Origin of the sequence: Algibacter sp. L4_22, from assembly GCF_023473045.1 — a bacterium.
Lineage (GTDB): Bacteria > Bacteroidota > Bacteroidia > Flavobacteriales > Flavobacteriaceae > Algibacter.
Window position 1 is genome coordinate 1 of sequence record NZ_JAMCOK010000005.1, and the last position, 230,686, is coordinate 230,686.

The window sequence follows — 230,686 nt, forward strand, 5'->3', positions numbered from 1 at the left end:
CCGATGGTACTGCATTTGTGGGAGAGTAGGTCGTTGCCTTTTTTAATCCTCAACAAGAAATTGTTGAGGATTTTTTTTGTTATAAACTTAAATGAAAAACTGAATTATAAGACTCTTTATATGAGTAAGTTATAGTTTTTTAAGACAAAGTCTAACTTAGGTTATAATTCAAGCTAAGCGATAAAATTTAGTTGTTCATGTGAATTTTTTGACGGAACAATCTGTTATTATAGTGTGGAATAACATTATTAAATAGAAAAATACGTACAACTACGCATTTTTAATAGCCTTTATTTGTCTTATCTTTGTAAAGCTATTAATTAGTTCTTAGGGAGAATTAAAGAAAACTCTAAATTGTAATGATTTAGAGTTTTCGCTTTTTATAAAGTTACGTCTTTCTCATAGCACTTATCTTTTTTACTTTTTAGTAAAATATTAATAAGCTTTATATCTAGAGGTATTGGGAATTAATTGTTATCTATATGTAAACGGGTCATTTTAAGTTTTCGTAGATTTACTTCAATTAATTATCCTTATTAAATTATAGACATGTTTAATTTCGTGCTGTTATTTTAAATTATGGCTCAATAATTGATTTAATCTTTATGAAAATTTAAAAAACTATTGTTTTATGAAAAGTATATTTATAATTGTTGCAGTTCTAGCTTTAAACATAACGCAAGCTCAAATATTAGAGCCTGTGAATTGGGAAACTTCAGTTAATAGGGTATCGGATACCGAATTTGATTTAATAGCAACAGCAACTATAGATTCTGGTTGGCATTTATATTCGCAAACGGTTCCAGAGGATGGACCTATAGCAACGAGTTTTAGTTTTGATGGAAATGGTAAATTTCTTAAAAAGGGGAATACTAAAGAAGATGAAGGTCATGTTGTAGATGATCCTATTTTTGGAATGAAGATAAAATATTTTGATAATAAGGCTATTTTTAAACAGCGTATAAAGATTAAAACTAAAAAGAGCTTTACTGTAGAAGCTGTGGTTAATTTTATGGTATGTAACGATAGTAGATGTTTATCTCCAACAGATGAGGATTTGTTGTTTACGATAGATTAATTTAGTCTTTAAAGCTATATTTATGTCGTTATTAATAATAAGGAAATAGCAGTTGATGTTATTATATAAAAAAAGTGATCAACTTAGTTGATCACTTTTTTTATTATTTAAAGTTTACTCAGAGATATTACAATCCGAAAGCAGCTTTTACTTTATCCACATAATCTAATTTCTCCCAAGTAAATAATTCAACATCTAATGTTATTGATTCACCGTTTGGTTGTGAGAATGATTTAGTAACCGTTTCATTTTTACGCCCCATGTGTCCGTATGCAGCGGTTTCGCTATATATAGGTGCTCTAAGTTTTAAACGCTCTTCGATAGCAAATGGACGCATATCGAAAAGTTCTGAAACTTTTTCAGCTATTTCTCCGTCGGTCATATTAAAGGTACAAGTTCCGTAAGTATCTATAAAGATTCCCATAGGTTCAACAACACCAATAGCATAACTAACTTGTACTAAAACTTCACTAGCAACACCTGCTGCTACTAAATTTTTAGCAATATGTCTTGTAGCATAAGCAGCACTTCTGTCTACTTTACTTGGATCTTTTCCTGAGAAAGCACCACCACCATGTGCGCCTTTACCACCGTAAGTATCTACAATAATTTTTCTACCAGTTAAACCAGTATCACCATGAGGTCCACCAATAACAAATTTACCAGTAGGGTTTATATGATATTTAATATCGTTATTGAATAAATTCTGAATAGTTTCAGGTAAATCTGAAATTACGCGTGGAATTAAAATTTCAACAATATCTTTTCTGATTTTTGCAAGCATAATATCGTCGGCATCAAAATCATCATGTTGTGTAGAAACTACGATGGCATCAATACGTTGTGGTACATTATCATCACTATATTCAATAGTTACTTGACTTTTTGAATCTGGTCTTAAGTAAGTAATATCTTTATTTTCGCGACGTAATTCTGCTAAAACTTTTAAAATCCTGTGAGACAAATCTAAAGCTAATGGCATGAAATTTTCTGTTTCATTACTAGCATAACCAAACATCATACCTTGATCTCCTGCACCTTGTTCTTCTTTGGTTCCGCGATCTACACCTTGACTAATATCGTCTGATTGTTCGTGAATAGCGGAAAGTACGCCACACGAATTTCCATCAAACATATACTCTCCTTTAGTATATCCAATTTTATTGATAGTATCTCTAGCAATTTTTTGAACATCTAAATAAGTTGTTGATTTCACTTCACCGGCAAGTACTACTTGTCCAGTAGTAACTAGGGTTTCGCATGCTACTTTCGATTCGGTATCAAAAGCTAAAAAATTGTCGATTAACGCATCACTAATTTGATCCGCCACCTTATCTGGGTGTCCTTCAGAAACACTTTCTGAAGTAAATAAATAAGCCATATTATATTATTTTATAGCAAGATTTGACGAAAACGTCGAAGGAAGTTTACACTGCCTTTAGCATTTTTATTTGTACTGAGTTCTTTTCAATTTGTTTTGAAAATTTATTTAGTACAAAGAGGTTGCAATCAGTCAAATCTTTCCTCTGTTATATGTGGCTGCAAAAATAGAAAAATAAAAGGAATTGTTAATTCATTTAGACTTTTTTAACCTAAAATTTGCTTAATAATTTTTATTTATAAATATTTGAATAGATAAATTAAACGTTTCTGATATAGAAGGAATTAATTTATAGTATTACATGAAGAATAAGTCTTTAATTAATGCTTCTATTAATGTTATTATGATTATTTCATAAGGCTTGTAAAACGGTTTTTAAAAATCTAAATATGTCAAAAAGCCTCCCTTTTATAGAAGCCTTTTTTTATTGTAAATTTTTCACTTTTTGGGCATAGTAAAAATACTGAATTAAAATACTGATTTATAATTGTTTAGCATGTGTTTGATGTTTGTGAATTTAACCGATAAATCGAATTAAAAATCGAATTAAAATCCTAATAAATTAATTTCGATTATTATTTTAGATAATGAAGAGTTTTTAATGGAATTCACAATTTCATAAATTTTTAAAATAAAAATATAGTAAAAGATAAAATTATCCGCAACAAAAATGAAGGAACTCAATAAACATAGTAGAAGGTTAACTCAAGATGAATCTCAACCAGCATCTCAAGCGATGTTATATGCGGTAGGATTGACCGATGAGGATATGAAAAAAGCCCAAGTGGGCATTGCAAGCACAGGTTACGATGGTAACCCCTGTAATATGCATTTAAATAATTTAGCCGCAGAAGTTAAAATAGAGTGTAAAATAGCCAATTTGGTTGGTTTGGGGTTTAATACTATTGGTGTTAGTGATGGTATTTCAATGGGAACTTCGGGTATGAATTACTCTTTAGCCTCTCGTGATATTATTGCAGATTCTATTGAAACGGTAATGAATGCTCAAAGTTATGATGCACTTGTTTCTGTTGTTGGTTGCGATAAAAATATGCCAGGAGCTGTTATAGCTATGTTACGCTTAAATCGTCCGTCAATTATGATGTATGGTGGTACGATAGCGTCAGGTAAGTATAAAGGAAGAAAATTAAACATTGTTTCAGCTTTTGAGGCTTTAGGACAAAAAGTTGCAGGCGAAATTGGTGAAGAAGAATATAGAGATATTATAAAAAGTGCTATACCAGGAGCGGGAGCTTGTGGAGGGATGTATACAGCAAACACTATGGCTTCTGCAATAGAGTGTATGGGATTTGCATTACCTTATAATTCTTCTATTCCTGCTGAGAATCCAAATAAATTATCTGAAAGTGAGAGAACAGCTATTGCTATCAAAAACCTTTTGGAGTTAGATTTAAAGCCTTTAGATATTATTACTAAAAAATCTATTGAAAATGCTATTGCACTTGTAAACGCATTGGGTGGATCTACAAATGCTGTATTGCACTTTTTAGCAATTGCTCATGCTGCAGATATCGAATTTACATTAGAAGATTTTCAACGTGTTAGCGATAGAACGCCTTTAATAGCAGATTTAAAACCTAGTGGAAAATATTTAATGGAAGATGTTCATGGTGTTGGTGGAACTCCAGCTGTAATGAAATATTTATTAGATAATGGTTATTTATACGGTGATTGTATGACGGTAACCGGAAAAACTTTAGCTGAAAATTTAAAAGATGTTGAAGCACTTTCGTTTGATGAAGATAGTCAAGACGTTATATATCCAAAAGATAAAGCATTAAAATCTTCAGGGAACTTGCAAATCCTTTACGGGAACTTAGCAACGGAAGGTGCTGTAGCAAAAATATCAGGAAACGAAGGTTTATTATTTGAAGGAAAAGCTGTTGTTTACGATGGTGAGCAAGCTGCAAATACTGGGATTTCAAATGGAGAAGTAGAAAGAGGCGATGTTGTTGTTATTAGATATGTAGGTCCAAAAGGAGGTCCAGGAATGCCAGAAATGCTAAAACCAACCTCATTAATTATGGGAGCAGGTTTAGGTAAATCTGTTGCATTAATTACAGATGGTCGTTTTTCTGGAGGAACACACGGTTTTGTTGTTGGGCATATTACGCCAGAAGCACAAGAAGGCGGAACCATTGGTTTATTAAAAACGGGTGATAAAATAAAAATTAGTGCTGAAGATAATTCTATCAACGTATTACTTTCTGATGAAGAATTGGCAGAAAGAAAAACACAATGGGTTCAGCCAAAATTAAAACATACAAAAGGAATATTATATAAATATGCAAAATCTGTTGCATCGGCTTCTAAAGGCTGTGTAACGGATGCGTTTTAACAAACGATTACAAGAGCAAGACGAAAATATATAGAGATGAAAGACACTCAAACCATAGAAAAACAGGAAGGTAAGACGCAAGAGACTATGCGAATTACTGGTAGCGAGGCCATTATTCATTGCTTATTAGCCGAAGGAGTAGATATACTTTACGGTTATCCAGGTGGTGCAATTATGCCTGTTTACGACGAATTGTATAAATTTCAACACAAAATTCATCACGTGTTAACACGTCATGAACAAGGAGCTGCGCATGCAGCACAAGGTTATGCACGTATTTCAGGAAAAGTTGGGGTTGCTATGGCAACTTCAGGACCTGGTGCAACAAATTTAATAACAGGTATTGCTGATGCTCAAATAGATTCTACACCAATAGTGTGTATTACTGGGCAAGTCGCTTCGCATTTGTTAGGTAGTGATGCTTTTCAGGAAACTGATATTGTTGGTATTTCTACACCAGTTACAAAATGGAATTGCCAAGTAACCAAAGCATCTCAAATTCCAGAAGCTATAGCTCAAGCATTTTATATTGCTAAGAGTGGGCGTCCGGGACCGGTTTTAGTAGATATTACTAAAGATGCTCAGTTGGAAGAATTCGATTTTAAATATGAAAAATGTACGGGAATAAGAAGTTATAATCCCATACCAAAAACAGATAAAGAAGCTGTTAAAGCTGCTGCAAAATTAATTAACGCAGCAAAAAAACCAATGATTGTTTGGGGCCAAGGTGTTATTTTAGGTAAAGCCGAAGCAGAATTAAAAGCTGTAATTGAAAAAGCGGGAATTCCTTCAGCTTGGACCATTCTTGGAGCTTCAGCAGTACCAACTTCTCATCCATTAAATATTGGTATGGTTGGTATGCACGGTAATTATGCTCCTAATGTATTAACCAATGAATGCGATGTGTTAATTGCTATTGGTATGCGTTTTGATGATCGTGTTACAGGAAATTTAAAAACCTATGCAAAGCAAGCTAAAGTGATTCATTTTGAAATTGATCCTGCGGAGATTGATAAAAATGTAAAAACAGAAGTGGCTGTTTTGGGAAATTCTAAAGATAGTTTATCACAATTACTTCCTTTATTAAATGAAGCAACTCATGAGGCTTGGTTACAAGAATTTAAAGATTTGTATGCTATTGAGTTCGAAAAGGTTATTAAAGAAGATCTTTCGCCAAGTAAAGAAGGCTTAACCATGGGTGAAGTGATAAAACAGATAAATATTGAGACTAAAGGTAATGCTGCTATAGTTTCCGATGTTGGGCAACACCAAATGATTGCTTGTCGTTATGCCGATTTTAATATCACAAAAAGTAATATTACTTCGGGTGGTTTAGGAACTATGGGCTTTGCTCTTCCAGCAGCTATTGGAGCTAAAATGGCAGCGCCAGATCGCGAGGTGGTTGCTATTATTGGTGATGGTGGTTTTCAAATGAATATTCAAGAATTAGGAACTATTTTTCAGCAAAAAACACCTGTTAAAATTGTAGTTTTAAATAACGAGTTTTTAGGAATGGTGCGCCAATGGCAACAGTTGTTTTTCGATAAGCGCTATGCATCAACCGAAATGACAAATCCTAACTTTGTGGCTATTGCAGAAGGCTATTATATCAAAGCTAGGAAAGTTGAAAAACGTGAAGAGTTGGCAGATGCAGTAAAGGAAATGATTGAATCTAAAGAATCGTATTTCTTAGAAGTTTGCGTAGAGAAAGAAGGAAACGTTTTTCCAATGATTGAAACCGGAGCTTCAGTTTCAGATGTAAGATTGTGCTAATAAATTAAGATCTAAAATAAAATGAATCAAGATATACAATCATTTACGATTTCAATTTATACCGAAAATAATATCGGGTTATTAAATCGTATTTCAGCTATTTTTCAACGTAGACACATCAATATAGAAAGTTTAACAACTTCACAATCGGAAATTGATGGTGTAAATCGCTTTGTTATTGTTGTCAATATGTGCGAAGAACAAGCCATAAAAATTGTTAAACAAATAGAAAAACAAGTAGAAACTATTCGTGCATTTTATCATATTGAAGATGATACTATTTTTACAGAATCGAGTATGTTTAAAATAAGATCTGAATTATTGTTTAACGAACCTCAAATTCAGAATATTATAAAAGAAAGTTATGCTCGAATTGTAACCGTAAATAAAGATTTTTTCGTTTTAGAAAAATCTGGACGACGTCTAGAAATTGAAAATTTACGTAAGGAACTAAGTGTTTATGGCATTATGCAGTTTGTGCGTTCGGGAAGGATTGCAGTGACTAAAGAAGAAATGAAAGTAACAGAAGTGCTTAAAGCCTTCAATAATAAATACTAATTAAATTATAAAATGGGAAATTATTTTAACACCTTATCATTAAGAGATAAATTAAATCAATTATCTAAATGTAGATTTATGGACTCTTCGGAATTTGAAGATGGTGTAAATGCTTTAAAAGGTAAAAAAATTGTTATAGTAGGTTGTGGTGCACAAGGTTTAAACCAAGGATTGAATATGAGAGATTCTGGTTTAGATATTTCTTATACACTTCGTGACGCTGCCATTGCAGAAAAACGCCAATCTTTTTTAAATGCAAGCGATAATGGTTTTACTGTTGGTACTTACCAAGAGTTAATTCCTACTGCAGATTTAGTATTAAACTTAACACCAGATAAACAACATACAAGTGTAGTAAAAGCGATAATGCCTTTAATGAAAAAAGGAGCAACATTATCTTATTCTCACGGTTTTAATATTGTTGAAGAAGGAACTCAAGTTCGTGAAGATTTAACAGTAATCATGGTAGCTCCAAAATGTCCAGGGACAGAAGTAAGAGAAGAATATAAAAGAGGATTTGGTGTGCCAACTTTAATAGCGGTTCACGAAGAAAACGATCCAGAAGGAAAAGGTTGGGCACAAGCAAAAGCTTACGCTGCAGCAACTGGAGGTGATAAAGCAGGTGTTTTAGCATCTTCTTTTATTGCTGAAGTAAAGTCCGATTTAATGGGAGAGCAAACTATTTTATGTGGTTTACTTCAAACAGGATCTATCCTTTGTTTCGATAAAATGGTAGAAAAAGGAATCGATGTAGGTTATGCTTCTAAATTAATTCAATATGGATGGGAAACTATTACAGAAGGTCTTAAATATGGTGGTATTACTAACATGATGGATCGTCTTTCTAATCCAGCAAAAATTAAAGCTTTTGAACTTTCAGAAGAATTAAAAGATATAATGCGTCCATTATTCCAAAAACATATGGATGATATTATTGAAGGTCGTTTTTCTGCAGGTATGATGGCAGATTGGGCTAACGATGATAAAGATTTATTAGGGTGGAGAGCTGCAACTGCAGAAACTGCATTTGAAAAAACACCAGCTGGTGATGTTGAAATTTCTGAACAAGAATTTTATGATAATGGTGTATTAATGGTTGCTATGGTAAGAGCAGGTGTAGAATTAGCTTTTGAAGCTATGACAGATTCTGGAATTATCGAAGCATCGGCTTATTATGAGTCTTTACACGAAACTCCACTTATAGCAAATACAATTGCAAGACGTAAATTATATGAAATGAACGCTGTAATTTCTGATACTGCTGAGTACGGATGTTATTTATTCGATCACGCTTGTAAGCCTTTATTAGCAGATTTCATGAAAACAGTTGATACTGATATTATCGGAAAACCTTATGCTACTAGTAATGGTGCAGGTGTAGATAATGCTAAATTAATTGAAGTAAATGCTGCTTTAAGAAATCACCCAGTTGAAAAAGTTGGAACGTTTTTAAGAGCATCTATGACGGCTATGAAGCCAATAGTTTAAGGATTTAAATAAATATTTTAGACCTGTCAAGTTTTTATTAACTTGACAGGTCTTGTTAAATAAAACAACCTGTAAGATTTCGTAAATCTTGCTGGTTACTAAAATTAAAAATTAATGAAGGAGATCACTTACTTTCCTAGTATTAATAATATAAAGCGAGCTGCTGATACTATAAAAAAAGTGTCGGCAGTTACGCCTTTAGGGCAAAGCCTTCGTCTTTCAGAAAATTTTGAAGCTAATATTTTTTTAAAACGAGAAGATTTACAGCAAGTACGCTCGTATAAAATACGTGGTGCTTATAATAAAATAAGTTCTCTAACTCAAGAGGAAGCTCAAAATGGAGTAGTTTGTGCTAGTGCAGGAAACCATGCGCAAGGTGTGGCTTTATCTTGTAAATTACTTAAAATCAAAGGCACTATTTATATGCCTACACCAACGCCAAATCAGAAAATAGAACAAGTTAAAATGTTTGGTGGCGATTTTATCAATATTAAACTCGAAGGAGATACGTTTGATGATGCCAACAATGCCGCAGCTGAAGAATGTACAGCATTAGGTAAGAGCTTTATTCACCCTTTTAATGATGAAAAAGTTATTGAAGGTCAAGGTACTGTTGGACTTGAAATTTTAGAACAAGCCACAGAACCTATAGATTATGTATTTATAGCTGTTGGTGGTGGCGGATTGGCATCTGGTTTATCAACTGTTTTTAAAGAACTTTCTCCTAATACTAAAATTATTGGTGTGGAACCAGAAGGTGCTCCATCTATGACCACTTCAATCAAAAATAATAAGAACACTGAAATCCAGAACATAGAAAAATTTGTTGATGGCGCAGCGGTAAAACGAGTAGGCGACTTAACCTTTGCAATCTGTAAAGAAAATTTACATGCCATGATAACTGTTCCGGAAGGTAAAGTGTGCGAAACAATCTTAGAACTTTATAACAAGGATGCTATCGTGGTAGAACCTGCTGGAGCTTTAAGTATATCTGCATTAGATTTTTATGCAGAAGAAATAAAAGGAAAAAACGTAGTTTGTGTAGTTTCTGGGAGTAATAATGATATAACCCGAACAGCAGAAATAAAAGAACGTGCCTTGCTGTATGCTAATTTAAAGCATTATTTTATTGTGAAATTTCCGCAAAGAGCTGGAGCTTTAAAAGAATTTGTTGTTGAAATTTTAGGACCAGACGATGATATTACACATTTTCAATACGCTAAAAAAACAAATCGTGAAAACGGTTCAGCTGTAGTTGGTATTGTACTTAAATCTGCAAAAGATTTAGAACCGCTTATAACCAAAATGAAAGAACGAAATTTCTTTGGAGATTACTTAAATGATAAGCCCGATTTATTTCAGTTTTTAGTGTAGTTTCAAATTTTATAAAACATAATTTTAAATTCTTTTTAATTTCCCGTTTATTATATAGGTTTTAAGATGTTTTTTGAGGTATCGTAGTTTTATAATTTATATTTTAACGCAAACGTTTGAGTTGTAAGTATCTTATTTCGTTCTAATTAATATATTAATAATACTGTATTTTTTAGTAGATTGGAGCTGTTTTGTTCTCATTTCGATGAGAATATTAATACCTTTACTTTACTACAAAATACAATATTTTAATATGAAAACTAAATTTCAAGAAATTCCAGAAGCATATAAGATAGATTCTTTATTTCACCAATCAACTTATTTGGTTAATGGAGAACTTAAACACTGGGAAGGAGAAACGGCAGAAGTATATTCTACGATTTCATCTACTAAAGATTATAAACCAACCGTATTAGGTACCATTCCTCAGTTAGGAGAAGCCGAAGCTTTAGAGGCTTTAGAATCTGCAACTAATGCCTATGATAAAGGACAAGGTTTATGGCCAACTATGAAAGTGATTGATAGAATTGCTTGCATGGAAAAGTTTGTTGAAGAAATGAAAACCAAACGCGAAGAAGTTGTAAAACTTTTGATGTGGGAAATTGGAAAAAACTTACCAGATTCTGAAAAAGAGTTTGATAGAACAGTCGATTATATTTATGATACCATTGAAGGATATAAACAAATAGATAGAGACTCGGCAAAATTCGAGAAAAACTCTGGGGTTTATGCACATATTCGTCGTGGTCCATTAGGTGTAGTATTATGCCTAGGGCCATATAATTATCCTTTAAATGAAACTTTTACACTGTTAATTCCTGCATTAATCATGGGGAATCCTGTAGTGTTTAAACCAGCAAAAATAGGTGTACTATTAATTTCACCTTTACTAGAAGCTTTTCAGAGTAGTTTTCCAAAAGGCGTCGTTAATATTGTTTATGGTCGTGGTCGTGTTTTGGCAACACCAATTATGCAATCGGGTAAAATTGATGTGTTGGCTTTAATAGGTAATAGTGAATCTGCAAATGCATTGCAAGCGCAGCATCCAAAAGGGAATAGATTGCGTATGGTTTTAGGTTTAGAAGCTAAAAACCCAGCAATAGTTTTACCAGATGCCGATTTAGATTTAGCAGTAGAAGAATGTTTAGCGGGAACACTTTCGTTTAACGGACAACGCTGTACGGCTTTAAAAGTAATATATGTTCACGAATCGGTTGTCGAAGAATTTAATAGATTGTTTGCTTTTAAAGTAGATCAACTTAAATTTGGAAACCCATGGGAAGCAGGAGCAAAATTAACACCACTTCCAGAGAAAGAGAAGCCAGGGTATATTCAAGAATTAATTGATGATGCTAAAGATAAAGGTGCAGAAATTTTAAATAAAAAAGGAGGAGAAACTACAGATAATTTTATTTTTCCAGCGGTACTTTATCCTGTAACAAAAGATATGCGTGTATTTAAAGAAGAACAATTTGGACCAGTGGTACCAGTGGTTTCTTTTTCAGATATCGAAGAACCTCTTCATGATATGGCAGAGTCTGATTATGGACAACAAGTAAGTTTGTTTGGTCAAAATGTGCATACACTTTCACCGTTAATTGATACTTTGGTTAATTTAGTTTGCCGAGTAAATTTAAACAGCTCATGCCAACGTGGACCAGATGTTTATCCTTTTACAGGAAGAAAAGATTCGGCTTATGGAACATTAAGTGTGCACGATGCTTTACGTTCTTTTTCAATTAGAACCTTTGTTGCTTCAAAAGATAACGCTTATAATAATGCTATTTTAAAAGAATTATTAGAGAAGAAAACATCTAACTTTATTAGCACAGACTATATTCTATAATAAAGAGAAAATCACATAAATTACCTGAAAAAATAATTTTATCTTTAGGCTTCTAGTAGTGCAGAATTTTTCACTGAAAAATATTGCACTACTAGAAGCCTTTATATATGTATATTTGATACATTGAAGATTCCTGTAAAAATTTAATTTAAACTAAAATGACTAAAATGAAAATAGCAAAGTATGTATTAGTTGCTGCGTGTTCTGCAGTAGTATTAATAGGATGTGGAGGAAAAGAAGAAAAGAAGAAAGAAGGCTTTTCTTATGATAAAAAGACAGAGGTTGTAAAAACAGTTGAAAGTAACGCCAACGATGTGGTTATTACAGGAAATGATGCCATGCAATTTAATAAGAAAGAAATTAAAGTAAAAGCTGGGGAAAAAATTAAAATCACATTAAAGCATATTGGTAAAATGGATAAAAATGTCATGGGACATAATTTCGTTTTACTTAAAAAAGGGGTAAGTCTTTCAGCATTTGGAAATAAAGCAGCTACAGCCAAAGCAACACAATACATTCCAGATAATGGTAAAGATGTTATTGCTCATACTGATATTGTTGGTGCTGGCGAAACATCTATAGTAGAGTTTGATGCTCCAGAACCAGGAACGTACGATTTTTTATGTAGTTTCCCTGGGCATTATGTAATGATGAAAGGGAAGTTAATAGTAGAATAAAATTGTAAACATTATAAAATATTTTAAGTCTTTGTTTTTGTTAATCTTATTTAAGTTTTTAACAATAATGAGGACTTTTTGTTTGAATAGCAATACCCAATCACAGTACTGTTTTTCGATTTGTTTTTATTAATCATTCGAAAATCTCTTGTTCTGAAACATTTGTTATAGTTTTAAAATTATAATTTATAGAGACAGTCTTGTTTTCATTATAAATTTAAAGCTATTAATTATTTGCATTAGTATTAATGCTTTCAATTATAAATAAAATAAACTAACCAAATATGAGAATTAAAAAAACGTGCGCTTTATTACTTATTGTTTTGTCTTTTTTCAATTGTAAGAAAAAGGAATATGTAGACAAAATCTATGAAAAGCCTGAGATTGTTAGAGAAGCATCTTCAAAGTTTCTTTCACCCGAAGAAAGTTTAGAATCTTTTTATTTACCTGAAGGGTACAAAGTTGAACTTGTAGCAAGTGAGCCTATGGTAGATGAACCAGTAGCTATTGCATGGGATGGTAACGGACGTATGTACGTAGCAGAAATGAATACTTATATGCAAGATGTTGACGGCAGTGGAACTAACAGGTCTATTAGTAAAATTAAGTTACTAGAAGATTTGGATGGCGATGGTAAAATGGACAAGAGTACGGTATTTATTGATAGCTTATTGTTACCTAGAATGATATTACCTTTAGAAAATGAGTTGATTGTAAATGAAACATATTCGTACGATTTATGGAGTTATAAAGATACAAATGGAGATGGTGTTGCCGATAAAAAGGAACGTGTGTATTATAATCCAGACCGCCGTGGAGGAAATTTAGAACATCAACAAAGTGGATTAATTTGGAATTTAGATAATTGGGTTTATACCACATACAATCCATTACGTTTTAAATTTAAAAAGAATGAAGTTATTGTAGATTCTCTAGAGAATATGCCAAGTGGTCAATGGGGATTATCTCAAGATGATATGGGTGTTATGTATTACTCTTCGGCAGGTAGTGAAAACCCAGCATATGGGTTTCAGCAACCAGCAGTTTATGGTGATTACAATCCAGCAGGAAGATTAGCAGAAGGTTTCATGGAACCATGGCCTATTGTAGGTACTCCAGATGTTCAAGGTGGTCCAAAACGTTTACGTGAAGATAATACGCTTAACCATTTTACAGGTGTTGCCGGACAAGAAATATTCCGTGGACATAAATTACCTCCATCTACTTATGGCGATTTATTTATACCAGAACCTGTTGGGCGTTTAATTCGTCGTGCAAAAGTAAAAGTTGAAGATGGTAAACGTGTACTTTATAATGCTTATGATAAAACAGAGTTTATGGCATCGACCGATTTAAACTTTAGACCAATACAGGCTAAAACAGGTCCAGATGGATCACTTTATATCGTTGATATGTATCGTGGTATTATTCAGGAAAGTAACTGGACTAGAAAAGGAAGTTCATTACGCCCTGTAATTATCCGTAAAGAATTAGATAAAAATATTGGGAAAGGGCGTATTTATAGAATTGTTCATGAAGATATTGAAACAGATGTAAAGCCTAACCTTCTCGGAAAAAAAGCTTACGAGTTAATTCAATATTTAGGACATCCAAATGGATGGTATCGTAATACCGCACAGAAATTAATCATTTTAAAAGATGATCAATCAGTAGTTCCGGAATTACAAGCTATTGTAAGAGATAATACATCATTTTTAGATGGTTTATTTAATAATGATAAGGACTTTGGAATTGAACGTGTAACAGCGCTTTGGACTTTAGAAGGATTGGGTAATGTTGATAAAGCATTAATTGTAGAAAAATTTACAGATGAAGATCCTCGTGTACGTTTAACAGCTATTAGATTAAGTGAGAATTTCTTGAAAGCAGGAGATACCGATTTATTTAAAGATATGGAAACGTTAATTTCTGATGCTGATATTGATGTAGTAAATCAGTTAGCATTAAGTTTACGTTACAGTAAAGATAAACAAGCAACAGAGTTATTAAATGCTATTAATGTCAAGTATGAAGGTCATGAAATTGTGTCGCATTCGGTTGTAGAAAGTTTAAAGAAAGATGATTCTAAGCTAATCCAGTTAAAAACTCTAATTTCTAACCGTGGTGTTGGGGAAAAGAAAAGTATTCTTAAAGGATATGATGCTTATAAGCAATTATGTATTACTTGTCATGGTGCTAATTTAAAAGGTGTGCCAACTGAAGATGGAACATTAATCGCTCCAACATTAATAGGAAGCACACGTGTTTTAGGTGATAAAGGTAAATTAAGTAAAATTTTATTAAATGGATTAATTGGACCAATAGAAGGTAAAGAATACGGTATCATGATGTCGTTGAAATCTAATAGTGATCAATGGATTGCAGATGTACTTAGTTATGTTAGAGCTATGAATGAGGCAGATTACGTTCATAAAAAAGTGGTTAGAAATGCTAGAGAGCAATCTAAAGATAGAGCAGATTACTGGACTATTGAAGAACTTTATAAAGATTAATTAAATTAGATTATTTAATATAGTAAACAAAAAAGTTGGATGTAAATCCAACTTTTTTTGTTTATAATACGATCAATTTACAATGAGTTAAAAGAAATAGAACTTTTTTAAAACGTATAATCTAATTGAAGTAATGTAGCTCTTGGTAAAATAGGAACTATAATAAAACTAGCATCTGGGTTGTTGTTAATGTAATCTTGAGTTGCTCCATTGGCATTTGCTCCAAAAGAATTTGCTCCAAAAAAGTTAGCTAGTCCGTCGGAGTTTAAAAGGTTACTAGCTAATACGCGAGCACTTAAATTCTTGTTTATTTGATAACTTATACCAGCATCAAAAACACTGTAAGCGGCCAATTGAAAAGCGTTGGCTACGTTACCTTCACGTTTACCTGTATATTTCCATTTAATGAAAGATGAAACTTTATCTTTCTGAAATTCTGCAGACAGATTAAATAGTAATTTTGGATTGAAAGGTAATCTGTTTCCAGAATAGTTTATAACGCTATCATCTGCTATGTCAACAGATCCTGCTGCATCATAAATATTCCATTTTTTTGCCTTTGGGTTTTGTAAAACACCATTAAAACGAAAGGTTAAATATTGAATAGGATTGTAGATGGTTTCCCATTCTAAGCCTAATGTTTGAGAGCTGTTAAATTGTATTGGCGTGTAAAAAATACTGCTTGTACTATCATCAAATTCAAAATTAGAAACCCCAATGTTTTTTAATTCACTCCAAAACAGTGTTGCTGTAAACGAGAAATCTTTTAAAGCTGATTTCAATCCTAATTCTGCTTGTTTTATTTTTTGTACTTCACCTGCATTAATAATAGGTATGTTAGCAAAATTGTTGAAATAATAATTTAATTCTGGTGCTTTGTTTCCTCTTGAATAACGTCCAAATAGAGAAGCATCTTCGGTTAATTTGATATTTAAACCTGCTGAATATGATAAGTAATTATAGTTGAAATTAAACGAATCACGTTCACCTGTTGGTTGTAAAATGTTGTTATCATAAATAGTGGTTTCATCTGCATCTAAACCTCCATTTTGTGTAAAAGGAGCGCTACGGTCGTTACTGCCTTTATGGTATATAGATTCATAACGAAGTCCTAAATCTAATTGAATGTTATCTAAAATTTTCCAAATATCATTAACAAACGTAGCTGCTTGAAAAACATCGGCACGACTGTTTGTGAAAAATAAACCACCATAATTACTTACACCATACCCATCAGATAAATAAAGAACCGGTTCGCCAGGATTTTCTAAGGTGACCTCCAACATCGTTGGATTATTTTCGTAAGTAGAAAATGCAAAACTACCCTGTGTAAAAACGGAAGTATTAGATATACCAGTAGAAAAACCAAAACTAAAATCGTGGTTATCCCAAGTTTTTAATAAGGTTAATTGTTGCATAAACTCATCGGCATTGTTGTCTTTATACCAAGTAGATGTTCCTAAAACGGCATCGTTAGGTAATGTGCTTTCGGTTAGATAGTTTATTGGACTTCCTGCAAAAATAGGACTGTTATCAATTCTTGCCATTTCGTCTCCTGTTTGAGTATTTTTAAAAACAATTTGGCCAACAGGAAAAGGATTTCCGTTACTTGGTAAATAATACGTTGTAGGGTCGCTTAATGATACAAAAGCGTTACTAATAGAGGTTTGCCAATTTGCATTTTTGGTCGAAAATTTCATATTATTTTTAATAGACCAATTATGGTTTAGGTTCTGAAACAAATCTAACCCAATCGCTAAATTTTTTGCATGTACACCTTTTGATGGATTAAAACTATTTGTTTTTCCGTCTTCTAAATAACGACCATCGGGAATCGATGCATTGTAAGACGGCATTAAAAGAGCAGAGGAGTTGAAATCTTGTCCAAAAGCAGCTTCAGGATTGTCCCAGTTTGTAGCTGCAACACCATTGTATCTATTGGTGTAATCGTTTAAATACTTTCCGTAAAGTTTAAAATATCCACGAGAGTTTACTTTAGTTAAGTTGAATTTAAATTGCCCTCCTTTACTAAACGTAAAATCCGTGTTTCTTGCACCTTCATCATGTCTGTAATGTCCACCAGCATTAAAACTCCAATTATTTCCTAATTGGCTGCCTAAAACAGCGTCTGCTCGGTAATATGGATTTCCTTCACCTTGAATACCGGTTTGTAGTTGTACTTCTCCTGTTAATTCTTCTGAGTTGGTTTGTCTAGAAATAAAATTATAAACACCTCCAGGAGCATTCATGGCTGTTATGGAGGCGCTACCGCCTCTTAAGGCCTCAACGTTTGCTGTCATTAAATCTACACGGTGAAATAAATCTGGACCATAGTACGAGTGTTGTACTAAGCTCACAGGTAAATCATCTTCCTGTAAAGATACGTAATACCAGCCCATATCATCTTCGGCTGCAGCCGAAACGCCACGCGTGTAAACTCTTGTAAAAACTTCTCCAGCAGATGCATCTACAAAAGTTCCAGGTATGTTTTGCAATAAGCTTGCAGTACCTTGCGGAACTATTTGTCTTAAGGCTTTAGTGTTTAAAGTACTTACTGAGGTACTCGATTCTAATTGTATTTTAGGCGTAAAATTTCCTGTAATAACTACGGTGTGTAAGTTTAGTAAATCGGTCTCTAAGCTATATGATAACTCAGTGTTATTAACTTTCAGTCTAACATTATCATTGATAGGTTTAAACCCTAAATGCGAAATACTTAAAATGTAATTCCCTTTAGGTGTATTTGTTAAGTAGTACTTGCCTTCGGAATCTGTTATGCTAAAAAGCATTGGTTCTGTGTTTAAAAAAACAGTAGCACCAGATATGGGATTATTGTTACTATCCGAAATTGTTCCGTTAAGAGATGATTGGGCGTTAATTAATAAGGTTTGTGCCAATATCAAAACGGATATTAGTAATTTAATGCTATTCATAAGTGGTAGAGAGTAAAAATAGTTGGTTGATTTTTGAACACAAATTTATAAAATTTATCCGCATTACTGTTTATATATTATCACTGAAAGGATTCAAACAAGTATGTAAATTGGCACGAAATTACGTCTTGTTTGAATTTTAAAGGAACTCAAATTTTAATTCATAAAAAATGTGTATTTTGCGTGGTGTTAATGTTCAAATAATTTCAGTGAAAGTAAACAAAATAAATATTGAGCCTTATGAGGCTGATGGTATTGTATACCATGCAGATACTTGTTTGCCATTAATTGATGCGTTTAACAGAAAAAAAATAAAGTTTAAAGCTTTAGCTAGGCATACTTATCCTGGCGATCGATTAGACGAAAATACCATCGGGCTAAATAGTATTGGCTATTGGGATGCAAATGAGCCACAAGATTGGGGTTTAGATTGGCATCGTAACGAAGGTATTGAGTTTCATTTTTTAGAATCGGGTACCATGCCTTATTCTCAAGAAAATAATGAGGTTTTACTTACTCCAAATCATTTAACAATTACACGTCCGTGGGAAGCTCATAAAGTAGGAAACCCATATGTTGGTATGGGGAAATTTTATTGGGTTATTATCGATTTAGGTGTGCGAAGGCCTCATCAAGATTGGGTTTGGCCAGATTGGATCACTTTAACGCCGAGTGATTTAGGACGATTAACGACTATTTTAAGGCAGAATGAAAAATCTATTTGGAAAACCGATCAAACAGTTCGCGATTGTTTTCTTAGGATTAACAAGGCAATCAATACCGATGAAAATGGGAGCAATGCTTCTAAAATCAGGCTATTAGTCAATTATTTGCTGATTCTCTTACTCGATTTATTAAATACAGACGATGTTGTTTTAGATGAAAAACTAACCGATAGTTCAAGAAGTGTAAAGTTTTTTTTAGATGAATTAGTCAATAATTTATCCGAAAATTGGACTGTAGAACTTATGGCAGATTCTGCTGGCGTTGGGGTGACAAGGTTTACACACCATTGCAAGCGTTTAACAAACGTAACGCCTATGCGTTATTTAACCATGAAGCGCCTCGATTTATCTAAAAAAATTCTTCAAGAAAACAACGAGTTAACCATTGCGGAAGTTGCTTATACCTGTGGTTTTGCAACAAGTCAATACTTTGCAACAGTTTTTAAAAAGCATGAAAAATGCTCACCTAATACATATAGGTTAAATTATGCTGTAAATGTGGTAGACTGTGTTTAAATTATTTCACTGAATGATAATACACGCCATTTAAAATTCTATTTTATACTTTCACTAAGTAGAAATTACTATATCTTTTTTGTTTCAATACCTAAGTCTATACTTTAAAAAGTTTAGAGTTTTTATAAAGGGAAGCTTATTTGTTATGACCAATATGGTGCTGTAATTTATATACCAACCAAACTAAATATTTTAAAATGGAAAACATTAATAAGAAACGACTCTTTCTTGGGAGTTGTTTAGCATTAATTACAACGGCAATGACTTTTGCTATACGCGCACGATTAGAAACTGTTTTTGGCCCAGAAGGAGTTGGGTTAACATTAGAACAAATTGGTTACGCGTTTACACCGGCTTTTTTCGGTTTTACAATTGCCATGATTTTTGGCGGACCTTTAGTCGATTTTCTCGGAATTAAAAAAATTACTTGGATTGCCTTTGCTATGCATGCCGTAGGAATTGTGTGGACCATTATGGCCGATTCAATGACGTCGTTATTTCTAGCAACATTATTTGTTGGTATCGGTAATGGTATGGTAGAAGCGGCTTTAAACCCAATGGTAGCATCGATGTATACTAATGAAAAGACAAAAATGCTAAATAGATTTCATGTATGGTTCCCTGGTGGTATCGTAATAGGTTCCATTATTGGGTGGCTTGTTATGGATGTTATGGGCTTAAGTTGGCAAATTATGGTTTCAACGTTATTTGTGCCATTAGTGCTGTATGCTGTATTGTTTTTTGGACAAGAATTCCCGGTCACCGAGCGTGTACAAATGGGGATTAGTAATAAAAAAATGTTCTCTAGCGTCGGGAAACCTTTATTCATCTTTATGGTGTTTTGCATGCTTTTAACAGCAGCTTCAGAGTTAGGAACAACCCAACGTATCGAATCGCTTTTAAAAGAATCTGTTGCAGTGCCACTTTTAGTATTAGCATTTATTAACGGTATTATGGCTTTAGGGAGACTGTTCGCTGGGCAAGTTGTACATAGGTTAAAACCTTCAGGAATGCTATTATATTCAGCAATATTCACTTTTATAGGTTTATGGTTGTTAACAGTAACTAGTGGCGGAATGACTTTTGTTGCAGCAGCAGTTTTTGCTATTGGCGTTACATTCTTTTGGCCAACCATGTTAGGTTTTGTGGCAGAATATTTGCCGGAAACAGGAGCGCTAGGGCTTTCAATTATGGGAGGAGCAGGTATGTTTTCTGTATCATTAGTATTACCAATTATGGGGAAATTGATGGATAATGCTAATGCTTCTGAAGCTTTAAGAACCATGTCTATTTTGCCAGCAATTCTTATTGTGGCCTTTTTAGGTTTAAATTTTTATATGAAAAAAAGAAATAAAACAGAACAAGCATAAGTAGTTATGACAAGAAAATTAAGAATGGGAATGATAGGTGGCGGCACCGGATCATTCATTGGAGATGTTCACCGCAGAGCCGCAGCCATCGATGGCATGATAGAATTAGTTTGCGGGGCTTTTAGTAGTAATGAAGAAAAGTCTAAAACATCGGGTAAAGCATTATACCTTCAAGAAGATAGATGCTATGGTAGTTTTGAAGAAATGATTTTAAAAGAAAAGGAACTTCCTGAAGGTGTTCGTATGGATTTTGTTTCTATTGTAACACCAAATCATATGCATTTTCCTCCTGCAAAATTAGCTTTAGAACATGGGTTTAATGTGGTTTGCGATAAACCGATGACGTTAACTTTAGAGGAAGCTATCGCTTTAGAAACTATAATTGAAAAAAGCGGAAAACTTTTTGCTTTAACACATAATTACACTGGTCACCCCATGGTAAAGCAAGCGAGAGCTATGGTTGCTAAAGGTGATTTGGGTAAAATTAGAAAAATACAAGTACAATATTTGCAAGGTTGGTTGTCTACGGCAGTAGAGCAAACCGGACAGAAGCAGGCGTCTTGGCGAGTAGACCCGAGTAAATCGGGTATTGGCGGTGCTTTAGGTGATATTGGAACGCATGCAGAAAATTTAGCTGAATATATTACAGGACTAAAAATTGAAGAACTTGCTGCAGATTTAGGAAAGTTTGGAGAAGGCCGTGTGCTTGATGACGATGGTAATTTATTACTACGCATGGAGAATGGAGCTAAAGGCACCATGTCTATTTCGCAAATTGCTTTAGGTGAAGAAAATAATCTAGCTATAAAGGTTTATGGTGAAAAAGGAAGTTTGGAATGGCAGCAAGAAAATCCGAACCAATTAATTACACATTGGTTAGAAGAGCCTGTTAAAATATTTACACCAAATGGTAATAATTTATATGAAGAAGCTCTAAACGTTTCTCGTATTCCGGCAGGACACCCAGAAGGATATTTAGAAGCTTTTGCAACTATTTATAAGAATTTTGCGACGCATTTAATGGCAGTTTTAAATGGTGAAACAATTGAAAAACCAGATTATCCAACGGTGAAAGATGGTATTCGAGGTATGCGGTTTATTTATGCAGCTGTAGAAAGTGATAAAAAGAACGCTGCTTGGACAAAAATAGAATAACGATATAAACTACTATTGGCGGATGCTGCGTTAGGGATTGAACGGTATGTTTGAGCTCCCCGACCAACGGAAGGGAGCGAGTAGAGAAAGCCCGACCCTTGGGTAACGCCAAAAAAAATAAGATAAAATATGAAAACAATAAAAGGACCAGCAATTTTTTTAGCGCAATTCGCAGGAAGTGAGGCGCCATTTAATACTTTAGATAACTTATGTAAATGGGCTGCAGATTTAGGATATAAAGGGATTCAGATCCCAACATGGGAAACGGGATTAATCGATATCGAAATAGCTGCGGAAAGTCAAACGTATTGCGATGATTTAAAAGGAAAAGTTAATTCTTATGGTTTAGAAATAACAGAATTGTCTACACATTTACAAGGGCAGTTAGTAGCTGTAAATCCGGCTTACGATACCTTGTTTGATGGTTTTGCTCCCGATGCTGTAAAAGGAAATCCAAAAGCAAGAACGGAATGGGCTATCGATTTTGTTAAGAAATCGGGGACAGCAAGTGGTAGATTAGGTTTAAAATCTCACGCGTCGTTTTCGGGTGCTTTGCTTTGGCATACTATGTACCCTTGGCCACAACGTCCGCAAGGTTTAGTGGAAATGGGCTTTAAGGAGTTAGCAAACCGTTGGACTCCAATTTTAAATCATTTTGATGAGCAAGGGGTTGATATTTGTTATGAACTGCACCCAGGTGAAGATTTGCACGATGGAGTGTCTTTTGAACGTTTTTTAGAGGCAACAGGAAATCATAAACGTGCTAACATTCTTTACGATCCAAGTCATTTTGTATTGCAACAGTTAGATTATTTAAAATTTATAGATTATTACCACGAGCGTATAAAAGCTTTTCATGTTAAAGATGCTGAGTTTAATATGTCTGGAAAACAAGGGGTTTACGGAGGTTATTCGGATTGGCAAGATCGCGCAGGTCGTTTTAGATCTTTAGGTGATGGCCAAGTCGATTTCAAAAGTATTTTTACAAAACTTACTAAATACGATTGTGATGTTTGGGCGGTTATGGAATGGGAATGCTGTATTAAATCTTCGGTTCAAGGTGCTAGAGAAGGTGCGCCTTTTATTCAGCAACATATTATTGAAGCTGCCGAACGTAGTTTCGATGATTTTGCTGGTGCTAAACCAGATGAAGCTTATTTAAAAAGTATACTCGGAATTTAATGAATAAAGGTTTAATTATTTTAATAGCTTTAGTTTTCGTGTCTTGTAGCCAAAAGCTTGTGCCAACAGATTCTAAAAAACGGGTTGAAACTTCGGAAGATGTAATAGAACCTACAAAGCCAGCGGAAACCGAGGTTTGGGAGCCTAAACCTAAAGTTGTTGAGGTGGATGAGGAGACTCAAATTCCGTCGGATGCGATTGTATTGTTTAACGGTGAGAATTTTGATGAATGGGTATCTTCTGATGATTTATCACATGTTGAATGGATTTTGAATCCTGATAAAAGCATGACTGTTAAAAATAAGGCAGGGGATATTCAAACCAAACGTGATTTTGGTGATATGCAACTTCATATAGAATGGAAATCTTCCGAAGAAATAAAAGGAAAAGGACAAAGTCGTTCTAATAGTGGCGTGTTTATTCAAGGCAGGTATGAAGTGCAGGTTTTAGATAATAATGATAACGAAACTTATGTAAATGGCCAAGTCGGTTCTATATACAAGCAAAGTATTCCGTTGGCTAAAGCGTCTTCAAAAGCAGGAAACTGGAATGTTTATGATATTATTTATCATGCACCTGAGTTTAATGAGCAAGGAGAAAAAACAGAATCTGGCACAATAACTGTACTTCACAATGGTGTTTTAATTCAAGACCATTACGAGATTAAAGGAACTACAGAGTTTATTGGATGGCCTAAAAATAAACCTCACGGGAAAGCACCAATTAAGTTGCAAGATCACCGCGATAATAGTGGTGTTAGTTATAGAAATATTTGGGTTAGAGAATTATAAAAAATAGAAATTATGATAAATCGTATTGTTGTTTTACTAATTAGTCTTTGTTTTATTAGCAATAGCTATTCGTGTAATCCAATTAAAAGTAAAATAAAAGTACTTATTGTTGATGGACAAAATAATCATACAGTTTGGCCAAAGTCAACTATTATGATGAAGCAATATCTTGAAGAAACAGGTATGTTTACTGTAGAGATAGCTCGAACTAAATATTTAAATAATAGCGAGGAAAATAAAGACTGGTTAGGATTTGCAAATGTTGGTGAAGGTATTGAAGGCAAGCCAAAAACAGATCCAGATTTTAATCCGAAATTTTCAAAATATGATGTGGTAATTTCTAATTTTGGATACAAAGCAGCATCATGGCCTGAGAAAGTTCAAAAGAAGTTTGAAAAATATATTAAAAAAGGAGGCGGCTTTGTTAGTGTGCATGCTGCGGATAATAGCTTTCCAGAATGGACAGCTTATAACGAAATGATTGCTATAGGCGGTTGGGGCGGTCGAACCGAAAAACACGGTCCTTACTTATATATTGATAAAGACAATAAGCCAAAGAGAGATTATAGTCCAGGAAAAGGAGGAACTCATGGTAAAAGAGAGGCTTTTGCTGTAACAAACTACAACACCGAGCACCCAATTACTAAAGGAATGCCGAAGGTGTGGATGCATACATCAGATGAATGTTATGCCTTTCTTAGAGGGCCGGCAGAAAATGTAACGATTTTAGCAACAGCTGTATCTACAAAGAAGAAACCAGAGCTAGAACAAAAAGAACCTGTAGCTATGGTTATCGATTATGGTAAAGGCAGAATATTTCACACCACTTTGGGGCACGATACGGAATCATTTGAGTGCGTTGGTTTTATAACCTTGTTAAAACGCGGGGTAGAGTGGGCTGCAACTAATAAAGTGACTCAAACAGAATTACCAGACGATTTTCCGTCTGCAGACCATACATCTTCAAGAGATTTCAATTTCGAAAAATAAAGGATATTGAATTATTCAAGAAATAGTAATTTATTAATGTTTTTGATAACAAAAACATTAGATTAATATAGTTGCACAACATTAAATATAAATCTACTCTATTTTTTATATTTAATGTTGTGTAATTCATAATTAGTTGTAATTTTGCGGCTTATATTAACGAAAGGGGCTCACGCCGACGATTTAGAGTTAATAGTTAAGGTAGTTATTCAGTGAAAACAGGAAACAACATATCTCTTATCTCTTTTGTTTTAGTAGAAAATACTAAAACTAATGTTGTGCGTATTCCTCAAATTCGCCCCTTGGGGTTATATAGTTTAAGAAAGTAATTCACTTTCAAATTTTCGTTAATTTTTAGAATCAATTTTGTTAGTATTTATTATTATAATAAATGCTTTAACAATTAAATTAATTTAAACTCAGGGCTTTAATATCTAGTTTTGAGCTAAATAGACGTATGCCTTAAAGGGCATAATAAAAAATGGATACTATATTGAACACAGATGTTGCAAGTGTTATTAATAAGGCCGAAATCTATTGTTCTCAACAAGGCATAGATATAGATCTTGTTTATAAACTTCCAGAGAGCGTATTAGAAATTATTTCTGAACGGTCAAAAGAACTTCCTACTTTGTATTTTGTTAGCGTAGATTTATTAAGAAGACGTATAAAAAACGGATGTTTTTTATTGAGAAGAGGAGATGAGATTTATGGACATATCTTTGCGCATGAGCACCATGTAAAAGGACGTTCTGTTTATGAGCGTGCTTGTTTATGGGTAAATCGTGATTTCCGTAATTACAACCTTGGCTTATTGTTAATGAGCCGAATGACAGAGCTGTTCACCGAGAGTTTTCTTATTTCTATAGCACAAACTCCTAAAGTTCATTATTATAATGAATTGCTTGGGATGACGCATGTTACTTTAGCTCAAATGTCTACAGTATTGGTTGAAGAATTAGAGAAATTAGGGAAGTTGAGAGATGAGTTAAACTACAGGTATTATGTTAACCCATGTTTTGAGGCGGAGTCTAAACAATTAAAATAAACAAGAAATTAAGTTATATAAAAAAATGAAAAAATTAGTAATAGCATACAGTGGCGGGTTAGATACATCATACTGTGCAGTAAGTTTATCAAAAGAATATGATGTACACGCCGTAAGTGTAAATACAGGTGGTTTTACAGATGAAGAAATTAAGCATATTGAAAGTAATGCCTATAAAATGGGTGTTTCTACTTATAAAAACATTGATGCTGTAGCTACGTTTTACCAAAAAGTAGTGAAGTATTTAATTTATGGGAATGTGTTAAAAAACAGTACATATCCACTTTCTGTAAGTGCAGAGCGTATTATTCAAGCTATTGAAATTATTGAATACGCTAAAAGTATTGATGCCGAATATATTGCCCATGGTAGTACTGGAGCAGGAAATGATCAAGTTCGTTTCGATATGATTTTTCAAACATTGGCACCAAATATTAAAATAATTACTCCAATTAGAGATCAAAAATTAACTAGACAAGAAGAGATCGAGTATTTAAAATCTGAAGGTATTGATATGCCTTGGGAAAAAACGAAATACTCTGTTAATAAAGGTCTTTGGGGAACTAGTGTTGGTGGTGTTGAAACTTTAGAGTCTGAAAAACCTTTGCCAAGTGAAGCTTATCCTTCTCAATTAGAAAAAGAAGGTGAAGAAAAAGTAACACTAACTTTTAAGAATGGTGAGTTTGTTGCTTTAAACGGACAGGAAAACAAACCAGAAGTAAATATTGAAAACTTAAATAATATTGCTTCGGCTTATGCTATTGGTAGAGATATTCACGTTGGTGATACCATTGTTGGAACTAAAGGACGTGTTGGTTTTGAAGCTGCTGCGGCTTTAATTACAATAAAGGCACACCACTTGTTAGAGAAGCATACTTTAACAAAATGGCAATTACAACATAAAGATTATTTGTCTAGTTTTTACGGAATGCATTTACACGAAGGGCAGTATTTAGATCCAGTAATGAGAGATATTGAAGCTTTTTTACAAAGTTCTCAGAAAATGGTTTCTGGTAATGTTGTAGTGTCTCTAAAACCTTATCATTTTTCTTTAGACGGTATTGTCTCAGATCATGATTTAATGTCTAGTAAGTTTAGTACTTATGGTGAGGAAAACAAAGCTTGGACGGCAGATGATGCTAAAGGGTTTATTAAAATTTTCGGAAATCAAAATAAAATATACAGACAAGTAAATTCTCAGGAATAAAAGTATCTGGAGCTGTTAGATTTTCAAGTTTTAACAGCTCTAATAAAATATATATAATGAAAAATATTGAAGTTGGAATTATTGGAGGTGCAGGCTATACGGCTGGTGAATTAATTCGTTTATTAATGCATCACCCAAATACAAATATCAATTTTGTATTTAGTACATCGAATGCTGGAAATAAAATAAGTAAAATACATCAGGATTTAGTGGGCTCGTTAGACCAAAAATTTACCGATACTGTAAACCCAGATGTAGATGTTTTGTTTTTATGTTTAGGTCACGGAAATTCGGTTAAATTTTTATCGAATAATACGTTTTCTGATAATACAAAAATTATAGATTTAGGAAATGATTTTAGATTAGAAGCCGATAAGGTTTTTAATGGTAAAACATTTGTTTACGGTTTACCAGAATTACAACGTGAGGATATTAAAACTGCAAATTATATTGCAAATCCAGGTTGTTTTGCTACAGCAATTCAGTTAGGTTTATTACCATTGGCGGGTAAAGGTTTGATAAGTAAGGATGTGCATATTAACGCTGTAACGGGCGCTACTGGAGCAGGAACATCATTGTCTGCAACTACGCATTTTACTTGGAGAGATAATAATTTTTCGTATTACAAACCATTTACACATCAACATTTAGGAGAAATAAACCAATCGGTTAAACAATTGCAAAATAATTTTACTTCCGAGATTTTATTTATGCCAAATAGAGGTGATTTTCCTAGAGGGATTTTTGCAACGCTTTACACCGATTTTGAAGGAACTATTGAAGAAGCTAAGGTTATTTATAAAGATTTTTATAAAGATGCAAAATTCACTTTTGTATCGGATGATGAATTACATTTAAAACAAGTAGTAAATACTAATAAATGTTTAATACATTTACATAAACATAACGGTAAATTATTGGTGACGAGTATTATTGATAATTTATTGAAAGGAGCTTCGGGACAAGCGGTGCAGAACATGAATTTGATGTTTGGCTTAGACGAAACTACCGGATTAGGTTTAAAGGCAACTTATTTCTAAATCTTATTTTTTCGCTTTAGCGGAAATCAAAATTTCAGTTTTTATAACTGAAGATTTTAATAGAATTTGAGTAAGCACATTAGAGTGGCGCGTTAGGGATTGAGCGGTCTGTTTGAGCTCCCCGACCAAAGGAGGGAGCGAGTAGTGAAAGCCCGACCCTTGTGGTAACGCCAAAAAAACAACTGATAAATGAAGTTTCCGTTCTCACGGAAATGAAAAAGAATTTATATAAAATTAGGCATTATGAAAGTAGCCATTATTGGAGCAGGCAGCTTAGGCCAATCTATCGCGAAGGGTTTATTGACTTCGGAAGCTTTGACGAGTTTGTACTTAACGAAACGAAATTTGAGTTCTATTAAAGGGTTTGATGATTCGGAAAAAGTGACTTTAACTACCGATAATGTTGAAGCTATCAAGAATTCTGAGGTTGTAATTTTTGCAGTTCAGCCGAGACACTTTGAAGGTATTTTAAATGATTTAAAATCGTATTTAACTAAAGACCACGTGTTAATTTCGGTTATTACCGGTTTTGCTATTGAGAGAATGGAAGCTATTGTTGGAACGGATAGTTACGTGGTACGCGCTATGCCAAACACTGCTGCGTCTGTTGGACAATCTATGACCTGTTTTTCTACCAATAAAAAAGGGAAAGAAAAAAGTGATTTAGCGAAAGCTATTTTTAGTAGTATGGGAACTTCTTTGGAGATTCCTGAAGAACAATTGCAAGCTGCAACTGTTATTTGCGCTAGTGGAATTGCTTTTTGGATGCGCTTAATTCGTGCAACTACACAGGGCGCTATTCAGTTAGGTTTTGAGGCGCATGAAGCACACCAGTTAGCAATGCAAACTTGTTTTGGAGCGGCTAGTTTATTGAAACAATCAGGGAAGCATCCAGAGGAAGAAATAGATCGTGTAACCACGCCAAGTGGCTGTACTATTGAAGGTTTGAACGAAATGGAACACCGAGGTTTAAGCTCGTCGCTTATAAAAGGAATAAACGCATCTTTTGAGAAAATTAACCAGATAAAAACAAAATAACTATGCCACTATTTAATGTATATCCGCTTTATGATGTCACGCCTGTTTCGGGTAAAGGTGTTTATGTTTATGATGAAAATGGAACCGAATATTTAGATCTATATGGTGGTCATGCCGTAATTTCTATTGGTCATGCTCATCCTAAATATGTAAAGGCGATTTCTAAACAAGTAGAAGCGTTGGGGTTTTATTCTAATGCCGTTCAAAATCCGTTACAAGTAAAATTAGCTAATAGACTTGAAAGACTTTCTGGGTGTGAAGGTTATCAGTTGTTTTTATGTAATTCTGGTGCTGAGGCTAATGAAAATGCTTTAAAATTAGCATCGTTTGAAACAAGAAAAAAGCGCGTTGTAGCTTTTAGTAATGGGTTTCATGGAAGAACATCGGCAGCTGTTGCGGTAACCGATAATAAAAATATTATAGCACCAATAAATGCGCAGCAAGCAGTAACTATTTTGCCTTTAAATGATATTGAAGGTGTGAAAAGAGAGCTTGAAAAAGGAGATGTTTGTGCTGTTATTGTTGAGTTTATACAAGGTGTTGGTGGTTTAGATCAAGGTACTGCAGAATTTTTTGAGCAAGTGGATGCACTTTGTAAAGCAAATAATACATTTTTTATTGCCGATGAGGTGCAATCTGGTTACGGACGTTCGGGTAAATTCTTTGCCTTCCAACATTATAATGTAACTCCAGATGTTATTTCTATAGCAAAAGGTATGGGAAATGGATTTCCAATTGGTGGAATTTTAATACATCCAAATATTGAAGCTAAATTTGGTATGTTGGGAACTACTTTTGGAGGAAATCACTTAGCTTGTGCTGCTGGTTTATCGGTTTTAAAAGTTATTGAAGAACAGAAGTTAATTGATAATGTGAATGAAATGTCTTGTTATTTTTTGAAATTGGCTAAAACCATTCCGCAGATAAAAAATATTAAAGGGAAAGGCTTAATGATTGGTTTAGAATTTGATTTTGAAGTGGGACAATTACGCAAAGATTTAATTTATAATCATCATATTTTTACGGGTGGCGCAATGAATAAAAACTTATTGCGAATTTTACCTCCATTAACCATTAGAAAAGAACATATTAATATGTTTTTTGAAGCTTTAGTTGAAGTTTTAAATGAGGTTGAAGAGTCAGTAAGTAAATAGAAAGCAGCAAACGAATATAGAGGTTAGAAAATATATAATAGATTGTTGATTATATAAATCGTTTTGTTGTTTCGACCTTTTGAGAAATCACATAAAGAGAATAACTACCAACCGAATAAGAGAAGATTAAAAAAATGAATACCCTATTATCCATAGAAACTAGAAACGTTGTTTTATTAAAAATGGCAGTGCTTTTAGAAAAAGAGCGCCAAGTAATAATCAACATTAATAAAACAGATTTAGAAGCTTATAAAGGCGATGATATTTCGATGTTTGATCGTTTAAAAGTTGATGATTTAAAAGTTGATGAAATGATTAAATCGGTTACACATTTAGCATCTCAAGAGGATCCTGTTGGTGTGGAACGTTTCAGTTTTAAGCACGATAATGGCATGCAGGTTTATAACAAAACAGCATCTTTCGGTACCGTTTTAATTATTTATGAATCGCGCCCAGATGTTACAGTTGAAGCTGCAGGAATTGCATTCAAATCAGGAAACAAAATTTTATTAAAGGGCGGAAAAGAGTCTTTGAATTCAAATTTAAAAATTGTTGAGTTGTGGCATCAAGCTTTACAAGAAGAAGGCGCATCTACCGATTGGGTTGAATATTTACAATTTAACAGAACAGAAACTCAAGCTTTTTTAGAAAAACCAACGCAGAAAGTTGATTTAATAGTACCTCGTGGAGGCGAGCGTTTAATTGCTTTTGTTAAGGAACACGCAACTTGTCCAGTAATTATTAGCGGTCGTGGAAACAATTTTGTTTATGTACACGAAGCTGCCGATTTAGATATTGCTATTGATATTATTATGAATGGGAAATCGAAAATTTCAGCATGTAATGCCGTAGATAAAATTTTAATTGATAAAAATCTTGCTAATAAAGACGCTTTTGTAAATCGATTAATTACAAAATTAAAAGATTCTAATATTGAAGTTTTAGGTGATGCTAGTACCTCAAAAAACCATGAGATTAAAGCCATTACTTCAGATGATATTTGGTATAAAGAATTTTTAGACTATAAAATACTTATTGGCGAAATTGCATCTAACCAAGATACAATTGCCATGATTAATAAATATTCTGGAGGACATTCATCTGTTATTGTAACTGCCAATGAAGCAGAAGCTAAAGTGTTTATGGAAAATGTAGATACGGCAGCTGTGTACCATAATGCATCTACTCGTTTTACCGATGGCGGGCAATTAGGTTTAGGTGGCGAATTGGCGATAAGCACAGATAAATTACACCAACGTGGACCAATTGGTTTACAACATTTAGTTACCAATAAATGGTATGTTCATGGTAACGGACAAACAAGATAGCATGCAGAAAAAGAAACGAATTTTATTAAAAATAGGGTCGAACACACTCACCAAAGAAACCAATAATATTTCACGAGGTAAAATTGAAGATGTCGCTAATCAGATTGCGAAACTTCAAGATACTTGCGAGTTTATTATTGTAAGTTCTGGTGCTATTGCTGTAGCAAAACAGTTTGTAAAACTTGAAAGCAAGCACGAAGAGGTGTTTGTAAAACAAGCATTAGCATCTATAGGTCAGCCACATTTAATTCGTATTTATCAAGAAATTTTTAGAGAATATGGATTGCTTACTTCTCAGTGTTTACTATCGTATTCCGATTTTAAAAAACAGGAAAGTAAATCTAATATTGTGAACACCATAAACGTATTGGTTCAAAATAATTATATCCCTATTATAAATGAAAACGATACGGTAGCTACCGACGAGATAAAGTTTGGTGATAATGATAAATTAGGAGCATTAACGGCATCACTACTAGATGTGGATTTGTTTATAATAGCCACGAACACTAATGGAATTTACACTAAAGCATCTATTGAGAATGGAAAACCAGAGACTATTGCTGAGGTTGATGATTTTGATGAATTAAGAAATCAAGTTGTCGACTCGAAATCTTCTCACGGAACTGGTGGTATGCAATCTAAAATAGAAGCTGCAGCGGTTACTCGAAAAGCAAATATAGAAACTTGGATTGTAAATGGCTTGGAGGATAATTTTATAACAAATGCCTTTGATAATAAAGTACCGTTTACCAAGATCAAATAGTAACAATATTTAGGCTGTTTAGGTCTAATTATTAAAATATTGCACATGATTTTTTACGGTTTCTAAAACTATGAAAATCTAAAAATAAGATTAAAAAAATGAGACATTACACATCCATAAACGATATCGATAACATACATGTTTGGATAGAAGAAGCGAAAGCATTAAAAGTAAATCCTTTACAAAACATTGAATTAGGGAAAAACAAAACTTTAGGTTTATTATTCTTTAATTCAAGTTTAAGAACCCGTTTAAGTACGCAAAAAGCAGCTTTAAATTTAGGAATGAATCCAATTGTGATGAATGTTTCTGGAGATGCTTGGGCTATTGAGTTTGGTGATGGAACTGTAATGAATGGCAAGACGGCCGAACATATTAAAGAAGCAGCAGCCGTAGTGTCTCAATATTGCGATATTATTGCAGTACGTGCATTTCCAAGTTTAACAGATAGAGAAATGGACGAAAGCGAACATGTTTTGGAATCTTTTAAAAAGTTTGCATCTGTACCTGTTATTAGCATGGAAAGTGCAACAGGCCACCCGCTGCAAGCATTGACAGATGCGATTACCATTTCGGAATACTCTAAAGTATCAAAGCCTAAAGTTGTTTTAAGTTGGGCACCACATATTAAATCTTTACCACATGCGGTGGCAAATAGTTTTACACAAGCCATGCAAAAAATGGATGTGGAGTTTGTTATAGCTAATCCAGAAGGCTATGATTTAAACCCAGAAATTACAGGAGATACACCAATTTATCATAACCAAGAAGAAGCTTTTAAAGATGCCGATTTTGTTTATACAAAAAACTGGAGTTCTTATGAAGATTACGGTTTAGTAGATAATATTGATCCAAGCTGGATGATTACTAAAGAAAAAATTGGTGAAGCTAAATTTATGCACTGTTTACCTGTTAGACGAAATTTAGTTGTTCAAGATGCCGTTTTGGATAGTGATAGCTCTTTAGTTATTCAACAAGCAAATAATAGAACATTTGCTGCACAATTAGTGTTAAAGAAGATATTAGAAAACTTATAGATGAAAGAAAAATTATCAATCATAAAAATAGGAGGAAATATCATTGAAGATGAAACGTCTTTAAATGCTTTTCTTAAACTGTTTTCTAATTTAGAAGGAAAGAAAATTTTGGTTCACGGTGGTGGAAGGCGTGCTACACATATTGCATCAAAATTAGGGATAGAATCTCAAATGATAAATGGTCGACGTATTACAGATGCTGAAACTTTAGAAGTTATTACTATGGTTTATGGTGGATTGGTAAATAAAAATGTGGTAGCCAAACTTCAAGGTTTAAATATCGATGCTATTGGATTAACAGGAGCCGATATTAATAGTATTCAGTCTGTTAAACGCCCTGTAAAGGATGTAGATTTTGGTTTTGTTGGTGATGTTGAAAACGTAGCTCACAAATCGATAGATAAACTAATTCAGGCCAATTTTACGCCTATATTTTGTGCTATTACTCATGATGGTAATGGGCAATTATTAAATACAAATGCCGATACTATTACTTCGCAAGTTGCTATTGGTATGAGTAAATTGTATGAAACTTCTATTTATTATTGTTTTGAATTCAATGGCGTTTTAGAAGATATAAATGATAAAAATTCGGTAGTAAAACATATAGATACTAATATATATAAAGATTTATTGGCAAAAGGAATTATTGTCGATGGCATGTTACCAAAACTAGAAAATTGTTTTAATGCGTTGCAAAATGGTGTTAGTGCCATAAATATGGGGAATACAGAAATGTTAACCCAAGAAAATGATAATTTCACAAAAATAACCTTATAAAAAATGACGCAGCAAGATTTAACGAACGATGCCATTTCACTTCTAAAAAAGCTGATAGAAACACAATCGTTTTCTTCGGAAGAAGAGCCAACGGCATTGCATATCGAAGATTGGTTTAAACGTTATAATGTTGATTTTAAACGTACTCAAAATAATGTTTGGGCCGTTAATAAATATTTCGATGAAAGTAAACCAACTTTGCTTTTAAACTCGCATCACGATACTGTAAAACCCAATTCGGCTTATACCAAAGATCCCTTTAAAGCTATTGTAGAAGATGGAAAATTATACGGTTTAGGAAGTAATGATGCTGGAGGTTGCTTGGTGTCTTTAATCGCAACGTTTACTCATTTTTACAATCATGATAATTTAAAATATAATTTGGTTATTGTCGCTTCCGCGGAAGAAGAAAGCAGCGGGCCAAATGGATTAAATAGTATGTTGGCTGTAATACCTAACGTAGATGTTGCTATTGTAGGCGAACCGACTTTGATGAATTTAGCTGTAGCTGAAAAAGGCCTTGTAGTTTTCGATGCTGTTGTAGCGGGAACGCCAAGTCATGCCGCACATCCAAACGATAATAACTCCATTTATAACACGATAGCTGTGTTACAATGGTTTAAAGATTTAAAGTTTGAAAAGGGCTCGAAAGCTTTAGGAGATGTTAAGTTAACAGTAACACAAATTAATGCAGGCTCTCAGCATAATGTGGTTCCGGGTCATGTAGATTTGGTTATTGATGTTCGTGTAAATGATGCGTATAGCAACACAGAAATAGCCGAAATTTTACAAGAAAAGGCACCATGTACAAGTATTACACCACGGAGTTTAAGGTTAAATTCATCGTGTATTCCTATGGATCATGATTTAGTTAAAGCAGGTATTGAAATGGGACGATCAACTTACGGTTCTCCAACATTATCCGATCAAGCAACACTAACTTGTCCGTCTTTAAAATTAGGACCTGGAGATAGTACACGCTCACATTCTGCAGACGAATTTATTCATTTAAATGAAATAGTAGAGGGTGTAGATTTGTATATTAAATTACTAGAGAAGGTTATTGTAAAATAAAAAAATGGAAAGTAGATTTTTCTTCTTTCTTTAAAATAATAGATTTTCGCTTTCGCGGAAACAGAAAAAAAGTATTAAGATGAAGTTGTGGGATAAAGGTATTTCAATAGATAAAAAAATAGAACAATTTACTGTTGGAAACGATAGGGAAATTGATATTCATATAGCCAAATACGATGTTATTGCATCGCGTGCACATGCCAAAATGCTTCAGAAAATCGGGATTATTTCTGTTGAAGAATTAGTCGATTTATTAAGAGGGTTAAAAGTTTTAGAAAAACAAATTGAAGATGGTACTTTTGTTATCGACCCTCAGTTTGAAGATGTACACTCTAAAATTGAATTTGAACTTACAAAATCTTTAGGTGAAGTAGGAAAAAAAATCCACACGGCACGTTCTAGAAATGATCAAGTTCTAGTGGCTTGTAATTTATATTACAAAGAGAATTTAGGTGTTATTAAAGATAAAACGGAAACGCTTTTTAATACACTTTTAGATCTAGCTAATACGTATAAAGATAAAGTTCTACCTGGTTACACGCATTTGCAAGTGGCTATGCCATCATCTTTTGGATTATGGTTTTCTGCTTATGCAGAGCTAATGATAGACGATGTTTATCTATTAGATGCTGCTATCAAAACAGTAGATCAAAACCCGTTAGGTTCTGCAGCTGGTTACGGAAGTTCGTTTCCTATAGATCGTGAATATACCACCAAAGAAATGGGCTTTGCAACACTTAAATACAATGTAGTCGCTGCTCAAATGGGTAGAGGTAAACATGAGCGAACTATTGCTGCGGCTTTAGGTAGTTTGTGTAATACACTGTCTCGTTTTGCAATGGACACCTGTTTATATATGAGTCAGAATTTTGGATTTATTTCTTTTCCAGATGAATTAACAACGGGAAGTAGCATTATGCCACACAAGAAAAATCCTGATGTTTTCGAATTAATTCGTGGTAAATGTAATAAAATCCAAGCTTTACAAGGTGAAATGGTTTTAATAACCAATAATTTGCCAAGCGGTTACCATAGAGATTATCAGTTATTAAAAGAAAACATGATAGCAGCTTTCGAAGAATTGAAAGATATTTTAGATATTTTTAATTATTCAATTCAGCAAATTATTGTCAAGGATGTTGATGTAAATAGCGATTTGTATAAATACTTATTTACAGTTGATAATATTAATACTTTGGTTGTAGAAGGACAGAGTTTTAGAGAGGCTTACCAGAAAATTGGTGGACAAGTTCAAGACGGAACTTACGTTCCCGATACATCTAAAAGACACACCCATGAAGGCAGTATCCATAACTTATGCTTGGAACAAATTCGCGATAAATTTCCTAAATAGTATATTATGAAATGGTCTTTGTTTAATCTCTTTTTTTTTATAATGATAAGTTCTAGTTTTTCACAATCTCAAATTATTGATTTATGGGATGGTTCTATTCCCAATAGTCAGAAAACTAATGAAGTAGAAATTGTTGAAATAAAAGATATTAAAAGGATTAGTAACGTACAAACGCCAACCTTAGAAGTTTTTTTACCAACAAAAAGAGCTAATTCGGCTAGAGCTGTAATTATTTGCCCAGGTGGTGGATATCATATGTTAGCATACGATTGGGAAGGTACAGAAATAGCAAAGTGGTTTAACACGAAAGGTATTGCTGCATTTGTTTTAAAATCCAGATTACCAGATTCTAAATCGATAGTTATACGTCAAGAAGCGCCTTTACAAGATGCGCAACGTGCCGTGCGTTATGTGAGAAGTCATGCTGTGGAGTTTAGCATTAGTCCAGATGAAATTGGTGTTATTGGATTTTCTGCTGGTGGGCATTTAGCTTCTACTTTGGGTACTCAATATGATAAACCTAATAATTTTAAAGAAACGGCATTGGATACTATTTCTGCTCGACCAAATTTTATGGCGTTAATTTATCCTGTAATTACCATGGATGAGACCTTTACGCACATTGGATCACGTAGAAATTTAATAGGCGAAAAACCTAGTGAAGTGTTAATAAAAGAATATTCTAATGAGTTGCAGGTTACTAAAAATACACCACGAACATTTTTGGTGCATTCGGGTGATGATAAAGCAGTTCCAATAAAAAATAGTTTGAAGTTCTATGAGGCTTTAAAAGCTCATGATGTTGAAGCGGAATTGCATGCTTATCCATTTGGTGGGCATGGATTTGGTTTAGCTATAGGAAATGGACGTTTGCAATCTTGGCCGGAACGATTATTTGAATGGTTGGAGAATAAGTAAGTAAGCAGGTCCTGTGATTTTGATGATGTAAAATAACATTAACTCATGCCGACTTAGTAATTTAATGACATGTTTGGGCTCTAGTAGAAGAGGTGCACGTAATTCAAAACATTTGTTTCAAGAGTTCATTAGTCTAAATCTTAGCTCCTTTGGTAACGCTGAGAACACATTATTAATAGAAATAAAAAAGAGCATCGATATTATCGATGCTCTTTTTGTTTAATTCCTTTTGGTAACTATTTCAAATTATTAAATAATAGTTGATTGTCCCAAATGTATATTGGTAAAATTAAGATTGGTTTCGTCGGGATGATTAATAAAATCTTCGATGAAATCGCCAACCTTAGTGGTGCTAATATTATCGTATTTGTTATTTAAATCGGGCGTTGTAATGTGTAATTTTAAAGATTTATCAACACCTTCACGCACTCTGTTAGCTTCTTCGTCTAGTCCAAAATGATCTAGCAACATAGCAGCTGATAAAATGGATGCTATTGGGTTTGCTATGCCTTTGTTGGCTGCTTTAGTATAAGCACCGTGAATGGGCTCGAACATGGCATATTTATCTCCTAGTGATGCTGATGCTAATAGACCGATTGAACCTACGATTACACTGGCTTCTTCGGAAAGAATATCGCCAAACATATTTTCGGTTAAAATAACGTCAAATTGTCGTGGATTGATAATGAGTTCCATAGCGGCATTATCGATATACATGTATTTCAGTTTTACGTCTGGATATTGTGGTGCAATTTCTTGCACGATGCGTCTCCAAAGGCGCGAACTTTCTAAAACATTGGCTTTATCTACCAATGTAATTTTCTTTTTTCTTGCATGTGCTGCTTTAAATGCTGCATGCGCTATACGCTCAATCTCGAATCTGTTATAGGTACAAGTATCGGTTGCAGTATTCCCATCTGCACTTAACGTTCTTTCACCAAAGTAAATACCTCCAGTAAGTTCACGGTAAATTAAAATATCGACGTCCTTAATCTGCTTTACTTTTAATGAAGATTTGTTTAGTAAATCTTCATAAGCTATTACAGGGCGTATGTTTGTGTGTAGTCCCAGTTCTTTACGAATCCCTAAAAGACCTTGTTCCGGACGTATTTTTACATTTGGATCTAAATCGAAAGATGTACGCCCAATGGCTCCAAAAAGAACGGCGTCGGCATTTTTACAAATGTCTATGGTTTCTTGAGGTAAAGGGGTTCCCGTCTTGTCGATGGCGCATGCGCCAACTAAACCATGATTGAAAGTAAATATGTGGTTAAAATCCATAGCAATGGCTTTCAACACCTTTACGGCTTGCGCGGTGACCTCTGGGCCAATTCCATCCCCTGGCAATACGGCTATATTTAATTTCATTTGTTATGTTTTATTTTGCAAAGATAACACGTAATAGCCTATTTTTTATTAAGATGAAACAATTTCGTTATAAACTTTACTATTTTCTATAATATTGTGAATATCTCCATCATTTACTTCCTTTTTCTTGTCAGCGAAATCAAGGAAATTTGTATAAATGACATCTAATTGAAGTTTTGTTAATTCGTACCCTACATTTTTTGCTCTGTAAGCAAGTGCAGCACGACCGCTACGGGCTGTTAAAACAATTGCAGATTCGGTAACACCTACATCTTTAGGATCGATAATTTCGTAAGTCTCACGATTTTTTATCACACCATCTTGGTGAATACCAGAGCTATGCGCGAATGCATTAGCACCAACAATAGCTTTATTTGGTTGAGTATAAATCCCCATACTATCGGATACCAATTGGCTTAATCCGTAAAGCATTTCGGTTTTTATATTTGTATCTAAATTTAGGTATGGGTGTTGTTTTAAAATCATAACCACTTCTTCCAAAGCAGTATTTCCAGCACGTTCACCAATACCGTTAATAGTACATTCTATTTGGCGTGCACCATGAATAACACCTTCTATAGAATTAGCAGTAGCTAAACCTAAATCGTTATGGCAATGGCAAGATAAAATAGCTTTATCTATTCCTTTTACGTTTTCTTTTAAGTACTTAATTTTTGCACCATATTCACTTGGCAAGCAATATCCGGTTGTATCTGGAATGTTTAAAACAGTTGCTCCTGCTTTTATTACAGCTTCACAAACACGTGCTAAATATTCGTTATCGGTTCTACCTGCATCTTCAGCATAAAACTCAACATCTTCCACAAAAGATTTTGCATACGTTACGGCTTGAACAGCACGTTCGATTATAGCATCTTGCGTAGATTTAAATTTGAATTTTATATGAGAATCCGATGTGCCAATACCTGTATGTATTCTTGGTAGTTTTGCATACTTTAATGCTTCGGCAGCTACTTTTATATCATTTTCTACCGAGCGTGTTAATCCACAAACGGTCGCGTTTTTAACAATCTTAGAAATTTCCTCAACCGATTTAAAATCACCCGGACTTGAAACTGGAAAACCTGCTTCAATAATATCAACACCTAAAAAATCTAGCTGTTCGGCTATTATTAATTTTTGCTCGGTATTTAGTTTACAACCAGGGACTTGTTCACCATCTCTTAGTGTTGTATCGAAAATTTGGACTTTATTATCAGACATTTATTGAAATATATTTTCTTATTGTTCTACGAAGTTATATTTTGCTTAACCAAATCGAATATACAACCTTGTGTTATTACGATGTTTAAAGTTGTAATAACTTGTTTAACTATCTGTTAATCAAATAATTAATACTGATTTTGTAACTATGACGAAAGAGCAAAAAGATAATTTGTTTGTGCTAGTGAAATCACTTTCTAAATCCGAAAAGCGCCAATTTAAGCTTTATGTAGGAAGATTGGGAGTAAATGAAGACTCTAAGTTTTTAATGCTTTTTAATATTCTTGATAAACTGTCGGTTTATGATGAATCTGTTATTTTAAAGAAAGGGATTGTAAAAAAGCAACAACTTTCTAATCTTAAAGCGCATCTCTATAAACAGATTTTAATTAGTTTACGGTTAAACCCTTCGCATAAAGATATTCGATTACAAATTCGTGAACAGCTCGATTTTGCAACCATACTTTACCATAAAGGCCTATACAAGCAAAGTTTAAAACTCTTAGATAAAGCAAAAAGTCTAGCTATTGTAAATGAGGAAAAAAATGTGGCTTACGAGGTAGTTGAGCTTGAAAAAGTTATAGAATCGCAATACATAACCCGTAGTTTAAGTAACCGAGCAGATGAGCTTACCATACAAGCCAAAGAACTTAGTTTGCACAATGTTTTAGCTAGTAAATTATCTAATTTATCGTTACAATTGTACGGCCTTTATTTAAAAATAGGCTACATTAAAAACGATGAAGATTATAAACAAGTTAATAAGTATTTTAATGACCGTTTACCAAAGTATGATATACACGAGCTTGGCTTTCGAGAAAAATTGTGGCTTTACAAATCGTATTTATGGTACAGTTTTTTAACCGTAGATTTTTTGTCTTGCTATAAATACTCTCTAAAATGGGTAGATTTATTTTATGCTAAAGAAGAGATGATTGAGCTAAATCCTGTGTTTTTTTTAAGCGGAAATAATTATTTATTAGAGTCGCTATACTTTTTAAGAAAATACGATAAGTTTAAGGAGAGCTTAATTAAGTTCGAGGGTGTAACCAAAGAAAAATGGTTCCCTAAGGATGATAATCTTGATGGTTTAGCTTTTCTATACATCTATAATAACAAGTTTAATTTACATTTTATTGAAGGAAGCTTCGAGGAAGGTTTGCCTTTAGTGGATGAGGTTTTGAGTGAATTAAAGTTTTATAGAAATCGTACAGACGAGCATCACGTTATGGTATTTTATTATAAAATGGCCAGTATGTATTTTGGAGCCGGAGAAAATAAAAAATGTATAGAATTCTTAGATAAAATTATTAGTAATAAATCATTACAAATGCGTGAAGATTTATTGTGTTTTTCTCGTATTTTAAATCTTGTAGCACATTACGAAGCCGGTTTAGATTACAATCTCGATGTGCTTATAAAGAGTACGTATAAGTTTTTAATTAAAATGGAAGATTTATATGAAGTGCAAAAGGAATTTATTAAGTTTTTAAGAGGTTTAGGTGATATCTATCCGCATGAGGTTAAGAGCGAATTTATAAAACTGCATAAAAAACTAAAGGAATACGAAAACGATCCCTACCAAAGTCGAGCGTTTTTATATCTAGATATTATTTCTTGGTTAGAATCTAAAATTCAAAATCGTCCAATAGGTTTGGTTATCCGAAATAAATTTCATGAATTGAAGGTGAAGTAGGTTTTTACTCTTTTTAATTAAGGGTAATATTAATTGGTTTACCTCCTTTATGGAAAGGATTTAACTAAAAAGGCACCTGATAATGTTTAAAAATAATTGCTACTTTAGGTTTAAAGTAAGAGCGTAAATATTCTTGGACTTAAGCTTTACAATTTAGAAATAGATAATTATCATAAAAAAACATGAAATTAAAAAATATGTACAAACCGTTATTAGTTTTATTCGTTGTTAATCTATTTCTAATTTCTTGTAAGGAGAAGCAAAAAACAATCGTTGAAAATGTTACAAGCGAAAAAATACTAGAGAAAAACTCAGAAATCAATACAGATTCCTCAATTTACTCTGAAAAACGCGAATCTAAATCTGATAGTACACAAAATATTTTAAGAGGAAGAATAACGTTAGGACATGAGGTTAGTAGTTTTTCCCCTTGTGGAGATGATAAGGAATTTTGGATTATGGCGGAAGAGGAACTGACTCAGTTATATTTCAATTTAACAAAAAACCAAGAGCCTTACTCTCCAATATTTGTGAGAATTGAAATTATTGATAAAGGAAAATCAGAAGATGGATTTGCTGCTGATTATGACAGTACCTATGAGGTGGTAAATATTTTAGAAGCCAGAAACATCTCAGACATAGATTGTGAATAAAACATATTACAATGATGTCTAAAAATAATTGCTATTTTAGGGTAAACTCTAATCTTTAACTTGTGTAAACCATGTCCCTTAACGAACAGTTGAAAAAACTAAGAGGTAAATATTTGAACATTGACATCTGAATAATGGGAAGAGTAATTTGGAAAGAAAATAAGGTATTATCTATAGAAACGAGAAAGGGCATTTTTGTTTTAGCTCAAATGATTAAATCACCTTTTCTTATGTTTTTTAATTCATTTAGTGAGGATAATAAATTCAAAGAAAGTAATTTGGAAAATACACCAATATTATTTTTACACGCGGTTACGAGGCAATTTCTAAAAAAATCCAATATTGAGACCCTGAAGATTGACCCATTAGAAAATTATGAACAACCTAAATTATGGATTAAAGAAAATTCAGGTAGTAGGAAAGTAACTGTTTGGGCAGGAACTGAAAATGAAAAGAATTTTATTTCTTTTGGTGAGAATGGTGGGAAATTAGTTGAGAAAGACATTTTAAAAGACGGAAAATACAATCATCCAAGCGGAATTTATGATAAATCTATAAAGGAGCTTATGCCCAAAAATGTAGATATTAGTGAAATTTCAAATTATGAATTAACGTCAATAGAAATTTACCCTAATTTAAATGAACGTCTTTATTTATGCCATTTGAAAGGGGAAAACATAGACCCTGCTAAAAATATTTTATTTAATATCGGTATGCCTTTAGAATATAAAAAATACGTCGATATTGTTTCTGGACTTGTAAAGTTGGAGGATTTAGGATATTAATAATCATTGAAATGGAGAATAAAGCCTACTGCCAACACCCTATAAAAATAATGCTTATTTTAGTGCTTAATCAAGAGTAAATGCATTCTGGTATATTAGGTTTTCCTTCGGAAAACCCTCGCATACAAACCCACTACCCACAATTAAAAAGAATAAAACCAGAGACTACAAAAGTTTCATTTATTACTACATAATAACAACATGATTATAGAACAAGAAGAAAAATTTAAAGATGTACTTTCTAAAATAGAAGGGAAAATTAATGAACAAAGTTTTTTTAACAAGTTCTTGGAATTGTATCCTGAAGCTTGGAAAAAACATAAAATTATGTATTCAAAATTTAATAAAAGTAAACAATTTGGGCAAAAAATTCCGTTACCAAAACCAGAGGTTTCTTTACGAAAAGAAATTAGGGTATGGTTACAAAAACAATAAAAACACAACAAACCATCTTATTATCTAAAAATATAAAAAACAAACATAGTTTTAACGATCTAAAGTTTTGGTGATGTTCCCTTTCCGCGTAAGCGAAAAAATAAACCACAAGCTTCTTAACTACAAACTTACTTCCGTATATTTGCACTTTCTTAAAAATAACAATCATGCAAGACGGATTATACGCAAAATTTAATACAACAAAAGGAGAAGTTCTAGTTGCTTTAGAGTACAAAAAAGCACCAGGAACAGTTGGTCACTTTGTAGCTTTAGCTGAAGGAAACCTTGAAAACAATGTGAAACCACAGGGAGAACCTTATTACGATGGATTAAAATTCCATAGAGTAATTGAGGATTTTATGATACAAGGTGGTTGCCCACAAGGTACAGGAACTGGAAGCCCAGGTTATAAATTTGACGATGAATTTCATCCAGATTTAAAACACGACGGACCAGGAGTATTATCTATGGCTAATTCAGGACCTGGAACAAATGGAAGTCAGTTTTTTATAACTCACGTAGAAACAGCTTGGTTAGATGGTAAGCATACCGTTTTTGGAAAAGTTGTAGAAGGACAAGATATAGTTGATGCTATTGCTCAAGGCGATTTAATAGATACTTTAGAAATAGTAAGAGTTGGTGCAGACGCAGAGGCTTTTAAAGCGGTAGAATCTTTTAGAGAATTTGAAGGTTCTCGTGAAAAAAGATTAGCAGAAGTTGCAGAAGCAGCAGAAGCTGAATTAGACAAATTAGCAGCTGGATTCAAAAAAACTGAAAGTGGTTTACGTTACCAAATTCTTCAAGAAGGAAATGGTACTCAAGCTGAAAAAGGTAAAACGGTTTCTGTACATTATAAAGGACAGTTATCTGACGGTACTGTTTTCGATTCATCATACAAACGTAATTCACCAATTGATTTTGCTATTGGAGTAGGACAAGTTATTCCAGGATGGGATGAAGGTATTGGCTTATTAAAAGTAGGAGATAAGGCACGTTTAGTAATCCCAAGTCATTTAGGATACGGAAGTGCAGGAGCAGGCGGTGTAATTCCACCAGATGCAACTTTAGTTTTCGATGTAGAACTTATGGATGTAAAATAAGAAGCGAATAACTTTTTTTGTAAAAAAAGTTAGAGACTCATTTATGTAGAGTGTAGTCTCGGCATCTAAAAAGCATCTGTTTCTTTGTTAAATAGGGGCTTAAGTCTAGGGAGATAATAAAATATTTTCTAATTTTTTTAGTTAACTTATTTACAAGGGTTTATATAGATTAAATAAAAATAAGCACCTCTTTAGGGGTGCTTTTTTAGTGTTTCATTTTTTCGGTTACCAAATGGCAGACAATTATTTTGGTTCATCGAATATATTCTTTATAGTTAACTGTTAAATTTAAATTTGCATCATGATTAGTATAATGGATACGGATTTTTATCCGGAAGTTTTAAAAGAATTTAATTACTCTTTTGGAGATGTTTTTGTTTTTGACAAATTTGTTGTTTCTGAAATTAGACAAGGTGTGGACTTTAGTTGGGATAACCATGCAAAAGCCGTTATCGATGATGTTTTTGGGTTTTTAGGAACACCAGATGGAGCAACTATTAACTTGATTTCAAATAGAATTAATTCCTATTCGGTTATGGCTTCCGATTGGGTAAAGTTTTTTAAAAATAGTTATTTTTTGAATTCTTATATCGTGGTGTCTGATAAGGCTCGTCTTTCTAACGCTACTATCGAAAAGCTGTTTTTTAAAGGTACTATAAAGCATTTTAGCCAGTTAGAAATGGCTATTAATTTTGTTAAAAATGATATGGTAGAAATTGACTAGTATTGTTTTATATTTGTTTTCATGACAGATAAAGAACTTGAAAAGCTAAAATATCCTATAGGTCAATTTAATTGTCCAAAGAAAATTACTTCACAACATATTGAAAGTTGGATTTCAATACTAGAACATTTTCCAGATCGCTTAGAGCGTTTGGTGAAAGGTTTAACAAACTCACAATTAGATACTCAATATAGACCAGAGGGGTGGACGATTAGACAAGTGGTTCATCATTTATCCGATAGTCATCATCATAGTTATACCCGTTTTAAATGGACTTTAACAGAAGATAAGCCTGTAATTAAAGCTTATTTTGAAGAGCGTTGGGCAGAATTAATCGATTCTAAATCTGCTCCCATAGAGATGTCGTTAATTCATTTACGTGCTATTCATGTCAAATTAGTGTATTTACTAAAAACTTTATCGGAAGAAGATTTGCAAGCCTGTTTTATTCATCCAGAAACCAATAACGAAGTGCCTCTAAATTTCAATATTGGCAATTATGCTTGGCATAGCAATCATCATTATGCGCATATTGAAAACTTAATGAAACTAAAAGGATGGATTTAAAATGATAAGAAAAGCAACCCTTGACGATGTCAACTCGCTACTTGAAATTTACAATTATTATGTAATAAACACCACGGTTACTTTTGATGAAGTGCCTGTGTCTTTAAGTGCTTTTACCGAAAAGTTAGAACTTATTTTAAAAGATTATCCGTGTATTGTTTTTGAAGAAAATAATGAGATTTCAGGGTTTGCTTATGGTAGTAAATTTAGGCCAAAACCGGCATATAATTTCACTGTAGAATCTACGGTTTATGTAAAAAATGGAGCACATGGGAAGCAAATAGGTTCTCGTTTATATAAAGAGTTAATAGCGTTGCTAAAGCAACGTGATTTTAAATCGGTTTTGGGCGTTTTAACCATTCCTAATCCTGCCAGTGTTAAACTACATGAAAAGTTTGGTTTTACTCAAGTCGCACATTTAAAAGAAGTAGGGTTTAAGTTTGATACTTGGCTGGATGTTGGTATTTTTCAATTGAAAATTAATTAAGCCTTTTTCCATTTAATACCGCAACCAATACTAGGTTTTTGTATCGTATCATTTTCAGCATGATCAATTAGGCAGTTTAACGCATGGCGCAAATCTTTACCAGTAACAGGAATGCTATTTCCAGGTCGAGAATCGTCAAGTTGTCCTCTGTAAGTTAATTCTAAATTAGAATCAAACACATAAAAATCGGGAGTGCAAGCGGCATCATAAGCCTTTGCTATAGATTGACTTTCATCATATAAATATGGAAACGGGTAACCTTCATTTTTGGCATGAATCTTCATCTTTTCAGGGCTGTCTTGTGGGTAATTAACAACATCGTTACTCGAAATAGCAATACATTTAATTCCTTTCTTTAAATAAAGATTTGCTAAGCCAACCAATTCTTCGTTTACATGAATTACAAACGGACAATGATTACAGATAAACATAATAACAGTACCTGTGTCTCCTTTTAAATTATTGAGATTTAAAGTGGTTCCAGAAACGGTGTCTAATAGGGCGAAATTAGGTGCTTTTGTACCTAAAGGAAGCATGTTGGAAGGTGTTCGAGCCATGATTAAAAGTTTTATGCTAAGTTCGGGATTATTTGTATTTTTAAAAAATGAACGAAGCAATAACTTTCGAAGATTTTTCTAAAGTCGATTTACGAGTGGGTACTATCATTGAAGTGAGTGATTTTCCTGAAGCGAGAAATCCTGCTTATCAACTTATTATAGATTTTGGCGATTTGGGGATTAAAAAAACATCGGCACAAATTACAATACTTTATAAAAAAGAAGATTTATTGCAAAAACAAATTGTAGCTGTTGTTAATTTTCCGAAGAAACAAATCGCGAAGTTTATGAGTGAATGTTTAGTTATAGGTGCTGTAGAAGGCAAAGATGTTATGTTATTAAACCCAGAAAACAAAGTGAAAAATGGAACATCCGTTTCATAGTATATTTAAGAGTTCTCTACTTTCACTATAATTTGTTTCATTTTCCCTTTTAGTATTAGTGCAAACGGTTTCAGAATTTTGTTTAATTAAACAAATCCAAGGTTGTTTTAAATCGTGTTGAGCTAATTTTTATTTACCGGCTATAAAGGCATAAAAAAATCCGTTACATTTTTATTGTAACGGATTTTGAGTATGTTTTTTTGAAATCAATTAAATATCGTCAAAGCTAATATCAGTAAAGCTTTCTGGTGTTTTTAATTCGGCTTCGGTAACTCGAGAACCATCATCTGTATCTGCACTGTCATATTCCTTTTTAAAATCCTTTTGATGACGTTCGCTAATTACTTCATCACCTTTTTCATTTATGATATAGTCAGTCATTTCACCTAAAATATCTTTGAACTCGGCAAAATCTTCTTTATAAATATAAATTTTATGTTTTTTGTAATGAAATGAACCATCATCATTTGTGAATTTTTTACTTTCAGTAATTGTTAAATAATAATCTTCAGCTTTTGTTGCTCTTACATCAAAAAAGTAAGTGCGTCTTCCTGCTCTCAATACCTTTGAAAAAATCTCCTCTTTCTCCATCATACCATTATTGTTCATAATTATATAGAAATTTGTTTTTAATTCTAGTGTTTCAAAAATCTAAAAAAAACTAAAGCAAACCAACATTTTAAGGAGTTTCTTTTAAAAAAGTGAAATTTAGTTATTTAAAGTAAAGAAAATAAAATGCTAAGTGTTTTATTTTGAAGATGTTTCGCTCAGTTGTTTTAAATATAAATGTTTGTAATACCCATCGATTTCAATAAGTGTATCGTGTGTGCCTTGCTGTACAATTTTCCCATCTTCCAAAACAATTATTTTATCCGCATTTTTAGCCGAGGAAACGCGGTGACTCACAATAATAGTTGTTTTACCTTCCGTAATTTTCTTTAGATTTTTAAGTATTTTTTCTTCTGTTTCTGTATCAACAGCCGATAAGCAATCGTCGAAAAGTAATATTTTTGGTAATTTTATAATAGCTCTTGCTATGGAAACTCGTTGTTTTTGTCCTCCCGAGAGCGTGATACCACGTTCACCTAAAACGGTATCATATCCATGAGTGAATTTCATGATGTTTTTATGAACTTGCGCATTTTTTGCCGCCTCAATCACTTCTTCTTCCGTAGCGTCTTCTTTCCCGAACTTAATATTGTTTCTTAAGTTATCAGAAAATAGAAAAGCTTCCTGTGGAACATAACCAATACTGTCACGCAAATTGGATAAATTAACTTGATCTATTTCTTGTTTATTGATCATAATGGATCCTTTATCGATATCGTAAAGACGACCAATTAAATCTAAAATAGTAGATTTTCCCGATCCGGTTTTTCCGATAATAGCAAGGGTTTCTCCTTCGGTTACCTTAAAACTAACATCATTTAAGGCTTGAATGTTGGTATCATCATAAGTAAAAGAAACGTTTTTAAATTCGATATCTCCAGTAATTTCGGTTTCAGCTTCAGTTTTATTTTTAATTTCAGGCTCAATTTTTAAAAACTCATTAATTCGTTTTTGCGAAGCTTCGGCTTGTTGTACAATCGATGTTACCCAGCCTACAGTAGCTACGGGCCAAGTAAGCAGGTTGACATAAATAATAAATTCGGCAATGGTACCAATACTTTCAATTTCACCGTTAATGTATTGCATGCCACCAATGTAAATTACAATTAGGTTACTTACTCCAATTAGTAAAACCATCATTGGGAAAAACCAGGCTTGCACTCGAGCTAAATCTATTTGTTTCTCTTTACTTTCTGCGGCAAGTGTTGAGAAGTTTGCCGAAGTTTGCGGTTCAATACCATAGGCTTTTATTACTGAAATCCCACTAAAAGATTCTTGTGTAAAAGTAGAAAGTTTCGATAAATACTCTTGTACAATAGTACTTCTTCTATGTATTTCTTTACTTAATTTGTAAATTATTATAGATAGTATTGGTAGCGGTAATATGGTATATAGCGCCAATGATGTAGATTCTTCGAACATATATATTAACGCAATTACAAAAAGCGTTACTGTATTAATACTATACATTATGGCTGGGCCAGCATACATACGAACGCGACCAACATCTTCACTAATACGGTTCATTAAATCCCCCGTTCTATTTTTTTTATAAAAATTTAAAGAGAGCTTTTGGTATTGCTCATAAATTTCATTTTTTAAATCAAATTCAATATATCTCGATACGTTTATAATATATTGACGCATAAAAAAAGTAAGGATACCACCAATGATAGCGGCACCTATAATATAAAGAATAGCTTCTAGAAGTTCTGCTTTAAAAACATCGATAGGCATGTCTTCATTGAAATATTTTTCTATTACAATAAATATTTTTTTTACATATCGAGGCGTAAACAACAAAAACATTCGGGCAATTATGGTTATAAATATCCCGATTAGAAGGTTGGTTTTGTATTTTAGAAAGTACTTATTTAAGTGTTGTAATTCTTTCATTTATTTTAAAGGAAATAAGTCACAAATATAGGGTATTCAATATAAATAATATATTGATATAGTTATAAGCAATTGTTAAATATAGCTTAAAGTATTTAGTAATAATAAAGTGTTTAAATGCCGTTTTTATTTAAATATAGTGTTATTTTTGCCGCACAAAAGCAATAAAATTTTCAACCTATAATAAGTTCTTTGTAATGATGTTAAATAGAAGACATATTCGTGTAAAAGTAATGCAAACCATGTATGCCTTTAAAGGTAGTGAAAGTGATGATTTTAGTAAAGATCAAAAATTTCTACTTTTTAGTATAGATAATATGTATAACTTATACTTATTACTTATTTCGTTGATGATGGAGGTTCAGAAAAGAGCCGAAAGCAATTTGCTAAAAAAACGGAACAAGCACCTTGCTACTAAAGAGGATATAGATCCAAACCGTAAGTTTGTAAACAATGAGGTTTTTAAAGTTTTATTTAATAATTTGGACTTAAAAGACAAATTAGAACTTTATAACGTTAAGGATTGGGAATTGGATAGTGAGTATGTAGATGTTATTTTTAAAGCTATCACATCTAGTGATTTGTATAAAAATTATATGCAAACTGATACGTCTAGCTTCAAAGAAGATAAGGAGTTTTTAGTAGATGTTTTTAAAGAAATTATAGCTCCAAACGACAAGCTTTACGAGTATTTAGAAGATAAAAATTTAACATGGTTGGATGATTTACCTACTGTAAATACTACCATTTTAAAAATACTTAGAAAGGTAAAACAAACATCTTCGGAAAACCATTTTACACCTAGATTATATAAAGACGCAGAGGATAAGCAGTTTGCTATAGATTTGTTTAGAAAGACGTTGTTAAATAGGACAGCCATAAACAAAGAGATTGAACTTAAAACTCAAAACTGGGATACGGATCGTATTGCCAATGTGGATTTTGTGTTGTTACAAATGGCTATCTGTGAGGTGAAAAATTTCCCTTCTATTCCAGCAAAAGTGACTATTAATGAGTATTTAGAAATTGCTAAAGAATATTCTACACCAAAAAGTAGCGTTTTTATTAACGGTATATTAGATAAGTTGGTGAAAGAATATACCGAAGCAGGTACTTTAAACAAAATTGGAAGAGGTTTAATGTAACGTTATTTTATGTTAAGAGTATAACAAAAATTTCAATTCGATTAAATAATTGTTATTTTTGTAACTTCAATTAAAAATATATTTAAAATGAAAAAGGTAATATTAGGATTAAGTGCATTATGCTTATTAGCATTAACATCTTGTAAAGAAGAAAATGCAGCTAAAAAAATTGAAGAAGCAAATGTTACTGCTGCGGCGGTAAGAGATGCTAGTGCTTCTAACTTTCCAGTGATAGAGTTTGCTGAAACAACTCATGATTTTGGAGAAATAGAAGCTAAAAAATCTGTTGAAACTGTTTTTAAATATACTAATACAGGTAAAGCACCTTTAGTGATTACTAATATTGGAACATCTTGTGGGTGTACAGTACCTCAAAACTGGTCTAGAGAACCGTTAGCTGTTGGAGAAACAGGTGAGTTTACAGTAAAATATAACGGTAGCGGAAAAGGGAAAATTTCTAAAAGTTTAACACTTACTGCAAATACTGAAAAAGGAAAAGAAGTTGTTAAAATTACGGCATTTGTAAAAACAGACGCTTAATAACTAAACCAGAAATTAAATAATAAAAATTATAATGGGAGAAGGTGGAATTGGTAGTTTATTACCATTTGTATTAATGTTTGTAGTTGTGTATTTCTTTATGATAGCACCACAAATGAAACGTGCAAAAAAAGAAAAGAAATTTGCAGCCGAATTAAAACGTGGTGATAAAATAATAACCAAAAGTGGTTTACATGGCAAAATTTTAGAGATTAATGATAAAGATGCTAGTTGTGTTATCGAGACGATGTCTGGAAAATTAAAATATGAGCGTTCTGCAATTTCTTCGGAAATGAGTACCAAACTTAATGCGCCTGCTGTAGTTAAAAAATAAGTAGTAGATTTTATAGTGTGCTATGTTAAAAAAGAACCCTTTTGGGTTCTTTTTTTTTTATTACTATGATTTGAGAAAATATGTTTTTTAGCACATAATGCGATTCTTTTTAAATTAGCGCGAGGTATCGTTTATATTAGAGTTAATCACTAGAGAAGTTATCTCATTATTTTATTAGGAAATACTACTGGGCTTTCAAAACCATCTTTCCCAACAGAAGCAATTCCGAAGAAATAGTTGTCAATAACAATTCCATCTAACATGAATTCTGAGACATCACCAACATAGCGACTGTTGTCCCAAGTAGGAGAAGTGGTATCTCTCCAATATATTTTATAACCGATGGCTCCTTCAACTTTATCCCATTTAAATTTAACCGATGGTTCTACAATACCACCAATTGCAACCGTTTTTGGAGCAGGAGGTGCCCAAGCTAAACTGGCCATGTTTATGGCATTTACAGTGGTTAGTTTTTTTGCATAATCAAAATTGACGTGTTCAATAATATCTCCATATTTAATACCGTTTTCTTCACGAATATCTTGGTGTTGTTGTGTGTAGTTTTCGTGCGCTTCCATTATTCGTATTCCAGCAAAACCTAAATCGTTAAATGGTCTGTGGTGTCCGCCACGACCAAAGCGATCTAATCTATAAACCATCATTGGATTCATTTCTGGCATATATGTTTTTACAGTTTTATGAATATAACGTGCTAGTTGCCGCGAGATTCCATCGACTTCTCCTCCATAAAAACGTCTTGATTTACGTTCTTTTTCTGTTTCATTAGCAGGAACAGGCTCAGAGAAAATTCTAAAAGTTCTATTATCGATAACACCATCAACACCTTTTATGTTTCCAATCATGTCATTATTAAATATTCCAATGATATCCCATTCTTTTTCTTTAACATATTTTGCTAAGCCACCACCGCCAAATAGGCCTTGTTCTTCACCAGATAAACCAACATAAACAATGCTATTTTCAAATTGATACTTAGATAATACTCTTGCAGCTTCAATAGTTCCGGCCATGCCAGAAGCATTATCGTTTGCTCCAGGAGCATCTTTTGTGAATTCCATAGTATCACTACCACGAGAGTCGATATCTCCGCTCATAATGATATAGCGGTTTGGGTATTTAGTCCCTTTCTGAATAGCGACGACGTTAACAACCCAAGCATCGTGTGGAACACGGCGATTACCTTCTTTGGTCACAAAATCTTTTTGATAAAATACGTTTAAACAGGTTTTACAATCTTTAGAAATGGTTTCAAATTCCGATTTTATCCATCGTCTTGCAGCTCCAATTCCTCTTATATTTGAAATGGTATCACTAAAGGTATTCCTAGTGCCGAAATCGACTAATTTTTGGATATCATTTTCTATACGTTCTGCGGAAACAGCATCTATAATATCATATATTTTTTGGTTTGTTTGAGCAGATGTACCTAGAATAGATAGCAGAAGTACAGGAAGTAGTAATATTTTCATTTAATTTTATTTTCATCTAATTTAATAAAAATAAAAAGACGCTTCAAAAATTAATTCGAAGCGTCGTTTATATTTGAGTTAGTCACACAAATTCTTTTAATCCCTTAAAAGCAATATTTATTTTCGGCCTTCACTTTTTCGGCTATTTCGTTACGTAAATCTACAATGTCTGGATAGTTTTGATATTTTGTAAAACGTTTAAGTCCCATAAGCATCATACGTTGTTCATCACCTTCAGCAAAAGAAATGATACTTTCCTTTCCTTTTTCTTCGATAATATCTACAGCGTGATATAAGTATAATTTAGACATTGCAATTTGAACAGATTGAGAATCGGCTCCAAAGCGTTTGGCATTTTTTTCAGTTCTTAAAATGGCAGATTCAGCCATATAAATTTCAATTAAAATATCGGCAGCAGCTATAAGTAATTGTTGGTGCTTGTCTAGATCTGGACCAAATTTTTGAACAGCTCCTCCGGCAACCATTAAAAAAGTCTTTTTCAACTTATTAATCATTACTTTTTCTTCTGAAAATAATTCTGAAAAATCAGGAGTCTCGAAAGATGGAATACCCATTAATTCTTCTTGAACTTTAGAAGCAGGGCCTAATAAATCTACATGACCTTTCATGGCTTTCTTAACTAACATACCAACAGAAAGCATACGATTAATTTCGTTTGTACCTTCATAAATACGTGCTATTCTAGCATCTCTCCAAGCAGATTCCATTGGAGTTTCTTCCGAAAACCCCATACCACCAAATATTTGAATACCTTCATCTGCAGCGTGTTGTACATCTTCAGAGACAGCTACTTTTAAAATAGAACATTCAATAGCATATTCTTCAACACCTTTTAACTCCGCTTCTTGATGTGTGTTTCCAGCAGCTTCTCTCATAGAAATTCTATCTTCTATGTTTTTTGCAGCTCTATAAGTTGCAGATTCACCTACATATGCATTTGTGGACATCTCGGCTAATTTCACTTTAATAGCTCCGAAATCTGAAATTGGTGTTTTAAATTGTTTACGTTCATTAGCGTAATTTACGGCAGTAGTTAAAATTCTTCTTTGAGAATCTAAACATGCAGCAGCTAATTTAATACGACCAACGTTTAACGCATTCATTGCAATTTTAAATCCTTCTCCACGACCTGCTAACATACTGTTAACTGGTACTACAGTGTCATTAAAGAATACTTGGCGCGTTGATGATGCACGAATACCTAATTTGTGTTCTTCTTCACCTAAAGTTATACCGTTTGGATTTTCTTTATCAAATTCAACAATGAAACCTGTGATGTTTTTGTCGTCTTCAATACGAGCAAAAACAATCATCACACTACAGAAACCTGCATTTGAGATCCACATTTTTTGTCCGTTAATTTTATATGTTTTTCCGTCTTCCGATAGGGTAGCAGTCGTTTTTCCAGAATTGGCATCAGATCCAGCTCCAGGCTCTGTTAAACAGTATGCTCCAAACCACTCACCAGAAGCTAATTTAGGTACGTATTTTTGTTTTTGTTCCTCTGTACCATAAAGCGTAATTGGCATAGTACCAATTCCTGTATGAGCACCAAAAGCAGTACTGAAAGAACCTGTTCCAGAAGAAATGTAATCACAAGTTAATACCGTAGAAACAAATCCCATTCCCATTCCACCAAAAGCTTCAGGAACAGCAACACTTAAAAAGCCCATATCTCCAGCTTTACGCATAACTTCTTCAGTTAGCGCATAGTCTTTAGCTTCAAAACGTGCTTTATGAGGAATGATTTCACGATCATTAAATTCCATTACAGATTCTTTCATCATTGTTTGCTCTTCTGAAAAATCTTCAGGAGTAAACACATCTTCACAATTTGTTTCTTTTACTAAGAATTGACCACCTCTTAAGATGTCTTTTTCAGTTGCTTCCATTTTATAGTTTAGTATTAAGTTTTTTATTAGTTTAAAAATTCGAATATTCCACAAGCACCTTGACCTGTACCAACACACATGGTAACTGCACCATATTTACCTTTCATGTCGCGCTTACGCATTTCGTCAAAAAGTTGTACAGATAATTTTGCTCCGGTACATCCTAATGGGTGACCCAATGCAATAGCACCACCGTTTACGTTAATGATATCTGGATTAAGACCTAACTCTCTAATTACCGCTAAAGATTGTGAAGCAAAAGCTTCGTTTAACTCAATTAAAGATAAATCGTCTTGTTTTAATCCTGCTTGTTTTAATGCTTTTGGAATTGCTTTTACTGGCCCAATACCCATAATGCGGGGTTCAACACCTGCAGCGGCATAGTTAACCATTCTTGCAATTGGTTCTAAACCTAGTTCTTTAACCATGTCTTCACTCATAACCATTACAAAAGCAGCACCATCACTCATTTGTGACGAGTTACCAGCTGTAACACTTCCTCCAGCAGCAAATACTGCTCTTAGTTTTGCTAAAGCTTCTTTACTAGTTCCTGCGCGAGGACCTTCATCTTTAGTTACTGTATAAGATTTTGTAGCTTTCTTTCCGTTAGCATCAATGTAAGTTTGTTCTACTTCAATGGGTACTATTTGATCTTGAAAACGATTTTCAGCTTGCGCTCGTAATGCTTTCATGTGAGAATTGAATGCAAATTCATCTTGATCTTCACGAGATACTTTAAATTGGTTTGCTACAGCTTCTGCAGTATTTCCCATTCCCCAATAATAATCTTCGTGACCAGCTTTTACAATGGCATCGTAATTTAACTCTGGTTTAAAACCTGTCATTGGTACACTACTCATGCTTTCTGCTCCACCTGCAATGATACAATCTGCCATTCCTGCTTGAATTTTTGCAGTTGCCATTCCAATAGTTTCAACTCCAGAAGAGCAAAAACGATTTACAGTTACACCTGGAACATCTACAACTTCTAATCCCATTAAAGAGATTAAACGAGCCATATTAAGTCCTTGTGCACCTTCTGGCATGGCGTTACCAACAATAACATCATCGATACGTTTTGGGTCTAGATTAGGCAATTCTTTCATCATATACTTGATGGTTTCTGCTGCCAATTCATCTGTTCTTTTAAAACGAAATACGCCTTTTGGTGCTTTACCAACTGCGGTTCTATATGCTTTTACTATATATGCTGTTTTCATTTTTATTAGTTTCTTAAAGGTTTTCCTTTGGTTAACATGTGTTGAATTCTTTCCAAAGTTTTACGCTCTGTACAAAGTGAAAGGAATGCTTCACGTTCTAAATCCAATAGATATTGCTCGGTTACTAAAGTAGGTTCTGATAAGTCGCCTCCAGCCATAACGTAAGCTAGTTTATTAGCGATTTTCATGTCGTGTTCACTAATGTATTTAGAATCTTTCATGGAATCTGTTCCTACTAAAAACATACCTAAAGCTTGTTTGCCTAATACCTTAACATCTGTACGTTTTATAGGTTGTGTGTAACCCATATTCGCCATTAATTTAGCATGTTCTTTAGCTACAGCAATTTGGCGGTCTTTATTAACTACAACAATATCTTTTCCTTTTTGTAAAACGCCCATATCAAAAGCTTCGTAAGCCGAAGTTGATACTTTTGCCATACCAATAGTTAAAAAGTATTCCTGAAGTGTATTTAACTGCACATCTCCTTTTCTGAAAGTATCTGATGCTCTTAAAGCCATTTCTTTAGAACCACCACCACCAGGGATAACACCAACACCAAACTCTACAAGTCCCATGTAAGTTTCTGCTGCTGCAACGACTTTATCAGCATGTAACGATAATTCACAACCACCACCTAATGCCATTCCGTGAGGAGCAGAAATAGTTGGGATTGAAGAATAACGCATGCGCATCATGGTATCTTGGAAGTATTTGATGGCCATATTAAGTTCATCGTATTCTTGCTCTGCAGCCATCATAAAAATCATGCCTATGTTTGCACCAACCGAGAAGTTTGCAGCTTGATTACCAACAACTAAACCAGCAAAATCTTTTTCGGCTAAATCAATAGCTTTATTTAACCCAGCTAAAACGTCTCCACCAATGGTGTTCATTTTAGATTGGAATTCTAGGTTAAGTATGCCGTCCCCAATATCTTCAATAACAACACCAGAGTTTTTAAACACTTCGTTTGTTTTTCTAATATTATCAAGGATGATAAAACTGTCTTGACCAGGTATTTTAGTTTGTTTTTTAGAAGCGATATCATAAAAGAAAGAAGCGCCTTCTTTTACAGAATAAAAAGAGGTGTTACCAGAAGCAAGCATCTCATTAACCCAAGCAGCAGGCTCTAGGCCTTCTGCTTTCATTAATTCGATTCCTTTTTCTACTCCAATAGCATCCCAAATTTGGAAAGGTCCATGTTCCCAACCAAAACCAGCTTTCATTGCATCATCAATCTTATAAAGCTCTTCTGAAATTTCTGGAATACGATTAGATACGTAAGCAAATAATGCTGTGAAGCTTTTTCTGTAAAACTCACCCGCTTTATCTTTTCCTTTTACTAATACTTTAAATCGGTCTACTACTTTATCAATCGTTTTCGTAAGTTCTAAAGTTGCAAATTTTGCACGTTTAGCAGAACGATATTCTAAGGTGTTTAAGTCTAATGATAAAATTTCTTTAGATCCATCTGCAGACACTTGTTTTTTGTAAAAACCTTGTCCTGTTTTGCTTCCTAACCATTTGTTCTCCATCATAGTATTGATGAAATCTGGTAATTTAAACAATTCTAAACGTTCGTCATTTTTACAGTTTTCTGCAATACCGTTTGCTACGTGAACCAAAGTATCTAAACCTACAACATCTACCGTACGGAAGGTTGCCGATTTTGGACGACCAATTACTGGTCCAGATAATTTATCTACTTCTTCAATAGTTAAATCTAAATCTTTAACTGCATGAAATAAACTTTGTATACTAAAAATACCAACTCTGTTTCCAATGAAAGCAGGTGTATCTTTTGCAATTACCGAGGTTTTGCCAAGAAATTGTTCACCATAACCATTCAAGAATTCTAAAACAGAAGCATCTGTTTTTGGTCCAGGAATAATTTCAAATAATTTTAAGTAACGCGCAGGGTTAAAGAAGTGTGTTCCGCAGAAATGTTTCTGGAAATCTTCACTTCGTCCTTCACTCATAAATTTTATTGGAATACCAGAAGTGTTAGATGTAATTAACGTGCCTGGTTTACGATATTTCTCTAAGTTTTCAAACACCATTTTTTTGATGTCTAGTCTTTCAACTACAACTTCCATAATCCAATCTGCATCGGCTACTTTAGCTATATCATCTTCTAAATTACCAGTGGTAATTCTACTAGCGAAATCTTGATGATAAATTGGAGATGGTTTTGATTTTAACGATGCCATAAGTGCATCATTAACCAATCTATTTCTAACTATTTTGTCTTCTAAAGTTAATCCTTTAGCTTTTTCTTTGTCGTTAAGTTCTCTTGGAACAATGTCTAGTAACAGGACATCTACGCCAATATTAGCGAAATGACAAGCTATACCGCTTCCCATAATTCCGGAACCAATAATTGCGATTTTTTTTATTCTACGTTTGCTCATTTTATTTAACTAGTTGTCGTTTGGTGTATATATTTTTTTGTTGGAAACCATATTTAGAATTACATCGGCTACCTCATTGAAGTGCTTTAGTTTTTCATCGGTTATATTGTTTTTTATTTTGTCATTAAAGGTTAAAACGCGATCTTTAGAATAGTTACGTTTTTGAATTCCGAAAGGTGTTAGCTTGATAATTACACCACGACCATCTTCTGGATTAGGGTGTCTGTCAATCAAACCTTTTATTTCCATAGCTTTTAAAATTCGAGAAAGGCTCGTAGCTTCCATTCCCATCTTGGGGCCTAAAGCTGTAGATGGTGTTCCTTTTTCTGGATCTATACTTAATAAGGTAAACCCCGTTGCCATAGTACTATCAAATTTTAAAGCTTCTTCATTATACATTTTTTGAACAGCAAGCCAGGTTGTTCGTAAAACGTAATCTATAGTTCTATCTTTCATATAAAGAGATTGTTGTTTCCAAATATAGTAAAATTTATTATGCATGCATAATAAATTATTATTATTTTAGTTAAACTTTTACTAAGAATACAAGATTTTGTTAGCCTCTGTAGATTTTCTCGATAAGAGAAAAGTACTTTTGTTTTATAACTTTACGCTTCATCTTCATGGTTGGCGTTAGATGTCCGGCATCTATAGACCAAATGTCTGGAGTGATTTCAAATTTCTTAATTTGTTCCCATTTCCCGAAGTTCGCATTTGCAATATTAATCTCTTCTTGAATTCTAGCAAGTAATTGCATATTCAGTATTATATCTTCGTTACTAGTAAATGGAATATCGTGGCGTTTAGCCCATTCCTTAACGAAATCGTAATTTACTTGTATTAAAGCTGCTGGCATTTTTTCGCCTTCGCCAATAACCATAATCTGCTCTATAAATCGAGATTGTTTAAATTCATTTTCAAGCAGGGCAGGTGCTACATATTTACCGCCCGAAGTTTTGAACATTTCTTTTTTTCTATCGGTTATTTTAAGAAAACCATTGAGGTCTATTTCTCCAATATCACCGGTGTGGAAATAACCACCCTTAATAGCTTCAGCTGTTTTAGCATCATCCTTGTAATAACCTATCATAACATTTGGGCCTTTTACTAGTATTTCACCATCTTCAGCAATTTTAACTTCAACATCATCAATTACTTTACCTGTAGTTCCAACTCTAAAGCCTCCGTTACGCATATCGTTGACAGATATAACAGGTGAAGTTTCGGTTAATCCATAACCTTCCATTATAGGTAAACCTGCAGCAGCAAATATTCTAGTAAGTCTAGGTTGTAGTGCGGCACTGCCAGAAACCATGATGTCTAAATTACCACCAAGGCCTTCTTTCCATTTACTAAAAATAAGTTTTCGGGCAATTTTTAGTTGAAATTCATACCACCAACCATTTTGACCGTAAGGTTCAAATCTTAAGCCTAAGTTGACAGCCCAAAAGAAAAGTGATTTTTTTATGCCTGTTAACTCGCTACCTTTTGCTATAATTTTATCATATACTTTTTCGTATAAACGCGGAACAGCCGTCATAACGTTAGGTTTAATCTCTTTTAGATTATCGCTCATTTTTTCGATAGATTCTGCAAAGTAAATTTCAGCACCACAATATTGATATAAATACAGTATCATACGTTCAAAAACATGACATACAGGCAAAAAACTTAATGTTTTTGATTTGCCGTATTTAAAAGGAACACGGTTTTCGCTATTCAAAACGTTTGAAACTAGGTTGTTATGAGATAGCATAACACCTTTAGGTTTTCCTGTGGTTCCAGAGGTGTAAATTAATGTTGCTAAATCGGATGAGTTTACTGCGTCTTTTTTAGCTTCAACTTCAGGTTGGTTCTGTTTGCCTTCACCTAATTTAAGAACTTCTTTCCAACTATTTTCATCTTTGATATCATCAAAGGTATAAACATTTTTAAGTTTTGTATTCGCTTTAATAGCGTTTAGTTTTTCTAGAATTTCATTATCTGAAACAAAACAATAGATAGACTCTGAATGATTTAAAATATATTCGTAATCTTCTGCGCAAATTGTTGGGTAAATAGGTACATTTTGAGCTCCAACTTGCAATACGCCAATATCTAGAATGTTCCATTCTGTTCTATTTGTTGAAGAAATTACCGCAATTTTATCGTTTGGTTTAACACCTAGCCTTAATAAACCTCGACTTATAGCATTGGCCTGATCTACGTATTCTTGTGACGAGGTAGCTTGCCATTCTCCATTATGTTTTGTGTTAAAGGCTTTATCTAAATTATATGTTTTTAATTGGTGATAAGGAAAGTCAAAAAGTCTGGTGATTTTGGTCATGGGCTATAATTATTCTAGGCTGCAAAATAGCAAATAAAATAAGATTATCAAATAATGCGCCATAAAAGTGGTGGATTCTTATAAATCTTTATTGATTTTTATCAAATTTGTATTACTTAAGAGTCTGGTTTGCGTTTTAGTTCTATAGAATAAGCATAATTTTTTAAAAATTTGCTTAAATGGAGTTTCTCCATTTTTATCAATTAAAGATACCGAATTGTTGATTAAAAACCTTAATATTTAACGCTATTTTAGGTATTGAAAAACATCTTGTTTTCTCTAATATGAGTTTTTGAAGTGATTTCGTATACTTAATAACCGTGTTTTACAATATTATAATTTTTTTCGGAATGGGTAAATTAAAATGTTCTTTATTATAAGAAGTTTAAACTCTAATTATATTTTGGATAAAGCTGAAAAGTGTCACAATACAATATCTTGTATTTTAATGATTTAGAGGCGTTTTCATATTAGTGCGAATTGTTTTAGATTATTTTTTAACCCAAGGTTTATTCCTTCTAATTCCATGAATAATTGTTGGTTATGGATTATTTAATTCGATAAAGTGTTTTTTTTGTTAAAGAAAACAAAATAATTCGATTTTAATTTTTTTTACAGAAAAGACTAAATTTTGATAAGGTTTTTATAAAAAAAGTTAAAAGATTGAATTATAACTTTATAAATCGAGTAACTTATGAAGTTATCGTTTAAAACAATAACTTTCTTTTTGATATATAGTCAATTAGATGACAAATGTCAGTTTTATTATTAGTGTTAGAAACTAGATTTGCAAAAAAACAGATAGATTTTTCAATACATTAATATACTAAGCAATGGAAGTAAAACAATTTAGAAACGGAGTTTGGACAGAAAAAGTCAACGTTAGAGATTTTGTTATTAATAATGTTACACCGTATCATGGAACAGATGAGTTTTTAGTTGGGCCAAGTGTAAAAACTCAAAAATTATGGGAAGTTTGTAAACAAGCAACTAAAGAAGAAAGACGAAATAATGGTGTGCGTTCAGTCGATACTGAAATCATTTCAACCGTTAGTGCTTTTGATGCTGGTTATATTGATAAAGAAAATGAAGTAATTGTTGGATTGCAAACCGATGAACTTCTAAAAAGAACAATGAAACCTTTTGGAGGTTTTAAAGTAGTTCAAAAAGCATTATCAGAACAAGGTGTAAAACCAAATGAAGCTATTACCGAATTATTTTCAAAATATGTTAAATCGCATAATGATGGTGTTTTTGATGCTTATACATCTGAAATTAAAAAATTCCGTTCTTTAGGATTCTTAACAGGCTTGCCAGATAATTATGCTAGAGGTAGAATAATAGGAGATTATCGTCGTGTTGCTCTATATGGTATTAATTCTTTAATTGAAACAAAGAAAGAAGATTTAGAAAATATAACTGGCCCAATGACGGAGGCTGTTATTCGTTTACGTGAAGAAGTATCGGAACAAATTAAATCATTGAAAGAAATGATTGAATTGGGTGCTAAATATAATTTAGATTTAGGTCGTCCGGCAGAAAATTCTCAAGAAGCTGTTCAATGGACATATATGGGCTATTTAGCAGCTGTAAAAGAACAAGATGGTGCAGCTATGTCTTTAGGTAATGTATCTACATTCTTAGATATTTATATTGAAAACGATTTACAAGAAGGACTTATTACAGAAGAAGAAGCTCAAGAATATATAGACCAATTTGTAATGAAATTACGAATGGTACGCCATTTAAGAATGAGCGCTTATGATGAAATATTTGCTGGAGATCCTACCTGGGTAACTGAAGCTATAGGTGGTATGTTTGATGATGGAAGAACTAAAGTAACTAAAACATCGTTCCGTTTTTTAAACACACTATATAATTTAGGAGCATCACCAGAACCAAATATTACAATTCTTTGGTCTGAAGCTTTACCACAAAACTTCAAAGATTACTGTGCAAAAGTTTCTATTGATACCTCATCAATTCAGTTTGAAAATGATGAGTTAATGAGAGTTAATCGTGGATCTGATGATTATGGAATAGCATGTTGCGTGTCTTATCAAGAATTGGGTAAATCAATTCAATTTTTTGGAGCAAGAACTAATTTAGCTAAAACTTTATTATTAGCTATTAATGGTGGCCGTTGTGAAAACACAGGTACCCAAATGGTTGCTGGAATTGAAGCTTGTGAATGTGAATATTTAGACTTTGATAAAGTGATGGCTAATTATAAAATAGCCATGAAAGAAGTTGCTCGTGTATATAATGATTCTATGAATATTATTCATTACATGCATGATAAATACTATTATGAAAAAGCACAAATGGCTTTAATTGATACAAACCCAGGCATTAATATTGCTTATGGTATTGCTGGCTTATCTATTGTTGCAGATTCTCTTTCAGCAATTAAATATGCAAAAGTAAAACCTATTAGAAATGAAGATGGTTTAACCGTAGATTTTAAAATTGAAGGCGAATTTCCTAAATACGGAAATGATGATGATCGAGTAGATGTTTTAGCTGCAAATGCAGTAGCTGATTTTAATAATGAATTGAAGAAATTAGCAGTTTACAAAAATGCAGAACCTACAATGTCTGTATTAACGATTACGTCTAATGTTTCTTATGGTAAGAAAACAGGTGCAACTCCAGATGGTAGAGCAAACGGAGTCGCTTTTGCACCAGGTGCAAACCCAATGCACGGTAGAGATTCAAATGGAGCAATTGCCTCTTTAAATTCTGTAGCAAAAATTGATTATAAAGATTCTCAAGATGGTATTTCTAATACATTTTCAATTGTACCTAAATCTTTAGGAGCTACTAAAGAAGAACAAATAGAAAATTTAGGAACCATTTTAGATGGTTATTTCTCTAAAAATGCACAACATTTAAATGTGAATGTATTAGATAAAGAAACTTTGCTTGATGCCATGGAACATCCAGAAGAATATCCACAATTAACAATTCGTGTATCTGGTTACGCTGTTAATTTTGTTAGATTGACTAGAGAACAGCAATTAGAGGTAATTGCACGTTCTTTCCACGAATCTATGTAATTTTTATTAATATTTTAAAAGCCTCTAAAAAAGAAGTAGAAAAACTTCTTTTTTAGAGGCTTAATTTAAAACATAACCTTATCAAAACTGCTGAAAACATATTAAGAGTGCATTCTATCGAGTCTTTTGGTACTCATGATGGTCCCGGAATTCGGATGATAGTATTCTTGCAAGGATGTAAATTAAAATGTTTGTATTGCCATAATCCAGACTCTATTGAAACTTCTGGAGGAACAGAATATCATATTGAAGATTTGGTGCAAATGGCACTTAAAATGAAACCTTATTTTGGTAAAAAAGGTGGTGTTACCGTATCTGGGGGAGAACCTTTGTTGCAAGCTAAAGAATTAATTCCATTTTTTAAAAGGTTAAAAGAAGAAGGCATCCATACCAATATCGATACAAATGGTAGAATATTAAATCATTTTTCTGAAGAATTATTGGATGAACACGCAGATTTGATTATGCTGGATATTAAGAGTATGACAGAGGAAGGTTACCAGTATATAACAGGGAAACCAAATAAAGAAATCTCATTCAAGTTTGCGAAACATAGAGAGGCTTCTGGAAAAAAAATGTGGTTACGTTATGTTTTAATTCCTGGTATTACCGATAAACCGGAACTTTTACATGCTTTGGGTAAGCATTTTAATGATTATAAAACTATTGAGAAAATTGAAATTCAACCATATCATAAACTAGGTATTCATAAATGGGAAGCTTTAGGTTGGGATTATCAACTTAAGGATGTACGTGAAAATACCAAGGAAGAAATTTTATCCGCTTCAGAGATTTTAAATCAATATTTTAATGAGGTAAAAATAAATTAATACATGTTGGTTCATATCAACATAAATCGATTATATGAATACTCCAAAAGAGGTCGTACAAATAGTAAATAAATTAGCTTTAAATAAAGGCAATTATAAAATAAATAAAACATTAATTCTAGCTTTTTTAGCAGGAGCATATATTGCTTTTGGAGGTTTGTTAGCCATTATTGTAGGCGGAGGATCTCCTGGTTTAGCTGCTAGTAATCCTGGAATAGTAAAATTTCTTTTTGGAGCAACATTTCCAATCGGGCTTATACTAGTTGTTACAGTTGGTGCTGAACTTTTTACTGGTAATAATGCTTATTTTGTGCCTAACGTTTTGAGCAGGAAACAGAATATTGGTGCTGTACTTAAAAATTGGGGATTAGTATATTTTGGTAATTTTTTAGGCGCAATTTTTGTTGCTTATGTAATTACACATTTAACTCATATTGTAAGTGGTTCCCCTTTTATAGATTCTGTACATAATGTTGCTGTGGGTAAAACAAGCCATACGTTTTTAGTCACATTTCTAAAAGGAATAGGAGCGAATTGGTTAGTTTGCTTGGCGGTTTGGCAAGGAATGGCGGCTAAGAATACAACGGGTAAAATACTTTCTATTTGGCTACCTGTAATGGCTTTTGTTACAATGGGGTTTGAGCATAGTATTGCAAATATGTATTTTATTCCTTTAGCTATTTTTGAAGGTGCCAATATTACTTGGACAAGTTTTCTAATAAATAACCTTATACCTGCCACCTTAGGAAATATTGTTGGTGGTGTTCTTTTTGTTGGTTTGCCTTATGGTTATTTATTTGGGAAATTAGATACCGGAATAAAAATATAACTTTTTAAAATTAAAGTATAAAAAAAGCACTTTCAAATATTGAAAGTGCTTTTTTTTATATTATAAAATTATCTTAAGCAGTTAACCACAATCTAGCATTCACAAAAGCTTCTAGCCATGGAGAAACTTCGTCCGTTCTTCCTTCTGGGTAATTTGCCCAGTTCCATTGAAACGTAGAACGCTCAATATGTGGCATAGTTACTAAGTGACGCCCTGTTTTATCAGAAAGCATTGCTGTGTTATAATCCGATCCGTTTGGATTATTTGGATACCCTTCGTAACCGTATTTAGCAACGATATTATAGTTTTCTTCGGAAAGCGGTAAGTTAAATTTACCTTCACCATGAGAAATCCAAACACCTAATTCCGTTCCTGCTAAAGTTGAAAGCATTACAGAGTTATTATCTTGAATTTTTACAGACGTGAAAGAACTTTCGTGTTTATGAGAATCATTATGAATCATTTTTCCGTGTACTTCATGCTCCGGATTAATTTCTTCTAATTCCATAAATAATTGACAACCATTACAGATACCAACCGATAAAGTATCTTCTCTTTTAAAGAAATCTTGAATTACTTTATTTGCTTTCTCGTTGTATTTAATTGCGCCTGCCCATCCTTTTGCAGAACCAAGTACATCTGAATTACTAAATCCACCAACGGCTCCTAAAAACTGAATATCTTCTAAGGTTTCACGACCAGAGATTAAATCTGTCATGTGTACATCCTTCACATCGAAACCAGCTAAATACATAGCGTTAGCCATTTCGCGTTCTGAATTTGATCCTTTTTCACGAAGAATAGCCGCCTTTGGGCGTTTGCCTGTAAAAGCTTCTAGTTTTCCTGTGAAATTTTTCGGGAATGTATATTGAAGAGGTTGATTTTTATAATTATTGAAACGTGCTTCAGCTAAATTATTTGCCGTTTGTTTTTTGTCTAATAAATAAGACGTTTTATACCAAACATCTCTAGTTTCTGCAACATCGAAAGAGAAACTCTCGTCGTTGTTTTTGATGTTTAATTGTCCTGTATTGTTTACAGAACCAATATTAATAGCCTTTATTTTATTTTCTGATAAGATAGTTTCAACAGAAGCATCTGCTTGAAAAACAATTCCTGAGTTTTCAGCAAAAAGTACTTTTATAGCATCTTCTTCACCTAATTTAGAAAGATCTAAATCGGCACCTAAATTAATATCAGCAAAGCAAAGTTCTAATAAAGTAGTAATTAAACCACCCGAAGCCACATCGTGACCAGCAACAATTTTATCTTCTGTTATTAAATTTTGAATGGTATTAAAAACTGCTTTTACATAAGTCGCATCTTTTACATTAGGTGTTTCGTTTCCAATAGCATTTAAGACTTGGTTGAAAGAACTTCCTCCTAATTTAAAATCGTCTTGAGAAATATTGATATAGTAAATGTTACCACCGTTTTGTTTTAAAACAGGTTCAACAACTTTAGTAATATCATTACAGTTAGCACCAGCAGAAATAATAACCGTTCCAGGAGAGATAACATCACCATCAGGATATTTTTGTTTCATAGAAAGTGAATCTTTTCCGGTTGGCACATTGATTCCTAAATCTATAGAAAATTCTGAAATTGCTTTTACAGCTTCGTATAAGCGCGCATCTTCACCTTCATTTTTACATGGCCACATCCAGTTTGCTGAAAGCGAAACCGCATTTAAGCCATCTTTTAAAGGTGCCCAAACTAAGTTTGTAAGTGCTTCTGTTATTGAGTTTCTACTTCCTGCAACAGGGTTAATTAAACCAGAAATAGGCGAGTGGCCTATAGAGGTTGCAACACCTTCTTTCCCTTTAAAATCTAGCGCCATAACACCAACATTGTTTAAAGGAATTTGCAAAGGTCCAACACATTGTTGTTTGGCAACTTTACCACCAACACAACGGTCTACTTTGTTTGTTAACCAATCTTTACAACCTACAGCTTCAAGTTGTAAAACTTGCTCTAAATAGATTTTTAAGTTTTTGGTTTTATAACGTGGGTTTTTATAATTTCTAACAACAGTTTTATCTGTTAAAACAGTTTTTGGAGAGCTACCAAACATATCTTCTAGAGCTAAATCCATTGGTTTGTCGCCTTTGGTCTTGGATTCGAAAGTAAAACGATCGTTACCAGTAACCTCTCCAACAGTGTACATTGGCGAACGTTCTCGGTCTGCAATTTTTTGAAGTATTTCAGTATGATCTTCAGAAATCACTAAGCCCATACGTTCTTGCGATTCGTTACCAATAATTTCTTTTGCTGATAAAGTCGGATCTCCAACAGGTAATTTATCTAAATCGATATGTCCTCCAGTATCTTCAACTAATTCTGATAAACAGTTTAAGTGTCCACCGGCGCCGTGATCGTGAATAGAAACAATGAAGTTTTCATCGCTTTCTACCATACCACGAACAGCATTGGCAGCACGTTTTTGCATTTCTGGATTAGAACGTTGTACTGCGTTTAACTCAATACCAGATGAAAGTGCACCTGTATCTGCAGAAGACACCGCAGCGCCTCCCATTCCAATTCTATAATTTTCACCACCAAGAATAACAATTTTGTCGCCTTCTTTTGGTGTATCTTTTAAAGCTTGATCTGCTTTACCGTAACCAATACCACCAGCTTGCATAATAACTTTATCGAAACCTAATTTTCTTGGTTCAGAATCGCTAGATGATGCGTTTTCGGCATGTTCAAAAGTTAAAACAGAACCTGTAATTAAAGGTTGTCCAAATTTATTTCCAAAATCTGAAGCACCATTTGAGGCTTTTATTAAAATATCCATTGGTGTTTGATAAAGCCATTTTCTAGCTTTAAACTTTTGTTCCCAATGGCGATTTTCTTCTAATCGAGAATAAGATGTCATGTAAACCGCTGTTCCTGCTAAAGGTAAAGATCCTTTTCCGCCAGCAAGACGGTCTCTAATTTCTCCACCAGCACCTGTTGCAGCACCGTTAAAAGGTTCTACGGTTGTTGGAAAGTTATGTGTTTCCGCTTTAAGAGAAATAACGGACTCGTAATTTTTTGTTTCGTAAAAATCTGGTTTGTCAGCTGTTTTAGGAGCAAATTGCTCTACAACTGGTCCTTTTACAAAAGCAACGTTATCTTTATAAGCCGAAACAATATCGTTTGGATGTGTTTCGGATGTTTTTCTAATTAATTTGAAAAGTGATGTTGGTTTTTCTTCGCCATCAATGACAAAGGTTCCGTTGAAAATTTTGTGACGACAGTGCTCTGAGTTTACTTGAGAAAAGCCGAAAACTTCAGAATCTGTTAAAGGACGTTTAATTTTTTTCGCAACACCTTCTAAATAATCAACCTCTTCAGTACTTAAAGATAAGCCTTCTTGCTCATTGTAAGCAGCAATATCTTCGATGTTTAAAATAGATTCTGGCTTAATATCGATAGTGAACATATCTTGATTTAAGCTAGAGAATTTTTCTGAAATCATTGGGTCGAAATCTTTGAACTCTTCCGTTGAAGCTGAAAACTCTTCAATTCTGATAATGTCTGAAATCCCCATATTCTGAGTGATTTCAACAGCATTTGTACTCCAAGGTGTAATCATGGCAGCACGTGGGCCAACAAAAAAAGCATCTATCGATGCTTGTTCTATTTGTGTTTGGTTGCCAAAAAGCCATGTTAATTTAGAGATGGTTTCGGTAGATAATTCTTTTGTTGTTTGAACAGCAAAGACATTGCTCGTTACGTTTCCAAAGAAATGAATCATTATATAGATGTTGTTAGTTTAAAGAAAGTGCAAATTTACTTTTTTTTAGCCGATTTTCTATTAAAAAAATACGATGGAAAATAGAGAGTTATTCACGAGGTTTTGAACAAAAAAAAGCGGCTTGAAAAAGCCGCTTTAGTTAAGAGTAGTAGTTTGCTTATTGTTTTACTATTTTTTTAGTGATGCTTCTTGCTTCCGAAGAAAGTTTTAAAATATAAATACCATGCTTTAAGTTTGCTAAATCTATGCTTTGCGCAGAAGAAGAAATAACACCTTTATTAGTTTGCTTTCCAAGAATATCATAGATACCAAATTCTAGAGGTTCGTTGGTGTCAATATTAATATTGCTTCCTTTTACTGGGTTTGGGTATATTTTTAGGTCTTCTAAAAATTTATCATCTGTACTTAATGAAGTGTAACAAGTCCAAGATAAATCATCTAGAATTACACGATCTCCACCACTTGTGTTTTCTGTAATTACAATAGTTACATTGCCAGTAATATTGATATTAGAAATGGTTGTTGTTTGTGCTGAATCTCCATAAGGTAGTGAGCCAACAACGTTACCATTTACCATAACGTCTAAATTTCCAGAGCCTCCGCTGTAAGCTCTTTGGGTGGTTGCGGTAAGGTTACCTATACCACCAGGGAACATTGGAGATGTAATATTACCTTCTTTAGTGCCTCTAACATCAAAAGTAATGGCTTTACTTTCTGGTGAAATAACTTCGTCTATTCTAGCTAGGGAGGCGGTCCATGAGCCACCATCATTTCCTGTCCAAGTTCTGTTTCCGTATTGGTTATTATTCAATCCGTCTGTGGAGACTAAGTTCTCGAAAGTTTCTGAGATACATGCATCAATTGCTGGCGTAGAATCTTCTAGTGTTGTTGCATTTACAGCATCGCTTAAATCCGATTTGTTATTTGCTAAATCAGTAGCAAGTACAGCAAAGCTATATGTAGTTTCTGGGTTTAGACCTGTAAGTGTTATTGTGGTTGTTGATTGTGAAGACAAAAAATATGCGCCATCAACATAAATTTGATAAGAGGTAACACCGGTATCATCTGTAGAGGCATCCCAACTTAAATCTACAGTAGTGCTTGTTGCGTTAGCTGCTGTTAAATTTGTTGGTGCTGTTGGAGCTTCTGTGTCTGTTGGTTGAGATTCTCCCCAGCGATTTGTTGCAGTTTGTCCGCCCCAAATAACAGTTGCTAAATAAGGATTATCAATAAAAGGATTTCTGTTTCCTTGTCCGTAGGTATTGTTAGCATCTCCGTGATAAGCATTTCTTTGATCTTCAACAATAGAAACAGGATCTTGTGCATTCCATTCTAAAAGTAAATTAATCATGTTGCTATCTATGGTATTTGTTTCTCCAATTGCAACAAACGATGGTTTACATTGTGTACCATATCTTAAATACATGTACATAATAATTCTTGCCGCATCACCTTTCCACTCATCACCAGGATACCAGCTTGCAGAAATATTAGCCGCTGTAGTTGTGATTGGGTTACCGTCTGATCCGATATTGGTTATGTATTTTAAATTTCCGCGATTGGAGTTCATTTTAACATCCGATGGTCTTAGGTTGTGAGCATCCGCATATGGAGGAACATCTTTACCTGTACTTTCTAATTTTGGACTTGCCAAAGAGTTTGGAAAGGTGTGTTCTCTGTTCCAATGAATTCCTTGGGTTCCTCCAGTGAGGCCGTTGCCACGTGTTCGGTCTGTAACATAGTTGCCGTCTGTATCACTGTAGCCGTAAATTAATAATACATTATTTAGGTTATCAGGATCTTGATCTGTTATTTTACTAGCGTTCCAAATGCCAGGTGTGTAAGTTAGGTATTGGGTGTGTTTTGTAGCTGTTTCTATGGCTAGGTCGTTAAAAAGGTCTAGTCCAGTTTGCGAAAAATCGACATCTTGGTAATAGCTTTGTAAGTTTTGTGGCGGTGTTAACTGCGCAAAACTTAAAGTTGTAATAAATAAAAAGAATAAGTAAAAGTGTTTCATAGAGAGAATGGATTAATTATTGTTTGAATTATAAAAATAAGATAAAACACATATTGAGGGTGTGTTTTGATTTTTCACAAAGTTAAAATCTTTTTCTCGTTCTTGTGTTAAGGAATTGTCAAGTCGATTATGTGCTATTATCAGAGTGTATTCGAAAATTTTATAAACAAAAAAAGACCATCTTTTCAGATAGTCTTTTTTATTTATGTTTTTAAGTGAATAGGTATTAGTTCGCTTTACGTTCTAGAAGAGCCATGTAAAACCCATCAAATCCAGATTTATGAGCCATTACCTTTTTATCTTTAACTAAAGAGAAATTCTCCCCAGCTTCCGATTTTAAAAAGGTTGCTACTTGGTCTTGATTTTCCGAAGGTAATACCGAACAAGTTGCGTAAACCATTTGTCCGCCAGGTTTAACCATTTTACAATACTGTTGGATAATTTCTTGTTGCGTTTTCTTGATTTTGTCAATAAACTCAGGTTGAAGTTTCCATTTAGCATCAGGGTTTCTTCTTAAAACACCTAAGCCAGAACAAGGCGCATCGATTAAAACACGATCGGCTTTATCGTAAAGTTTTTTAATAACTTTAGTAGATTCTATGGCACGGTTTTCAATATTATGAGCGCCGTTACGTTTAGCGCGTCTTTTTAATTCGTTCAATTTATTACCATAAATATCCATGGCAATAATTTGTCCTTTATTTTCCATTAAAGAAGCTAGGTGCAACGTTTTTCCTCCAGCACCAGCACAAGCATCTACAACACGCATACCTGGTTCTACATTTAAAAACTCGGCAACCAATTGTGAAGAGGCATCTTGTACTTCAAAATGTCCGTTTTTAAACATTTCAGTAGAAAATACATTAGCACGCTCTTTTAATTTTAGAGCACTTGGGTGATCTGGTAAAAAATCGGTTTCAATATCTAAATCGAATAAAGCAGTTTGTAGTTCTTCTTTAGTTGTTTTCAATGTATTAACACGTAAAATAACATCGGCTTGCACGTTTAGAGCTTCAATTTCTTTGCTCCAAAGTTCTTTGCCTAATTCTTTTACACCAATTTCATCCATCCAATCTGGGATAGATTCTTTAAATTTTCTATTGTTAGAAAGCTCATCATATCGACCTTTAATACGACGTAATGGTGTGCCTTCAAAATATTTCCAATCTGGTAATTTTACCCCCTTTAAAGTTGCCCAAACCGCAAACATACGCCACAGATTGTCACGATCAAAAGGTTCTTTTACTTCAGCAATTTCAGCGTATAGACGTTTCCATCGCACCATTTCATAAGTAGTTTCAGCAACAAAACCACGGTCTCTTGCTCCCCAACGTTTATCACGTTTTAAAAGTTGTTGTATCACCTTATCGGCGTATTTGCCTTCGTTAAAAATTAGGGTTAAACCATCAATAACCGCAAAGCATAAATTTCTGTGTAATCGCATTTTTTCTAGTTCTCAGTTTTCAGTTGGAAGTTTTCAAACAAAAGTTATCCATCTTTCATCCAAACTGCATTAATTATTAGAGTTTGCAAAGTTACGCTTTATTCATTAATAATTTTTCTTAATTTGCAGCGATTAATTAAGGTATTTGGAAGAACAAGATTTTATAAACGATTTAAGAGCAGGTAAGCAATTTGCGTATGGAAAGTTAATAGATAGCTTTCAGCAAAAAGTTTTTGCAACCTGTATCTCGTTTGTACCCAATAAAGAAGATGCAGAAGATATTGCGCAGGATGTTTTTGTGGAGGTTTTTAATTCGATTAATAAGTTTAAAGGGAATTCAAAATTATCAACTTGGATTTACCGGATTACCACCAATAAATGTTTAGAGTTTATTAGGAAGAAAAATACTAAAAAACGGTTTGCCTTTCTACAATCTATTATGGGGAATGAAATTCCTATGGATAAAACCAAGTATTTTACCGAAATGAATCATCCAGGTGTTTTGTTAGAAAATAAAGAAAAAAGTGAAACGCTGTTTAAGGCTATAAACCAGTTACCCGATGCTCAGCGTGTTGTTTTTACTTTAAGTAAAATAGATGGACTTAGTAATCAGGAGGTTTGTGATATTACAGAAAAAAGTTTGTCGTCGGTAGAATCGTTAATGTTTAGAGCTAAAAAAAACTTGCAAGATGTTTTAGGTGATTTTTATAAAAACGAAATGAAGTGAAAAAAAAATGGCTACTAACGCAAGTTTTAATAAAATATTGCATCTAAACATTTATAACACAAAAGATATGGATATTAATAAAGACATACAGCAGAAAATAGATAGTGTTTTAAACGCTGTCGATGGTATTGAAACCGTAAATGTGTCTCCTTTTTTTAAGGATAAAACCATGCAACGTTTATTTTCTGAAAAAGAAAAAGTAGTGGAGCAATCAAGTTGGTTTACTCCAAAATTACAATTGGCAACATTGGTATGTGTTGTTGTTTTAAACGTAATTGCATTTACGCAATTAGATAGTTCGGGAGCGTCTAGTTATGACGAGAATCTTAATGAGTTTGCAGAAACTTATGGTTTGTCGTCTAGTTCAACAACATCATTTTTAAATTAAAAATCAAATGAAAAAAAATATAGTTTTATACATTCTGCTTATCTTTTTAGTAGCTGTTAATGCTTTTTTTCTCTTTAATTATTTAGGGAAGCCTATAGGGAAACAAAAGATGGAGCGCGAAGACCCTATGAGTTTTATTATAGATGAGTTAAACTTTAACGAAGAGCAACTAGAGGCTGTGCAAGTTTTAAATAGAGAGCATCGTCAAAATATGATGAGAAACAATAGTGGTATCAAAAAAATGAAGGATGCTTTGTTTAGTAAATTATCAGATAAAGAACTAGATCCTGAAGTTGTAGATTCTTTGGCTCGAACAATTGCTTTAAAAGAAATGGAGTTCGATAAAATGGCATTTTATCATTTTAGAGATATTCAAGAATTATGCAATGCTGAACAAAAAGAAAAGTTTAAGAGTATAATGAATGATGCGCTTAAAAAAGGTTCGAACAATAGAGAGAGATTACCTAATGAAGAAAGCGGAGAAAGAAATGGACCTCCGCCACCAGGAGGAATGGGAGGTGATCGTCAAGGTCCGCCGCCGCCAATGCATTAAAATTTAAAAGAAAAGACACTAATTTTTAGTGTCTTTTCTTTTGTGATTATATTAACAAAAGCATGCGCAAGTTTATGCTTGAGATACCATCTAAACTTACATAAACATTTAAATAATTTTTTAAGATGAAAAATAAAACAATTAAAACAGGTGCCTTAGTTTTTGGATTGGCACTATTAGGTTCTACTCAAACATTTGCACAGTCGGAAGAAAAGGGAAATCAAAAACCGCCATCATTTAGTGAGTTGTTGAAAAAGCTAGATGCCAATGAAGATGGTAAACTATCGGAAAATGAAGTAGACGGACCGTTAAAAGAGCAGTTTGCTACAATTGATGCCGATAAAGATGGTTTTATTACTGAAGCTGAAATGAAACCGAAGGCAAAAGAAGCAAAATCGGAAAAGAAGAGTAAAGGTCAAGGAAAAGGTATGCCAACTTATACGGAGTTGTTAGAGCAAATGGATACTGATAAGGATGGTAAACTTTCTAAAAGTGAAGTTAAGGGGCCTTTGAAAAACGATTTCTCTAAAGTTGATACTAATAAAGATGGTTTTTTATCTGAGGCAGAATTAAAAAATGCTCCAAAGCCAGAGCGTCCACAAAGAAGATAATTCCTTAATATTTTTAGTGTAGACTATAACTCTCAATAGTTTATTTTAAAGACTCAAAATTTATAAATTTTGAGTCTTTTTTTATGTTAAGATTTTTTTAACATAATACAAGCGCAAGTTTTAAAACAGATGGGCATCTAAACTTTATATAACAATTTAATAACATTCTATTAATATTAAATAAGTTGATAATATGCCGCAAAACATTCAAAAATTAATGAGTAGGTTTTCTTCTATTTCGTTAGAAGAAATGAACAGTGTTGCCTTAATGAAACGAACCGATACTAAGTTTGTAATTAATAAGGAGCAATTGCTAGCTGTTTTAAGTAAAATAGATGACCAGTATAAAGTATTGGAAATTAAAAAGGATAGAATAATGAGTTATTCTTCGTTGTATTTTGATACGGATGATAACAAATTTTATAATGATCACCATAATGGCAAGAATAATCGAACTAAAATTCGGCAGCGTAAATATGTAGAATCTAATCTTTGTTTTTTGGAAATAAAGCAAAAAAACGGAAAGGGCGAAACAAATAAATCTAGGATTCCCGTAAGTGATTTTGAAGTTGATTTATCAAAATCTTCTACCGCGTTTATTTCAGAAACCACTAACGAGGTTTATAATTTGGAACCCAGTTTATGGAATGGGTTTAATAGAATAACCTTGGTGAGTTTAAAAAATAAAGAGCGTGTTACTATAGATTTAAATCTTTCTTATAAAATGAATGACATCGAGAAAAAATTTGAGAATCTCGTTGTTGTAGAAGTGAAACAAGAACGTTTTAATCGAAATTCTGCCATAGTAAAAGCTTTAAAAGTATTACGCCAGCATCCTTATAGTATTAGTAAATATTGTATCGGCATGGTTAGTCTTTACAACGATATAAAGTATAATGTATTCAAGAAAAAATTAATTAAAATAAATAATATAACAGCATAATTATGGAGTTTTTAGAGATACCAATTTTCGATGATGATTTTTTTAAAATGGGATTCCGGTTTCTAATAAATTTAGGGTTTCTTACCTTAATTATTCGATATCTATATTACACATCATCTCGACGGAAAGATTATCTGTTTACGTTTTATATGATAAGTTTTATTGTATTCTTTTTGTGTTTTACGCTTAAAAAATATGAATTAGATATTGGTATGGCGCTTGGGCTTTTTGCCATATTTGGTATAATTCGGTATAGAACCGATGCTATTGCTATAAAAGAAATGACCTATTTGTTTGTGGTTATTGGGATATCCGTAATGAACTCGTTGGCGAATAAAAAAATGAGTTATGCCGAAATTCTTTTAGCGAATACCGTAGTTGTTATTTCAATAGCTATTATAGAAAAATTTTGGCATCTAAAGCACGAGGTTACTAAAGAGGTGGTTTATGAAAATATTGAAAATATTAAACCCGAAAATCATGCTTTGCTTAAAGCTGATTTAGAAAAAAGGACAGGGTTGGTAATAAATGAAATATCTGTTGGAAATGTAGATTTTTTAAGAGACACGGCAGTGTTAACTATTTATTATTATAACAAGAGATAATATGAAGAGTCAAATTAAACATATAAAGTTAAGGCGGTGTTTTTTATTAAATACTACACTAATTATTATGCTTAGCGGTTATTTAAGTTTTGGACAATCTGGAGATAGTGATTGGGGATCTTGGAATACTATAGGTTTAGAGTATAAATTAGATAAAAAATGGACGTTTAGTTTAGAAGAGCAACTTCGGTTAAAAGAGAATATATCTGTTGTAGACGAATATTTTACGCAGTTGGGTGCCGAATATAAACTGTTTAAAGGTTTTAATCTCGCTGGAGGGGTTCGGTATATTCGTCAAAATGATAATCAAGGAAATATTCAGGGTTACGAAAATCATTTTAGGTATAATATCGATGCGACTTATAAACACGATGTAGATAATTTCACTCTTGGTTACCGCTTACGCTATCAGAATAAAAATGAATTAGGCGTTTCTGCAGCAGAGGGAGATTACGCCAATCAAAATATTAGACTAAAAGCATCTATAGAATACAATATTAAAAAGTGGAAATTAGATCCTAAATTTTCCGCAGAATTATTTAATCATTTTGAAAAGGAGGATGATAATGGTTTTAGTAAATACAGATTAACGTTTGGTACCGATTATAAAATTAAAAAAATTGGAAAAATTGGGGTTTTCTATCGTTTTGAAAAAGAGTTAAACGTGGATTTACCCGATGTTACCAATATTATTGGCTTAAAATTTATATATACAATCAAAAACAAATAATTATGAAGAGAATTAATTTAAAAACAACAACAATAGCTTTTTTGAGTATAATAACCATGGGACTGTTTTTACTTATAAGCTGCTCGAGTAAAGAGTCTATTACTGATAGTGAAGATGAAACTAGTGAAGCTGAGACTGAAGTTGTAATCGATGATGCAGATTTTGAAGCTACAGACTGGACGGTCGATACGCACTCTAAAGATGCAGATCCTAATTTCGATGAGGTGTTTGAAGATGATGCTGTAAAAAGAATAGATATTGTAATATCGGAAGATAATTGGGATGTTATGATGGATGATATGGAAGATTTATATGGAACTTTTGGAAGGTCTCGAGGTAATAGTTTTTCAGATGAAAATCCTGTTTTTGTTCCTGCTTCAGTGTTTTATAATGATATTGAATGGTATAAAGTAGGCGTTCGTTTTAAAGGTAATTCGAGTTTAGCAAGTTCTTGGGGTTCGGGTATTTTAAAATTATCATTTAAATTGGATTTTGATGAATTTGAAGATGATTACCCACAAATAAAAAACCAACGTTTTTATGGTTTTAAAAAATTAAGTCTTAAAAATAATTATTTAGACAAATCTATGTTACGCGAAAAAGTAGCAACAGATATTTTTAGAAACGCTGGTTTAGTGGCTTCGCATACGGCATTTTACAAGGTTTATGTAGATCATGGTGATGGACCCGAGTATTTTGGGGCATATACTATGGTTGAGGAGGTAGATGATACCGTTATAGATACACAATACAGTGATAACGACGGAAATTTATATAAGCCTGACGGTGATGCAGCAAGTTTTGCTAGCGGAAGTTATGATGAGGATGAGTATGTTAAAAAAACGAATGAAGATGAAGCTGATTTTTCTGATGTTGCAAACTTATTAGATGTCTTGCATGATAGTTCTAGAACTTCCGATGCAGCGGCATGGAGAGCAAGTTTAGAAACCGTGTTTGATACGGATGTATTTTTAAAATATTTAGCTGTAAATACAGTTATTCAAAACTGGGATACTTATGGTAGAATGACGCATAATTATTTTTTATATAATAACCCAGATACAGGGAAATTAAATTGGATTCCTTGGGATAATAATGAAGCGCTTCAAACAGGAAATCAAGGCGGTTCATACGCTTTAAATTTTCAAGGTTTAAGTTCTTCTTCATGGCCATTAATAGGGTATTTGTATAGCGATGAAGTTTATAAAGCTCAATATGATACCTATGTTCAGGAAGTTGTAGATGGGCCTTTTAATACTACAACTATGCAAGCTTTATACGATTCGTATGCTATTTTGTTAGAAGAAGCTGCGACTTCAGAGGTAGATGGGTATACTTTTTTAAGTTCGAGTTCCGATTTTCAATCTGCAATAAATACATTAAAAAGTCATGTGTCTAGTAGAGCGTCTGCTGTGTCTAGTTATTTAGACGAATAAAATTGTTTTTTTTTGATGAAACACCCTTTAAATGTTATGTTTTTAGGGTGTTTTTTTATTCATATAAATAAAAAAAAATAAAATATCGCAAGTTTATTTTTAGAATGGCATCTAAAAAATATAATCAACATAGTATAACTTTAAATATAATATTAAAAATGAAAAAGGAAATTAAAAAAATAGTACCGTATTCGAGCTTTTTAGCTTTGATATTAATGTCGGTACTTGCGTGCAGTAGTAGTGAGGATAGCAGTTCTGAAGAAGCTGATAATGATGATGAAGGAGAAGCAGTAACAGAATTACATGCTGCTTTTGCAGCATTTAATTCAGATGCGGTTACGGCTATTTTATCTGATGATGGTACGGAAGTCTATATTGAAACAACAGGGTATCCAGACCATACCTCAGTGTATTGGGAAACAGATAATGCGCTTTATATAGATGAGCCAGATGTTTCAAAAACAACTCAAGGCACTTATATAGGTGGTGGACAAGGTGAAGCTGCAAGTTTTACAGTTGATGCTACGCCAGACTTAACAGGGGCAACTGTTGCAACACAATTAAATACTATTGGTATAGCGGTTAGTGGAGCGTCTATATTTAATGATCAAGAGGGTGCAGGAGATTTGGATGAAGCTGCCGGAAGTTTAGATTGGGCTGGAGCTCATAAAGGCCCTGGTGTGTATCATTATCATTTAGAGCCTACACCGATTACTAGTGATGATGATAGTTTAGTTGGTATATTGCTAGATGGTGTTTTTATTTATGGAAGACAGTGTAGTTCAACAGGAGGAACGCCTACAGATTTAGATGCTTCAGGTGGTCATACATCCGTTACGCAATATACAGATGGTGTAGAGGAGTATCATTATCATATTATTAATGAAGTGTATGCTGCAGGTAATTATGCGTATACACCTGCGTATGTTCTTTTTGCAGGACCATTTCAAGGATACTAAATTTAAAAAATATGAAACCAATTCTTTTTTTTATACTTATTGCTTTATCAATCACGAGTTGTGAAAAAGGTATATCTAACAAAACAGTTAATGCCGTTGTTGGTGAAGATGAGTTAATCGTTATTGATAGTGTTGAAGTTTTAAAAGAAGAATTGGTTCTTAATGGAAATAAAGGCATCTGGTATTATAGCGATAAGCCTTATAATGGTTATTCTTTAAAGTACCACCCAAATGGCGTTTTAGAAGAAAAATGGGGTTTTTATAATGGTAAAAGAGAAGGTGTTGCCAAACGTTGGACTAAAAACGATAAGCTTCAATTAGAGTCTTATTATAAAAATAATCGGTTAGTAGGTAGTTATAAGACCTGGTGGGGAAATGGCCTTTTGTCAGGTGAAACTTATTACGAAAACGGCGTTAAGCAAGGTGTTGAAAGAAAATGGTTTTCAGATGGGCAATTGAATAAATTAAGAAATTTTGTTGATGGAAAAGAACATGGTTTTCAAAAAGCTTGGTTAGCTAATGGCAAAATGTATGTTAATTATGAAGCTAAAAATGGTCGTGTTTTCGGTATGAGAAGAGCAACCTCATGTGTTAGATTAGAAGATGAAGTAGTTATTAGGAAAAAATAATGTTATGAAATATCTATTTATTATAGTGTTGCTGGTTTTTACAGGTTGTAAGAATGAAGTTAAAAAAGAAAATATTAAAGTTGAAGAAAACAGTAGAGTAGATTATTTACCGTATTACAACGATGAATCTTTTACGCCACATTGGTTAACGCCAAATACGGAAGAAGAAAAAACGTTTCATAAAATTCCAGATTTTTCATTAACAAATCAGTCAGGAGAAACAGTTACTCAAAATACTTTTGAAAATAAAATTTATGTAACCGATTTCTTTTTTACAACATGCCCAGGTATTTGTCCTAAAATGACGGGTAATATGGCGAAAATTCAAGAAGAATTTAAAAACGACGAAGACGTCTTGTTGTTATCGCATTCGGTAATGCCAAGTACGGATTCTGTTAGTGTTTTACGTGCGTATGCTAATAAAAATGATGTTATAGATAATAAATGGCATTTAGTAACAGGTAGTAGAAATGAAATTTATGCTCTTGGAAGAGATCATTATTTTGTTGAAAGTGATTTAGGAGAAGTAAAAAGTATTGATGATTTTTTACACACCGAAAATTTCTTATTAATAGATAAGAATAAACATATTAGAGGGATTTATAATGGTTTAAATAGAGCTTCTATGGCTCAATTAATAACAGATGTTAAAGCTTTGAAAAAGGAAATTTAATAACTATTTGAGTCAGTCAAATTTTTGTAGTAAATTAAATTTTGTTTAATAGCTCTAAAGGCTCCATGCGTAATGCTGGAGTCTTTTTAATTTTAAGTAAATTTGTGTTTATGAAGAAAATGAGCCTTACTATTTTATCTGTTGTGTTGTTGCTTTCTTGCGGAAATGTAAAAAACATTAAAACTAAAAATATAACTTCTGTTGAAATTGAACATATATTACAAGATTCACTTTTAAACGTTAGAGCTTTGGAGATTGTAAAAGAAACTAACGGTGCTTTCTTTTTAACTTCAAGCGGAAAGGCTGGGCATATTTTCGAAAGTAAACAAGACAATAAGATAAGCGTGGTATACCCCATTGCTATAGCGCCAGATTCTATAAAGAATAATTTTCGATCGCTTGCATTAACTTCAAAAAACGGTTTTGCCTTATCTATTGAAAGTCCTGCACGATTGTATAAAATTAAAAATGATGAGAATACGCTTGTTTATCAAGAGAATCATCCAAAAGCATTTTATGATGCGCTCGATTTCTGGAACAATCAAGAAGGAATTGCTATTGGAGACCCTACTGATGGGTGTTTGAGTATTATAATTACAAGAGATGGTGGTAATAATTGGAGTAAAGTTCCTTGCGAAAACTTGCCTAAAGCTAAAGAAGGTGAAGCGGCTTTCGCTGCAAGTGATACTAATATAGCTATTGTTGGAAACAGTACTTGGGTAGCAACAGGAGGAAAGTCTAGTCGAATTTTATATTCCTCTAATAAAGGAAAAACATGGGAGGCTATTGAAACACCTGTTATACAAGGAGTAGAAACAACAGGTGTATATTCTATTGATTTTTATGATAAACTGAATGGTTTTGCTATTGGCGGCGATTATACGCAGCCAGAAAATAATGTGGCAAACAAGATTAGAACTGCCGATGGTGGAAAAACATGGCAACTTGTTGCTAGTGGTAGAAATCCTGGATATCGAAGTTGTGTGCAATACATTCCTAACTCAAACGGGGAAAAGCTTGTTGCTGTCGGGTTTAAAGGTGTTGATGTTTCTAATGATGCTGGTAATACATGGCAACATATTAGCGATCAAGGTTTTTATACTATAAGATTTGTTAGTGATTCTGTCGCTTATGCAGCAGGAGCAGGTAAGGTATCTAAGCTTTGCTTTAAATAGACGACTTTTCTTCATTTATAATATGTGATTTTTCTTTTTATGTAGGAAAATTAGTGTTTTTTGTTTATTTTTAGAATTGTTAACTCTGTTAAAATAAACCTCATTTATTTAGAATTTGATAAAATTGATATATTATTTTTGAATATTTTACATTTTTTTAAAAAACGTTTAAAGTACGTTAAATGCCTTATTTCGCTAGGGGTTTAAGTTACTTTTAATGTATTTTCCTTTTGTAATTCATTGTTTTATAGGGTTTTGTTGAGATTATGTTTGGAAATATAAGATATATTTATCTATATTTGTCAAACAAACGTCCAAAGTACGTTTTATAAAATAACTAAACTAAATATTGAAATCATGAAACTACCACAACAAAAAATTAGACAAAACTTTAATGCCTTTTCTAAACTTGGCGTGAGTTTAAACATTTTTAAAATAGTATTATTAGCTGTACTTTTTATTAGTTTTAATACTGTTCAAGGGCAAGACGATTTAGTAAATGATGATTACAAAGCCTTTAGTGCGGGAGCTCATGTAAAAAACATGCACTTATGGCATGGATTTGTGGTGCACCCAGGGGCTATGATTGCAACTAACCTAGAGTTTAATTCAAGAGATGCTAAATTTACTTTTGGAGTATGGGGCGGTGCGAGTTTAACAACAGTAGATGTTACTAATAAAATTACAGGTGAAAATGTTGGTGCTCATTATCAAGAATTCTCTATTTATACAAAATATCGTTTTTCTGATAAGTTCTTTATCGAAGCGGTTACTCACAATAACTACACAGGTGTAGAAGAGCGTGGTGATGTATTGCATTACTGGAGTTATGATAAAACACAAGGGTACAACTTTGTAGATCTTAACTTTGGGTATAATGTTACTCCAAATACCTTATTATATTTCGCAACTATTCTTAATGGAGGTTCTGGGGATTACGAAGTGCAAACCGACGGGTCTTTAGAAAATTCTTGGACACATTATTTTGAAGTTAGTAGTAAAGTATGGGAAAAAGACGATTCTAGCTTATCTTTATTTGCAGGTGGCGCATGGTCTTTTGTTACAGATAAAACATTTTATACAGAAGGAGCAGGGAATTTAATAAACGTAGGGGCAACCTTTAGTAAAAACGTTAAATTAGGTAACTATAATTTGCCAATTGGAGTTACGGCAATGTGGAATCCAGAAAAAGAGAAAACAGTACTTCAAGTAGATTTTACAATTTTTTAATCATCAATAACTAAATAAAATAACACCTTAAACCATTCATTATGAAAACAAAAAACAAAACATCCGTTCTAAAGCAAATCCTTAAACCATTAATGGTATTTGCTTTAATTTTTAATTTATCTAGTTGTGTAGAAGAAACAGGATCTACAAGTGCTACAGTAAATTCTGCTGAAGAGACAGGCGTTACTGTTGCAAGTAATGTCGATTTAACAGGAAAGAAAATCGGGTACTGTACACCGTCTTTAAATGCGCCGTATTACCAAGCATTATTGCAAAGTATTAAGTCGAATACAGAAAAAAATGGTATGGTATTTTTATCTGCGGATGGTCAAGATGATATTAATAAACAAATAGCTGCGGTAGAAGATTTAATAACTAAAGGTGTTGATGCTTTATTGTTGAACCCAAAAGATCCTGATGCTTTGGTTGGAGTTACAAGAGTAGCAAAAGCAGCTGGAATTCCAGTTTTTATTATCGATAGTTCTATAGATCCTTCCGCGGATTACGTAACTACTATTCAGTCTAATAATTTGGCAAATGGTGAGTTAGCAGGAGAATGGCTTGTTCAAAAAATGGGAAGTACTAAAATGAATATCGCTTTATTGAGTGGTAACGCTGGTAACCCTGTTGGAAGAACTCGCAAACAAGGTTTATTACAAGGTATTACAGAAGAGCAATTAAGAACGCAAGGTAAAATTGATTTAAACATTGCAACTCAAGCTTATACCGAATGGTCTTATGCTGGTGGTTTAAAAGCGATGGAAGATATTTTAGTAGCGCATCCAGATATTAATGTGGTAATTACAGAGTCTGATGTTTGCGTTTTAGGAGCTATTAAAGCCATTGCTCAAGCTGGTAAAACTGACGATATTTTAATTGTTGCTGGTGCCGACGGACAAAAAGAAGCCATTAAATATATTATGGATACAGATTTTTATGGTTGTACGGCTATGAATAGTCCAGTGCAAATTGGTAAAAATGCTGTTCATTATGCTATTGAATATATGAATGGGAAAAGAGATTTTAAGAAAACATCATTTACAGCGCCTTTATTAATTACGAAAGAAAACGCTGCTAAATACTATAACCCAAAAGCCTTATTTTAATCTCTAAAGCTAGTTTATATGAAAACTTCGAATAGTGAATATAGAGTTGAAATGATCGGAATATCTAAAAGTTTCGGTGTGGTTTCTGTACTCGAAAATGTAAACTTAAGAGTAAAGCCTGGTGAGATTCACGCTTTACTTGGCGAGAATGGTGCGGGAAAATCTACTTTGGTTAAAATTCTTAGTGGTGTGCATCAAAAAGATTATGGAAAAGTAATTTTAGATGGAGAAGAAATTAGTCCAAAAAACACTCACGATGGCCAGGTTTTAGGAATTAGTGTTGTGTATCAAGAATTATCATTGGTGAATGATTTATCGGTAGCCGAAAATATTTATCTGCACAAACTTGGTGCAAGTAAATTTTGGATGAATTGGAAACAGATAACTAAAGATGCTCAGGAATTAATTGATTCTTTAGGTTTTGAAATTGATGCATCGGCAAGAGTTAGAGATTTAAGTATCGTTCAAAAACAAGTGGTTGAAATAGCCAAAGCGCTTTCCGAAGATACTAAAGTTTTAGTGTTAGATGAACCGACTACGGTTTTCGATCCAACGGATACTAAAAAATTATTCGACAACCTTTTCAAATTAAAAGCAAAAGGAATTTCGATTATTTATATCTCACATCATTTAGATGAAATTTTTAAGATAGCAGATTCTGTTACTGTGCTTAGAGATGGCGTAGATACAGGAACAATGGCGGTTGCAGATACGGATACCGATGGGGTTATTCGTTTAATGATTGGGAGAGAATTGAAAGATTTATATCCTGCTCGTGATGTTCAAATAGGTGAAGTTCCAATTTTTGAAGTTAGAAATTTAACAGCAAAAGATACTTTAGTTCACGATGTATCCTTTTCGGTACGTCCTGGAGAAGTTCTTGGAATTGCAGGTTTAGGTGGAAGTGGAAGAACGGAAACAGCGAAACTTATTTTTGGAGCGCATAAGAAGAAATCTGGTACTTTAATTTTAAACGGAAAAGAAATAGTAACAAATACACCAGTATGTGCTGTTGGGCATCAAATTGGTTTTGTTTCAGAAGACAGAAAAGAAGATGGTGTGTTTTTACCACTTTCAATTAGACGAAATATTAGTGTAACCAATTTTACGGGTATTTCGGGGAAACTAGGCTTTATTAATGTTGAGAATGAGTATAAAAATGTGTTAGGTTTAATTGAAAAATTAAGCATAAAAACACCAAGCTCAGAGGTAGACGTTAAAAACCTAAGTGGTGGAAATCAGCAAAAAGTAGCTTTAGCTAAATGGTTAAGTATTGATAGTAAAGTTATTTTTATTGACGAACCTACTCGTGGCGTAGATGTTGGAGCCAAAATTGAAATTTATAACCTTATTAATGAAGTCGCCAAAAAAGGCGTTGGGGTTGTAGTTATCTCTTCCGATATGCCAGAGATAATGGGTATTGCAGATCGTATTTTGGTCATGCATGAAGGTACAATCTACGGAGAATTAACCAAAGATAAATTTTCCGAAGAAAACATTTTGCGCTATTCTATTGGCGAATCACTAAAATTAGTAGTCTAACAAAACTATACCAAAAAACAAAGTCATGGCATTAACAATAAAACAACAACTAAGTAGCCCGGGAGGCATACTTAAGTTTATCGTAAAACATAATACAATTTTCATTTTTGTATTGCTGGTTATTTTTTCAGCATTAATTTCCGATGTATTTTTTACATCAACAAATCTTTCAAATTTATTAAAACAAGTATCAGGTATTGGTATTATTAGTATCGGTATGTTAATTGTGATTTTAACTGGGGGCATCGATTTATCCGTGGGGTCCATGGTCGCATTATTAGCGGTAACTTTTGCTATTTTGGTTAATGTTGTCGTTTTACCACTAGCAATTTTACTAACCATTATTATTGGTTTTAGTTTAGGAAGCGTCTCGGGTTATCTGGTCGCATATCAAAAAATGGCACCATTTGTCGCTACTTTGGCTTTAATGACGATTGCTAGAGGATTAGGGTTTATTTACTCTAAAGGATCTCCAATTACATTTAAAACTCCAGGAGGTGAATTTATGTCAAATTTCGCAAATAATTCTACAGTTGGTATTCCAAATATTGCCATTGTATTCTTTTTAATCGTGATTTTTGCTATGGTGATGCTGCGTTACAACGTATTTGGTAGATTAATAATTGCCATAGGAAGTAACGAAGAAGCTTCGCGTTTATCTGGTATCAAGGTTAATAAATACAAGTTTTTAGTTTATGCAATCTCTGGAGCTTTAGCTGCAACAGCTGCTATAATTGTAGCTTCTAGAACTAATTTAGGGTCTCCAAATATGGGTATGGCTTGGGAGCTAGATGCTATTGCTGCCGTTGTAATTGGTGGTGCAAGTTTAAATGGAGGAAAAGGATCTGCTATTAATACATTAATGGGTGTGCTTATTTTAGGTTTAATTGGTAATATTTTAAATCTATTAAATGTACCGTCTTATCCACAGCAAGTTGTAAAAGGAGCTATCATCATTTTTGCTGTATTACTTCAACGTTTTGATAGCAAATAATACTTATAAAAAATGAAAAATTTAAAATTAAATAACCAGAACTTAACAAGGTTTGAGGGTGAGGTTGCTATCCCTAAATATAACAGGGATAACGTAAAGGCAGGAATTGTGCATGTTGGTATTGGTGGGTTTCATAGATCGCACGAGGCGCTTTATACCGATCAATTATTGCATAACGAATCAATTAAAGATTGGGGTATTTGTGGTGTAGCATTGTTAGATTTTGATACTAAAATATATAATGCTTTAAAAGAACAAGACGGTTTATATACATTGGTTGTAAAAGAATTGGATGGGTCGCTAACCAAACGCATTATTGGTTCTATTGTTGAGGTTTTATACGCACCTGAAAACCCAATGAAAGTGATTGAAAAAATGGCAAGTCCAGAGGTTAAAATTATTAGTTTAACTATTACTGAAGGAGGTTATAATTATGATGAAGCTACGGGGGAATTCAATTTCGAAAACCCGTTAATTAAACACGATATAGAACATAAGGAAACACCAAAAACTATTTTTGGTTATTTAACGCAAGCATTAAAACTACGTAAAGAACGTGGTTTAAAAGGTTGTACAATTCAGTCCTGTGATAATATTCAAGGAAATGGGCATATGACCGAAAAAATGCTTTTAAGTTATGTGAAATTTGCAGAACCAGAATTGGTATCTTGGATAGAAAAAAACGTGTCGTTTCCAAACGCTATGGTCGATAGAATTACACCGGCTACTAGTGCTGTAGATATTTCAAATTTAAAAGAAACATCGGGAATTGATGATGCTTGGCCAGTGGTTTGCGAGCCTTTTAAGCAATGGGTTATTGAAGATGATTTTATTGCAGGTAGACCAACTTGGGAAAATGTAGGTGCTCAATTTGTTGAAAATGTAGAGCCTTACGAAAAAATGAAACTTCAATTATTAAACGCAGGGCATTCAGTTTTAGGAATTCTTGGTGCTTTAATGGGCTATGATACTATAGATGAAGCAGCGAATAACCCGAGTATAAATGCATTTTTAAGAGCATATATGGGTAGGGAAGTAGCGCCTATTCTAAATAATTTAAAGGGTGTTGATCTTGAAAGTTATGAGGTGTCATTACTTCAACGTTTTGGTAATATTTATATAAAAGATCAAATAGATCGAATTTGTTCAGAAAGTTCGGCTAAATTTCCGATATTTATTTTACCAACAGTAAATGCACAGCTAAAATCAAATGGTAATGTTGAGCATGCAGCTTTTGTAACTGCGGCATGGGCTGTTTACAGTTTGGGTAAAGATGAAAAAGGAAAAGCTTTAAATATTAAAGATGCAATGAAGTCTGTTTTAAATGAAAAGGCTATAGCGTCAAAAGTAGCCCCTATTGAGTTCTTGAAAATAGAATCTATCTTCGGGAAATTAAAAGATTCTAAACCTTTTTCAGAAGCATTTACGTGTGCATATAAAGATATCGTGAAAAACGGTGTTGAAAAGTGTATTTTGGAAATAAATACGAATCGTGTAAATTTTATATAAAATGGCAAATATCACTTGTTTTGGAGAAGTATTGTGGGATGTATTTCCAACCCATAAAAAAATTGGAGGAGCACCTTTAAACGTAGCTGTTAGGTTGCAATCTTTTGGGAACAATGTGTCTATGGTTTCCCGTGTTGGTGAAGATGAAAAAGGAGCTGAAATTCTTGATTTTTTTAAAACTAGAGGGGTAAATACGGAAGGTGTTCAAATCGATTCGGTAAATAAAACTGGGAAAGTAAAAGTGGTTTTAGATGAAGAAGGCTCTGCATCTTATGATATTATGTTTCCTAGAGCTTGGGATAAAATAGAACTTAGCAATCAAGCCAAAACTATAGTTTCTAACTCCGATGCATTTGTATTTGGGAGTTTAGCTGCTCGCGATGATATTTCGAGAGAGACACTTTACGAGCTTTTAAAATTAGCGAAGTATAAAATCTTTGATGTTAATTTAAGGCCTCCGTATTACACGGTAGAGGTGCTTAAGTACTTAATGAGTCAGGCCGATTTTGTCAAGTTTAATGACGATGAAATTATTGAAATAGCGAAAGAATTAGGTTTTATATCTCAATCTTTAGAGGAGATTATTCAGTTTGTATCTAAGGAAACAGCTGCAAAAACTATTTGTGTAACTAAAGGAGGTAGTGGTGCTATTTTGTATGTAAACAACACGTTTTATTATAACGGTGGTTATAAAGTTAAGGTTGTAGATACTGTAGGTGCTGGCGATTCGTTTTTGGCATCTATTATTACACAATTATTAAATAAAAACGCACCGCAAGAAGCTTTAAACTTTGCATGTGCCGTAGGCGCAATTGTAGCGAGCAGCGAAGGTGCAAATCCAGAAATAAAAAAGGACGCTATTGAAAAAATGATTAATAGTTAAGAATTTGTTTTTTGTTAATAGTGATTGAGAAGCTTTATGAATTTGGTCATAAAGCTTTTCTTCTTTTATAACTTTAAATCAAATTAGCGTTGAAATTTATAATACTTTCTTTAATATTATGCGTCCTTATGTAGTTTAAGTATTTTAAATATTTTGTAGTAAAAAGTATATTCGAACTTAAATCTTTAAAAATAGATTTTATTTCTAAAAATTTAAGAGGGTGTTGTTGTGAGAGCGCCGACATTCTAATTAATGTATTACTAATAGAATCCTCAATGTTATAATGGTTTCCTTGATCGTCGATACCGTCATTATATTTACACCATGCAGCTATAATAAAGGCTATTCTGTTAAATGCATTTTCTTCTTCTTTAAGTTGAATATTTAAAGTTGATAAAATAAATATCGGAATTTTTGCCGAACTTTCACTGCAAATCCTAGACAAGCTATCATTTATATTTGGGTTTTTAAATCTAGAAATTAGTGTAGTTTTGTATTCTGCTATATCTATTTTTTTTGCTTTAACTAAAATTGGAGCAACCTCAAGATCCATGAAATTTTCTAGAAACAGCATAAAGTCAGTGTCATTGGCTGCTTCTTGCACAGTTTTATAGCCATGCAATGTGCCTAAAACACCTAAAACACTATGCCCGGCATTTAAAAGCTGTAATTTCATGTTTTGGTAAGGCGCAATATTTTTCACAAATTGAACACCTACTTTTTCCCAATTTGGTTTTTCGTTATAAAAATTATCTTCAATAACCCATTCTGTGAAAGATTCGCAAACCACAGGCCATTGGTCTTCTATAAAAAAATCGTTTTTTAAAGTATCAAGATCTTTATGGTGCGTTATAGGTGTAATCCTATCTACCATTGTGTTTGGGAAAGTGGTATTGTTTTTTAGCCAAGGCAATAAATCTGGTTCGTTTTTTTCTACATAATTTAAAAACGACTGTTTCATGGTATCCCCATTATTTTTTATGTTGTCGCAAGATAGAATAGTGCAACCTAGCAATCCACGAAGTTTTCGTAATTTAAAAGCTTGTGTTAAATAGCCAAAAACAGTTTTTGGATTAAAAGGATTAACAATATCTTCGGCAACTGCTGGGTGTTTTTGGTTGAATTCACCTGTTATTTCATTTAAATGGTAGCCATCTTCAGCAATAGTAAGCGATATAATTTTAATATCTGGGTTAGCTAAACGTTCTATAACCGCCATTGGGTTTTCTGGCCCAAAAAAATACTCGATAATAGAACCTATTATTTTAGGTTTATGTAAACTGGTGGCATCTTTTGTAATTAAGGTGTAAAACCCATCTTGATCCTTTAAAACATTGTATGTTTTTCGATCAGAATCTAATAAGTCAATACCGCAAATACCGTAATTTAATTCATGATGTTTTTCAATTAAATCGTGCATGTAATTTGCTTGGTGAGAACGATGAAAATTGCTTACTCCAATATGTGCAATACTCGTTTTAACTTGATCTCTGTCAAACAAAGGTGTAGAGGCGTTTTCTTTTATCGCTTCTATATTTTCCATGTTTAAATATAAAGAATTCGGCATGTTGTTGTTGGTATTGTCTAAGCGTTTAAAATCTTTTTAAATTTACATAAAAAAATATTGATTTACATTGAAAATTTGCGGTTTCATTGTATATTACAGAATAAGAAAATGTTTTATTGTTTTTTTATTTTAGAATTTTTGAAGAAGAAAAATGGATTTTAGGAAGCGAGATAATGTATCTGTAGATTGTGTGATTTTCGGGTTGAATGAGGACGGTTTAAACGTTTTATTACGAAAACGAACACTTAATATGTTTGATGAAAATTATCCGGTAATTGATGACTGGATGCTTACTGGTGGCCGAGTTTTTATTAGTAAAACTTTGGAAGAATCTGCTAATATTATTTTTAAAGGTATAACAGGCTATAATGAGTTTAATAGAACTCAATTTAGAACATACGGAAATCCAACACGGTTAAAATCTGATAAAGATTTACTTTGGGTGCGCAGTCATGGAGTAAAAACGCAATCGATGACGATTGCCTATTATTTTGCACAACCAATGGATTGTATTGAGGCTAATGAAAAAGAATTTAAATGGTTTTTTATCGATGCTTTGCCAGAGTTAGGCTTCGATCATAGTAAAATTATAAAAGACGCACATGAGGATTTGCAACAAAAAATTATGGTAGAGCCTATAATTTTTGACTTAATGCCTGATAAATTTACTTTAAATGAATTGCAATTTGCTTTTGAATCAGTTTTGGAAATTGAGTTGGATAATAGGAATTTCAGAAAAAAAGTATTAAAAAAAATATATATCGTTCCACTTAATGAAACTAAAAAAGGAACGGCTAAAAAACCATCTAAATTATATGTTTTTAGCCGTGATGTGTATGATAAAGTCTCCGAAAAGGATTTTATCGTTAATGTATAATCTTTGTTTATTTTAAAATACTATTTTTTTTGTTCATGTTTACGTTTTTTGTATTCATCAAAAAGCTTTCGGTTAAAATCGTCTTCGGTGGCTTTAAGTAATATTATTTTTCTGGGCGAAATAATTTTCTTTAAATTAACAATTAGATTTACACGCTCTGTGTGTAACTTATCTTCAGCTTCTACAAATTTATCTAATAATTCTTTAGCTTTTTCATCGGTTATAGTTGTAGCATTTTCTTTTATTTCTTTTCGAATAGCTCGCATGTCTTCATACTTACATTTCCTCGAGTTTTCATCGTATGTATTATAAATAGGCCAAAATGCTTGAGCTTCTTTAGCTGTTAGGTCTAATTTTTCTGTAATAAAAGAGACCTTTAGAGCTTGTATGCGCTCTCGATCTTTATGTTGTGCAAATACACTTACTGTAAATAAGAGTATAAATAGGGTTGAAATATATGTTTTCATATTTTTTATTTTATAATTAAATCTTCCATGGACGCGTTTTCTAAAAAATAACCTTCCATAGCTTCGTCTGTAAATTCTAAATACTCAAAGTCTTCTTCCGAAATATCGTCCACTAATAATAGAGTCGCAATTTCGTAAGAGCCTACATTTTCATCTAAAATATAATTCTCGACAGTATCAATGTCTAAAGAATCCCAATTTGTTTGTTTTTCAAAAATTGAAAGATTGAACAGTAATAAAACTGCTGCAGCAATACTCGAAATGTAAAGTAGATTTTTTCTGTTGAATAAAGGAATTACTTTAGTCGTTTTTTGTTCTGAAACTTTATTTAAAATACTGTTTTCTAAAGAATCAAAATAACCTTCTGGAGCTTTAAAACCAGAATCCCTAGCTACTTCATTAAGCTTTATTTTGGCCATAAAACGGTCTTCAAGATTATCGAAATAATCTTTCGGAGCTTTTAAGCCTGAGTTAGTTATGTTATGTATTTTATTTGTTTTCATCTTACTATTAAGACTTGTGTTTTTTTAAAAGGTTTAATCTTGTGTTAAAAAGGTTTCAATTTTTTTTACAGCTAAATGATACGATGCTTTTAACGCACCTTCACTTGTTTCTAAAATTTCGGACATATCTTTATATTTTATATCTTCAAAATATTTCATATTAAATACTATACGCTGCTTTTCTGGTAGCGTAGCAATGGCTTGTTGTAATTTTAATTGAATGGCATCTCCTTCAAAATACACATCGGATGTTAAGTTATTAATGGCTAATTGCTGTACTTCTTCGTTGCTAGTTTGTAAACGTTTTGCATTTTTATTGATAAACGTGATAGATTCGTTTGTTGCTATACGATACATCCAAGAGAATAGTTTACTGTCGCCTTTAAAGTTATCTATATTTTTAAAGATTTTAATAAATGTATTTTGCAACACATCATCAGTATCATCATGCGATTTTACAATATTTCGAATATGCCAATATAAGCGTTCTTTATATAGCGTTATCAATGCTCTAAAGGCTGCTTCTTTATGGGTTTCCGATTTTAATTGCTCAATGAGCTGTACTTCGTCCGTCACTAAAACTTCTTTATTTTTTAGACTCAAAAATATACAAAAGGTTTAATCTTAAACGTTTAAATTTTATTAAAAACATAACCAATTGATCTTTAGTTTTTTACTGTTTAAATAATCGATAAAAAGCATATAAATTAGATTAAATGCATTAATTTTATTGTTTATAAGAGAATTTATTATAAATTTGCTACAGAAACCTACTTAAGTTGTTAGTCGTCCCCAAGTCTAACATAAGCTTACAAAAAAAGGATAGAAACCCCAAGTCTCTATCCTTTTTATATTTTATAACGTTGAAGTATTTATTCGAAACTTTGCATATCTACAAGTTTTTTATAAACACCATTTTTATCAATAAGCTCTTGATGTTTGCCTTGTTCTACAATTTCACCTTTATTTAAAACAACAATATTATCAGCATTTTGAATGGTTGAAAGTCTATGAGCAATTACAATGGACGTTCTATTTTTCATCATGTTTTCTAATGCGACTTGAACTATACGTTCACTTTCTGTATCTAGAGCAGATGTTGCTTCGTCTAAAATCATAATTGGTGGACTTTTAAGAACAGCTCGAGCGATGCTTAAACGTTGCTTTTGTCCGCCAGATAGTTTCCCTCCAGCATCGCCAATATTGGTTTGAATACCTTCTGGTAAATCTTTAACAAATTCCCATGCATTGGCAATTTTTAAGGCTTCAATTACGTCTTCATCCGTTGCTTCTTGTTTTCCTAATTTTAGATTGTTAACAATAGTGTCGTTAAATAGAATAGCGTCTTGTGTTACAATACCTAGTTGCGCACGTAGAGTGCTTGTTTTTAAATTAATAATATTGATGCCGTCAATTAAGATTTCTCCTTTGTTAACGTCGTAAAAACGTGTAATAAGGTTTGCTATTGTAGATTTTCCACTACCAGATTGCCCAACTAAAGCTACTGTTTTTCCTTTTGAAACAGTTAATGAGAAATCTTTCAAAACATAATCATTTTTATATTTGAAAGAAATGTTTTTGAATTCGATTTCTGAATCGAAACTTGCTTTTTCAAGCGCATTTTCTTTATCTTTTAAGGGGTTGGGAGCATCCACGATTTCTTGAATACGTTCTGCTGCAGCATTACCTTGTTTAAGATTGAAAAGTCCTCTTGAAATGGCTTTGGCCGGAACTAAAATATTGTAAGCAAGACCCATATATGCTATAAAAGAACTTCCGTCAAGCGTTTTATCGACTAGAACTAATTGTCCGCCATACCACAATAGAATAGAGATAACTAATATTCCTAAAAATTCGCTTGCAGGCGATGCTAAATTTTGACGGTTTAATAATTTATTAGAAAAGTGGTAAAACCTTCCTGTAGATTCAGAAAATTTATCATAAAATTCACTTTCCGCATTAAAACCTTTAATAATGCGTAATCCGGTTAAGGTTTCTTCTAAAGTAGATAGAGTTAAGCCTTGTTCTTTTTGAACACGATCTGATTTTCGTTTTAAACTTTTTCCTATTTTTGAAATAACCAATCCTGAAAGTGGAATGAAGATAAATACAAAAATGGTTAACTTTACACTTATTAAAAGCATCATTACAATAGTGAAAATAATGGTAAGTGGTTCACGAACAATAAGCTCTAAGGCAGGAAGCATCGAGTATTGTAAGGTGGAAACATCTGCAGTAACACGCGTCATAATATCTCCTTTTTTCTGTTCGGAAAAATAGGACAGTGGTAATTCTACAGTTTTTTTGTATACGGTATTTCTAATATCTCTAACTACACCATTACGTAAAAACACCATAAAATAATTTGCTAAATAGCCAAATAGGTTTTTTAGTAGAAACAAAACTACAATTAAACCAACTACAATAAGTAGTGCTTTTTGCGGATCATTATCTGTGTGTAAGTTTACTTGATAAGCTAGGTAATCCTTGAAGAAATCTTTTAAGCTAGAAATCCCTTTGTAGATAGGTTTTACAATAGGTTTCATTTTGTCTTTTGTTCCAAACAAAATGTCTAGCATGGGGATTAATGCTATAAAAGATAGTGCCCCAAATAAAGCATAAAACACATTAGCGATAATGTGTCCTATGGCAAAATTCTTATATGGTTTGGCATACCGAAGTATGTTATAAAAATGATTCATCTAAATTGATGCTTATTTTAAGTTATTTGAAACTCTAAATGAGATTCATACTTTTTAAGATGTCTTCCGCTTTAGCGTCAAGTGAAGCTTCTTTAGCTTTAAAATCTTCTACATTAGATAATTTAGTGTTTACACTTACGTAGAATTTTATTTTTGGCTCTGTTCCACTTGGGCGTAATGCTACTTGGCTACCATCTTCAGTATAATAAATTAATACGTTAGATTTTGGTACATCAATAGTTGTTTCTTCTCCTGTAGCCATGTTTTTTGCTATAGAAGAATCGTAATCTTCAATTTTAATAACTTTAGATTCGTTAACAACTGTAAATGGTTTTTGGCGCGCATCAATCATCATTTGTTTGATTTCTTCGGCACCTTGGATTCCTTTTTTAGTTAATGAAATTAATTTTTCTTTATAAAAACCGTGTTCGGTGTAAAGTTTAATTAGTTCATTAAAGAAAGAGCTTCCATTAGATTTTGTTATTGCTGCAATTTGGCAAGCTAATAGAGTAGAGGTTACGGCATCTTTATCGCGAACAAAATCGCCAACCATAAAACCGAAACTTTCTTCTCCACCACCAATAAAGTCTAATTCAGGAAAATCATGAATTAATTTTGCAATCCATTTAAAACCAGTAAGTACAATTTTACTTTCAACACCATAAGATTCTGCAAGTTTGGTAAGCATTGGTGTAGAAACTATAGTAGATGCAATAAATTCTTTGCCTTTAATTCTGTCTTCTGCTTTCCATTCTTTAAGTAGAAAATCGGTCATCATTAACATGGTTTGATTTCCGTTTAGTAATTGTAAATCACCATCAGAATTTCGAACAGCAACACCTAAACGATCACAATCAGGGTCGGTACCAATAACGATATCGGCATTTACTTTATCTGCTAATTCTAAAGCCATTTTTAAAGCCGCTGGTTCTTCTGGGTTAGGCGATTTTACCGTTGGAAAGTCGCCATCTGGTACTTCTTGTTCTTTTACAATATGTACATTTTTAAACCCGGCACGCTTTAACGTTTCAGGAACGGCAGTAATAGAAGTTCCGTGTAAAGATGTAAATACAATTGTTAAATCGTCTTTTGCAGCTTGTGTTGCTCCAACAGAACCATTTTTAACAGATGCATCGATAAAAACATCATCAACATCTTTTCCTATATATTCAATTAAATCGTTGTTTGCTTCAAACTTAATATCAGCATAATCTAAATTATTAATTAGGTTAATTACACCACCATCATGCGGAGGTACTAATTGTCCGCCATCTTGCCAGTATACTTTGTAGCCATTGTATTCTGGTGGGTTGTGAGATGCCGTTAAAACAATACCACAATGGCAGTTTAAATGTTTTACAGCAAAAGATAATTCTGGTGTAGCTCGTAAATCTTCGAATAAATAAACTTTAATACCATTTGCAGAAAATACATCGGCAACTAATTTTGCTAATGATTTACTATTGTGTCTACAATCGTAAGCAATTACAGCTTTTGGTGTTTCATTTGGAAACGATTTATGTAAATAATCGCTTAAACCTTGGGTGCTTTTCCCTAAAGTATATTTATTGATGCGGTTTGTGCCAACACCCATGATGCCACGCATACCACCTGTTCCAAATTCTAAATCTTTATAAAAGCTTTCTTGTATATCTTTTGGATGGTTTGCAATACTATCTTTTATAGTGTTTTGCGTTTCTTCATCAAAAGCTGGAGTTAACCAGGCGTTTATTCTGTCTAAAATTTTTGGTTCAATGTGTATCATATATGTATAATTAGTTGTGCAACAAGTGAGAACAAAAGTAAACAATTGTTAAAGAATAATTTTTAAAAAATGGGCTATTTTGACGCCATTAAAAGTGTTTTTAACTTTTTCTTAATGATTAGGGCTTAAATTTATTTCATCTTTAATTAAATAGCGTGTTTTATCAGGTCTATTTCGTAAAATAATTTCACCTAAAAAACCTGCTACAAAAAATTGCGTACCAATAATCATGGTAGAAAGTGCAATAAAAAATTGTGGACGTTGGGTAATTAATCGGCCTGTTCTATTTAACCATAATTTATCTATACCAAGGTATAGCGCAAATGCAAAACCAATGGCGAACATTATAAAACCTAATGCACCAAACAAATGCATGGGGCGCTTTCCAAAGCGAGATAGAAACCAAATGGTTATTAAGTCGAGAAAACCATGAATAAAGCGGTCCATCCCAAATTTGGTTTCGCCATATTTTCGAGCTTGATGTTGTACTACTTTTTCACCAATATTTGTAAAGCCTGCATTTTTTGAAAGTACAGGAATATAACGATGCATTTCACCATTAACATCAATATTTTTAACGACTTCGTTTTTGTAAGCTTTTAAGCCACAGTTAAAATCGTTTAGTTTTACACCCGATGTTTTTCTGGCAGCCCAATTAAATAATTTTGATGGTATGTTTTTAGCAATAACAGAATCGTAACGTTTCTTTTTCCAGCCAGAAACCAAATCGTAACCATCATTTATAATCATGCTATAAAGATCGGGGATTTCATCTGGGTTATCCTGTAAATCTGCATCCATAGTAATAATCACATCACCTTGTGCTTTTTCGAAACCCGCATGTAAAGCTTGAGATTTACCGAAATTCCTTAAAAACTGAATGCCTTTTACACTTTTATTTTTAGTTGAAAGTGCGGTAATTATTTTCCAAGAGTCATCTTTACTTCCATCATCAATAAAGATAATTTCATACGAAAGACTATGGTTTAGCATAACTTTAGCTATCCAATCGTGTAATTCGGTTAAAGATTCTTGTTCGTTAAGTAGTGGTATAACTACTGATATATCCATTTATTTTTTTTCAAGTAATAAAATTCAAAAATACTGAAATTATTCTGCGTCAGGAGTGTTTTTTTTCATTGCAGCAGCAACTATTAAACCTATTATACTAAACATAACTAAGTAACCGGCTAAACCTTTAGCGATGTTGGCTAAAGAATAATTGTTTTGAGCTTCCATGTTTTCTACCGTTTGATCGATAATGTCACTTGGTGAATTAAAGCCCTCCATCATTTGTACTGTTTTTTCAATAGTAATCTCTTTTAAAACAGTTGCTGCTTCTGGATCGATAAAGTTGAATAATATATAAGAGACTAAAACACTAATTAATAAACCTAGCGCAACAGTAATAAAATATGCAGTAAAAGCTTCTTTAAAAGTAGCGTAACTGTTTTGAGCTTGTTTTACTTTGACTACGGAAATAATTCCGAAAACAATAACAGCAATTAAAATGAAGGCACCTAGCCAAGTATTTGCAAGTAATTCAATATTTACGGCGTAAGGGATTATAGTGATTAGCGCTAAAAAAACTCCTAAATACAATCCGAAATTAGTAGCGATAGATTTTAATGTTTTTTCCATGATATTTTGATTAAATTATTTTAGTTGAATTGTTAGTGTTCAAAGATACTAAAACGTTACATTTGTAGCAGTAAAAAATAAAATGCAAAAAATATTGTAAATTTATAAAATTTACTTAAATTTGCACTTCCAAAATTGAAAAGAATAAAAAGCATTTAGCGATGAGAAAAGGTATACACCCAGAAAATTATAGATTAGTAGCGTTTAAAGATATGTCTAACGAAGATGTGTTTTTAACAAAATCTACAGCAAATACAAACGAAACTCTTGAGGTAGAAGGTGTTGAATATCCATTAATAAAAATGGAGATTTCTAGAACATCTCATCCTTTTTACACTGGTAAATCTAAATTAGTAGATACAGCTGGTCGTATTGACAAGTTCAAAAACAAATACGCTAAGTTTAAAAAATAAGTTTAGCCTACATTTTATATAAAGAGCCTTCATATTTAATATGTAAGGCTTTTTTGTTTTCTATAATTAGGTTACTTTTGAATTAATAATTTAGAGTTTATTTAGGTGAGCTTTTAACTTCAGACTAAAAATGAATTATATACTTTTTGACGGTCCTTCACGTAATAATTTATTACCTTTTACTTATACTCGGCCTGTTGCTGATATTAGGGTAGGAATATTAACGATTCGTGAAAAATGGGAAAGTTATCTGAGTTGCACTACAACAACCATAACTGAAGATTATTTAGCAGATAAATTCCCGATGGTTGAAATGGAGGTAAATGTTATGATAAATGCATCATACCTTCCAAATGAAGAATTAGTTGAAAAAATTAAAGGGTTAAAAGAAAATGAAGCTATTTTTCAAGGTGATGATGTTATAGCCTTTTTTGCAGAAGAAGGGCAAGAAGATATTGATTTTGATGATTATCATGCTATTGAATTTGACGGAGAGGTCTTAAAAATTGAAAATACTTGGGATATTTTTTCTAAGAATGGAGATGCTATTAAGCAAGATTTTAAATTATTAACTGAAGATAGAACATCGGAACCGATCTCGAAAACCAATAATATTATTGCTCCCGAAAATATTTTTTTAGAAGAAGGCGTAAAACTTGAATTTGCAACGTTAAATGCGAATAATGGACCAATATACATTTCTAAAGATGCAGAAATTATGGAAGGCGCTCTCATCCGTGGACCATTTGCGTTATGTGAATCTTCAATTATAAAAATGGGTTCTAAAATTTACGGACCTACAACAGTTGGTCCATTTAGTAAAGTAGGTGGAGAGGTAAATAACTCAGTTATTTTTGGATATTCTAATAAAGGTCATGAAGGGTTTTTAGGGAATTCTGTGTTAGGCGAGTGGTGTAATTTAGGAGCCGATACCAATAATTCTAACCTTAAAAACAACTATGCAGAGGTGCGTTTGTGGGATTACCAAACAGAGGGTTTTGCCAAAACAGGCTTGCAGTTTTGTGGATTAATGATGGGCGACCATAGTAAATGCGGTATAAATACTATGTTTAATACCGGTACCGTTATTGGTGTGAGCGCTAATATTTTTGGTAGTGGATTTCCTCGAAATTTTGTTCCTAGTTTTTCTTGGGGAGGTAGTAGTGGGTTTTCAACGTATTTAACAAAGAAAGCTTTTGAGGTTGCTAAAGTGGTTATGGGTAGACGGAAAATCGAATTAGACCAGCAAGACGAGGCTATTTTAGAGCATATTTTCGAAGAGACAAAAAAATACAGAAGATCATAGCAGGATTATACGAAATTTGTTGATGACTTTTTTTTGAACACTTTTCAGTTATTCAAGTATTTGTATATTTGTTTAAATATCAGTTTTTTATGGTTAAATTTCTAGTCTGTATTTTTTTTATTTGTAGCGGAATAACTATAGCTCAAAATGAAAATTTTATTATTGAAAATTTAAGTATCAATAATGAAAACCCACATTTTGGATTAATGCGTGTTAATGATGATATTTTATTTACCTCTTACGAACTTGATAAAAAAGGTAGAGTAAAGCGAGTCCATGGGCAACCTAAATTAACTATATTCCAAGGAGTAATAACTAATTCTGGAACTATTGATAAGGTTTCCCAATTACAAATTGACTCTAAGGCAGGGGTGCCTCAAATTTCTAGTGCGACACTATCTAAGGACGGAAATAAAATTTATATCACAACGGTTTACACAAATAAAAATAAGCCTAAGGTTAGGTTTAAAGAAACTAATTTTCATTTAGAAGTTGGGGAATTTAAAGCGGGCATTGGGTTTACTAATTTTAAAGTACTATCATTTTGTAAGCCAAAATTTTCTTATGCACATCCCGCATTGAGCGCAGATGGAAAAACTTTATTCTTTACAGCGAATATTAAAGGAGGAAAAGCAACAACTAGGGGAGGTTCAGATATATTTAAGGTCGATATACTAGGAGGCAATTCGTTTAGTGAACCTGAGAATTTAGGAGCTAAAGTTAATTCTTATGGAAAAGAAATGTTTCCGTTTATAGCGGAAGATAATACGTTGTATTTTTCATCTAATAGACCTAATGGTTTTGGTGGTTACGACTTGTATAAAAGTACAATGAATGATGATGGTACTTTTGAAAAAGCTGAGAAATTAGAAAAACCATTGAATAGTAATAAGGATGATTTGTCATTAATAATGAATCGGGATAATACTTCTGGTTTTTTATCGTCTAAACGTTTAAAAGGCAAGGGTGATGATGATATTTATTCATTTAAAAAAAAATAAGTAAGGAATTGGCTATATTGTGAAAAATTAAGTCTATCAATCTAATTTATGCGTATCTTTTTTAAAAACATTTATTTGTTTTCGGTGCTATTTTTTGCAGCTGTATTAATGGATGATTTGGTTAAACAAAGCCTTGATGAAACATTTTATCGCTATATAACCAAAAGTTTAGCAATAGGTTTGTTGCTAGTATATTATATTGTAAACAAACAAGAAAATGTTCCCAAGTTCAAGTCTAATGCCGTAATTGTGGCTTTAGTACTGTTTATTATAGGCGGATGTTTTGGAGTAGTTATGAAAAATAATTTTACGTTTTTCATACTTTCTTTTGTGTTTTTTGTTGGAGGTAAGGCTTTCTATTGCTTGCGCTTAGCTAAAAATCATGACTTTAATTTTAACCGGATAATTCCTTTTTTTTTATTCTTTAGTTTATTTATGTATTTCCTAGTTGATGAAATTTATGATAAATTAGGTGATCAGTTACTTATAATAGTTGCTTATTTTTCTATATCTGTAATCTTGATGGCTTTTGCTTTTATGCGAAAAGAATTTGTTTGCTATAAAAGTTATATTCTCGTATTTTCAGGTCTTTTCCTTTTTGTTATATCAGAAAGTCTGTTGGCTGTTAGGCTATATGGAAGTAATTTTACTTTAAATGGAACATTAGTTGTTGTTTTGTATGAGTTGGGGCAGTATTTATTTGTTATTGGAATATTAAGAGAGGTCTTAATTAAGCCAAAAGAAACTGTTGAAATAATTTAATTAAAGAGATTGCTTAGATCGTTTATACTGAGTAAGGAATACTTATTGGTTGTGAGCTAATACTAATTTTTATCTTCTAGCTTTTTAACCTGTTTTAGTTCTAATAAATTTATTGGGTTTATTCCTAAATCTTTTACGTTTTTTCGTGTAAAACGTACAACTTCATCATAAAATAAAGGAATAATTGGAGCTTCTTGCATAACTAAGGAATCCATTTTAGAGTAAAGTTTTTCTCTGTTTTTTGGGTTAGTTTCTGTAAAAGCTTGTTCGTACCAAGAATCGAATTTTGAGTTTTTAAAATGTGTATAATTAGGACCATTCGGAGCGAAATTTTTACTATAAAATAGAGATAAATAATTTTCGGCATCGGGATAATCTGCAACCCAACTAGCTCTAAAAAGATCTAATTTGTTATTGGCTTTGGCATCTTTTAAAGTAGCGGCTGGAATAACATCTATGTTTACTATAAGGCCTGTTTTTTGAAGTTCACGTTGTATATATTCGCAAAAACTTAAATAATTTCCAATGGTTGTTATTGTTATTTCTGGATTTTTTTTACCCGTTTCATTTTTATATTGCTCAACTAATTGTTTCGCTTTTTCAGGCTGATAACTAAAACCAACCAGTGCATTGTATCCAGGTAATCCTTTGGGTATAAATCCTCCGTTTGCTGGAATACCAACACCATTACGTAAATAAATCATCATTTTTTTTCGGTCGAAACCATAATTAATAGCTTTTCTTAATAGTTTTGATTGAGTTTCCGAAGTTTGAGAGTCTAAATTAAATCCTAAATATTCTGTATTTAAATATGGGCCACGAATTAATCGTGATGTTTTTTCATACTTATCACGTAATCTACCATCAGCAGTTAAAACTTCATCTTTGTAAGAAGCATCTAAACCAGATACAAAATCTATGTTACCTTGGGCAAATTGCATGAATTCACTTTGTTTGTCTGGTAAAAAAGTAATGGCAACAGCTTCTAAATAAGGTAAGCTATTTCCGTTATAGTCTTTTTCAAAATAAAGTTCATTTTTTCTGAATACCAATTTTATGTTTTCTTCCCAACGTTTAAATTTGAAAGGGCCAGTTCCAATCGGGTTTGCTCTAAAATCAGAATTATAAAATTCTACAATTTCTTTAGGTACAACCGAGCAATACTTCATAGTTAATAAACCTAAAAAGGCAGGGAAAGGTTGTTTTAATTTAATTTGAAATAGAGTATCATTAACAACATTAAATTGGTCTACTTTGTTTAAAATCCAACTTCCTGGTGATGCAATTTGTTTGTCTAATAATCGATTTAAGCTGTATTCAATATCTTTAGCAACTACTGTTCTTGTTGAGTCTTTGCCAAATAGTTTGTGTTTATGAAAATAAACGTCGTTTCTAAGAGTGAAGTTATAGGTTTTTGCGTCTTCAGAAATATGCCAGCTTTTTGCAATACATGGAATAACTTTTAAATTGTTATCCATTTGTACCAAACCGTTAAATAGTTGATTTGTTGCCCAAATATCTGCAATATCTTTAGAAAATGCAGGGTCTAGTGAACCTATATTTTTGTGTTCATTATACCGAAAAACAAGGTGATCTTTACCTTGATTTGAATTGTTTTCACATGAAAAAAAGAATAAAACAGCGCAACTAATTGATAGGTAGTTTATTATTTGACTAGTAACATGTTTTATCATATAACTTATTAATTGTAAATTTGCAGACTTTTTAAGTGTAAAGATAATTTTAAAAAGAGCTTGAAACAAGCAGAGGATAACAAAATATAATGAATAAAAAAGTCGCATTTTATACTTTAGGTTGTAAACTTAATTTTTCTGAAACATCAACCATATCTAGAAACTTTGATGATGAGGGGTTTAGTCGCGTAGATTTTTCCGAAAAGGCGGATATTTACGTCATAAACACCTGTTCCGTAACCGAAAATGCAGACAAACGTTTTAAAACTATAGTTAAGCAGGCGCAAAAGGCAAATCCTGATGCTTTTGTTGCTGCCGTTGGTTGCTATGCGCAATTAAAACCGCAAGAATTGGCAGATGTTAATGGTGTCGATTTAGTGCTTGGTGCCACCGAAAAATTTAAAATAACAGATTATTTAAACGATTTATCTAAAAATGATTTTGGTGAAGTACATTCTTGTGAAATAGAAGATGCGGATTTCTATGTAGGATCTTATTCAGTAGGAGATAGAACACGTGCTTTTTTAAAAGTGCAAGATGGTTGCGATTATAAATGTACCTATTGCACAATTCCTTTGGCAAGAGGGATTTCTAGAAGTGATACAATGGAAGGTGTCTTGAAAAATGCACGTGATATTTCTAAACAAAATATTAAAGAAATTGTTTTAACGGGTGTTAATATCGGTGATTACGGTAAAGGTGAATTTGGCAACAAAAAGCATGAACATACATTTTTAGACTTAGTTACGGAGTTGGATAAAGTAGAAGGTATTGAGCGGTTACGTATCTCGTCTATAGAGCCTAATTTGTTAAAAAATGATACTATCGATTTGGTGTCTAAATCTAGAGCATTTGTACCACATTTTCATATTCCGTTACAATCGGGAAGTAACGAAATTCTTAAAAAAATGAAGCGTCGTTATATGCGTGAATTGTACGTAGATCGCGTTTTAAAAATTAAAGAAGTGATGCCACATGCTTGTATTGGTGTAGATGTTATTGTTGGTTTTCCAGGAGAAACAGATGAGCATTTTTTAGAAACTTATAACTTTTTAACCGAGTTGGATATTTCATATTTACATGTGTTTACTTATTCTGAGCGCGATAATACAGAGGCTGCAGAAATGGATGGTATTGTGCATGGTAGCGTGCGTAGCAAGCGCAGTAAAATGCTAAGAGGTTTATCTGTTAAAAAGCGTCGTGCTTTTTACGAGAGTCAATTAGGAACAACAAGAACCGTTTTGTTTGAAAGCGAAAATAAAGGTGGTTATATTCATGGTTTTACCGAAAACTATGTAAAGGTTAAAACACCATGGAACCCAGAATTCGTTAATACGTTGCATGAGGTCGTACTTACAAAAATAGACGATGATGGATTAGTTAGATTCGATTTTAATAAGCAAGATATCGCAGTGTAACGATAAGTGTTTCCTTTTGAATTGATTTATTGGAGTTTAATCGAGTTTATTTTGAGTTTATTTATATACTAATGTAAGTTTGATAAGAAATATTTCGATACTAAGTCTCGAAATTTACTGTTTATGAAAAAATCCCTTAAATTATTTACTTCCTTTTTAGTTGTTTTTCTTTTCATTTCTTGTTCTAGTAAAGATGATAATGAAAATACTGATTTATTAGGTGTTTGGCAAACTAATGAGGTTTTAGCTGAAAAAACAACTACGTTTACCTTGGTTTTTGGCGAAAATAATACTGGCTTAAGTATTTATGCCGTTGTAAATAATACAGGCGAAGAAACATCTAGCTTAGAGCCTTTTAGTTGGGAACTAAACGGAAAAGTAGTTACGCTTTTAGATATTGATACAACTGACAATAATTACGAAATAAATGATGATGGCCAGCTTGTTTTAAATGGTTCTGGAGAAGTGATTATTTTAGAAAAAATATCCAATAATTATTCGCAATATTATTAATGTAATTGATAATTCAATTAAAGCATAAAAAAACCGAAGCTATAAACTTCGGTTTTTTTTGTTTTCAATTATATGAAAATTAAATTCTTACACCTACTGGTAGCATGCGTTTATACTTTCTATTACTTCTCACAAATTTCGCGATTTCTGGGCAAGTTGGCATAACACTTAAGTTGCGTTCAGCTATTTGATCGAAAACAGCTGCTAAAAATTCATTACTAAAGTTTTCATTCGTAATTTCTTCTGGAATAATAAGCTTAGTTAAAAAAATTTTTCTTTCTTGCAGAGAGTACTCTATTATGGCCAAATGGTCATCGATTTTAATTTCAAATTGACGTAAAAAATCATTGTCAATCAATTCAGCAGCTTCAACCATATCATAAATTTTTTTAAATTATTTACAAACTTAAAATAGTTGAGAACTATTTTGTATAAGTTTGTAGAGCAAAAGTACGAAAAAAAAACGTTATATTATAGATAAATAGAAGTTAATCCCTTATGCATCAAGAGCTAATACACATTTATTTAATGCCAGGAATGGCCGCTAGTCCTCTAATTTTTGAAAACATTAAATTACCTGAAGATATATTTCAAATTCATTTATTAGAATGGATGATTCCTGTTGAAAATGAATTGCTTAGCGATTATGCTTTACGGATGACGAAGCATATAAAACATGAAAACATTGTGTTGTTAGGCGTCTCCTTTGGTGGTGTTCTTGTTCAAGAAATGGCTAAATACATAAAGCCGAGGAAACTCATTATTACATCGAGTGTAAAATCGATGCACGAATTACCTAAACGTATGCTTTTGGCAAAAGCAACAAAAGCTTATAAACTGGTGCCTACTCAATTGGCTTCAAATATTGATGTATTCGAAAAATATGCTGTGGGTAAGGTGGTGAAAAAACGTATTGAACTTTATCAAAAATACCTTTCGGTTAATGATAGTCGTTATTTAACTTGGGCCATAGAACAAATGGTTTGTTGGAACCAAGAGGAACCACTAGAGGGAATTATTCATATCCATGGCGATGATGATGGCGTTTTTCCAATTAAAAATATAAAAAATTGTATTGTTGTTAAAAACGGAACACATATTGCGATAATAAACAAATACAAATGGTTCAATGAAAATTTACCTCGAATTATTTTAGAAAACTAAATAAAAACTTATATTTAAACAAAACTTTTTAAAAATGAAGATAGTACAGAAAGCCTTAGCATTAGTGGGATTATTAAGTTTGTGTGTGTTATTTATTAACGCTTTTCAAGAAGCGCCTACCGACGAAAATTTTGAAACCAAATTAATTAACGATTATAATGTTTACGCCTTGCAAGTTCCAGAAAAACTGGATTTTGCAGGAGAAGCCATGCCGCTTGAAAATCCAGATATTTTAGAGCGTATGGATAGAGAATTGTTGGTAAATACGTATTGGCAATCTAATGGATTGTTAATGTTTAAACGCTCTAAAAAATATTTTCCAATTATAGAGCCAATACTTTCAAAATACGGAGTTCCAAACGATTTTAAATATTTAGCCGTAATAGAAAGTGGTTTAACAAACGCTGTATCTCCAGCAGGAGCAAAGGGGTTTTGGCAAATAATGCCAGCAACGGGAAGGGAAAATGGCCTAGAAGTTAACAATAATGTCGATGAACGATATAATTTAGAAATGGCAACAGAAGTGGCTTGTAAATATTTATTAAAGTCGAAAGAAGAATTAGGTTCTTGGACTTTAGCGGCAGCAGCATATAATGCTGGAAATGCAGGTGTTTCTAGACGTTTAAAAGAACAAAACGTAAAAGAGTACTACGATTTGCTTTTAGGTGAAGAAACAGGGCGCTATATGTTTAGAATTGTCGCTTTGAAAGAGATTTTATCGAACCCAGATAAATACGGTTTCAATTTTAGAGATAAGGATTTGTACAGTCCCGTTCCAACTTACAAAGTAGAAGTGGATACAGCAGTAACAGATTTTACTAAGTTTGCCGAAAATTATGGTATTAACTACAAAATATTAAAATTGCATAACCCATGGTTACGCGAGCCACATTTAAACAATAGATCTAGAAAACAGTATTATATCAATATTCCAAAAGAAGGGTATTATAATTAATTAAAGTCTAGTTTACTAAAACAAAAAAGCCAATACTTTTAGGAGTGTGGGCTTTTTTGTTTTAGTAAATGTTTTGTTATTAAAAGGTTAAATTCTTTTTAAAATATAATACGTTATTTATAGTTTGACTAGCTTACTCTTTATTTATTGCTAGTTATTCTTGTTGAAAATTAACAAGATTAATTAACTCCAGCTTAAAGATTTCTGAAATCATGGGGTATATAGTTGGTTTTTATAATTATGAGTTGTTAAAACAGAATGAATTACTATAATATCAAGTTCTCGTAAGCAGGGTGTAGTGCATGAGACTTATTGGTTCTTGTTATAATTGAAGAGCTGTAAAAATTAGGGATAGTGTAGTGATCTTATAAAATCGAATAGTAAGATTTAACAATCAATCTAGTTTTGATTATAGATGTTTACTTTTAAAAGATAATTTTATAAATAAAAAAAAACTGAACAATAGAATTATTGTTCAGTTTTAAATTTTTATTAATCAGTATCAAGTAACTAGTACGAGATATTTTCTTTTTAAATTCTAAATATTGAAACTTAAAGATAGTGTAAGATTCGAGTTAACTCTATCGATATCAACCGTATCAATTAATCCAACATTATATAATGCCGTTTGGTAAGAGCGTTTGGCTTGATCGAAGGTTAAATCCAGTTTTGTATTGCCAAAGTTGTATCCTAAACCAAGTGAGAATCCGTTTAAATCACCAACGGTAACACCGTCTGTATATGGGCTTTCTTCAAATCGATAACCACCTCTAAAACTAATTTGTTTCACTTTGTATTCACCACCAAATCGGTAAGTTGATGCAGAGGTTAATACGTTACTTATATCAGAGTTTTCGACAGAATAATCAGATTCTGGTTTAAATTTTGTTTTGCTGTAGTTTTTGTTCGAGTAATCGAAACTAATTAAACCTTGTTTACCAAAAATATAAGCTAAACTTCCTGTGAATTTCCCTGGTGTTTGGAGTTTGTATTCAGGGTAAGTAGTGATTACGTCTGAGATAAACCCAATGTCTGACTCAGCTTCATTCGTGTTAATAAATTGAGTTATTTCTTCTTGAATATTATACCAAGTAGGGGAGTCGTAAGTTAAACCTAATCTAAATTCTTGTGATAATTTAAAAATTCCTCCAATTTGAAAAGAAAAGCCATTACCAGTTGTAGATAATGTATTGTCAAAATCAATAAATGAAATCAAACCGCCATTATCATTGTCTTCCTGTAATGAAGTTTTACGTTCGTAGTCTATAAAATGAGAGTTTAAATTAACCCCTAAATATACATTGTCTTCATATTGAGTTGCAAAGTTAAAGCTTATTTTACCGTTATAACCGGTTTCAACATTAGCGTAGCGGTGTTCAAAATAACCAGAAGCGACATTTGCATCATAGAACTCGTTATTATTATCTTCGGATACAGGTTCTAAAACAAAAGATTGATAACCTAAGAAGGCTTGTTGCGCATTGAACCCATCAGATTGTCCAATTTCTTGATAAGCATTTTCAATAAATCTATTGTTAAGAGATATGTTTTGTAAAAGTTGGCCTTGAGCGTATTGAAAGAAATAGTTAGCAATCGAATTTACTGGAGTTAATTCGTTATCATCACCGTCCACTATAACTAAATCATTCGTGTTTATTCCAGCCGAATACCAATTATTATTATGATCATTTGTTTTATCGTAAGCAAAAGCTAAAGTGAATTTTTTCCAAGGGGAGTTACTATTACTTTTAAAAACAAAAGCTGCTCCACCTTGATTTAAACTAAATTTAGAATCGTTAACTTTTTCAGTATTACCAAAATAATTAGTTGTGTTGTTTTTGTCTGCACTTACAAGAGATACTGATGCGTGGCTTTGGCTAAATACAGCTGATCCAGCAGGATTTATACTAACCGCACTCATGTCTCCACCTAAAGCCCCAAATGCTCCACTTAAAGCTCTAAATCTGGCACTTCCTTGCACTTCATCTTGAGAATAGCGTAAGGCATCACTAATATCTTGAGCGTATACACCAGACATAGAAAGCACACCTATGAATAGTAAATTTAACTTTTTCATATATAAATATTTTTCTTTTTTAGATGAATTAACGACGTCTTCCTCCGCTTGATGATCTTGAAGTACTACCTGAACTTCGACTACTGCTGCTACTTGAAGATCTAGTGGTTGAACCGCTAGAACTGGAAGAGCTTCTGCTTGAGCTTGAGCTTGGTGTGTAAGTAGAACTTCTTGAACTTGATGATGATCTCGTACTTGAAGGTGAAGAACTTCTGCTACTTGTTGATGGTGTGTATGTAGAACTACGTCTTGTTGTAGTCGATGTAGATCTAGATGTTGAGTTTGTTGATGGTGTTCTAGTTACAGTAGAGGTTCTTCTTGCTGTACTTGTGCTAGGCGAAGTATTTCTTCTTACTGTGTTACCATTAATTGCAGAGCGTGTTGTGCTGCTTCTTCTAGTTGATGTATTGTATTTTGAATTTGAACTTCGACCAGAAGCACTTGAAACTGAGCTACGGCGAGTAGTTCCATTTGTGTTTAAGCTTCCTCGACTTGAGGTGCTATAATTATTTCTTCTACTAGCGCTATAAGCTACGCGATTATTGTTGTAATATCTATTTCTGTTATTGTTGTAGAAACCTCTATTTCCGTAGTATCCATTATAGCCCCAGTTGTTATAAAAACCACCACCAAAATACATGCCGCCATAGTAAGAATTGTAAGGGTTGTAATAACCCCAGTTATTGAATCTGTTCCATCCCCAATTATTATATCGGTTCCATTCCCAGCTGTTGTAACCCCAAGAATTCCATCCATAGTTGTTCCAACCGTTATTAATATAATTAATAGTAACGCTATCGGTGTCTTGTCCCCAGCCTGCATAACCTTGATAATTATTATCTGTTACAATAGCTTCATCTTCAGAATAGTTATTACTTTCATAACTATCAATATCAGTGAAAATATCACTATTCGCTATCATTTGTTCGGTTTCTAAAGCGCCATTTTTGAAATAATTTTCATAATAATCGCTATTACTATTGCTTGGAGCAGCAACTACTGCTTCTTCGTTTTGAACAATTCGAACAGTTTCTTCGCCATAAATTCCATCATTGTCAACACCTACGTATTGATATGAGCCACAAGATGACACGCCAACTAGCAAAGCAAGCAGTGCTATGTTTGGCATTTTTCGTTTTAAGTAGCTTTTTAATTGCATATCTGTATAATTTTATTGTTGGGCACTACAAAAATAGTTAGTTTTGCTGAACTATTTTATTATTTAACATAATCACAATTTTTGTGCCAAAATATCAATATGAGCAAAAAACTTACTAGTAGAGCAGAAGATTATTCTAAGTGGTATAACGAACTCGTTGTAAAAGCAGACCTAGCAGAGAATTCTGCTGTTAGAGGTTGTATGGTTATTAAGCCTTATGGCTACGCTATTTGGGAGAAAATGCAAGCACAATTAGATAAAATGTTTAAAGAAACAGGTCATCAAAACGCATATTTCCCGCTTTTTGTTCCGAAAAGTTTGTTTGAAGCTGAAGAAAAAAATGCAGAAGGTTTTGCCAAAGAATGTGCCATTGTTACACATTATAGATTACAAAACGACCCTGACAGACCTGGAAAATTACGTGTAGATCCTGAAGCTAAGTTAGAAGAGGAATTAATAGTTAGGCCAACTTCCGAAGCTATTATCTGGAATACCTTTCGTGGTTGGGTGCAATCGTACCGAGATTTACCACTATTAATAAACCAATGGGCCAATGTAGTACGTTGGGAAATGCGTACGCGTTTATTTTTACGTACAGCAGAGTTTTTATGGCAAGAAGGGCACACGGCACACGAAACTAAAGCAGAAGCGCTAACAGAAGCAAAATTAATGAATAATGTTTACGCTACGTTTGCCGAAAACTTTATGGCAATACCTGTTATCCAAGGTTTAAAAACCGAAAGCGAACGCTTTGCAGGAGCAGATGAAACTTTTTGTATTGAAGCGTTAATGCAAGATGGAAAAGCACTACAAGCCGGAACATCTCACTTTTTAGGGCAAAATTTTGCCAAAGCATTCGATGTTAAATTTGCTAATAAAGAAGGAAAGCAGGATTATGTTTGGGCAACCTCTTGGGGAGTTTCAACACGATTAATGGGCGCGTTGATTATGACGCATAGTGATGATCTTGGATTGGTTTTACCTCCAAGTTTAGCACCAAACCAAGTTGTTATAGTTCCTATATATAAGACTGAAGAGGATTTAAATGCTATCACTGAAGTTGCAAATACTATAATGAGCGATTTACGAGATAGGCATATGACGGTTAAATTTGATAATAGAACCACGCACAGACCAGGTGCTAAATTTGCACAACACGAATTACAAGGGGTGCCATTACGTATTGCAATTGGTGCAAGAGATCTAGCAAATGGAACTGTTGAGATTGCAAGACGAGATACTTTAACAAAAGAAGTGGTTGCTTTAAGTGATTTAACAGAAATTATTGATGGCTTATTGAAAGAAATACAAGAAACTTTATTTAAAAAAGCATTAGATTTTAGAGATTCTCACATTACTGAAGTGAATTCTTTTGAAGAATTCAAAGAAGTTTTAGAAAATAAAACAGGATTTATTTCGGCGCATTGGGATGGCTCAATTGAGACGGAAGATAAAATAAAAGAGATCACAAAAGCAACAATTAGATGTATTCCTTTGGAATTCAAGGAAGAAGAAGGCGTGTGTGTGTATTCTGGAAAACCATCGACTAGAAGAGTGTTATTTGCAAAAGCATATTAATTAAAAAAAAAGTAAAAAAATAGTAAATAATACTTGCAGAACTTAAACTAAGTTGTATATTTGCACCCGCAATGGAAAACATTGTTAGTTATTTGAAAAAAAATATTTGCAGGTTTAAAATAAAGTTTTATATTTGCACACTCAAATAAATAATGGCCCGTTCGTCTATCGGCTAGGACGCCAGGTTTTCATCCTGGTAAGAGGGGTTCGACTCCCCTACGGGCTACAATTTAAAAAATTAAGAAAAAAACAAAATGGCAAATCACAAGTCAGCATTAAAGAGAATCAGAAGTAACGAATCTAAAAGATTAGTTAATAAGTATAAGCATAAGACTACTCGTAATGCTATTAAGAAATTACGTGAGTTAACTGATAAGAGTGAAGCTGAAACTTTATATCCTTCAGTGGTATCTATGTTAGATAGATTAGCTAAAACAAACGTTATTCATGCTAACAAAGCAGCTAACCTAAAATCTGGTTTAGCAAAACATGTTGCATCACTTTAATTGATTTAAAGTTTATAATATTTAAAGCTTCTCAGAAATGAGAAGCTTTTTTTTTTGAATTTTTTTAATGCTCTTATAGTGTTAATAGTAATTTAAAAATATAAATTTGCAAATAGAATAAGTTTATTAACCACATAATAATATCACCGTTGGAAAATCAAAAAGCAAATAAATTAGTCGATAAAATTCTTGAAAATCTTGATGAATCAGGTATTAATACAGAAACGTTAATCGACGATATTAAGGAATTAAGAACTTATGCTTTAGAAGAGCAAATACCTTTAGTGGTAAAAGTTTTAAGATTGACTTACGAGCATATAGAAGCAAATAATACGTTTCTTATTCCTGTACTTGATGATGAACCTATAGAAGATGAAGAAGAGGGGGCAGAAGGTGAAGCAGTGAATGATTTGGACACACCTGTAGAAAGTTTGAAATATTTAATAGCACTTACTAAAAATCTTAATAACAAAGGTAATATAGCCGATTTAAGAGAGTATAAAGAGCTTTTTGCTAAGTATTAAGCATACGGTAGTAAAATCTATTTATAGATTATAAAATATAGAATTATAGGCCTTGACATTAAAAATGTTGAGGCTTTTTTTATGTAGTGAATTAATTATTGTATTGATGATACTTGAGTCGTTAATATAATAGAAAAATATTTTTTTTAGCTCACCCTTATTCTAATCTATTCTAATAGTAGATTGAGTTCTATATTTCGTTAAAATAAAATTTAAGTAACAGGTTCTTCTTCTTTATTGAAAGTTCTATTCAATAAACCCATTGCAAAATATAATACAGGTGAAATAAGCATTTCTTGAATGCCTCCAGCAAAGTGTCTTGCGTTTAAGGATATTTCGTGAATAAACCAATCGAAAAGGCCCATTGCTCCTATAATAGATAATCCAGAAATATGGATAAAATGCCAAAGAGATGACATCCATGTATCTTTTAGTTTGCCTAAATGAAAAGTGCCAATAAAGTAAACAGCAAGTGTTGTAGCAAAAGTAATAATGTGTTTAATTTTTGAAGGAATGAGTGCTGTATTCTTATTTTCGGCAAAAAATATGTAGTACCAAGTGTAAACAAGAATTATTAATACAAGGCCAATAATGAAGCGGGCTTTATCCGATTTGTACAGTTTCATTTTTTAAATGAATTTTACGGGCAAAGTAACCCCAAATTATTAATGTAGTGGTATAAACCATCGCTTTAAAAAGGTAGTGATGAGCAAAATCGAAATAGACCTCAAAATATTCGATTAGATATATAAGTCCAACACATCTTAATATATTTATGGCATCTAGTATTAAAATACCTAAAACAATATATTTAGTTTTTCTCCAAAAAGAGGAAGGCATGCAAATAATAAAACCAATGTATAGTACAAAAATCTCTAAGCCATTACAAGCATTAGCAATGTTTAATGTTTTGTAATCGTCGTGATAAATTGCTGAAAGATGACTAATTGTTCCAGCTCCTTCAAAAACAATAGTAGTCTTTTCTCTTTTGCTGGTAAAACCACTCATGCCTATGTTATTTAATAATGAGGCAGAGGCTTCGGCAACGTGTGTTGTTAAGGGGTGATCTAAGTATTGAGAGTCATACATAAATCCAGAATAGATAACCTTCCATATTATAAAAAGCAATAAGGCTTTTCCTAGAAAAAGCCTTATTGGTAATGGAATATCTTTTAGTATAGATTTAAGATTTAGCATCCTTTTTTCTACGTAATTTTTTAACTCCAAAAGCAGCTGCTCCTAACATTAAGAAACCAAGTCCTCCGTCCAATGGCACAGAAGGGGTAGAACCACCACCATTACACTTGCCTTTGTGAGGTCTGTGGCATTTTTTACATCTTACTGGTCTCTTTTTTTTATCAGGCCTGTTACCGATTAAGGCAATAGAGGTAAAGTGTATTGAAGTTAGCGCAACAGTTGTTGGAGATTCTACTACACTAACAGCTGTAGTAGCATTCATGTTAGTCGAGAATGTTAGAGCAAATACAATCGCAAGAGCGCTGATTATATTTACAAATTTTTGTTTTTTGTCCTTCATTAGTTTTAGTTTTTGGATTAATTAATTCCTTAATAGCAAATTAAATATAGTAACTATTCTAGTGAAAAAACGTCTGGGGCTATTATTTTCGTTAAAACAAGGAATAAATTCTTCCAATGGTAAAGTTTTGTTAAATATGGGGATTGGTTTTAGGCTTATAGCCTGTTTATCTTTGTGTTATGAAATTAAATGAATGATAATAAGTAACTATTTATCTATTAATTTAGTATAAGGTAACATTTGGTTAAATTTAGAATGTTATAAGAAATTAACTTTTTTTTTGAATTTGATGATTCGCTATGTTTTAACTTAAGCTAACTATATATTAACCCTTGCCAAAAGCTGCGTTAGCGATTGCAGTGGTTAGCTTTTGGCGAGGCTAGCATCGAGCCAAAACTAGTAACGTAAAGCGCGACCCTTGGGGGTAACGCCCAGATATGGGTATAAAAAAAGCCTTAACTTTTACATTAAGGCTTTGCATATATATTGAAATTCTTATCCGTTCATTGAGACCAGGAATTCTTCGTTGTTTCTAGTTTGTTTAAAACGTTCGTTTATAAATTCCATGGCTTCTACAGGGTTCATGTCTGCTAGATATTTACGCATTACCCACATACGTTGTATGGTGTTGGCATCGAGTAAAATATCGTCGCGACGTGTACTTGAAGATGTAAGATCGATAGCAGGGAAAATTCTACGATTAGATATTTTTCTATCCAATTGTAGTTCCATATTACCAGTTCCTTTAAATTCTTCGAAAATCACCTCGTCCATTTTAGAACCTGTTTCTGTAAGCGCAGTAGCAATAATGGTAAGCGAACCTCCATTTTCTATGTTACGAGCCGCACCAAAGAATCGTTTTGGTTTGTGTAAAGCATTAGCATCTACACCACCACTTAATATTTTACCAGAAGCGGGTTGTACACTGTTATATGCACGTGCTAAACGTGTAATAGAATCTAAAAGAATCACGACATCGTGACCACATTCTACTAATCGTTTTGCTTTTTCAAGAACAATATTTGCAATTTTTACATGCTCGTGAGCTTCCTTATCAAAGGTAGAAGCAATAACTTCTCCGCGTACATTACGTTGCATATCTGTAACCTCTTCAGGGCGTTCATCAATCAATAAAATCATTTGATAAACCTCAGGGTGGTTTGCTGCAATGGCATTTGCAACATCTTTAAGTAACATGGTTTTACCCGTTTTTGGTTGCGATACAATCATACCACGTTGTCCTTTACCTATAGGTGCAAACAAATCCATTATTCTAGTAGAAATCGTACTTTGACGCCCTGCTAAATTAAATTTTTCTTGAGGAAATAAAGGTGTTAAATGTTCGAAAGCAACACGATCTCTAACCACATTTGGGTTTTGTCCGTTAATTTTGCTAACCTTAATTAAAGGGAAATATTTTTCACCTTCTTTTGGTGGGCGTACTTGTCCTAAAACGGTATCACCAACTTTTAAACCAAATAATCTAATTTGCGATTGCGATACATATATATCATCTGGTGATGATAAATAGTTGTAATCTGATGAGCGCAAAAAGCCATACCCATCTTGCATAATATCTAAAACACCTTCACTCTCAATAATAGCATCAAACTCAAAATCAGGGTCACGATAGCGATTTCTACTATCCTTATTCCCGTTACTCCCAGAATGTACGTTACCGTTTTTCTGATTTTTGTTATTTTGATCGCGTTTTGGTTGCGGCTTTGGCCTTGGGTTAGGCTTTGGTTTTGGCTGATTATCGTTTTTTCGCTCGTTTTGTGGACGAGGTCTTGGTTTAGGCTTATTTTCTGTTTTAGCCTCTACTTTATCTGTTTTCGGGGCTATATCTTTTTCAACTTTAGCTTCTTCCGCTTTTGGTTCGGCTATTTGTTTTGCTTCTTGTGGTTCCTCTGCAGGTATGTTAGCAGCCTTTGGAGCTGGCTTTTGTAAACGTTGTCTAGGTTTTCTAGGTTTCGGTTTGTCAGCTACAGTTTTTTCTGCAGGTTTAGCAGGAGCAACAACGGCATCTACTGCTTTTGGATCTGCGGCTTGTGTATCTAATATTTGATAAACTAAATCTAATTTTTTTAAAGAACGATACTTTGGAACGTTCAGTTTTTTTGCAATCTCCTGTAAGTCAGTGAGCTTTTTTTCTTTTAATTGTGAAATTTCAAACATTGATATATTTTGAATATTATATTTTGAATATAAAATTGAGTTTTTTTGAAAAAAATGAATTTTTATTCTGAAGAATTAACAACCTGTTATAGCGGTTGTTGAGAATTAATACTGCAATTATACGACTTTATTTTAATTTTTTAGCTTATTTTTTTAAAGAAACCGCTATTTTTGTGATCTAGTTATTTAAAATAATATGTTACAACGTATACAAACAGTTTATTTATTAGTGTCGGCAGGAGTATCTGCTGGATTAATTTTTGTGTTCAATTTATGGACTACAAACGCTGGTGAAATAGTATTCGCCGAGGACGACATGTTGTATTTTGGACTCTTCTTAGGTTCAACTGTATTATCTTTAATATCTATACTAATGTTTAAAAATAGGCAACTTCAATTTGTTTTGGGGAGGCTTAACATCATATCAAACTTTATTTTATTAGGATTTTTTGTGTATCAATTACTAAAGGTATCTGGAGAGACGGCGGTTTCTGAGAAAGGTATTGGGATGCTTCTCCCTCTTGTTTCTATCGTGTTGTTGGCATTAGCCAATAAGGCCATCAAGAAAGATGAAGATCTCGTAAAATCTGTAGATCGATTACGATAAACCTAACATCTTAGTAGTATTAGTGCGTTAAAACTCCGAAGTGAAAACTTTGGAGTTTTTTGTTTTTGGGCGTTACCCGAAAAGGGTCGGGCTTTCCGCTACAAGTCCTCGCACTTCCTTCGTCAGGCTGTGGGCTTTTCACTACAATCCCTAACGCGCTCATCCGCGAAAGCGATTTTTTATTATTTAAGTTATAGGTTACTTTGCAAATTCCACAACTTCTAAATTATCAATTTTTTTTCCATCAATAGTAAACCGTAGCATAGTTCTAACTTTATGGAAGCCATGTTTTCCAATCGCTCCAGGGTTCATATGTAAAATATTTAATTTTTTATCGGGCATTACTTTTAAAATATGCGAATGCCCAGAAATAAATATTTTTGGTGGATTTTTTCTTATTTCCTCAATAACTCTCAAGTTATATTTTGGTGGGTAGCCACCAATATGCGTAATCCAAACATCAACCTCTTCACACATAAAACGATTATGTTCTGGAAACTCTCCACGTATTTTAGCATCATCAATATTGCCATAAACACCTCTTAAAGGTTTTAATTCCTTTATAGCATCGGTTACTTTTAAATCGCCAATATCACCGGCATGCCAAACTTCATCGGCTTGTTTTACATATTTTAAAACATCATCATCTATATAACTATGGGTATCCGAAAGGAGTAATATCTTTTTCATTAATTTTTTTTAATATATAATTAAGATTCGAGTATTCACAAGAACCTTAAAACTGACTATATTTGTTCTTTCAACAAAAGTATTAAAACAAATTGCGATATTTTATAGAACTTTCATATAACGGTGCTGCTTATCATGGTTGGCAAATTCAGCCAGATGCTATTTCTATCCAAGAAGTTTTAGAAAAATCTTTATCTCTTTTATTGAATACACCAATTTCTATTATGGGTGCAGGCCGCACAGATACAGGGGTGCATGCTAAACAAATGTTTGCTCATTTTGATTTTGAAGGTGTTCTAGATGAAGTTAATTTGGCTTTTAGACTTAATTCTTTTTTACCTCAGGATGTCGCCATTCATGATGTTTTTAAAGTAAAAAAGGATGCACATACGCGTTTCAATGCTCTTAGCAGAACGTATTTGTATCGTGTTGCTTTGCAAAAAGATGTATTTAGCGCCAACGATGCTTATTATGTAAAGCAAAAGTTAGATATTGAAAAAATGAAAGAAGCCGCTAAAATATTGTTGGATTACAACGATTTTCAGTGTTTTTCTAAAACTAAAACGAATGTAAAAACCTATTTGTGCAACATCATGAAAGCCGAATGGACTTTGGTAGATGGCGAATTGCATTTTATCATTAAAGCCGATCGTTTTTTACGAAATATGGTTCGAGCTATAGTTGGTACCATTATAAATATTGGTTTAGATAAAATCTCGGTAGAAGATTTACACCGTATTATAGAATCTAAAAATAGGAGTAAAGCCGGTTTTTCTGTTCCTGCACACGGCCTATATTTAATTGAAGTAGAATATCCAGAAGATATAAAAATATAAATGAGTAAACCCAAAGAAAAAATTTTTGATGTTAACCTTTTTAAAAGGTTATTTACCTATATAAAACCATATAATTTGGTGTTTGTATGCTTACTAGTTATGGTTGTTTTATCTGCAGTGCTTAGTGCAGCAACACCTTATTTAACTAAGTATGCCATAGATAATAGTATTGCGGTAAAACTAGCCGACGATTTTATGTTTTATGTTATAATTATGCTGGTTGTTTTAATCCTTCAAACGGTTGTTCAGCTTGCATTTATTTATTACGCTGCGTGGTTAGGTCAGAATTTAGTGAAAGATGTGCGAACTAAACTATTCAATCATTTATTGCGTTTTAAAATGAAGTATTACGATAATTCTTCGGTTGGTGTGCTTATTACAAGGTCGGTTACCGATATGGAACGTATTGCCGATATCTTCGGGCAAGGTTTGTTTATGATTGTAAAAGATTTGCTAACCATGCTAGTTGTTTTCTGTGTTATGGTTTCAATAAACGTGAAATTAAGCCTTATTGTTTTCATCATGCTTCCTTTGTTATTATATGCTACACGTGTTTTTCAAAAAGTAATGAAAAAGGCTTTTGAAGAAGTTCGAACCGAAGTTTCTAACTTAAATTCCTTTGTTCAAGAGCGGTTAACAGGAATGAAGATTCTTCAGCTTTTCACGCGTGAAGATACCGAGTTCAAAAAGTTTAAAGCCATAAACGAGCGTCATAAAAAAGGATGGTTAAAAACCGTTTGGTATAACTCTATATTTTTCCCATTGGCAGATTTATCTGGTTCTATAGCAATGGGGTTAGTAGCATGGTATGGTGGCTTGCGTGTGGTTTTAGAGGCTAGTGATGTTTCGCAAGGTGATTTAATAGCCTTTATTATGTTTATTCCAATGTTGTTTAGACCATTACGCCAAATTGCGGATAAGTTTAATACGCTACAAATGGGTATGGTTGCTGCAAACCGCGTGTTTAAAGTATTAGATACTACTTCACAAATTGATGATCATGGTACACATATAGCCGAAGCGTTTAAAGGTAATATTAAGTTTGAAAACGTGTTTTTTAATTATGTTGAAGATGAAGCCGTACTAAAAGGTATTTCATTCGATGTAAAATCTGGAGATACCGTCGCTATTGTTGGAGCAACAGGAGCAGGGAAATCGACTATTATAAACTTGCTGAATCGTTTTTATGAAATTAAAGACGGCGTTATCTCTGTCGACGGTATAAATATAAAGGATGTAACCTTAGAATCTCTTCGAACTCAAATTGCTGTAGTTTTGCAAGATGTGTTTTTGTTTGCCGATACTATTTTAAATAATATCACTTTAAATAATCTAGAAATTACAGAAGAGCAAGTCCATCAAGCGGCTAAAGATATCGGTATTCATGATTTTATTATGTCTTTACCAAATGGCTATCATTATAACGTAAAAGAACGCGGTGTGATGCTTTCTTCTGGTCAACGTCAGCTTATTTCATTTTTACGTGCGTATGTCACTAATCCAAGTATTTTGGTTTTAGATGAAGCAACGTCGTCTGTCGATTCTTATTCAGAACAACTTATTCAAAATGCAACCGATAAGATCACTAAAGGAAGAACTTCAATTGTAATTGCCCATCGCTTAGCAACCGTTAAAAAGGCTGATAAAATTATTGTAATGGACGCTGGTAAAATTGTTGAGCAAGGCACGCACGCGGAACTTCTTAAAAAAGAAAATGGTTATTACAGGAACCTATATGAAGTTCAGTTTTTAAAGCAGGATGTGGCTTAATCTTTATTAGTTGATATTGTTTAGCTTACTAATTTTTTAGATAAAAAGCTGCGTAAAGTATGCCGAAAATTAATGCTATAATCATCGGAAAAAGGAAACTTATTACGGTGTATAAAATAGTTCTCAATATAGTCGATTTCCACGAAAACTCATATAACTTTTTGTAAACATAAGCCATATAAAACAAGGCTGGAATAGAAATTAATTGCGATGCGTTGTAGAAGTTTAATCCAAAAGGTAAGGTTATTAAAATAATGAAAAATGATATAATAAACCAGTGTGCCGAAGTATAGGTTATAATCACGAAATGTTCTGCAATATTATACTTTTTCGACTTTTTAAATACAAATCTTGAGATTAGGGAATATACAGGAATAGACACCAAAGTAATAACACTTTGATATTCTGTAATGAAATCCATAACACTGCTAATATCGAAACCTTCTGGTTGTTCAAGTCCTGCGCTGTATTGTAATAGTTCTGGGAAGAATTTCTTCAGAATAAAAAACTGAAGTCCCATAAGAGTTATCGATAACCCTAAATAAGAAATGACATTTACATATGTTTTTCTGAAGCCGTTAATATAGCTGTCAATAACCAAATCAGGCTTTCTAAATAAATCTATAAAAGTTTTAAAAAGCTTATTATCAATACTTAAAAACTGATTAAAAAAATCTACTATAAACGATTTTACAGTAAGTCGTTTAAAAGTTGTTTTTTCGCCACAAGCATTGCAGAATATACTTTCTGTAGAAATTAAATGGTTACAATTTCTACATTCCATATTAAGCTAGATCTTTTTTAATAATAGCACTAAGTTCATTATTATCTTTATAAACAACAAATTCACCATCTTTAAAATAAGAAATATGTCCGGTTTCTTCACTTACAGCAAGAGCTAAAGCATCGGTTTTTTCGGTAACTCCAATAGCAGCTCTATGACGTAGTCCGAAGCGTTGAGGAATATTTTTCTCATTATTTACAGGAAGAATAACTCGTGTCGCTTTTACGATATTATCATTTATAATAATGGCTCCATCGTGTAATGGGCTATTTTTAAAAAAGATACTTTCTATAATAGGTTGAGTTACTTTTATATTCATTTCATCTCCCGAAGCAGCAATGAAATCTAAATTATTGCTGCGTTCAAAAACAATTAAGGCGCCAGTTTTAGACATTGCCATTTTGTTACAAGCAGACAGTATAACATCAACATCTGTAGTGGTATTTGTTTCTGTTTTTAAGAATTTAAATTGTTGTAAAAATTTACGTCGACCATTAAAATTGGTAGAACCTACCATTAATAAAAATTTCCTTATTTCTGGCTGAAAGACGACAATTAAAGCAATAATTCCCACTTTCATAAAGCCGCCAAAAATACCATTAAGTAATTCCATTTGAAGGAATTCGGTAAGTTTCCAAACAAAATAAATGATAATAATTCCTATAAAAATATTGATGGCAACCGTGCCTCGTGTTAATTTATAAACGTAGTAGAGTAGCACTGCTACCAGAATTACATCAATAATATCAACAATTTTAAAGTTTAAGAGGTCATTAAAAATTTCCAATGGTAAAAGTGTTTTTGTAAATTTAGTAAATTAGAGTTAATTAAAAATAAATTCGTTGTTCGATATTTTAGTTTCTGTTAAATCTGCTTTTTCAATTAATGATTTATATGAAATATAATCTTGGAAATTCAAGGTTTCATCAAAATTTAAAAAGATAATTCCGTTTAAGGTATCGAGTTTTTTTAAGTTTATTAACAAGTTTTCTTTGGTTGAATTTGAAATATTAGATTTTAAGACACCATTCACAATTTTGATTTTGTTGTTTTTATCAAAATTTATGGTAATGGAATTCTGCGAGTCATTTATATTTGAAAGCTTCGATAAATAATTGGCACTTGTTTCTTCATGATAAACCGTTTCGGTAAACTCTATGAAACCTAAATTCTTTCGGCTTGTATCATTACAAGTATAATAGTTTTTTATACCTTCTTTTTTATGACCAGCACGTTTCTTTTTATTCTGAAGAAATTTTATCTGCGGAATAACTAATTTCAATGTTAAGCGTTTATCAACATTTACGAGCCAATTGGTTGTGCTAATTAGGTTTTGTCTATTTAATTCAATACTATCTTTTTCTAAATCATAAAAAAGATAGGCGGGAGAAATATCATCGATATCCGTGATTTTAGAATGATTAATTTCTGGTAACTGCAGTACTTTTTCATTTCCACAGGAAAAAAAACAAAATGTTATAAAAAGGATAAGTATATGTTTCATTTTAAGCATTCAAAGATTTAATAAGTTTAATAGTTTCCATAGCTTCCTTTACATCATGAACACGTAAAATAGAGGCGTTTTTTTGTAAAGCGACTGTATTTAAAACAGAAGTGCCATTTAAGGCTTCTTTAGCTGTATTATTCAGTGTTTTGTAAATCATAGATTTTCTAGATACACCAACAAGCAAAGGTTTTTCTAACATGTTGAATAATTCTAATTTATTCAATAATTCAAAATTTTGTTCCAAAGTTTTAGCAAAACCAAAACCAGGATCTACTATAACATCAACAATACCTAGTTGTTTTGTAGTCGCTAATCGTTCAGAAAAATAGAATAAAATATCTTTTATCAAATTATCATAATTGGTTTGTTTTTGCATGGTTTGTGGTGTGCCGCGCATATGCATCATAATATATGGCACATGTAAATTAGCAACTGTTTGCAACATATTGTTATCTAGCATTCCTGCTGAAATATCGTTGATTATTGCTGCACCAGCTTCAATAGATTGTTTAGCAACTTCACTTCTAAAGGTGTCAATGGAAATTAAGGTTTCTGGGAATTCATTCAAAAGAAGACCTACAATTGGTAAAATACGTTTTAACTCTTCTTTTTCACTAACATGGTCGGCATTTGGGCGAGAACTGTAAGCGCCAATGTCGATAAAAGTTGCACCTTCAGAAAGCATTTTTTCGGCATGTTTCAGTATAGATTTTTCATTTTTATGCTGTCCGCCATCGTAAAAAGAGTCGGGTGTTAAATTCAAAATACCCATCACTTTTGGCGATGATAAATCAATAAGTGTTCCTTTGCAATTAATGGTCATAACTTGTTATAATCTCAATATTTTCGATATTAAATATCAAACGTAAAACTTTAAAATTGTAACGTCAAACTTCCTCCTGAAAACTTTTGAATTTTGAACAATTTAAGCGAAATTTACACAAAATATAATTGATACATGCCAGATACTTCAAAACAATATGATGCCGTCATAAATACTTGTAAAAGTTTATTTATAAAAAAAATGAGCGATTACGGTAGTGCATGGCGCATATTACGTTTGCCTTCTTTAACCGATCAGATTTTTATTAAAGCACAACGTATTCGAAGTTTGCAGCAAAATGATGTTAGAAAGGTGGATGAAGGTGAGGTAAGTGAGTTTATTGGTATAATAAACTACTCGATTATGGCTCTTATTCAATTAGAACTAGGTGTAGTTGAGCAACCAGACTTATCTACAGAGGCGGCAACCGAATTGTACGAAAAGCATATTTCCATAACAAAAACTTTAATGGAAAATAAAAACCATGATTATGGGGAAGCTTGGCGAGATATGCGTGTGAGTAGTTTAACAGATTTAATTTTGCAGAAATTACTTCGTGTAAAACAAATTGAAGATAATAAAGGGAAGACTTTGGTTAGTGAAGGTATTGATGCTAATTATCAAGATATGATTAATTACGCCATTTTTGCGATGATTCATTTAAATCAAGGAGAATAAATTTAAAAGAAAAATAAATTATTAAATCTCGAGCTAAGACAATTTAAAGCTTAGAAGATAATTTTAATTCAATTAGAATAAAAAACAGTAAACACATAAAATCACTTTATCAAGGTGTATTATGTGAACCTTAAAATTGTAGTAAGCATGAAAATTTTAGTAAGCCTAAGCCGTATATTCGTTGGCGTTTTATTTATTATATCTGGATTAGTAAAGCTGGATGATCCGTTAGGGTTTTCGTATAAATTAGCAGAATATTTTAGCCCAGATGTTTTAAATCTTCCGTTTTTAGAACCATATGCTTTAATGGTTTCTGTTTTAGTTGTAGTGTTTGAAGTTGTTTTAGGTGTGTTTCTTCTCATTGGTTATAAACCAAAATTTACAGTTTGGAGTTTACTTTTAATGATTGTTTTCTTCTCATTTCTAACTTTCTATTCGGCGTATTTTGATAAAGTAAAAGATTGTGGGTGCTTTGGAGATGCTTTAAAATTAACACCATGGGGAACCTTTACAAAAGATATTGTATTGCTATTCTTTGTTCTTATCCTGTTTTTTGGAGTAAAACATATAAAACCGCTTTTCGGAAATTTAGGAACAACTGTTTTAGCATTACTAAGTTTTATTCTTAGTTTATGGTTTGGTTACCATGTGTTAATGCACTTACCTACAATCGACTTTAGAGCTTACAAAATAGGAGCAAACATTCAAGAAGGTATGAGTGTGCCCGAAGATGCAGCAAAACCAGTAACAGAATATTATTGGAAATTTAAAGTTAACGGCGAAGAAAAAATAATAACAACTAATGGCTCTTACCCAACGGTAGAAGGTGATTTTATAAGTGTTGACACAAAAGAAATTTCCGCAGGATATGAACCACCAATTTATGATTTTTCGATTGAATCTGAAGATGAAGATTTAACTACTAAATTCCTAAATGAAGATAATTTACTAATAGTCATATCTTATAATTTAGAAAGTATGGAGCGCGGTGGAGCAGTAAAGTTAAAAGCTCTGCAAGATGAAGCAAGAAGAAATGGCTATAAAATTATAGGTTTAACGGCTTCTGGTAATGATGTTAAGCAACGTATAAAAGAAGCTTATAATATAGATTTCGAGTTCTATTTATGTGATGAAAAAGCTCTTAAAACAGTAGTGCGTTCTAATCCAGGAATTATTGAGTTGGATAAAGGGACCATTAAACAAAAATTACATTGGAACGATTGGGACGATTTAAAACTGCCTAAAGTAGAAAGAGCTCCCGAACCAGTGAAAGTTGAAAATATCGCATATTTTATAGATGGAGATATGTCTACTAAAACAGAAGTAGAAGCTTTAGATACCGAAACTATAGAAGCTGTGAATGTCTTTAAAGAAAGTAATATAGAATTAGACTCTATAAATCAAGCCAATCATAGTGGTTTTACAAGTTTAGTAAAAGTAACTTTGAAAAAGTAATTTATTTAAATCAATATTTATCCAATAACCAATTTGAGCTACCTAATAAATAAAATTGCATACGCCATCCTTACGTTATTTGGAGTAGTAACTGTTATTTTCTTTTTATTTAATGTACTCCCTGGAGATCCAGCTCAAATGATGTTAGGGCAAAATGAAGATAGCGAGCAACTAGCCACAGTAAAGCACAAATATGGTTTCGATAAACCTTTAGGAACACAGTATTTATATTATTTAAACGATTTACTGCCTATATCTTTTCATTCAAATCAAAAAGAAGATTATACTTTTTTGCGACAAGGAAAATACTCTGCTAGCAAGCTATTTACTATTGGAAATACTACAACGGTTTTAAAATTTCCGTATCTACGAGAATCGTTTACAAAACAAGGTAAAAAAGTAAGCCAAGTACTGGGAGAAACTTTACCAAATACATTTGTTTTAGCTGTTTCGGCTATTATAATAGCTATAATTTTAGGGGTTATTTTGGGTATTGTCTCTGCGTTGTATAAAGACCAATGGCTAGATAAAATTATTCAGATATTTAGTACATTAGGTATGAGTGTGCCTTCGTTTTTTAGCGCCATTCTATTCGCTTGGTTTTTTGGGTTTGTGTTGCATAAATACACCCATTTAGAAATGACGGGCAGTCTTTATGAATTAGATGATTTTGGAGAAGCAATGCACATAAAATGGAAAAACTTAATACTTCCAGCCGTGGTTTTAGGTATCCGTCCGTTGGCGGTAGTTATTCAGCTTATGCGAAATTCTTTACTCGAAGTTTTTAACCAAGATTATATTAGAACGGCACGGGCTAAAGGGCTTAGTGAATTTCAAATTATAAAAAAACATGCTGTTAAAAACGCATTAAACCCAGTAGTTACAGCAATATCTGGCTGGTTCGCTTCCATGCTAGCTGGTGCCGTTTTTGTAGAATATATTTTCGGTTGGAACGGACTCGGAAAAGAAATAGTAAACGCCTTAAATACACTAGATTTACCCGTTATTATGGGAGCTGTTTTAGTAATAGCCGTTTTATTTGTAATTATTAATATTTTTGTCGACTTAATTTATGTTTGGTTAGATCCAAAAGTCAAATTAAAATAAAATTTTATTCCGTGAAAACGGAAACATTTATAAACCCTTTTTTATGAACAAATTTAAATATATTTTCATTTTATTAATTAGCTTTTTAAGCTGTAAAGACGAACCAAAAGAATTTTCTACGGAAGCTTTAAATGACACTTTTATTACCTTAAATGGTACAGAGGCTACATTTCAAAGTATACTCGATAAACACAAAGGGAAAACCATTGTTATCGATATTTGGGCATCGTGGTGTAGTGACTGTATAAAAGGTATGCCTAAGGTTAAAGCGTTGCAAGCCAGTAATCCAGATCTAGCTTATGTGTTTTTATCTTTAGATAGAGAACAAGGCGCATGGAAACGTGGTATTGAAAAATATCAGGTTGTTGGTGATCATTATTTTATGGCAAACGGAAAAGATTGCGATTTCGCAGATTTTTTAAATATAAGTTGGATTCCTAGATATTTGGTGATAAATAAAGCTGGCGAAATCGTTGTATTTAATGTTATTGAAGCTGATGACGATAAGTTGCTAAAAGCTGTGAAAAATTGATTATTTTAGCAGGAGAAAACAACAATTATTAATTAATAAAATAGTCCTTTCCTTTTGGGAAGGTTAAATGGCAACCATGAGAAAAAACATTGTAGCAGGGAATTGGAAAATGAATAACGATTTAGCGCAAACAGAAGCGTTAATAACTGCTTTAAAAAAACAAACAACAACCTCTAATGCCGAAGTAATGGTAGCACCAACCTTTACCAATTTATTTCAGGCTTACGACGCTTTAAAAGATTCTAATATCGAAGTTATTGCACAAAATATGCATTTTGCAGAAAATGGAGCTTATACAGGTGAAATTAGCGCAAATATGTTAAAAAGTATTGGTGTTAATACCGTGATTTTAGGACATAGTGAACGTCGTGAGTATTTTAATGAAACCGATGAGTTGTTAGCTAAAAAAACAGATACAGCTTTAGCAAAAGGTATGCGTGTTATATTCTGTTTTGGTGAAGAATTGGCAGATAGAAAATCTGGAAATGAAGAAACAATTGTTGGTAACCAAATAAAGAATGCTTTATTTCATTTAGAAGCATCTGCTTTTCAAAGTATTGTATTGGCTTACGAACCTGTTTGGGCTATTGGAACAGGAGAAACTGCAAGTCCAGAGCAAGCTCAAGATATGCATGCATTTGTTAGAAAAACATTAGCAGATAAGTACGGGAATGATGTGGCCGATGAGGTTTCAATTCTTTATGGAGGAAGTGTTAAACCTGCAAATGCTGAAGAAATTTTCTCTAAACCAGACGTAGATGGTGGTTTAATTGGTGGAGCGGCGCTTAATGCTGACGATTTTTTCGCAATTGTTAATGCATTTTAAGTAGATTGAAAGGGTTTTTTAAACCAATTTTTATATAAGTATAAAAAGGGTATTCCTTGAGTTTTTTATAATTCAAAGAATACCCTTTACTATTTGTTTTTAATTTTAGAAAGCTTGCCGTTGGCTATTAATTAAAATCAATGATTATGGAATTTTTAAAACTAGTTGCTTTTTTATAGTATCAATTACATTCGCACAATTACCTGTAAATTATATTACTTACTCTGCTGCTTTTAATGGATTTATCTGAATAACATCTGCCTTTAATATTTTTGCAAATCTATCGTCAGGATTATCTAAAATATACCAAATATGCTTTGTGGTTCCTTCTAAATGTTGACCTTCCTTTGTTTTACCTTTCCAATCGAATTCGACAGTCATTTCAAATTCATTTTCCATAATTTCTTTTACCGAAAAATTCTTAGGTTTATGTTCGCTGTTTTGTAATTGTTTAGGAGTTCCGTTTAACCATTTTTCAAGCTTAGTAATTGTAGTTATTTTGCTTTCAGTAGAAAAATTTAAGATAAAATTGTCGGCCAATAATTCTTTAAAAGGATTAACATTTCCGTCTAGGTTTTCCATTAAAGCAATCCAATAATACATTAAAGATTTTGTTCTATTTGTTGGGTAAGCATCTTCAAAATCTTCTTCTGTAGCACCAACAGGAATAATTTCAATTCGCGTGAATTTTGGAAGAGAATCTGTGGTTCGTTCTAAACGTGCATCTTTATATTTTAACGCATAACTTTGCTTTTCTCCATTGGGTTTAATATTTTGATAGTGTAAATCTACTTCTAATCCTAAAGTATTATCACCTAGCAGTGATACATTAATGTTTTTAATATGGTGTGCGTTTTGCCAACCATCATAACCTTTTAGTCGTTCAGGATAAGCTGCAGTGCCTTTAATTTTGCCTGTTGGGTTTATCATGATAATATTTTCGTCTAGCATTTCTAGTTGATTGCTAATGCGCTTTTCGTTCATTGGGCGTTCATACAATTGGTACCATCTGTATAACTGTGCTTTTACTAAATGTTGGTTTTTTGTGGTGAGTTTTTTCATGATTATTTTTCTTTTATATAAAGATAAAATGAGCAGAAGCGGCTGGTGTTGCCATTTGACAACAAATGAATTTAATCTTAAATATATTTTGTGCCGTTATTTGATAAAGGCAGATATTTCGGTTAAATAATGTTTTGTATATTTCTCTCCAAAATTATCAATAGTAATAGCAAAAGCTAAATGTAAAATTAGAGCGGAGCATATTCCGAAGAACATTGATTTTTCACCTAAAAACGACATACCGAAAATTAGGATTACAATTAAAATTCCATAAATCAATTTCAGTTTAAAAAAAGATTTTAGAGCTTTTTGAGACTCTGCTAATTCTGTTTTTACGAAATTGGTTTCGTTGTTTTTATAAATAGATGTTTTATTTTCTATTTTTTGTTGGTAATTAAGGTAAGTAGGGAACATAGTAGCTATTTCTAATACACCGAGTACTATCAAGGTTATAGCAAAACTTTTATGATTGGCGAATGTTAGAAATAGAACACCTATAATTAAGGAAACTACACCAATTATTCCGGAGAATAAAAACAATGCTTTTTCACTTTTTAAAAATTCATTTAAAAGATCTTCCATGTTATTTTTATTTTAAAAAAATCGATATATTTTTTGCCACCAATTCTGGTACTTCCAGTTGTGGAGAGTGCGATGCGTTTTCTATTAGTTTTAATTCTGAATTTGTAATATGATCTCTATAATATTCGGCTACATTAAATTTTACCACCTTATCATGTTTTCCCCAAAGAATTAATGTAGGAGCCTTAATCTCACTTATTTCATCTTTTAAATCAAAATACGCACCGTTTTTTATTTGTGGAATAATGGTGTTATTTAAAAAATCACGACTGTCATTTATTTGCTCTATATATAGTTTTTTTACGGATCGAGGTATAATAGGGGTTTTATAAAAAACACGTGAAAGTACCTTGTCTAAATCTGCTTCATTCTGTAAAATTTTACCAAATCCGGTATAAACAATATGGTTGTCTAGTTTTACACCTGGTGCATTTACAAGAATTAGTGATTTTATCTGCGTAGGGTAAGCAATAGCGTAAGCCGCAGCAATATGGCCTCCCATGGAGTTTCCTGCTAAATTGAATCGGAGTATTCCTAAATCACTTAAAAAGGTGTTTAAAAATTTTACCTGTCCCTTAATACTTAAATCTAAAGATTTTTCTTTTTTGTTCTCTCCAGAAGCTAAAAGGTCTGGAAGTATTAAATAGTAGTTATCGGTTAAAAACTTAGCAGATTGTACAAAGCTGTTTTTATCATCTCCAAGACCGTGAAGCAATACTAATGTATCTTTAGCCAATATATTGTTGTTCGTGTAATAATGTATGTTATAACCATCTATTAGTATTGTTTTAGATATTAAATGAGCGGCATTGGCGTTTTGAGAATTCGAAAATTCGACTAACTTTTTAGGAATAAAGAAATAAATTAATGCAACTCCAAGAATTAAAAGACCTATGATACCAGCAATTAATTTTAATATTTTTTTCATAATAACATTTTGTATTTAATACGCTGTTGCAAATATCTATAGGATACAATTAGTAAGTGTTGCCATTTGACAACAAATGTTATTCTTTCGATATTTGTTTACGAATTCTGCTTAAAGAGAATTTTGTAATACCTAAAAAAGAAGCAATATGAGTTTGGGGTACTCTAGCAATAATGGATGGGTTTGTTTTTAGAAAACTTAAATAGGTAGATTTTGCATCTTGGTTTATTAATTGGCGTTGAAAATTAGTTTTTTTTAATAGTGTTTTAGAAGTAACTGTAGCAATTATAGAATTCCAATTGGTAATATTTTTACAGCATAAATCCCACGATTTTCTATCAATAATTAAAACATTGCAATTTGTTTCTGCTTTAATACATCCAGAACTCATTGAATATTCGTTAAAACTAGTCACATTGGTAACAAATTGATTTTCCGACATAAAATACGAAGTAATTTCATTTCCTAAATTGTCGTAAAAAAAGTATCGGAATACACCTTCAATAATAAAGCCAACTTCTTGTGCTATTTTACCAGATTGTAAAAACATATCGCCTGTTTTATATTCTTTTATCTTAACGAGATTTGTTAAATACTGCTTGTCTTCACTCGTTAGGGTACCGTAGTTTTCTAAGTATTTAACTAGTTGATTGATGTGCATTTTATTTTTTATAATTAATAAGAATTATTAAATAGAGTAAGGTAATAAGATATTGTAAATTCTATTTTAAACGAATTTAGCAAAAAAAGAAGAGAACTATTAATTTAATGAAATTACACGTAACTTTGCACTCTAAATAAGTTACATGTCAAACATCATTTATATCGGTTACTACTTTAAAGTAACCCCATTACAACCTGGAGTTGAAATTTTAATAGCAGAGCTTGGTTACGCAGGTTTCGAAAGTTTTGTAGAAAACGAAGACGGCGTTACCGCATACATCCAAAAAGAAGAATGGAATGCAGATATTTTAAACGATATTCAAATATTAGATTCTGATGAATTTGAGATTACTTTTGAATTCGATGAAATAGAACAAACCAATTGGAATGAAGAATGGGAAAAGAATTTTAACCCAATAATTGTTGATGATGCTTGTTCTGTTCGTGCACCATTTCATGAAAAACCAGATACAACTTACGATATTATTATTGAACCAAAAATGAGTTTTGGAACGGGACATCATGAAACGACACATATGATGATTCAGCATGTTTTGAAAAATGATTTGACTAATAAATCGGTTTTAGATATGGGTTGTGGTACAGGTGTTTTAGCAATCCTAGCCGAAATGAAAGGAGCTAAACCATTAGATGCTGTAGATTATGATAATTGGTGTTACCTAAATAGTTTAGAAAATGTAGAACGTAACAATTCTAAACATATTACGGTTATTGAAGGAGACGCCTCTGTTTTGAAAGATAAAAGCTACGATGTAATTATAGCAAACATTAACAGAAATATTTTACTTCAAGATATGGCTGTTTATGCATCTTGTTTAAACAAAAACGGTATGTTATTTTTAAGCGGATTTTATGCTGAAGATATCCCGTTAATAACAGCCGAATGTGAAAAATATTTGTTAAAATTTGAAGAAAAGTTGGAAAGAAACAATTGGGTATCGTTAAAATTTTTAAATTAGTAACATATTTAAATGTTAACTAAGTATTTTTCGTTAGGAAAAATATAAGAAAGACAAAGTATAAATTATGAGTACACAAGAAAAAACATTCGAAGAATTATTACTAGAAGAAGAAGTTTTAACTCAAAACGAGATTGTTTTACATAACGATGATGTAAATACTTTCGATCACGTTATTGATACATTAATTTATGCTTGTGAGCATACACCAGAACAAGCTGAACAATGTGCTATGCTAGTTCATTACAAAGGGAAATGTACAGTTAAAACAGGTTTGTATGACGAGCTGAAACCACGCTGTTCCATGCTTCTTGAAGCGGGATTAAGTGCCGAATTAGTATAAAGCTAAAAATAAATAATATTAAAAAAGACCTTTCATATACTTTATGAAAGGTCTTTTTATTTGCTATTAATATAATTCTCTTTATTTTACTTTTTTGTTTGTGCTTATTTTGAAAATACTATAAAGCGGGCAGAAGTTTATAAAACTGGTTATTAATAATATAAGGGCAACTGCCATTAAAATTAAAGCTAAAGTTCCCGAAATAATATTAAAATAGTATAGTAATGCAATGGCAATTCCCATAATTACTCTTATGCCTTTATCGGCAGTTCCTATATTTTTTTTCATTTTTTTTATTTTAAATTTTAGCTAAGTGATTATAGCGTAGTTGGGCAAACAAAATCAGTGGTTGGTAAATTAGAATTTTTAATAGCTCCAAAACCACCAGCAATATCAATTAAATTATTAAAACCACGTGCTTTTAAAATAGATGTTGCTATAACAGAGCGGTAACCACCAGCACAGTGAATATAGTATGTTTGGTTTTTATCAATGATGTTCATATTATCGTTTATAAAGTCTAACGCAAAATGTTTAACGTTATCTCCTTTTAGATGTTCCGATTGGTATTCGCCATCTTTTCTAACATCTAAAACCTGAATGTTTTGAGTATTAAAACGCTTAGAAAATTCATCAACAGAGATAGAGTCTATAGTTTCAATATCTTTTCCTGCAGCTTTCCAGCTTTCAATACCACCTTCTAAATAGCCTAATGTATTATCATAACCAACACGAGATAATCGAGTTACTGTTTCTTGTGCTTTTCCTTCTGGAACAACAAGTAGAATGGGTTGTTTTAAATCGGTAATTAAAGCACCGACCCAAGGCGCAAATCCACCTTGAATACCAATAGATATAGAGTTCGGTATATGCCCGTTTATAAAATCTTGTTCATTTCTAACATCTAAAACCAAAGCATCTTCATTGTTTGCCATAGCTTCAAAAACTTTGGGAGAAAGCGGGGTATCTCCTTTTTTCAAAATGGTTTCGAAATTATCATAGCCAGATTTATTCATCATGGCATTTTTTGCGAAATATTGTGGAGGAGGAGCAATGCCATCAAGAACTTCTTTTATAAATTCATCACGTGTCATATCGGCGCGTAAGGCATAATTAGTTTTTTTCTGGTCTCCTAAAATACCAACAGTTTCTTTGCTTAGGTTTTTTCCACAAGCCGATCCTGCACCATGCGCTGGATATACAATAACATCATCGGCAAGAGACATAATTTTGTTGCGAAGTGAGTCGAATAGCATACCTGCTAAATCTTCTTTTGTTAAATCGGATTTTATAGCTAAGTCAGGACGGCCAACATCGCCTAAAAAAAGCGTGTCTCCTGAGAATATAGCATGATTTTTACCGTTTTCATCAATTAGTAAATAAGTTGAAGATTCTAAGGTATGTCCTGGAGTATGCAATACTTTTATTGTAAGATCTCCAATTTTAAATGTTTCGTTATCTTTTGCGATATAAGCTTTATAGTCGGTTTCTGCATTTGGTCCAAACACGATAGTTGCTCCTGTTTTTTTGGCTAAATCAACATGACCAGAAACAAAATCTGCATGAAAATGTGTTTCGAAAATGTATTTTATTTTTGCGTTTTCTTTGTTTGCTTTATCAACGTATTGCTGCGTTTCGCGTAAAGGGTCTATAATGGCAACTTCGCCTTTAGACTCGATGTAATATGCACCTTGAGCTAAACAACCTGTATATATTTGTTCTATTTTCATGTTGTAATATTTTTATTTCCTAATAAAAGGATTTTTTTCTATTTTTTTAGATTTCAATATATTAGAAGAAATCTAGATGTATTCTTGTTCAAAATTAATAAACTTTCATTTTTTGCTACGTCACAAATATTACATAAGCTATTTAAGCTCTTTGTACAGAATGTAGACGGCCATTAAGAGCACAAAAAAGCCAAAACTTTTTTTTAGTTTGCTTCCGCTAATAAATTTTGATAAATAGGAGCCTAAAAGAATACCGAGAATAGATATAGCCGTAAAAGTTAATAGGAACGTCCATTCTATATCTAAGGTTTGCATATCGCCTGTAAAACCAATAAGCGAATTTATAGTTACAATAATTAAAGAGGTTCCTACGGCTTTTTTCATAGGGATGTTTGCCCAAAGCACTAAAGCTGGTACGTACAAGAATCCGCCACCTGCACCTATTAAACCTGTAATTGTACCAATGATTAGACCTTGAACAAAGGTTTTGTAGTAGGGTTGTTTGGTTGAACTAATGGTATCTTCCTGTTTTCCTTTTTTTATCATAGAAACCGAAGCGATAAGCATGATTATGGCAAAAAAGACCATGATACTCATTTCTTTTGTTATGATGAAATTGCCAACATTAAAAAGCGTTTCGGGAATATTTGGTACTAAGTAGCGACGTGATAAATACACAGCAATAAACGAAGGAAACGAAAAGGCTAGCCCGGTTTTTACATCGACTAAGCCTTCTCGAAATTTTTGTAAAGTTCCAACGAGAGAAGTTGTGCCTACAACAAATAATGAATATGCTGTAGCAACTACAGGATTGTAAGCTAATAAATAGACTAATAAAGGTACGGTTAATATAGAACCTCCTCCTCCAATTAAGCCTAGTACTAGACCAACAATAAGAGCACCTATGTAGCCTATAATTTGTGTTGTTTCCATTTAGTGTGGTAATTTGTTTTTTAAGATTCCGTAAAGAAATGTACCTATTATAGCTGCAGCAATAACTATTAGCATGCTAGAAACGCCTGTACCTAAAAGAATATACATTGGGCCAGGACATGCACCAATAAGGGCCCAACCTAAACCAAAAATGATTCCACCAATAATGTAATTTGTAAAGCCATCTGCCTTTTTTGGGACATAAATATCTGCACCTTTTAAACTTTTTATATGTCCTCTTTTAGAAATTTGTAAGAATAGGATACCGCACGCAACAGCTGTGCCTATGATGCCGTACATGTGAAAGGATTGAAAACGAAACATTTCGTAAATACGATACCATGAAACGGCTTCGGATTTCACTAAAATAATACCAAAAAGGATACCGACCAATAAGAATTTTATAAATTTCATAGTTAGAATATTAATGGTAAAATTAGGTTCGTCATAATTAATCCTCCAATAAAAAAGCCTATTACCGCAATTAATGATGGTTTTTGTAAGCTGCTAAGTCCTGTTATGGCATGGCCAGATGTGCATCCGCCAGCGTATCGTGTTCCAAAACCTACGAGTATACCGCCAATGATTAATATTATTAATGTTTTTGGAGATTTTAAGGCTTCGATACTAAAAAGCTCGTTTGGTAAAAGTGATGCGCCTGCGTTTTGGAAGCCCATATTTTGAAGTTCGGTAACGGTTTTTGGATTTAAATCCATTAGATTATCGTTAGATAGATAGTGGGTGGCTATGAAACCGCCAATTATGGCGCCTAAAACTACGGTTAGGTTCCATAGTTGATCTTTCCATTTAAATTTGAAAAAATCGGAAAATTTACCTGCTCCACCAATGGCACAAAGTGTGCGTAGATTTGATGACATTCCGAAGTTTTTTCCGAAATAGAGTAGTAGTGCCATAACTAAGGCTATTAAAGGACCCGATACATACCATGGCCAAGGATTTAATAGTATTTGCATTTTTTATATTTAGAACAAAGATATGGCCTTGGTTTGGGATGTTTTGTAATAAATGTTACTTTGAATTGCGTAATGGTTTAAATGGTTTTGAGGCAGGGTGTTAAGTGGGGTTTTCTATGAAAAGGATGTAGGTAGTCCTTTTCTTTGAATTGAGGTGTTTTGTGGGCGGTTTTGCCCGCGCTAGGGATAGTAGTGGAAAGCCCACAGCAGGCCCAATGGTAATTGGGCGTGTGAGGACTTGTAGCGGATAGCCCGACCCTTTTCGGGTAGCGCCCAAAGTTTTTAAAGGACTTCTATTTTGTTACGACTTAGTTTTATTTTGTTTTCATTTTCGAGCTGTTTTAGGAGTCGAGAAATTACGACACGCGAGGTGTGAAGGTCTTCGGCGATGTCTAGGTGTTTTACTATTATTGTTTTGGTGCCACTGAGGTTGGCTTTGTTGAGAAGGTAATTGTGGAGGCGTTGGTCCATTTTTAGAAAGGCGAGGTTGTCTATGGTTTCGAGCATTTCGTTGAAGCGTGATTGGTAGCTTTCGAGGATGAAATTTCTCCAACTGTGGTTAGTATGGAACCAGGTTTGCATGTTTTCTACGGGGATGAGAACGAGGCTAGAGTCGGTTTCGGCTACAGCGCGTATTTTGCTTTTTGTAGTGCCCATGCAGCAGGTAAGCGACATGGTACAGGTTTCTCCGGTTTCTAGAAAATATATGAGAAGGTCGTTGCCATTGGCATCTTCGCGGAGTATTTTTATGTTGCCACTTAGGAGTAACGGGATGTATTGGAGGGTTTGATTGATGTCTATTATGATGTCGTCTTTTTGGAAGGTTTTAAAGAGACCGACTTTTAAGATTTCCTTTAAAATATCTTGGTCTAGGATGTCTCTGAATTTTTCTTGTAATAGTGCTTTTGCCATATTCAAAAATAAACATAAAAAACTTGAAAAAAAATTTGGTTATGTTTTAATAAAGTATGTATATTTGCACCCACGTAAAAACGGCCTCGTGGCGCAACTGAATAGCGCACTTGATTACGGCTCAAGAGGTTACTGGTTTGAATCCAGTCGAGGTCACTAGAGTAGATAAAGCTTCTAAGAAATTGGGAGCTTTTTTTATGCGATAAATTTAAATTAATCTAGCGCATTTTTTGTGACATAAACCCGCCAACCTATAATGGCTAACTGTAATTTATTTGCTTTTGATAAATCGAGTTGTTTTTTAGAAAAACTTGGTAAGAGTGTTTTATTAACCTTTGCTAAAATTTTGAATATTTGCTTTTGCATATGTTACCACATTTTTTTGTAAAAATAGTAAAACTTATTCTAGACTAAGTTTTACATGTTTTGTGGTTAAAGACTAGTAATGATTGTAATTATTAAATCGATTACTAGTTTTGCAAGAGTCATCATAATTGTTAGTTTTAAAGGGTTAGTATTATACTCGGTTTTTCGATTGAGTTTTCAATATATATTTTTAAGAAGCTATCTTCCAAGTATTTTGCTGCTAATCGGTGAAATTGGATACGAATTTGTAAGTAAAAAAAATGTTTTAGTTTTAATATTTAAGTGACTTGCTTCATATATGTTTTTAACTGTATGTAATATGTGTTAATATGGTTATAAATTGAAGCTTTTCAAGGGGTTTTTGAGGGTGTGTTTGAGAAACCAAGGGGGATTTGGTGTAAAACATAGCTGTTTTTGATGGTTTTGTCTTTTCTAAATTTTAAAACACAAAAAAAGACACTCATTGCTGAGTGTCTTTTTTTTGAATTTATGAGTTATGAGTTTATTTTTTTGTGGTAATTTCTATAACCCCATTTTTACCTTTATCTCCGTATTTGTCTGTAGCATTTTTATTTTTTAAAACATTCATTGATTCTATGTTTTCTGGATCAAGATTTTTTAAGTCGTCGTAATTTATTTCTTCGTTGTCAAGATAAACTAAAGGTTGTTTATTTTTCTCTATTTCTAATTTATGTTGTGTTTTTTTTGTTTGTACAGAATCGTTCGTTTGTTCATTATTGTTCTTGGTTATAATTTCGATAGCTCCATTTTTAGCTTTTTCTCCATATTTATCAATAGCAGATTTTCCTTTAAGTACATTGATCGATTTGATGTTTTCAGGATCTATTTTTTGGAAGTCAGCTTCTTTAATTTCTTCGCCATCGACAATGTATAACTTTGCTTTTACTATTTTTACAAAAGGACTATTTTGGGAATCTGCTGTTCTGGTTTTTATTACTACAACACCATTATTAGCATTTTTACCATATTTCTTTGTGGCTTGTTCTCCTTTGATGGTAGATATGGAGTTAATGGTTTGTTCGTCTAGTAAAGTAAGTTCTTTTTTAGTTATTGTTTTATCATCTAATATAAAAAGTGGCTCTTTATCATAACCGCTAACTAGTTTTTGTAAAACATTTGGCTTTTCATTAACATATATAGTGTCTTTAGTGGCATGAATAACATTTTTATTTCTTTCAGAGCTAACTTTCCATTGGCTTTGTTGTTTAGTGGTTATTAACATAACACCATTGTCTCCTTTGTTGCCATAAGCTTGCGTTGCAGCATTTCCTTTAAGTATGTTTATACTGTCAATATTGGAGTGGTTTAGGTGCTCAAGGTTGGTTTTACTAGATGTTTTACCGTCTATTATAATAAGCGGATTATCGTCTTCTTCTAGTTTTAAAGGAACTTCGGAATCACTTTTACCTGTAATATTAATATTCTGTTCTTTAGTTTGAGCAATAACTTCTGTATTGAAATTAAAAATGAAGGTAAAAAGTAAGGGGATAATAAGAGTGTACTTAAATAAACTGATTTTTTTCGATTTTGATTTGTGTAACATAACGATTCGTTTTTTGATTAATGATGTGTGAAAATTATTGGTTAAAGCCATTTGATGAGATGGCAAGCTTGTTTTTAGTAAAGTGATTTGATACGTTTTTTTACAATCTATTTGATGTTGAGTTTCATTATCGGCTATAAATTCTAAATTTTGTTTTAAAGCTTTGTTGTAAAACCATATAAACGGATTAAACCATAACGCAACACAACTAATTTGCGTGAGTAAAACATCGATGGAATGTTTTTGATTGGCATGAATTTTTTCATGAATTAGAATTTGTTCTAACTCGTTGTTGTTAAAGTTATTTGGGTTGAAAACAATCCAGTTAAAAAAAGAGAAAGGAGAGATGTTTTTGTGTGTTTTAATGTAAGTGTATTTACCGTGTTTCTCTTTGTTACTTTTAGAGATTACTAAACCTAAAGAGGTAAGTTGTATTAAAAACCGAATAGAAAAACAGATGACTCCTAGCAAATATATTGCGGGTAAATAATCTAATATACTAAATGGTGTTTCGATGTTTTCCGAAACCTCGGTAGGGATATTATTGAAGTTTGTTATATTTACTGGCGTGTACTCAATATAGATAGGGATCACTAAAAAAGGCAACGCAAATGCTGTGAAAATGCCGAGTATTAAAAACCATCTATTTTGTTCAAAAAAGGTATCGCGTTGCAAAAAGACTTTATAACTTATATAAAAAATGGCTAATAAAGCAGATACTTTTAATAGATATTCCATAATTAATTGTCTTTTTCAATAAGTTTAATAATCTCTTTAAGCTCGTCTACACTAATCTTTTCTTCTTTAGCAAAAAAGGATACCATGTTTTTGTAAGAGTTATTAAAATAGTTGTTAATGGCGGTATTCATAAAACCTTTTCTGTAATCTTCCTTAGAAACAATGGGGTAGTATTGGTGAGTTTTACCGTATGCATTGTAGGCCACGTATCCTTTTTCTTCTAAATTTCTAATTATAGTAGAAAGCGTATTGTAATGCGGCTTATCGTTTTTAATTTCTGCTAAAACATCTTTTACAAAAGCTTTTTCAAGGGTCCATAAAATGTGCATTATTTCTTCTTCTTTGTTGGTTAACTTTTCCATTATAGGGTAAGATTCTAGTTATCAGTAGTTTTCAAATATATAACTATTTTTATAGTTATAAAACTAAAATAGTAGTTATTTAACTATTTTTTAAGTTTTCAAGTTTTTTATATTCAATTAAAATGGGATAAGCTAATTGAAAAGAGGTGATTATTCGGGGTGAAGTACATTCCGTTTTAAAGTTTTCATAAAGTCTTTGTCTTTGATTTTAACAACGAAGCGATCTCAAATCTTCTTATTGTTTTCAAAAAAACTTTTCGCTTTTCGCTTTTCAGTTTTTAGTTTCAATTATCTTCGCAAAAAATTATAGTTATGAGTTTACTTTGGGTTATCCTTGGTTTTATTTTATTGGTTGTTGGTGGCGAATTTTTGGTTCGTGCATCTGTAGCGTTATCTTTTAAGTTTAATATCTCTAAAATGATTATCGGGATGACGGTGGTATCTTTCGCTACATCTGCTCCCGAGTTACTCGTAAGTTTACAAGCTGCTTTATCTGGTTCGCCTGCAATTGCTATAAACAATGTAGTGGGTTCTAATATAGCCAACATTGGTTTGGTTTTAGGGATTACTGCTATGGTGAGTACCATTGCTGTAGATAAATCTTTTTATAAACTCAATTGGCCAGTAATGATGGTGTTTTCTATGGTACTGTATTATTTTCTAAAAAATGATAATATGCTATCTGCCTTAGAAGGTGGTATTTTATTCTTAGGTCTTATCGTGTTTTTAGTGTATTTAATTCGAACTGCCAAAAAGGATGCCGAACCTTCTGATGAGGTTGATGATTCTCTTGCTGTGGTCTCTAATTTTAAAATAGGAATCTGGTTACTAATTGGAGCTTTATCATTGTATTTTGGTAGTGAATGGTTGGTTGAAGGTTCTAAAGCTATTGCGCTTTCCGTTGGCGTATCAGAAGCTGTAATAGGCGTATCGCTTATTGCTATAGGTACTAGTGTCCCAGAATTAGCAGCATCGGTTATTGCGGCAGCTAAACAAGAAAAAGCTATTTCTTTAGGGAATTTAATAGGATCTAATATTTTTAATATCGCATCGGTTTTAGGTTTAACAGCCATGATAAAACCAATTCCGGTAACAGAATCTTCTATTTTAAGTACAGATATTTTTTGGATGCTTGGTTTTTCGGCCATTTTAATTCCGTTAATATTTTTACCAAAACGTTTACAAATTAGCAGATTAAAAGGTTTTGCTTTAGTTGTTGGTTATGGTATTTTTATGTTTTTAGTATTTACCAAGAAATAGGCTTTTAAGTATTATGATTAAGATACAGAAAGCAACGGTTAATGATGCTGAGTTAATTGCTGAAATAGGAGGTAAATCCTTTTTAGAATCTCACGGACATAGTGCTTCCGAAAACGATATTAAAAATTTTATTGATAAAACGTATCATGAAAAAGCTATAGCTGAAGAGTTTAAAAATGGAAACGTTCAATATTATATTATTTCTTTTGAAGATAAAATAGCGGGCTTTTCAAAAATAGAGATTAACGCTTTAAGTCCTTGGGTTGATGAAGTTGCTGTTACTAAACTAGATCGGTTTTATTTATTGGAAGCGTTTCACGGAAAAAAGCTAGGCGTAGCCCTTTTTAATTTTATTATTGAAACATCTAAGCAGTATAATCAAAAAGGAATTTGGTTGGCTGTTTGGGTAGAAAATTTAAAGGCCATAAATTTTTATACAAAAAATGGTTTTAAAATTGTTGGAGATTACGATTTTAAGCTTTCAGATACACGCTCTAATCCCAACCATATTATGTTTAAGGCATATTAATTTCTTCTTTATTTTGAATTTTAGAGCGATAAGGTATTCCGAAAAACCTGAGGTTTTCTGCCTTTTACACGTCTATAATAGTTAGATTTGTAACTTCAAAATTGATACATGACACATTCTTTAGAAGCATTAAAATCTGGACAATTAATAGGTTCGAAAATACTAAAACTAGCTTGTGGTTTAGAAGAATTTCCGGAAGAGATTATATCGCTTTCCGAAACTTTAGAGGTTTTAGATTTATCTGATAATAAATTGACGTCACTACCCGAAAGTATCTCTCAGCTTAAAAATTTAAGAATTATATTTTTTGCACGAAATAATTTTACGGAGTTCCCAAAAGTACTTGCTAAATGCCCTAATTTGAATATGATTGGTTTTAAATCGAATCAAATTAAAACGGTACCGGAGAAAGCATTTCCACCATTGTTAAATTGGTTGATTTTAACGGATAATAAGATTGAAAAATTACCTAAAAGTATTGGTGATTGTACGTTACTTCAAAAATGTGCTTTAGCTGGTAATTTAATTGAAGAATTACCTATTGAAATGAAAGCTTGTGTGAATTTAGAACTCATCAGGTTTTCGGCTAACCAATTAAAGTCGATTCCGGAATGGTTTTTTGAGTTACCTAAATTATCTTGGGTGGCATTTGGAGGGAATCCTGCTGCGCACGAAATTCCGTTGAATAATGATTTTGAAGCTTTTGATTGGAATGATTTTACTGTTAAAGAATTATTAGGTGAAGGTGCTTCGGGGTTTATTTCTAAAGCAAGTTGGAATTCCAAAAAAGAGGATGTTGCTATAAAAGTTTTTAAAGGAGATGTTACTAGCGATGGATTACCAGATGATGAAATGGCTATATCTATTGCTGCAGGAGCACATGAGAATTTAATTCCGGTTTTAGGAAAAATTAAAGAGCATCCAGAAGATAAAATAGGTTTAATAATGAAGCTAATTTCTCCTGCTTATGTGAACTTAGGAAATCCTCCAGATATGGAAACCTGTACACGAGATGTGTTTGATGAAACAAGTGTTTTTAAAGCAGAGGAGTTACTGAAGATTGCAAAAAGTATAGCTTCGGTTTGTGAGCAGTTGCATAAAAAAGGTATTAACCATGGCGACTTGTATGCACATAATATATTGGTGAATAAAACGGCAGACTGTCTTTTAGGCGATTTTGGGGCAGCTTCTTTTTATGATGTTAATTCTAGTCTTGCTCATACTATTGAGCGGGTAGAAGTACGTGCTTATGCTTGTTTAGTAGAAGATGTGTTAGGTCTTGTTAATGAGGGAGAAATGAATAATGATCTTCGCGATAAATGGCAAAAATTAATTACAAATTGGACAGATACAGATGTTAAATATCGTCCTGGGTTTTCTGCAATTTTAGAGGTGCTTGATGAGTTTTAAAAGATGGTTTTAACGTATAGATATTATTTCGTTATAGATTCTTAACAGAGGCCTTATTGTACAGTTTTAAAATTCCCAAAAATCAAGGAGGTGAGTAGTAACCCTATTCCTATTCCCATAAAAGAACCTTTTACAAAATCTGTTAATTCCATAAATTGAGAAAATATTTGAGAAGTCGCAATTACAAACATTCCAATCGATAAGAGAGTTAATGTTTTCTTTTTCGTTATTTTTTTCATCTTATTTCGGTTTTTATAATTAGTATTAACTTTATAATATTTGTTACATATTTCATAACTAATAAGTGCAATAAATTACTAAGAAGAATAACAAAACAAAAATAAGTTAATTATTTTTCTAATCCAAAATGTTGGCGGAGACTTGCGTTAGGGATTGATGCGGTATCCTTTTTTGTGCTAGCTTTAATATTGTTGAAATAGAGATTGCTTATTTGTTATCCAAAATATTATTAACTGAATAAATAGTAGGAGCACAAATAAAGATATAGCGGAAAGCCCGACCCTTGGGTAACGCCCAAAATATAATTTCAATTAAAAAACATTTAGATTTTAAACATAATAAAAGCGCTAACAAATACATGTTAGCGCTCTTATTATGAACAAAATGTGATACTATGTGTATTAAACTTTAGCAGATTTAACTGTTTTCACAATTCTTGCTGCAATTTTATATGGATCTGCGTTTGAAGCAGGACGTCTATCTTCTAACCAGCCTTTCCAGCCTTTTTCTACTGCAATTAATGGAATACGTATAGATGCTCCTCTATCTGAAATTCCCCAAGAGAAATCTGTAATAGCTGCAGTTTCGTGTAAACCTGTTAAACGTTGGTCGTTAAACTCACCGTAAACAGCAATATGTTCTTTTACAACTGGGCGGAAAGCTTCGCATATTGCAGCGTAAACTTCTTTATCTCCACATGTTCTTAGAATCTCGTTAGAGAAGTTTGCGTGCATACCAGAACCATTCCAATCCATATCTTTACCTAATGGTTTTGGATGGTACTCGATGTAGTAACCATATTTTTCTGTTAAACGATCTAATAAATATCTTGAAATCCAAAGTTCGTCACCAGCTAATTTAGCGCCTTTTGCGAATAATTGGTATTCCCATTGTCCAGAAGCAACCTCTTGGTTAATTCCTTCGAAGTTTAAACCTGCATCGATACATAAATCTGCATGCTCTTCAACGAAATCTCTACCGTGAGTGTTTTTTCCACCAACAGAACAGTAATACATTCCTTGTGGAGCAGGATAACCACCTACAGGGAATCCTAAAGGTAATTGAGTTTTGTTATCCATAATGAAATATTCTTGTTCGAAACCAAACCAGAAATCATTATCATCATCATCAATAGTAGCTCTACCATTAGATACGTGTGGCGTTCCATCAGCATTCATAACTTCAGTCATAACTAAATAACCGTTGATACGATCTGGATCTGGGTAGATTGCAACAGGTACTAATAAACAGTCAGAGCTTCCACCTTCTGCTTGTCTAGTAGATGAGCCATCAAAAGACCAGTTTCCTATTTCTTCTAATGTCCCTTTGAAGTCTTCATGCTCTTCAACTTTAGTTTTACTTCTTAAGTTTTGAGTAGGGTGGTAACCATCTAACCAAAGGTATTCTAATTTAATTTTTGCCATAATGAATATTTTATAATTGAAATATTGATAATAATATCACAAATATAAATTTTTATACTTTTACTACATATTTATTAGGGGTGTTTTAACGAATGGTTGACTTATTTTTATTTATACCCTACTTTTTTGAGGATTATTTTAAAAAAAGTTGATTATTTATTGAAAATACTGAAAAAGTGTTAATAATATAATTGGTGATTTTACGGAATTCTTGATTTTGGTGCCTATTTTTGCCTTAAAATTTAATACAGCCAATTAGTATTAAAGATTTTAAGAGTTATTTTGAAGAATTATTAGAATATATTAAATTGTTTTAGAAAATGTCTACATTAAGATTTCATGCTGTAAAAGAATCATTGGCTTATAAGCCATTGCATATCGAAGAAAAGGAAAGGCGATCGGATCTATTTGGTAGAAACGTATTTAATGAAAATACCATGCGCCAATATTTAACCAAGGATGCCTTTAATGGCGTTATGAGTGCAATAAACCATGGTAAAAAAATAGATAGAAATATTGCAGATCAGGTATCTTCATCAATGAAGGATTGGGCCTTATCTAAAGGAGTTACACATTACACGCATTGGTTTCAGCCATTAACAGGTGCAACGGCAGAAAAACATGATGCTTTTTTTGAAACTATTGGTGGCGGTATGGCTATCGAGAAATTTGGTGGCGACCAATTAGTACAACAAGAGCCAGATGCGTCGAGTTTCCCGAATGGCGGTATTAGAAATACTTTTGAAGCTCGTGGTTATACTGCTTGGGATCCTACATCTCCAGCTTTTATTTATGAAACTACACTATGTATACCAACTATTTTTGTAGCATACACCGGTGAGGCTTTAGATTTTAAAACACCTTTATTACGTGCGCTTAATGCAGTAGATACTGCGGCTACGGCTGTATGTCGCTATTTTGATAAAAATGTTAAAAAAGTAACTAGTTCTCTGGGTTGGGAGCAAGAGTATTTTTTAATTGATAAAATGTTGGCCGCTAGCCGTTCAGACATTACGCTTACTGGACGGACGATGCTTGGGCATTCTGCAGCAAAAGGGCAGCAATTGGATGATCATTATTTTGGATCGATCCCAAATCGCGCTTTAAACTTTATGCGCGAACTGGAAACGGAGTGTATGCTTCTAGGGATTCCAGTAAAAACACGGCATAACGAGGTAGCTCCAAATCAGTTTGAATTAGCCCCAATTTACGAGGAAGCAAATTTGGCTGTCGATCATAATTCGCTTTTAATGGATTTAATGGGGCGTGTAGCTTCTCGTCATAATTTTAAAGTTCTGTTTCACGAAAAGCCATTTGAAGGTATGAATGGTTCTGGGAAGCACAACAACTGGTCACTTTCTACCGATACAGGAGTAAATTTACTAGGTCCAGGAAAAACACCAATGAGTAATTTACAATTCCTTACCTTTTTTATAAACACAATAAAAGCAGTTTATAAGCATGAGGCATTGTTGCGTGCCTCTGTGGCATCTGCAAGTAACGATCACCGTTTGGGAGCTAGTGAGGCGCCACCGGCTATTATGTCGGTTTTTATTGGCGAGCAACTTACTAAGGTTTTAGACGAGTTGGAAGGCGTAACCAAAGGAAAATTATCTCCGCAAGAAAAAACAGAACTAAAGCTTAACGTTATTGGTAAAATACCAGATGTTTTGCTAGATAATACGGATAGAAATAGGACATCATCTTTTGCTTTTACAGGAAATAAATTTGAGTTTAGAGCTGTAGGTTCTACCGCAAATTGTGGCAATCCTATGACGGTTTTAAACACTATTGTTGCTAAGCAATTAAAAGATTTTAAAGTTGAAGTAGATGCTTTAATCAATAAAAAAGATTTAAAAAAGGACGAAGCTGTTTTTAATGTATTGCGTGAATATATTAAAGAGACTAAGGCTATTTTATTTGAAGGTAACGGTTACGGAAAACCATGGGAAATTGAAGCTAAAAAGCGTGGGTTGAGCCATAATAAAACTACTCCGGAAGCTTTAAAAGCTAAAATTTCGAAGCAAACCATTGATTTATTCGAAGAAATGAATGTAATGACTAAGATAGAAACCGAGGCGCGTTACGAGATTGAAATGGAAGCTTACAGTAAGCATATACAAATAGAAGGTCGTGTTTTGGGAGATATTGCTAGAAACCATATTGTGCCAACAGCGATAAAGTATCAAAATGTTTTACTAAAGAATGTTCGCGGATTAAAAGAAGTTTTTGGAGAAAAATATCTAGATGTATCTAAAGAACAAATTAATTTAATTCAAGAAATTTCTAATCATATAGAAGGTATAAACTCTAATGTTACTAAAATGGTAGACGAGCGCCGAAAAGCAAATGCAATGACTGATATTGAAAAGCGTGCTTTAGCGTATGCTAAAAAAGTAAAACCACTTTTTGACGATATTAGGTACCATTGTGATAAGTTGGAAATGTTGATTGATGATGAACTTTGGCCATTAACTAAATATAGAGAATTGTTGTTTACGCGATAATTAAAGTTTTGTGTGTTTTTTCGATATTAAAAAATTAATAGGAAGTATTTGTAACGCTCGTTTTATTAGTTTTTATTTAAAAACATGGAGAATTGAAAAATAATAATGGGTTTATCCTATTAAATATTAAAACTTATAAAATCCTGCTTCAAAAAAGTGGGGTTTTTTCATTCAAAAAAGTAAATTTGCAACATAATAAGATATTATGAGTCAAGAAGTTTCAAAACGATACGCACAACGAGGAGTTTCAGCATCTAAAGAAGATGTACACAATGCTATTAAAAATATAGATAAAGGTTTGTTTCCTAAAGCTTTCTGTAAAATAGTTCCTGATTATTTAACTAATGATGATGATTATTGCTTAGTAATGCATGCAGATGGGGCTGGTACAAAATCGTCCTTAGCTTATATGTATTGGAAAGAAACTGGAGATGTATCAGTTTGGAAAGGTATTGCTCAAGATGCGTTAATTATGAATATTGACGATTTATTATGTATTGGAGCTACAGATAATATTATGTTATCGTCTACCATTGGTAGAAATAAAAGTTTAATTCCAGGTGAAGTACTTTCGGCTATTATAAATGGAACGGAAGAGCTTTTGGAAGATTTAAAATCGTTTGGAGTTACCATTCATTCTACAGGTGGTGAAACTGCCGATGTTGGCGATTTAGTGCGGACTATAATTGTAGATTCTACCGTAACAGCGCGTATGAAACGTTCTGAAGTGATTGATAATGCTAACATAAAAGCAGGTGATGTTATTGTTGGTTTAGAGAGTTTTGGACAAGCTACTTACGAGAAAGGATATAATGGCGGTATGGGAAGTAATGGTTTAACTTCTGCAAGACACGATGTGTTTAGTAAGTATTTAGCCGAAAAATACCCTGAAAGTTTTGATGCGGCAGTACCTGAAGATCTGGTGTATTCTGGTGGTGTGAAATTAACCGATGCTGTTGAAGATTCTCCAATCGATGCTGGTAAATTAGTATTATCACCAACACGAACTTACGCGCCAATTATCAAGAAAATCTTATCGGAATATAAAAGTGATACTATCCATGGTATGGTACATTGTTCTGGTGGGGCACAAACTAAAATTCTTCATTTTGTGGATCAATTTCATATTGTAAAAGATAATTTATTTCCAATTCCACCACTTTTCAAACTAATACAAGAAGAATCTAAAACGGATTGGAAAGAAATGTATCAGGTGTTTAATTGTGGTCATAGAATGGAATTATATGTATCGCCAGAAATTGCTGAAGACATTATTGCAATATCAAAATCTTTTAATGTTGATGCTAAAATAATAGGTAGAGTAGAGGCTTCAGAATCTAAAAAACTGACTATTAAAAGTGAGTTTGGAGAGTTTGTTTATTAAATTAAAGAAGGATATTAAAAACATAAAAGTGGTTTGTTTTTCTTAGTTGAATATTTTTATATACTAGTACGGAATAGAACTCTGCATAGTATTTTTTTAGAAAACTTTAACTCACCATACTATAAATGCTAAATTATCGTTAAAATGGTACGATTATTGATGTATTGTGTAATTTTAAAAAACAACCTAACCTAGCCATGAAAAATTTTTTCTTAATTATTGCTTGTTTGCTTATTCAATGTATTTACGCTCAGCCAGATTCGTTATTTTTAAAGGTTAAGAAGCAAAAATATGAAGGTCCGCAATGGGAAAAAAAGAATAAAGCAACTTTCGATTTAAGTCAAGTGTCATTTGTTAACTGGAATTCTGGTGGTAGTAATTCGATTTCAGGTTTATTAGGTTTCGAGACTAGCGCTAATTATAGTGATAAGTATTTTTCATGGAGAAACGATGCTCGTTTGCGTTATGGTATAAATAAACAACAATCTAGAGAGCTTCGTAAAACAGATGATTTAATTGAAATAAACTCAAGTATGGGGTTTAAGCCAGATGTGGATTCTAATTGGTTTTATTCTGCGCAATTAAATTTTAGAACTCAATTAACTAATGGTTATAAGTATCCAAATACAGATGATCCTATTTCTCGGCTTATGGCACCGGGCTATTTGTTCTTAGGTTGTGGTATGGAATACGGCAAGCGTATTAAACAATTATCTTTTTATTTTTCACCATTAACCTTAAAAGAAACATTTGTTTTGGATGAGGATTTGGCTAACGCAGGTGCTTTTGGTGTTACTCCAGCAGTTTACGATTCGGAAGGAGAATTGATTAAAGAGGGAGAACAGTTTCGTAGAGAGGTTGGTATCTTAATGACTAATAGTTACGAGATGGAATTAGCTAAAAATATTAACGTTAAAAACCAAGTAAGTATGTATTCCGATTATATTAATAATTTCGGAAACGTAGATATAGATTGGCAATTAGATTTCGATTTTAAAGTAAATAGTTTTGTTAGAGCAACCTTAGGCTCGCATTTACGGTATGATGACGATGTTAAAACAACTATAGAAACAGATGTTGATGGTGAAACAGAAGAAGCTGGAGCCAAAGTGCAATGGAAACAATTTTTAGGTGTTGGCTTTGCAGTAGATTTCTAAATAGTAAATACTTTGGTAGATTTGTTGAGCTGTCTCATTTTTTTGTAATTTATATTTGTAAATGGTCTTTATTCTACGATTCTTTTGGATGTAGAAACTAATTTTATCTGCATTAGTCGCTTTTATTGATTAAAATAAAAGATGATAGCTTGTAAAAGTTAATTGAAAACAAAATCTCTTATAAGAAATATATTACGTTAAATAACTGTTTAATCCTGCGTTTTACGTATGTAAGCTGCTTTTTTGCAATTAGAAATTATAAATAACCTCGTCTCATGAGAATTATTTAAAAGCTAGTAGTTTATTTCGGATAGTATATCTAAATTAGGTGTTTTTAAAATGGAATTCTCTTGATTTATAGCAAAGCAAAAAGGTATATTGAATGTTAAGTATTAAAAATAAGGTATACTTAATAGCTAGTTTCTTCTTTATATGGAGTTGTTACGTCTTATTTTCTAATTATAGCTTAAATGTTATATTGCTCGCTGAGATTGCTTTTTTTATTGTTTTTTTGAAACATAAAACTTCCACAGATTGGTCCGTTATTCTATTTTGGTCGTTTTTTATCCTATCGGAACTGCTCTTTACTTTCTCTAAAGATTATATAAATATACTATTGCCAACGCTTTTAAAACTGTTTGGATATTTAATGCTGTGTGTTTGTGGTTTTTCTAAGCAAAAAGCATTGAGTGTTAAACGTTTTGATTATTTGATTTACGGTTTACTTATTTTTCTAAACACCTATGTTGTTAGGGCTATCATAGATATAATAGAGCCTTTTATTACCGTAAAGTATTTAGTCGAGCTGTATTTTGTATTAGGTCTGGCTCTCATTTTTTTAGGTGCTTTTGCAATTCGATACCGGTTGATTGGTGATTCGAAATCTAAATATTTTGCCCTAGGAGTTTTGTTTTTAACTCTTTCCGAAATAATTAGGGTAATTGCCCATAATCTTAATCTTCTGTTTCTACATTATTTTCAATATTTTTTCTTTTCGTTCGGTTTAAGTTTTTTTGTGTTGTTTTCTATTGTAGAGAATAAAAATGACAGCGCATTTAAACTAATTAAAACTAGAGGGGTTTAAATACTTCAAATCCTCTAATTCGGTTACACCTTTAATAAGTTTAGAATTACCATTTTTAATAAAATAAATGGCATCAGCAAGTTCTAGAATATGTTTATACAAATGGTCTGTAATTATAATAGCTTTGTGTTGTTTTTCTTCGGAAATAACTTTTTTTATTCCTTCTATATTAATCGGCGACAAGTGAGTAAAAGGTTCGTCTAGTAAAATCAATTTTGTATTACTTTTAAGTATAATGTAGGTTTCAATTAAGCGGCGTTCTCCACCCGATAGTTTACCTAATTTTGTTTTTCGATAATGTCCAAAAGTTTCAAAATGAACAGTGAAATCTTTCCAAGAAACCTTAAACAACCAAAATACTGTTTTAACTTTTAAATATTTAGGAATAACATAGTGTTGCGGTAAATAGCCAACTAATCTAGTTTGATATAAAGGTTTCAAAATAGGTTTGTTATCTACGCGAATTAATTTGTATTTAGATTCTAAATTACCAAATAAAATCTTTAATAAGCAGGTCTTTCCGCAGCCATTACTTCCTAAAATACCAGTGATTTTTCCTGTTTCAGCTTTAAGATAAATGCCGTTAAGAATACGTTTGTCTTTAAATGAAAGTTCAATATTATCAATTTCAAAAATCATATAAATTCTTTCAAAATTAAAAGAAAAGGAAGGCTTAGAATAAAATCGATAATAAAAATATAAGAAAATAGTTTAAAAGTAGAAAGACCTAGATTCTTGTAAAATATTAACTTCCGTTTGGCATTAGTTTCATTCATTAAATACCATAAAAAAGCCAGCATAATCAATTTTATAAAAAAAATAGGAAATAAACTATAGTCTATAAGTACTAGAAAAAAATTAATACCAAAAGACCATAAAATATATGGTCGATAAAATATAAATAAAGCAGATAATTGTTGCATATTATTAGCTATAACGAAAAATAATGTAAATTATTTCTAAAGTTGTGCTAGTTCGGCACAATGTAATCATAGAAAATTCATAAATTATCGTATTTTTGATTCCCAATTAAATAAGGCAGATGTTAGAGAAGTTACAAATAGTAAAACAACGTTTTGATGAGGTTAGTGATTTAATTATCCAACCGGATATTATTACAGATCAAAAACGTTACGTAGAGCTTAATAAAGAATACAAAGATTTGCGAATCCTTATGGATAAACGTGAGGAATATTTAGAGTTTACAAATAATTTAGCTGAAGCTGAAGAGATAATTGCAGATGGTAGCGATGCAGAAATGGTAGATATGGCCAAGATGCAATATGATGAAGCTAAAGAAGGTATCCCGAAGTTAGAAGAAGAAATAAAGGTGCTTTTAATACCGAAAGATCCTGAAGATTCTAAAAATGCAGTAATAGAATTACGTGCAGGAACTGGTGGAGATGAAGCGAGTATTTTTGCAGGCGATTTATTTAGAATGTACAGCAAATACTGCGAAGGTAGAGGCTGGCGTGTAGATACGGTAGATTTTAGTGAAGGTACAAATGGTGGTTTTAAGGAAATCCAGTTTGAAGTTACAGGTGAAGATGTTTACGGAACTTTAAAATTTGAAGCAGGAGTTCATCGTGTACAACGTGTGCCACAAACAGAAACTCAAGGTCGTGTACATACTAGTGCAGCAACTGTAATGGTATTCCCGGAAGCTGAAGAATTTGATGTAGAGATTAACCCAAAAGAGGTTCGTGTAGATTTTTTCTGTTCTTCAGGACCTGGTGGGCAATCGGTAAACACAACCTATTCTGCGGTGCGTTTAACTCACATCCCTACAGGTTTAGTGGCACAATGTCAAGATCAAAAATCGCAACATAAAAATAAAGAAAAAGCCTTTAAAGTATTACGTTCACGTTTATACGAAATGGAATTGGCTAAAAAGAACGAAGCCGATGCTGCTAAACGTGGTAGTATGGTGTCTTCGGGAGATAGAAGTGCTAAAATTAGAACTTACAATTATTCGCAAGGCCGTGTAACCGATCATAGAATAGGGTTAACACTTTACGATTTATCAAACATTGTAAATGGGGATATTCAGAAAATTTTAGATGAATTAATGTTAGCTGAAAACACAGAGAAGTTAAAAGCTAATACTGATATAATTTAACATGAAAATCAGGATATTCTAAGTTGTTTATTTCTTAGAGTATCCTGAGTTTTTTTATTTAATATTAAATCGTGATTTCTTCTTTAATTGGAAGTAATTACACAAAAGTTTCCTTCTATAGGAAAATTAAGGCAGAATGACAACAAAGCAACTTATTGAGCAAATAAAAATTAAAAAATCCTTTTTATGTATAGGGTTGGATGTGGATTTAAATAAAATACCACAACATCTGTTAAAAGAAGAAGATCCAATTTTTGCTTTCAATAAAGCTATTATCGATGCCACTCATCATTTATGCGTAGCCTACAAGCCTAACACAGCTTTTTATGAAGCTTATGGTATTAAAGGCTGGAAATCATTGGAGAAAACTATAAAGTATTTAAACAAAAATTACTCAGAGATTTTTACAATTGCCGATGCTAAACGTGGTGATATAGGTAATACAAGTACCATGTATGCTAAAGCTTTTTTCGAAGATTTAGCATTCGATTCTGTTACCGTTGCTCCATATATGGGGAAAGATTCTATAGAACCTTTTTTAGCATTTAAAGATAAACATACTATTATGTTGGCGTTAACATCTAATCAAGGTGCTTTCGATTTTCAAACAAAAACAGTTGATGGACAAGAGCTTTACAAACAAGTATTAGAGACTTCTAAAACTTGGAAAAACTCAGAGAATTTAATGTACGTTGTTGGTGCTACAAAGGCCGAGTATTTTGCCGATATTAGAAAAATTGTTCCAAATAGCTTTTTATTAGTTCCAGGTGTTGGAGCTCAAGGCGGAAATTTGCAAGACGTTTGTAAATTTGGCATGACGGATAATGTTGGTTTGTTAATTAATTCTTCAAGAGGAATTATTTATGCTTCTTCCAACGATGGTTTCGCAGCAGCGGCAGCAACAAAAGCAGCCGAACTTCAACAGGAAATGGAAATTATTTTAAGTTAAATTGTTTTTTTATTGTCCTTGAAATTACTTTCCATTCAAACTTATTTTAAATTATAAAATGTGTTAGCTACTTGTTTTATTGATGTTTTAGTTTAAAAAACACCTATTGTAACCATAGCTTATATTCAATTAACACTAGTTTATATCTTCTTTTATAAATAAACACGAAATTGCATGTATAATTAAATATAGGTAATGCGGTTTTTTCAAATTTTCTTGATTTTTGTAATAACAATATCTTTCACATTAAAAAGTTATGCTATTCACGAAATTTACGTTTCTACAGAAGGTAGCGATCAAAATTCAGGAATTAAATCAGCTCCATTTGCGACTTTTGGACGTGCAGTAAAAGCATTAGAAAAATTTTCAGGAAAAGAAGCTGTTACTGTTTGGTTTACTGAGGGAACGTATTATCTTAACGAAACTATTCTGCTAAACTCTAAGTTATCAGGAACGGCTGAAAATCCAATTGTATTTTCAAGTTTACCAGGAAATGAAGTATTTATCAAAGGTTCAAAATTACTGAAATCACTTCCGTGGAAAACATACAAAAGCGGTGTTTATGTCACTGAAGTGCCAGAACACCTCAATTTCGATCAATTATTCGTAAACGGAAACCGAAAAATTAGAGCCCGTTACCCCAATTATGATTACGAAAATCCTTTAAGAGGAGGAAAGGGGTATTTGCAAGTTTCAGATGGATCCAATCGCCGTTATGATACTTGGTTTGGTTTAAAAGATAAAGATATACCTACTCGTGATTGGGAAAATCCATCAACAGGAATTGTGCACGCTTTCCAAAGTCATAATTGGGGAAACATGCAATACCGCATTAAAAGTATCGATAAAACAGAGAAGAAAGTGTTTTTAGGAGAAGGAGGTTGGCAATTGCAACGTGCGTATGGTATTGGTGGAAAAGGGAATAAAGGTTCTTGGTTTTTTATCGATAATATTTTTGAAGAACTTGATGTTGCGGGCGAATGGTTTTTAGATTTAGAAAAGCATCTATTGTATTATTTTCCAGAAGAAGGTGTTGATCTTAATACTGTAACTTTTGAAGTTCCTATTTTAAAAGATTTAATTCAACTAAAAGGCAGCGCTGATAAACCGGTAAAGCACATTTCAATTTCTGGTTTTAATTTCACACAATCTAAAACAACTTTTATGGATACCTATGAGCCTGTAGCACGTGGCGATTGGGCTATTCATCGTGGAGGTGCTATTTTTATGGAAGGCGCCGAAAACTGTTCTATTACAGATAATAACTTTGAATATTTAGGAGGAAATGGTGTTTTTATGAGTGCTTATAACCGGAATAATACGGTAAGCAGTTGTCGTTTTGTGCATGTTGGAGAGAGTGCTGTTGCATTTGTAGGTTCGCCAGATGCGGTACGTTTTTATCAAACTTGGGACGATCGAGAAATTGATGGCGAAAATTGGGATGATATGCGTAAAAATATGGATTTAGAGCCTGGACCAAAATCGCCTAATTACCCTAAAAATTGTACCATAGAGAATAGTGTTATGCATGATTTTGGAGACTATGGCAAGCAAGTTGCTGGTATTTATATTTCAATGAGTCATAAAATAAAGGCATCGCATAATACCATTTACAATTGTCCTCGTGCAGGAATTTGTATAAACGATGGTACTTGGGGTGGCCATATTATAGAATTCAATGATATTTGGGAAACTGTTAGAGAAACAGGTGAGCATGGTCCTTTTAATTCGTGGGGACGTGAACGTCAATGGCGAGGATCTCGAGGTACAGACGAGCAGTTTTTAAAAGAACTGACCAAGCTAGATGCTATTGATAATGTAATTATAAGAAATAATAGAATTGCTAATTACCGTAAATCTATAAGTGCCGGAAACTGGACTATCGATTTAGACGATGGCTCAAGTTATTTTGAAATTTACAACAACCTAAATTTAGGGTCAACCATAAAACTTCGAGACGGGATGGAGCGTAAGGTATTTAATAATATTACTGTAAGTGCGGTGCCTTTAGGTTGGCATGTATGGCCCAAAAATTCTGAAGATGAAATTTATAAAAACATCTTTGTGATTTCTGGAGCTTTACCTGGAAAGAACGAACCAACTAAAAAGTTTATTCGTGATGTAGGTTTGCCTACAGAGACTAAATGGAGTGAACACTACGATAATAATATGTATTGGAATATTAATCATCCAAACGATTTCGATATTATTGACGGTGTGGGTTTAAAATCTTGGCAAGAAAAAGGTTATGATATTAATGCAGTTTCAGGAAATCCATTGTTTGTAAATCCTTCGGAAGGAAATTATCAGGTACAAGAAAATTCGGAGGCATTAAAATTAGGGTTTAAAAACTTTCCTATGGACCAATTTGGTCATCAAATGACGCGAATAATACCGTTTGGTGGTGAGTTTTCAGAAACACAAATTGTTCAATTGGTAGTTGATAATAGAGTCGAAAAAAATGCTAAAATATACTATACTTTGGATGGTACAGAGCCGACCATTAATTCTATAGAGTATTCTAAGCCTATTCAACTTAAAAAATCTAGAATTATAAAAGCGCAAACTTTTGATTCTAATGGAGTTGCTGTTGGTTTTGTAAATGAAACTACTTTTGCTAAGGTTGAAAAAGTGATTTACCCAAGTTGGTTAAGTACATTACTTGCTGGTAAATATGAAGGTGAAGTTGAAAATTTGAAAAAAGCACTAATTTTAGAAGTTAAAGGAGCGGTTATGATAAATATTGCAGATGATCCTGATTTGATTGATGCAACAGGTGGTTATAATTTTGGATGTTATATTCAATCACTTAATCCTGAAAAATCTCAAATGTGGACTAAAGCTAAATTAGATCGCGATTGGGTAATACAGCAAGTTAATGGAAATAAAGTACAAAATATTAGCGACTTAAATAATTACCTAAAAAAATTTAAAGGAAAAAAAGTAACTGTTATTGCTGTTAGGGATTATAAAGAAAAAAAGTTTAAAGTTGAATTTTAGTATGAATTCATTCAAAATAAATACCAAACTAGAAAAATAAAACTAAACTATTGTCTTATCATGATAAATAAATTATCCATATTTCTGGTGTTTGCTCTTTTTAATAGTATGCTAATAGCGCAAACTCTTGATAAAATTCCTATGCCAACAAACCTTGAGCAAGGTTATCCTCGTTTGTATATTACCCAAGAAGGTAAAAAGGATTTAGAAAAAACAATTAAGAAGGAATCTTGGGCAAAAGATGTTTTACAAGGTATCCATAATCGTATTGATACTTACGTTGTGCGCCATGTTGAAGATCCTGAATGGATGGTGTCTCGTTTACAAATGCATTGGAAAACAAAAGCGACTAATATTTATGTTAATGGCATAAACTATTCGCATGCAGATGGTGAAGCGCCTGTTCCAACGGTTCGTTTTGTTGGTTCTCGAGATTACACAACACCTTACGGAACTCCCAAATTGGAGGATATTGTACCTTATATGGATGATCCTCGTGGTCTGTATTATCCCAATAGGAGTAAAGAAGGAAATCCTTTTGAATGGGTAGATCCATCTAAAACAGGTCGAGTAATTTACAATATTAATGAGAAAATAATTGAATTAGCACGAGATGCTTCATTTACATATTGGCTTGAAAATGATGAGCGTTTTGCTAAATTTTCTTATGATATATTTCATACTTATATGGAAGGCATGTCTTACCGTAGTGAACCTATAGATTTAATGAATGGGCATATTCAAACACTTGTTGGTTTTGCGAATTTTCAAGTAATACATGAACATGTTCTTATTGATATTGCTGAGCTTTATGATTTTTTACATCCATATATTGAAGCAAACCATGCAGAAGATATTGTTATGTATGATAAAACCATAAAAAGATGGACAGACCAAATTATAAAAAATGGCGTGCCACAAAATAACTGGAACCTCCACCAGGCTAAAATAATTTTAAAAGCAGCGATGGTGTTGCAGAATAATAAAAATTATGAAGATGGAAAAGGACGAGAATATTATATCGATTATATTTTAAACGAGACTTCTGCTCGCCAATGGTCATTAACTAAATTTATGGACTTTGGATACGATGAAAATAATGGAGTTTGGGCAGAATGTCCCGGATATTCTCAAGGTGTAACTAAAGATTTAACAGCTTTTATTAAGGATTTTGATAATACGTTCGATCATAATATTTTACCCTATATGCCAGTTATGGAAAAGGCAGTGAAAATGTTACCGCAGTATTTATTTCCTAATGGAGAAACGGTGGCTTTTGGAGATTCTAATTATGCGGGGATTGGTTCAGAGGCTATTACAAACATGGTACGTGTTGCTCAAAAAAATAAAGATGAAGTGCTTGAAAAAGAATTCACGGGTATGTATCGCTTATTTACAGAAGGCACAAAGGATTCTGACGGTAAAAGAAGAAAACCAAAAGCTGATATTTCTTCTTTTTTTGCTAGTAAACCTTTGGAGTTTAACCCAAAATATGAAAAAGGAGATATAAACGATTATATGACTCAAACCTTTTACGCGCCTAATGTAAGCTGGCATGTACAACGTATGGGAGCTGGTAAAAATGGTATGATGGCATCATTAAATGCATCTTTAGGAAACCACATGCATGCCAACGGAATTAACATGGAATTGTACGGAAAAGGTTTTGTTCAAGGTGCCGATCCAGGGAAGGGCGCAGGATATCTTCAACCCATATATTTAGAGTTTTATTCTCAGTTTCCTGCACACAATACGGTTATGGTCGATGGGGTTTCATCATATACCGAAATGTTTAGTAATCATGCATTTGACTTAATGGGTGAGTATCCTAAATCAGAAAAAAAATCTGGTTATTATTCTGATATTACTTATTCCGATGTTTATTTTTTAGAACCTGAAACTAGAAGTGACCAAAATAGAATTGTTAGTACCGTAAAAACAGGAGAAGCTACAGGCTATTATATTGATATTTTCCGTTCGAAAAAGCAAAGAAAAGGGGATAAGTTTCATGATTATTTTTATCATAACTTAGGGCAAACCATGGAAGTGTTGGATGCTTCTGGGCAACCATTAAACCTTGCACCAACCGAAGAAATGGCTTTTGCCGGTGGGTATTTATACGCTTTTGATTATCAATGGGATAAGAAGTCTATCAAAACTAATAAAGATTATCAAGCACAATGGAAAATTGATAGACCAGAAGGTGAAGAAGATGTGTTTATGAATCTTTGGATGATGGGATCGGAAAACAGAGAAATTTTTTCTTTAAAGTCACCACCAAACAAAGCTTTTAAAGGAAACCACGGTATGCCTTATGAAGTTGATAAGAAGCCTTATTTAACTTTTGCAGCGCGTCAATATGGAGAAGCCTGGGAGCATCCATTTGTATCGGTTTACGAACCTTTTACTTCAACTGAAGGGAAAAGTATTTCGTCTATAAAAGGTTTTAAAGATGAAAACGACGGCACAGAGTTTGTTGGTTTACATGTTATGAATAAGTCGGGACGAGAAGATTTTGTTTTTTCATCTAAAAACCAGAAAATGGCAACATACAAAGGGGTCTCAACTAATGCTGATTATGCTTTAGTGGGAAATGAAAAAAATGGAGATATCGTTTTGTTTATGGGTAACGGTAATCATTTAGAAACGAATGAATTTAAAATCAATACAAGTACATTAGGTAATGTAGTTTTAGAGAAAAAAGCAGGACAATTTATGTTGCATAATGAAGTGCCTGTAATCATTACTTACAATAAAAAAGTATATGAATTTGAAGCAAGTGATTCTCGAATAGTAAATTTAAAATAGTATGAAAATAGCCCGAACAAATATAAATTTAATGAAATACTTTGGTTTAATATGTTTTTTAGTAGTTGTTGCTTTTCCGCAGTCTACAACGGCTCAATCTTTCGAAGGTTACAGTTGGGAAACACTTGAAACTAATGGAAAACCCGTAGCCCGTCACGAAGCTGCTTTTATTGAAGTTGACAATAAATTCTATTTAATGGGAGGAAGGCGAATTCAAGAGGTTTCCATATTTAATCCTAAAACGAATACTTGGACAAGTGGAGCAAAACCACCGATTGAAATTCACCATTTTCAAGGAGTTTCATATAAAGGAAATATATACGCTATTGGGGCACATACTGGAAAATACCCGCATGAAACGCCTTTAAAGGAAGCTTATATCTATAACCCTAAAAAGGACAGTTGGGCAAAAGGTTTTAACATGCCCGAAGAGCGAGTGAGAGCTTCAACTACCGCAAATATTTATAAAGATAAACTTTATATAGCTTGCGGAATCATTGATGGTCATTGGGATGGGCATGTGAAATGGTTTGATGTCTACGACTTTAAAACAGGTAAATGGGCAAAATTACCAGATGCTCCTCGAGCTAGAGATCATGCAACCTCTGTAATTTGTAATGATAAATTATATCTTTTGGGTGGTAGGATTTCTTCGGGGAATATTAAAAAAGTATTTGAACTGACGATACCAGAAGTAGATGTTTATGATTTTAAAACGGGTAAATGGAGTACTATGGATAAACCTGTGCCAACGCAACGTGCTGGTTGTACCTCCATTTGTATTGGTAATAAAATTTTGTTTACAGGAGGAGAAAGTATAACCCAACCTTTGGCTCACAATGAGGTAGAATGTTTGGATACTAAAACGGGCGATTGGAGTACGTTACCATCCTTAATAACTGGCAGACACGGAACTCAACTTATTTGGAATAAAAAACAATTATATATAGCTTCCGGTTGTGGCCGAAAAGGAGGGAATCCAGAGTTGACAACCATTGAAAAATTTAGTAAATAAATAATAAATATGAAAATAATTGATTTAATAAAAAGTTTGGCATCTTCATCTGTTTTGGTGGTATTGTTTTTGGGCTGTCATTTAATTGTTTTGGGGCAAACTTCCGAAGAAAAAGAAATTCTTGAAACGTTTAAAAACAAAGAGACGGTAGTGTATAAAACAGTAGATGGAAAAGAATTGGAAATGATAATTTTCTTTCCGGATGCTGATAAAATTAATAAAAAAAATCCATGGATGCTACATGTGCACGGTGGAGGCTGGGCTGGTGGAAGTGAATATAAAATACTTAGAAAAGCGTTTTTAGGCACCTTACGATCTTTGCTTGATAATGGTGTAGTATGTGCAACAATAGAATACCGATTGGCTCGAGGTAATTCTAATGCTTACGATTCTGCGGTAGATGCTAAAGATGCTGCTAGGTTTCTTTTAAAACATGCAAAACAATATAAATTAGACAAAAAGAAATATGGTATTTGGGGAGGTTCAGCAGGTGGACACTTAAGTTTAGTGACGGCTTTGGGTAAAAATGTTGATTTTAAAGGAGATCCAAATTTATCGAAATATACTCCAAATTTTAAATGTATAGCTTCATATTTTCCTTTTACATCTTGCGTAAATCCTGATATTAGACCCAATTCTATTTTTGGTGATGGAAAACTTTTTGTTAGACTTTTAGGTGCTCCTTTAAGTGAAAAACCAGAATTGGCAAGGTTGCTTAGTCCAACGGAACTTTTAGATAAAAATAGTCCTCCAATCTTATTATTGCACGGAGATAAAGATACAACGTTACCCATCATTAACTCTATATATATGATGGAGGTGGCAAAAGAGAAAAATGCAGACGTTGAGTTATTGACTATAAAAAATGCAGGGCATAGTTTTAGTGGTGAAAATATTTCGCCATCATTGGAGGAGCTTAATGATTATGCTACCAAGTTTATATTGTCTCATTTAAAATAGGAAAAGACAAGTTCGTTATTAGTAAAATATAAGGAGAATAATGAAAAATATTACGTTAATTAATCAAAATCGAGAAGGTTTTTTGATATCAAGAATGCGTTTAAGTACGATAAAGATAATTTCAATATTAATTGGGTTTTCTTCTATTGTGCTGTCTGCTCAAACCACATTAGAAGTATCCTCTTTGGTCGAATTGTGCAAAGCAGTCCAAAATAGTGATCAAAATATTGTAATGAAACCAGGTAACTATAACCTTACCGATTTACCAAGTGGAAACAGAAGAATTCTTTGTTCTGGTTCTAAAAACAGTATTGATTTGTCTGGTGTTTTTGTAAACGCTACTGTTGGAGCTACTAGGGAAAGTTATATTACTATCTCAGGTAATCTAAATATTTTTAAGGGCGGTACTTTTGAAGATACTTATGCAAATGGACTTGAAGAAGTAACAGATTTTAGTGCTTATAATCAAGAACGTGCTACTTTGGCTTATGGGTTAAAAGGGCAGGCTGTATTGGATGTTACTGGAAATGATAACACGGTTTTAAACACAAAATTAACGGTAAGAGGTTCTTTTCCTTATGGCTATGGAAGTATCTATGGCATTGGGCGCAATAATGTATTTGGGTTGAATAAACGCTGCGGTATACTCATTAATGGTAAACGTAATACAATAGATGGTTGCGAAGTACAACAAAGGGCTTTTGGTCATGGAATTTACATGCAAGAACCTGCTGATAAATCGGTTATAAAAAATACACTTGTGGAAGGTAGAATGCGCCCTAGTGCAGATTTATATAAGGAAATTGATCCAAAAGATTTACCTGTTAGATCTAATTATAAAACCAATGGGAAACCCATTCCTAAAGATGTTATGTATCCACTTTCTGAAGATGGTATTAGAGTGTATACCCATGGAGGTAGTGTTACAGTAGAAAATTGTACTGTAAAAAAAATGAGAGGAGGTATAAGGGTTTATTTAGCCAGTAGTGCTACCGTTATTAACTCTACGGCTATTGATTGTGGGTTTACCAATTTTAATTTGCCTAAAAACGGAAAAATTTCGGGGTCTTCTGGTAATTTTGCTTACGCTCCTTTAAGTGATTTTAGATTATCAAAATCAAATCAAGATATCGAATTAACGATATTACCATCACCCAATGCTGTAGGCCCTCATAATGTTGCTGATATTCTGGGAAGTAATCATAATATTATTTTTCATCGTACTGAAGGGCCAATAGATACAGATCTTCGTCCAATTGTAGTGAAAGATAATAATTCTATTATTAGAAACGAAACGGAATATCCTCTTATTTTGGAGTCGTCATCAAGTGGGAATATCATTATTAGTTTTGGTAAAGTAACAGACCATGGTACAAATAATAAAGTAACGCAAATAGAAAAGGCTAAGGATATTAAAAAATAAAGTTACTTTTTTTGATTTTATATTTCCGATTTGCCAGTTTAAATATTTTAATATTAATAATCTGAATGACTTTTAACCTTTAGTTTAATTTAAGTTTTAAAAATGAAAAAACAATTTAATCATCCAATTTTCAAAGTATTAATTTTCTTATCATTGATTGTCTCTTCTAGTTTAACAGCACAGGTATCCAAAAAAACGGAGCAGGAGACTTCTTATGCCATAAGTGATGGTAGTCAATTTGTTTCAAAATCTTATTTTCCAAAATTTAGTTGGGATGCAACGCCTATGTATTATCATTTTGGTGATATTGATAGAGTGTTAAAACCAGAAGAAGTTGAATTTATAGCAAGTAGAACAGATTTTATTTGTATTGAAAAATCACATGCATACAATCTGCTTGGTGACCAGGTGCTAGGAACAAAGCATGAAGTGGAAGCATTTCATAAAATCAAACCAGAGTCTAAAGTTTTGTTCTATTACAATTCCTATTTGGCATGGCCTTATCCTCGGTTTAATCAAGATTTTACTCCAGAGGGCATTGCTGAAAACCCAGAATTAGCTAAATTCCTATTTATTAATCCAAAGACTGGAGAATTAAGGAAAAAAACCAAGCCAGCATTTTCATACTATTTTGATGCTCTAAATCCTGAATTTCGTAAATGGTGGGTAAAGTCTGCTGTTGAAGGTGTTAAAATTTCGGGAGCCGATGGTATTTTTATTGATCGAATGAATGTGGCCGTAAATTCAGATTACCCTAATGATCAGTTAGTTGAAATAGCACAAGCTAAAGGCGAAATGATGGCCGCTTTAAAAGCAGAAATGGGCCCGGATAAAATATTGATAGGAAACAACGCAGCTAGAACGAAAGAGGTTTTTCCTCACTGCGATGCTTTCTTTTTCGAACATTATAATAGTTCTGTTACTAATAAAGAAAATCTTCTTAAAGAATGGGATGATATGGTTAGAATTGCTAAAGCTGGTAAAATATCAATTTACCGTTTTGGAGCTAAAGGTAAGGGGAAAACCGACATAACAATTGGTGCTACTGGTACTAGAAACATAGAACAAAAATCAAAAGATCAATTAGAATTTTACCAAGCTTGCTTCCTAATAGGCGCACAACCTTATTCTTATTTTCAATGGAATTGGGGTTGGAATTTGGAAGATGGTAATCTAGTAGATTATCCTGCATTACAAAAACCGTTAGGGAGTCCAAAAGCAGTTTATAAACGTTTGACTCCAGAAGGATGGGAATTTACTCGTGAATTTGAGCACGCAAGTGTTTGGGTAGATACTGAAAACCGTAAAGCTAAAATAACTTGGCACTAAAGACATAGTTTAATCTCAGCCAAGCTTAGCAACCAATTTCAGAAGTATGTTATTAAAAACATAAGATTCATGCTGTAATAAAAATGCTAAAATACGAGGTTGAGGTTTAATAATAGTGCAACATCTGGTTTTGGCTAAAACAGGATAGGCAAAAGTTTTCTATATAACAATCAAAAGTGATGGTTTATAGTGAATGAACTATAATTTATACTCAAAAAGACTTTAAATATTATTTTTGTTATAGATACTTAATCTTGGCTTTTTTCTTTTAATGATTTTTAGAAAAAAGAAAAGGTAGAGTGATTTTAATAATAAATTTAGGGAAATAGAGAATACATGGTTGTTAAATTAGAAAAACTGAAACAGTTGAAATTCGTATTAAGCATATTTGTTTTCGTCGTATTTGGATTAGTAAGTTGTAAAACAGAAGACAAAGAAAATAGCAAAGCTCAAGAAGAAGAAAAAGACGATCTAGTACTTTGGTACGATGCTCCTGCTGCAGATTGGAATGAAGCGCTTCCTTTAGGGAATGGTCGTTTAGGAGCCATGGTTTATGGTCTTCCAGAGCATGAAAATATTCAATTAAACGAAAGCACACTTTGGGCTGGTGGACCGCATAGAAATGATAATCCGGATGCTAAAGGTGCACTTTCAGAAATTAGAACTCTTTTATTTGATGGTAAATATAAAGAGGCTCATAATCTGGCGAATAATAAAATTATTTCAAAAACGTCTCACGGGATGCCTTATGAAACCGTTGGTAATTTAAGGTTAGATTTTTTAAACCACGGGGAATACGTCAATTACCATAGAGCATTAGATATCGCGAATGCGGTAAACACAACCACTTATACTTCTAATGGCGTGGAGTATAAACGTGAAATGTTCACATCTTTTACGGATCAAGTTATTGTGATGCGCTTAACGGCGAATAAAAAGGGGCAATTAAGTTTTACAGCGGATATGGATCGTCCGGAGCCTGCTAAAGTTGTCGTGTCTACGGAAGGCAATGATGTTTTAAAAATGACTGGTTTTGGAAGCGATAACTTAAATAAAAGACTTAAAAATGCTGCTCCCATTAAAGGAGAAGTCGAGTTTGAATCCCGAGTTAAAATAGTAAATGAAGGTGGTAGCGTTTCAGCAACCAATAATAAGTTAGTGGTTACCAATGCCGATACGGTAACCTTATATATTTCTATAGCGACTAATTTTGTGAATTATCATGATGTTAGTGCAGATGCCCATAAAAGAGCAGCAGACTATATTTCTAAAGCAGAACAAAAAGATTACAACGAGCTATTGAATGATCATTCTGAATTTTATCAAAACTACTTTAATAGAGTCTCTTTAAATTTAGGATCATCAGAGTTTGAAAATAAACCAACCGATGTTAGAATTAAAGAATTCAGCACCGTTAATGACCCGAGTTTAGCGGCTTTATATTTTCAATTTGGTCGTTACCTTTTAATTTCTTCATCTCAACCAGGAGGACAGGCAGCAAACTTACAAGGTATTTGGTGTAAAGATTTAACACCACCATGGAAAAGCGCTTATACTGTTAATATTAATACAGAAATGAATTATTGGCCAGCTGAGGTGACTAATTTATCTGAAATGCACGATCCACTAATTCAATTGGTAAAAGACATTTCAGTTACGGGGCAAGAAACAGCAAGAGTGATGTACGGCGCCGATGGTTGGGTAACTCACCATAATACAGATCTTTGGAGAATAACTGGACCTGTTGATGGCGCAACATGGGGTATGTGGACTACTGGAGGTACCTGGTTAGCCCAACACCTTTGGGAGAAATATATGTTTAGTGGTGATATTGAGTATTTAAAATCTGTATATCCTGCAATGAAAGGTGCTTCGGAGTTTTGCTTAAGTTTTTTAACAGAAGATCCAAACGGATATTTGGTTATTTCACCGACAATTTCACCAGAACATGCGCCTAAAGATCGTCCGAAAAGTGTAAACATTGTAGAAAGTTCTGCAATGGACAGCCAATTGGTGTTCGATATATTAACTAAAACCATTGCGGCTGCCAAAGTGTTGAATGTAGATGCTGAATTGATCAAAAAAATGGAGATAACTTTAACGAAGTTACCACCAATGAAAGTTGGGCAATACAACCAGTTACAAGAGTGGATGGATGATTTAGATGATCCAGAAGATAAACACCGCCATGTATCGCATTTATATGGTTTGTATCCTTCAAATTTAATTTCACCTTACAGACATGCGGAGTTATTTCAGGCTTCAAAAAACACATTAATCCAAAGAGGCGATCCTTCAACAGGTTGGTCAATGAACTGGAAAATCAATTTATGGGCGCGTTTACTTGATGGCAATCACGCTTATAAATTAATGGGCGAACAAATTAAATTAGTAGGTAGACCAGATTCTCCTAAAGGCGGTGGAACCTATGCTAATATGTTAGATGCCCATCCACCATTTCAAATTGATGGAAACTTTGGTTTCACATCTGGTTTAACAGAAATGTTAGTGCAAAGTCATGATGAAGCTATACATTTAATTCCTGCTTTACCCGATGTTTGGAAAGATGGAAAGGTGAAAGGATTAAGAGCAAGAGGTGGTTTTGAAGTAAAAGAGTTAGAATGGGAAAATGGAGAGGTTATTAAAGCGGTTATTACATCTACTATAGGAGGAGATTGCCGCATACGTGTCTATAATGAACTTCAATTTGAAAATGAAAAAGATTTAGTAGTTGCAAATGGTGCGAACAAAAATCCGTTTTATAAAGTTCCTGAAATTTTAAAGCCATTAATTTCAAAGTCGGCTAATTTGGATAAGGTTGTTTTAAGCCCATCTTATTTATATGATATTCCTACTCAAAAAGGAGAGAAAATTGTTTTAATCAAAAAGTAATCAATGAAAAACTGTCTGTTTTTTAAGAAACCAGTATTATGTATTTCAATATTTTTAAGTTTGTTGAGTATTCAGCTTCATGCTCAAAATAATCAGTCTTATCCTTTAATTCTGGATATGGTTCATCATAATCCAGGAGAAACGCCTTATCAATCAGCATACAATGATCCGGCAGTAATAAAGGAAATGGGGTATAACGGTAAGGTTTATTTTCTTTTTGAATCACCGGCATTAGCTATTAATTGGGAATCTATAGATGCCGATATTTTACCAAAAGGATCGGAAGAACGCCAATGGGTAGATGCTAAAGCAGCACAAATTAAAGAGATGCATGCAAGAAGTAAAGCCCAAGATATGGCTATTTACGCCATGTCCGATTTGGTTTTATTTCCAAAAAGATTAATTAAAAAATATAGCATCCAAGAAACGTTTGGAGATCCAAATAATGCCTTAACGGAAAAATTTATTCGTGCTCAAATTAATGAAATGTTCGATCAGTTTCCAGATCTGGATGGATTGGTTGTTCGTATTGGAGAAACTTATTTGCATGATGCACCTTATCATGAAGGGGCTATTAAAGATAAGAGTAGTGCTAAAAACACCATTATTCCTCTAATGCAAATTTTACGTGAAGAGATTTGCGTTAAACGTAACAAGAAACTTATTTTCCGAACATGGATTGCTTTTGATAAAAACATGAGCACATACATGGAGGTCAATGATGCTATAGAACCACATAAAAATTTAGTTATTAGTATTAAGCAGTGTGAAGGTGATTTTCATAGAGCAAGACCTTTTAGTAAATTAATAGGTCAAGGTCGTCATCCTCAAATTATTGAAGTACAATGTGCTCGTGAGTATGAAGGCAAAGGAGCTTACCCAAATTACATTGCCAATGGGGTAATTGAGGGGTTTGAAGAACACTCAAGAATGCCAAAAGAAAAAATTAAAAGCATACGAGAATTTGTTGAAAACAGACCTGATTTATATGCAGGTGTTTGGACTTGGTCTCGTGGAGGTGGATGGGATGGTCCATACATAAATAGTGAAATGTGGTGCGATTTAAATGCTTGGGTTATGGCTCAATGGGCTAAAAATACTAAGCAGAGTGAAGAATCGATTTTTAATAGATATGCTACAGAGAGATTAGGCCTAAAAGGTAAAGATGTCGCTGAATTCAGAAAACTTTGTTTACTTTCAGCGGAAGCTGTAATTAGAGGGAGAAATACAACTTATAATGATATTAGTGATGTGTGGTGGACACGAGACCAAGGTATAGGCTGGCCAAAACCGGCAAAAGATAAAATAGGGCAAAAGAGAAATTTAGAACAAAAAGATGAATCTGTAGCGAAATGGAAAGAAATAGTGAAGCTGGCAAAATCAATTCATTGGCGTAGTAAAGAGACTAAAAACCATGTGATAGGTTCTGCCGAATATGGATTAAGACTTTACAAAATATATAGAGCACTTGTTTATATGTCGGATGCCGAAGCTAAAGGTGATAAAAAAGCTATTGATAAATGGATTAAAATTTACGATACTGCTTGGGCAGATTATAACAAACTGCCAGAACAGTATAGAGAGGTGGCTACTTTGTATACGCAAGAGTATGATCGGCATATAGCAGAAAATGCAGATAAAAAAGTTAACGAACTTAGAAATAGTAATAATTAATATTTGATAACTATAAAAGTATATGTTAGACGTTAAAAAAATAGTATATAACTGTTTCATTATCTTAATTTCAATATGTGCTGTCTCTCCTGTTTATTCTCAAGATAAAGGACCATGGAATCTAGAACAACTTTTTAAAGTTCCAAGTTTCGAAAAAACAGAGAAAGCAAGTCAAGACGGTGTATCAGGAATTTTATACGAATCCTTACCTGTTAATAATAATAGAGTGCAGGTGTTTGCATATTATAGTACTCCGAAAGGTAAGGTTCCAGAAGGAGGATGGCCTGCTGTTGTTTGTATTCATGGAGGAGGCGGAACTGCTTTTTATGAATGGGTTAAAAAATGGAACAAAAACGGTTACGCTGCTATCAGCATGGATTTAGAAGGTCATTACCCTATTAGAGAAGTTGAAGCTGATAAAAAAAGCCCTCGTATTTCCACCGAAAACCCTGGGCCAATTAGAGTAGGGACTTTTGAGGATTTTGATAAACCTATTAAACAGCAGTGGTATTATAATGCCGTTGCTCAAGTTATTCTTGCACATTCCTTAATCCGTTCTTTTCCTGAGGTAAATGCTGATAAGGTTGGTATTACGGGAATTAGTTGGGGAGGCATATTAACTAGTACGGTGATGGGGATTGACGATCGGTTTAAGTTTGCAATTCCAGTATATGGCTGTGGGTTTCTTCCGGGATCAGATGGCAAACAGGGAAAACGAATTAAGCCAGGGAAACACACCGAAGTGGTTAACACTTATTATGATGGTTCGGCCTATTTTTCTAACGTGAAAATCCCGGTATTTTGGGTTAATGGTATCAACGACCCACATTTTCCTTTACCAAGCACCAAGCAATCATTGCAGGCGGTTAAGGGAGATGTAACTATAAAGTATCAATTAGGGATGGTACATGGACATAAACCTGGTTGGGAACCGAAAGAAATTTATGCGTTTGCAAATAGTATATTGAAGAATGGGATACCACTTATAAAAATAGAGAAACCTAAAAGTAAAGGGAATAAAGCTTCTGTTTCTTTTCGTTCGGAAAAAGAAGTGAAAAAAGTGGAGTTCATTTATACCAAAGATTCTGGAGAATGGAGCAAACGAAAATGGAAAAAATCTCAAGCTAATATTTCCGGTTCAAAGATTAATGCACAAATTCCCGAAGGAGCGATATGTGCTTTTTTTGCAGCCATAGATGAAGATAATTTAATGGTAAGTTCAGATTATATGCAGTTCTAATACCGGGAGTCGCCTTAAATTATGTGCCTTTTTGAAATAAAATAGGTAATAAGTATCAGTAGAAGAATAGAATCATAGCTAAAACAAAATTTATTAAGAATCAACTAATCTAACCTATGAAAAACTTACAAAAAGCCACCTTGGTTTGTTTATCAATTTTGATGTTTACAGTGTTTTGTTGGAGAAAAGGAAGGAGTGGTGTGTTGTAATTATGTAAGTTTAAATGTTTTTATTTATTGAAATTTTTTTCCAGTAAAGTTTAGAAATACAATGAATTATGAAGAAGACGATATCAATTATTTTTTTACTTTTTTTTGTGCAAAGCGCTTTTGCATTTGAAATAACTTTACCAAGTATTTTTGCAGATCATATGGTTTTGCAAAGAGATCAAAAAGTACCGGTTTGGGGAATAACGGAGCCTAATGCTAGTGTAGAAGTAATGTTTGCTGGGCAAAAAAAAGTTGTACAGGCAGATGCTATTGGGAAATGGAAAGTAAATCTAGATCCATTAATGGCGTCGAGCTTGTCCCAAACTATGACGATTTTATCTAAACTTAATGATGCCAGTTTTCAATTAAAAATATTAGATGTGTTGGTTGGTGAAGTGTGGCTTTGCAGCGGACAATCTAATATGTACAGACCTTTTAGGATGTTAATAGGGAAAGCTGTAGATTCTAAATATGAGCCGGTTGCTGAGTTTTTAAGACAGGAAGTGCTTACCGCAAATGATCCGCTTTTCCGACAGTATAAAGTAGGTCGTGATTTTAGTGTTTTTGAAGAAAAGACGCAAGGAAGAGGAGATTGGTCTAAAGCCATTCCAAAAGAAGTGAACGAATTTTCTGGAACAGCCTATTTTTTTGGAAAAGAGTTACGTCGTGAGTTGAATGTTCCTGTAGCTATTATAAGTTGCAATTTAGGAGGTACAAAAATTGAACCTTGGATGCCAATAAAGGCTTTTGAGGAAAACAAATCATTCAAAGATTTTTACGATAAAGAAATAGCAAAATATAAAGAGAAGTTAAATGATTGGGATGAAGATGCGGTACGAATAAAAGATAATAAATTATTAGAAGCTTGGCAGCTAAAAGCAGAACAAGCAAAACTTCAAAATAAAAAAGAACCCAATAAACCGAAAAAAACAGAACATCCTAGTAGAGATAAACAAATCCCTGCAACGCTATACAATGCTATGATATCTCCTTTGATTCCTTATGCTATTAAAGGTGCTATTTGGTATCAAGGTGAAAGTAATACGGGGAATTCTCCGGAAGTCTATGGATCACGCCTTTCAGCAATGGTGGAAAATTGGAGGTCAGCTTGGGGGCAAGGTGATTTTTATTTTTATTGTTGTCAGTTGGCAAATTATAGAGAACCCAATAAAGTGCCTGTTGCGGATAATGATGGTTGGGCTTTGGTTTCAAATGGACAGCGTGAAATATTAGAACTTCCAAATACAGGTTTGGCCGTGTTGAATGATATTGGAGAAGCAAAAGACATTCATCCAAAAAATAAGATGGATGTTGGAAAACGACTATCATTATGGGCTTTTAAGCAGGCTTATAATAAAGATATTGTATGTAGTGGTCCATTGTATAAGACATCAGAAATTAAGAACAATAAAATAATTATAGAATTTAGTCATGTAGGTTCTGGTTTGATGGTCGGTAAAAAAGACTTAATGAAACCAACAATTGAAGTCAATGAGCCTTTGAAACGTTTTCAGATTTGTGGAATAAATAGAGAATGGAAATGGGCTCAAGCTAAAATTATAGGAAAAAATAGTGTAGAGGTTTGGCATAAAGATATTCCAAATCCTGTTGAGGTTCGTTATGCTTGGTCTTCAAATCCAGAAGGTGCTAATCTTTATAATAAAGAAGGTTTACCAGCGTCGTTATTTAAAACAATAAATTAAAATAAATACCAATGAAAAGAATTTTGAACCTCGTTGTTTTAGCTATTACAGTTATAGCATCTGCTCAAAGCAAAAATGAAATTACTATAGAATCTTTATTAAACGATATGGTTAACAGAGATGCCATAGCAAGTTTTCCAATAGCTAATTTTAGGCTAAAACAATCAAGTAGCTATAACAGAGCTTCTAAAACCCTTACTGATACTGTAGGTTGGTTTAATAATCATGATTTTAATAAAGAAGAAAAAGAAGAAGACCATAATTATATTAGAACTGAGGAGACAAACGGTAAAAAAGAATGGGTGTTAATGGACCATGTGGGGCCTGGCGCTATTGTACGTACTTGGATGCCTTTTTTAAGTGCCGAAGAGCCAAATACAGATATTATAATTAAGATTTATTTAGATGGGAGCGACGAACCGGTTCTAGAAGGAAATATGCTTGGTTTGTTAGATGGAACAGGGTTAATTCCGTATCCTTTAGCACATCAATCATTACGATCTTCAGTGTCTTTTTTCCCGATTCCTTATGCTAAAGGTTGTAAAATAACAACTAGTGAAAAACCATTCTTTTTCCAATTCACTTATAGATCGTATGATGATTTTACTCCAATAAAAACCTTTACAAAAGCAGATTTTGATAAAGCTTTACCATTAACCAAAAAGGTTGGCGATTTGTTGTTAAATCCTAAAAGTACAGATGTTGGTGAAACGGTTACTTTATCAGGTAAAATTGGTTCGAAAAAAGAAAAATCGGTAACCTTAACAGCAGGTAATGCTGCTATAAAAGAATTGACTTTAAAGTTAGACGATTATAAAAATCCAGAGGTAACGCGAACAGTTGTTTTAAAAATAGAGTTTGATGGTGAGCAAACTGTATGGTGTCCGATAGGAGACTTTTTTGGAGCAGGAATTGGTTTAAATCCTGTTGAAGGTTGGTACAGTTCAGTAGCCGAAGATGGAACAATGACTTCCAGATGGGTTATGCCTTATCAAAAATCAGGCAAAATCTCTGTAGTTAATCTCGGGAAAAAATCGATAGAGGTTGATTTAAAAGCAACGGTTGGTACTTGGAAATGGGATGCTGATAGTATGTGTTTTAATGCGGCTTGGAGCGGGCAATATCCTGTGCCTACACGTCCGTTTTCAGATTGGAATTATGTCACGCTGAAAGGCCGTGGTGTATATGTTGGAGATGCGTTAACTGTTATGAATCCTGTAAAACGATGGTGGGGAGAAGGTGATGAAAAAATTTATGTAGATAATGAAGATTTTCCTTCAATATTTGGAACGGGAACCGAAGATTATTATGCCTATTCTTGGGGAGGAAAGAGTACCGATTTTTATGAACACCCTTTTCACGCACAACCACGAAGTAACATTTATAATAAGTTAAATAGAAACCCGAAAACAGTTAAAGGAAAAAACACTTCGGGATATAGCACAGAAACCCGAACACGTGCTTTAGATGTGATGCCTTTTAGCAGTTCTTTAAAGTTAGATATGGAAGTTTGGAGCTGGACAGATTGCGAAATGGGATACGGTGTTGGTGTTTATTGGTATGGTGATAAGCAAACTATATCCAATAGAGTTCCTAATGAAAAGGAGGTATTAAATGTGCCGCCTTTACCAAAGAATTTTCCTAATAATGAGAAGTAATAAAAAGATATTAAATATTTAATAAAATGATCAAAAAAAGAATATGTGTTTTAGGAGTTGCTTTTATCTTTTTGATGAGTTGTACTTCTGAATTTAAGTATCAAGTAGAAAAAAATCAAAACGGTATTAGAGTTTATCGAGATAGCACAATTATCAATATTGATGTGGTGAATGAGTCTATAATTCATGTAAAAAAAATAAAAGTAGGTAGTGAACCCACCACTATTCCAGATTATGTAACGGTTTTAGAACCTCAAAATGTAGCTTGGGATGTAAAGGCTACAGAAGATGTGTTAACCATTAGTACCAATGCTTTAACGGTACTTGTAAATGCAGACGGGGTTATAGAATATCAAACAAAAGATGATGGTAAATTAGTATCCGAAACAAACGAGTTAACCTATTTAACTGAAAATGGAGACCATAAAGTGTCTCAAGCGTTCGTTGCTGGAGATGAAGGTTTGTATGGTTTAGGTCAGTATCAAAGTGGTATTATGAATTGGAAAAATGTGCCTATTCGTTTACAACAATATAATCAAGAAATCGCTATTCCGTTTTTGGTGTCTACTAAAGGTTATGGTATTTACTGGCATAACTACAGTTTAACAGATTTTAATCAACCTCAAAATGAAATAGAATTTGAAACTACAGGTGAAATTGAAATAAAGAAAGAAGAACAAGTAATACCTGAAGGCGGTGAAAAAGAGAATGTAGCCGCTTATACTGCTAAAGAAGCTAAGAAAAAGAATATTAGAGAAACGACCTTTATCCCAACTCAATCTGGGGAGTATACTTTTTTAGCGTTGAGTGATCATAATGGTCGTATGAGAGGGCAGATTACAGTATCCATAGATGGAGACGATATAATTAATTATTCAACCATTTGGATGCCAAGGCGTTATTCTGGAAAGAAACACTTAGAAGCAGGGAAATCATACAAAGTGGTTTTTCAAAATACAGGAGCTAAAATACCAGGGAATTTATTTTACAATAAACCAGATTACAACAAAACGGTTTTTAGTAGTACTAAAGGTAATGCCATCGATTATTACTTAATAGCTGGTGAAAACCCAGAAGAAGTTATTTCTCAATATCAAAACTTAACAGGAAAAGCGCCAATGTTTGCTAAAAGTGCTTATGGTTTTTGGCAATGTAGAGAAAGATATCATAATCAAGAAGAATTATTAGAGAATGCTCGTGAAATGCGTGAGAAAAAAATTCCTTTTGATAATATTGTACAAGATTGGTTTTATTGGCCAAAAGGGACTAAAGGACCGGAGTGGGATCCTGCTAAATATCCAGATCCAGATGCTATGGTTGATGAGTTAACAAGCTTAAACCTAAATTTAATGGTATCTGTTTGGCCAGAAGTAAAGAACAAAGCTTTAGAGAAAAAGTATAATCTTAAAAAAATAGAAAGCAGTAATTACGTAGATATTTATGACGAAGGGGTTAGTGAACGTTTTTATCGCATGTTAAGTGATTCTATGTTTCATAAAGGAGTGAAATCTATTTGGTTAGATGGAACCGAGCCTGAAGGAGTAAATAATACGAAAGTAAATACAGCGGTTGGTCCATACGAGAGTGTTCAAAACCCATATTCACTTTTAGTAACAAAAGCGATGTATGAGGGCAGAAGAGAAGAGTTTCCAATGGAACGTGTGTTTAATTTAACGCGTTCTGCTTATGCTGGACAACAACGTTATGGAGCAACATCTTGGTCGGGAGATGTTGAAGCTTCATGGGAGCAATTATCAGAACAAATTGCTGCAGGTCTAAACTTTACAATGGCAGGAATACCATATTGGACTCATGATATTGGAGGTTTTTTTAGAGATTCAAAATCAATAAATCCAGAGTTTGATAATCAATACACTAATCCAGAATATATTGAGCTGCTAACTCGTTGGTTTCAGTTTGGTACGTTTAGCCCAATTTTTAGAATTCATGGTTATGTATCTGAAACAGAAATTTGGAGATATGGAAAAGAGTTTGAAGCTACGGCTAGAAATTTCATTGAACTTCGTTACGAGTTACTGCCTTATATCTATTCGGAAGCACGAAAAGTAACAGCGGACAGTAAACTTCTTATGGCGCCTTTAGTGTATCAATATCCAAATGATAAAAATACTTGGGGTATTAAAGATCAATTCTTTTTTGGTGAATCGTTAATGATTTGTAATGTTACCGAATATAAACAACGTACAAAAGAAGTCTATTTGCCAGAAGGTGTTTGGTTTGATTTTTGGACCGATGAAAAAGTAGAAGGTCATGGTAAATTAACTGTAAATACACCATTAGATAAAACTCCAATTTTTGTAAAAGGAGGTAGTATTATACCGCTTGGGCCAAAAGTGCAATATGCAACACAAAAAACAGATGACCCAATAGTTATAAAGATATATCCAGGGAAAGATGCTGAGTATGTATTGTATTTTGATGATAATGAATCGTATAATTATGAAAAAGAAACCTATTCGGAAATTGTTTTCACCTACTCTGAAGAAAATAAAACTATTAAAGTAAAGAAAGGTATTGATAATTATATAAATTTTGAAGATTTGCCACAACATTTTATTTTGCAAATAGTAGGAAATTCTAATACAGAAGAAGTCGTTTTTGAAGGCGTTGAAACTGAAGTTGATTTTTTAAATTAAATAAAAAGAGTACTAATTAATAAATTTTTAGTTATTTCAAAAAATGCGATAAGGCAGGGTTTTCACCTTGCCTTATCGCGTTTATGGTTGTATTTTATAGTAAAAGAATCATGTGTTATAATCAATTGTTTCAGTATCAATTAACTTTATAGTTTTAAGTAAAAAAGATTAAGACTTTGGTGAAAAGCGAACTAATTAGAGAATAATTATTTAAAGCATGAAATTTAGAAGAATTTTATTTTTGATAGCCGTAATTGCTTCAATGAGTATAAGTGCTCAAAATCCTGTTTTTACTCACGTTTTTACTGCAGACCCATCGCCACATGTTTGGCCGAATGATGATCGTTTGTGGGTGTACACCAGTCATGATGAGCCTGGTTCTAATAACCATTATGGAATGACGGGCTACCATGCTTTTTCTACTAAAGATATGGTGAATTGGACAGATCATGGTCGTATTCTGCATTTAGAAAATGTGAAATGGGCCGAAAGCCATGCTTGGGCTATAGATGCTGCTTTTTATAGAGGTAAATATTACCTTATTTATTGTATGAAAGAAGCTGGAATTGGACTCTTTAGAACGGGAATTGCACGTAGTGATACGCCGGAAGGACCATTTACAGATTTAGGATACGTTAAAGGTGTGGAGTTTGGACAAGATCCTGCTTTGTTTATTGATGATGATGGTACTCCATATTTGTTTTGGGGACACGATCGCAAATGTTTTGCTGCGGAATTGAATGATGACTTAATGTCTATTAAAGAGGAAACTTATGTAGATTTAACATCGCAATTAAAACATGTATTTGAAGGGCCTTGGGTACACAAGCGCAAAGGAAAATATTATTTGACTTACCCGGGTTTAACGCCACGAAGATGGCCCGAAAAAATGTTTTATGGCGTTGCTGATAAACCTTTAGGACCTTATGATTTTAAAGGTGTTTTTATCGATGATTTTGAAGGACAAAGTGGAACCAATCACGGAGGTACTGTTACCTATAAAGGAAAAGATATCATGTTCTATCATAGTGCATGGTTGTCTGGTGGTTTAAGTGAAACACGTAATGTAATGGCAGATTATCTTGAATATGATAAAGATGATAATATCATCCCTATTGTGCCTTCAAAAGAAGGTTTAGGAAATGCAAAACGAACTAAAACAACTCTAAAGTTAGAGGCTGAAAATGGTTTTGCCGCAGGCGGTGAATTGTACAATGTAATCGTTGATACTTGGATAAAAGATTACAGCGGAAAAGGGTACGTAACAAACTTTGATAATCCTTACGATCACGTTTCTATTTTAGCTCAAGTAGCAAAACCAGCAAAATATCGTTTTAAGGTAAGATATGCGTCACCCGATGGAGAATCAAACCATGATATATTGATAAACAGTTTTAAATACAGCGCATTTGTTTTTCCTCAATCTAAAGAGTTTACTGAAATTGATTTTGGAATTGTTGAATTGAAAGCTGGAGATAATCTGGTACGAATATTTAAAAGAGACTGGAAACCATCAAAAGGACAATTAGCTATCGATTATATAAAGTTAGAACAAGTTTTTGAAGACGAAAATTAAAAAATTATATATTAAAAAGTAATATTGATATGAAAAATATAATAATAACAGGTTTTTTGGCCTTAATGGTACATATTGGTTTTTCCCAAGAGCAAGTCCATGTTAAAGCAACAACTCATGGCGAAAAGTTTGAACATTTTTGGAGTAAAAGTGTCGGTGCTGGTCGTGCCAATGAAGGCTTACGTGCTGGTTGGCTGGAGCAGTTAGAAATGGTGCAGAAAGATTGTGGATTTGAATATGTTCGTTTTCATGGTATATTTCATGATGATATGTTCCCGGTATTTGAAAAAGATGGAAAAATCACATATAACTGGCAATATATAGATGATTTATTTGATAGAATGCTAGATCTTAATGTAAAACCTTTTGTAGAATTAGCATTTTTTCCTTCAGCTTTAGCGGCAGAAAATAGTAAAACGCAATTTTGGTGGAAGGCTAATATTACACCCGATGAATCTAAATTTGGAGAATGGCACAACCTAGTAAAAGCGTTTACACAACACTGTGTAGATCGTTATGGAATAGAAGAGATTTTAACTTGGTATTTCGAGGTTTGGAATGAACCTAACTTACATTATGGTTTTTTCGATGGTACCAAATCTCAATATTTCGAGTTATATAAACAATCCGTAACAGCTGTAAGATCGGTCGATAAACGTTTTAAAGTAGGAGGACCGTCAAGTAGTAATTTTGTAGCCGATGGGCGTTACGATGGTGAAGTGGAAAGTAGAAATGGGGATCTTATTACATTTACTGCAGATAATATTAATGATTTAGAATGGAAAGGTGCTTGGATAGAAGATTTCTTAACTTACTGTGAAAAGGAAAATCTTCCTGTAGATTTTGTGTCTACTCACCCATATCCTACAGATTATCCGTTTAACCCAACTACCGGTAAAGGAAAAGATTTCTCACGAAATGTAAATTCAACCAAAACAGATGTTGAATGGTTAAATAGAGTGATAAAGAAAAGTGCTTATCCAAATGCAGAAATTCATTTAACAGAATGGAATACAAGTCCGAATAGTAGAGATGCTATGCACGATTTTTTACCACCAGCAGCTTATATTGCTAAAGTGAATTTAGATTGTATTGGATTAACAAATTCTTTAGCCTTTTGGACGTTTACGGATATTTTTGAAGAAAAAGGAGGCGCAGAAAGTATCTTTCATGGTGGTTTTGGTTTGATAAATTATCAAGGTTTGGTAAAACCATCTTATCATGCCTACAGAATGTTACATCAATTAGGAGATGAAGAAATTTTTAAAAATGATTATTTGTTTGTTAGTAAAAAATCGGGAAATGGAAAAGTGGTTGCTTTAGCATATAATTATCCCGAAGATCATTATAGTGCAGTGCCTGCAAGTATAAAAAAGATAGATAAATATGAAAGTGGAGCTACTCGCCAGTTAAAACTAGAGCTTACCGATTTGAAACCTGGAACTCAGTTTAAAATAGAAACTTTAGATAAAGATCATGGTAATATTTACAATTATTGGGAGAAAATGGGGAAACCAGAACCACCAACACGTGAACAAATTAAAGTGATGAAGCAATATGCCGAAAATTTAAAAACAGAAATTATTACTGCTGATAAAAATGGTGAATTAAAATTAGATAGAGTGCTTTCTCCGTGGAGTTTGGTTTTAATAGAGCAGGTAAATTAAACTTAAAAATTGACAATGCAAAGCAATCAAAATCGTTTTAAAATTACAGTGTTTAAAAAAAGTATCTTCTTTTTGATGTTGTTGATTTTTCCAAGTTTAAAATCACAAGCGCAAACCGAGGTAAATTCTCTAAAAGCTTTATTACCTTATTTAGATGATGATCATGTAAATGTTAAGCTGAAGTCGGGTGTTTATACCATCACGGCAAAAGACATTCAAAATGGAGATTTTTCAAGTGCAACGGTGGTAAAAAATCGCGCCAACGTACTTTTCTTATTTTCGGGAAATAACAGTGTTTACGATTTTACCGATGTAACCATCAATGTGAGCACAGAAGTATTAAGTGCTTTTCCAAGTAAGAATGAAGAGCTATACGAGATACAAATTATAGGGAATAAAAACATCTTGAAGAATCTTACCATAGCAGATGTTGGATCTGTTAATAATGCACCAACTCGGCGTGCAACTAATATAGTCATGGATGGGGCAAATAATAGAATAGAAGGATTTCATATTACTACAAAAGGGTCTTATCCTTATGGTTATGGAGAAGCTTTTGGTAAGGGAGGAAAAAGTGTTATCAATCATAGAAAACACTCGTCTTTTTTAGTAAGAGGTTATAAAAACCATGCAAAAAACTGCACTATTATTCACCGTGCATATGGTCATGCTATGTTTATGCAAGCTGCAGATTGGCCAATTATTGAAGGTTGCTATATAGAAGGAACCATGAGATCTACAGATGATATGTGGACAGAAAAAGGAACAGGTTCAGATGCTGATAAAGTTAATTTTAAAACAGTTTTTGGATATAATTTACCTAAAGGATATATGTTATGTTTAGGAGAAGAAGGCATTAGAGCATATAACGGAGGTGAAACCATTATTGATGGTAAGCAATATAGAAGAGGAACATCGAATCCAACAATTATTAACTGTACCATTAAAAACATGCGAGCGGGAGTTACTTTAACTCATGCGACTGGAAAAAAATATGTTGAAGGTACTACAGCTATTGGTTGTCAAAGAGGATTTTGTATTGGAACAGGAGATATTGTCGATTGTTATGCAGATACGCAATACGGACCAGCGTTGGGTGTAGATTATCCTAATGATGAAGGTATGAAAGCAGAAATCACCTTATTACCTTATGATGGGGAATCTTATAACGGAAGTGGGCACGCTGCTATTATTATAGGAAAAAATCATAAAATTATTTTAAGAAATGCGGTTCAAAATGCAGATCAAAATTTAAAAATTAATATTGGAGGAGATAATAAAACCATTGGTAACCTTAAAAAAGATGAGAACTATTCAGCTTCAAATATTGTATTGCATAACTTCACTAATTACCCTGTAGTTTTAGATGCTAATAGTAAAAATAATACAGGTGTATCCGTTGGAATAGTTACTGATGAAGGTGTTAATAATCATATTTTTAAAATCACTAAGCCTGATTAATATTAATTGAATTAACCTCAATTTTTAATTAAAAAAGGTATCACATAATAAATTATTTAAAATGAAGTATAACTTAAATACGGCGTTATTAGTTTTTGTAATATGCTATACAGGTGCTGTTTTTTCACAAATTAAACTCAAGTCTTTAAACGATTTTGAACAACCTGCGGGAGATTGGCTTCAAGCAAGTCAAGTTAAAGTTGATTCTATCAATAATAAACTTTTTAATTATGAACCAGGGATAGATTGTTTTGTAAACGGAGCGAAAGGAAGAACCAAATATTTAGTAACAAAAGAGGCTTATAGAGATATTGAGTTACATGTTGAATTTATACTTCCAAAAGGATCAAATTCTGGTATTTATTTTCAAAATAGATATGAAATTCAACTCTTTGATAGTTGGGAAGCAATTAATCTTACTTTTTACGATTGTGGAGGAATACAACAACGCTGGGATAACAGTAAAAATGAAGGAGAAAAAGGTTTTGATGGATATGCGCCGAGATTAAATGCGTGTAAAGCACCGGGTGAGTGGCAGGAATTAGACGTGATTTTTAGAGCTGCTAAATTTAATTCAGAAGGAGAAAAAATCAAGAATGCTAAATTTGATAAAGTCATTTTAAACGGTATGGTAATACATGAAAATGTAGAATTATCAGGGCCAACAAAAGGCGCTTTATCAGAAATAGAAGTAGCAAGTGCCCCGTTCCGTTTACAGGGAGGTCATGGTCCAGTGGCTTTCAGAAATATTAAAGTAAGAGATTTAAATCACATAAGAGCATCTAAATTAAATACATGGGTAGACCTTTTTGAAAATAATCCAGAAACAGGACCAAACTATGATTTTATTGTAAATGGAGAAGCTACGGAAGAAGAAGCAAATGCCATGTTTGAGTATAATGGAAAAGAATTAAAGGCCATGTATAAATGGCAAAAAACAGCAGCGCCTTACGGTATTGCTGTAACTAAAAAGATTTATAAATCGTACGATTTAAAATTTCAATTTAAATGGGGAAAACGTCGATTTGCACCGCGTCTTGATAAAATACGTGATGCAGGCTTATTATATCATTGCCCAGTTGGTAGTTATGCTTGGCCGCCCAGTTTAGAATATCAAATTCAGGAAGGTGATTGTGGCGATCTATGGAATATTTTGGGGGCGCATAGCGATGTGCTTAGAGAGGGAGAAATTATAAAAATTAAAAAGCGAAATTATAGTAGTTCTTCTAAGTGGTTAAATTCAGAGAAAAAAGGCTGGAATGATGTGTTGCTTAAAGTCCGAGGTAATTCTGCACAATATTATTTAAATGGTGTTTTGGTCAATGAAATTACAAATGCTACCTATGGAGGGTTAACCAATACATCTGGTTTTATTGCTTTGCAAGCAGAATATGCAGAATTAGTTTATAGAAAAATAAAAATTAAAGAACTTTAATATTATAATATGAAAGCAATAAAACTAGGGATATTATCTGTTTTAATTTCAGGATATCTTTTTTCACAAGATAGACCCAATGTTATTTTTGTAATGCCAGATGATATCAGTCATAATTCATTTTCATATTACAAAGCCAATGGGCCACAAACACCCAATATAGATAAACTTGCAAAAGAGAGTGTTCGATTAACAGATTTTAATGTTTCGCCTAGTTGTTCTCCAACACGGGCTGCACTTTTAACGGGGAGGCCAAGTGATGTAGTGGGAGTTTGGCACACTATTAATGGTAGAAATATGATGCGAGCTGATGAAATTACCATGGCTGATATTTTTAAACAAAATGGATATGCAACGGGATTATTTTTTAAATGGCATTTGGGAGATAATTACCCATTTCGTCCTAAAGATCGAGGATTCGAATATGTTGCTTGGGTAAAAGGTGGCGGTACTGGCCAACAACCAGATTATTGGGGAAACACCAATAACCATGCAAATATATGGGTTAATGATACCTTAGTGGAAATGACAGATGAAGATGATGGGATTAAAGGCGCATTCACTACCAATTTCTTTTTCAACCGTTCTATGGAATTCATGGAGGAAAATATCAAAAAGAAAAAACCGTTTTTCGCATACATTCCACTAGGCACGGCACACGCACCTCATGTAATGCCTCCAGACGCTCGTAACGGAGCAGGAGCTAAAACAGCAACCATAGAAAATATTGATAAAAATATGGGAAGGTTGATAAAATTTCTTGATGATAAAGGTATTGCCGATAATACTATTCTAATCTTTACTACAGATAATGGTGGAGGTACATATCTTCGTGGAGGAAAAGGTTCTAATTATGATGGTGGAACAAAAGTACCATGCTTTGTTCGGTGGGCAGATGGAGGTCTTGGAGGAGATGGTAAAGGACGAGAAATACAACCACTTACAGCTCATATAGATTGGTTACCAACCTTTATGGATATTTTAGACTTTAATGATGTATCCGATAGACCTGAAAAATTAAAAATTCGTGGTAAAAGCTTTAAGCCATTTTTAGATTTAGATCCATCAAATGATCCTATTGAATATAAAAACAGAGCGGTTACTATTAATGATATGTGGACGGAATTTCCAGAAAAATATAAAAAACTTTCAGTAAAAAAAGATATTTGGAAAGGGAACATGATAACGCATAAATGGCGTTTAATTAGAAATAGTAGTGAGGCTGATTGGGAGCTTTATGATGTGCTTGTTGATGAAAAACAAGAGGTTGATTTAATTAACAATTCAGAAAATAATGGTATAATTATTGAATTAAAGGAAGAATATGAGAAATGGTGGCAACTTGTAGAAGAACGTTCTAGCGAATATACCCGTATTGTTATTGGTAATGCTGCAGAGCCTGAAACAGATTTACATGCTATGGATTTTCATGGTACCGTAATTTGGGAACAAGATGCAGTTAAAAAGGGAGCAAAAGGAAGCGGTTTTATTGCTATTGAATTAGAAAAGACAGGGGACTATAATTTTGATTTACGTCGTTGGCCTAAAGAAATTGAAAAAGAAACGACATTAACTTCGGCCGGATCGGGTAAAGCTTTAGCAATAGCAAGTGCACGAATAAAAATATGGGATGGAGATACTATTTATGTAGATGAAACCAAAAAAGCCAATCCTAATGCCGACGGTGTAAAATTTACTTTAAAGAACCTGCCTAAAGGTCCTGCGTTTGTTCAAACTTGGTTTTATGATGCATCTGGCGAAATGGTAGGAGCTGTGTATTATAATTATGTGCATTCCGAGGAATTAAATTAAGAATTAGTGATTAAATAAAGACAAGATAGTTTTTAAAAGTTAAGGCTATTTAAAATAAAGAAAATCTATAATGATGAAAGTTGAAATACTAAATAGTACGCATAATACCATGAGTTTTAAAACATATAGAAAATCGGTAACAGTATTTTTTGTCGTGTTTTTTTTAATAGGATTACATATAAGTTCTGCTCAGGCCGTTGTGAATTCATTAGATGAATTGATGCCTTATTTAGAAAAAGATAATGTTGAGGTTAAGTTAGCACCAGGTGTTTATTCTATTACAGCAGCCGATGTTAAAAAAGGACTGTATCAGCAAGAGCTTAAAATAAAAAACATCACAAAAGTTTTATTGCTTTTTAAAGGGAATAATAGCACCTACGATTTTACAGATGTTACAATCAAGGTAGAGACTAAAGTATTACAAGCTTATGGTAAAGTTCAAGTACATGAGTTGCAAATTATTGGTAATAATAATGTACTTAAAAATTTAACGCTTGTAGATGATGGATCTGTGTACGATGCTCCAACGCGAAGAGCAACCAATATAGTTATAGATGGAAAAGAGAATAGAGTAGAAGGTTTTCATGTAACCACTAAGGGGTCTTTTCCTTATGGATATGGTGATGCTTTTGGTAAAGGCGGTAAAGTGGTTATTAAACATCAAAAACATAGCGCCTGTTTAATTAGAGGGGAATCTAATCATCTTAAAAATTCAACATTTATTCATAGAAGTTATGGGCATTGTTTATTTATGCAAGCAGCTAGTAACCCAACAATAGAAGGTTGTACAGTGGAAGGAGAAGTAAGAAAAACAGATGATATGCTTGCAGAAACTTCCGGTCCTGCTTTCGATGTTGGTTTTATGACAGCATGGGGTTATAAACTTCCAGCAGGATATATGTTAAGTACAGGTGAGGCTGGTATACGCGCTTATAATGCTGGAGAAACTATTATTGATGGCAAAGTTTATAAACGTGGTACTTCGAACCCAACAATACTAAATTGTACAATTAAGTACATGAGGACAGGAGTAACTTTAGCGCATGCTACAGGGGATAAAAAGGTAGAGAATTGTGTGATTATTGGTTGTGAAAATGGATTTTCTTTAGGATCGGGAACCGTGGTAAACTGTAAAGCAGATTGTGCTTATGGACCCGTTTATTCAACAACCTATGAAAATGATAAAAATTACAATGCAGACATAACCATTATTCCGGCCATCGATCCTTATTATAACGGGTCAGGAACGGTTGCTTATATTGGCGGAAGTGGACATCATATTACATTACGTGGTACAGATGAAGTTGTAAAAGAAGGATTGCGTATTAAAGTTGGTGGCGAAAAGAATAATATAAGGTTGCAACATGGAAATTTTCCGCATCAAAACGATTTTAAAGGTGGAAGCTTTCAGATAAAGAATCTAACTAATTACCCTATATTTTTATCAGCTAAAAGTAGTCATGTAACCGGTGAATCTATTGGTGAAATTTCGGATTTAGGAACTAACAATAACATTAAGCATATTAAATAGATATGAAAAATGCAAAGTTTATTATTACTTGTGGATTAATTATTGCCATGTTGAATATGGGGAATCTTTTTGCCCAAACACCAGTTTGGCAAGGTAAGGGACGAATAGCAATAAGTTCTGACGGGAATGAACACGACCATGACGATTGGGCCGCAACACCCTTAAGTTTGGCTTTTCTTGCAGCAAAGGGACTTCAAGATAACTTGGTGCTTTATACGTATAGCGATCATGTTTGGGGAAGTAATCAAGATCATCCCACTTCAAAGTCTGGATTGAACTCATACCAGCACATGCGCGAAAGTGCTTTGAAAGGTGGAGCATGGTTTGGTTTTAATAAAACAAACTTTATTTGTGCTGTCGATAATGCAGAGGTTGCTTATACAGCTATGCGTGATGAGATCAATAAATCTTCAGAAGAAAATCCTTTAATTATTATTGCTGCTGGCCCCATGCAGGTTGTTGGTGAAGCTATTAAACGTGCCGATGTTTCTAAACGTCAATATGTAACTCTTATTTCACATTCTGGCTGGAATGATAACCATAGTGATAAACCACATAAAAACTTTTGGGATAAGCATTCGGGATGGACGTTTAAAGAAATAAAAGCTGCTTTTTCAGGAGAAGAAGGAGGTCGTTTGAAATGTATTCATATAACAGGTCAAAATGGAGGAGATGATTATGATGGCTTAAAGGCTCCAAAAGAAAAATTCGATTGGATAAAAACTTCGAAGGCAAAAAACAGTAAAGCTTACAAAAAAGGTGCATGGAAATGGCTTTATTCAAGACTAGAAACTTGCGTTAAAAGAGGTGATTTCGATGCTTCGGATGCTGGAATGGTTTTGTATATAATCACTGGTGTAGAGAAAACAAGTCCAGAGTTAGCTAAAGAGATTATGGAAAATCCTGTTTTAAAATAATTATAAAGTAAAAAAAGGATGTTAGTTAAGTTTTCATGGGGCAAAAATCTGTTGGTTATACTAACAATGTTTGTCGCAAGTGTTTCATTCGTAGTTTTTTTAATAAATGTTTGCGACAAATATTTTTTAGTAATGTAAAAGATTTATAATTGTTGTTACTAGGATGCCTGACGAAACATTGCTGAAGCGTAACAGAGCTAAAAATAAACTAGCTAAAAACATCTTAGTTTTATCTAATTGTTAAGTGATTGCTAATTCTTTAGTTTTAAGATTTTTTTGAATTTTTCTGACATCCAAACATGGATTGTGCATCGTATATTTAATAATAACAAAACGATATGCGCTATGAAACCATTACAAGAATTAAAAAATCGACTACAGAACTTTAAATTTTATCGACTACAAAAGGCACAAGATATTCAAGACGCTAAACCTAAAACATTGATTTCTAAATGGTTTTCTGATGATGAAGATCTTTGGTTCTAATATATTTTTAAATATTGTAACATCCAAATATGGGTTTTACATCGTACATTTAATAACAAACAAAAGGATATGCGCTATGAAAATATTACAAGAATTAAAAAATCGGCTACATAAATTTAAATTTGGACGACTACAAAATAACGAAAAGACTCAACACATTAAACCTATAACTTTTATTACAAAATCATTTTCAGATGACGAAGATTTGTTTATGTTTATATAAGCGAGAACTTTAAAAATCTTTATTTAGTAGCTGTAATTTTTAGGTAAGCCAATTTCTGTTCTCTTTTTTTATTGAGGTGGGCTCTATTAGGGCTAAGCTCAAAAGAAATATTTTACTTTGAATTTTAAATAGAAAAATGTTAACGCTTTTTCTGTAAAATATTTTAGCGCTTAAATTTTTTTGTTGTGCGCATATTTTGCAATCTACTCTTTTTACAAAAGCATCCATAAATCTTAAAAACCACAATAGAACCTGTTTTCTTTAATAGAAAATGAGGTTGATCTTTCTATGCTTTAAAATTAAATACTATTTTATATTTTAAGGATCAAAAGTAAGGTCTTAATTTAAATTACTTTGGAGGTTCAATAGAATCGTTATCTATAGGTTGAAATGCTTTGCTTGATAAAATAAGTGTGTATCCAAATCCTAACTAAGAACTCGAGTTCGATTAATTCTTCCTTATACTTCGTTCGGAATGACAAATTATACCATTAAAAAGCATAATTAATGGAGCTATTTTTTTTGCGCTTATAAAATTTGGTGTTAAATACTAAAAAGAGCTTTAATCGAATTTCTGAATGCCTATTTTTTCAATATCAATAGGAACAATTCCCATTTTAAAAGCTGGAGACTCTTTTTTTAACCTAAAATCGTTTGTTTCAACATTATAAAATTTAGGATTAGCATACACATTATGCTTTGCATACTTGCCGTCAAACTCTTTTTGCCAATCACTAGCACTTAATATTGATTTTTCACTTCTATAATTATAAATCCCCATTTCACTAAATATTAAATTATAATCACATTCGGCTAATTTGGTGTTATTCCAAGTTCCAAAACTATAGATGTCCGCTTTACCTTTCATATAAATAATATTTCTTTTATAAACATGAGATTTAACTTCCTCGTTATATTGAGTCACATTTCTTATGGCGGCTCTATTTGATTTTTCACAAATAATATAATTGTTTATTACAGTATTGTGAATGCCTTTGGCAAGTATCGGATAAATCCAAGATCCTGAATTTATATTGTAAATAATATTATTTTCAACACGCACAAAATCGGTAGCATCATCTAAATAAATGGCCATAGTTCCGCCTTCAACAGCTCTGTTTGTAATATCATGCAGCTTATTATTATAGACAACGTTATCTTTCCCGCAGCCCCAAAAAGAAATAATGCCATTATCTTCAGAGTCTTTACTTACTTGGTAAATATCATTATATGCAATAAAATTTTCTCGTGAGTGAATAAAATCCCATTTATTATCTTTTGTAACAATCTCGCCTGTATTAATTTTTATAGGAGACTCATCACCAAATTTGCCTCCCCAACGGTGCCCTTTTACACAAATACCATAACGTGGCATATCATGTATGTCATTATTTGTTATTTTATTTTGCCCACTAGCCCAAACAAATATGCCCGCACCATGACCTACAAGTTCACCACAATGGTGCAAATGGTTATTGGTTATTATATTTTTTTTATTAAAATCGGCTTTCGAACCAAATTCAGCTCTATAACCAGATAATAAAACGGCATAGAAACCAGAATCTTTAATTTCAGAATTTTTAATGATGTTGTTTTGAGCATTCCAAACCATACTTACACCATTATAACCTGCATTACTTACAACACAATTATCCAAACTACAGTTATTCACATTTTCAAAATAAATTAAGCCTTCTTTATTTGCGGGTTCGTTCCATCCATTCGTTCCGTGAGTTCCCTTTTTTGTTTCAGTAAAGAAAGAACCAAAACGTGATATGGTAAATTCTATACCGCTAAATTCTATATTTTTAACAGGTGCATTTTTACCTACAAGCCTAATAACTGATTGAACAAGCGGAATAATAATTTCGCTATCATTAATGTTTTCTGAAATGGGACGATAAAATAACTCCTTTTTTTCATTGTCATAATAAAATTCACCTGGCGCATCTAAAGCTTCTTTAATTCCGGTAAGATAATAACGTCTCGGACTTCTCTTGTTTATATCGGTAACATGTAAAGTGTCACTAACACTAATGATACCTTTATTTTTATCAACTGCTGCTATAGGTACAAATGCAGAAAACCAATCGTTTCCTGGCCATAAATAAATTCTACTTCGGTTATTAAAAGTGAAATTAGGGTTTATATCTTCTGGATTAACTGACAAATCGAGAGCATTATTTTTTACTTCTTTTTTAGTTCCTAAAAGATATCCTTTATTGGGATATCTCGCCTCAAAAGCTCTTTTCCCATTTTCATAAATATGAAAAAATGCATCATCATCAATATCAACTGTCGTTTTAAAAAGTCCGTCGCTTACTTTTTCCCAATTGCTTAACGGTTTACCTCCTATAATTACTGGTTTTTCGCCACGATAGGCTTTATATGTTATTTTAAACCCATCTTTAGCAGAATCTAATTCATCAAAAACAATAGGTTTATCCATATAATAGCGTCCGCCACGTATGTAAATAACTATATCTTTATCTTTTTCACTAAGCCCACGAACAGCCATTTTTGCTCTGTTAATGGTTGCAAATGGCATTTTTTTTGTGCCAGGATTTGTATCATTTCCGTTGGTAGCTACAAAAAAATGCGTCGTTGAAAAAGCATAAGCTTCACTTGCAGTAAAGCACAAAAAAAACAAAATAAATAAAACAGCTTTTCTCATTTCTATGATAAAGTTTTAATTTGATTATTACTCCTAATTTCTAAAATAAATTGTTTAGTAGAATTATTTTTTAGATGAGTAGCAGCTGTTTTAATATGAATAACCTTTTTAAAAAGTAAACAAGAATAGGAATAAGTTGGTAGTTGCTGTATGTCGCAATTAAAAAACGCTTCAATTGGGTCTGAATCCTTTTTGTTTGTGTTTTTGTTAATGGTTTCGTGCTGTTTTATGAACGGCATTAGTTTAATGTTAACGCTAACTTAGGTTTGTATAGGGTTTAAGTTATTTGCTACGATATCTTGATTTTAAATATTCACTAAATCCGTGAGTATAAACTATAATTTGATCATTGAAATAACTATACTTGTTTGAAGATATCTTTTTAAGACTATATTGATTACTATCTAAATATTGGAATATCGTTGAGATAAATTTAGTATCCATTCTTTTTTTTTATAGTCTAGGTCAATAATTTCTAATTTGATTTTTCTTTTTTTCGCAACCAATTCTTTAAAAAAGACTTGATTCTGAATTTTGATTAATTACGGAATTATCTTTGGAGTGATATGCATATTTTGATATTCTATCATTAATATTTCCGATTGTTTTTTTCAATGTTGCTTAAAAATTACTTCAATTGGACTCATAACTGAAAGACGTTTTGCAAGATTGCCCAACATTTGGTTTTCAATCAATTGGATGTATCCTTTACAAAACTCATCAACAATACAAAATATTTTAATAATTTTAGAATAGATCATTACAGATAGGTTTTTGTATTAGTAAACTGTAATTCAGTACTTTAATTTGTTAGGAATCTATCTTTCTTACTGCTTAAATATTATCTAGTATTAAACGAACTCAGGTTAATTGTACCATTAGTAAATGCTAGGTTAGGTTGTAATTCAAAATATTAGTTTATATAATATTGGAGGACAGAAAGTCTTAGAAATAAGTTCTAAAAATAACAGAAGTACAACGCTATATTTATCTAAGATTCAATGCCGAATTTGTATTTTAAAAGTGAGTGATAGTTCTAAAGTGATTAGCAATAAAGCAAGTTAAGATTTAAAAAACTTTAAGTATCAATAAAATTGATTCTATGGTTTTGTAGGATTTTGAATAGCTAGTTTTTCATAAAAACCAATAATTTATACTGAATGAGCAATGAGTTATACTTCCGAACTCATAAATATTTTACTTTCGTTTATAATTAGAATTTATCTTTTTTCAGATTAATAAATATATTAGCTTAAATGACATTTAGTAAAAAATATCAAACAAATTCAGTATCGAAAAAAAGTTTATTATCATGTTTTTTAATGATGTGTATCTTGCTAATATTTGTATCCTGCAAGTCCGAAGTAAAACAAACAGAACCTAAAGAAAAAGAAAAACCAAACGTAATCTTACTTGTTGTGGACGATCAAGGTTATGGTGACATCTCGGCATTAGGTAACAAAGAAATTAAAACGCCTAATATTGATGGTTTATATGATATTAGTGCACGTTTTACGCAATATCACGTGTCTCCAACTTGTGCACCAACAAGAGCTGCTTTAATGACGGGGCATCACTCCAATAGAGCTGGTGTTTGGCATACTGTAAATGGGCGTTCGTTAATTTTAGATAGAGAAACCACTATTGCTCAGGTTTTTAAAGATAACGGCTATGCTACTGGAATTTTCGGGAAATGGCATTTAGGAGATAATTACCCGTTTCGTCCGCAAGACAAAGGTTTTGAAGAAGTACTAGTTCACGGTGGTGGTGGTATCGAGCAAACCATGGATTATTGGGATAACGATTATTTCAATGATACTTACACGCACAATGGTAAATTAGAGAAGTTTGAAGGGTTTTGTACTGATATTTGGTTCGAAAATGCTAAAAAATACATGTCTGAAAATCAAAAGAATAATAAACCATTCTTCTGTTATTTATCTACCAACGCTGCGCATACGCCGTATTTTGTAGAAAATAAATATTCAGACCCTTATGAAAATAATGAAAATATACCAAACGCTGCCTTTTACGGGTTGATTTCTAACGTCGATGAAAATATCGGGAAGCTAGTAGATTACTTAAAAGCTATCGATTTAATGGATAATACCATTTTGATTTTCTCTACTGATAATGGAACTTCCGCAGGCGCGAAAATTGAAAAAGGAGGCGATCGTTTAGATGGTTTTATTGCTAAAGGTTACAACGCAGGTATGCGTGGTATTAAAGCGAGTATGTATGAGGGAGGACACCGTGTTCCTTTATTTATTCACTGGAAAGATGGAGGAATTACTACCGGAAAAGACATTAACGAACTTACAGCACATTATGATATAGCACCAACTTTGGTAGACTTATGTGGTTTAGAAGTTAAAGAAGATTTAAAATTCGACGGAAAAAGTTTAAAACCATTAATTGATGGTCATAATGAAGAGTTTATAGATCGTGCGGTTATAACCAATTCGCAACGTATTGAAATGCCAGAACCTTGGAGAAGAACAGCTTTTATGAAAGGTGATTGGAGACTTGTTAATGGTACTGAACTTTACGATTTAAGTAAAGATCCTGAGCAGCGTACTAATATTGCCGATCAATTTCCAGAAAAAGTAGCCGCTTTTAAAGATGAATATGATGCTTGGTGGAAAGAAATCTCGCCAAGTTATAGCGATCAACCTTATATTATTGTTGGTACACCAATGGATAATCCAACAATTTTACATGGTCACGATTGGCATACTAAAGCTGTGGCAAGTCCGTGGCACCAACGTCATATCAGACAAGGTTATATTGATAACGGTTATTGGTTAGTAAAAGTTGCTGAGAGTGGGAAATATAATTTAAAATTACGCCGCTGGCCAGTAGAAACCGGTTTGGCATTAAACGGAATAGCTCCAGTACGTCCAGCTTTAGAGGGCACAACAGTTAGAGAAAGTGTAAAAAGTAAAGCGTTAACTATTAAAAATGCTAGAATTAAAATTCAAGATGAAGAGCAGTCTGTTGCTGTAGACCCCAATGCGGAATTTGTTGAATTCACAGTAGATCTTAAAGCAGGAGAAACACAACTTCAAACTTGGTTTACTTTAGATAACAAAAAAGAACTGGGATCCTATTATGTTGTTGTAGAAAAAATATAAATTTTACCTTAGACGTTTTATTATATCATTTATAAATTGACTTTAAAAAAGTATCAGGAAAGGTTGGCTTTAAAGTCAGCTTTTCAGTAATAAAATACAATATAATAGGGTAGTTAATTAAGTTGCATACATCTTATCTATTATTTGTATACAGAAATAATCTAAGTAATTAATAGTATTAATTGAAGTATGAAAAATATATCAAAAGTTACATTAAGTCTTGTTTTTTTAATGTTTTGTGGCCTTTATAGTTGTGCGCAAAAAAACAAACCAAACATTGTTATTATTTACACCGATGATCAAGGGTATGGCGATGTCAGTGCTTTAAATTCAGAAGCAAAATTTGAAACGCCAAATATGGATAGATTGGTAAATGAAGGAGTAACATTTACAGACGGACACAGTAGTGATGCCGTTTGTACACCTTCAAGATACAGTTTGTTAACAGGGCGTTATAGTTGGAGAACAAGACTTAAAGAGAATGTGGTGCATGCAGACGGACCATGTTTAATAGAGAAAGATAGAATGACTATAGCTTCATTGCTTAGAGAGCAAGGTTATAGTACGGCAATGATTGGTAAGTGGCATCTTCAAATGGAGTTTGTAGGCGATTCAAAGAAAGGTGGTCGGGATTGGTCTAAACCGTTTACAGATGGCCCAATAGAAAAAGGTTTCGATTATTTCTTCGGGATTGCAGCATCTATGAATTATGGCATATTAACCTTTTTAGAAAACGACCACGTTGTAGAGGCTCCTACGCTTTATACAAAAAAGAAAATGGACGTTACGCCACGTACGTATAGAATGACACCGCCATATCAAGAAGAAAGAGAAAGAGGTTATGTAGAGGTCGCTCCTTCATTTAACGATGAGTTGGTGTTAGAAACCTTAGCGAATAAAGCAGTAGAGTATATAGGTACGGCAGCAAAAGAAACTAAAGAAGGGAAACCTTTCTTTTTGTACTTACCATTAACAAGTCCGCATTTACCGCATGCTACCCATCCCGATTTTCAAGGAAAAAGTAATTGTGGGAACTATGGTGATTTTATGCAAGAAACAGATTATCGTGTTGGGCAAGTATTGGATGCATTAAAAGCAAATGGATTAGAAGAAAATACTTTGGTTATTTTTTCATCAGATAATGGCGCAGAATCTAATTACGCATATCAAAGAGATACCTACGAGCATTATAGCTGTATGAATTTTAAAGGTGGAAAACGTGATATTTATGAAGGAGGACACCGTGTACCTTTTTTAATGCGTTGGCCTAATGTTATCGAAGCAGGAGGTACGGTTGATGGGCCAGTTGGTCAAACCGATTATTTCGCGACTATTGCAGATATTGTAGGGGCTGAAATTCCCGATAATGCAGGGGAAGATAGTTATAGTTTATACCCACAGATGAAAAATATTCAGGCTAAACAAGTTGAGCGAAATCTTATTAATCATTCTTTTTTCGGGAATTTTGCTATTCGCGAAGGGAAATGGAAATTAAACATGCTTAGAGGTTCTGGTGGTTCTTTAAAACCTGTTAATATAGAGCCTAAACCAGGCGAAGCGTTGTACGAACTTTATGATCTTGACAAGGATCCAGGTGAAACAACTAATCTATATTTTGAACATCCAGAGGTTGTAAACAAATTAAAAGAGAAAATCACAAATATTATTCAAAACGGAAGATCTACAGATGGTAAACCGCAATCTTTTGTTAAAGAAAATTGGAAGCAATTAACGTGGATGACTTTAAATTAAGTACTCTTTTTAGAATTCGAAACACTCAGTTTGCTAATTTACAGCAATAGGTTTTATTCTTTTGTTTGCGCCAAATTATGTTTTTTTCGAAAGTCAATTTGTAACAATAGAATTTTTTATTAAACCAGAATGAGAATGAAAACTAGAGTTTTAACAATTTTTATCTTTGTTTGTTCTTTAATAGCGCAAGCAAAAGAGTATCACGTAGCAAAAACGGGAAATGATTTTAACGTAGGAAGTAAATCAGCTCCTTTTAAAACCATTTCTAAAGCGGCCAAAATAGCACTGCCTGGAGATGTTATTACCGTACACGAAGGGATTTATCGAGAACGGGTAAGTCCGTTTAATAGTGGTGTTAATAATATAAATCGAATTGTTTACCAAGCAGCAGAAAATGAAGAGGTTTGGATTAAAGGTTCCGAAGAAATAAAAACATGGAAAAAGGATAAAGGGACTGTATGGAAAGTCGTTTTAAACAATGCGATGTTTGGAGAATTTAATCCCTATCAAGAAATTTTAAAAGGCGATTGGCTAACAAAAACCTACGGACGCAATCATCATTTAGGTGAAGTTTATATAAACGGTAAAGCTCTTTATGAAATTGATAGCTTATCAAAAGTATTTCAAGAGAAATCATTAGAGCGTGCAGCAGATATTGAAGGTTCTAAATACAAATGGTATTGCGAAAGTAATGAAGAAAGCACAACGATATATGCGAACTTTAATGGGGTAAACCCTAATAAAGAATTAGCCGAAATTAATGTGCGCCCAACCGTGTTTTTTCCAAAGAGAACAGGCATAAACTACATTACCGTTCGAGGTTTTAAAATGAGCCAAGCTGCTACACAATGGGCGCCACCAACAGCAGAGCAAGGTGGTTTAATTGGACCTAATTGGAGTAAAGGTTGGATTATAGAAGATAATATCATTTCCGATTCAAAATGTGCAGGTATTGTAATTGGAAAAGAAAGAGCTTCTGGTCAAAATCAATGGATGGCGAGTAAGAGAAAGCACGGTACACAACGCGAGCGCGAAGTGGTGTTTAAAGCTTTGCAATTAGGCTGGTCTAAGGACATGATTGGTTCGCACATTATTAGAAATAACGTTATTAAGGATTGCGAACAAGGCGGAATCATTGGCCATATGGGCTGTGTGTTTAGCGAAATTAGCAACAATGAAATTTATAATATCAACGTCAAAAAGCAATTTGACGGCTGGGAAATAGGAGGTATTAAGCTTCACGCTGCCATAGATGTGGTTATAAAAAACAACTTTATTCACGATAATTACAGAGGAATTTGGCTAGATTGGCAAGCGCAAGGTGCTCAAGTTACAGGAAATATTTTTTGGAATAATAATGCCAGTGAAGATTTATTTGTAGAAGTAAATCATGGCCCCATGATTATAGATAATAATGTGTTGTTGTCAGGATTATCATTATTAAACGCTTCTCAAGGCACTGCATTTGTAAATAATTTAATGGCTGGAAAAGTACAGACCCGTTCGGCAAGCAACCGGTTTACGCATTATCATTTCCCACATTCTACACAAGTTATGGGGATGATGACGTTAATACTTGGGGACGATCGTTTTTATAATAACATTTTTGCTTGTAACACAGAGACTTTAGATAAAGGACAGTTTACGGGTTTAGATGCCTATTCTAATTTTCCAACCCATGAGAATCAAGAAAAATACTCGGGGAATTTGAATAAGATTAACAGTCAGAAATTTCCAATGGCCATCGATGCTAATTTGCATTTAAACAAAGCGTTACCATCAAATATTGAAACTAATGCGATTGAAAATAGAACTTTAAATCCAGAAATTAGTCTTTCGGAAGAAGCGGATGGTTACTATCTAAATATTACCGTAGATGAAAGTTTTCAGAATGTAAAAACTAAAATGGTCAATACCGAATTATTGGGAATGGCATTTCAATCCGAAGCACCCTTTGAAAATAAAGATGGTTCTCCAATAACTTTAAATGAAGATTTTTTCGGAAACCAAAGAGATACGGAGTCGCTTATGGTGGGACCGTTTCAAAACTTGAAAATGGGTGTGAATAAAATTAAAGTGTGGTCTAAATAATAGTTGTTAATTATGGAACGTAAAGTATTTGTTAAGCTTTTAGGAGCCGGTGTTTTAGGAATGGGATTAGTGCCTAGTGCATTTGCTGTTGATGTTTTTAAAAGAACGAATCATAAAATTTGTGAAATCACTTGGAAAAAATTGTGCGGTAAAATGGCTAGTGTTTATGAAACGGATGCTTTTGAATATGTGAAACCCACAAAAAGGAAACCAAATGTATTAATCTATGGCGATTCTATTTCCATTGGGTATTCATCTATGGTAAGAAAAACTTTAGACGGTAAAGCGACCGTAATTCGGTTATTTAAAAACGGAGGATCTAGTCGCGATTTTATACCTAATATGGATAAATTGCAGGATACAATGTTTCAGCCTCATTTAGAAAATGGTTGGGATTTTAAATGGGATGTTATTCATTTTAATGTTGGGCTACACGATTTAAAATATCTTAAAGGCAAGAATTTAAATAAAAAGGGAAAGCAAGTTTCTTCTATTAGTGAATACAAAACCAATTTAGATGAAATTTGTAAATATCTAAAAACGGAATTCCCAAAAGCTAAGTTAATTTTTGCCACAACAACACCTGTTCCAGAAAATGCAAAAGGACGTTTTGTAGGCGATAGTATCAAATTCAACCAAGCAGCCATAGCCGTTTTGGAGAATCACCCAGATATTGTTATTAATGATATTTACGCATTTACCAAACCTAATTTAAAAACTTGGGGTAAAGAACCAGGAAATGTACATTATAGTGCATTAGGAAGTGATAAACAAGGGGCGGAAGTGTCCAGAATTATAGCTAAATATTTGTAATTAATTCAACTAAATAAAAATAATATTTAAATGAATAAAAACTTAACGTTTTTAATAGTCTTGTGTTTTTCGGTATATTCCATTTCAGCACAGAAGAAATCGTTTTCATATACCCAAGTCAATATTGAGCAGGAAGTGAATACTATCATGCAAGATAAATGGGGAGATGAATTTAAACATGTAGAATATCCAAAGCAATGGTTGGATAATGTAGTTAAAGTAAAACCTGGAGCATCTATCCAGGCTGCTATAGATAAAATAAGCGCTGCCGGAGGTGGTATTGTGTTTTTGAAAAAAGGAACTCATATTTTATCAAAAACACTAACGTTAAAAGGGAAAGTAACTTTAGTTGGTGCAGGACGAAAAAAGACGATTATTCTACAAGGTTCAAATATTGTAAATGCGGCTTTTAATATTGAAGCCGAACCACAAGTAACCGATTTAGTTATAAAAGATTTAACCTTAAAAGGAACGGGTGAAGGAAAAATTAACGGGATATTAATTAGGGGTAGAAATGAAAGTAGACACAACCGTGTTATGCTTCAAAATATAGATGTTATCCATTGGTCTGCTCAGGGTGTACACATGAAACGGACCAACAATATCATTATGGATAATTGTAATTTTCAATTCAATGGTTCTGCTGGAGGTTTGTATCACAATGTCTATTTTTTGTATAATAAATATATTTTGCAATCGGATTGCGATATGTCTTTCCCTGTAAAAGGTAAAGGAAATAAATACACATCCTGCGAGTATGTTTTGGCTCAACGTTGCACAATAAAAGAAACGAAAACCAATGGTATTCAAGCTGATCACGATGAGGCAGGCTACATATTTTTTCATAAATATCATGTTTCGGGGTGTGCTCGGGTAGCTTTATGGTTTCCTTGTGAAAATTATTATGATAAATACCATTACACCGAAAACCCGAAATATGCACCACAAAAGGTGATTCTAAATCGTTGCGAAATTGTTGACAATACTTGGGGCGCTATGTGGCGAGAGGTGAACGATTCCTATGTTATAAATAGTGTTTTTGATAATAAAAAAGTTGATATGGGCTTACTGAAATGCGATGTCATTATGGAAAATAGCAGCTTTAAAAAGGGCAATGAAATTTATACAGATGTGAAGCAATGGCCTAAAGATGTTCGGATTTTATGGTAAATAGGATGATAACAAATTTTAAAAGTAAACTTGGAATAGATATGATTAAAATGAAAAATTTCGTTTTAGTACTTTTTGTATTGTTAGTAAATTTGAAAGGGTTTTCAAATAATGATAAAAGTAAAATAATCGATACTGTTCAAACAGAAACGGTAAAAGCAAACGAAACCATTCAGTATTATTTTCAATTTAAAAACACGTTAAAAAACACTGAAACCTTTTATTTAAGTGTCGATAGACCACGAGAATTAGTTTGTGAAAACAGTTTGAATACTTCTGAAATAACGTTGAAATCGGGAGAACTATTTAACGGGACACTTTCTGTACTTGTTAGCGATAGAATGCCTGAAGGTGGTCACGAATCTAGTTTTATTGTTATAAAAGATAAAGAAGGGCATATTCTTCAGAAGAAAGAATTTATTACCGTGCGCACGCTGCCACATCCTTTTTTATTAGTCACTAACTCTGTTTTTGATGAAGCCAAACAAAAAATAAAAGATTACGATTGGGCAAAACAAAATTTAGATAAAATGCTATTGGAACTGGATGATTTTGAATTTCCAGCGCGTAAAATAATAACCAAACCACGTCCAACAAAAGTATGGTCGAGTTTGGCTTATGTATCTTCCGATGGTGAACAGGCTTTTAAGTTAGGTTTAGCCTGGCGTTTAACTCAAAACGCAACATACAAGCAAAAACTAATAGAATTTATAAAACAAGTTTGCGATAAAGACAAAGGTTACTTATCCGTTGGTGCGGCCACAACAGGTGTTCAAGTTCACGAGGGGAATTTCTTTTTGTTTTTAGCAGCAGCCTGCGATATTGTTTTTAATGAACCTGAATTATCAAATACAGATCGTGAAAATATAGAAAACACCTTTCGTTTTTATTTAAAACAAAATAGTTCACACATGGAATCTCTTGGGATTATGAATCACCAGGCTAGTGCTAATGCTGGAGCCATTGTGGTGGCGTTGTTTTTACAAGATATACCAGAATTAACTTATTTAACAGAAGCTGAAGGTGGTATGGCAGACCAAATAGGTAAAGGGGTTATGGCCGATGGTTGGTGGTTTGAAGGGACTGCAAATTATTGCTATTTAGTAACTCAACGTTACAGTTTGGTGGCTCAAGCTTTTGAAAATTATGGATTGGATTTATACCACAGACGCTTTCCAGTGAAGTTTAAAAGTGCAGATTTCGAAAATTCTAAAGCAGGATTTACTGGAATGAAATTTGATAATTGGGGCCCTCCCGGAAAAAACACCCGAGGTTTAGAGGATATGGTGACACCATGTATCCCAATGATGGACGAAAATGCCTATGTAGTTTCTAGTAACGATTCTAATTTAAAAGAACCGAATGAGTTTTATGAATTTGCATATCGCGCTTATAAAAAACCGGAATTAGCATGGGTTATTAATAAAACAAAAAGGGAGTCTTGGGTATCATTAATGTATGGACTGCCTAATTTACCAGAGGTTAAAGACCCAAGAACGGAATCTGATTTTATGCCAAATGTAGGCTTGGTGGCTTTACGTTCTCAACCGGAAAATAAATCCCCGGAAAATCAAATTCAAGCGTATTTAAAATACGGGACTCATGGCGGTTGGCATGGTCATTTTGATAGAGCTAGTTTGGTTGCTTTGGATAGAAACGGGCATAAGTATTTTGGAACCGAAATGGCTTGGTACGGCTACGGGAAAGCAGGCTATAAAGAAAGTGTTCAAACATCAGCAACTCACAATATGGTTATTGTAGATGAACTGCAACAAGAAGCCGTTCCGTCCAAACAACTTCTGTTTTTTAAAGGTGAAATAATGCAGGCTTCTGCCGTGGAAACTCATGCTCGTTGGAGAGAAATTCCAAGGTTTAATCTTGAGAAATTTCCACCATGGAATGATAAGGTTTTCGATGCGGATTTTAATCCCATTCAGCAACGACGATTATCCATAGTAACTAATGATTATGTGGTGATTGCAGATTATATGAAATCGGATAAAAAGCATAATTACGATTGGTTAATTCATCCTGTTGGTTTAACACATTTGGAAGGGGTGAAAAAAAGTGGGCCAGCTTTAGAGCAATTATCTCAAAATGAAGATTCACCTTATAAATATTTTAAAGACGCACAGTGGTATAAAGCCAATAACGGTGTGAAAATGAAATTTGATGAAGACGGAAATAAGTTAGATATTTACAGCTTATGGCCTAAAAAAGGAAAGGTTTTGGTTAGTAGCTATCCTAATGGTGGGAAACAGCGTGATGTTAGAAACAATCCAAACCGTAAAACTTATGGGTTAAGAATTAATGATAAAGAAGTTGTGTTTCTAAATGTATTAGTACCTTATCAGGGTGAAAATCAAATTAAAAAAATAGAAAGTAAATCGGATACAGAACTTACTGTTTTTATGAAAGATGGTAAAAAACAGCATATCAGAATAGAGAACTTTAAAGCATCAGATTTCAAAATAACCATGGAAGCATATCAAGATAATTCAATAATAAAAACAGAAACAGCTCATTCAAAATCATTTAATTAAATTATGAAAAAAATAATAAGTTTATTTTCAATAGTATGTCTTGCCACTATTGTATTAGTAAGTTGTAAAGATAAAACTGCAAAAAACACAGCAGAAGTAAAAGAAAAAAAACGACCAAATTTTCTGTTCGTTTTAGTTGATGATCAATCACCGTTCGATTTACAAACCTACGATCCGAATTCAATTTTACAAACACCAACCATTAGTAAATTAGCAAGTGAAGGTGTTGTTGTAGACCAAGCTAGAAATATGGGATCTATGAATGGTGCTGTATGTACACCATCAAGACACATGATTATGTCTGGACGTACCGTTTGGCATTTACCACCAAGTGCAGAATTTCAAAAACAAACAGATCCTGTTGCTCTTGATGAGCAAACTATTGGTGCTGTTTTTAATCGTGCAGGTTATAAAACTATGCGTACTTGTAAAAAAGGAAATTCTTATCCTGGTGCAAATAGACAATTTACAGAAGTTCACGATGCTACTAAGCGTGGCGGAACAGAAGAAAGTGGTAGTGCATGGCATGCAAAACAAGTTTTAACTTATTTAGGAGACCGTGAAGTTAATAAAGATGAAGATCCATTTTTTATCTATTTCGGATTTTCTCATCCTCATGATACTAGAAATGGAACTCCAGAATTGTTAGCAAAATATGGCGCAACAAATCATAAAGACCCAAATTCACTTCCGGCTGGAAATGATAAGCAACCAGAACTTCAAGATAATTATTTATTGGCACATCCATTTTTTCATGGACATCCAGGACTTAGGGATGAAGAACGTGTAAGCGGTGTTTGGAAAAATAGAGACGAGCAAACAATACGTAATGAACTAGGTAGAGAATATGCGTGTTCTGAAAATATAGATAATCAGTTAGAAAAAGTATTAAGCAAGCTTGAAGCTATGGGAGAGCTTGATAATACATATATTATTTATACTGCCGATCACGGGATGGCTATTGGTCGTCACGGTTTACAAGGGAAACAAAACCTTTACGAGCATACTTGGAAAGTACCATTTATAGTTAAAGGGCCTGGGATTCCTGCAGGGAAACGTGTTAAAGGGAATATGTATCTGTTAGATGTGTTACCAACATTATGTGATTTAGCAGATATTGAGGTGCCAGAAACTGTTGAAGGGAAAAGTGTTGTACCTGTATTAAAAGGAGAAAAAGAGGTGATTAGAGATGTGATGTATGGGGTTTATGCAGGAGGAACAAAACCGGGTATGCGCTCTGTGAAAAAAGGAGATTGGAAACTTATAAAGTATGATGTTATGGATGGCGCAGTGAGAGAAACTCAGCTTTTCAATTTAGCAGAAAACCCTAATGAGTATTTACCAGAACATCATAAAACGGGTGAAATGGAAACTGATTTAGCGGAGAACCCAAAATATGCTGAAAAATTAGCAGAAATGGAAGCTTTACTTCTAGAACAAATGATTGAAAACGATGATCCTTATCGTTTATGGAATCAGCCACAGATTAATTAAATACTATAAAATAGTATCATTTTTAAAAGCCTTGTACTCCATTTAGAGTATGAGGCTTTTTTTTGAGGTTTTAAAAAATTAATAATTTTATTGTTAATTTTTTTGAAATAAAGTGATTTTTATTCAAAACGGATGATAATTTACAGGTTAATGGTCATGGTTTACAGATTTAGTTTTTATGAAAGTGTAATTTTACTACAAACTAATAAAACTAAATAATGAGAAAAACACACACTTTAAAGAAAACATTTATAATGGCATTTATGTGTTTGTTTACTTCAGCTATTTGGGCAACCGATGAAACCGTGCCACTTAGTGGTAACATAAATAACTAGATGCTATGAAAATTGCTTTATTATCTTTTATTACTATTTTAATTACAGTTTGTGGTTTTGCGCAAAGAATTACTGTCGAAGATGCTGAATTTGATGACTTTTATTATAAGGCAGAAAACAAACCTGTTATAAAAGGGAAAGTTTTAAACCTTACAGAAGAAGAAATTAAAAATACTAAACTGGAATACTCCTTAGTTACTCCGTTTGCTCAAAATGAATCTCAAATTAAGAAATATGGTACACTTAATGCAGATGGAAGCTTTGAATTAGAAATTGATTATAACTTTCCCTATCAGCAAATTTGGTTGCATGTTGGGAAACTATTTTACGCAGGTGTTTATGCAAATTCAGATTTGTTCATAACGCTTGATGCCGACAGTTTAAGAACAAAGCGTACTTTCATGAATGGCCCAAGTATTACATATTCAGGAACGGATGGGGCAGTAAATACCTTACTAAATAATCATGTGCTTTTTAAACGAAAAAAGCAGTTATCCATAGGGAAAGCGATTTCAACGGTTCGAAGAAATAGAGATCTTGATTACGATACTTTTCTATCAAAAACAGACAGTCTTTACGACATACTTCATAAGATTGACGATCAATTTATAGAGAAGAATCCATCATCTTTCGGATGGATGATTAAGAATGAAAGACTGTCTGATTATTATGGAGGAATATGTATTAAGCACTGGAGCTCTACAACACCAAAAATTGACGATAAGCTGTTTGATAAAATTAAAAAACATAAACCGTATTTGGTATCAAATGATGCATCGAGCTATTATAATTACTTTTTCACCTACATAGAAAGACGAGCAGGAAAATATGATGGACTTGTTCTATATGATTTTAGAAATAACTCAAAACTTACCGAAACGGAAAGAATGGATATGTTAGAGTATTATCAATTAAAAAATTTAGCAAAGGCAAAAGCAAAAGAACTCCAGCCTTTTGACCCGACAAGACTCCACGAACTTACCAAAAGTTTATATACAGCGTTGAGTGATACTATAGTAGCTATTAGAACTCAAAAAACCATAAAATTTATTGATAGCTTATTTAGCGATAGTAAAGCCGATTTATTAAAACTTAAGTTATCTAGTAAAGATATTAATGAGCAACGTATAATTTTTGAAACTACATTAAAAACAGTAAATACTAAATGGTGTAGAGAAAAACTAGAGACAGGTTATAATGAAAGTCTGGCTAAGTTGAAGGCTATAGATAATATTTTAAAAGAAGAGAAACTTTTTGAATCAGATAAAAATATTGGAGAACCAATTGCAGAAATGCCTTTTGGAGCAAAATTATATAAAGTGGATTCTGGTAATGGCCAAGCGCTTTTATCAAATATAAAATCGGCGTTTAAAGGGAAGGCGCTTATTTTAGATTTTTGGGCAACTTGGTGTGCACCTTGCTTATCAGATATGCCATATAGTAAAAAATTGCATGATGAATTTAAAGATGATTCTGTTGAGTTTGTTTATTTATGCACTTCAAGTGGTTCTAGTATGAAGAAATGGCAAGCTAAAATTGCTGAATTTGAAATTGGAGGCACACATATATTTGTGGAATCTGGTATTGAAAGTGATTTAATGGGGTTGTTTTCTTTTAGTGGTTTTCCAAGCTATGCCTTTATTGATGCTCATGGAGATTATAAACCTGGAGCAATTAAAAGAATGTCGCATCTAGATAAAGAGGTCGTTAAAAAAATGATAAGTAAGAAAAAGAAGTAAACCCCCATGTTTAACAATGTATTAAGAACTATTTAAGTGTTTTAAATCAAAGAATGTAATTCTTTTTTACTTAAAAAGGTAAATAACTATCCAAAATATGCTACAAAAATCGCAGAGATGGAAGCTTTATAATTAGAGTAAATGATCGCCAATGATGATCCGTATCGTTTATGGAATCAACTACAGATTAATTAATATAAAATATTATCTTTTTTTAAAGTCTTGTACTCCATTAAGAGTACGAGGCTTTTTTTTTGAGGTTTTAAAAAATTAATAGTTTTATTGTTAATTTTTTGAAAAAATGTGATTTTTATTCAAAATGAATGATAATTTAAAGGGTAATCATCATAGTTTACAGATTTAGTTTTTATGAAATTGTAATATTACAATAACTAAATAAACTAAAACAATGAGAAAAAACTACACTTTAAAAAAAACATTCATAATGGTGTTTTTATGCCTTTTTACTTCTGCTATTTGGGCAACCGATGAAACCGTACCACTTGGTGGTAACATTCAAACAGCTATAAATAATGTGGCTTCTAGTGGAGGAGGTATAGTAACTGTAGCCACAGGGATTCACATTATAACCACCCCTATAAGAATGAAAAGTAATGTTACTCTGCAGGGCGAAGGGAATTGGGCTACGACTATTAAAACAAATACCGATATACAAGTTATTACAGCCGATGCTGAAGGGTTAGTTAATCTTGTTATTCAAAATATTAAAATTGAAGGCATTAATAGTGTGAGTGGTGGTGGTATACAAATAACATCACAAGGGGTCGATCACGATAATATTAAAATTTTGAATGTGCATTGTACTAAAACAGGTTGGGGCGTACATATTAAAGGCTGTAAAAATTTACTAATAAAAGATTGCTTGTTTGATGAAAATGGAGCAGTTAGTAAAGAAGGGTTTGCTCATAATTTATATTTAAGACGTGTTTATGATGCTGAAGTAAGAGATAGTAAATTTTTAAATTCTATTTCTGCAAATGGTATTAATATCTCGTATAGTGAAAGAGTGAAAGTCTATAATTGCGAAATGTCTGGTAATTATTTTAGAGGGATTCGAGCAGCTGTTACCGATGGGTATTTAGTACACGATTGTATTGTTAAAAATAATGGAGATCGAGGCATTTATGCCAATTCAGAGTCGGGTCAAACAGCAACGATTAATATTGATATTAGACGAAATTGTGTTTCAGGAAATACCCTAGAAGGTATCAAAGCCATTAGTGGTGTAACGGGAATAACTCAGGATAATAATTCTTATGGAAATGGTACAGATTATAGCTTCCCAAGTTCGGTAACTCAATTTGGGAATGTGTCTGACGCTAGTAGTAATTGCACATACAGTACATCTTCAACGGTTGGTCTTTCTGCAATAACAGTAGATGGTACGGTTGCTTTAAATTGGGGTGTAAATAATATTGATGCCGTTCGCCAAGATGTGTTTAGGGATACCGACTCCGATCCTAGTGGCCGACAATTAATAGCTGGTAATGTTAACGGTGAGGACTATATTGATAGCTCTATTGTTACAGGAGCCGCCTATTACTATTGGGTAAAAGTATCTGATGGTAGTGTGAGTTATAATTCAAATGTAGCAAGTCCAGAACCAGAAGCTTTAGCTCCAGCCGTAATTCTCACAGCCGAACCAGGAAATGGATTTGTTACCTTAAATTGGGAGTTGCAAGGTATTGATTTAGGTGATAGTGGTATACAAGGTGTGTTTAGAAAAGTAACGTCGGACGCCGGTGGGCGTAGTTTATTAAAAAACAGAATAAGTGGTTCAACCTATACCGATAATTCGGCAGAAAATGGTGTAAGCTATTTGTATTACCTTAAAGTTACAGATAAGGATGGCGTAGATCATAATTCTGAGGCTATCGAAGTAACACCTAGCTTAAGTTTATCTGTAGATGGTTTTTCAGAAAAACAAAGTAAAATAAAGATTTATCCTAACCCAACTTCAAACTATTTTACAATTTCGAATGCTTTAGATGCTAAAGTTGAGGTTTATAATTTAATAGGAAAAAAAGTGCTTTCAGAAATTGTTTTTTCAGATAAACAAACCATAGATATTTCTTCTTTACCTACTCAAGTTTATATCGTTAAAATTAATAATGAAAGTCAATCTTCAAGTTTAAAATTAGTGAAAAAGTAATCGCTAATTAAAAAACCCAATAACTAAATAACTAAATAACTAAACTAATGAAAAAAAAATACACTTTAAAAAAGCCAATATTAATAACGCTTTTACTATGTTTTTTTGGATTTGCTATGCAAGCACAATTTGTACATCCTGGAATTACACACAAAAAATCTGATTTAGACCGTATGAAGTATATGGTTGAAGCTCAAATAGATCCTTGGTATGCATCGTATCAAGATATGGTAGCTGATTCTAAATCTAGTTACGATTATGTTGTGCAAGGTGATGAAAGTTTTACTGAACTTGGCAGAGATTCAGGTGTTAATGAAGGTGCTTGGAATAGTGATATTAGAGCAGCTTATTACAATGCTGTTAAATGGTACATTACTGGAGATTCTAGGCATGCCGAAAAAGCGATTGAAATATTTAAGGCTTGGTCTAATTTAACATCGGTTACTAGTGGAGGTACAGATGCTTTAAGTGGTGGTATTGGTTATATAATGATTGAAGCTGCAGAAATTATTAAAAGCACCTATCCTGGTTGGGCAGCTACCGATTTACAAGCTTTTCAAGATATGTTGGTATATCCAGGGTATTCTTCTACGGTAGAACCATCAGGAAATGTTACTTTTTATTGGATGGCTTTTCAAGGTGATCCTGTACGTCATGGAAATCAAGGCTTATCGGGTTGGCGTACGGTTATGGCTATGGGTATCTTTTTAGATAATGAAAAAATGTACGACCGTGCCTATCGATATATAACGGGAGAGTTGGATCTTCATTTAAGTGATATAGCCTATCCAGCAGGTCCTAACACCAGTACATCTATAAAAACCTCAAATGATTATTATGAGGATTGGAACATAAGTAGAGGGTATACAATTCCTAATTATGGTTATAATGAGGTTATGACTAATTATATTTGGGAAAATGGACAATGTCAAGAAAGCTCAAGAGACCAACAACATACAGCTTTCGGAATAGGTTTATTGACTTCTATGGCAGAAATGGCATGGAATCAAGGTGATGATTTATATAGCCATGAAAACGATAGGTTGCTCCTGGGGCTAGAATATAATATGCGATATAATGTTTCTGCAATTCAAGATTATCCAGACCAACTAACACCATGGGAGCCCACAGTAGCCTCAGATGAGTTTATTCAACAATTTGAAAGAACAGGACGTTGGTATTCAAAAACCATAAGTCCAGTTGGTATTGGTGAATTTGCAGGAGTTAGAGAAGTGTTCGAAATGCCCGTAGCACATTATATAGGTAGAGGTTTTAAAACAGAAGCAGAAGCAAAATGGACATTGCGTGCACGCGATAAAGCTATTGATTTAAATGGTTACGAAAAGGCAGGATGGACTAACGATGCAATTGGTTGGGGCGGACTTACAGCACGCAGGCCAGTGTATTGTTATGGCGATCCTATTTCTGGTTTCGATGGAAATGGGTTACCTGTTTACGATATGAATTTTGCTGAAACAACCATAGAAGCTGAACATTTTGATTATGATCCTTTACAGAATGGAGAAGGTCGTGTTTATCATGATGTTACTGCATCAAATGCAGGTAATGCTTATAGAACTTTTGATGGTGTAGATATTGATACGAATACAAGTGGTGGATACTATATTTCTTCAATAGAATCTGGCGAATGGCTTACATATACTATTTCGGTTCCAGAAAAAGCTATTTATAAAATAGATGTTAATTATGCAGCCTCTCAAGCCGGAGCAACCATGAAATTTAGTTTTGGAGGCGAAGAGAAAACAGGTGATTTAGTGGTGCCTTTTGGATCACCAAACTCAACGAGCGCTACCGATTGGAAAACGGTAACCATTGCCGAAGATATTATTTTGGAGCAAGGTGTTCAAAGTTTTAAAATACAATTTAGTGGAACCTCGAATGCTTTTAATTTAGATAATTTTTCAATAGCTAAAACGGGTATTGCACCAAGCGATCAAACCATTCAGTTTTTTACAATTTCAGATAAAGTTGTAGGAGCAGCAGATTTCGATCCAGAAGCTATTGCAAGCTCAGGCTTAGCTGTAACTTATAGCAGTTCAAACACTGCTGTGGCAACCATTGTAAATAGTAAAGTGCATGTTGTTGGTGTTGGTACAGCAACTATAACCGCTAACCAAGCAGGCGATGCTACAAATAATGCAGCGCCTAGTGTATCTCAAGATGTGCGTGTGGTTGCTGCTGTTGAAGGGACTATGACTTTAAACGTATTAGCAGATACTTACGTAAGAGATGGGGGGAAAGCTAATAATAATTATGGTTCCGATGATAATTTAATAACAGTTGCAACTGGCCGTTATGGCTATTTAAAGTTCGATTTAAGCTCGGTTCCTGGTACAATAATATCTGCCAAACTAAGAATATACCAAAGAACAACTTTTAAATTTTTACGCGGTATTTATGATGTTGCCGATGATAGTTGGGAGGAAGGTGTAATTACTTGGAATAACAAGCCATCGTTTGAAAATGAACGCGCACGTATTACAACTAATTCAGCTTGGAATGAATGGGATATTTCTTCATATGCAGCTCAAGAATATAATAATGATAAATTAATTACAGTAGTTGTTAAAGATCCAATAGATCCTGCGGCTAGTGCGAAAGGTATTGATTTTCGTTCTAAAGAATTTGACTCAGGTAGTGTTGCGCCAGAATTGGTTATTGAATATGCTAGTACTACCCTTGGTGTTGATGATGAAGATATAGTTATAGGGATGTACCCAAACCCTGTATCAAATACACTTAATCTTTCATTGGGCTCAGCGAGCTTAAATTTAAATGAAACCAGTATTAAGGTTTTTGCTTTAAGTGGTCAGAAAGTTATGGAGACTAAAGTAGATTCTATAAGTTTTAAGCTAGATGTATCGAAATTAAACAGTGGTATTTATATGCTGATGATTTCCGATTCATCGAAAAATATTACAAGGAAAATAGTGAAGTTATAAATTCAACTAAAAAACTAAATATTGAAAAAAAAACTACAAGTAACTAAAATAGTAGCTATATGCATGGCTTTTATAAGTGTGCATATAGCAACGTATGGACAAACTGTAAATTCAATGGCAGAACTAATGCCTTATCTGGATGATGATGGTGTTACTGTTGTAATGACACCAGGAACCTATTCCATTACAGCAGAAGATATTGATAATGGTTTATACGGAACCGTAAACCCTTTATTTGCAGATACGACTATATTACTGGATTTTATAGGTTCAAATAGTACATACGATTTTACAGGAGTAAAATTAAATATTGATACGGTAGTTTTTACAAAATTTGGAAGCAACCACGTAAATGAAATACAGGTAAGAGGATCTAATGTACTTATTAAAAATCTTACTATGGAAGATATTGGGTGGACTAAACCTAATAAAACAGCTTTAGGAATAGGGGTAGACGGTATTGGAAATACCTTAGAAGGTATTCATCTTACAGTAAGAGGGTCTTTCCCGTACGGTTATGGCGATATGTTTGGAAAAGGATCTGGGTCGGTAATTGGACATAATAAACATGCTGCCATTTTAGTCCGTGGAGAGAATAACACAGTTAAAGATTGTACCATTATGCATTATGCGTATGGTCACGGTATTTTTGTGCAAGGCGGTATTAATACCACAGTTGAAGGTTGTTACTTGGAAGGAGAACTACGAACTACCGATGATGTTTTGGCAGAAGCAGGAACAGGGTCTCCAGCCGATTTAGTGGATTTTGTTACCGTTTATAACGCCGATAGTGCTAATGGTATTCCTGGTTATAAAGTGCCAGCAGGTTGGATGTTTAGTAAACAAGAGGATGGTATTAGAGCATACAATACGGGGCCCCATTGGTTAACTGGAGAAACAACTAATACCTCTAATATGAGTGTTATTGATTGTACTGTTAAAAGATTTAGATCTGGTGTTGTAATAGGTTTTGCAAACAATACTAAATATGTGGAAAACTGTACAACCATTGAGTGCGAAACACAATACAGCATGGGTAGAGATGCCACAGTAATAAATTCAAGAGGTGATACTAAATACGGTCCTTTATATGTAGATGAGTATGACAATAGTAATTCTCAAAATAATACAATGAATTTTACGGTTCTTAATAATAATGGTGCTTATGGCAATGATATGTTAGCATTTATTGGAGGTAATGATCATGATATTACTTTTAGAAATACTGTGCCTTTTGATGATACCCAAATGGATATTGTGCTATCGGGCGTTCGTAGAGGACTAAGATTTAGTTCGGGCAGTGAAGCAAGTTTTTCTTCATCTGGTGTGGAAATTCATAACAATACAAACAACCCAATAATTAGCGAAAATCAAAGTTCTAATAATATTATTGAATCTTGCGGGATTGTAACAGATACGGGAACAAATAACACCATTAATCCAATAACTTGTGATGCAGGCCAAACAACAACTAATGTGTCCGTAACTTGGGTGTCAATTGCTCCATATAGTTTAGAACTTAATGTTGAAGAAACACAACAATTAACAACCGTTGTATATCCTATAAATGCAACCAATACGAATGTCTCTTATGTTATTGACGATCCTTCTATAGCATCAATAGATGCTAACGGAACAGTTACAGCTCTTAAATTAGGATCTACATTTGTTAATGTTATTTCAGAAGATGGAAATCTAATTGATACCAGTTATATAAACGTTAGTTATTCTACTGCAAACAATTTAGCGTTAGCTACAAATGGAGGTGTCGCAACACAATCAACTACTGCTTATGATGGTGTGGCAAGCAGAGCTAATGACGGAGATATAAATGGTAATTATGGTGATGAATCTGTATCACATACTGCCCATGGGCTCGATGGATCTAACACACTTAAATGGTGGCAGGTAGATTTAGGTGTCAACAAAACAATATGGGATATTATAATATATAATAGAACAGGTGGTACTTATGGAGACGCCCTAAATAATTTTACTGTTGAAGTAATAAATGATAATAACGTTGTGGTATTTACGAAAATTTTCATATCACCTCCAAGTCCAACACTTATTATAAACGCAGGAAATGTTGTGGGGAAATTTGTTAAAATTTCAAAAACCTCTGATGATGGACTTCAGCTTGCTGAAGTTGAAGTGTTCGGAACAAGCACATTAAGTGTTGAAGATAATATAGTAAGTACTATTAAAATATATCCAAATCCAGTAAAAGATTCATTCCGTATTACTGACAGTGCAGATGCTGTTATGGAAGTTTACAGCATGCTTGGTAAGTTATTAATGTCTCAAACCATTAAGCGTAACCAACATGTAGTAGATGTAAGTACTTTAATAAGTGGGTTTTATATTGTTAAAATAAAAAAAGATAACATGGTTTTTACTAAAAAAGTTATAAAAGAATAGCGTTTTAAAAGTAAGAAAATAACTTCTTTTAACAATAAATACGCTTGTTTTGATTATAAAGGAGCGTTATTTTATAGGGTTAAGGTTATAGTTTATAGATTTTTTATGTTTTTTTTAACATATTGGCAGTACTAAATTTAACTAATCTAAAATTTTATTTATTATGAAAAAAACATTACTATTATTTATTACAATTTTAACAATAACGTTAGCAGGTGCGCAAGCAGTTGGTGATGTATTTACAGTTGACGGTATTAATTATATTGTTACAGCTGCTTCTCCTAATAATGAAGTTGCAGTAACAGGAATGGATACTCCAATTGCAAATATTGTAATTCCTGCTACCGTAATAGAAAATATTACAGGATCGAACTACACTATGAATGTTTTATCTATAGGAGAAAGTGCATTCAGTGGAGTGGCGGTAATAACCTCTGTTATGCTTCCCTCTTCAGTTGTTACTTTAGATAATAAAGCATTTGAATTGACTAGTTCATTGACAACAATAAACCTTGAAAATGTTGTTACATTTGGTGGTTCTGTATTTGCTCAGTCTGGTATTATAGCTGCTGATCTTTCTAGTGCAGTTTCACTTGCAGGGGGTTATGATTTTTATTTTTGTGCATCTTTAGTTGATGTCACTAATTTTTCGAGCGCAACAACAATAGGTAATGGTGCGTTTAGAAGAGTAACTAGTCTTGGGGAACTAAATATTCCAAGTTCTGTTAACTCAATTGGGAATCAACTTTTTAGACAAATGAGCAGTTTAACTCAAGTTCAACTTAATTGGGGAGATCCTGCTAATGATGTTACAATAGATTCAAATACAAATGTATTTGGAAATATTGATCCTCTTGAAATAAAGTTTTATGTACCAGTTGGTACTAAAGCCGCTTATGAAGCTATTTTTCCATGGAATCTAGCTCTTCCTGCTAATATTATAGAAGGCGATATGCCTGAATCAACAGTAGGTAATACATTTACGGTTGCTGGTATTAATTACACAGTAACAAGTGATGATCCAAAGGAAGCTAGAGTGTCTGGAGTAGATATGCCTATGGCCGCAATCACAGTTCCTCTTACTGTTACAGATCCCGGTAATTCAGAAGTTTATGATATTACTTCTATTGGTGGTGGTGCTTTTTTAGAGGATGCAACTGTAACATCTGTAGTGCTTCCTACTTCGGTAACTTTGTTGAGTAGCGATGCTTTTAGCGGATGTGTTAATTTAGAAACAATAAACCTTGAGAATATTGTTACAATTGAAACTCAAAATGTGTTTTTTAATTGTCCAAAACTTACGACTGCAAATCTTGCTGCAGCAACTTCTATAGGTAATTTTGCATTTCATAATATAGACGTAGGAGATAATGTACTTTCATCTATTAGCATACCTAGTATGGTAACTATTGGTGGGTCTTCATTTAGAACAAGTAATATATCTTCTATAGATATTCCAGCGACTGTTACTTCTATAGGAAGTAGAGCGTTCAGAGATTGTATGTCTTTAACAGCTATACAAGTAAACTGGGCAGCAACAGATATTCCAGTACTTGTTGGTGATGTGTTTGAAAATTTAACAGCTAGTGGTATTACATTATATGTGCCAACAGGTACAAGTGGTGATTATGCCGCTGCCGATGTTTGGAAAGATTTTAACATTGTAGAAGGTACATTAAGTTCAAAAAGCATAGCGCTAGAATTAGGTTTTACTATGTATCCAAATCCTACAAATGGTATTGTTAATGTTCGAAATAATAATAATACAAATGTAGCTATTACGGTTTATGATTTAAACGGTAGAGCATTGTTAAATAAGAAAGTAACAAATACAACGTCAGAAATAAATATAACTAATTTAGCATCTGGTGTCTATTTATTTAAAGTAAAATCTGAAAATGGAGAGTTTGTAAAGCGTATCTTAAAGCAATAAGTTTATAATTATTTAAAATAAAAAAGCTGTTTCAATTTAGTAGTTGAAATAGCTTTTTGTTTTAACTTATTTTTCAGAATCAAGAAGCGTTTTTAACAAATAATGTTATAAGTATGTATTGAAATCGAGTATCACAATGTGTTTATTCTTTCCGATACATCGAAAAATATTATTAAAAAAATAGTGAAGTTGTAATTCGTATTAACTAACCAATTTATTCACTATTTAAAGTGAGAAGTTCTATCAAATTTATTTGGTGGAATTTTTTTATGTAAGATTTTTTTACTGTTTTAAGAGGTTTAAACTTCTATAAAGCAATAATTTAAAGTGATAAAGCAATAATTTATAGAATTAACTCTTGGTTAATAGTAATATTACTACTGACTAAATATTAACAATTAAACTAAACTAAATGGATGTTAAAATTACTTTTATTAGAACCAATTTTTTATCCCAAAGAAGGCTACTATTCGCTTTTTTATTTTTTGCTATAGCTTTTTCTGTGCAAGCACAATTTGTGCATCCAGGTTTAACGAATAAATTAAGTGATTTAGATCGCGTAAAATATATGGTTGAAGCACAAGTGGACCCTTGGTATACTTCATACCAAGAAATGATTTCCGATTCAAAAGCAAGTTATAATTATACTGTACGTGGAGATCAAAGTTTTACGGAACTAGGGAGAGATAACGGTGTAAACTATAATGCATGGAATGATGATATTAGAGCAGCTTATTATAACGCTATTCAATGGTATTTAACTGGAGATACAAGACACGCAGAGAAATCGGTTGAAATATTTAATGCTTGGAATAATTTGCAAGATGTAACTAGCGGTGGTACTCAGGCTTTAAGTGGTGGAATTGCTTATATTATGATAGAGGCTGCCGAAATTATTAAGAGCACTTATACAGGTTGGTCTGAAAGTGATATTCAGGACTTTAAAGATATGTTAGTTTATCCTGGATATTCAACTACAGCAGAGCCTTCGGGTATATCTAGAGTTTCTGGATCTTTTTATTGGCAAGCTTATCAGGGCGATCCTGTAAGACACGGTAACCAGGGTTTAGCTGGTTTTAGAGCGGTAATGGCCATGGGTATTTTTATGGATAATGAAATAATGTATGAGCGTGCATTGCGATACATACAAGGTTTACCACATCGTCCAGACGATCTTCCTTACCCAGCAGGACCGCCACAAGCTACTACAATTTCTAATGAAGGAGATTATGAAGATACTTATAATTACACTGTGGGCAATTCTATTGAGGATTTTGGATATAATGAAGTGATGACTAATTATATCTATGATAATGGACAATGTCAGGAAAGTTCACGAGATCAACAACATACTTTTTTTGGAATAGGTAATTTATGTGCCATGGCAGAGATGGCATGGAATCAAGGAGATGATTTATACAGTCACGTTAATGATAGGTTGTTGCTAGGACTAGAATATTCTTCAAAATATAATGTGTCTTATCTTCAATCATACCCAGACCAGACTACGCATTGGATTCCAACCGTTGAATCCGGTGAATTTATGCAACGTTTTAATGCTTCACAACGCGTATACTCTAAGTTAATTAGCCCAACACATGTTGGAGGATACATTGGTGAGCGACCAGTCTTAGAAATGCCTTTAGCACATTATTATGGCCGAGGTTTTAAAACTATAGACGAAGTTAAGTGGACAGCAAGAGCTCGTGATGTTGCTATCGATCAAACAGGATACGAGGCTGCTGGACATCAAAATGGAGCCATAGGATGGGGAGCGTTAACGTCCCGTAGACCAGAAGGCTGTTATGGAGAACCAATAAGTGGGTTTGATTTAAATGGCTTACCAGAGTATGCCATGAATGTATTGCCAGCAACTCTTGAAGCAGAGAATTTTGATTATTCACCAGTTTCTGGAGAGGGTAGAACATATCATGAAACAACAGTATCTAATAATGGAGGTCAATACAGAGTAAATGAAGCAATTGATATAGAAGAATGCGATGAAGGCGGCTATAATGTGAATGCTATAGCAGATGGAGAATGGTTGACTTTTACTGTATATATTCCGGAGACAAAAAATTATGGTATTTCTATGAGATATGCTTCTGATAATGCATCTGGTACAGTTCAGTTGTTATTTGGAGGTAATGATAAAACAGGATTTGTTTCTATGCCATCAACTGGCGGAGTGCAAGTTTGGCAAGATTTAACATTGATAGAAGAAGTAGAGTTAACTAAAGGCGTGCAAAGCATGAAAGTGTTGGTGGGAACAGGTGGTTTTAATATTAATAACATAACGGTATCATTGCCAAAAGCAGAAACAGTAGGAGATGTTTTTATACTTGATGATATTGAGTATACTATAACAAATTTAGAACCTAATCAAGTTGAAGTTTCTGGTAGTACATTAACAGAACTATCTATACCTTCGATAGCGTTAGATCCCTTAACAGCTAAAAGTTATACGGTAACAGCAATTGGATCAGAGGCCTTTATCGATAATACAATATTAACCTCTGTAATACTTCCGGATACAGTTGTTTCTTTGGGTTCTAAGGCATTTAGTGGTGCCAGTTCATTAGCATCTATAAATCTTGAAAATGTGGTTACATTTGCTGGTAGTGAGTTTGGAAATACAGCTCTTACTTCTGTAGATCTTTCTAATGCCATTAATATTGGTGGGTATTCTTTTTACTCGATTTCAACTTTAACGAGTGTTACTATGCCCGTTGTAGAAATAATGGGAAATGGTGTGTTTAGAAATTCTGGAATTACAAGTCTTAATCTTCCAAGTTCTCTTACTTCTATAGGAAATCAACTTTTTAGACAATGTGATGATGTAAGAAAGATTCAAGTTAACTGGACAGATCCTGTTAAGGATGTTGCCATTGTAGTGGCAAATGCGTTTGGAAATATTGATCCTAGTCTTATCACTCTATACGTACCAGTAGGAACTAAAGATATTTATCAGGTTACGGAGCCATGGTCACAAATTCCAGTAGCCAATATAATAGAAGGAGTTTTAAGTATAAATGATTTAGAACAAGAACTAGGTTTTACTATTTACCCTAATCCAACAAAAGATATGCTTTCAATAAAAAGTAAACAACTTGAAAGTGCAGAGGTTATTGTTTACGATTTAAACGGAAGAGTTTTATTGAGTAATGATATAAGTGGAGCATCACATGAAATCAATATATCTAGTTTTTCTTCAGGTGTTTATTTACTTAAGATTAAAGTTGAAAATAGCGAGTTTGTTAAACGTATTATAAAGAAATAGCCGCTTTTTAGAAAGGAAATAGCCTTTTTATATTCATTAATAAAAACAGCATTGAGATCATTCTTAATGCTGTTTTTTTATACATGATATATCATTTACATCAAAAAACGATGCTTTATAAGAAATAAAAAAGCTGCCAAAATATTCTATTGAAAGATATAAACTAAAGAATTTTTTGAGGTTATTCTTATTGAAAAATTTTTAAATATTGAAAAGAGTGAAATTCTTTTTTCAAGCTCTAAATAGCATTTTTAATTCAAGAAAAATTATTTTTATTAGTCTATTTCGAATCTTAAAAATATTTTTCATGTGTTTTTTATTTAAAAAATAGTGCTGGTATTTATGTTGTAATTTCAATACAATCCTTTCGGAAATTACTTCAGAAACCTTGGCTTTTAATATGTAAATGTGCAATATGAATCATTGTTTATAGTCTAAGGGTATGGAGTTATAGTCAAATTCTGTTTTTTTTGCCAAATTGCAGTATCTAGCGTAATAATAGTGTTACGCTTATTTTGAATAAAAAGGACCATGAAAATAAGTATGAAACTCTTAGCAATTTTAATTATTTGTTTACCGATATCTGCATTTGCAGATGTAAGCTTAAATAGTTTATTTTCCGATCACATGGTAATACAGAGGGATACAGAAGTACCTATTTGGGGTTGGGCAGATCCTAATGAAATTATTACGGTTGAAACAAGTTGGGGAGCATCGGTACAAGTTATTACTAGTTTAGAAGGCACGTGGCGAGCAGACATAAAAACACCCGAAGCTGGAGGGCCACACACAATAACTGTTTTTTCAAAAAATAAAATTGTTATAAATGATGTGTTATCTGGAGATGTTTGGATTTGCACGGGGCAGTCTAATATGGATTTTTCCATGTCGAAATTTTTGCGTGATTCAAGAGACCCAAAACACCAACCGCTAGTAGAATATATTCGTAATGAAGTTGCTACTGTTAATGATGATTGGATTCGCCATATTGAGGTGCCTCAAGCGACATCATTATATGAAAAGAAATTAAATTTTGAAGACCATTGGAGAAGTGCTAATCCAGAACAAATCGGAAAAATCTCTGCAACAGGTTACTTTTTTGCAAAAGAATTACGCAAGCATGTAAATATACCTATCGGATTGTTAGAATGTTCATGGGGTGGAACAAAAATTCAACCATGGATTTCAGAAGAAGCCTATATGGCCGATCCTAATATGAAAGCTTATTTTGAAGCTAGCCGAAAAGAATCGATGGAAACCATTAAAATTATGGATACCAAAGGTTATGTAGATACAGTTTACGAAACGCAAGTAGCCGAATGGACTGCTAAAGGTGAAAAAGGTAAAAAACCAAAGCCAACAGTAGATCCTCGAAATGACAGACAATTGCCAGCATCGGATTATAATGCCATGCTTTCAGCAATAATTCCATACGCTATAAAAGGTGGTATTTGGTATCAAGGAGAAAGTAATGCGGAATTTATGCCAGATGAATATGAAGAATATTTTACTGCCATGATAAATAGTTGGAGAGCAGAATGGGAGCAAGGCGATTTTCCGTTTTACTGGGTGCAGTTAGCAGCTTGCAAACGCGGTAATGATAAAGCCGATAAAGGCTGGGCAACGGTAAATGATGAGTTACGTCGCACGCTAAAATTACCAAACACAGGTATGGCCGTTTTATATGATATTGGAGAACCTAAAGATATTCACCCTCATAATAAAATGGATACAGGGAAACGCTTGGCTTTATGGGCATTAAAAAACGATTACAATATAGATATTCCTGTGGTAAGCGGTCCTTTATACAAATCTATGAGCGTGGAATCTAATAAAATTAAAATAGAATTTACTGAAACTGGTTCGGGTTTAATGGTTGGCAATAAAACACTTCTAGAAGATGCAGTTTCTGTTAAGGAGCCTTTAAAATGGTTTGAAATTAAAGGTATAGAGGGTGTTTGGAAACCTGCTGATGCAAAAATCACTTCAAGCAATACTATTGAAGTTTGGAGTAATGCTGTGTTAAAACCTAAGCAAGTACGATACGCATGGTCTGCAAATCCAAAAGGAGCCAATTTGTATAACAAAGAAGGACTTCCTGCTGCTGTATTTTTAACTGAATAAAATTAGAAATAAAAATTAAATTATACCTTATGAAATCTTTAAATGTATCTGGTAAACTCGTCTTGTTAGTTGTGTTTTTTTTAGGATGCCAAGTTAATTTTGCTCAAAAAGTAGAATTGATTTATACCACAGCATCCAAACGTTGGGTAAAGCCAAAAAAGTTTTTACAAAAAGCAGATGCAACGTCATTAAATGATATTACCATATATACCGATAGTTTACTGCAAGTTGTGGATGGTATTGGAGGTGCTTTCAATGAGCTTGGTTGGGAAGCAATCAAATCTCTTGATGAAAGTGGAGAAGAAGAGGTTGCCAACGCTTTATTTTCAAAAGATGGTTGTAATTTTTCAATGTGTCGTATTCCAATTGGAGCCTCAGATTATGCTTTAAGTTATTACTCGCACAATGATGTACCAGGAGATTTTGTAATGAGAGATTTTAATATAGATAGAGATCGATATATTCTAATCCCATATTTAAAAGAAGCTTTAAAAGTACGTCCAAATTTACAAATATGGGCATCACCTTGGACACCTCCAGCCTGGATGAAGGTTAACGAACATTATTCTTTACGCGCAGGTGATTGGAATGATCGTGCAAATGGAAATAGAATGGATCCGGGTGCTCAAATCCTGAGTAATGCTACAGCATTTAAAATGCAAGATCAATACTTAAAAGCTTATGCGTTATATTTTTCAAAATTTATTCAAGCTTATAAAAAAGAAGGTATAGAGTTGTTTTCAATTCAACCACAAAATGAAATTGCTTATGCACCAAACTGGCCAAGTTGTACTTGGAGAGCAGAAGATTTTTCAATATTTATTGGAGATTATTTAGGTCCGAAATTAAAAGAAGATGGCTTAGATACCGAAATTTGGTTAGGTACAATTAATTGGAGTAAGCCTAGTTATGTTCGTACTATTTTAGATAATAAAAAAGCAGCTGAATATATTAAAGGTGTTGGTTTTCAATGGGGAGGATCTAAAGCTATTCCCGCTATAAATAAAGAATATCCGGATTTAAAATACATGCAAACGGAGAACAAGTGTGGAGAAGGAGAGAATGATTGGACCTCATTTAATCGCTCTTGGGAAACCTTAGTACATTTTTTTAATAACGGAGCAGGTTCTCATATGTATTGGAATATGGTTTTAGATGAAACAGGAAAAAGTGCTTGGGGATGGCCACAAAATTCAATGGTGGTTATCGATAAGCAAACAAAAAAAATAACTTATACCGATGAGTTTTATCTGTTCAAACATTTATCACATTTCGTTCAACCGGGAGATCATTATTTAAAATCTTCCGAAGGAAAAAATCATTTAGCTTTTCAGTTAAAAGATGGTCGTATTATGGTTTTAGTGAATAATCCTGATGAAACTATTAAAAATATAAAGTTTAAAGTTGGAAACCAAACGTTTGTTGTCGAAGTACAAGCAACATCTGTGAATACATTAATTATCAACAAGTAAGGTTTAAATTTTATGAAGTATTATTTCAAATTACAAAATGTGTTTTTATTTGTTATGCTATTGGGAGTTTTCCAATTGCAAGCACAAGTTGTTAATGAAATAGATTGGTCAAAATTTTTAGGGCAGCACGATTTAATTTGGGAAGAAATTCCGATGCAATGGAATGAAGGTGCTTTTACTGGAAATGGGCAAGTCGGAATGATGATTTATGCCACAATGAGCGCAAATCGAGTAGATTTCCATATGGGGAGACAAGATGTTACAGACCATAGAGGTGCTCCAAACAGAAAAACGTCTATGGGTGTCAAGGATACCGGTCTATATGATTATTCTAGATTAGATGTTGGTAGAATGGCTTTGTACCCTGTCGGAAAAATAAAATCGGCATCCATTCGTCAAGATTTATGGAATGCAGAAATTCGCGGTGTTATTTATACCGATTTGGGTGAAATTTCTTTTAGAGCCTTCACGCCTTATGATAAAATGATGAATGTTATTGAAATCATTTCTACCGAAAAAACAAAGTCAAAAAAAGAATCTTATAAATGGGAATGGTTAGCAGGGAATCCAATTACACCCAGAGTGTATGCAAAGCCAGATCATCCAAAAACTTTAGAATATAAACCAAATCCAAAACCTATATTTAAGCAAGAAGGAAATGCAACTATTTGCGAGCAAGGCTTGTTGGCCGGAGGGGATTATGCAACAGCTTGGTCGGAGGTGAAAAATAAATCTTCTAAAAATAGCTCTACGCTTTATGTAGCTATTGCAAATGAAGTTCCTGCTGCTCATGTTTCAGGTAAAGTAGCCTTAAAAACAGTTGAAGATTCGGTGGCTTTAAAACCAGAAACGATAGAAAGTTCTCATAGAGATTGGTGGCATAATTATTATCAAAAATCGTTTATTTCGATGCCTGATACTAAAATGGAATCTTTCTATTGGATTCAGATTTATAAAATGGCAACTTGTTCTCGTGCAGACGGTCCCGCCTTAGATTTAATGGGGCCTTTTTACAAAAACACAGGCTGGCCAAGTTTGTGGTGGAATTTAAATGTACAATTAACGTATTGGCCATTTAACACCAGTAACCATTTGGATATAGCTGAAAATTTTATTCATCTAATTGATACACATTTCGATTATATGGTGGAATATAAAAGTGGTAAAAGTTTAGGCGATTTTGCTTGGGCAACACATAATTATTGGTTGTATTACAAGTATAAAGGAGACGATGAGGCTATTCAGAATAAATGGGTGCCAAAAGCGATAGAGATTCTAAAAAAGTACCAAACTAAAATGGTTAGAAATGACGAAGGTCAAATTGAATTAACCGCTATGGGATCTCCAGAATACAAAGGTTTTAAGGTATTTAAGAACACAAATTATAACTTGGCTATTTTGCGCTGGTTGCTAAATGGATTGATTGAATCTAACGAGAAATTTAATACTAATCCAGAAGGAATTATCAAATGGAAAGAAACTCTAAATGATTTAATCGATTTTCCTACAGATGAAAACGGATTAATGATTGGTAGCGATCAACCGGTAGATATGTCTCACAGGCATTATTCTCATCTTTTAGGTTTATATCCGTTATTTCAATTAAATCCAGATGATCCAAAGGATAGGACTTTGGTTGAAAAATCGGTGATACATTGGCATGAAATTGAAGATGGAAGTAAACTTGGTGGTTATGCTTATACAGGAGCAGCATCGTTATATGCGGCATTAAGCAAGGGGAACGAATCGAATAAATTATTACAAAGTTTTCTGGCCGGAAATATTGGTCGCGCGTTACTATTACCAAATACATTTTACACGGAAGGAAAAGGTTTAAACCCTGTAATAGAAACCCCTTTAAGTGCTGCTGCATCCATAATGGAATTACAGTTACAAAGTTGGGGTGATAAAATTAGAGTTTTTCCTGCAATTCCGGATTCATGGAAAGAAGCTTCTTTTCAAGATTTAAGAGCGCAAGGTGGGTTTTTAGTTAGTGCCAATAGAATAAAAGGAAAAACGGAATGGGTTTCTATTAAAAGTTTAGAGGGGAAACCATGTGTTTTAAAAGTTACAGATTGGAGGAATGCTATTCAGATAAGTAAAGGAAAACAAATTGATATTGTTAAAAACTCTGAAAATGAATTTACTATTGATTTGAAAAAAGGAGAATCTATTTTGATTGCATCCCATAATTTGGATAAAGTGATTATTAAACCAATAAGCCATCCAAAAGATGAATTAAACCAATATGGAGTGAAAAAAGGTAAAAGTTATACCGAAATAATGGAATACAAAGTACCTGAGTATAAATATTAGATTAACAAACATTAGATATATTAAAAATGAAAGTATTTAAAATTTTAGTTTTCGGATTAATTTTCGGTAGCACATTATTCGGTAATGCTCAAAAAGCCATTACTATTAATACACAAGAAAACGGAGAACAGTTTGATCATTATTGGAGTAAAATGGTTGGAGCTGGTCGTGCAAACGAAGGTTTAAGAGCAGGTTGGTTAGAACAATTAGCACAAGTACAAGAAAATTGTGGGTTTGAATATGTGCGTTTTCACGGTTTATTTCATGATGATATGTTTCCTGTTATTATTGAAAAAGGTAAAACAGTATACAATTGGCAATATATTGATGATTTATTCGATAGAATGTTAGATTTAAAAGTAAAGCCTTTTGTAGAATTGGCCTTTTTGCCAACAAGCATGGCGGCTGAAGATTCTAAAACCGTATTTTGGTGGAAAGCTAATATTACACCAGCAGAAGATTCTTTTGATAAATTTCACGATTTAGTAAAAGCCTTTACGCAACATTGTGTAGATCGTTACGGTATTGAGGAAGTTTTAACTTGGTATTTTGAAGTTTGGAATGAGCCAAACTTATATAAGTTGTTTTGGGATGGAACAAAATCTCAATATTTTGAATTATATAAGCAGTCTGTTACAGCTGTTAGATCTGTCGATAATAGGCTTAAAGTAGGTGGTCCATCTACAAGTAATTTTGTGCCAGATACCCGTTTTGATGGAGAAACAATGAATAATGAAGCTTCTGATGCCGTTTTTGCAGCAGATGATATTAATACTCTAGAATGGCATGGCGTATGGATTGAGGATTTCTTAGAATATTGTAAAAAAGAAAAGTTACCAGTAGATTTTGTTAGTTGTCATCCTTACCCAACAGATTATGCATTTAATCCAGAAACAGGTAAAGGAAAAGGACTTACCCGTTACGTACAGTCTGTTAAAGAAGATTTAGAATGGATAAAAAGAACCGTTTCAAAAAGTGCTTTTCCAGATGTTGAAATTCACTTAACAGAGTGGCATACAAGTCCAAGTAGTAGAGATGAAATGCACGATAGGCTTCCTGCAGCAGCATACATCGTGAAATCTAATTTGGATTGTATAGGTTTAACAAATTCATTAGCATTATGGACGTTTACCGATATTTTTGAAGAAAAAGGAGGTGCTTCAAGTATTTTTCATGGAGGCTTTGGGATGATTAATTTTCAAGGCTTAGTAAAACCATCATATCACGCATACAGAATGCTTCATCAATTGGGAAATCAAAAAATATATAAAAACGATTATCTATTTGTAAGTAAGGATGCTAGTAACGGAAACATTTCAGCTTTAGCTTATAATTACCCAGAAGAGTATGTAAATGCTGTGCCGTCTGGAACTAATAAAAGAGAAGAAGGTACTTCGAAAAAACTTAATTTCACATTAACTGGATTGCCATCTGAAGCATTATTTGAAATTGAAATTTTGGATAAAGACCACGGAAATATTCATAATTTTTGGGAGTCTATGGGGAAACCTGAGCCACCAACGAGAGAGGAAATTAAGGTGATGAAAGCTTATGCAAATACCATGAAAACGGAATATGCTAAAGCTGATAAAAAAGGAAATTTAACTATAAATCGTTTAATTTCACCGTGGAGTTTAGTGTTAATCAAACAAATTAATTAAAATTTTAGTATTATGAAGATTTTGAAATATCGAAAAACATCAATTCTCGTTTTAACTTTAACGGTTTCTTTATTAATTCTAAATTCATGTTTTAATGTGAATAAATCTATAGAAATTAAAGGAAAAACTTATAATAGCAAATTAATTTTTAAGGAAAATTTTGACAAAGGACTCGAAAATTGGCAAGTAGAACAAATGCCGGAAGGTACTGTCGAAGTTAAGGACAGTAAATTAGAAATTAATGATGTTTCTGGTTGTACGGTTTGGTTGAAACAAAAGTTTAATGGGCCAATTGTTATAGAGTACGATGTATTTGTTATTCAAAATGGAGGCGCAAACGATCGCGTATCTGATCTTAACTGTTTTTGGATGGCTAATGATCCTAAAAATCCGACTAATTTATTTGCAGATTCAGAAAAACGTGGAGGTAAATTCTCTAACTATGATAACCTTAAATTATACTACATGGGGCTTGGTGGTAACCACAATAAAACAACACGTTTTAGACGTTATGTTGGGAACGGTGAACGGCCATTACGTCCGGAACACAATTTAAGCGATCCTCGATTTATGTTGGAGCCTAATAAAACATATCATATAAAAATTATTTCGAACAATGGTATTGTTCAGTATTTTAGAGATAATTTATTAGTATCAGATTTTGTAGATTTAGAGCCATATACATCAGGTTATTTTGGTTTTCGAACAGTTAAAAATCACATGACTGTAGATAATTTTAGAGTCTATGAAGTTGAAAAATAATTATTAAAAATTAGAAATTAAATGAAGCTATCCAATAAAATAATATTATCCATTTTATGTGTGTTTTCTGTTTCAAACTTCGGGTTTAAAGCAAGTGATAAAAATATCTATCATAAGGATTGGATAGACTTTAATAAAAACGGAATAAAAGATGTTTTTGAAGATCCAAAAGCGCCTTTAGAATCAAGGGTTAAAAACCTTATTTCATTAATGAATGTGAATGAAAAAACATGTCAGCTTACCACATTATATGGTTATTCGCGAGTTTTAGAAGATGAATTACCAACCGAAGGCTGGAAAAACCGTGTTTGGAAAGATGGTATAGCAAACATTGATGAACATTTAAATACCATTTGGAATCAAGAAAAAACACATACAAAATATGCTTTTCCATATAGCACACATGCGGAGACTATAAATATAGTTCAAAAATGGTTTGTTGAAGAAACACGATTAGGTATTCCTGTCGATTTTACAAACGAAGGCGTACACGGTTTATGTCATGAAAAAGCAACGCCATTACCAGCTCCAATTGGTATTGGAAGTACTTGGAATAAAGAATTGGTTTATAAAGCTGGAACCATTGTTGGGCGAGAAGCAAAAGCTTTAGGTTATACCAATGTGTATGCACCAATTTTGGATGTAGCCAGCGATCAACGTTGGGGACGTGTTTTGGAATGTTATGGTGAAGAGCCATTTCATATTTCCGAAATGGGTAAACAAATGGTTTTAGGAATTCAATCGGAAGGTGTAGCATCAACTTTAAAACATTTTGCCGTTTACAGTGTGCCTAAAGGCGCAAGAGATGGGGATGCTCGAACAGACCCGCATGTTGCACCTAGAGAAATGTTTCAATTGTATTTGTATCCTTTTAAAAAGGTGATAAAAGAAGCGGCTCCAATGGGGGTTATGAGTAGTTATAATGATTATGATGGCGTTCCTGTGACTGCCAGTCATTATTTTTTAACCGAATTGTTACGAGAACAATTTGGTTTTAATGGTTATGTAGTTTCAGATAGTGAAGCTGTAGAATATGTGTCTGAAAAGCATCATGTTGCTAAAGATTACAAAGAAGCCGTGCGTCAAGTTATAGAAGCCGGTTTAAATGTGAGAACCACATTTAGAACCCCCGAAAGTTTTATTGAACCATTGAGAGAATTAATAAAAGATGGTGAAATCTCTATGAAAACCATAGATTCTAGAGTTGCCGATGTGTTGCGTGTAAAATTCCGTTTAGGTTTGTTTGATTCTCCTTATGTTGAAAACCCTGAGGAGGCAGATAAATTAGTTCATACACCGGAAGATGAAGCATTTTCGAAACAAATAAATCGCGAGTCTTTAGTACTTCTTAAAAATGAAAATAATTTATTGCCTTTAGATGTCAATAAAATAGATAATATTTTAGTTACGGGACCACTGGCAGCAGAGGTTAGTTTTACATACAGTCGTTATGGGCCAGCGTTCAATCCATCAGTTTCTGTGTATCAAGGCATAAAAAAATATGCAGGAAACAAAGTCAATGTTAGTTTTGAAAAAGGTTGCGATATTGTAGATCCAGATTGGCCAGGTAGTGAAATTATACAAACACCATTATCGGCAAAAGAACAAGCGGATATTGATGCTGCGGTAGAAAAAGCAAAACAATCTGATATTATTATTGCTGTAGTTGGTGAAGATGAAAAACGTGTTGGTGAAACAAAATCAAGAACAAGTTTAGGTCTTCCTGGACGACAATTTCAACTCGTTCAAGCGCTTTATGCTACAGGGAAACCTGTTGTTTTAGTGATGATAAATGGCCAGCCATTAACTATTAACTGGGAAAATAAATTTCTACCTGCTATTTTGGAAGCTTGGTTTCCGAGCACAGCAGCTGGTGAAGTGATTGCCGAAACCTTGTTTGGAGATTATAATCCTGGAGGTAAATTATCGGTGACATTCCCGAAAACAGTTGGGCAAATTCCATTAAACTTTCCTTTTAAACCAGGATCACAAGCAGGGCAACCTGGAGCAGGTCCCAATGGTTATGGTAATACACGAGTTTTAGGACCATTATATCCTTTTGGTTACGGGCTAAGTTACACTACTTTTGAATATAGCGATTT

The 230,686-nt window shown here is 33.1% G+C and carries 184 protein-coding genes and 2 tRNA genes (1 of these 186 cut by a window edge); 131 read left to right on the plus strand and 55 right to left on the minus strand.

Annotated elements, in window-relative coordinates:
• The first annotated feature begins 631 nt into the window (after positions 1–631).
• On the plus strand, positions 632–1,078 hold the full coding sequence (locus M4I23_RS13510; protein WP_249754775.1) for a protein-disulfide reductase DsbD domain-containing protein: 447 nt from the start codon (positions 632–634) through the stop codon (positions 1,076–1,078).
• 127 nt (positions 1,079–1,205) lie between these two features.
• Here the strand turns inward: M4I23_RS13510 and metK are convergent, their stop codons facing one another.
• The gene (gene metK, locus M4I23_RS13515; protein ID WP_158848243.1) at positions 1,206–2,459 is read right to left on the minus strand and encodes a methionine adenosyltransferase; all 1,254 of its coding nucleotides are present in this window, start codon (positions 2,457–2,459) and stop codon (positions 1,206–1,208) included.
• Between the two features lie 670 nt (positions 2,460–3,129).
• Between metK and ilvD the strand changes: the two genes are divergently transcribed.
• From ilvD to M4I23_RS13555, 8 genes are all read left to right on the plus strand, one after another.
• Positions 3,130–4,818, plus strand: coding sequence for a dihydroxy-acid dehydratase (gene ilvD / locus M4I23_RS13520; RefSeq protein ID WP_249754776.1), 1,689 nt, complete (start codon positions 3,130–3,132; stop codon positions 4,816–4,818).
• Between the two features lie 36 nt (positions 4,819–4,854).
• Positions 4,855–6,591 (plus strand): biosynthetic-type acetolactate synthase large subunit, encoded by a 1,737-nt coding sequence (ilvB, locus tag M4I23_RS13525; RefSeq protein ID WP_249754777.1) that lies wholly within the window; start codon positions 4,855–4,857, stop codon positions 6,589–6,591.
• A 21-nt stretch (positions 6,592–6,612) separates the two neighbouring features.
• Positions 6,613–7,149 carry an acetolactate synthase small subunit gene (ilvN, locus tag M4I23_RS13530; protein ID WP_158848249.1) on the plus strand — a complete coding sequence of 179 codons (537 nt, stop codon included), beginning with the start codon at positions 6,613–6,615 and terminating at the stop codon, positions 7,147–7,149.
• Positions 7,150–7,161: 12 nt separating this feature from the next.
• Complete coding sequence (ilvC, locus tag M4I23_RS13535) at positions 7,162–8,637, plus strand: ketol-acid reductoisomerase (RefSeq protein ID WP_249754778.1); 1,476 nt, start codon at positions 7,162–7,164, stop codon at positions 8,635–8,637.
• A 114-nt stretch (positions 8,638–8,751) separates the two neighbouring features.
• On the plus strand, positions 8,752–10,011 hold the full coding sequence (gene ilvA / locus M4I23_RS13540; protein WP_249754779.1) for a threonine ammonia-lyase IlvA: 1,260 nt from the start codon (positions 8,752–8,754) through the stop codon (positions 10,009–10,011).
• A gap of 253 nt (positions 10,012–10,264) precedes the next feature.
• Positions 10,265–11,857 (plus strand): NADP-dependent glyceraldehyde-3-phosphate dehydrogenase, encoded by a 1,593-nt coding sequence (locus M4I23_RS13545; RefSeq protein ID WP_158848255.1) that lies wholly within the window; start codon positions 10,265–10,267, stop codon positions 11,855–11,857.
• 167 nt (positions 11,858–12,024) lie between these two features.
• Positions 12,025–12,534: an azurin gene (azu, locus tag M4I23_RS13550; protein ID WP_158848257.1), complete on the plus strand. Its 510-nt coding sequence runs from the start codon at positions 12,025–12,027 to the stop codon at positions 12,532–12,534.
• Positions 12,535–12,818: 284 nt separating this feature from the next.
• Positions 12,819–15,047 carry a c-type cytochrome gene (locus tag M4I23_RS13555; RefSeq protein WP_249754780.1) on the plus strand — a complete coding sequence of 743 codons (2,229 nt, stop codon included), beginning with the start codon at positions 12,819–12,821 and terminating at the stop codon, positions 15,045–15,047.
• A 107-nt stretch (positions 15,048–15,154) separates the two neighbouring features.
• Here the strand turns inward: M4I23_RS13555 and M4I23_RS13560 are convergent, their stop codons facing one another.
• Complete coding sequence (locus M4I23_RS13560) at positions 15,155–17,980, minus strand: TonB-dependent receptor (protein ID WP_249754781.1); 2,826 nt, start codon at positions 17,978–17,980, stop codon at positions 15,155–15,157.
• 209 nt (positions 17,981–18,189) lie between these two features.
• Here M4I23_RS13560 and M4I23_RS19960 point away from each other — a divergent pair, with 209 nt between their 5' ends.
• The 18 genes from M4I23_RS19960 to M4I23_RS13650 all read left to right on the plus strand — a co-directional run bounded on the left by M4I23_RS19960 (position 18,190) and on the right by M4I23_RS13650 (position 37,453).
• A complete protein-coding gene (locus M4I23_RS19960; protein WP_249754782.1) occupies positions 18,190–19,221 on the plus strand; it encodes an AraC family transcriptional regulator in 1,032 nt (343 codons plus the stop codon).
• Between the two features lie 197 nt (positions 19,222–19,418).
• The gene (locus M4I23_RS13570) at positions 19,419–20,591 is read left to right on the plus strand and encodes a sugar MFS transporter (protein WP_249754783.1); all 1,173 of its coding nucleotides are present in this window, start codon (positions 19,419–19,421) and stop codon (positions 20,589–20,591) included.
• 6 nt (positions 20,592–20,597) lie between these two features.
• Positions 20,598–21,746 carry a Gfo/Idh/MocA family protein gene (locus M4I23_RS13575; RefSeq protein WP_249754784.1) on the plus strand — a complete coding sequence of 383 codons (1,149 nt, stop codon included), beginning with the start codon at positions 20,598–20,600 and terminating at the stop codon, positions 21,744–21,746.
• 129 nt (positions 21,747–21,875) lie between these two features.
• Complete coding sequence (locus M4I23_RS13580) at positions 21,876–22,928, plus strand: sugar phosphate isomerase/epimerase (RefSeq protein ID WP_158848267.1); 1,053 nt, start codon at positions 21,876–21,878, stop codon at positions 22,926–22,928.
• Positions 22,928–23,719, plus strand: a complete 792-nt coding sequence (locus tag M4I23_RS13585) for a family 16 glycoside hydrolase (RefSeq protein ID WP_249754785.1) — start codon at positions 22,928–22,930, stop codon at positions 23,717–23,719. Before M4I23_RS13580 ends, M4I23_RS13585 begins: the two co-directional genes overlap by 1 nt.
• A gap of 12 nt (positions 23,720–23,731) precedes the next feature.
• On the plus strand, positions 23,732–24,709 hold the full coding sequence (locus tag M4I23_RS13590) for a ThuA domain-containing protein (protein ID WP_249754786.1): 978 nt from the start codon (positions 23,732–23,734) through the stop codon (positions 24,707–24,709).
• 481 nt (positions 24,710–25,190) lie between these two features.
• Positions 25,191–25,757, plus strand: a complete 567-nt coding sequence (locus tag M4I23_RS13595; protein ID WP_249754787.1) for a hypothetical protein — start codon at positions 25,191–25,193, stop codon at positions 25,755–25,757.
• A gap of 25 nt (positions 25,758–25,782) precedes the next feature.
• Positions 25,783–26,964 carry an argininosuccinate synthase gene (locus tag M4I23_RS13600; RefSeq protein WP_249754788.1) on the plus strand — a complete coding sequence of 394 codons (1,182 nt, stop codon included), beginning with the start codon at positions 25,783–25,785 and terminating at the stop codon, positions 26,962–26,964.
• Between the two features lie 56 nt (positions 26,965–27,020).
• A complete protein-coding gene (argC, locus tag M4I23_RS13605) occupies positions 27,021–28,004 on the plus strand; it encodes an N-acetyl-gamma-glutamyl-phosphate reductase (protein ID WP_249754789.1) in 984 nt (327 codons plus the stop codon).
• A 243-nt stretch (positions 28,005–28,247) separates the two neighbouring features.
• A complete protein-coding gene (gene proC, locus M4I23_RS13610) occupies positions 28,248–29,042 on the plus strand; it encodes a pyrroline-5-carboxylate reductase (protein WP_249754790.1) in 795 nt (264 codons plus the stop codon).
• A gap of 2 nt (positions 29,043–29,044) precedes the next feature.
• Positions 29,045–30,196 (plus strand): aspartate aminotransferase family protein, encoded by a 1,152-nt coding sequence (locus M4I23_RS13615; protein WP_158848281.1) that lies wholly within the window; start codon positions 29,045–29,047, stop codon positions 30,194–30,196.
• Positions 30,197–30,330: 134 nt separating this feature from the next.
• Entirely contained in the window at positions 30,331–31,524 is a 1,194-nt protein-coding gene (locus M4I23_RS13620; protein ID WP_249754791.1) for a glutamate-5-semialdehyde dehydrogenase, read from the plus strand.
• Position 31,525: 1 nt separating this feature from the next.
• Positions 31,526–32,290 carry a glutamate 5-kinase gene (gene proB, locus M4I23_RS13625; RefSeq protein WP_249754984.1) on the plus strand — a complete coding sequence of 255 codons (765 nt, stop codon included), beginning with the start codon at positions 31,526–31,528 and terminating at the stop codon, positions 32,288–32,290.
• A 98-nt stretch (positions 32,291–32,388) separates the two neighbouring features.
• Positions 32,389–33,327 carry an acetylornithine carbamoyltransferase gene (locus M4I23_RS13630; protein WP_249754792.1) on the plus strand — a complete coding sequence of 313 codons (939 nt, stop codon included), beginning with the start codon at positions 32,389–32,391 and terminating at the stop codon, positions 33,325–33,327.
• A complete protein-coding gene (argB, locus tag M4I23_RS13635; RefSeq protein ID WP_249754793.1) occupies positions 33,328–34,107 on the plus strand; it encodes an acetylglutamate kinase in 780 nt (259 codons plus the stop codon). It begins immediately after the preceding gene.
• 3 nt (positions 34,108–34,110) lie between these two features.
• The gene (locus M4I23_RS13640; RefSeq protein WP_249754794.1) at positions 34,111–35,181 is read left to right on the plus strand and encodes a M20 family metallo-hydrolase; all 1,071 of its coding nucleotides are present in this window, start codon (positions 34,111–34,113) and stop codon (positions 35,179–35,181) included.
• A 79-nt stretch (positions 35,182–35,260) separates the two neighbouring features.
• Positions 35,261–36,535 (plus strand): argininosuccinate lyase, encoded by a 1,275-nt coding sequence (gene argH, locus M4I23_RS13645; protein ID WP_249754795.1) that lies wholly within the window; start codon positions 35,261–35,263, stop codon positions 36,533–36,535.
• A 42-nt stretch (positions 36,536–36,577) separates the two neighbouring features.
• Positions 36,578–37,453, plus strand: coding sequence for an alpha/beta hydrolase (locus M4I23_RS13650; protein WP_249754796.1), 876 nt, complete (start codon positions 36,578–36,580; stop codon positions 37,451–37,453).
• A 249-nt stretch (positions 37,454–37,702) separates the two neighbouring features.
• On the opposite strand, the gene leuB is transcribed toward M4I23_RS13650, so the two are convergent.
• Entirely contained in the window at positions 37,703–38,821 is a 1,119-nt protein-coding gene (gene leuB, locus M4I23_RS13655; protein ID WP_249754797.1) for a 3-isopropylmalate dehydrogenase, read from the minus strand.
• 48 nt (positions 38,822–38,869) lie between these two features.
• Positions 38,870–40,045, minus strand: a complete 1,176-nt coding sequence (locus M4I23_RS13660) for a 2-isopropylmalate synthase (RefSeq protein ID WP_158848297.1) — start codon at positions 40,043–40,045, stop codon at positions 38,870–38,872.
• 148 nt (positions 40,046–40,193) lie between these two features.
• Here M4I23_RS13660 and M4I23_RS13665 point away from each other — a divergent pair, with 148 nt between their 5' ends.
• From M4I23_RS13665 to M4I23_RS13700, 8 genes are all read left to right on the plus strand, one after another.
• Positions 40,194–41,741, plus strand: coding sequence for a hypothetical protein (locus M4I23_RS13665; protein WP_249754798.1), 1,548 nt, complete (start codon positions 40,194–40,196; stop codon positions 41,739–41,741).
• A 182-nt stretch (positions 41,742–41,923) separates the two neighbouring features.
• Positions 41,924–42,394 (plus strand): hypothetical protein, encoded by a 471-nt coding sequence (locus M4I23_RS13670; RefSeq protein ID WP_249754799.1) that lies wholly within the window; start codon positions 41,924–41,926, stop codon positions 42,392–42,394.
• Between the two features lie 134 nt (positions 42,395–42,528).
• Entirely contained in the window at positions 42,529–43,179 is a 651-nt protein-coding gene (locus tag M4I23_RS13675) for a hypothetical protein (RefSeq protein WP_249754800.1), read from the plus strand.
• 201 nt (positions 43,180–43,380) lie between these two features.
• On the plus strand, positions 43,381–43,614 hold the full coding sequence (locus M4I23_RS13680) for a hypothetical protein (protein WP_042495871.1): 234 nt from the start codon (positions 43,381–43,383) through the stop codon (positions 43,612–43,614).
• A gap of 167 nt (positions 43,615–43,781) precedes the next feature.
• Entirely contained in the window at positions 43,782–44,714 is a 933-nt protein-coding gene (locus M4I23_RS13685) for a peptidylprolyl isomerase (RefSeq protein WP_158848305.1), read from the plus strand.
• A gap of 301 nt (positions 44,715–45,015) precedes the next feature.
• Positions 45,016–45,438 carry a hypothetical protein gene (locus M4I23_RS13690; protein WP_249754801.1) on the plus strand — a complete coding sequence of 141 codons (423 nt, stop codon included), beginning with the start codon at positions 45,016–45,018 and terminating at the stop codon, positions 45,436–45,438.
• 21 nt (positions 45,439–45,459) lie between these two features.
• A complete protein-coding gene (locus tag M4I23_RS13695) occupies positions 45,460–46,005 on the plus strand; it encodes a YfiT family bacillithiol transferase (RefSeq protein ID WP_158848309.1) in 546 nt (181 codons plus the stop codon).
• A gap of 1 nt (position 46,006) precedes the next feature.
• On the plus strand, positions 46,007–46,492 hold the full coding sequence (locus M4I23_RS13700) for a GNAT family N-acetyltransferase (protein WP_158848311.1): 486 nt from the start codon (positions 46,007–46,009) through the stop codon (positions 46,490–46,492).
• Here the strand turns inward: M4I23_RS13700 and M4I23_RS13705 are convergent.
• Positions 46,489–47,049: a thioredoxin family protein gene (locus tag M4I23_RS13705; RefSeq protein ID WP_249754802.1), complete on the minus strand. Its 561-nt coding sequence runs from the start codon at positions 47,047–47,049 to the stop codon at positions 46,489–46,491. The two genes, M4I23_RS13700 and M4I23_RS13705, sit on opposite strands and share 4 nt — an antisense overlap.
• A gap of 47 nt (positions 47,050–47,096) precedes the next feature.
• On the opposite strand from M4I23_RS13705, the gene M4I23_RS13710 reads away from it, so the two are divergent.
• Positions 47,097–47,432: a tRNA-binding protein gene (locus M4I23_RS13710; RefSeq protein WP_158848315.1), complete on the plus strand. Its 336-nt coding sequence runs from the start codon at positions 47,097–47,099 to the stop codon at positions 47,430–47,432.
• 210 nt (positions 47,433–47,642) lie between these two features.
• Here M4I23_RS13710 and M4I23_RS13715 read toward each other — a convergent pair whose 3' ends face one another.
• The gene (locus M4I23_RS13715; RefSeq protein ID WP_158848317.1) at positions 47,643–48,041 is read right to left on the minus strand and encodes a PUR family DNA/RNA-binding protein; all 399 of its coding nucleotides are present in this window, start codon (positions 48,039–48,041) and stop codon (positions 47,643–47,645) included.
• A gap of 138 nt (positions 48,042–48,179) precedes the next feature.
• Entirely contained in the window at positions 48,180–49,937 is a 1,758-nt protein-coding gene (locus M4I23_RS13720) for an ABC transporter ATP-binding protein (protein WP_249754803.1), read from the minus strand.
• Between the two features lie 197 nt (positions 49,938–50,134).
• On the opposite strand from M4I23_RS13720, the gene nusB reads away from it, so the two are divergent.
• From nusB to yajC, 3 genes are all read left to right on the plus strand, one after another.
• Positions 50,135–51,082 carry a transcription antitermination factor NusB gene (gene nusB, locus M4I23_RS13725; RefSeq protein WP_249754804.1) on the plus strand — a complete coding sequence of 316 codons (948 nt, stop codon included), beginning with the start codon at positions 50,135–50,137 and terminating at the stop codon, positions 51,080–51,082.
• An 87-nt stretch (positions 51,083–51,169) separates the two neighbouring features.
• Complete coding sequence (locus tag M4I23_RS13730; protein WP_158848323.1) at positions 51,170–51,622, plus strand: DUF1573 domain-containing protein; 453 nt, start codon at positions 51,170–51,172, stop codon at positions 51,620–51,622.
• A 34-nt stretch (positions 51,623–51,656) separates the two neighbouring features.
• Positions 51,657–51,956, plus strand: coding sequence for a preprotein translocase subunit YajC (yajC, locus tag M4I23_RS13735; protein WP_158848325.1), 300 nt, complete (start codon positions 51,657–51,659; stop codon positions 51,954–51,956).
• Positions 51,957–52,114: 158 nt separating this feature from the next.
• Here the strand turns inward: yajC and M4I23_RS13740 are convergent, their stop codons facing one another.
• The 6 genes from M4I23_RS13740 to M4I23_RS13765 all read right to left on the minus strand — a co-directional run bounded on the left by M4I23_RS13740 (position 52,115) and on the right by M4I23_RS13765 (position 61,319).
• Complete coding sequence (locus tag M4I23_RS13740) at positions 52,115–53,446, minus strand: M28 family peptidase (protein WP_249754805.1); 1,332 nt, start codon at positions 53,444–53,446, stop codon at positions 52,115–52,117.
• A gap of 104 nt (positions 53,447–53,550) precedes the next feature.
• Positions 53,551–55,359, minus strand: coding sequence for an acyl-CoA dehydrogenase family protein (locus M4I23_RS13745; protein ID WP_249754806.1), 1,809 nt, complete (start codon positions 55,357–55,359; stop codon positions 53,551–53,553).
• A gap of 26 nt (positions 55,360–55,385) precedes the next feature.
• Complete coding sequence (locus M4I23_RS13750) at positions 55,386–56,579, minus strand: acetyl-CoA C-acyltransferase (RefSeq protein ID WP_249754807.1); 1,194 nt, start codon at positions 56,577–56,579, stop codon at positions 55,386–55,388.
• 5 nt (positions 56,580–56,584) lie between these two features.
• Positions 56,585–58,993 carry a 3-hydroxyacyl-CoA dehydrogenase/enoyl-CoA hydratase family protein gene (locus tag M4I23_RS13755; RefSeq protein ID WP_249754808.1) on the minus strand — a complete coding sequence of 803 codons (2,409 nt, stop codon included), beginning with the start codon at positions 58,991–58,993 and terminating at the stop codon, positions 56,585–56,587.
• A 9-nt stretch (positions 58,994–59,002) separates the two neighbouring features.
• A complete protein-coding gene (locus M4I23_RS13760) occupies positions 59,003–59,449 on the minus strand; it encodes a MarR family winged helix-turn-helix transcriptional regulator (RefSeq protein WP_158848335.1) in 447 nt (148 codons plus the stop codon).
• 100 nt (positions 59,450–59,549) lie between these two features.
• The gene (locus tag M4I23_RS13765) at positions 59,550–61,319 is read right to left on the minus strand and encodes a long-chain fatty acid--CoA ligase (protein ID WP_249754809.1); all 1,770 of its coding nucleotides are present in this window, start codon (positions 61,317–61,319) and stop codon (positions 59,550–59,552) included.
• 833 nt (positions 61,320–62,152) lie between these two features.
• Between M4I23_RS13765 and pflB the strand changes: the two genes are divergently transcribed.
• From pflB to M4I23_RS13780, 3 genes are all read left to right on the plus strand, one after another.
• Positions 62,153–64,378, plus strand: coding sequence for a formate C-acetyltransferase (gene pflB / locus M4I23_RS13770; RefSeq protein ID WP_249754810.1), 2,226 nt, complete (start codon positions 62,153–62,155; stop codon positions 64,376–64,378).
• A gap of 107 nt (positions 64,379–64,485) precedes the next feature.
• On the plus strand, positions 64,486–65,208 hold the full coding sequence (gene pflA, locus M4I23_RS13775; RefSeq protein WP_249754811.1) for a pyruvate formate-lyase-activating protein: 723 nt from the start codon (positions 64,486–64,488) through the stop codon (positions 65,206–65,208).
• Between the two features lie 34 nt (positions 65,209–65,242).
• Entirely contained in the window at positions 65,243–66,037 is a 795-nt protein-coding gene (locus M4I23_RS13780; RefSeq protein ID WP_249754812.1) for a formate/nitrite transporter family protein, read from the plus strand.
• 73 nt (positions 66,038–66,110) lie between these two features.
• Here M4I23_RS13780 and purL read toward each other — a convergent pair whose 3' ends face one another.
• The 3 genes from purL to M4I23_RS13795 all read right to left on the minus strand — a co-directional run bounded on the left by purL (position 66,111) and on the right by M4I23_RS13795 (position 73,243).
• Entirely contained in the window at positions 66,111–69,782 is a 3,672-nt protein-coding gene (gene purL, locus M4I23_RS13785; RefSeq protein WP_249754813.1) for a phosphoribosylformylglycinamidine synthase, read from the minus strand.
• Positions 69,783–69,939: 157 nt separating this feature from the next.
• A complete protein-coding gene (locus tag M4I23_RS13790; protein WP_249754814.1) occupies positions 69,940–71,799 on the minus strand; it encodes an endonuclease in 1,860 nt (619 codons plus the stop codon).
• A 226-nt stretch (positions 71,800–72,025) separates the two neighbouring features.
• A complete protein-coding gene (locus tag M4I23_RS13795; protein ID WP_158848345.1) occupies positions 72,026–73,243 on the minus strand; it encodes an RsmB/NOP family class I SAM-dependent RNA methyltransferase in 1,218 nt (405 codons plus the stop codon).
• Between the two features lie 145 nt (positions 73,244–73,388).
• On the opposite strand from M4I23_RS13795, the gene M4I23_RS13800 reads away from it, so the two are divergent.
• From M4I23_RS13800 to M4I23_RS13885, 18 genes are all read left to right on the plus strand, one after another.
• On the plus strand, positions 73,389–73,970 hold the full coding sequence (locus M4I23_RS13800; RefSeq protein ID WP_158848347.1) for an RNA polymerase sigma factor: 582 nt from the start codon (positions 73,389–73,391) through the stop codon (positions 73,968–73,970).
• 7 nt (positions 73,971–73,977) lie between these two features.
• Entirely contained in the window at positions 73,978–74,358 is a 381-nt protein-coding gene (locus M4I23_RS13805; protein ID WP_158848349.1) for a hypothetical protein, read from the plus strand.
• A 7-nt stretch (positions 74,359–74,365) separates the two neighbouring features.
• Positions 74,366–74,911, plus strand: coding sequence for a Spy/CpxP family protein refolding chaperone (locus M4I23_RS13810; protein WP_249754815.1), 546 nt, complete (start codon positions 74,366–74,368; stop codon positions 74,909–74,911).
• Between the two features lie 125 nt (positions 74,912–75,036).
• A complete protein-coding gene (locus M4I23_RS13815; protein WP_249754816.1) occupies positions 75,037–75,522 on the plus strand; it encodes an EF-hand domain-containing protein in 486 nt (161 codons plus the stop codon).
• Positions 75,523–75,739: 217 nt separating this feature from the next.
• On the plus strand, positions 75,740–76,465 hold the full coding sequence (locus M4I23_RS13820; RefSeq protein WP_158848355.1) for a polyphosphate polymerase domain-containing protein: 726 nt from the start codon (positions 75,740–75,742) through the stop codon (positions 76,463–76,465).
• 2 nt (positions 76,466–76,467) lie between these two features.
• A complete protein-coding gene (locus M4I23_RS13825) occupies positions 76,468–77,070 on the plus strand; it encodes a DUF4956 domain-containing protein (RefSeq protein WP_249754817.1) in 603 nt (200 codons plus the stop codon).
• 67 nt (positions 77,071–77,137) lie between these two features.
• Entirely contained in the window at positions 77,138–77,800 is a 663-nt protein-coding gene (locus tag M4I23_RS13830; protein WP_249754818.1) for a DUF2490 domain-containing protein, read from the plus strand.
• Between the two features lie 2 nt (positions 77,801–77,802).
• Positions 77,803–79,236 carry a CotH kinase family protein gene (locus tag M4I23_RS13835; protein ID WP_158848361.1) on the plus strand — a complete coding sequence of 478 codons (1,434 nt, stop codon included), beginning with the start codon at positions 77,803–77,805 and terminating at the stop codon, positions 79,234–79,236.
• A gap of 158 nt (positions 79,237–79,394) precedes the next feature.
• Positions 79,395–80,195 carry a YHYH protein gene (locus M4I23_RS13840; RefSeq protein WP_249754819.1) on the plus strand — a complete coding sequence of 267 codons (801 nt, stop codon included), beginning with the start codon at positions 79,395–79,397 and terminating at the stop codon, positions 80,193–80,195.
• An 11-nt stretch (positions 80,196–80,206) separates the two neighbouring features.
• Positions 80,207–80,824: a toxin-antitoxin system YwqK family antitoxin gene (locus tag M4I23_RS13845; RefSeq protein WP_249754820.1), complete on the plus strand. Its 618-nt coding sequence runs from the start codon at positions 80,207–80,209 to the stop codon at positions 80,822–80,824.
• 4 nt (positions 80,825–80,828) lie between these two features.
• Entirely contained in the window at positions 80,829–81,497 is a 669-nt protein-coding gene (locus M4I23_RS13850; RefSeq protein WP_249754821.1) for an SCO family protein, read from the plus strand.
• A gap of 110 nt (positions 81,498–81,607) precedes the next feature.
• Positions 81,608–82,672 (plus strand): oxidoreductase, encoded by a 1,065-nt coding sequence (locus M4I23_RS13855; RefSeq protein ID WP_249754822.1) that lies wholly within the window; start codon positions 81,608–81,610, stop codon positions 82,670–82,672.
• Positions 82,673–83,029: 357 nt separating this feature from the next.
• Complete coding sequence (locus tag M4I23_RS13860) at positions 83,030–83,902, plus strand: hypothetical protein (protein ID WP_249754823.1); 873 nt, start codon at positions 83,030–83,032, stop codon at positions 83,900–83,902.
• Between the two features lie 41 nt (positions 83,903–83,943).
• The gene (locus M4I23_RS13865) at positions 83,944–85,008 is read left to right on the plus strand and encodes a substrate-binding domain-containing protein (protein WP_158848369.1); all 1,065 of its coding nucleotides are present in this window, start codon (positions 83,944–83,946) and stop codon (positions 85,006–85,008) included.
• 18 nt (positions 85,009–85,026) lie between these two features.
• A complete protein-coding gene (locus tag M4I23_RS13870; protein WP_158848370.1) occupies positions 85,027–86,550 on the plus strand; it encodes a sugar ABC transporter ATP-binding protein in 1,524 nt (507 codons plus the stop codon).
• 25 nt (positions 86,551–86,575) lie between these two features.
• Positions 86,576–87,544: an ABC transporter permease gene (locus M4I23_RS13875; RefSeq protein WP_249754824.1), complete on the plus strand. Its 969-nt coding sequence runs from the start codon at positions 86,576–86,578 to the stop codon at positions 87,542–87,544.
• 12 nt (positions 87,545–87,556) lie between these two features.
• Positions 87,557–89,053: a mannitol dehydrogenase family protein gene (locus tag M4I23_RS13880; RefSeq protein WP_249754825.1), complete on the plus strand. Its 1,497-nt coding sequence runs from the start codon at positions 87,557–87,559 to the stop codon at positions 89,051–89,053.
• Position 89,054: 1 nt separating this feature from the next.
• The gene (locus M4I23_RS13885) at positions 89,055–89,936 is read left to right on the plus strand and encodes a carbohydrate kinase (RefSeq protein ID WP_158848376.1); all 882 of its coding nucleotides are present in this window, start codon (positions 89,055–89,057) and stop codon (positions 89,934–89,936) included.
• Positions 89,937–90,009: 73 nt separating this feature from the next.
• On the opposite strand, the gene M4I23_RS13890 is transcribed toward M4I23_RS13885, so the two are convergent.
• Entirely contained in the window at positions 90,010–91,479 is a 1,470-nt protein-coding gene (locus tag M4I23_RS13890) for a mannitol dehydrogenase family protein (protein ID WP_249754826.1), read from the minus strand.
• 175 nt (positions 91,480–91,654) lie between these two features.
• On the opposite strand from M4I23_RS13890, the gene M4I23_RS13895 reads away from it, so the two are divergent.
• Entirely contained in the window at positions 91,655–92,380 is a 726-nt protein-coding gene (locus M4I23_RS13895; RefSeq protein ID WP_249754827.1) for an NUDIX hydrolase, read from the plus strand.
• A 20-nt stretch (positions 92,381–92,400) separates the two neighbouring features.
• Here the strand turns inward: M4I23_RS13895 and M4I23_RS13900 are convergent, their stop codons facing one another.
• From M4I23_RS13900 to M4I23_RS13930, 7 genes are all read right to left on the minus strand, one after another.
• Positions 92,401–92,847, minus strand: a complete 447-nt coding sequence (locus M4I23_RS13900; RefSeq protein WP_158848382.1) for a Spy/CpxP family protein refolding chaperone — start codon at positions 92,845–92,847, stop codon at positions 92,401–92,403.
• 5 nt (positions 92,848–92,852) lie between these two features.
• Positions 92,853–93,350: a hypothetical protein gene (locus tag M4I23_RS13905; RefSeq protein ID WP_249754828.1), complete on the minus strand. Its 498-nt coding sequence runs from the start codon at positions 93,348–93,350 to the stop codon at positions 92,853–92,855.
• A 33-nt stretch (positions 93,351–93,383) separates the two neighbouring features.
• Complete coding sequence (locus tag M4I23_RS13910; protein WP_249754985.1) at positions 93,384–93,926, minus strand: RNA polymerase sigma factor; 543 nt, start codon at positions 93,924–93,926, stop codon at positions 93,384–93,386.
• A gap of 296 nt (positions 93,927–94,222) precedes the next feature.
• Positions 94,223–96,052: an ABC transporter ATP-binding protein gene (locus M4I23_RS13915; protein ID WP_158848386.1), complete on the minus strand. Its 1,830-nt coding sequence runs from the start codon at positions 96,050–96,052 to the stop codon at positions 94,223–94,225.
• 34 nt (positions 96,053–96,086) lie between these two features.
• The gene (locus M4I23_RS13920) at positions 96,087–97,817 is read right to left on the minus strand and encodes a phospho-sugar mutase (RefSeq protein WP_249754829.1); all 1,731 of its coding nucleotides are present in this window, start codon (positions 97,815–97,817) and stop codon (positions 96,087–96,089) included.
• Between the two features lie 111 nt (positions 97,818–97,928).
• Positions 97,929–98,888: a glycosyltransferase family 2 protein gene (locus M4I23_RS13925; protein WP_249754830.1), complete on the minus strand. Its 960-nt coding sequence runs from the start codon at positions 98,886–98,888 to the stop codon at positions 97,929–97,931.
• A gap of 39 nt (positions 98,889–98,927) precedes the next feature.
• On the minus strand, positions 98,928–99,458 hold the full coding sequence (locus tag M4I23_RS13930; protein ID WP_249754831.1) for a DUF4199 domain-containing protein: 531 nt from the start codon (positions 99,456–99,458) through the stop codon (positions 98,928–98,930).
• A gap of 161 nt (positions 99,459–99,619) precedes the next feature.
• Here M4I23_RS13930 and M4I23_RS13935 point away from each other — a divergent pair, with 161 nt between their 5' ends.
• From M4I23_RS13935 to M4I23_RS13950, 4 genes are all read left to right on the plus strand, one after another.
• Positions 99,620–99,871, plus strand: coding sequence for a type B 50S ribosomal protein L31 (locus tag M4I23_RS13935; RefSeq protein WP_158848392.1), 252 nt, complete (start codon positions 99,620–99,622; stop codon positions 99,869–99,871).
• Positions 99,872–100,001: 130 nt separating this feature from the next.
• The gene (locus tag M4I23_RS13940) at positions 100,002–101,177 is read left to right on the plus strand and encodes a GlmU family protein (RefSeq protein ID WP_249754832.1); all 1,176 of its coding nucleotides are present in this window, start codon (positions 100,002–100,004) and stop codon (positions 101,175–101,177) included.
• An 89-nt stretch (positions 101,178–101,266) separates the two neighbouring features.
• A complete protein-coding gene (locus M4I23_RS13945) occupies positions 101,267–102,178 on the plus strand; it encodes a hypothetical protein (protein WP_249754833.1) in 912 nt (303 codons plus the stop codon).
• A gap of 84 nt (positions 102,179–102,262) precedes the next feature.
• A complete protein-coding gene (locus M4I23_RS13950) occupies positions 102,263–102,940 on the plus strand; it encodes a lysoplasmalogenase family protein (protein ID WP_249754834.1) in 678 nt (225 codons plus the stop codon).
• A gap of 62 nt (positions 102,941–103,002) precedes the next feature.
• Here M4I23_RS13950 and M4I23_RS13955 read toward each other — a convergent pair whose 3' ends face one another.
• Positions 103,003–104,634 carry an ABC transporter substrate-binding protein gene (locus M4I23_RS13955; RefSeq protein ID WP_249754835.1) on the minus strand — a complete coding sequence of 544 codons (1,632 nt, stop codon included), beginning with the start codon at positions 104,632–104,634 and terminating at the stop codon, positions 103,003–103,005.
• 89 nt (positions 104,635–104,723) lie between these two features.
• Here M4I23_RS13955 and mtaB point away from each other — a divergent pair, with 89 nt between their 5' ends.
• On the plus strand, positions 104,724–106,052 hold the full coding sequence (gene mtaB, locus M4I23_RS13960) for a tRNA (N(6)-L-threonylcarbamoyladenosine(37)-C(2))-methylthiotransferase MtaB (protein ID WP_158848402.1): 1,329 nt from the start codon (positions 104,724–104,726) through the stop codon (positions 106,050–106,052).
• A 123-nt stretch (positions 106,053–106,175) separates the two neighbouring features.
• Positions 106,176–106,565 carry a hypothetical protein gene (locus M4I23_RS13965; RefSeq protein ID WP_249754836.1) on the plus strand — a complete coding sequence of 130 codons (390 nt, stop codon included), beginning with the start codon at positions 106,176–106,178 and terminating at the stop codon, positions 106,563–106,565.
• Between the two features lie 79 nt (positions 106,566–106,644).
• Here M4I23_RS13965 and M4I23_RS13970 read toward each other — a convergent pair whose 3' ends face one another.
• Complete coding sequence (locus M4I23_RS13970; RefSeq protein WP_158848406.1) at positions 106,645–106,941, minus strand: N-acetyltransferase; 297 nt, start codon at positions 106,939–106,941, stop codon at positions 106,645–106,647.
• A 122-nt stretch (positions 106,942–107,063) separates the two neighbouring features.
• On the opposite strand from M4I23_RS13970, the gene M4I23_RS13975 reads away from it, so the two are divergent.
• Positions 107,064–107,729, plus strand: coding sequence for an alpha/beta hydrolase (locus M4I23_RS13975; RefSeq protein WP_249754837.1), 666 nt, complete (start codon positions 107,064–107,066; stop codon positions 107,727–107,729).
• A gap of 34 nt (positions 107,730–107,763) precedes the next feature.
• Complete coding sequence (locus M4I23_RS13980) at positions 107,764–108,684, plus strand: lytic transglycosylase domain-containing protein (protein ID WP_158848410.1); 921 nt, start codon at positions 107,764–107,766, stop codon at positions 108,682–108,684.
• Positions 108,685–109,222: 538 nt separating this feature from the next.
• On the opposite strand, the gene M4I23_RS13985 is transcribed toward M4I23_RS13980, so the two are convergent.
• Both M4I23_RS13985 and M4I23_RS13990 read right to left on the minus strand, forming a co-directional pair.
• Positions 109,223–110,761: an OmpP1/FadL family transporter gene (locus tag M4I23_RS13985; RefSeq protein ID WP_249754838.1), complete on the minus strand. Its 1,539-nt coding sequence runs from the start codon at positions 110,759–110,761 to the stop codon at positions 109,223–109,225.
• 28 nt (positions 110,762–110,789) lie between these two features.
• Entirely contained in the window at positions 110,790–111,920 is a 1,131-nt protein-coding gene (locus M4I23_RS13990) for a hypothetical protein (RefSeq protein ID WP_249754839.1), read from the minus strand.
• Between the two features lie 99 nt (positions 111,921–112,019).
• On the opposite strand from M4I23_RS13990, the gene proS reads away from it, so the two are divergent.
• From proS to M4I23_RS14010, 4 genes are all read left to right on the plus strand, one after another.
• Entirely contained in the window at positions 112,020–113,498 is a 1,479-nt protein-coding gene (gene proS, locus M4I23_RS13995) for a proline--tRNA ligase (RefSeq protein WP_158848414.1), read from the plus strand.
• Positions 113,499–113,652: 154 nt separating this feature from the next.
• A tRNA-Glu gene (locus M4I23_RS14000) sits at positions 113,653–113,724 on the plus strand.
• A gap of 28 nt (positions 113,725–113,752) precedes the next feature.
• Positions 113,753–114,004, plus strand: coding sequence for a 30S ribosomal protein S20 (gene rpsT, locus M4I23_RS14005; protein ID WP_158848416.1), 252 nt, complete (start codon positions 113,753–113,755; stop codon positions 114,002–114,004).
• 149 nt (positions 114,005–114,153) lie between these two features.
• Complete coding sequence (locus M4I23_RS14010; RefSeq protein ID WP_158848418.1) at positions 114,154–114,528, plus strand: hypothetical protein; 375 nt, start codon at positions 114,154–114,156, stop codon at positions 114,526–114,528.
• Positions 114,529–114,740: 212 nt separating this feature from the next.
• Here the strand turns inward: M4I23_RS14010 and M4I23_RS14015 are convergent, their stop codons facing one another.
• The 4 genes from M4I23_RS14015 to rho form a co-directional block, all read right to left on the minus strand.
• Positions 114,741–115,154 carry a hypothetical protein gene (locus M4I23_RS14015; protein WP_158848420.1) on the minus strand — a complete coding sequence of 138 codons (414 nt, stop codon included), beginning with the start codon at positions 115,152–115,154 and terminating at the stop codon, positions 114,741–114,743.
• Complete coding sequence (locus tag M4I23_RS14020; RefSeq protein WP_249754840.1) at positions 115,132–115,725, minus strand: exosortase/archaeosortase family protein; 594 nt, start codon at positions 115,723–115,725, stop codon at positions 115,132–115,134. Before M4I23_RS14020 ends, M4I23_RS14015 begins: the two co-directional genes overlap by 23 nt.
• Positions 115,712–115,987, minus strand: coding sequence for a PID-CTERM protein-sorting domain-containing protein (locus tag M4I23_RS14025; RefSeq protein ID WP_158848424.1), 276 nt, complete (start codon positions 115,985–115,987; stop codon positions 115,712–115,714). The genes M4I23_RS14020 and M4I23_RS14025 overlap by 14 nt, the downstream gene beginning before the upstream one ends.
• A 573-nt stretch (positions 115,988–116,560) precedes the next feature.
• Complete coding sequence (rho, locus tag M4I23_RS14030; RefSeq protein ID WP_158848426.1) at positions 116,561–118,243, minus strand: transcription termination factor Rho; 1,683 nt, start codon at positions 118,241–118,243, stop codon at positions 116,561–116,563.
• Between the two features lie 196 nt (positions 118,244–118,439).
• Here rho and M4I23_RS14035 point away from each other — a divergent pair, with 196 nt between their 5' ends.
• Complete coding sequence (locus M4I23_RS14035) at positions 118,440–118,850, plus strand: DUF4293 domain-containing protein (RefSeq protein WP_158848428.1); 411 nt, start codon at positions 118,440–118,442, stop codon at positions 118,848–118,850.
• Positions 118,851–119,048: 198 nt separating this feature from the next.
• On the opposite strand, the gene M4I23_RS14040 is transcribed toward M4I23_RS14035, so the two are convergent.
• Positions 119,049–119,540 (minus strand): metallophosphoesterase, encoded by a 492-nt coding sequence (locus M4I23_RS14040; RefSeq protein WP_158848430.1) that lies wholly within the window; start codon positions 119,538–119,540, stop codon positions 119,049–119,051.
• A 92-nt stretch (positions 119,541–119,632) separates the two neighbouring features.
• Here M4I23_RS14040 and truA point away from each other — a divergent pair, with 92 nt between their 5' ends.
• Positions 119,633–120,376, plus strand: a complete 744-nt coding sequence (gene truA, locus M4I23_RS14045; RefSeq protein ID WP_249754841.1) for a tRNA pseudouridine(38-40) synthase TruA — start codon at positions 119,633–119,635, stop codon at positions 120,374–120,376.
• Positions 120,377–122,146 (plus strand): ABC transporter ATP-binding protein, encoded by a 1,770-nt coding sequence (locus tag M4I23_RS14050; protein ID WP_158848434.1) that lies wholly within the window; start codon positions 120,377–120,379, stop codon positions 122,144–122,146. It abuts the gene before it with no gap.
• Positions 122,147–122,174: 28 nt separating this feature from the next.
• On the opposite strand, the gene M4I23_RS14055 is transcribed toward M4I23_RS14050, so the two are convergent.
• From M4I23_RS14055 to folP, 4 genes are read right to left on the minus strand one after another with little or no spacing between them, the layout of a single operon-like run.
• Positions 122,175–122,930 (minus strand): DUF3667 domain-containing protein, encoded by a 756-nt coding sequence (locus M4I23_RS14055; RefSeq protein ID WP_158848436.1) that lies wholly within the window; start codon positions 122,928–122,930, stop codon positions 122,175–122,177.
• 1 nt (position 122,931) lies between these two features.
• Positions 122,932–123,717, minus strand: coding sequence for a diadenylate cyclase (locus M4I23_RS14060; RefSeq protein WP_158848438.1), 786 nt, complete (start codon positions 123,715–123,717; stop codon positions 122,932–122,934).
• 36 nt (positions 123,718–123,753) lie between these two features.
• The gene (locus M4I23_RS14065) at positions 123,754–124,434 is read right to left on the minus strand and encodes a hypothetical protein (RefSeq protein ID WP_249754842.1); all 681 of its coding nucleotides are present in this window, start codon (positions 124,432–124,434) and stop codon (positions 123,754–123,756) included.
• Position 124,435: 1 nt separating this feature from the next.
• Positions 124,436–125,260, minus strand: a complete 825-nt coding sequence (gene folP / locus M4I23_RS14070; RefSeq protein WP_158848442.1) for a dihydropteroate synthase — start codon at positions 125,258–125,260, stop codon at positions 124,436–124,438.
• Between the two features lie 135 nt (positions 125,261–125,395).
• Here folP and M4I23_RS14075 point away from each other — a divergent pair, with 135 nt between their 5' ends.
• The 5 genes from M4I23_RS14075 (at position 125,396) to tpiA (ending at position 129,858) form a co-directional block, all read left to right on the plus strand.
• Positions 125,396–125,938 (plus strand): DUF1599 domain-containing protein, encoded by a 543-nt coding sequence (locus M4I23_RS14075; protein ID WP_249754843.1) that lies wholly within the window; start codon positions 125,396–125,398, stop codon positions 125,936–125,938.
• A 147-nt stretch (positions 125,939–126,085) separates the two neighbouring features.
• Positions 126,086–127,393, plus strand: coding sequence for a BT_3928 family protein (locus M4I23_RS14080; RefSeq protein ID WP_249754844.1), 1,308 nt, complete (start codon positions 126,086–126,088; stop codon positions 127,391–127,393).
• Positions 127,394–127,426: 33 nt separating this feature from the next.
• Entirely contained in the window at positions 127,427–128,500 is a 1,074-nt protein-coding gene (locus M4I23_RS14085; protein WP_233267526.1) for an ABC transporter permease, read from the plus strand.
• A gap of 43 nt (positions 128,501–128,543) precedes the next feature.
• Positions 128,544–129,032 carry a TlpA disulfide reductase family protein gene (locus M4I23_RS14090; RefSeq protein ID WP_158848448.1) on the plus strand — a complete coding sequence of 163 codons (489 nt, stop codon included), beginning with the start codon at positions 128,544–128,546 and terminating at the stop codon, positions 129,030–129,032.
• Between the two features lie 76 nt (positions 129,033–129,108).
• Positions 129,109–129,858 (plus strand): triose-phosphate isomerase, encoded by a 750-nt coding sequence (gene tpiA, locus M4I23_RS14095; RefSeq protein WP_158848450.1) that lies wholly within the window; start codon positions 129,109–129,111, stop codon positions 129,856–129,858.
• A gap of 219 nt (positions 129,859–130,077) precedes the next feature.
• Here tpiA and M4I23_RS14100 read toward each other — a convergent pair whose 3' ends face one another.
• The 4 genes from M4I23_RS14100 to M4I23_RS14115 all read right to left on the minus strand — a co-directional run bounded on the left by M4I23_RS14100 (position 130,078) and on the right by M4I23_RS14115 (position 133,091).
• Positions 130,078–130,920 carry a hypothetical protein gene (locus M4I23_RS14100; RefSeq protein WP_158848452.1) on the minus strand — a complete coding sequence of 281 codons (843 nt, stop codon included), beginning with the start codon at positions 130,918–130,920 and terminating at the stop codon, positions 130,078–130,080.
• Positions 130,921–131,016: 96 nt separating this feature from the next.
• Positions 131,017–131,502 carry a hypothetical protein gene (locus M4I23_RS14105; protein WP_158848454.1) on the minus strand — a complete coding sequence of 162 codons (486 nt, stop codon included), beginning with the start codon at positions 131,500–131,502 and terminating at the stop codon, positions 131,017–131,019.
• Positions 131,503–131,509: 7 nt separating this feature from the next.
• On the minus strand, positions 131,510–132,430 hold the full coding sequence (locus M4I23_RS14110) for an alpha/beta fold hydrolase (protein WP_158848456.1): 921 nt from the start codon (positions 132,428–132,430) through the stop codon (positions 131,510–131,512).
• 79 nt (positions 132,431–132,509) lie between these two features.
• Positions 132,510–133,091, minus strand: coding sequence for a Crp/Fnr family transcriptional regulator (locus M4I23_RS14115; protein WP_158848458.1), 582 nt, complete (start codon positions 133,089–133,091; stop codon positions 132,510–132,512).
• Between the two features lie 145 nt (positions 133,092–133,236).
• Here M4I23_RS14115 and prmA point away from each other — a divergent pair, with 145 nt between their 5' ends.
• Together prmA and M4I23_RS14125 are read left to right on the plus strand one after the other, a co-directional pair.
• Entirely contained in the window at positions 133,237–134,073 is an 837-nt protein-coding gene (prmA, locus tag M4I23_RS14120) for a 50S ribosomal protein L11 methyltransferase (RefSeq protein WP_158848461.1), read from the plus strand.
• A 67-nt stretch (positions 134,074–134,140) separates the two neighbouring features.
• Positions 134,141–134,416, plus strand: coding sequence for an ATP-dependent Clp protease adaptor ClpS (locus tag M4I23_RS14125; RefSeq protein ID WP_158848463.1), 276 nt, complete (start codon positions 134,141–134,143; stop codon positions 134,414–134,416).
• Positions 134,417–134,497: 81 nt separating this feature from the next.
• On the opposite strand, the gene M4I23_RS14130 is transcribed toward M4I23_RS14125, so the two are convergent.
• From M4I23_RS14130 to M4I23_RS14155, 6 genes are all read right to left on the minus strand, one after another.
• Positions 134,498–134,704 (minus strand): DUF2892 domain-containing protein, encoded by a 207-nt coding sequence (locus tag M4I23_RS14130; RefSeq protein ID WP_158848464.1) that lies wholly within the window; start codon positions 134,702–134,704, stop codon positions 134,498–134,500.
• Between the two features lie 29 nt (positions 134,705–134,733).
• Entirely contained in the window at positions 134,734–136,146 is a 1,413-nt protein-coding gene (locus tag M4I23_RS14135) for a rhodanese-like domain-containing protein (RefSeq protein ID WP_249754845.1), read from the minus strand.
• 138 nt (positions 136,147–136,284) lie between these two features.
• A complete protein-coding gene (locus tag M4I23_RS14140) occupies positions 136,285–137,079 on the minus strand; it encodes a sulfite exporter TauE/SafE family protein (protein WP_249754846.1) in 795 nt (264 codons plus the stop codon).
• Positions 137,080–137,493: a DUF6691 family protein gene (locus tag M4I23_RS14145; protein ID WP_158848470.1), complete on the minus strand. Its 414-nt coding sequence runs from the start codon at positions 137,491–137,493 to the stop codon at positions 137,080–137,082. It lies immediately after the preceding gene.
• Between the two features lie 2 nt (positions 137,494–137,495).
• Positions 137,496–138,053: a YeeE/YedE family protein gene (locus tag M4I23_RS14150; protein ID WP_249754847.1), complete on the minus strand. Its 558-nt coding sequence runs from the start codon at positions 138,051–138,053 to the stop codon at positions 137,496–137,498.
• A 282-nt stretch (positions 138,054–138,335) separates the two neighbouring features.
• Positions 138,336–138,965, minus strand: a complete 630-nt coding sequence (locus M4I23_RS14155; protein WP_158848474.1) for a Crp/Fnr family transcriptional regulator — start codon at positions 138,963–138,965, stop codon at positions 138,336–138,338.
• An 82-nt stretch (positions 138,966–139,047) separates the two neighbouring features.
• Here M4I23_RS14155 and M4I23_RS14160 point away from each other — a divergent pair.
• Positions 139,048–139,121, plus strand: a tRNA-Arg gene (locus M4I23_RS14160).
• Between the two features lie 57 nt (positions 139,122–139,178).
• Here the strand turns inward: M4I23_RS14160 and M4I23_RS14165 are convergent.
• The 3 genes from M4I23_RS14165 to M4I23_RS14175 form a co-directional block, all read right to left on the minus strand.
• The gene (locus M4I23_RS14165) at positions 139,179–139,331 is read right to left on the minus strand and encodes an SsrA-binding protein (RefSeq protein ID WP_158848516.1); all 153 of its coding nucleotides are present in this window, start codon (positions 139,329–139,331) and stop codon (positions 139,179–139,181) included.
• Between the two features lie 502 nt (positions 139,332–139,833).
• Complete coding sequence (locus tag M4I23_RS14170; RefSeq protein ID WP_249754848.1) at positions 139,834–141,633, minus strand: M56 family metallopeptidase; 1,800 nt, start codon at positions 141,631–141,633, stop codon at positions 139,834–139,836.
• A gap of 2 nt (positions 141,634–141,635) precedes the next feature.
• Positions 141,636–141,995 carry a BlaI/MecI/CopY family transcriptional regulator gene (locus M4I23_RS14175; protein WP_158848518.1) on the minus strand — a complete coding sequence of 120 codons (360 nt, stop codon included), beginning with the start codon at positions 141,993–141,995 and terminating at the stop codon, positions 141,636–141,638.
• Positions 141,996–142,307: 312 nt separating this feature from the next.
• Here M4I23_RS14175 and M4I23_RS14180 point away from each other — a divergent pair, with 312 nt between their 5' ends.
• From M4I23_RS14180 to M4I23_RS14190, 3 genes are all read left to right on the plus strand, one after another.
• Entirely contained in the window at positions 142,308–143,255 is a 948-nt protein-coding gene (locus tag M4I23_RS14180) for a calcium/sodium antiporter (protein ID WP_158848520.1), read from the plus strand.
• A gap of 13 nt (positions 143,256–143,268) precedes the next feature.
• On the plus strand, positions 143,269–143,784 hold the full coding sequence (locus M4I23_RS14185) for a GNAT family N-acetyltransferase (RefSeq protein WP_249754849.1): 516 nt from the start codon (positions 143,269–143,271) through the stop codon (positions 143,782–143,784).
• Between the two features lie 108 nt (positions 143,785–143,892).
• A complete protein-coding gene (locus tag M4I23_RS14190) occupies positions 143,893–145,194 on the plus strand; it encodes a leucine-rich repeat-containing protein kinase family protein (RefSeq protein WP_249754850.1) in 1,302 nt (433 codons plus the stop codon).
• Between the two features lie 53 nt (positions 145,195–145,247).
• Here the strand turns inward: M4I23_RS14190 and M4I23_RS14195 are convergent, their stop codons facing one another.
• Together M4I23_RS14195 and M4I23_RS14200 are read right to left on the minus strand one after the other, a co-directional pair.
• Positions 145,248–145,433, minus strand: coding sequence for a hypothetical protein (locus M4I23_RS14195; RefSeq protein ID WP_158848524.1), 186 nt, complete (start codon positions 145,431–145,433; stop codon positions 145,248–145,250).
• Positions 145,434–145,835: 402 nt separating this feature from the next.
• Positions 145,836–146,858, minus strand: a complete 1,023-nt coding sequence (locus M4I23_RS14200; protein WP_249754851.1) for a glutamine synthetase beta-grasp domain-containing protein — start codon at positions 146,856–146,858, stop codon at positions 145,836–145,838.
• A 320-nt stretch (positions 146,859–147,178) separates the two neighbouring features.
• Here M4I23_RS14200 and M4I23_RS14205 point away from each other — a divergent pair, with 320 nt between their 5' ends.
• From M4I23_RS14205 to M4I23_RS14215, 3 genes are all read left to right on the plus strand, one after another.
• Complete coding sequence (locus tag M4I23_RS14205) at positions 147,179–149,365, plus strand: glutamine synthetase III (protein WP_249754852.1); 2,187 nt, start codon at positions 147,179–147,181, stop codon at positions 149,363–149,365.
• A gap of 205 nt (positions 149,366–149,570) precedes the next feature.
• Complete coding sequence (locus M4I23_RS14210) at positions 149,571–150,749, plus strand: AIR synthase related protein (RefSeq protein WP_249754853.1); 1,179 nt, start codon at positions 149,571–149,573, stop codon at positions 150,747–150,749.
• Positions 150,750–150,946: 197 nt separating this feature from the next.
• Positions 150,947–151,906: a DUF3078 domain-containing protein gene (locus tag M4I23_RS14215; protein WP_249754854.1), complete on the plus strand. Its 960-nt coding sequence runs from the start codon at positions 150,947–150,949 to the stop codon at positions 151,904–151,906.
• Between the two features lie 1,060 nt (positions 151,907–152,966).
• Here the strand turns inward: M4I23_RS14215 and M4I23_RS14220 are convergent.
• Positions 152,967–153,629: an ABC transporter ATP-binding protein gene (locus tag M4I23_RS14220; protein ID WP_249754855.1), complete on the minus strand. Its 663-nt coding sequence runs from the start codon at positions 153,627–153,629 to the stop codon at positions 152,967–152,969.
• A 403-nt stretch (positions 153,630–154,032) separates the two neighbouring features.
• Here M4I23_RS14220 and prfA point away from each other — a divergent pair, with 403 nt between their 5' ends.
• From prfA to M4I23_RS14330, 22 genes are all read left to right on the plus strand, one after another.
• Entirely contained in the window at positions 154,033–155,109 is a 1,077-nt protein-coding gene (gene prfA / locus M4I23_RS14225; RefSeq protein WP_158848534.1) for a peptide chain release factor 1, read from the plus strand.
• A gap of 136 nt (positions 155,110–155,245) precedes the next feature.
• The gene (pyrF, locus tag M4I23_RS14230) at positions 155,246–156,058 is read left to right on the plus strand and encodes an orotidine-5'-phosphate decarboxylase (protein ID WP_249754856.1); all 813 of its coding nucleotides are present in this window, start codon (positions 155,246–155,248) and stop codon (positions 156,056–156,058) included.
• Positions 156,059–156,253: 195 nt separating this feature from the next.
• Positions 156,254–159,058, plus strand: a complete 2,805-nt coding sequence (locus M4I23_RS14235) for a chitobiase/beta-hexosaminidase C-terminal domain-containing protein (RefSeq protein ID WP_249754857.1) — start codon at positions 156,254–156,256, stop codon at positions 159,056–159,058.
• Positions 159,059–159,118: 60 nt separating this feature from the next.
• The gene (locus tag M4I23_RS14240; protein ID WP_249754858.1) at positions 159,119–161,866 is read left to right on the plus strand and encodes a hypothetical protein; all 2,748 of its coding nucleotides are present in this window, start codon (positions 159,119–159,121) and stop codon (positions 161,864–161,866) included.
• Between the two features lies 1 nt (position 161,867).
• A complete protein-coding gene (locus M4I23_RS14245; protein WP_249754859.1) occupies positions 161,868–162,881 on the plus strand; it encodes a kelch-like protein in 1,014 nt (337 codons plus the stop codon).
• A 9-nt stretch (positions 162,882–162,890) separates the two neighbouring features.
• Positions 162,891–163,841, plus strand: a complete 951-nt coding sequence (locus M4I23_RS14250; RefSeq protein ID WP_249754860.1) for a prolyl oligopeptidase family serine peptidase — start codon at positions 162,891–162,893, stop codon at positions 163,839–163,841.
• 40 nt (positions 163,842–163,881) lie between these two features.
• Positions 163,882–165,264, plus strand: coding sequence for a hypothetical protein (locus tag M4I23_RS14255; RefSeq protein ID WP_249754861.1), 1,383 nt, complete (start codon positions 163,882–163,884; stop codon positions 165,262–165,264).
• 102 nt (positions 165,265–165,366) lie between these two features.
• Positions 165,367–166,593 carry a putative glycoside hydrolase gene (locus M4I23_RS14260; protein ID WP_249754862.1) on the plus strand — a complete coding sequence of 409 codons (1,227 nt, stop codon included), beginning with the start codon at positions 165,367–165,369 and terminating at the stop codon, positions 166,591–166,593.
• Between the two features lie 366 nt (positions 166,594–166,959).
• Positions 166,960–169,485, plus strand: coding sequence for a glycoside hydrolase N-terminal domain-containing protein (locus M4I23_RS14265; RefSeq protein WP_249754863.1), 2,526 nt, complete (start codon positions 166,960–166,962; stop codon positions 169,483–169,485).
• A 3-nt stretch (positions 169,486–169,488) separates the two neighbouring features.
• On the plus strand, positions 169,489–171,159 hold the full coding sequence (locus tag M4I23_RS14270; RefSeq protein WP_249754864.1) for a hypothetical protein: 1,671 nt from the start codon (positions 169,489–169,491) through the stop codon (positions 171,157–171,159).
• A 22-nt stretch (positions 171,160–171,181) separates the two neighbouring features.
• The gene (locus M4I23_RS14275; protein WP_249754865.1) at positions 171,182–172,399 is read left to right on the plus strand and encodes a S9 family peptidase; all 1,218 of its coding nucleotides are present in this window, start codon (positions 171,182–171,184) and stop codon (positions 172,397–172,399) included.
• Between the two features lie 277 nt (positions 172,400–172,676).
• The gene (locus tag M4I23_RS14280; RefSeq protein WP_249754866.1) at positions 172,677–174,311 is read left to right on the plus strand and encodes a sialate O-acetylesterase; all 1,635 of its coding nucleotides are present in this window, start codon (positions 172,677–172,679) and stop codon (positions 174,309–174,311) included.
• An 11-nt stretch (positions 174,312–174,322) separates the two neighbouring features.
• Positions 174,323–175,969 (plus strand): glycoside hydrolase family 172 protein, encoded by a 1,647-nt coding sequence (locus tag M4I23_RS14285; protein WP_249754867.1) that lies wholly within the window; start codon positions 174,323–174,325, stop codon positions 175,967–175,969.
• 26 nt (positions 175,970–175,995) lie between these two features.
• Positions 175,996–178,626, plus strand: a complete 2,631-nt coding sequence (locus M4I23_RS14290; protein WP_249754868.1) for a TIM-barrel domain-containing protein — start codon at positions 175,996–175,998, stop codon at positions 178,624–178,626.
• 217 nt (positions 178,627–178,843) lie between these two features.
• Complete coding sequence (locus M4I23_RS14295; protein WP_249754869.1) at positions 178,844–180,202, plus strand: family 43 glycosylhydrolase; 1,359 nt, start codon at positions 178,844–178,846, stop codon at positions 180,200–180,202.
• A 29-nt stretch (positions 180,203–180,231) separates the two neighbouring features.
• Positions 180,232–181,869, plus strand: coding sequence for a hypothetical protein (locus M4I23_RS14300; protein ID WP_249754870.1), 1,638 nt, complete (start codon positions 180,232–180,234; stop codon positions 181,867–181,869).
• A 15-nt stretch (positions 181,870–181,884) separates the two neighbouring features.
• Entirely contained in the window at positions 181,885–183,330 is a 1,446-nt protein-coding gene (locus tag M4I23_RS14305) for a hypothetical protein (protein ID WP_249754871.1), read from the plus strand.
• A 61-nt stretch (positions 183,331–183,391) separates the two neighbouring features.
• The gene (locus tag M4I23_RS14310) at positions 183,392–184,765 is read left to right on the plus strand and encodes a DUF1080 domain-containing protein (protein WP_249754872.1); all 1,374 of its coding nucleotides are present in this window, start codon (positions 183,392–183,394) and stop codon (positions 184,763–184,765) included.
• A 9-nt stretch (positions 184,766–184,774) separates the two neighbouring features.
• Entirely contained in the window at positions 184,775–186,577 is a 1,803-nt protein-coding gene (locus M4I23_RS14315) for a sulfatase-like hydrolase/transferase (protein ID WP_249754873.1), read from the plus strand.
• Between the two features lie 70 nt (positions 186,578–186,647).
• The gene (locus tag M4I23_RS14320) at positions 186,648–188,108 is read left to right on the plus strand and encodes a hypothetical protein (protein WP_249754874.1); all 1,461 of its coding nucleotides are present in this window, start codon (positions 186,648–186,650) and stop codon (positions 188,106–188,108) included.
• Positions 188,109–188,110: 2 nt separating this feature from the next.
• The gene (locus tag M4I23_RS14325; RefSeq protein WP_249754875.1) at positions 188,111–189,025 is read left to right on the plus strand and encodes a hypothetical protein; all 915 of its coding nucleotides are present in this window, start codon (positions 188,111–188,113) and stop codon (positions 189,023–189,025) included.
• 345 nt (positions 189,026–189,370) lie between these two features.
• Positions 189,371–189,511 (plus strand): hypothetical protein, encoded by a 141-nt coding sequence (locus M4I23_RS14330; protein ID WP_249754876.1) that lies wholly within the window; start codon positions 189,371–189,373, stop codon positions 189,509–189,511.
• Positions 189,512–190,296: 785 nt separating this feature from the next.
• Here the strand turns inward: M4I23_RS14330 and M4I23_RS14335 are convergent.
• On the minus strand, positions 190,297–192,408 hold the full coding sequence (locus tag M4I23_RS14335) for a right-handed parallel beta-helix repeat-containing protein (RefSeq protein ID WP_249754877.1): 2,112 nt from the start codon (positions 192,406–192,408) through the stop codon (positions 190,297–190,299).
• 2 nt (positions 192,409–192,410) lie between these two features.
• On the minus strand, positions 192,411–192,647 hold the full coding sequence (locus tag M4I23_RS14340; RefSeq protein WP_249754878.1) for a hypothetical protein: 237 nt from the start codon (positions 192,645–192,647) through the stop codon (positions 192,411–192,413).
• A gap of 1,017 nt (positions 192,648–193,664) precedes the next feature.
• Between M4I23_RS14340 and M4I23_RS14345 the strand changes: the two genes are divergently transcribed.
• The 19 genes from M4I23_RS14345 to M4I23_RS14435 all read left to right on the plus strand — a co-directional run.
• On the plus strand, positions 193,665–195,542 hold the full coding sequence (locus tag M4I23_RS14345) for an arylsulfatase (RefSeq protein WP_249754879.1): 1,878 nt from the start codon (positions 193,665–193,667) through the stop codon (positions 195,540–195,542).
• 189 nt (positions 195,543–195,731) lie between these two features.
• Entirely contained in the window at positions 195,732–197,294 is a 1,563-nt protein-coding gene (locus M4I23_RS14350; RefSeq protein WP_249754880.1) for a sulfatase-like hydrolase/transferase, read from the plus strand.
• A gap of 135 nt (positions 197,295–197,429) precedes the next feature.
• Positions 197,430–199,385, plus strand: coding sequence for a right-handed parallel beta-helix repeat-containing protein (locus tag M4I23_RS14355; RefSeq protein WP_249754881.1), 1,956 nt, complete (start codon positions 197,430–197,432; stop codon positions 199,383–199,385).
• Between the two features lie 12 nt (positions 199,386–199,397).
• Positions 199,398–200,198 carry an SGNH/GDSL hydrolase family protein gene (locus M4I23_RS14360; RefSeq protein WP_249754882.1) on the plus strand — a complete coding sequence of 267 codons (801 nt, stop codon included), beginning with the start codon at positions 199,398–199,400 and terminating at the stop codon, positions 200,196–200,198.
• 30 nt (positions 200,199–200,228) lie between these two features.
• Positions 200,229–201,368, plus strand: coding sequence for a glycoside hydrolase family 55 protein (locus M4I23_RS14365; protein ID WP_249754883.1), 1,140 nt, complete (start codon positions 200,229–200,231; stop codon positions 201,366–201,368).
• A 50-nt stretch (positions 201,369–201,418) separates the two neighbouring features.
• Positions 201,419–203,911 (plus strand): hypothetical protein, encoded by a 2,493-nt coding sequence (locus M4I23_RS14370; protein ID WP_249754884.1) that lies wholly within the window; start codon positions 201,419–201,421, stop codon positions 203,909–203,911.
• Between the two features lie 3 nt (positions 203,912–203,914).
• Positions 203,915–205,405 (plus strand): sulfatase-like hydrolase/transferase, encoded by a 1,491-nt coding sequence (locus tag M4I23_RS14375; protein WP_249754885.1) that lies wholly within the window; start codon positions 203,915–203,917, stop codon positions 205,403–205,405.
• A gap of 340 nt (positions 205,406–205,745) precedes the next feature.
• Positions 205,746–207,479, plus strand: coding sequence for a TlpA disulfide reductase family protein (locus tag M4I23_RS14380; protein WP_249754886.1), 1,734 nt, complete (start codon positions 205,746–205,748; stop codon positions 207,477–207,479).
• 409 nt (positions 207,480–207,888) lie between these two features.
• Entirely contained in the window at positions 207,889–209,652 is a 1,764-nt protein-coding gene (locus tag M4I23_RS14385; RefSeq protein WP_249754887.1) for a T9SS type A sorting domain-containing protein, read from the plus strand.
• Positions 209,653–209,699: 47 nt separating this feature from the next.
• Positions 209,700–212,615 carry a DNRLRE domain-containing protein gene (locus M4I23_RS14390; protein WP_249754888.1) on the plus strand — a complete coding sequence of 972 codons (2,916 nt, stop codon included), beginning with the start codon at positions 209,700–209,702 and terminating at the stop codon, positions 212,613–212,615.
• A gap of 21 nt (positions 212,616–212,636) precedes the next feature.
• Positions 212,637–215,036 (plus strand): T9SS type A sorting domain-containing protein, encoded by a 2,400-nt coding sequence (locus tag M4I23_RS14395; protein ID WP_249754889.1) that lies wholly within the window; start codon positions 212,637–212,639, stop codon positions 215,034–215,036.
• A gap of 163 nt (positions 215,037–215,199) precedes the next feature.
• A complete protein-coding gene (locus M4I23_RS14400) occupies positions 215,200–216,969 on the plus strand; it encodes a leucine-rich repeat domain-containing protein (protein ID WP_249754890.1) in 1,770 nt (589 codons plus the stop codon).
• Positions 216,970–217,381: 412 nt separating this feature from the next.
• The gene (locus M4I23_RS14405; protein WP_249754891.1) at positions 217,382–220,249 is read left to right on the plus strand and encodes a leucine-rich repeat protein; all 2,868 of its coding nucleotides are present in this window, start codon (positions 217,382–217,384) and stop codon (positions 220,247–220,249) included.
• A 543-nt stretch (positions 220,250–220,792) separates the two neighbouring features.
• Entirely contained in the window at positions 220,793–222,373 is a 1,581-nt protein-coding gene (locus M4I23_RS14410) for a sialate O-acetylesterase (protein ID WP_249754892.1), read from the plus strand.
• A 29-nt stretch (positions 222,374–222,402) separates the two neighbouring features.
• Complete coding sequence (locus M4I23_RS14415; protein WP_249754893.1) at positions 222,403–223,845, plus strand: hypothetical protein; 1,443 nt, start codon at positions 222,403–222,405, stop codon at positions 223,843–223,845.
• A gap of 12 nt (positions 223,846–223,857) precedes the next feature.
• Complete coding sequence (locus M4I23_RS14420; RefSeq protein ID WP_249754894.1) at positions 223,858–226,161, plus strand: glycoside hydrolase family 95-like protein; 2,304 nt, start codon at positions 223,858–223,860, stop codon at positions 226,159–226,161.
• Positions 226,162–226,187: 26 nt separating this feature from the next.
• Positions 226,188–227,822 carry a hypothetical protein gene (locus tag M4I23_RS14425; protein WP_249754895.1) on the plus strand — a complete coding sequence of 545 codons (1,635 nt, stop codon included), beginning with the start codon at positions 226,188–226,190 and terminating at the stop codon, positions 227,820–227,822.
• Positions 227,823–227,834: 12 nt separating this feature from the next.
• Positions 227,835–228,584, plus strand: a complete 750-nt coding sequence (locus M4I23_RS14430) for a DUF6250 domain-containing protein (protein WP_158848601.1) — start codon at positions 227,835–227,837, stop codon at positions 228,582–228,584.
• Positions 228,585–228,605: 21 nt separating this feature from the next.
• Positions 228,606–230,686, plus strand: partial view of a glycoside hydrolase family 3 N-terminal domain-containing protein gene (locus tag M4I23_RS14435; RefSeq protein WP_249754896.1) — the 5' portion only. Its footprint extends 346 nt past the window's final position; the window shows 2,081 of its 2,427 coding nt (coding positions 1–2,081); it begins with the start codon at positions 228,606–228,608; its stop codon lies beyond the right edge, outside the window.

What these genes read in the sequence shown, in the direction of transcription:
- M4I23_RS13510 (WP_249754775.1), top strand. Translation starts at nt 632, where the DNA reads ATGAAAAGTATATTTATAATTGTTGCAGTTCTAGCTTTAAACATAACG.
- metK (WP_158848243.1), bottom strand. Translation starts at nt 2,459, where the DNA reads ATGGCTTATTTATTTACTTCAGAAAGTGTTTCTGAAGGACACCCAGAT.
- ilvD (WP_249754776.1), top strand. Translation starts at nt 3,130, where the DNA reads ATGAAGGAACTCAATAAACATAGTAGAAGGTTAACTCAAGATGAATCT.
- ilvB (WP_249754777.1), top strand. Translation starts at nt 4,855, where the DNA reads ATGAAAGACACTCAAACCATAGAAAAACAGGAAGGTAAGACGCAAGAG.
- ilvN (WP_158848249.1), top strand. Translation starts at nt 6,613, where the DNA reads ATGAATCAAGATATACAATCATTTACGATTTCAATTTATACCGAAAAT.
- ilvC (WP_249754778.1), top strand. Translation starts at nt 7,162, where the DNA reads ATGGGAAATTATTTTAACACCTTATCATTAAGAGATAAATTAAATCAA.
- ilvA (WP_249754779.1), top strand. Translation starts at nt 8,752, where the DNA reads ATGAAGGAGATCACTTACTTTCCTAGTATTAATAATATAAAGCGAGCT.
- M4I23_RS13545 (WP_158848255.1), top strand. Translation starts at nt 10,265, where the DNA reads ATGAAAACTAAATTTCAAGAAATTCCAGAAGCATATAAGATAGATTCT.
- azu (WP_158848257.1), top strand. Translation starts at nt 12,025, where the DNA reads ATGAAAATAGCAAAGTATGTATTAGTTGCTGCGTGTTCTGCAGTAGTA.
- M4I23_RS13555 (WP_249754780.1), top strand. Translation starts at nt 12,819, where the DNA reads ATGAGAATTAAAAAAACGTGCGCTTTATTACTTATTGTTTTGTCTTTT.
- M4I23_RS13560 (WP_249754781.1), bottom strand. Translation starts at nt 17,980, where the DNA reads ATGAATAGCATTAAATTACTAATATCCGTTTTGATATTGGCACAAACC.
- M4I23_RS13570 (WP_249754783.1), top strand. Translation starts at nt 19,419, where the DNA reads ATGGAAAACATTAATAAGAAACGACTCTTTCTTGGGAGTTGTTTAGCA.
- M4I23_RS13575 (WP_249754784.1), top strand. Translation starts at nt 20,598, where the DNA reads ATGACAAGAAAATTAAGAATGGGAATGATAGGTGGCGGCACCGGATCA.
- M4I23_RS13580 (WP_158848267.1), top strand. Translation starts at nt 21,876, where the DNA reads ATGAAAACAATAAAAGGACCAGCAATTTTTTTAGCGCAATTCGCAGGA.
- M4I23_RS13585 (WP_249754785.1), top strand. Translation starts at nt 22,928, where the DNA reads ATGAATAAAGGTTTAATTATTTTAATAGCTTTAGTTTTCGTGTCTTGT.
- M4I23_RS13590 (WP_249754786.1), top strand. Translation starts at nt 23,732, where the DNA reads ATGATAAATCGTATTGTTGTTTTACTAATTAGTCTTTGTTTTATTAGC.
- M4I23_RS13595 (WP_249754787.1), top strand. Translation starts at nt 25,191, where the DNA reads ATGGATACTATATTGAACACAGATGTTGCAAGTGTTATTAATAAGGCC.
- M4I23_RS13600 (WP_249754788.1), top strand. Translation starts at nt 25,783, where the DNA reads ATGAAAAAATTAGTAATAGCATACAGTGGCGGGTTAGATACATCATAC.
- argC (WP_249754789.1), top strand. Translation starts at nt 27,021, where the DNA reads ATGAAAAATATTGAAGTTGGAATTATTGGAGGTGCAGGCTATACGGCT.
- proC (WP_249754790.1), top strand. Translation starts at nt 28,248, where the DNA reads ATGAAAGTAGCCATTATTGGAGCAGGCAGCTTAGGCCAATCTATCGCG.
- M4I23_RS13615 (WP_158848281.1), top strand. Translation starts at nt 29,045, where the DNA reads ATGCCACTATTTAATGTATATCCGCTTTATGATGTCACGCCTGTTTCG.
- M4I23_RS13620 (WP_249754791.1), top strand. Translation starts at nt 30,331, where the DNA reads ATGAATACCCTATTATCCATAGAAACTAGAAACGTTGTTTTATTAAAA.
- proB (WP_249754984.1), top strand. Translation starts at nt 31,526, where the DNA reads ATGCAGAAAAAGAAACGAATTTTATTAAAAATAGGGTCGAACACACTC.
- M4I23_RS13630 (WP_249754792.1), top strand. Translation starts at nt 32,389, where the DNA reads ATGAGACATTACACATCCATAAACGATATCGATAACATACATGTTTGG.
- argB (WP_249754793.1), top strand. Translation starts at nt 33,328, where the DNA reads ATGAAAGAAAAATTATCAATCATAAAAATAGGAGGAAATATCATTGAA.
- M4I23_RS13640 (WP_249754794.1), top strand. Translation starts at nt 34,111, where the DNA reads ATGACGCAGCAAGATTTAACGAACGATGCCATTTCACTTCTAAAAAAG.
- argH (WP_249754795.1), top strand. Translation starts at nt 35,261, where the DNA reads ATGAAGTTGTGGGATAAAGGTATTTCAATAGATAAAAAAATAGAACAA.
- M4I23_RS13650 (WP_249754796.1), top strand. Translation starts at nt 36,578, where the DNA reads ATGATAAGTTCTAGTTTTTCACAATCTCAAATTATTGATTTATGGGAT.
- leuB (WP_249754797.1), bottom strand. Translation starts at nt 38,821, where the DNA reads ATGAAATTAAATATAGCCGTATTGCCAGGGGATGGAATTGGCCCAGAG.
- M4I23_RS13660 (WP_158848297.1), bottom strand. Translation starts at nt 40,045, where the DNA reads ATGTCTGATAATAAAGTCCAAATTTTCGATACAACACTAAGAGATGGT.
- M4I23_RS13665 (WP_249754798.1), top strand. Translation starts at nt 40,194, where the DNA reads ATGACGAAAGAGCAAAAAGATAATTTGTTTGTGCTAGTGAAATCACTT.
- M4I23_RS13670 (WP_249754799.1), top strand. Translation starts at nt 41,924, where the DNA reads ATGAAATTAAAAAATATGTACAAACCGTTATTAGTTTTATTCGTTGTT.
- M4I23_RS13675 (WP_249754800.1), top strand. Translation starts at nt 42,529, where the DNA reads ATGGGAAGAGTAATTTGGAAAGAAAATAAGGTATTATCTATAGAAACG.
- M4I23_RS13680 (WP_042495871.1), top strand. Translation starts at nt 43,381, where the DNA reads ATGATTATAGAACAAGAAGAAAAATTTAAAGATGTACTTTCTAAAATA.
- M4I23_RS13685 (WP_158848305.1), top strand. Translation starts at nt 43,782, where the DNA reads ATGCAAGACGGATTATACGCAAAATTTAATACAACAAAAGGAGAAGTT.
- M4I23_RS13690 (WP_249754801.1), top strand. Translation starts at nt 45,016, where the DNA reads ATGATTAGTATAATGGATACGGATTTTTATCCGGAAGTTTTAAAAGAA.
- M4I23_RS13695 (WP_158848309.1), top strand. Translation starts at nt 45,460, where the DNA reads ATGACAGATAAAGAACTTGAAAAGCTAAAATATCCTATAGGTCAATTT.
- M4I23_RS13700 (WP_158848311.1), top strand. Translation starts at nt 46,007, where the DNA reads ATGATAAGAAAAGCAACCCTTGACGATGTCAACTCGCTACTTGAAATT.
- M4I23_RS13705 (WP_249754802.1), bottom strand. Translation starts at nt 47,049, where the DNA reads ATGGCTCGAACACCTTCCAACATGCTTCCTTTAGGTACAAAAGCACCT.
- M4I23_RS13710 (WP_158848315.1), top strand. Translation starts at nt 47,097, where the DNA reads ATGAACGAAGCAATAACTTTCGAAGATTTTTCTAAAGTCGATTTACGA.
- M4I23_RS13715 (WP_158848317.1), bottom strand. Translation starts at nt 48,041, where the DNA reads ATGAACAATAATGGTATGATGGAGAAAGAGGAGATTTTTTCAAAGGTA.
- M4I23_RS13720 (WP_249754803.1), bottom strand. Translation starts at nt 49,937, where the DNA reads ATGAAAGAATTACAACACTTAAATAAGTACTTTCTAAAATACAAAACC.
- nusB (WP_249754804.1), top strand. Translation starts at nt 50,135, where the DNA reads ATGATGTTAAATAGAAGACATATTCGTGTAAAAGTAATGCAAACCATG.
- M4I23_RS13730 (WP_158848323.1), top strand. Translation starts at nt 51,170, where the DNA reads ATGAAAAAGGTAATATTAGGATTAAGTGCATTATGCTTATTAGCATTA.
- yajC (WP_158848325.1), top strand. Translation starts at nt 51,657, where the DNA reads ATGGGAGAAGGTGGAATTGGTAGTTTATTACCATTTGTATTAATGTTT.
- M4I23_RS13740 (WP_249754805.1), bottom strand. Translation starts at nt 53,446, where the DNA reads ATGAAAATATTACTACTTCCTGTACTTCTGCTATCTATTCTAGGTACA.
- M4I23_RS13745 (WP_249754806.1), bottom strand. Translation starts at nt 55,359, where the DNA reads ATGGAAGCAACTGAAAAAGACATCTTAAGAGGTGGTCAATTCTTAGTA.
- M4I23_RS13750 (WP_249754807.1), bottom strand. Translation starts at nt 56,579, where the DNA reads ATGAAAACAGCATATATAGTAAAAGCATATAGAACCGCAGTTGGTAAA.
- M4I23_RS13755 (WP_249754808.1), bottom strand. Translation starts at nt 58,993, where the DNA reads ATGAGCAAACGTAGAATAAAAAAAATCGCAATTATTGGTTCCGGAATT.
- M4I23_RS13760 (WP_158848335.1), bottom strand. Translation starts at nt 59,449, where the DNA reads ATGAAAGATAGAACTATAGATTACGTTTTACGAACAACCTGGCTTGCT.
- M4I23_RS13765 (WP_249754809.1), bottom strand. Translation starts at nt 61,319, where the DNA reads ATGACCAAAATCACCAGACTTTTTGACTTTCCTTATCACCAATTAAAA.
- pflB (WP_249754810.1), top strand. Translation starts at nt 62,153, where the DNA reads ATGGAAGTAAAACAATTTAGAAACGGAGTTTGGACAGAAAAAGTCAAC.
- M4I23_RS13780 (WP_249754812.1), top strand. Translation starts at nt 65,243, where the DNA reads ATGAATACTCCAAAAGAGGTCGTACAAATAGTAAATAAATTAGCTTTA.
- purL (WP_249754813.1), bottom strand. Translation starts at nt 69,782, where the DNA reads ATGATTCATTTCTTTGGAAACGTAACGAGCAATGTCTTTGCTGTTCAA.
- M4I23_RS13790 (WP_249754814.1), bottom strand. Translation starts at nt 71,799, where the DNA reads ATGAAACACTTTTACTTATTCTTTTTATTTATTACAACTTTAAGTTTT.
- M4I23_RS13795 (WP_158848345.1), bottom strand. Translation starts at nt 73,243, where the DNA reads ATGCGATTACACAGAAATTTATGCTTTGCGGTTATTGATGGTTTAACC.
- M4I23_RS13805 (WP_158848349.1), top strand. Translation starts at nt 73,978, where the DNA reads ATGGCTACTAACGCAAGTTTTAATAAAATATTGCATCTAAACATTTAT.
- M4I23_RS13810 (WP_249754815.1), top strand. Translation starts at nt 74,366, where the DNA reads ATGAAAAAAAATATAGTTTTATACATTCTGCTTATCTTTTTAGTAGCT.
- M4I23_RS13815 (WP_249754816.1), top strand. Translation starts at nt 75,037, where the DNA reads ATGAAAAATAAAACAATTAAAACAGGTGCCTTAGTTTTTGGATTGGCA.
- M4I23_RS13820 (WP_158848355.1), top strand. Translation starts at nt 75,740, where the DNA reads ATGAGTAGGTTTTCTTCTATTTCGTTAGAAGAAATGAACAGTGTTGCC.
- M4I23_RS13825 (WP_249754817.1), top strand. Translation starts at nt 76,468, where the DNA reads ATGGAGTTTTTAGAGATACCAATTTTCGATGATGATTTTTTTAAAATG.
- M4I23_RS13830 (WP_249754818.1), top strand. Translation starts at nt 77,138, where the DNA reads ATGCTTAGCGGTTATTTAAGTTTTGGACAATCTGGAGATAGTGATTGG.
- M4I23_RS13835 (WP_158848361.1), top strand. Translation starts at nt 77,803, where the DNA reads ATGAAGAGAATTAATTTAAAAACAACAACAATAGCTTTTTTGAGTATA.
- M4I23_RS13840 (WP_249754819.1), top strand. Translation starts at nt 79,395, where the DNA reads ATGAAAAAGGAAATTAAAAAAATAGTACCGTATTCGAGCTTTTTAGCT.
- M4I23_RS13845 (WP_249754820.1), top strand. Translation starts at nt 80,207, where the DNA reads ATGAAACCAATTCTTTTTTTTATACTTATTGCTTTATCAATCACGAGT.
- M4I23_RS13850 (WP_249754821.1), top strand. Translation starts at nt 80,829, where the DNA reads ATGAAATATCTATTTATTATAGTGTTGCTGGTTTTTACAGGTTGTAAG.
- M4I23_RS13855 (WP_249754822.1), top strand. Translation starts at nt 81,608, where the DNA reads ATGAAGAAAATGAGCCTTACTATTTTATCTGTTGTGTTGTTGCTTTCT.
- M4I23_RS13860 (WP_249754823.1), top strand. Translation starts at nt 83,030, where the DNA reads ATGAAACTACCACAACAAAAAATTAGACAAAACTTTAATGCCTTTTCT.
- M4I23_RS13865 (WP_158848369.1), top strand. Translation starts at nt 83,944, where the DNA reads ATGAAAACAAAAAACAAAACATCCGTTCTAAAGCAAATCCTTAAACCA.
- M4I23_RS13870 (WP_158848370.1), top strand. Translation starts at nt 85,027, where the DNA reads ATGAAAACTTCGAATAGTGAATATAGAGTTGAAATGATCGGAATATCT.
- M4I23_RS13875 (WP_249754824.1), top strand. Translation starts at nt 86,576, where the DNA reads ATGGCATTAACAATAAAACAACAACTAAGTAGCCCGGGAGGCATACTT.
- M4I23_RS13880 (WP_249754825.1), top strand. Translation starts at nt 87,557, where the DNA reads ATGAAAAATTTAAAATTAAATAACCAGAACTTAACAAGGTTTGAGGGT.
- M4I23_RS13885 (WP_158848376.1), top strand. Translation starts at nt 89,055, where the DNA reads ATGGCAAATATCACTTGTTTTGGAGAAGTATTGTGGGATGTATTTCCA.
- M4I23_RS13890 (WP_249754826.1), bottom strand. Translation starts at nt 91,479, where the DNA reads ATGGAAAATATAGAAGCGATAAAAGAAAACGCCTCTACACCTTTGTTT.
- M4I23_RS13895 (WP_249754827.1), top strand. Translation starts at nt 91,655, where the DNA reads ATGGATTTTAGGAAGCGAGATAATGTATCTGTAGATTGTGTGATTTTC.
- M4I23_RS13900 (WP_158848382.1), bottom strand. Translation starts at nt 92,847, where the DNA reads ATGAAAACATATATTTCAACCCTATTTATACTCTTATTTACAGTAAGT.
- M4I23_RS13905 (WP_249754828.1), bottom strand. Translation starts at nt 93,350, where the DNA reads ATGAAAACAAATAAAATACATAACATAACTAACTCAGGCTTAAAAGCT.
- M4I23_RS13915 (WP_158848386.1), bottom strand. Translation starts at nt 96,052, where the DNA reads ATGAATCATTTTTATAACATACTTCGGTATGCCAAACCATATAAGAAT.
- M4I23_RS13920 (WP_249754829.1), bottom strand. Translation starts at nt 97,817, where the DNA reads ATGATACACATTGAACCAAAAATTTTAGACAGAATAAACGCCTGGTTA.
- M4I23_RS13925 (WP_249754830.1), bottom strand. Translation starts at nt 98,888, where the DNA reads ATGGATATATCAGTAGTTATACCACTACTTAACGAACAAGAATCTTTA.
- M4I23_RS13930 (WP_249754831.1), bottom strand. Translation starts at nt 99,458, where the DNA reads ATGGAAAAAACATTAAAATCTATCGCTACTAATTTCGGATTGTATTTA.
- M4I23_RS13935 (WP_158848392.1), top strand. Translation starts at nt 99,620, where the DNA reads ATGAGAAAAGGTATACACCCAGAAAATTATAGATTAGTAGCGTTTAAA.
- M4I23_RS13940 (WP_249754832.1), top strand. Translation starts at nt 100,002, where the DNA reads ATGAATTATATACTTTTTGACGGTCCTTCACGTAATAATTTATTACCT.
- M4I23_RS13945 (WP_249754833.1), top strand. Translation starts at nt 101,267, where the DNA reads ATGGTTAAATTTCTAGTCTGTATTTTTTTTATTTGTAGCGGAATAACT.
- M4I23_RS13955 (WP_249754835.1), bottom strand. Translation starts at nt 104,634, where the DNA reads ATGATAAAACATGTTACTAGTCAAATAATAAACTACCTATCAATTAGT.
- mtaB (WP_158848402.1), top strand. Translation starts at nt 104,724, where the DNA reads ATGAATAAAAAAGTCGCATTTTATACTTTAGGTTGTAAACTTAATTTT.
- M4I23_RS13965 (WP_249754836.1), top strand. Translation starts at nt 106,176, where the DNA reads ATGAAAAAATCCCTTAAATTATTTACTTCCTTTTTAGTTGTTTTTCTT.
- M4I23_RS13970 (WP_158848406.1), bottom strand. Translation starts at nt 106,941, where the DNA reads ATGGTTGAAGCTGCTGAATTGATTGACAATGATTTTTTACGTCAATTT.
- M4I23_RS13975 (WP_249754837.1), top strand. Translation starts at nt 107,064, where the DNA reads ATGCATCAAGAGCTAATACACATTTATTTAATGCCAGGAATGGCCGCT.
- M4I23_RS13980 (WP_158848410.1), top strand. Translation starts at nt 107,764, where the DNA reads ATGAAGATAGTACAGAAAGCCTTAGCATTAGTGGGATTATTAAGTTTG.
- M4I23_RS13985 (WP_249754838.1), bottom strand. Translation starts at nt 110,761, where the DNA reads ATGAAAAAGTTAAATTTACTATTCATAGGTGTGCTTTCTATGTCTGGT.
- M4I23_RS13990 (WP_249754839.1), bottom strand. Translation starts at nt 111,920, where the DNA reads ATGCAATTAAAAAGCTACTTAAAACGAAAAATGCCAAACATAGCACTG.
- proS (WP_158848414.1), top strand. Translation starts at nt 112,020, where the DNA reads ATGAGCAAAAAACTTACTAGTAGAGCAGAAGATTATTCTAAGTGGTAT.
- rpsT (WP_158848416.1), top strand. Translation starts at nt 113,753, where the DNA reads ATGGCAAATCACAAGTCAGCATTAAAGAGAATCAGAAGTAACGAATCT.
- M4I23_RS14015 (WP_158848420.1), bottom strand. Translation starts at nt 115,154, where the DNA reads ATGAAACTGTACAAATCGGATAAAGCCCGCTTCATTATTGGCCTTGTA.
- M4I23_RS14020 (WP_249754840.1), bottom strand. Translation starts at nt 115,725, where the DNA reads ATGCTAAATCTTAAATCTATACTAAAAGATATTCCATTACCAATAAGG.
- M4I23_RS14025 (WP_158848424.1), bottom strand. Translation starts at nt 115,987, where the DNA reads ATGAATGCTACTACAGCTGTTAGTGTAGTAGAATCTCCAACAACTGTT.
- rho (WP_158848426.1), bottom strand. Translation starts at nt 118,243, where the DNA reads ATGTTTGAAATTTCACAATTAAAAGAAAAAAAGCTCACTGACTTACAG.
- M4I23_RS14035 (WP_158848428.1), top strand. Translation starts at nt 118,440, where the DNA reads ATGTTACAACGTATACAAACAGTTTATTTATTAGTGTCGGCAGGAGTA.
- M4I23_RS14040 (WP_158848430.1), bottom strand. Translation starts at nt 119,540, where the DNA reads ATGAAAAAGATATTACTCCTTTCGGATACCCATAGTTATATAGATGAT.
- M4I23_RS14050 (WP_158848434.1), top strand. Translation starts at nt 120,377, where the DNA reads ATGAGTAAACCCAAAGAAAAAATTTTTGATGTTAACCTTTTTAAAAGG.
- M4I23_RS14055 (WP_158848436.1), bottom strand. Translation starts at nt 122,930, where the DNA reads ATGGAATGTAGAAATTGTAACCATTTAATTTCTACAGAAAGTATATTC.
- M4I23_RS14065 (WP_249754842.1), bottom strand. Translation starts at nt 124,434, where the DNA reads ATGAAACATATACTTATCCTTTTTATAACATTTTGTTTTTTTTCCTGT.
- folP (WP_158848442.1), bottom strand. Translation starts at nt 125,260, where the DNA reads ATGACCATTAATTGCAAAGGAACACTTATTGATTTATCATCGCCAAAA.
- M4I23_RS14075 (WP_249754843.1), top strand. Translation starts at nt 125,396, where the DNA reads ATGCCAGATACTTCAAAACAATATGATGCCGTCATAAATACTTGTAAA.
- M4I23_RS14080 (WP_249754844.1), top strand. Translation starts at nt 126,086, where the DNA reads ATGAAAATTTTAGTAAGCCTAAGCCGTATATTCGTTGGCGTTTTATTT.
- M4I23_RS14090 (WP_158848448.1), top strand. Translation starts at nt 128,544, where the DNA reads ATGAACAAATTTAAATATATTTTCATTTTATTAATTAGCTTTTTAAGC.
- tpiA (WP_158848450.1), top strand. Translation starts at nt 129,109, where the DNA reads ATGAGAAAAAACATTGTAGCAGGGAATTGGAAAATGAATAACGATTTA.
- M4I23_RS14100 (WP_158848452.1), bottom strand. Translation starts at nt 130,920, where the DNA reads ATGAAAAAACTCACCACAAAAAACCAACATTTAGTAAAAGCACAGTTA.
- M4I23_RS14105 (WP_158848454.1), bottom strand. Translation starts at nt 131,502, where the DNA reads ATGGAAGATCTTTTAAATGAATTTTTAAAAAGTGAAAAAGCATTGTTT.
- M4I23_RS14110 (WP_158848456.1), bottom strand. Translation starts at nt 132,430, where the DNA reads ATGAAAAAAATATTAAAATTAATTGCTGGTATCATAGGTCTTTTAATT.
- M4I23_RS14115 (WP_158848458.1), bottom strand. Translation starts at nt 133,091, where the DNA reads ATGCACATCAATCAACTAGTTAAATACTTAGAAAACTACGGTACCCTA.
- prmA (WP_158848461.1), top strand. Translation starts at nt 133,237, where the DNA reads ATGTCAAACATCATTTATATCGGTTACTACTTTAAAGTAACCCCATTA.
- M4I23_RS14125 (WP_158848463.1), top strand. Translation starts at nt 134,141, where the DNA reads ATGAGTACACAAGAAAAAACATTCGAAGAATTATTACTAGAAGAAGAA.
- M4I23_RS14130 (WP_158848464.1), bottom strand. Translation starts at nt 134,704, where the DNA reads ATGAAAAAAAATATAGGAACTGCCGATAAAGGCATAAGAGTAATTATG.
- M4I23_RS14135 (WP_249754845.1), bottom strand. Translation starts at nt 136,146, where the DNA reads ATGAAAATAGAACAAATATATACAGGTTGTTTAGCTCAAGGTGCATAT.
- M4I23_RS14140 (WP_249754846.1), bottom strand. Translation starts at nt 137,079, where the DNA reads ATGGAAACAACACAAATTATAGGCTACATAGGTGCTCTTATTGTTGGT.
- M4I23_RS14145 (WP_158848470.1), bottom strand. Translation starts at nt 137,493, where the DNA reads ATGAAATTTATAAAATTCTTATTGGTCGGTATCCTTTTTGGTATTATT.
- M4I23_RS14150 (WP_249754847.1), bottom strand. Translation starts at nt 138,053, where the DNA reads ATGCAAATACTATTAAATCCTTGGCCATGGTATGTATCGGGTCCTTTA.
- M4I23_RS14155 (WP_158848474.1), bottom strand. Translation starts at nt 138,965, where the DNA reads ATGGCAAAAGCACTATTACAAGAAAAATTCAGAGACATCCTAGACCAA.
- M4I23_RS14165 (WP_158848516.1), bottom strand. Translation starts at nt 139,331, where the DNA reads ATGCAAAAGCAAATATTCAAAATTTTAGCAAAGGTTAATAAAACACTC.
- M4I23_RS14170 (WP_249754848.1), bottom strand. Translation starts at nt 141,633, where the DNA reads ATGGAATATCTATTAAAAGTATCTGCTTTATTAGCCATTTTTTATATA.
- M4I23_RS14175 (WP_158848518.1), bottom strand. Translation starts at nt 141,995, where the DNA reads ATGGAAAAGTTAACCAACAAAGAAGAAGAAATAATGCACATTTTATGG.
- M4I23_RS14180 (WP_158848520.1), top strand. Translation starts at nt 142,308, where the DNA reads ATGAGTTTACTTTGGGTTATCCTTGGTTTTATTTTATTGGTTGTTGGT.
- M4I23_RS14185 (WP_249754849.1), top strand. Translation starts at nt 143,269, where the DNA reads ATGATTAAGATACAGAAAGCAACGGTTAATGATGCTGAGTTAATTGCT.
- M4I23_RS14190 (WP_249754850.1), top strand. Translation starts at nt 143,893, where the DNA reads ATGACACATTCTTTAGAAGCATTAAAATCTGGACAATTAATAGGTTCG.
- M4I23_RS14195 (WP_158848524.1), bottom strand. Translation starts at nt 145,433, where the DNA reads ATGAAAAAAATAACGAAAAAGAAAACATTAACTCTCTTATCGATTGGA.
- M4I23_RS14200 (WP_249754851.1), bottom strand. Translation starts at nt 146,858, where the DNA reads ATGGCAAAAATTAAATTAGAATACCTTTGGTTAGATGGTTACCACCCT.
- M4I23_RS14205 (WP_249754852.1), top strand. Translation starts at nt 147,179, where the DNA reads ATGTCTACATTAAGATTTCATGCTGTAAAAGAATCATTGGCTTATAAG.
- M4I23_RS14210 (WP_249754853.1), top strand. Translation starts at nt 149,571, where the DNA reads ATGAGTCAAGAAGTTTCAAAACGATACGCACAACGAGGAGTTTCAGCA.
- M4I23_RS14215 (WP_249754854.1), top strand. Translation starts at nt 150,947, where the DNA reads ATGAAAAATTTTTTCTTAATTATTGCTTGTTTGCTTATTCAATGTATT.
- M4I23_RS14220 (WP_249754855.1), bottom strand. Translation starts at nt 153,629, where the DNA reads ATGATTTTTGAAATTGATAATATTGAACTTTCATTTAAAGACAAACGT.
- prfA (WP_158848534.1), top strand. Translation starts at nt 154,033, where the DNA reads ATGTTAGAGAAGTTACAAATAGTAAAACAACGTTTTGATGAGGTTAGT.
- pyrF (WP_249754856.1), top strand. Translation starts at nt 155,246, where the DNA reads ATGACAACAAAGCAACTTATTGAGCAAATAAAAATTAAAAAATCCTTT.
- M4I23_RS14235 (WP_249754857.1), top strand. Translation starts at nt 156,254, where the DNA reads ATGCGGTTTTTTCAAATTTTCTTGATTTTTGTAATAACAATATCTTTC.
- M4I23_RS14240 (WP_249754858.1), top strand. Translation starts at nt 159,119, where the DNA reads ATGATAAATAAATTATCCATATTTCTGGTGTTTGCTCTTTTTAATAGT.
- M4I23_RS14245 (WP_249754859.1), top strand. Translation starts at nt 161,868, where the DNA reads ATGAAAATAGCCCGAACAAATATAAATTTAATGAAATACTTTGGTTTA.
- M4I23_RS14250 (WP_249754860.1), top strand. Translation starts at nt 162,891, where the DNA reads ATGAAAATAATTGATTTAATAAAAAGTTTGGCATCTTCATCTGTTTTG.
- M4I23_RS14255 (WP_249754861.1), top strand. Translation starts at nt 163,882, where the DNA reads ATGAAAAATATTACGTTAATTAATCAAAATCGAGAAGGTTTTTTGATA.
- M4I23_RS14260 (WP_249754862.1), top strand. Translation starts at nt 165,367, where the DNA reads ATGAAAAAACAATTTAATCATCCAATTTTCAAAGTATTAATTTTCTTA.
- M4I23_RS14270 (WP_249754864.1), top strand. Translation starts at nt 169,489, where the DNA reads ATGAAAAACTGTCTGTTTTTTAAGAAACCAGTATTATGTATTTCAATA.
- M4I23_RS14275 (WP_249754865.1), top strand. Translation starts at nt 171,182, where the DNA reads ATGTTAGACGTTAAAAAAATAGTATATAACTGTTTCATTATCTTAATT.
- M4I23_RS14280 (WP_249754866.1), top strand. Translation starts at nt 172,677, where the DNA reads ATGAAGAAGACGATATCAATTATTTTTTTACTTTTTTTTGTGCAAAGC.
- M4I23_RS14285 (WP_249754867.1), top strand. Translation starts at nt 174,323, where the DNA reads ATGAAAAGAATTTTGAACCTCGTTGTTTTAGCTATTACAGTTATAGCA.
- M4I23_RS14290 (WP_249754868.1), top strand. Translation starts at nt 175,996, where the DNA reads ATGATCAAAAAAAGAATATGTGTTTTAGGAGTTGCTTTTATCTTTTTG.
- M4I23_RS14295 (WP_249754869.1), top strand. Translation starts at nt 178,844, where the DNA reads ATGAAATTTAGAAGAATTTTATTTTTGATAGCCGTAATTGCTTCAATG.
- M4I23_RS14300 (WP_249754870.1), top strand. Translation starts at nt 180,232, where the DNA reads ATGAAAAATATAATAATAACAGGTTTTTTGGCCTTAATGGTACATATT.
- M4I23_RS14305 (WP_249754871.1), top strand. Translation starts at nt 181,885, where the DNA reads ATGCAAAGCAATCAAAATCGTTTTAAAATTACAGTGTTTAAAAAAAGT.
- M4I23_RS14310 (WP_249754872.1), top strand. Translation starts at nt 183,392, where the DNA reads ATGAAGTATAACTTAAATACGGCGTTATTAGTTTTTGTAATATGCTAT.
- M4I23_RS14315 (WP_249754873.1), top strand. Translation starts at nt 184,775, where the DNA reads ATGAAAGCAATAAAACTAGGGATATTATCTGTTTTAATTTCAGGATAT.
- M4I23_RS14320 (WP_249754874.1), top strand. Translation starts at nt 186,648, where the DNA reads ATGATGAAAGTTGAAATACTAAATAGTACGCATAATACCATGAGTTTT.
- M4I23_RS14325 (WP_249754875.1), top strand. Translation starts at nt 188,111, where the DNA reads ATGAAAAATGCAAAGTTTATTATTACTTGTGGATTAATTATTGCCATG.
- M4I23_RS14330 (WP_249754876.1), top strand. Translation starts at nt 189,371, where the DNA reads ATGAAACCATTACAAGAATTAAAAAATCGACTACAGAACTTTAAATTT.
- M4I23_RS14335 (WP_249754877.1), bottom strand. Translation starts at nt 192,408, where the DNA reads ATGAGAAAAGCTGTTTTATTTATTTTGTTTTTTTTGTGCTTTACTGCA.
- M4I23_RS14340 (WP_249754878.1), bottom strand. Translation starts at nt 192,647, where the DNA reads ATGCCGTTCATAAAACAGCACGAAACCATTAACAAAAACACAAACAAA.
- M4I23_RS14345 (WP_249754879.1), top strand. Translation starts at nt 193,665, where the DNA reads ATGACATTTAGTAAAAAATATCAAACAAATTCAGTATCGAAAAAAAGT.
- M4I23_RS14350 (WP_249754880.1), top strand. Translation starts at nt 195,732, where the DNA reads ATGAAAAATATATCAAAAGTTACATTAAGTCTTGTTTTTTTAATGTTT.
- M4I23_RS14355 (WP_249754881.1), top strand. Translation starts at nt 197,430, where the DNA reads ATGAAAACTAGAGTTTTAACAATTTTTATCTTTGTTTGTTCTTTAATA.
- M4I23_RS14360 (WP_249754882.1), top strand. Translation starts at nt 199,398, where the DNA reads ATGGAACGTAAAGTATTTGTTAAGCTTTTAGGAGCCGGTGTTTTAGGA.
- M4I23_RS14365 (WP_249754883.1), top strand. Translation starts at nt 200,229, where the DNA reads ATGAATAAAAACTTAACGTTTTTAATAGTCTTGTGTTTTTCGGTATAT.
- M4I23_RS14370 (WP_249754884.1), top strand. Translation starts at nt 201,419, where the DNA reads ATGAAAAATTTCGTTTTAGTACTTTTTGTATTGTTAGTAAATTTGAAA.
- M4I23_RS14375 (WP_249754885.1), top strand. Translation starts at nt 203,915, where the DNA reads ATGAAAAAAATAATAAGTTTATTTTCAATAGTATGTCTTGCCACTATT.
- M4I23_RS14380 (WP_249754886.1), top strand. Translation starts at nt 205,746, where the DNA reads ATGAAAATTGCTTTATTATCTTTTATTACTATTTTAATTACAGTTTGT.
- M4I23_RS14385 (WP_249754887.1), top strand. Translation starts at nt 207,889, where the DNA reads ATGAGAAAAAACTACACTTTAAAAAAAACATTCATAATGGTGTTTTTA.
- M4I23_RS14390 (WP_249754888.1), top strand. Translation starts at nt 209,700, where the DNA reads ATGAAAAAAAAATACACTTTAAAAAAGCCAATATTAATAACGCTTTTA.
- M4I23_RS14400 (WP_249754890.1), top strand. Translation starts at nt 215,200, where the DNA reads ATGAAAAAAACATTACTATTATTTATTACAATTTTAACAATAACGTTA.
- M4I23_RS14405 (WP_249754891.1), top strand. Translation starts at nt 217,382, where the DNA reads ATGGATGTTAAAATTACTTTTATTAGAACCAATTTTTTATCCCAAAGA.
- M4I23_RS14410 (WP_249754892.1), top strand. Translation starts at nt 220,793, where the DNA reads ATGAAACTCTTAGCAATTTTAATTATTTGTTTACCGATATCTGCATTT.
- M4I23_RS14415 (WP_249754893.1), top strand. Translation starts at nt 222,403, where the DNA reads ATGAAATCTTTAAATGTATCTGGTAAACTCGTCTTGTTAGTTGTGTTT.
- M4I23_RS14420 (WP_249754894.1), top strand. Translation starts at nt 223,858, where the DNA reads ATGAAGTATTATTTCAAATTACAAAATGTGTTTTTATTTGTTATGCTA.
- M4I23_RS14425 (WP_249754895.1), top strand. Translation starts at nt 226,188, where the DNA reads ATGAAAGTATTTAAAATTTTAGTTTTCGGATTAATTTTCGGTAGCACA.
- M4I23_RS14430 (WP_158848601.1), top strand. Translation starts at nt 227,835, where the DNA reads ATGAAGATTTTGAAATATCGAAAAACATCAATTCTCGTTTTAACTTTA.